The following is a 230,686-nucleotide window of genomic DNA, read 5'->3' on the forward strand; positions in this document are numbered from 1 at the left end:
TAGAACGCACACCAAAGTAGAAGAAAGATTACATGAAATGCAAAACGATCGATTTGCAATTAAAGATATTACTTATATAAATTCGGATCATGAGGAACTTCGAAAATATATAGTGATTTTAGCGCTTAATAGCGACGGTATATTTGAAAACAATCCCCCTTTAATTGAGGATTTACTCAAAGTAACCATAATGCTTAAAGAAGAACTATATAATAAAAATTTTGTCATAGATTTAACCAATAAGACTGGAACATTATATACAACTTGGTTATCATCAAAAGAAATTAAAGAAGCAAATAACATCGAAGATCTTGTAAAAGAGAGATTTCCTGCGAATTAAATGTAAAGTCCTTTTTATGTTTGTTATTTGATGTGAAAGCACGATATTTCGAAGTCTCAACCCATGCCTATCAACTTAAGAATTTTATAACAACCCAGGCTAAAAATCCCATGTATTTTTGAAAGAAAACGGCTTATATTTTCGTTTTGGAGTATTTGCTTTTCATAGCTTGATGGTGATGTGGTGCTATCTCTATATGTTATTATTAATTGCACTAGGAGTATAGGAACGTTATAATAATCCCTAATTACATATAAAGAGGTGCAGAAAATGAATAAAACAGAATTAACAAAAGTAATTGCGGATAAAGCAGAACTTACACAAAAGGATGCTGCTACAGCGACACAAGCTGTATTAGACGCTATAACAACAGCTCTTGCAAATGAAGAGAAAGTACAGATTCTTGGATTCGGTACATTTGAAGTACGTGAAAGATCTGCACGAACAGGTCGTAACCCGCAGACTGGTGAAGAAATGCAAATTGCTGCTTCAAAGGCGCCTGCATTTAAAGCTGGAAAAGAATTAAAAGTGGCAGTGAAATAAGTATACTAAGTGAAAAAGGATCTGATACTCATATCGGATCCTTTTTATTTGTAACACGGCAATTTCTAATTTAAAGGAAATTTTATGTGAGGGATACCGTCAGGACTTTGTAAAACCCCCAGGTTAAGAGTATGCAAGATTTTATACAGATTTTCGGCTAATTCAGTAACAAACGAGAGCCCTAAAATCCATGTCAGGATAGGAATGTATAAAAGGATGAATAGAGTTATAGAAAATAAAAAAGAGGATTCCTCCCGAGAGTAAGGATTCGTCTTTGTATTGCTACCAATAATGTTGCGTTATGTTAACTTTACATGAATACGATATACATAATAGAATCTGATATCATTTAGATTGTAAGAGAGATTTAGGGAGGGAAATGAATGTCTGATAAAATTATTGTAGTTCCTTATAAAAGTGAATGGTCTAAAGAATTTCAAAATCTAGGGGATTCATTAAGAAGTGTTTTAGGAGACGTTGCCATAAGAATTGATCATATCGGCTCTACATCAATACCTGGTTTAGCTGCAAAACCAATTATTGATATACAAATTTCCGTAAATTCCCTAGAGTTATTGGATTCTTTCAAGAAACCCTTAAAAAGTTTAGGATTTATTTATAGAGCAGATAATTCAGACCGTTCTAAAAGTTATTTTCGCGAAATTCCTGACAGCAAGAGAACTCATATACATGTAAGACGTGAAGGGAGTTGGCCTGAACAACTTGCCCTCTTATTTAGAGATTATATGCGTACTCATCCAGAAGACTGTAAGCAATATGGAGAATTAAAATATAGGTTAGCTGAAAAATACACAAATAATCGACACATGTATACCGAATCAAAAGATCCTCTGATATGGGAGATTCTAAGAAAAGCGGATAAATGGAGCCAAAATATTGGCTGGATTCCTCAAAGAACAGATGCTTAACTTCCAATAACGAGAATTATGTAAATAAGCTGTCCATATGGGCAGCTTATTTTATTTTTTGCTTAGCATGTTTTTCTTCAAAAATGCTGACGGTACCCCTGGGAGCATAAAATTGCTTAGACGCTAAATATTACAGAGTAAATAAGGGGGAATTGGGAGGAAACCATTTTCTATAAACGTAATACATGTTATCATATTTTCATATTGTTAAAATACCTAAATTTTCCTTTTAAGGTGAAAAAATGAACTATTATTTACCTTATGTTGCGGTTCAATTTGTAAGTCAATTACACACTTATAAGAAGAAGTACACATAATGAAGGGTGCCACTTCTTCTTATACAGCGTATATAGGTAAAATAAACGATATTCGTAGAGTGAATGAACTGGGAACAAATAAGAAAAAGTGGGAAGAAAAGAAAAAACAGTCTAAAACAAAGGGGTATATGTCAATGAAACGTAAGATTTTATCTTTTGTAGTAGTTCCAATGTTATTGTTAACTGGGGTAGGGTGTGAGACTAAGGTTAAGAAAGATGAAGCAATGGAAGCTTCTGTTAAGCAGAATAAAAAGGAAGACTACAGTAAGAACCTAGCATATTTGATGAAAGATTTCTCTGAACAATCTAAAGAAATAGACGGTATTGTAAAAAGTAGCAAGTCAATGAAGAAAAAGTCAGAAGAGTTAAAAGAAGTATCTAAACCTTATTTAGAGTTAGTAGACAAAATAAGTAAGTTAGAGTATGAACAAAAAGATTTCCCAGTACAACATAATGTAGGTAAAGCGATGATTTACGTAAAAGATGGGGTGGAAATCATACAAGGAGGTTTAGATAAAGGTAAAAAAGTGGAAGTTGATATAGGTAGTGAAAGGTTAGAGACAGCTTCTAAGTTAATAGATGAAGTAAACAAAGAATCGAAGAAAGCTAAATAATATAGCTATAGGGGAGTGTGATATATCTACAGACTATCCTATAGTTAGTGCAACAAAAAAATACAGTTATAGAGGCAATAGTAAGGGAAACCTCAGTTAAGGAGAACTTAATCTAAGTAGCTGTAGAATATAAAACTTCTATACTTGACTTAGGTATAGAGTAATAAAGCAAATTACCTACAGAAGAATTAAAAAAGTTACTTATGAATCCTAAAGTTTAATACATAATAAAAATACCGGCTCAATGAAGAACCGGTATTTTTTATTGCTAATATATAAATTTGCTAAAAAAATTTATTTTCTTAAATGGTATTATTTTGAAGTATTTGCTTTTCTAATCAAAATAGGCATGTAGCGTAACTCCTATTAATAATCTGAAGGTAACATCATAATAAAACTTTTACCATTATCAATAATCCAAATACTTTGTTCTAATGGAAGGTTATCTACTATTACATTCGTTTTTGAACGTATTTTAAAACCTGGGCCTTCTTGTTGATAATTTAATACCAAGTAGTTATCTTCTAATTTTAAATCAAAGATGTGTTTATAGCTTAATAAAGACTTAGTATTACTTCTCATAATTATTTGCGTTTTAAAGAAATCCCAAATACTTTTAGTTATTATCGAAGGAAGAATTTTATCTATACTTGCAGTTCCATAACAATGTCGGTAAAGATTACGTATTTTCATAGTATATCCTCCTTTTCAAAACCAAAGGAGATTGAAACATTTAGGGATAAATCTATTGATGGCACACGTAAGTTACCCCATGTATCTAATGTATCATGCCCATCTATAACATATCTTTCTTCAATTCTCGCTAAATAATAGTTTTCATTGCCAATGCAATTTAGCCAATAAAATAATAGTAAAATAGGTTCGCTATTTTTAGTATCGTTTATGTTTTCTCCTAGTTCTTCTGGCATATCCCACTTAAACTCCGTCCAATGCCATAACAGACCGTGTGGCTGTATATTTTTTGTTTTTGCTTTATTCATTAATTCATGCACTTTTTTTACGGATTTAGAATTAGTTAATATTTCATTCATAGATCTTAATAAATCTGAATTCCGTATAATTAAAACAACATTTGCCATGTAGTTAAAACCTCCTAATATGTTGTTATAAAATTTCACGTACCATATATTTAATATATTTTTATAAATAACGTAATCAAGGGATTAGTGTCCCTAAATGGAAGGGACTATCAATAAGAATTTCATACGTAATTACGTAAAACATAATCACAATCGCTACATATATCTTTATATGTTTGCCCGTGTATTGTTTTCATTTCATATAGTTCAATTGTCTCGACATAATAACAACAATGTGTACATTCTTTTAAGTGTAAATCTAATTGTACGCTGGATAATTATTTTTATATAGCCAAATATCTACATCAAATTGTATTAGTTTTTTATATAAAAAAGTTTGAGAATTATCTTAGTTATTAAATAGATTCTGCCTATACTTTAAGTAGAGCCTAATTTATTAAATTTAAAGAGTTTATATATAGAATTTTGAAGGAGGTATATTATAAATGATTCCAACGTCAACATATGTGGCTAAATGGGTATTAGATGACTTAACACTTGCATCAAGACCAAATCAAGGGATCAAATTAAGTACATTTAAAAAGTTAGAGAAACTTTATGTAGAATGCAGAGAAATGATTGAGGGAGATACTAGCTTTGAAATCACGCATTATCTTCTAGAGTTTATCAATCCACATAATCTTTTTATAGTAAAAGAAGGTTACTATATATTTGATAATAAAACGATGAAATTTATTAAAGTATCGGATGATATTCATTTTTCAAACCAAAGCTTAGCCTACTGTAATAATGGAGTTGCAGTTGATTTAATAAACGGAAAAATGCACTTTTTAGAAGGCCATTATTATAAAGTTAAGACCTCATATGTTGATTTATTAAAAGGAGAAACTATCCCGGTAATGGTACTTAGTCATTTAGATAATAATGTTGGAGTATCAGTTCCGTTGACAATGTTTAATGAGGAAAGAACTTTTAAAATTTCAGAGAGCTATATAGTTAATCTTACCTCAAAGAATTGTAACAATGAGAGTGAATTTAACGAAAAGGGAAACGTAATACGATTTCTAAAGCCTTCTATTGTGTAGTTAAGGATATATGTTAATTAGATTCATAATGGATTCAAGAGGGTGAAAAAAGTGTCATTTGAAATGTATACAGCCTTTCGAGGTAAAGCAATTATAAAGGACGAATATAAAGAAATGGTGGAATTAATAAATACAGGAAGCTGGGAAGAAGCAGCCTTAAAATTTCCATTCGTTAAAGAATATACTAAAGCTAATCAAAGTAAGGACATTCCATTTACTAAGAAACAGATAGAGGATATTGAGTTTTTGAGAAATACGTTTGATGCTGATACTATCCGTGAGGTATACTCAGGCTCAAACGTTGGTGGAGGTTCTCGCGAGATATATTATCTTTCTGATGAAGGGGACGGAATGGTAGCAAAGTTGGCTGCAGCGAATAAAGAAAAAGGTGCAGACCAAAACGAAGTAGAAACACGAATATACCAAGAGATTTACTACAAAGCAGAAATGAAAAATGGGTCAATACCAGAAAAAGAATTGGCAAAACAACAACTTAACCTGTTAGCTAGAATCTATTTGCCACAGGAAGAGTTGGAGTGTGATCCGAAAGAGTTTGAAGTTTGGGATGACGTTGTTTATATGGAAGAGGCAGAAAAAATCGTAACGGATATAATTGATGTAGTAAATCTCGAGGGGAAATTAGAGATATTACAATCAATTATAGATGATTATGATTTGCTCGTAGAAGACCTTATAAAACCGAATTCTTGGGGAGTAATGGCAGATGGTCGTATCGCCTTGATTGATTTTGGTGGAACACCAAGATCCATAGATTGAAACGTAAAAGGTTGATCTAAATAGTAACATGCATACGAAATATTACTATTTCACGAACATATGAAAGAGAATTATTCCGCGGGAGATTGTAGAAGATATAATTATTTTCCTGGATAAAAAGGCACAGTTAAAAATGTGCCTTTTTATGTAGACAATCATAGAGAAGGTTTATTGTTAAAAATAACGATGTTTGATAAACGTTATCGCCGACATTTCCTCAAAATGCTTATTAAGCTCAAGTAACTTTCCGTGTGATTGATCAATTGCATCCTTATAGGAAGCCGTTTGTTTTGTTATGAAAGTGGAAGATATGTCTGAAATTCTCGTTTCGACATCTAAGCAGAATTCAGTGAATTTTTCTTTTGGAACAATTCGATGAAAAGAACCATCTTTAACTGTGAAGCCAACTTTTGTGTAAAAGGTTTCCAAATATTCATATTTAAATGCAGTATTAAGCAGTCCATTGAAATGGAATTCGTAACCAGGATAGCTAAAGTATAGCCATCTGTAAAAGGAATATATCATACATGTCCCAGTACCTTGTTCAATAGGAGTTGAATCTACACTTTTAATTTTAATTTCCAGGAATTTTTCAGAGTGATATTCTGTAATATGACATGCTGTAGTTCCAGTGCTAGTATTGTTGAGATTATCATGAAACTTCATATCGAATTTTAGGAATCCCTCGTCTGGGATTTGTTCAATGTTCGTAAACGATATTTTTAATTGTTTTCCGTGTTTCGTAAGGATCGTAGGGAGCTCTGTTAGCATGGTTTAATACCAACTCTTTCTATATTTAGTTTCGAATTGTAGAATTTATAATATTAATTCTTTATATTGTGATGTAATTATAAGTATGACTTGTTTCTTGATGAAAATCAAAATTTAATAAAGGGGCTCGTTTTTTAAATAAGGAAAATTTGGGTAAAACATGTACCGATGCCTACACACTGTGTAAAGAAATGAACGATACGTACTTTACCAATCTTTTTACTAAATTTCTCTTAAAGATAAAAAATTTGCATATCTTATTTATGTAATTTATGATATGGTTTCATATGTTAATAAATTACAACACTTTTAAAAAGAAGTATATATTATGATAGATGCTACTTCTTTATAGACAAAGTCTCAAGGTTAAAAAACGATTTTCGTAGATGAAATGAACGAGAAACAAAAAAGAAAGAGTTGGAAGAAAAGAAACAACAATCACGAAACAAAGGGGTAAATTACAATGAAGCGTAAGTTATTAGCAGTTGCACTGCCAGTTATGTTGATGAGTGGTGTAGGTTGTGCAAGTAAGGACGTAGCGGAAGAGAAAAAAGAGGATAGTGTAAAAGTAACAAACTATAAGAAAATAGATACGGAATCAAATAAGGAAACAGAGAAGGAAAAAGATAAAGATAAAGGAACAAATAATGACTCTACAGCAAGTGATAGCGAGTCTGGAACAACAAATAAGGACCCAATAGATACTGTAATTAAAGATGTAGATAAAATACACGAAGAAAAAGACAAGTTAGAGAAACAAAAAGAAGCGGAAACAAAGAAGGAAGAAACAAGTAAAAAGGAAGTTCAGGTAGAGAAGAAAGAAGAAGTAAGTAAAGAGAAAGACAAGGTATCTGATGCTACGAAACCTAACAGTATGAAAGAGTATCAAGAAAAAGTAGAAATACAGGCTAATAAGTTCATAGCTGCGGTAAAAGCTACGAAACCAATAGTTGAAAAAGATGAAACACTACGAACAAATAAAGACGAATTAAAAGCACAGTTTAATATAGTGAAAGGAGAGGCAGAGAAGTTAGTAGGCCTTAAACCGCCTGAAAAGTACAGTTATTTTAAAATTGAATTTATAGATGCTAATAAGACATTCCTACGGGCATTAGGCGACTTGTTTACAGCTCTAGACGAAGGAGATGTAGAAAAGGGCGACGCGGCTTTAGGTGGTGTATTATATGGTTTCGAGCAATTTGGTATGACAATAAATGGAATAAGAGACATAGAAGAATAAGGTATGTCTAAGATTGAATAGTAAAATTTTGAGAAGTGAAACCAAAAATAAAATACAGGAGAATAAAGCACATATATTCCTAACGGAATCGTATCTTATGCTGCAAGTCCAAACAATTGATGGATGAATTCTTTCTGATTTTGGACAGACTGGTCCCGTAAATCAAGCTGCTCTTTTTTAATCATATGCATGGCTTCTACTCCAGAAAGAATGGATGTAGCTGTGTCAAAACATTTGAACCCTAGCATAGAACGGATTCGCTTCTTTATAAAGCGATGATCTTGTTTTACTATGTTATTCAAGTACTTTTGTTGTCTAAGTTGCATACCATCAGGTATGCTTTTTTCTTTTTTCAACTGTTCAATTGCTATAGGATAAGCCGGGTTCTTATCGACTGTTATCACACGTGGCTTTGAAACATGAAAAGACCGCAAAGCTTTCTTGAAAAAGCGCTTTGCAGCCTTCTGGTCTCTTGTTTTGTTTAGGAAAAAATCAATTGTGTTTCCTTTCGAATCAACAGCACGATACAGATACATCCATTGACCTTTTACTTTGATATATGTTTAATCGACTCTCCAAGAGTCATTTGTTTGTTTGAGGTGACGACGGATTCGTTTGTCCAATTCAGGACCATACTGATGAACCCAACGCATAATCGTTGTATGAGAAATGGATAAACCCCGTTCTTCTAGCATTTCCACCAAATCACGAAAACTGAGGTTGTACCGTAGGTACCATCTTACCGTTAACAAAATAATATCAGGATGATAATGCTTCTATTTGAATACATTTTCCTTTTCCATACCAATCACGCACCCTTTTTAAAGTAATAGTAACAGTATGTCCAAGATTTATAGATTCATTGCAATTGTCCTTAAGTTTTTGCACCAGAACCCACAGGGGCGACGGGGGGCATTTTCATCGATATATTCATTTCGTAACTCAGCATACATATTGTTTCCACCTTTCTTCTTTTTAGCATTATTTCACAGATTCAAAGTATTGGTGGATGAATTCAAATAATATGTACCTTTTTCAATCATTATTAACCTGCATTATCTTATAGTAACGTTGTAGATTGTTTAGTCTGTTAGAAGTCAAAATATGCAACAGTAAAATGCTAAGGTGTGCATAAAAAAAGACCCTTTAAAGGGTCTGCTTAATCGTTTTTTCCTTTTTCTTCCCAAGATATGAAATGACCAATGCAATCGGAGCAACGAAAGGTAAAACGGGTGTCCAACCAATGAAATAAAATATGGGTGCTAAGAAAGCCATCCCGCCAAGGAGCATTGATATTTGGGATTTTTTCTGTAATCCATAGATAGCTAATAATAATCCAGCTACTTTCAATATCACCAAAGAAATAGTAAGTAAATTCATATAATCACCTCCGACTAATTTGTGAAATAATTCTATTTATAATATAAACCAAATCACATACACACTTTCTAAAATAAAAATCCCCACACAATGTGCAGGGAAGAAAACGAAATTGCTATTTTTATGTTACTTGTCATTAATAAGATCCAGTCTCCCCAAATGAGTACGGTCCGCCAGAAACTGTTCGAAGCCAACCAGCAGCTTTCGCTGTATATCCATAACCTGCTGTTAGATCATAAACCATTGGCGTATAGGTCACAGTTTGGCCAGAATCTATTGAACCTACTCCGCCGCTCGCATAACTATTGAACCACACACCATCACTACGATAAATTGCTGCAAAACCTGAATCGTTAAAAGGGCTTTAGAATATCTAGTAAGTTTAGCCCATGCAGTTTTACATACAGTACTAAATTTCAGCTCAACATACCCTAAATTAGTGATTTGTTTATATCCTTTTTGAACACCACTATCTGCGCAAGTTCCTGAACCACCATACACCGCTGTATAAGGGCTCTTACTCGTATAATACGTATCAGGATTAAACGCCGCTTTTGATTCTCCTGTAAACATGAAAAATGAAGAAAACATAAGAGAAAAAATAAAGAGAGAAGAAAGCAATTTACTTTTCATGACAACACGAAGATTTCTTAATTTTCTGAATTAATTTCATTTTTAACTATATTATTTTTAACGCACTATGTGTATTGAGAAAGAAAATAAATAGAAACAATGCATTTACGATGGGCACGAGTCAACACTTAAATAAGTTTGATACAGAAATAGAGTCCTATATGAATAGGACTCTATTTCTCATTTTTTCTCTACAGCTAAAGAGTTGTTGGATTTTTTTAAGTAATTTGCTAGTTTCCATAACAAATCGAAAGACCGTGCTTACACATCAAATGACAAACATGAAAAGGACTTTACATTTAATTCGTAGGAAATCTCTCTTTTACAAGATCTTCGATGTTATTTGCTTCTTTAATTTCTTTTGATGATAACCAAGCTGTATATAATGTACCAGTCTTATTGGTTAAATCTATGACAAAATTTTTATTATATAGTTCTTCTTTAAGCATTGTGGTTACTTTGATTAAATCCTCAATTAAAGGGGATTGTTTTCAAATACACCGTCGCTATTAAGTGCTAAAATCACTATATATTTTCGAAGTTCCTCATTATCCGAACTTATATAAGTAATATCTTTAATTGCAAATCGATCGTTTTGCATTTCATGTAATCTTTCTTCTACTTTGGTGTGCGTTCTAATCCAATTTTCCCAATATTCGTCTATGGCATCTGACATCGTAGATTTCATTGTTAGTAACAGTTCTTCTTTTGTTCTCACTTTTTGCACATTTTTAAAAGGTCCACCTAAAGATTTACCATTTTGATCCTTGATTTCTAGTTCTGTTATCTTTTTATTATTCTTCTGAATGAGTTGAAAAAGAGCATATAAACGATCTAATTCTACGGAATCCAATTGGCTAAAGTCAATTTCGTTGCTCATTTTCAAAGTTAATAGCAATTCATCTGTCGGGCCTGCTTCTTCTAGATTTTGATTATCTAACATATATTGAAGAGCATTATCATTTTCAGTTTCCACGTACCCTAATTTTTTCATTTCTTCTAGCGTTGGTTTGAATTTCTTATATGCCTCATATGTTTTTTTTCCATATTGGTATTCATCACCTACTATAGATGAATAGAGAAGACCTTGTACCTCTACTCGGAATTTTAGATATTTGTTATTTTTTTCTTGCACAGTATGGAATGTAAATCCCATATTATTTTCATTTATCGAGCTCCATTCTGTTACATCAACATCGATTCCGTGTTTTTCTTTTATATAGTTTTGCACCTCAGCTTCATTTTTTTGATTACAGCCACTTAAAAATATGAAACATACTACTAGCAATATTACATTTTTCATGCTTTTCATATAAATGCTCCTTGTGAAAGAATTAATTCTTGATAGCGTAGCACACTGCAAAGGCTTCTGTTTTTTTCGTAATATACTCTAACTTTTATATAGTATAAACCTGCAATTACTTAAGAAATTGCGGGTTTCCGCCCATACCAGCAGGAAGATTATTGTCTTGGAATGAAAATAATTGATTTTTTCTAAAATCTTCCCAAATGCTATAAGGGCTAACGCGAGCATTTTGGAAAACAACTACGCTAAGTAAAAAATAGAATGAGCTGCTCATATGGACAGCTCATTAACGTAAAAATCGTTATTGGAATTTATTTTGTATAGTAGACTTCGTATTCGATGTTTTTAAGACCTTTGGAAACAATTTATACATCTGGCTCCAGAATAAACATCCTAATAATGTTCCAACGGTGTTCAATATCACATCGTCTATATCTGATGAACGACCTGATGGAAAGGCATATTGGATAAATTCAATTAGCAGAGAAAATTCAAAACCTATCATTGTCACTTGATAAATTGAAAGCTTTGCGTGATATTTCCAAAATAAGCTGAAGCCAAATGGCATAAATAGGATGATGTTAAACAATATATTTTTGATAGGAACCATAATATCGACATAATTGGTCATTAGCTTATACATACCAATAAACGGAATTAAGTTTACTACTCTTATTTGTTCCATCCCAGTAAATCTTGGTGTAACAGTTATTAGTAAAATGGAAATGATCGATAGAGGAAACATTATGTTCATACTGATTGTGTTTTTCTGCATAACTTTATCATTCCCACTCTTTTTTGCTAATACAATTGCAATTATACATACAATAACGGTTGCAATTAAAAATAGGGGAACGACATGTCCGAAAGATCTCCATAGCTGTGTCATATTTTTCCATCCTTTTTTAGAATTATTTTAACATGCTCAAATCGATAAGAACATATTGAATTTCCTATACTTGTAATGTGGGTATAACCAATAATTATCAGGAGTCGAACTGCTCCCTAGAGCAATCTAGAGTAGGCTTGAATAAACATAGATTTTCTTTAGTTGAATATCTTATTGTAGAGGCAATCTTTATTACATGGAGGAGTCTGCGTGGGATACTTAATACCTGTTGAATCAGATGTAAGAATATTTGTAGAAGATGTAAATCCTAAAGGTAAGAAAACAATCCTTTTTATTCATGGGTGGCCATTAAACCATAAGCAATTCGAATATCAGTACAATATTCTTCCAGCAATGGGATATCGATGTATAGGCATTGACTGGAGGGGGTACGGCAATTCTGATAAACCATACAGTGGATATAATTTTGATAGATTGGCAGATGATATAGCAGTAGTAATTAAAGCGTTACAGCTTAAAGATTTCACACTAGCCGGACACTCCACAGGAGGCGCAATTTCAATTCGATATATGGCTCGGTACCAAGGTTACGGAGTATCCAAACTGGTCCTAATTGGCGCTGCATCCCCAACTAGTGTGGAAAAAGAAATTGCGAATAAGTTCATTACAGATACACTGAATGATCGTCCTAATATGCTGCAGGGTGTAACGGATCTCTTTTTTTTTCAGAAAATCACTGGACCATTTTCCGAATGGTTTCTACAGTTAGGATTAGAAGCGGCTAGTTGGTCGACAGCTGCGATTATGAGAACATTGAGAGATGAAAATGTGTATAACGATCTTGGGAAAATAAATGTACAGACGTTAATTATTCACGGTATTCACGATAAAATTGTTCCATTTACTAAAGGAGAAGAGACGCAAAAATTATTAGCAAATGCACAACTTGTACCATTTCAATTCAGTGGTCACGGCACATTCTGGGAAGAACGGGATAAGTTTAACCAGGCATTAATTCAGTTTATTGGATGATCAAACACGCTTAGTAATATGTACTTAAGCCGAATAGCAAGTAACACATGGAATGTACATAATAGGCAACTCTATTCTGTGTGTTCTTTTTATTTTCATCTATTCACTTCATCCAAAATTGTATGAGAAGGGGAGAAGGATTATTTCTTCTTCAGCCCTTCAAAAATATGCACTTCTGATTATAGTAGAAGTAAATCTTACTGATACACAATTATTAAAGGTATAAACTGCATTTTTTTGTAAAAAGAATGAATTTCGGTATAAAAGAACAATAAAGGATAGGTATTGCATAAGGAGGGGATTAGGTGAGGATTAAGGGACATTATGTAGAGAAACGAGATGTTATCTCTTGTAAAACCAGTGATACATTAGAACAAGCATGGACCGTTTTACAACAAAGTGGATTTCGCTGTATTCCCGTTTTAGATGAAGAAGAGCAGTGCTTCAAAGGAAATATATATGAAGTAGATTTGCTTAAGAAAATGGATCCGAGTAGTAAAAAGCTACCTGTTCATAGCATTATGACAGATAAAGCGGAATATATCAAAGAAGATGCTTCGTTCTACCAAATCTTCTTTACGATTAAACGTTTGCCGTATATTGCAATCGTAGGGGATGATGAAAGGTTTTTAGGAATTCTTACCCATGCAAAAGTGATTGGACTACTGCAAGAAGCGTGGGGAGACGGGTACACACTCACCCTCGGCACCATGGAACACGAAGGTGCTCTGCAACGCTTAACAAAAGCAATCAACAAATATACAACCATTAAAAGTTTAGTAACCTTAGATAAGGAATCTCTTTTACGGCGTATTCTTGTGACATTACCAAACGAACTTTCTCCAGAAGACTATGAAAAAGTGAAAGCGGAAATTGATCATATCGGTTTTTGAATTGTATACGAAGAGAAGACGAATGTTTTGCAAACGCCGAATAAAGGGACTACTTCTTCATCGACTTTGTTTTAGTGTTTCTTCCTGTAAAACAAAAGCAAAAGAAAGCCAAACGGCCTCCTCTTTGTCATACAACTCGGGATGTCTAAAATACCAACTCATGCGAACTTTTGGTCATCACCTTTAGGCGGTTCTGTTTGTTTTTTCTCTTGTTTCGGTTCTTGTTGTTCCTCTTGTTCATTTGGTTTGTTTTGTTCGTCACTCATTCGTATTGCCCCCTTTTTAAATAGGATATCTAACCAACGACACGACTAATTCTTGTCCAGTTACAGAAAATAATGTATAATTTGCAATATTATATATATTCATAATGTTTAATATCAGTAAATTTTATAGAACTAACAATAGAATATCCATCTGCTTATGATTTCGACTATAGAATGGACACAAAATGGTAAGAGAAGGGGACATTTTTTTCAATAAAATTGTGGTAATATTTGTTAAGTTATATAATGGGATGTGAAATGAAATTTATAGTGGTTATGGGAAGCACGGGGGTTACATACACAAACATACGCACAGGAGGAACAAAATGGAGCAAACCATCGTGAAAATAGACGACATCAAAAAAAAGTCATGGACCTCATAGAAGAGAACGTACATAGAGAAGTAACCTTTGATACAAATCATAAAGTTTCAGGGATTTACATGCTATATGTGGATCACTTTAAATCAGATACGATTATCCCTTTTTATATTGGCCAATCAGGCAATATACAAAAAAGATATGGGGATCACGTGAAAGAAGTAATGGCATTAAACCGCATTTCTAATGAAGAATATATGACATATTTCTTTGCGTATGAATCTCCATACTTTAATGGTAAATACAAAGCATGCAAAATATTTAAGTATATGATCGAAAATCAATGTACCCTGAAAGATTTGCGAATGGTGATTTTAGAAGAAGTGGAAAAAACGGAACTAAAAGAGAGAGAGCAAACTTACTTTGAAAAGCTATCTCCTGCATTTCTAGGGTTTAATCAAATGAATACGATTCATGAAGCTAACCTTTTAAAGTTAGCCAGAGAAATCAATGATGAAATCATTTCGAAGTTTCTTCATGTGTTCCAAATGGATTTAGATCATTTATTTCAATATAATAAATTTGGATATACCCAGTTTAACTACGAAAATTGTTTTCCAAAAGGCTTATCATTTATAGAAAAAAGAATAGATATATTACAAGAACGTACCGTTTTGCAATATGAAAAAGCGAATAGTGATTTAGAGAAAGTAAAAATTCTATTCCCTTATGAAGAACCGAGTTGTGATATAGAAAAGAGTCAGGCATTCATAGATGCAACAGAGGAAGCATTCCAATGTTCAGAAGCTACGTACCAGGATGCTGTTCTTACACTCGAAGCAAGCCTAATTGAAAAATTTGAAGAACTAGAGATTTATAAAACTATCACACCAATTAATAATTTTATTAAGAGTATTGCAAACAACGAAGAGCCGAAATTTAAAAATTACTTTCTTAGATACACGAAATCAGTGGAATGTGAATCAGATTTTTACGAAATGTTTGCTGATCAAATTGCAATTGTAGAGGATGCCTTAATACACCGAAGTACGAAAGAAGAGCAAGTTCAGGCTGCTAGAGGTACCTATGATGATTGTATATTAGAGAATCGTAAACATGAATATCGTCTCATTTTTCCACCCGCTCCTTATCCACGGTTCCCTTTACAAGATCAGCGGGAGAGAATGAAACGCGAGAAACAAAAGGAACAAGGAATTAACACATGTGATGTTTCATTTTATATTTCAAATGATGGTGTACAACGAAACTGGGAAATCGAAAAACTACCTGATATTTTAAAAATATGTTATTCGTTTACTGATCATATAGGGGAAAGAATAGAAAACGAATACTATATCGAGAATACTTTTACAACAGGATGTCAATCTGGAATTAGGTACATTCTAGAGGGATTTCACAACCCTTTCCAAGAGAATGGGTATAAGCTTTCTGGCATAATCAATGGATATTATAACAATTCCTTTATTTCACTGGTAGCGGAATTCAAACATGGAATGAATGACTATACCATTCAAAATCAATCATTAGTCCCGTTAGTTGACGTGTTTGAAGAGATACACCAACTTACTGACGAACATACTGTTTTTCGCATATTTTCAACAGAAAGTTTAAATTGTTTATTACTCTGTATGAGTGCAAACGAGCAAAAACATCCGATTGCAGAAAAATTACTAAAAATGAAAGTGAAACGAATTAAGAGATAATATAAAAAAAGAGACAATGAGTTTTAAACTGTACCCTATCGAATAGACACTTTAAAAAAAGTCTATTCGATAGGGTATTTTTTGTATAATAAGAAGAAAATTAGAATCGGAGAAAATTCAAAATGACCAAAAAGTTATTTACTAAAACAGAAATAGAAGTCCTATCAAAGAATCCATACGTAAAATCTATAAGTGAGAAAGGAATTACCTACACAGATCAATTTAAACAAATTTTTATTGAAGAAAATGAAAAAGGAAAACCTCCTCGTATTATTTTTGAAGAATGTGGATTTGATATAGATGTCATTGGTATACAACGTGTTGTGTCATCAGGAAATAGATGGCGTACTTCCTATAAGGAAAATGGTGTGTTTGGTTTAAGGGATACACGTAAGGAAAATTCGGGAAGAAAACTAGAAAGAGAACTTACATTAGAAGAGAAATATGCACGTTTGGAAGCGGAACGAAACCTATTAAAAGCTGAAAATGAGCTGTTAAAAAAGATCAAACTTATGGAAGGGAGGATGGGAAAGAAATAACGTTACACCCTAGTCAAAAGTACCTATTAATTCGTTCTATTATTGAAAAATATAGCCTGAAAAATATGGTGAGATATTTGTGTGAAATCGCAGGTGTTTCGCGTTCTGGATACTATAATTATTTTTCCACTACTTCTCAAAGTAGGCGAGAGAAAAGAATGCATCAAGATGAAATGGTGAAAGTGATTATATTAAAGGCATTTCGATTTAAAAACCGAAAGAAAGGCGCTCGTCAAATCAAAATGACATTGGCGGGTCAATTTCAAGTTGTCTACAATTTGAAACGCATCCGTAGAATCATGAAAAAATATGGGATAATCTGTCCCATTCGTAAAGCGAATCCCTATAAAAGAATGTTGAAAGCGACGAAAGAACACTTCGTGGTACCGAATCAATTAAAGCGAGAATTCAGGCAAGGTGCACCTGGAAAGGTACTTCTGACAGATATCACATACCTGTTTTATGGTAAGAATCAGAAAGGATATTTATCTACCATTCTAGACGGGTCCACAAATGAAATTTTGTCGTATCATGTTTCAGAACGACTTACACTAGATATCGCAACGACGACTCTTCACAAACTAAAGAAGAATAAGAGAGTGCGATTAACGGAAGGGGGCCTATATTCATTCAGATCAAGGAGCTCATTACACAAGTCCTACCTATCAAAAATTAGTCAAAAAATTAAAGCTGGGACAATCTATGTCAAGACGGGGAAACTGTTGGGATAATGCCCCTCAAGAATCTTTTTTCGGGCACTTTAAAGATGAAGCGCACATAAAAACTTGTACGTCTTTCTCCCAGTTAAAACAAGAAATTAAAGACTATATGAAATACTATAATCAGCATAGATATCAATGGAATTTAAAGAAGATGACTCCTGTTGAATACAGAAATCATCTTCTTGATACCGCCTAAATTTTTTAAAATGTCCTTTACAAAGGGTACAGATTATTTAACAGTTGTCTCTTTTTTTTTACACCATCTCCTTAAAATACCTTCACAATAGAGATAACCACAGTAGTAAGGGTGCAACACGAAGCGATATTAAAACGCATTTGTTAGGGGGCATATCTATGAATTTGGAACGATTAGCTGGCATTTGTGAGGATGAAATAAAACGGTGCGAACACCTAAGTGGGAAACGTTTAGAAGAGAGATCGAACGATTGACTAGTGAATTATGTGATAGCGGAGAGGAGCCAAGAAAGGCCTATTTACAAGCTCAGAAACAAATGAATACACCTGATGAAGAAGAATTCGAAACTTGTGATATGTGCAACGGGAAGGGCAAGGTGCTCACTTTAGATGGGGGGAAGTTGATTTGCTTTATTCGTGAATGGCTCTAGTTCTAATACAAACAGGGAGGCGTTAAGATGAAGGAATCAATTGCGTTATCTCAGTACATTGAAGAACAAACAGGAAAAACGTGGATTACTATCGCAAACGAGACACGTAAAGAATTAGCAGGTACAATGGCGTACGATGAAATTGAGTATGAACTGTCTAAACAGTATCAACGGTTTGTAAAGGATTACGAACATCATAAATAGTTTTAATCTTAGCTATTAAAAATAAATCAGGTGCATCACTTATATATAGTGGTGTACTTTTTTGAATTCGAAATACATTCATTTACAACAACTTAAAGAAAGAATGTCTTAAGCTCACATATCAAGGATAAGTAATAGATACCTTATGAGCAATAAACAGGAATATGATGGATTCCGTCGAAATAGTTATATACAAAAATATACGTTACTAAATCAAAAGGAGGAGTAAGGCAGTGGTTAAATTACGAAACACCTCTTCAATATAATATGTTTGAGGAGGAAGAATGAATGACAATAACCTTTAATAATAATAAAGATATAAAGATAGAACAATTAGAAATATTATATAAAGATGTGCAGTGGTATGCATATACTGAGAATATCAAAGTCCTATATCAAGCCATTTCACTGTCTTTAGAAGTTATATCTGCTTGGAATGGGGAAGAATTAGTGGGATTGATTCGTATTGTGGGTGATGGATTAACTATCATTTATATACAAGATATTCTTGTATTACGTGCTTATCAGAACCAAGGAATAGCTTCTCAACTCATGCAAAAAATTCTATGTAAATATAAAACAGTTCGTCAAAAAGTACTATTAACCGAAGAAGCACCAGATGTAAGACACTTTTACGAAAAAAACGATTTTCTTTCTTGCGATAAGGGTTCTTTAGTCGCATTTGCTAAATTAAGTTAGAGGATCCGCGTTAGATTTGTTTAACTCACTTTGGAAGTTATAAGAAAAAGCACCTAACAACTAGGTGCTTTTTCTTATGACTGTTTTGTGCTCTTATTTTTAATTTTAATTAGGTGTAACTAACAATGCAACCAGGAGCAGTGGTAGATCAAAAAGGATATGAGCAATTGCGCTTGCCCATATGGAATTGGCTTTAAATGCAATCCAGTTGAAAGGCAGTCTTCCTAGACCAATTACGAAAAGAATTTGAATTAAATTCCCCTCATAGGTAGAGTAATGCGCCATACCGAACAAAAATACGCCAACAAGTGTTATGAGAATCATCGACCATTTTTTGCTTACCCCTTGTTTTTTCAAAAAGTATATCCCCAGGATAGATGGAACTAAAATTAAACATTCTTCCCCAATCAAACTGCATATAATTTTCACCAGGTGATATACAAATTGGAGTGGCGTGTTGTCTACAAAAATAGTAGTTTTTCCATTCGTAGCAACTGGAAAATGAAAAACAAATTGTACTAAAAATGCAATAACCCAAGTTTGGATGATAATCCATATGAGTCCAATTACAATGATTTTCGTTGCCCCTTTTTGTAGGGGACCAAAAGCGGACTGAATGCCGTAAAAGCCATAGTTCAAATATAAAGCTATTACACCAGCTAGCGCTAAAAACGTAAACTTAAATGGAAGAGCACTATAAGCTAAACCTATGTAAGCCATACAAATAAAAAATATACTAGTGATTACACTAAATATACTACTAGGTTGTTTATGATAAAGACTGTTCATGTTGTTATTCTCCTACGTTTCTAGTTTTATATTTGGATAATTTTTCCGAAAAAATCCCCTTCCTATTTTACGATATGAGGAACAAATGTGAAAGCTTACTCGTTATAATTGCTAATGTCTCTCATTATTGGTTTCTTCCAGCCACTTAGAAACGGATTCTTGCATGCGGGATTCTAATGATTGTATTGTTTCATTTGAGATAGTGAGTGCTTGATCCGCATACTTTTTCGGAAACATTTTGCGTAATGTAGGCTCATTTTCTGCACCATCGCCAGGTTCACGGTAATCTTCAATGATGTAATCATCCCCATTTTTCGTAACCGTCACACGAACTGGATGTAAATGTCCTGCTTGAGAAACAGTCTGCGTTTCATGATTATATCCTTGCATGAGGGAATGAAGGTAGACATACATTTTTTCATCCTTCATCTCAGTTCCATAGATTAAATGCGTCTCAAATTGTTTTTCTGTATCATTTAATTTGTTTTGATTCCAGTCGATGATACTTTCTGAAATAAGGGAATCTAATTTGCTGTTAAGCGGAATTTCCTTAACATTCTTTGCATCATTTTGGCCAGAATCACAACCAGTTGCAATGAAAAAAAGTATGACAATGCTTACGGTAGTCATTATTCTCCTCAAAATCTTATTTTCATATGTTAATTCAAAACGTCTGTTCATCTATTCACTCCATTTCTCTTCGTTACGATCATCCTCTGATTCAAATCTCCCATATGGAAATAGAAAAGCCGTCTATAAACTAGAAAATTATTCTATCCAAGGAAATATATTGCATTATATAATACATACTATACCATCCTTACAAATAACGGGAGAGACTCTATGAGAAAAGTTATAATGTATTTCGGAATCTTTTTTATGATTCTTTTAAGCGGTTGTATCCGATTCGGAAAAGACACCACAGATACGATCTATCTCATTCCTGAAGCGTACGAAGGAGACCTTCTGGTTCTATACAACGTACCAGGAGCTGAGTTATTGCCAGAAGAAGATGGTTTTCGTGTCGTCACATTTTCTGCAGCCGTAACAGCCGTAACATCTACAGCTAATATGAAATATGGGACAGTCAACGATACTTATTACACGGTCAACAAGGAAGGGAAGCGTACCAAACTTGACGAGAGTTGCATCCGCGTTGGTTCAAATGGAAGCACAACTGAAAACATTGGTGAAGAAAATGATCACACTTTCCCATATGCAAATTTGGAAGTTACACCTAGTGCATGCTCACAAAACTTTTCATCCAATGGCAGAGAAGTACCAGAAAATCAAGAACATCCTGCAGAGAATAAACTGAGGGATCTACTGGCGCGTGTAAAAGAGCAGTATATGAATGTGAAAAACTAAATGGCATAGTTTTGAAAAAGGGTGAATAGATGGATGATGATAGGGATAGGTTTGATTGTGTTAGGAATTTTAATTGTCAGCATTGTGTCATACCGAGAAATAAAGAAAGCAGGGGGCGTAAGCTGGATCCAAATTGTAGTCTACCCCTTTGGATTATTAATAGGTGCGCTACTCGATCACTTCGATCTGCCAGAGTTTTTAATATTTTTAGGTTTACTATGTATTATATTTGGTAGCTGCATGGTCATGGGCGTCAATATTCTATAAAAGCGATAGAAAAGCATCTAAATAGGATGTTTTTTTATTTTATCTTGTAATTCTTATTTTTTATATCTTGTATAGTTAAGATCAAGGCACAGAGAGATAGCAAAGCAAGTATAAAGCTTAACCAGTTAAATTTACTGTCCATAATAAGTATTGAAATGAAGATGACAGAAAAATAAAATAAACTCGCGATGAAAATATATACGTCACGTTTTAAAGACTTTAAAGTTCCCATTCGTTTCACCTCTACTTTTTGGCGTTATGTTATAAAAAAGAACCCGCACGTTTGCAGATTCTCCTGGTGATGATTTCTAAAAATGTAACTCAGTTCTAATTCTAGAATATATTGAGTTACTATAAAAATCAAATATAAAATTATAAAATAATCTTATACAAATCTTATTGCGATAGAAACACAGACCGAATCATAACAGTTTTAAATGGATCCAATTCGATTTCGGCCATCCCAGAATCCGCATCATAACTAATGACACATCCTGTCATTCCTTTTAAAATGCCAACTGTGGCATCCGCATTGACTGTTACGGCTTTCATCGCATTCAACTCCGTTTCTATAATAGGCTTTGACTACCCATGTGGTCATTAGATTAGTCAGTTAACAAAAAACGCACCATAATTGAGTGCGTTTCAGACAAATATACCTACATGTTTTACTTTGTAATTTGGAAAGAACCACCATAATAATACGAATTGTCCACTTTTAGCACTGCCACATATGTACCTGGTGTGTAAACCGTTGTGATCGGTGTAGTGAACTTAGAATAGTAGTGGTGTCCAGCCTCACTTGCAGAAATGGTTTTGTAGCGCTGCAACTCACCATCTCCAATCAGACGATAAATCTTTACAACACCCACATCTTTTCCGCCCGTATACACCGTCGTATCAAACGTACCACCTTGCTTTAACGTACCAGGGGCTAACTCTTGCAGATAGTCCGCATTGTGATGCAATAAGAAAAACGTTTGCCATGGCCAATCATCTACAACAGGTGAAACTTGTTTAATTGCATTAACTTCAGCTCTCGCTTTATCAGGTACCGTACTGTCTAAAACGATAAGACTTGAAAAGGTTAAGGCGCCCATCAAAGCGAATGAACATAACTTATTCATGTTTAATTCCTCCCGTATATCCGACATTGTTCCAGTTATCTTACAGGTATTAGGGTAACATCCAGTAATTGGGTTATCATCCCGAAATCAATATATCATTTTCTTTAAATTTACTCAAATTAGAATTTTCGAACTATAAGAAGGTTACACAATAGAATTCGGTAATTATTGTAGAATTTCTACAATTAACAACAAATTTCAGAATATTCCCTGTGTTTCGGGGACAAACATAGGATTGGAAGCATTACAAGTACGTCAATCAGTAAGCGAAACAACAGTCTAGAATTTGTACTGTAAGGTTTCGCATACAAAAAACGTTATCCTTTCCGTGTTTTCACAAAGATGAATAACGTTTTTTCTTGTTATGGAGCCAATTGTTCGTTTACATAATAGTGGCGCGCCAGGATTCTTGTTTACTTTTTCATAAGAGAGTGTAACAATTGGCAACGCTTTACTTAACTAATTTTTCGTAGGTGATCCTATAGGATGGCCTGCATCATCGGTTTGTAAGCGCTGTGTTTGAAATTTTGTTAGGAGTATTGCATAACTCGATGGAGAACTATCATATTCGAACATAACTGCACCATCTTGCCAAATGCCATTTTCTTTAGAATAGCTACTGTCCAATGGATCACCTTGATTCATATGAACGTTGTGTACACCAAGTCCTACATCGAACGGTTCTCCGAAAATATACACTCTTTTTACACCTTTTAAACAAGCTTCCATTAGCTCAATTACGTTATTCCCATTTTCGGGTACCCAGGGATGGGGACCAAGTACACCTTTGTGACGAATCACATCCATTGCGCCTGAATCTGCATCTGATGCTAAACGGTAAAATCCGTCTTGTAAGGTAATGATGTTCTCAAACTTGTTTTTGTCTAGATGATCAATATGTTTATATTCTATTTTAATATTAGTTCGAGATTTCAAATTAACGGCACACTCATAAATACCAGCGGAATTGTTAACAAATATAAGATAATGAGGCCATCTTCCTTCTTCATCAGGCGGTTCAATATAATGTTTGTGCACACTTCCAATAATTACCCCATAACCATTTTGTAGTGGCATTGTATTCCCTCCAATAGAAAAACTTTGTCATTATTCTGCCCAGAATGTTTCCGAAAAAACACGTACCTAGCACTACTGTATTTCCACAAATATGTTTTCAATTCGAAGGGAGTTTCTATTTCGTGGTGTATATGTACGTCTTTATGTCCAAAAAAACAACAAATGTTTGGTATGGAACGCCCCTAAACAAATGTAAATTAAAGAAAAACCACAAGTATGTCATTTTGTGGTTTTTGCTATGAATTAATTTCTTATGATGATACTCCAAATATCTTTCATTCTACTACGCGTACTAATTTTCTAAAATCAAATAGAAAGAACTCCATTTTTCCCTTGTTAAATTGATACAATCTTACATTATCTAATGAGGGCCTTTTAATAGATACTTTGTTTTTTGTGATCCAAAGATACCCATTATTATCAAGTTCTCTATCATAATCAGCACCTAAGGACGATGCTTCTTTTGGCCTTATATTCCCCCAAGTATCCGTTGCAATTTGTTCTAAGTATGAGAATAATGCAGCAAAGTCCTCAGGAGTAAACGTAAAAGTGAATGTATACTCGTTATTACGTTCTTCTTTCTCAATTTCAAAAATAACTGCGGACTTTTTGTTTGTAATACGTAACATGGAACCGTTTTTTGTTTGAAAGATTCGTGTTTGCATATCAACGACACTCCCATTTGTTCGTATTGTACACAGCATTCATGTAGCCACATTACTAACATACAGACTTGAAAAGGAAGGGGACTAATAAAAGGCAGGGTCTTTTTAGAGCAGAATGCCTTTTTGATACTCGTATATCTCATTTGATTTTTGCAGTAACACATTATCGTCCTAAATCATATAACTCGGTTTCGTGGGGATATGGATCGTCATACAGATGCTACCTAATCGGTGTAATAACAGTTCCGTTTGTTCCCAGGAAAAATGCTGTCCATAGGGGCGGAATCCCGCTTGATAACAAGCTTTGCATTCTTTTACATTGGATACTTGATCAACAAATGTCTGCCGTTCACCTGATATTGTAGCTCTTGTTTCATCCCACTGATGCTTCCTGTGAGTTCTACAACACCAAACACATCAATCTGTTCTTCCTCTGTTTTATCAATTGGCCAGTAGCTAGTTGGAATATATGAAAATGTAATACGCATCTTCATCAACCTTTCTACGTTTTTTCTATCATACAGAAGAAAGAACGGAGGTGATAAAGAAATTCTATTTCTCCCACTCGTCAAACTCCAACATTTTCCGTTTGTACGTTACTATTTTTTTAGAAGCGGGGAGTCTGTACTAAACATAACACAGGCACGAAAGGGGACTACAATTTGCAAACATATACATGGAATCTAGGAGATACGTCAGTAACATTTCAAAACGGTTCGATGGTGCCGTTTCAAGAAGGGGAACCTGCTACATCGACAAGAGACATGATGTATTTTTACTATGACGTTTTACTACAAGTACGCCAGGAAACGCGTCGCATTTTGGTTCGCAATCATCCGACAAAAAAAGAGGGATACTTATTAGAACATACAAGAAGTATTCCTGATTATTTCCGAAAAGTCTGGTATCATCAAACGGAAATTGCTAATCTATTCTGGCGAGATATGTTTGTACGTCTAGAAAAATATCAGTATGAAGTGAAGAAGTCGTACGAAGAAAAAGTAACAGAAACGAAAGAATATAAAATCACAATTGGTTCCATCCCAACAGACTCAGAATCCGATAGCAATTTCGTTCTGTTTATTAATGGGGTAACGGAAGAGAAATTACAAGAACTCGCTACAATTGTTCATCAATTTACAGAGGATACCATCCATCGTTACAATCACGGTGTTGAAAAAGAAATAGGATAACAGAAGAAAACACACGGTTCCAAATTGGCATTCCGTGTGTTTTTTGAAGTATGTTTTTCTCGTCACATACTTTGCTTAAAAGTATTATCCCGAATAATCGTTCTTTTTTCTTATATAAGAAAAGATAAATATCCACATTGCCATAATTACACCAAAAATAATAAGTCCGTAAAACATGGATTTAATTGTTAACCAAAATACACTAGGTTCTTCACTGTCTCCATTGCTACCCTCAATTTTTTTATATTCACCAATTGTAACTTTTTCACCATTTTGTATTACGCTGTATAGCAATTTGTCATCTTTCTGTGGTTCGAAATACACTTCCGTGACACCTTCCCGATAGACACGATAGACATCATCTTGCACAAGTTCGAATCGATCATTTTTTTCTTCATAATTGACAGTAACAATTTGATTATCAATAATTAATTTCGCCTTATCATTATCCATAATTTTAATATTATAACGAGGCTTACCATCTGTACTGTATTCTCCGTAGACATCCGTCTTATTAAACATAAAAAACATCACAATTACAATGAATAAACACCCTAAAAATATGTATTCCCGTTTCACTCCTACATCCCCCTATAGTGAAAATGTCAATCCATTTCACAATGATAATCACCTAATATTACCATAATTCAAGGAAGATTTTGTAGGGGAATATTCTTTCTACTCATAATTCTTATATTTAATATGTGAATATAATATGTTGTGATTTGAAGTAGAAACAGCGCGTGTTTCAAATACAACATTTTTATCTACTTGATGGCCTCTTATCTTTCCGTAAGAGGTCCTTTTTTTTATTCCTGGGTATGCCAACGTGATTCCACTTAATTTACACATACGTTAAAATATTCTCTTCAAAGATAGCCGAGGCTACTGCATTGCAAAATTTTCTTGTCTTTTTTTCTTTGTACCAAATCATACATTACTGAGTAATCGATAATTTATTCCTTTTTTGTATAATTTTCGTAAAATTACTTTGACCCAGTATTTATTTCACTATAAAATAATATAAGGATATATTCTGTTAGCGGCTATATGCATAGGTATGTCCTTTTTGTAATTGAGAAGGACGAAATGAAACCTAACACTTAAACGGGAGCAGCAGACAATACATATCATGAAAACGAACATAATGGACTGTCTATGGATATAGAAAAGAAAAAAGGGGCTATATTTGAAATGAAGATGAATAAATCATTCAAGGGTATTGCATTAGCAGGGCTAAGTGTAAGTTTCTTGCTGGCAGGTTGTACAACAGAAACATATGGACTTACACAGTCAGAGTATAGACTGGTAGATAAAGAATTTAAAGCAGATAAAATGGTAGAAGACATGAAGCGTTTGCGCTATAGCGATGAAGAGATTGAAAGACAACTAAGAGGTGCATTAGCTACAATTAAAACTGAAAAAGAAGAGAAGAAGAATAAGCCTGAAAAGAAGGCTGAAGTTAAAGCTGAGTCATATAGTAGAGAAAGTAAACCAGAAACAAACAAGTCAGGATACGATAACGATGTAGAGGGGTATCCTACAGACGAAGTAGACAAAGCAGATAAGAAGATGGTAAAACTATCCGAAAAAGAGTATCCGTATCGTTTATATGAACTATTTGTAAACATTCAATATGAAGTTAAGGAACTAGAGAAGAGAAACAATTTATTATTTACAGGAGATAAAGATCACATATTTCGGGTATTAGACCAAATAAGAATAGTTAAGAATGATGTAAACGAATTTGCAAACCTAACTCCACCTTCCAAATTTGAAGAATACTACGAGGATGCCATCCTAAGAGGGGTAGAAGATATTAAAGGAAACTTACTTACAGTAGAAGATGCAGTTAAAAAATATGAAGATAATACGTACAGTACATCAAAAATGAAAGAAGTTGTAGAAAAAGGTACGGAGAGTATAGAAAACGGGATTTATATGTGGTTTGGACTATTTGAGGAGATAGACGAGAAGTACCCTGACGCAAGGCAAAAAGCACTTGATAAGATGAAAAAGGATATGAAGGATTCTGTCAATAAAACCTATATTGATGATGATTCAGTTCCTGACCCTAACGATGGAATTATTGAACTATCTACTAACGGCAAAGAGTTAGTAGGAGTGTGGGATTTTTATAGATTTGAAAAGTTTACTTTTAGTATAGACTTCAAAAAAGACGGTACTATGACCATGTATGATAGTGAAGACAAAGAACAACAGAAGAAAAACTATGCAGCAGGAAAATGGTCATACGATGGAAACAAGAAACAAATAACCCTATCAATCAAAGAGTATATAGAAGGCGGTAAGAAAAAAGACGAGGACGATTACCCACCGAACTTAACCTTAACATTGAAGTCTCTCAAAGATGATACTTTACGTATGGCCGATGAAAGAGGTAACATTGAAAAAGCGAAGAAGCGAAAGTAATTGAGTATAAAAATGGAAGTAAATAAGCTCGTTACTCTAATACGAAATCAGGAGTAGAAGATACTGAGAAAGCCCCTAAAGAGAAACTAATATGTTTGAAGATGTATGTTACTGATTTTCAGTATCCTGGCTATCTATATGACATAAGTGTAATTGGTAGAATGAAAGCCACGGAGGGCTATAATGGAGCCTATTATGAAATTTATTTTACATTTTGTATTTTATTTTGGAGCACTGTTTCTTATACTTGGTAGTGCATTGGTTTTATTTATTGTGGCTGCATTACCAGTAATCAGGAATAAAAATCTATCATTCATAATGATCAGTTTAGGGATAAATATACTTGCCATTCCAGTGTCTTTTTTTATAGGTGGGATGGCAACAGCTTCCCCAGGTAGTACGATGCTCGATTTTTGGAAAGTATTTTTCTTTATTCAGGTATTACCGCTCCCCCTCCTACTTCTAGCTATGGTTTGGTGGTTTGTTCGTCGGAACAAAGAAAAAGCTCACAAGTAGAGTATTAAATAGATTTTTACTAGCGATCATGATTCAAATAAGCTGTCCATTTGGGCAGCTTATTGTATTTTTCTGCTAAGTATGATTTTTTCCAAGATGCTTGTGATCCCTCTAAAAAAGTTAAAAGGAAGGTGAAACATAATGGAATCCTATCAAAAGTTAGCCCACTTGTATGCATTAGGACTAGGCTGCGGACTATGGAACAGGGAGGAAGTTATTTCATGGTGCGATAGATTGATTGAAACAAATGACCACCCGCCTTATGAAATTATGGAGATATCATTAATGTCTACAGCAAAAATGGTATGTATAGAATCGGCTTTACTGTCATATAGTCGCACAGTTAATGAGAAAACCTCGGTAAACATCCTCCTTTCTGTCATAAATGAAAAGCTAAATAAAAAGAAATGGAATGTTAAACGAGCTATTACTTGTTCCACTCGTTTACTAGTAAACAGAGGTGTGTATTGGGAAGAGGAATATTTTGATTTATACAGCCTTGATGATAGCTATGAATTAGCAAAGGAAGGTATCCATTTTGATAAAGAAGATGTGATTTCTGCTTATATCGATACATTAGGTGCTTTTCGTGTCCATTTTAAAGAGTTTGAGGAACTCTATTTGAAAGTCATGAAACAAGAGTGGGAAGGGTAGAAGGCAGCCGAACAAACTTACTGAATCGTAAGAGCTACTCCCCGTATTTATTTAAAAAAGTGATGCATTATGATTGCATCACTTTTTTCATCTCTTTACTTTCTACATAGATTTTTGAATCATTAGTCCAGGAGCGCCAATCCTAATAATCTCCTACCAATTGCAATATTTTTATCCGCCCAAAAAGAATCAGCTAAATGCTTTTGTAAGGACGGAATCGTATCCGTTTTAATCCACTTTTTATAGTGCGGCTTCATCACAAAATCTTGTTGGCACTTTATACCTAACGTAATTTGTTTTTTCCCGAGTTTAACGTATTCCCCGAAAGAATTCTCCTTCCTCAAGCGTGTGAAGAGCGTAGCCCAACGATAGGTGGGAGATGAATTTCGGTTGGCGTAGCCAAAAGGATTTGCTTTTTATTTTGCCTCTGATATAATCGGTCTGGTTCTGTTGCAAAGTTTTTAAAAGTAAGCTAAACTTTTTCAAAACAGAGCGAGGAGAATCACAAATGAGATATTTTAAAGGAAAACAATTTAAGAAAGATATTATTTTAGTAGCCATCGGCTACTATTGTCGTTTTTCTTTAAGCTATCGCGATGTATCTGAACTTTTGAGAGAGCGTGGCATATCGGTTCATCCAACAACTATTATGCGTTGGGTCCATGAATATGGAAATTTGATCTATCAAATCTGGAAAAAGAAAAACAAAAAGGTACAATCATCGTGGAAATTAGATGAAACTTATATAAAAGTGAAAGGAAAATGGCGTTATTTATATCGTGCGATCGATAAGGATGGATATACATTGGATATTCAACTTCGAAAAACAAGAGATCATCAGGCAGCATATGCCTTTATGAAAAGATTGGTGAAGGCTTTTGGAGAACCAACGGTTCTTACAACGGACAAAGCCCCAGCGCTACTTTGCGCGTTTAACAAATTAAAAGAACAAGGTTTTTATAGACGTACAACTCATTGTACAGTCAAACATTTGAACAATCTCATTGAACAAGACCATAGACATGTAAAAAGGCGTTTTGCCAAATCCACAGGATTTCAAAGCCTTCGTCATGCTTCACGTCCCTTGAAAGGTATTGAAACCGTTCATGCTCTATATAAACGAAAACGAAGTTTGCAACAACCAAACTTCGTTTTTTCGACGTATAATGAATTACAACAATTACTAACGATTGAATAAAACCCATCTGCAATCATACCAACTTTTTCTCTGTTAAGAAACTTTGCAACAGAACCCTTGACATAATATCAAATTTAGATGAGCAAAGCTATTTCAAGTGAATAGAATCCACTCTTTAAGAATACATAAAATATATACATACAAGCTTAGTCTGATCACTACATCATTAGTGAAAGTAGAATTCTATAGATTTGGGAGGAAGAGATATGCAAAAAAAGGTTCTCCTGTTTACAGATTTGGGGATTGATGATGCGTTTGCTATACTGTATACCTTTTTTCGTAAAGACATTCATCTTGTAGGAATTGTAGCCGATTATGGAAATGTATCAAGAGAAAATGCAATAAGAAATATTAACTATTTGAAGTACATTGCGGGAAGAGAAGAGATACCTGTATTCCTTGGTGCTTCTGTACCGTTGACAGGTATATTGATTCAGTATTTCCCTGAGGTACATGGAAAAGTCGGATTAGGACCTATCATTCCCCCAGAAATTTCATATCCAGTTTATCCTTTAAATGATATTTATCAAATTATAGAATCAAATTTAGAAGATCTTACAATTATCAATTTAGGAAGACTTTCTTCGCTAGCTACGACTTTTGTATTGAATTTAGAAACAATGCGAAATGTTAAAGAATGTATTTGCATGGGGGGAGCTTTTTTCTATCCAGGTAATGTAACTGCCGTGGCTGAAGCTAACTTTTACGCAGACCCTTATGCAGCAAACTTAATTCTGCAGTATGCGAAGAAGTTGACAATTATTCCTTTAAATGTGACTCAACATGCGATTGTTACACCCGAAATGGTTCAGAAAATAGATGAGTTTCATCGGAATACACAGGATCTTGCAGGACTCATCATCAAACCTATGTTAGATTATTATTATAATTTCTATTCTAAGTCTAATCCTGGTATAAGTGGAAGTCCTATGCATGATTTTGTAACAGTGTGGTATTTGCTGAATCAAGAGGCTGTTAGTCTTTCAAGGGTACCCATTAAAGTCATTCCTGATCAAGGGGAGGGATTTGGTCAAAGCATTGCAGACTTTCGTTTTGTTACTAATCCAGGCTATAAAACACATAATGTAGCTTTTCAGTTTGATTATGAAAGATTCAAGAAGGATATTATGGAAACATTCCTAAAGAAGAGAGTGTAACAGACTTTATTAACTTCAGATAATACGGATTATGTGAATGAAATATCACTGCACTTAACGTACCGGAATTCGACTTTATTAGGTTGAAATTCGTCTAGCATACAAAACTTCCGAAATGTTGGCTGTATCCTATCACTATCAAGCTAACAAAATAAAATCCCCCTAATTGCTGGTCCATTAAAATTTTAACTTGATGACCATGGGGTAGCACCACACATCCATCAACTTAAGAAGAATAAACGCCACCAAAACAAAAAAAGCCCCAAATTTTTCTTGAAAATGAAGTGAACCCGAATAGTGGTACATGAAAAAAACACCTCCTGAATTCGCATACTAAGTATGCAAATTCAATGGAGGTGTTTTTCGTTTGAAGACAAGAGTTCATTACCCAGAAGAAATAAAGTGGAAAGTGATTGAAATGAAAAAGGATGGTTATTCAAATCACAACATTATGGAGAAGCTCGGTATTAAAAATGTTTCCCAAATTAAGACATGGATGAAATGGTATCGTACAGATCAAACGTATCGTTTTCAACAACCTGTAGGAAAACAATATTCTTATGGAAAAGGGCCAAAAGAGCTAAGTGAATTAGAACAACTACGTTTAGAAAATAAACATTTAAAAACAAAATTACTTGTATGGGGAAAGTATCTGGAAATCGAAAGGAGTTGAAACCAGAAACTGTAGTTACTTTATGGAGAGATGTAAAAACAAAAATAACTGTAAGAGAATTATGTAGCGTATTAGAATTACCCCGTTCCACATTTTATCGCTGGTTACAACGAACGGAACGTCTTAAAGATGATATAGAAGAGAAGATAAAGGCCGTCTGTCTTAGGCATAAATTACGGTATGGATATCGAAGAGTGGCCGCCACTCTTCGAAAAATGGGACTGTGTGTGAATCATAAAAAAGTATTACGGATTATGAGACAATATCATATACTCTCAAAGGTGCGTCGAAAGAAAAAGAAATATATGAATGGTGCGGAACCAGTGGTAGCTCCTCATCGATTGGAACGTCAATTTGAAGCATCAGCCCCAAATGAAAAGTGGTTTACAGATGTGACTTACTTATTATTTTGGGAGCGTACCTTGTATTTATCAACGATTATGGATGCCTTTAATCGTGAAATTATTAGTTATGTCGTCAGTGAGTCACAAACACTGACATTAGTCATGAAGACATTAAAACAAGCAATGAGAGGACGAAAAGTAAAAGATGTCATCCTTCACTCGGATCAAGGGAGTATTTATACAGCGAAGGAATTTCAAGCATGTGCCAAAGAAAACGGCATTATCACCAGCATGTCCCGGAGAGGAAATTTCCATGATAATGCCGTCATGGAAAGCTTCTTTGGTCATTTAAAAAGTGAAGCTCTCTACTCAAAAAAGATAACAAAAGTATCCAACACAACTGTGCGAAAGATTGTGCTAGAATACATTCATTACTACAATTGTGTGCGAATTCAAGAAAAATTAAACCACCTATCCCCTAAAGAATTTAGGGAACAGATGGTTTAGGTGTTTTGATATGTGTCCCGCTTTCGGGGTTCACTTCAAAAGCAGTGGGCTTTTACTTTAAATATGTTGAAAATCATTTGATATTACGACAGTATGTTTATTTAACGCTAATTTTATGTTAAAAATTAATTTGGTTTTATATAATCAATGTCAGAGATCGCTATCAATATATGTAAACATCTATGATAAAAAAAGGTGATTTTCCAAGATTATAAATCTATAATTTAAAAATCATCTAATAAATCCTCAAATTTTGTTAGGAGGGGAGTTCATGTAGCAATTAAAATTTCACTTTTATTAATCCTCGACTAAAATTTACAATGAAGGAGGGTATACATGGAGAATGTTCTACAATTATTTCGAGATGCAATATTGATATCAGAGCCGCTCTATAAAAATAATGCGGAGTTGTGGCAAAAATGGAATTCTTATTATGAAGAAGTTAAAGAAAATAATAGTAAGATTGTAACCTCGTTTTATTATTCTCCTTCATTTTCAATGCTTGTGAAGTGGCTTGAACAAAAGCAAGGAAGTGGCCTCTCTTCTTTGCAAATATTCACAAGTATAGAGAAATATAAAATTGAAATCAACGAAACTATTGGTAGATTTGTTGAACAAGAATTTCCGAAAGACAACAAAGTTAATAATATAATACCTAAAATTTTATTTGAATCTACTCACAAAAACGTGCTTGAAAACTACCTTGAAGTGAATAACTCTGCAGTTTATTATAAGTTAAGGGATGGAATAGCAAAGAATCAATTTGAAGAAGATGAAAATACAAAATTACAGTCGTGTCTAATTGAAACGAAAGATAGTAATGGAGTAGCAAAACTCTCTTCTCACAAAGATGAAGATTTAAGGTTAGCGAACATTGAAGAAGCAGCTCGATGGAATACATTAATTGATGGTGTAATGAGTAATATGGACGATCTTACCGCAGACTGTTTAGATACAATTACAATACAGTGGTTGAATCAAGCAAAATCTCCAGACGATTTTATTGATTTCAGCTATGAAAATGTACTAGATATGTGTAATATGCCAAAAGCAACAGCAAACGGTATAGAGTATTATCGTGCAGAAGATAAAATTAAAATTGCACAACGGATAGCTGCCTTGGCGAGTATCTTTATTTATTTAAATGATGACAATGAGGTCGTGGTTTTAAATGATCGTGCAGAAACTGGTAAGCAATTTGAAATGAAACGTGAAATAATTAAAAGACTTTTCGTTTTAGATTCTGTAGTTCTTTGGAGAGATAAAAATACCAATGATTACGTAGGTATTGAATCTTGTAGAATAAAGCCAGGTAGCTTTTTATCGATGTATTTATACGAATCTAGTAGCACAACAGCGTTATTATCTAAAAAAGCATTGGAGTATAATAGTTATCGCCACAAATTCCATAAGCGACTCATTCGCTACTTATCTTGGCAGTGGAGAATTCGACAACAGTACAGTAATTTAAAAAGACCATATTCGATTGGTGGAGAAAAAGGACTATTATCTGTTATAGGGATTAATATAGCTAAGGGGCGTCCACACCGTATTCGTGAGCAATTAGAAAATGTGTTAATAGATTTAGAAAAAGAAAAAGTTATTTCACATTGGGCGTACACTAAAGATTTAGATGAGACACAGTTTACAAAGAAGTATTGGTTTGAAAATTATTATTCACAGTTAGGAATAGTGATTTTACCACCAGAAGAATTAATTAATTCTGTGGGGAAAATGAAAACAAGAAAAAATATAGATGTAATACAAGGGGAAAATCAAATTGTAAAAATAAATAGTAAACCTTTGAATACAGATGAGAATGAAAAATTGATTCGAGAGAAACTAGTTTTTTTTCATACTAAAAAGAACATAAAAATGAGAGAACTTTCGGAAGAAATAGATATTTCGCAACCTACTCTTTCCAGATTCTATAATCGAAAAACAAAGCGTCTTTCTGAAAATGCTAGAGACAAATTAAGTCACTGGTACAATAGACAAATTATTATTGAAAAAATGTAAAGAAAGAATATCTATTTTATTGAACTACTCACCACTTAACATCCTCACGAACTGTTTGAAGTGGGAGATTCCTAAGTACGGAAACCTAACGGTTTCTAATTCATTAGGCGATCCCGTAGTTCCTACGGTTAAGAGACGAATTGCTTGGTTTCTAAGATTGAGCGCTGCATTTCAATCTCTATCGTGATGTGCGCCACAAGTAGGGTAATCCCACTCACGAATTGATAAAGTTTTTAATCGGTATAATGAAAAATTTCAATTGTTCATTATACCGATTAAGTGAAACAGTGTAAATGAAATCCCTTTAAGCAAAAGTTTTTTAGAGGCTTGTTTAAGGTTTGTCTCTATGTTTTTTGAAAATTATGTCTTTATAAAAGTATCTTAATTCTAATTGAATTGGAATATATATTAAAATTTATGACTAACAAAACTGATGGAATGTTAGAATATCCTTGTATATACTTTACGCATATTTATTTAATATAGCTGAAGCCTTTTCTTTGATTAGTGTAACTATTTCTATAGGATGTTTAACTTCAACGTCATCTCCCAAACCTAAAAAAAACTCACTCATATATCCAATTTCATTTTTATTTAGGTATGTATCAATTAGACCTGTTCCATCATCAAGTATTTTAATTTTTTCACGTAACCAGATGTTAAAATCACATTTAAGAATACCTTCTCTTGTTAAAATTACATATAATTTTATAAGTTCTTTGGGTTTTTCTTCTGTTTTTTCAAACCATGTATTTAAAGTTAAATTAGAAAAATCTTTCTTTTGCGGGAAGTTATTTTTAACTTCTAGCATCCTTATTCTATCTATTCGAAACAGTCTATTTTGTTGCCTATTAAAGCAATATGCGGGCATATACCAATACCCATTAGACGAATAAATACCTATGGGCTGTATAATTCGTTTTGAGAAGCCTCTTTTTGATTCATACTCAATTTGTATCACTTCTTGATCAATAGCAGCATCCATTATATTTTTTAAAAGAGGGGTCTTTTCCTGTCTTGTTGGAGTGATAAAGAGCACCCTTTCACTCATTGAATCAATTTTCTTTTTTAGTTCTTGTGGAAGATAATTATAAAATTTATTTAGAGCGGATTTAGATTCATGTTCAAATGGTATGGAATCATAATATTGTAAAGATTGACAAGCGAAAAACAAGGAGATTGCTTCATTTTCAGAGAATGTAATGGGGGGTAATAAGCCATTTTTATTTATTAAACGATACCCCCCATGAGGACCTCGTTCAGAATAAAGTGGAATTCCAAGGGTAGATAATTCTTCTAAATCCCGTAGAATCGTACGTTTAGATACATTAAATTCATCTGCAAGCTCTTGCACAGTAAATTTATTTTTTGTGTTGATTTGCAGCAATATATTAAAAAGTCTATTTATCTTGCTCATCAGTTTTCATCCTTTTTAAAAATTTTTCTTTTATACATGACAAAAATTGTCACTATTAAATGTTACGATTAAGTTGTTCAAATAAGGAATGGAGGCGAATATATGTACAGTAAATTGATGCGAACTACCTTTAAGAGTGCAACAGTATACAAGTTTAATGTATTAACAAAGATTATAGCAACGCTTATAGCCGTGTTTGCTGTAAGGCAGGTTTGGACCGTCTTATATGAGAATCCCCCAGCGAATGGGGTTAATGTTACTTTAGACGTAATGTTAACATATATGACAATCTCAATTGTACTACAATCCCTATATACTCCTACAATTGTATGGGAAGTAAGTCAAAAAATTCAAAATGGACAAATAGCACAAGAATTTCAACGTCCATGGAATTTTGAGTTTGCAATGCTTTCGCGTTCGTTCGGACTGATTCTTGCGAATATTATGACGGTTGTTATTCCTATTGGAGTTATTACCGTGTTTATTTTCCCAATTAGTATTAGTAGCTCATGGATAATGTGGTGTGCTTTTTTATTTAGTATTTTTGCTGGTATTATAATAAATTTTTGTGTTCAGTTTTTTATTTCTCTTCTTGCATTTGTTTTTGTAGAAGTTTGGGGATTTGAGATTGTTATAGGATTAGCTACTTCGTTTTTATCCGGACAATTAATACCACTGTGGTTTTTCCCAGAGTTTTTGCAAAAAATCGCTCAATTTCTACCTTTTAGAGGAATGTACGATATTCCATTATCTATTATAACAGGGCAAGTTAATTTTCAGAATGTTTTAGGTTTATTGGCTTTTCAAATAATGTGGGCTGTTGGCTTAATAATAATCATCCGTTTAGTTGTTAGATATTTTCAAAGAGTGCTTGTAGTTGCTGGTGGTTAAGAAAGGAGAGAAGTATATGGAATACTTAAGACTTTATTTAAAAATGCAGAAAGCTAATATTCGTTCTAGAATGGCATATCCATTTAATTTTTTCTTAGGCATTATTTGTGTTACATGTTTCGGAATATTTTCTACCCTATTTATATGGGTACTAACAAGAAACTTTCCAAGTATAGCCGGATGGAATTTTTACGAAATTTTATTCATTTCGTCTTTTAACATGCTTTCCTATTCGTTGGGCTTACTATTATTTATACACATTATGGACATTGATCATTATGTAAGAAATGCGGAGTTTGATAGAATCCTTGTCCGACCAATGAACGCACTTTTACAGTTTGCAAGTAAGCAAATTAATATTAACAGTTTAGGAACAGTAATTTATGCAGTAAGTGCGTTAATTTACGCAGGTGTCCATATTAGTGGATGGAGTGCTGTATCAATTTTATATACCGTGTTACTAATTATTTGTGGAACTATAGTTTCTATATCTATCCATTTAATAATAGGATCAACAGCCTTTATTACTTTACAAAGTGGAGGATTGTTTCAAATGTTAGACAATATCTATACGAATGTTGATAACTATCCAGTCACAATTTTTCCGAAATGGGTACAATTTTTCTTAACTTTTATACTTCCTATTGGGTTTATAGGCTTCTATCCAAGTGCCGGTTTATTAGGAAAAGGTTCTTATTTATTAAATGAAAATCTTATTTTGATCTGTTTGGCAGTCTCACTTATTTTATCTATTTTAAGTTATATTATTTGGCACGTGTCTATTAAGTTTTATTCGGGAGCCGGTTCTTAATTTTAAAAAAATTTCGGGGGTGTCTGTATTGATTATTGAAGCAAAAAATTTATCGAGAGAATTTACAGTATATTCTAAAGAAAATGGTTCTTTCTTTATGTTGAATCAAATTTTAGGAAGGAAAGGAACTAAGAAAAAGGTTGTAGATAATATAAATATGGACATTGCTGAAGGTGAAATGGTAGGGTATTTAGGACCCAATGGGGCAGGGAAATCTACAACAATAAAAATGCTTTCAGGAGTTTTAACACCTACTTCAGGAGAGTTAAAAGTTCTGGGTAGGGAACCAGGGAAGTATCGTAAAGAAAATGCTAAAGATATTGGCGTTCTATATGGACAGAGAACACAGTTATGGTGGGATCTAAAATTAAAAGATTCCTTTGAACTATTAAAAGCGATATATAAAGTTGATTCTAAGGTATATAAAAAAAGATTAGATAACTTTATTGAAATATTAGATATGGAGGAATTTATAAATCGACCAGTCCGACAATTATCTTTAGGGCAGAGAATGAGAGGAGAAATGGTTGCTACACTACTACATTCACCACCAATTTTATTTTTAGATGAACCAACTATTGGCTTAGATGTTTTGGCTAAAAATAAGATACAGGAGTTTCTTAAATTTTTAAATAAAGAAGAAAAAACAACGGTATTAATAACATCTCATAACATGGACGATATTGAAAAATTATGTGATAGAATTGTTCTTATTGATCAAGGAAAGATTATGTTTGATGGTGCAAAAAATAATTTAAAGAAAATGACCACAAAAAAAGATACGTTAATTGTGGAAATTGCGCTAGAAGACATGAATAAGATACCATCTTTGATTCCTCTAAAAAAAGAAGATAATAAAATGTACTTTGAATTTAGTGATCATGAAGAAGTACCAAAGATTATTAATGAATTATCTAAACAATTCAGGTTAATTAAAATAGAAATTGAAACACCTGAAATAGAGCAAGTATTAAGGGAATTATATGAAAATAAACAATATGGGATGGTTCTTTAACGTACTGTTAACAACAAAATTACTATTAAATAATGGAATGATAAGAGTAGATTATTATATTATAAATATGCCAAGCGGCAATATATTATGAGAGGAGGGAAAGACATGACAGATTCAAATACAAAAATGTTTGTTGGTGGCGTAAAGATTTAATATTGTTCTAATTTTTCAGGTAGAACTATTCAGATGTACTTTTTTAGTACTTCTGGATGGTTCTATTTTTTTATATAAGAAATCATTATTTTATATTAATGTACAAATATTTTTTAGACGTATTGTATAAAAAAGTCATAAGGAAGGCACTAGAAGTCATTAACATGACGTTAACATGTTAATGATTTTAAAGTAATGGAACAGTACAAGTGTATATGAGATGATAACTATGAAATAAGAAAATAAGTATATAAAGGAGGTGATTAATATGACAAACCCAAAAGTTCTTGTTGGAGGCGTAAACGCGTAATATTGTTCTAATTTTTTGGGTAGAACTATTCAGATGTACTTTTTTAGTACTTCTGGGTGGTTCTATTTTTTTATATAAGAAATCATTATTTTATATTAATTTACTAATGTTTTTTAGATGTATCTTCTGAAGAAGATCAGAAGGAAGGTACAGGAAGTCATTAACATGACGTTAACATGTTAATGATTTTAAAGTAATGGGACAGTACAAGTGTATATGAGATGATAACTATGAAATAAGAAAATAAGTATATAAAGGAGGTGGTTAATATGACAAACCCAAAAGTTCTTGTTGGAGGCGTAAACGCGTAATATTGTTCTAATTTTTTAGGTAGAGCCATTTAGACTTACTTTACTAGTATTTCTGAGTGGTTTTATTTTATATGTTCATTAAACCTATTATAACTATGTATTAATACTTAAATGTTATTTGGATATGGTTTATGAAAAAACTTTAAAAGGAATATGTTAGTAGTTCTTAACATGGTATTAACATGTTAAGAACTCTAAATTGATGGGACAGTACAAGTATATATATGATTATAACTGTATAAAGGAGGTGATAAATATGCGAGATGGAATATCAAAAGTTCTGGTGATTAAAGTTATTTAATTGTTTCAGTAATAACAGACATATAGAAATGTTTAAAATGCCTTCTTTTTTACTTTAGTAGTTAAAGCTATGTGAACCATACTTAATTTATTTTATTAATATGCATTATGAAAAGGTTAAATTATTTCCATGTATAGTGCCTACTTTTCCCCACTAAGCTCTTACTATAAATTTTTACATTGATTATGTTAAACACTTTAATTTCTCCGAAAAATCCTTAGGCCTACTACTAAGGATTTTTTATTTAATAAAAAATTCACACTTTAATGTTTTTTCTGTAAATAACGCAAAATTAACTGTGTATTTATGTCATTACTTTTAATCAATTTGTATTCTTTTATTTAAGGAATAAAAAATATGGAGAAGAAAAAGATGAAAAATTATAAAGTTAACAATTCAATACTAGACTTGGTAGGTAGTACACCATTAATGTTATTAGAAGCATTTTCTGATAATGATGTGAGAATTTTTGCGAAGATAGAAGGGTTTAACCCTGGGGGAAGTATGAAAGATCGTCCAGGATTAAATATGATTAATATTGCTGAAAAAAAAGGTATATTAAAGCCGGGTGGAAGAATTATTGAGTCAAGCTCAGGGAACTTAGGAATTGCTCTAGCTATGATTGGTGCAGTTAAGGGATATCAGGTACATTGTGTAGTCGATCCTAGAATTAGTACGACTAACTTAAAGATTATGCGAGCGTATGGAGCAACAATAGATATGGTCTCTCGACCAGATAACTATGGTGGCTATCAACAAGCAAGGATTGATAGGGTAAAGGAATTATTAGAAGTATATGAAGATGCTTACTGGCCGAATCAATATGACAATAAGGGGAATCCAGAGGCACATTATAAAGGAACAGCTTTTGAAATCTATAATGCGTTAGGAGAAGATATTGATTACTTAGTAATACCTGTTAGCTCCGCAGGATTAGTAACAGGTTGTGGTTTATTTGTTAAAAAGCATATGAAAAAAACAAAAATTATAGCGGTTGATGCAAAAGGATCAACTATTTTTGGTGGCTGTCCTTCTGCTCGTAGGATGACGGGAATTGGTGGGAATGTAACACCTCCTAATTTAAAAAGAGAACTTATAGATGAAGTATTTCATGTGAATGACGATGAGAGTGTTCAAATGTGTGAGCAGATTATTAAAAATGAAAGTCTTCTTGTTGGTCCATCTTCAGGAGCGGCACTTTTTACAGCACTTAAGTTAAAGGGAAATATAAAAGGTAAAAAAAATATAGTAGTAATATTTCCTGATAATGGCGATAGATATTTGGATGGTTTATTGGATGTATTTTGTTCAAAAAGTGATCGGAAAGTAAATATTGAAAATCTAGCTTATTAGCAATGAAAGGAAGCTAACAATGGATTATGTAAGATCTGTATTTGATTTATGTGGCGATACCCCAATTGTACAACTAAATAGAATGGCTAAATATCAGAATGTATTTTTAAAGCTTGAAAGCTTTAACCCTGGTAAGAGTGTCAAGGATCGACCTGTTATAGAAATGCTGAAAGATGCGGAGGATTCGGGCAGATTGAGGGCAGGGATGACTATTGTCGAATCCACTTCGGGTAATACTGGCATAGCGCTAGCTTTATATGGGAAGAAAAAAGGTTACAGAGTTATATGTGTAGCAGATGAAAATATCCCGAGAGAAAAGCTTAACTTACTTAAAGCATATGGTGCAGAGGTAGAGATGGTGGAAGGAACCATAAATTTGAAAAATGCAGATTTAACAGAATATCGTATAAAATACATTCGTAATTTAATTGCAGATAATAAAGATTATATTAATTTGAGTCAATATGATAATGTGATGAATCCTCATGCTCATGAAATACATACTGCAGAAGAAATATTAAAACAAATTAATCAAGATATTAAAGCGATAGTTATTAGTGTTGGCACAGGTGGAACAATAACGGGTGTCTCTAAAGGTATCAAAGATAAAAGGCCAGATTTGCTAATATATGGGGTGGAGCCAGTTGGATCTACTTTATTTGGTGGGGAAAAAGGCCCATATTTACAACAAGGTCCTGGAAATTATTTTAAGCCTAAAATATTTAATACAGTACATGTAGATAATCATGAAAAGGTTAATGACTATAATGCCTTTAAAACAACAAGGGATTTAGCTACTAAAGAAGGTTTATTATTAGGAGGATCTTCGGGAGCTGTAGTATATGCTGCTATCAAAATTGCCGATCAATTAAAAGAATCATGTGGAGTTTTAGCAGTTTGTCCTGATAATGGGACCAAATATTTAGACACAATTTTTAATGATGAATGGCTCAAAGAACATAATCTGTTTTAATCAAGGAGGTGAGTTTAATGATAATGAATAAAAATAAATCTAATATGGTTCAAATGATTGAGTATTTTTGTAATAGAAATACTACTGATGTTGAGCAGATTATTAAAATGGTACATGAAGTTGGGTATGATTTAACTCAAATAGAGAATGTTAATTTTTTATTTTCAACAGGTGTAAATAGACATCGGTATATAAGTATAGTAGAAAAGAATGCTAATCTTGAACAAAGTGTAAAATTTATACACCAGAATTTAATTTATGAAATAGAGTCTAGTTACATTACGCAGCGACTTGAATTGACTCATTATCAAATTGTGGTAATAGAGATCAATCTGAAATATGCGAGAATATTAAAGGAATTAGAAATAGATAATGAATCAATACTTTACCAAAGAATAAATTATTTCCTTATACCAGTGTTACAATTATTATCTTTAAAGCAAGTACTAGAAATTTGTATTGACTACTCGAAAAAACGCGTTGCTTTTGATGTACCTATTCATAAACATCAATTAGTGGGCCAAACATTAGCAGATAGTTTTACAGAGTATACAACCAATAAATTATTATTAATAGAACTAGCAAAGAAATTAGATAAGAAATTAATTACCATGAAAGAATGTGTTAGATCAATAATATTTCTTATAGAGAGTCAACAAGAAATTGTAGATAAGTTAGTTCCTACAACTGGCGCATATGGATTAATTGAAGAAGCAGGTATAAATAGCAGGTTTTTAGAAATTCATGGAATTGGTTCTGTATTCCACTACATTAACTACGTATAACTAAGAGGGTTTGATAAATGTGGGTTATATTAAAACTTTGTTAAAAAAACAAATAGCGTTAAAAAAAGAAGCAGCAGTTATCAATGAAGAATTTATATATTCTCCTACAAAGGTAATAAAGGAAATGAACGTTATTAGTAATAACTTTAAGCATTTCAAAAAGGGAGAAAAAATTGGTTTAGTAGTAGATCATTCTTTACGATCATTGATGATATTGTTAACAATTATAGAGCAAGAATATAGTTTACTACCATTGGATAGTAAATGTACAGTTTCTGAAATAGAAAGAGTTAAAAAAATTACAGAAACAAGTGTATGGATTATACCAGATACCTATAACTATGAATCTATATCAACCAGCAGCTTTTACACTTACTCGGAAGTTTATAGTGAACAATTGAAAAGACCAAATAATAACTATGAAGCAGAAAGTAAATCCTTATATATGCTTACTTCTGGAACAAGTGGTATTACTAAAATTGCCAAGATTCCTTACCATAGTTTATGGAGAGGTGCGGAAAGCTATCGAGATTGGTTTGATATTAAAAATACCGATACTATAATTTCAACCGTTCCATTAACTCACTCATACGGTTTAATAGGTGCATGTTTAACTTCAATTTTTAGTCAAGCTACTCTGTATCTATGTAAAAACCCTACCCCCAGAAAAGTCATTAATGCAGTTCATGCATCAAAATCTACAATTTTATTTGGAGTACCTGTATTTTATAACATACTTACTCAAGCCCAAAAAATAACAAAAATAGATTTAGAAACGCTAAGATTAATAATTTCATCAGGAGGTCCTCTAGATAAGATAGTTAAGGGGGAATTTTTCCAAAAGTTCGGTCTGCCTATTCAACAAGTATATGGAAGTACAGAAACAGGTGCCATAGCAGCGACACATCCTGTTAGAAAATCAAGTTTAAATGCGGTGGGTTACATATTACCTCACGTTAAAGTAGAAACAAGTAATAATGGTTGTTTAAAAGTGCAAAGTCATACGGTTTTTAATGGATATTTAACTGAAGTTGGTGAGCATTCGTTTGTTATTAACAGAACATTCGAAACAGGAGACTATGGATACGTTAAAAATGGAGAGATTTTTTTAAAAGGACGGGCAAAAACATTTATAAATGTTGGAGGTAGAAAAATAAATCCAACCGAAATTGAACGTGCTTTAGTAAATCATCCTTATATTACAGATTGTAAGGTTTTAGGAGAAGTGGATACATTATATGGAGAGAGAATTGTTGCCTATGTTCAAGCACAAAGTGAGTATCTAACTATTGAATGTGTTAAAGAATTTTTAGAAAGAAGATTAGCAGAATATAAGTTACCCCACCAAATTAAAATTGTACAAGAAATTTCGAAAAGTTGGAAGGAAAAATATATAGAAGGGGATAGATACTAATGAGATACGTAGAAGAGAAAGAACAAAACGATAGTATTTGTATAATTGGATTAGGTTATGTTGGTATTACACTAGCTAGTGCATTTCTTGCTAAAAAACAGAATGTTGTAGGTATTGAGGTGAAAAAAGAAGTTAGGGATCAATTGAGTAGAGGGGATATACATCTATTTGAACCTGGAATAGAAAGTATATTAAAAGAGGAAATTAATAATAGACTTACAGTTCAACAATATATTCCGGATAATTTAAAGAGTGTAATTATTTGTGTAGGTACTCCGTACTCACAAAGAGATAATAAGCCAGATTTAAGATATCTCAAGGAAGCTATTGAGGCTGTAAAAGATAAAATGACATCCGATACTTTAATAGTTATTCGAAGTACATTACCAATTGGTGTCACTAGGGAATTTGTTTTACCTATACTTCAAAATAAAATTAAAAATCCTAAAGTTGTATTTGCACCAGAAAGAACAATTCAAGGTAAAGCATTAGAAGAGTTATTAAATTTACCACAGGTTATTGGAACATCCAATGATGAACATTTTGAGCAAGCTAAACGACTTTTTGAGAAGCTAGGCGTAGAAGTAGTCAGGGTACGATCGTTTGAAACAGCAGAGATGCTGAAGTTAATGTGCAATGCACATACAGATATTTTATATAGCTTTGGGAATGAGATGTCCAATATTTCAACAAAATTTAATATAGATATACATGAGATGATAGAAGCTGCAAATCATAATTATCCTAGACCAGATATTGCGACTCCGGGTTATGTAGGGGGATCATGTTTAACTAAAGACCCTTATCACTTAATTTATTCTGCTAAGCAAAAAGGATATATGCCGCATTTAGTAAAAGCAGCAAGAGATACAAATGAGAATTTGCTTAAAGGTATTATGTTACAAATAAATGATATTTTGGAGAGTAAAGGGTTGGATTGGAATACCACTAAAATTTTTGTTTCAGGGTTGGCATACAAGGGACGGCCTGAAACAGATGATTTAAGAGGAAGTGCAATATGGGAGCTCCTTAACCTTTTAAAAGGAAAGAAAGTTAAAGAAATCATGTTACATGATTTTGTGATTGATGCTCAAAAAATTGAAGAGGAATTTGGACTAAAGGCTGTTACATTCGAAGCTGGAATGAAAGAAACAGATATTGTGATTATTTTAAATAATCACCCTCAGTATCAATTATATTCAGATAATATAATTGATACTCATGAGAAGAAACAGAAAATTATTTATGATGTATGGGGTATTTATAAAGAGGTTCTCAAAAATGTGACAAATAAAAAATGTGATTACTTAGGAGTGGGATTTAATGGCTAAAATTTTGGTAACTGGTGGAGCAGGTTTTATAGGTTTTCATTTAGTAAAGTATTTACTATCCCAAGAACATAATGTAACGGTTATTGATAACTTTTTTAGAATTAAAGAAGATGATGAATTTAGAAAGCATGAATCTAAATTTAACTTTATACAAGGTGATCTAACTAAACCTTTAGATGATCTACTAATGGATAAGTCATTCGACTATGTATTTCATTTAGCTGCTATAAATGGTGTTAAATATGCGAATGAAATGCCTGAAAAAGTATTAAGGACCAATATTTTGAGCACGATTAATGTTTTAGATTGGTGTGCAAAGCATCCACCTAAGTCATTTGTTTTTTCTTCATCTAGCGAAACGTATAATGGGTCAAAAGAATGTTTTGATATACCAATCCCGACATCCGAGGGCGTACCTGTAGCAATTAGTGATGTAACTTTACCAAGAAATTCTTATGCGGGTTCGAAGATTACTGGTGAATTATTAACTATTCATTACGCAAATAAATATAATTTTGCAGGGAAAATTGTTCGCTATCATAATATTTATGGACCAAGAATGGGAAAAGACCATGTAGTTCCAGCTTTAATTGAAAGAATTTTCAGTAAAGAAACCCCTTTTAAACTATATGGTGCTGAACAAACAAGAGCGTTTTGCTTTATTACAGATGCAGTGGAAGCAACATATGAGGTGGCTTTACTAGAAGATGAAAAATGTCAGATAGTTCATGTTGGTAACTCAGAAGAAGAAATCGAAATTAAAGATTTATGTAAAAAAATATTTAAGATAGCTAATTATGATGTGGAAATTGAAAATCTTCCAGCACCAGCAGGTTCACCTGCGAGAAGATGCCCAAGTACAGAAGAACTTAAAAGAATAATTAACTATATGCCTAAAGTCTCATTAGAAGAAGGATTGTTCCGAACTTATGAATGGTACAAACAAGAATATAAAAAAAATATTGATGTTGTTTAGAAGTAGTTATCCAATGGTATCAGGTGCTGATAACATGGCAAGTTATACTGCCAAATTTTTATCTAAACACAATGAGGTAGATATAATATTGGTACAAAAAAGCGATGCGCATAAAAAATATAAAATAATAAGAGATGAACTAGGAACAAGGATTTTTATCCCTAGTTCATCATCCCTTGACGATTATATTGATTATTTAGAAAAACTGGAACCAGATTTAATACATTTAGTGGATTTAGTAGATGAAGAGTTTTGTGATGTTGTTCAAAAGTTAAGTTATAAAGCTCCAGTTGTAGTAACTCCTGCAACAGATATTCGCTTATGGGAAAATCGAAGGAAAGGGCTTAATATATGTCGACTTGCAAAAAATATAGTTACTTTAACAGAGTACGAAGAAAAGAATCTTATACAAGAATTGGGATCAAAATATCTCAATAATATTGTTAGGATTTCCCAGGCTCCTGTAATAAGTGATGAAGAAATATTTGATTTTCGGGAAAAATATAATATTTCAATGGATGATCAAATAATTTTATTTCTTGGAAGAAAAATAAAATCAAAAGGCTATCATCTTTTATTGAAAGCAAGTAGTGACATAATAAAGAAACATCCTAATAGTAAATTTATTTTCATTGGACCTCATTATAAAGGATCTAAATTGATATTCGAAAGGTATAAAGGTAATAAAGCAATATTAGATTTAGGTCAAGTTTCAGAAAGAGAAAAACTTTCTGCATTACAAGCTTGTAATTTACTATGTTTACCTTCTACTGCAGATGTATTCCCATTGACATTCCTAGAAGCATGGCTGTGTAAGAAGCCAGTAGTTTCAGCTAACTTTCCAGGTGTTAAGAATATCGTTAACCATGGGGAAAATGGGCTGATAACAAATACGGAAATACAATCTATCTCAGCGAATATACAGTTTTTATTAGAAAATAAGTATCTCGCTCAGTTGTATGGGGAAAATGGGTATCAGAAGGTTATCAATCAATATTCATGGGAAAAGGTAACAGAAAATATTCAAGTGTTATATGAGAAAATTATTGAAAGGGAGGTAGAAACATATGAGAGCAGTAATAATGGCAGGGGGGAAAGGGATTAGATTACACCCATATACTAAAATCATCCCTAAACCACTTATTCCTTTGAATGAAATACCAATCTTAGAAGTTATTTTGAGACAACTTCAATACCATGGATTTACACATGTGACTCTAACTTTAAATTATAAGGCTCGTTTAATTCAAACTTATTTTGGAGATGGAAAAGAGTTAGGGTTAAATATTGACTATACAGTTGAAGATAAAGAAATGGGAACAATTGGACCACTAACATTAATAGAAAATTTGAATGAGCCTTTTTTATTAATGAATGCAGATATATTAACAGATTTGGACTTTGGAAAATTTTATAAAGAACATATTGATTCCAATGCAATTGGTACGGTCATGTTATATAACCATTCATTAAATGTTGATTTTGGTGTGGTAGAAAGAAATTCTATTGGTGAGATTACCGATTACCTTGAAAAGCCGTCTCACGATCTACTAATTTCTTCAGGGATTTATATGCTAAACCCTGAATCAATATTTTATTTAAATAAAGATGAAGAAATAGGTGCACCTGAATTTTTAAAAAAATTAATTAAATCACAAAAAATAGTTAAATCATATATTCATGAAGGTGTATGGATGGATATTGGGACAAAAAGAGGGTTAGACTTAGCTACCGATTTCTTTCAAAAAAATAAAAATCAATTATTGAATTTAAGTAAAGAAAATTTAATAGAAAAAGATAGGGTTGTATAAATTATGGATTGGAAAATACCTTTATATGATTTAACAATTGGTAAAGAAGAAATATCGGCTATAACTAAAGTATTAAAATCTCAATGGATATCTATGGGGGAAGAGACTAAAAAATTCGAGGTTCTATTTTCTGAAAACTTAAATATTAGTTTGCCAGGATTAGCTGTAAATAGTGGGACGGCTGCTCTACATACAGCTATGAAAATTTTAGATATTGGGCCAGGTGACGAAGTTTTAGTACCTTCAATGACATTTGTGGCGTCAGCTAATGCAGTAAAGATGGTGGGGGCTACACCAGTTTTTATAGATTCTACAAGCCACTATGATTTTAATTTAGATCCGGAAGTAATAGAGAGAAAAATAACTTCAAAAACAAAAGCTATAATTGTGGTGCATTATGGTGGTTATAGTGCAGATATGGATAGAATTATGCAGATAGCACATAGTTATGGAATAAAGGTCGTTGAAGACGTAGCACATGGACCATTTGTAAAGACTCCTAAGGGATTTTTAGGAACCATTGGAGACATAGGATGCTTTAGTTTCTTTTCAACAAAAAACATAACTACAGGTGAGGGTGGAATGCTTGTTACTTCCGACTCTAACTTACATGAGAGAGCACGCTTATTTAGATCCCATTCTATGAGCGTTAGCTCATGGGAAAAACATAAAGGGAGACCTACAACATACGATGTTAAGGAAGTAGGTATGAATTATAGGACTACAGATTTAGCATCTGCGATAGGGATTCAACAGATATATAAGTACAAAGACAATCAAAAAATAAGAGAAGCACTAGCTTCAGAATATAGGATAAATCTAAGACAAATAAAGGATGTGACAATACCTTTTGAATCCGTAAGTGTCTCAAAAAGTAGTCACCATATTTTCCCTATAATATTGCCTGAAAATATAAATAGGGATCTCGTTATTAGTAAGTTAAAAGAGGAAGGAATTCAAACAAGTGTACACTATCCCCCATGTCATTTATTTACACTATATAGACAGACACAAGGAACAAAAATAGGTGATTGTCCTATAGCTGAAGAAATTTCAGATAGAGAACTAACTTTACCTTTACATCCTAACCTGAATGTAAGTGATATTCATAGAGTTTGTTGTGTTTTAGAGCACACATTAAAGGAGAATATATAAGTTATGTATATAGGTTTCAACTATCATCCATCCAAAAGTGGCTGTCAATATTGGCATGAATGGGATGAAGATGAAGTAAGAACTGATTTGTTAAAAATGTCTCGTGAAGGGTTTAATGTAGTCAGGTTTTTCTTGTTTTGGAAAGATTTCGAACCTCATGAAGGAGTCTATGATTATCTTGTTGTAGAGCGGTTACATCAGTTTATTAAATTAGCAGATGAGGCTAATTTGTATTGTATTCCTTCAATTTTAACAATATGGATGAATGGACAAATATTTAAACTACCTTGGGATAATTCAACGGATGTATGGGGAAATATTAAACTTAAAACTAGAGCAGAGTGTTTTCTAGAGTTTATAGGTAAGGAACTAAGAGAGTATAAAAATATTTTATATTTTGACATAGGTGATGAAATAATATATGCAAATGAAAAAGCGGTTTTATCGCTGAAAAGTGACGAAGCAAATATATGGTTAAGAGATATGATTACTGCATTAAAAAAGGGGAATCCACAAAGTAGTGTAATTATGGCAAGTGATCATTTATCAGTAGTAGGAGAACATCCCTTTGTTTTATCTAATATTTCTAATAAATTAGATGCGGTTGCAATACATGGATTTCCTCTATGGACAAAATTCAATATTGAATCCAATAATTCATGGAAATCATCATTATATGTATCATTTCTAGTTTCAATAGCAAAATTATATGGTAAGCCCTTAGTTGATGAATTTGGTTTGTATGGTTGTTCCGATGATATAAGAGCTGATTATATGTTGACGAGTGGATTAAGTAGTATTTTACATGGAGCAACAGGAATTATTTCATGGTGTTGGAAAGATTTTGAGACTGTTAAAGAGCCTTTTAATTTAAGACCGGGAGAAAGGTTTGTTGGTTTTTATAGCTCTTCTGGAAAGCCTAAAAAGAGTGTATACAGTTTGAAAGAATGTGTAAAAATTTCCAATAAGATACGAGATGGAAAGTTGAGTGAAAAAAAGGTAGGGATTTTTTTACCAGAAGAGCAGTTTAAAGAAAATGATAAGAATTTAGATTTTACACAAAAATCAATATCTCAATTCTACGCGTTTTTATTGCTAAAAAAGACGCAAATCCCAACAGAATTTTGTAGGGAAAATCTAGAACAGTATAAAGCAATTCTATTCCCTTCAAACTTACATTTGACAAATGAAGATTTAGAAAATTTGAAAAAATATGTATACCAAGGTGGAATATTGATCTATAGTACAGGGAATTACTTATACGGACATGGGATATCTGACCTATTTGGAATAGAATTAGAAGATTATACATTAAACAATGAGGATTTTAGAAGTTTTGAATATGAAGGGACTTCATATTACGTCGAATGGGAAAATTTAAAAGATAATCAAATTCCAATTATAAGAGAAAATCAAGCAGAAGTGTTAGCAAGATTTAATGAATCGAAGAAGCCTATTATAACAAGAAATTCATATGGAAAAGGGAAAGTTTACTATATTAATATCCCAATAGAGTCGCTATTAAATAAGCCTTACGCTATGGAAAAAGAAAATTTTTATAAAATTTATAAAAATATCCTTTATGCAGAAGGAATTGATGCACCAGCACAATTCTCATCGCCTTTTGTTGATGTACACATTTTAAATTATCATAACCATAATAATTGCGTTTTAATTAATCATTCCCCAAGAGAGCAAAATGGGAAGTTATTTATTAATAACACTTATATAGATATAAAAATGCAACCTAAGTCAGTAAAAGAAATAAAAGTATTCAAGGATAAGGAGAATGGCGATGAAAGCAGCTCTGTTAAGAGGACCTAGACTCATCCAGATTCAAGATGTTCCAGTTCCAAGTATTTTACATCCTAAAGATGCTGTTATAAAAGTTACTTTAACTTCTATTTGTGGTACAGATATGCATCCGTATAGAGGAGAACTTAATGACTTTATACATAATACAATAATGGGACATGAATTTACAGGAATTGTAGAATCTGTAGGTAATGAAGTTGAAAATATCCAAGTAGGGGATAGAGTTGTCGTCTCTGATATTGTTGCGTGTGGAGATTGTTGGTACTGTCAAAAAGATATGCATTACCATTGTGAACATGTTTCATTATTTGGCTATGGCGAAGTTGTGGGAGAGTATATCCCAGGTGGACAGGCTGAAAAAGTTAGAGTCCCATACGCTGATAAGCTTTTATTAAAAGTTCCAGAGAATGTATCTGACGAAAAGGCTATTTTTGTTGGTGATATATTATCTACCGGATACGCCTGTGCTATGGAGGGACAAATAAAAGAAGATGATTGCGTAGTAGTTATCGGTGGTGGACCTGTAGGACTAATGACAATTTTGTGTTCAAAGATGTTTACAAAGTCAAAAGTCTTTTTAATTGAACCTAATGAAAATAGACATTTAATTGCTAAGAAATTAGGAGCGATACCTCTCAAGCCGAATGAGTTAAATCAAATTTATAATTTTACAAATCAAAGAGGTGCCGATGTGATACTTGAGGCCGTAGGGACAGATAATACACTTCAAACAGCTTTAGATCTAGTACGTCCTAAAGGTAATGTAGTATGTGTAGGAGCGCATCATTCAAAGGCTATGCCATTTAATACTGAGAAGTCTTTTGCAAAAGAGTTATCATTAAAATTTGTGGTTGGGGACCCTTTAAAATATGGAGAGTTACTTTTAGAAAAAATCAAAGATGGGGAACTAGACCCTAGTGTTATTATTTCCCATCGTATGTCTTTTGGGAACATTGAAACAGCTTATAAAATGTTCGAGAGTCAAGAAGCTTTGAAAATTGTTTTAAGTCTAGGAGAATCGAGGGTATGAAAAATGAGTAGAGAAGAGATTTTAACGAAGTTAAAACTCGTATTATCAGATAATAATATTTCTACACAGGAATTAAAGATGGAGGATAGGATTGGCTATGGAAAATTAAAAATTGATTCTATCAAATTTATGAAATTAATGGTTGATTTAGAGAATGAATTTAATATTGAGTTAGACTATCGAGAAACTTTTGATGAACATAGTAATACGATTGAACATCTAGTTCAATATATTGAACATGGAAATAGGTCTTGAAAAAAATTAATAAATCCAAGAGGTTTGGTGCATTAATTTTAGCTGCGGGTGAATCAAGTAGAATGGGAAAACCTAAGCAACTTTTATCAATAAATAATGAAACTATGATACAGCATGTCATAAAACAAGTAGTACAAGCAGGATTCAATCAAATTATTTTAGTGTTAGGTTTTATGGACAAGACAGTAGAGAAGAGCATTTCAATAAAGATAAGAAAGAAAGTTGAAATTGTTCGAAATGATCAATACAAAAAAGGAATCTCATCATCAATAAAAATAGGTATAGGTAGCTTTAAAGGTGACATACCTGTTTTTATTTTCTTAGGAGATCAGCCTATAATTTCTCAAAAATTGATACTTGAGATGAAAACATGCTATCTCAAGTATCAATACGATGCGATACGTAATAATTATAATAATACCCCTGCACATCCCGTGTTGTTAGGACCAAAATTACTTAAAAAAGTCGATGAACTAGAAGGTGACAAGGGATTCAACACTTTAATAAATAAAAATAAGATATCGGTTAAAAATATAGATAATTCAAATGATTTTCCAATAATAGATATTGATACTCAAGAAGACTATTTTAAATTTATAAAATTAAAAGAGGGGTATGAATGTGACCAATAAAGTCCCTATTGAAATAATGGTGAATGGGGAAAAAATTAATACTGCTGTTTCTTCTATTCAACCGTTAGTACATTTTTTAAGAGATAATCTAAAACTAACAGGTACTCATATAGGCTGTGATTGTGTTTCATGTGGTGCTTGCACGGTGCTACTGGATGATGAACCCGTAAAATCATGTGCTATCTTAGCAGCACAGTGTAACCAAAAACAAATAACTACAGTAGAAGGTTTGGAGACAGATCAGGGATATAGTATATTACAGAAAAGTTTCCAACAGCAATATGCTCTCCAATGTGGATATTGCACGCCAGGTTTTTTGATGATTGGTACTTATATTACTAAAAATTTTACAGAATTAAAGGATGAAGAAATCGCAGAGCTATTAAGAGGGAATTATTGTAGATGTACTGGCTATACTCCTATTATCAAAGCAATAAAAGAAAGTTTAGGGAAAGAATAGATAACACTCTTCCGAAAGTGAGGATGCTGACAGATATATAGTATAGAACTTAAATATATTCTTGCTACAGGATGTGTATGATAACGAGAGTGAAGTTTGTATTTTAAAAATTAAATAAATACGGGACCGTTAAAGAATGGATTATGCATTTAATACTATTTATGTTTTGTTCTAATAAAATAATTTCATGTATTTATCTAATGAAAAATTTTTAAGGGGTTAATAGATGGAAACCATAGAGAAATTATTAAGTGAAACAATAAAGGGGCGAAAAACTGCATTAGCTACAGTTATAAATACTAAGGGTTCAACGTACCGTAAGCGGGGAGCTCAAATGGTTATTAATGATAAAGGAATAGGATATAGCCAGTTAAGTGGGGGGTGCATAGAAAATAACATAATTGATAAATCCTTAGACGTAATGAATAATCAAACAGGTTTTGATATTGGCAGTTATTTAAATCTTTCACAACCAGATCCTATTTTTGGTTTTGATAAAGGTTGTAAAGGCGACATGGATATTCTGATTTTAGATACTAAGCAATTACAACCACATCTTCATACTATATATAATAGTTTAAATAAAAACGAGACTGTACTAGTTGGTACCATTATTAATCATATTGATTTTAGGCTAGTAGGGGAGAGTTTTATCAAATATGAAAATTCTGATCTGAAAATTCTGAATAAGTCTGATTTACTAGATCCCAAAATCAAAGAGGCTTTGAATAATGTAGAAATTAAAACAGGTTTGTATCATGATGAGAACAATAAGGTAGGCATATTTATTCAAGCGTTTTATCCCCAAAAAGAAATAATTGTTATGGGGGCAGGAAATGATGTATTTCCTATTATGGAAATAGCAAAAAAATTAAATTTTGAACTAAGAATAAATGATTTTAGGGAGAGCTTAATTAAAAGATTTACTAACAGATGCAAAGAAGTTACTTTACTTTCTAATAACATAGAGAATGTTGAATCCTATTTAACAAATATGAGTAAGAATACACCAGTTGTTATTATGAGTCATAATTTTTCGTTTGACTGTTTATGTTTAAAAAGTGCTATTGATCTAGGGTTTAAGTACATTGGTGTAATGGGACCAAGACATAGATTAAATAATTTAATGACAGAAATTGATGCTACGGAAACCAATTCTATTCATTGTCCAATTGGGATAAATATAGCTGCACAAACACCTGAAGAAATTGCAATAAGCATTTTAGGAGAAATTATAAATTACTATAATGATCAAACAAATACATGGAGGTAATAAAATGGATCAAATTAAAGAGAGAATAGTAAAAACTTTAATTGAAGCTTCTGAAGGAGCATTAGATAAAGAAACTATTATGGAAGTTAAGGATGATATAAGTGCTTTATCTTTAAATTCGTTAACTATTATTAGATGGTTGGTAAGTATGGAGGAGGAATTTAATATTGAGTTAGATATGGAAAAGGTATTACTAGAAAATAAATTAATTTGGTCATTTGAAAAAATAACAAAGTATATAAATACAAAAGTTAATGGGGAGGCTGTTTAATTATGATACTGGAAAATAGAATTCTAGATTTTAAACTTTTAACTTCGAATGGGAAAGAGCTACGTTTAAATGATTATTTAGGTAAATATATTGTTTTGTTTTTCTATCCTAAAAATGGAACACCAGGTTGTACAAAAGAAGCTTGTTCATTTAGGGATAATTATAGTGAGTTTCAACAACTCGAGGATGTAGAGCTATTTGGAATTAGCGCAGATAATTTAGAATCTCATCAAAAATTTAGTGATGATTACAAATTACCATTTCAGTTATTAAGTGATGAGAATTTTGAAGTTGCTAAACGATATGGTGTGTTTGAAGAGAAAAAGTTTCTTAATAAGGTTATTAAATCAATTAATCGAACCACATTTATTTTAGATAAAAAAGGTATTATCCAAAAAATTTTTACGGATGTTAATCCAAGTAATCACGCAAAAGAAGTGTTGGAAGAATTGGGAAAAGTTAGAAAGTAAAATACGTGGTTTTACTTTCTAACTTTTACAAATTAAATGGGGGGAATGAGGTGGTTATTTGAATACTAAACCTCTGCGGAAAGAAGATAATAGATTTATTACTGGTAAGGGGAGATACGTATGCGATATTAACCTTCCTGATATGCATTATGTTACTTTTGTCAGAAGTACAGTCCCGCATGCGTTTATTGAAGAAATTGATAAAACAGATGCCCTCATAGAAGGGGTAATTGGTATATTTACAAGTGAGGATTTAGATCCTAACCTGGGGGAGATTTCAATTGTATGGCCTGTAGAGAACCTGAAAAATCCAGGACATCCCTTGTTAGCAAAAGAAAAGGTAAGATTCGTAGGAGAGCCTATTGTCATAATAATTGCTGTAAGTAGAGAAATAGCTTTATTAGCAGCTAGTAAAGTTAAGGTAAGATATAAAAAATTAAAAGCTATTACAAATCTATTGGAAGCAATAGATAACAAAGATGTATCTGTACATGAAAATATTAAGGAAAACGTAGCTTACAATATAAAAAAAACATTTGGAAATAAGAAAGAGATTGAAAATGCAGTACATTCTTTTGAACAGAGAATCATAATTCCAAGGGTAGCACCTCTACCAATGGAGACTAGAGGAGTAGTAACTTACTATGATGAGTATCAGGATACGCTAACAATGTGGACTTCTACTCAACTTCCCCATGCTTTACGATTATCTTTATCAATTGCTTTAGGACATCCGGAAAATCGTTTGTATGTGAAATGTCCTGATGTAGGTGGGGCATTTGGTTCAAAAATGAATGTTTATAGGGAAGAAGTTCTGTTAGCTTACTTTGCTAAGAAAATAAAAAGGCCTCTTAAGTTTATAGAGACAAGAAATGAAAATTTTTGTACGACTACCCATGGTAGAGATCAAATACATGATGTAAAGGTCTACTATAATCCTGCAGGAAAAATCCTAGGAATAGATTTATTATTACATGCAAATATGGGAGCATATTTGCATGTAGCTACACCGGGAATGCCTATCTATACTTCAAAGATGTTATCAGGGTGCTACAATATTCCTTATATAAATGTTGATATAAAAGCATATTATACTAATCAAGTAGCCATAGATGCATATAGGGGAGCAGGAAGGCCTGAAGCAATCTATTTATTAGAAAGAATTATAGATATCATAGCTCTAAAATGTGGTATAAATCCTGTAGAAATAAGAATGAGAAATTTCATAAAATCCTATGAATTTCCTAAAAGTGTAGTTACTGGATTGACTTATGATAGTGGTGACTACCATAAATCTTTAATAAAATTAATAAAAATTAGTGAATATGAAAAATGGAAAAAAGAGCAGTTAATGAGAAGGGAAAATAAAAGTAACTATCAGTTAGGTATAGGCCTTTCGAGTTATGTAGAATTTTGTGGAACTGGTCCATCTAAGGAACATAAGGCAATCGGTTTGATGACGAGTGGTTTTGAATCTGCTGTTGTTAGGATTCATCCTTTAGGTTCTGTAACTGTTATTTCTGGATCATGCCCGGCTGGTCAAGGACATGAAACTGCATGGTCATTAATAGTATCACAAGAACTAGGAATAAATTTTGAAGATATTGAGGTAATTACCGGTGAGACAAGCAATGTACCTTGGGGGGGAGGGACTTATGGTAGTAGGAGTGCTGCTGTTGGTGGAAGTGCTATATACAAGGCGTGTCAGCAAATTATTAATAAATCAAAGATATACTTATCTGCGATTTGGGACAAAGATATTCGTTCCATTCAATTTGAAAAAGGATTATTCTTCATTAATGAAAAACAGACTATGAGGATTGAAGAAGTGACACAAAAATTATACTTAGCCCATGATCTTCCAGAAGGTGTTGATCCAGGTTTAGAGGCAACGGTATTTTTTGAACCCTCTAGCCTTACATTTCCTTTTGGTTCGCATTTATGCATTGTCGAAATTAATATTTTAACTGGTGAACCCAAAATATTAGAGTATTTTGCAGTGGATGACTGTGGACATATACTTCATGAAGAGCTTGTTGAAGGGCAGATTAAAGGAGGTATAGTCCAGGGGATGGGACAAGCACTATTAGAAGAAGTATGTAATGACGAAGATAATGAAGTCCCTTTTTCACAATCTTTTCGAACATACCAATTACCAAGAGCGATGGATATTCCTAAAATCACACTAGAAAAGACAATCACCCCATCTCCCGTAAACCCTTTAAAAGTTAAAGGAGTAGGTGAAGCAGGTACAATAGGAAGTCCACCGGCTATAATAAATGCAATCGTAGATGCAATATCTATATTTGGTATAGAGCATATTGATATGCCTGCAACATCAGATAAAATTTGGTCATTAATACAGGAGGCTAACAATGGTGGAATACATGGCACCTAAAAGTCTTGAGGATGCAATAAAAGCATTAACTGAAAAAAAGGAAAAAAAAGTAATATTAAGCGGTGGACAAGTTGTAACAAACCAAATAGTAAAAGGAACTCTCTTCCCAGATACGGTTTTAGATATAACAAGAATTCCGGAACTTAAAGAAATTAGAGTAGAAGAAAATGGTGTGTTTTTAGGGGCGTGTCTTACACATACCGATATTTTAAATAATCACATAGTAGTAGAATCTCTTCCAGCTTTTTATCAAGCAGCGGGCACTATAGGAGATTTACAAGTCCGGAATAGAGCAACAATTGGTGGAACAATTTGTGATGCTAATTTGTCAGGAGATTATTGGGGGGGATGGTACCTTACTAATGCTTTAGTTTGGATAAGATCTAAAAATAACTTGAAGAAGGTACCTATAAAAGAATTAGTAAAGGGACAAAATAAATTATATTTAAAATCAGATGAACTTATTTTGGGAATAGAAATTCCTAAAATACATAATAGTCTATATATTAAATTTTACTTAAAGAGTAGGCAAATGCTTGGTGTCACCATTGTTAATGAAAAAGCTGCTATTACAGGAATTAATGAGTATCCAATAATAATAGATTTATATAGAACTAATATTACTGAGTTATTTGATTATACTAGCATCTCGAAATATAAAAAATATAAAATTTCTATGGTTCAACATATACTAAATCAGTTTAAAGGGGGGCTTAAGGATGAAAATAGACTTATTTAAAAAATGGTTAAACCCATATGCAACAGTTGTAAGAGATCTGGCTTTAGAAAGTGATAGGGCTGGTAAACCTGTTAATACTTTTGTTGAGGATTCCTATTTCAAGCCTCTTCATTTTTTTAAAACACCTTCTAGATATTGGGATGGAATTACTTTAAAGGATGGAAATAAAGTATTCGGTACAACGGCATTAGAGAATGTCATCTTTGTAGAAGAAATAGCTTATGGAGATCCAAGTTTATATTTATCCCTTCCAGGTCCGAATCTTTCGGGAACAATAGTGGATAAAATAGGAACGCAAGAACAAAGGGATAATTTTTTTGAATATTTCATCAATAATAATTCTTGGTCAGCCTTTGCATTAACAGAGCCAACCGCGGGGTCTGATGTAGCCAATATGCTAATGACTGCAGAAAAAGGAGAAAACAATACTTATTTATTAAATGGTCAAAAAAGATATGTAGGAAATGGGGCTATTGCAGATTATATGGTTGTTTTTGCTAAAAAGACAAAGAAAGATTTACCAAAAAATAAAAGTATTTTTTTAGATGCTTTTTTAATTAATAAAAATAATAATTTATCCAATATTAAACAGAGTGTCGATAATACACTCGGATTAAAATCGGCTCGTTTAGGAAAGATTGAGTTTACTGATTTTCTAGTAACAGAGCAAGATATTTTGGGACATGACAAGAGTTCGTTAAAAAGAGGGATAAGAGGAGCGATGGAAACATTTTTACACATGAGACCGGCAACAGCTGCAATTGCTATTGGATTAAGTAAAGCTATTATAGATTATGTACAAACATGCGTGAATCATGAATATAATAAATTTATTTTAGACAGGTTGAAATGGGAAGTTGAAAGAGGAAGAGTATTAACATTGCAAGCAGCTATTACATGTGATGCTGGTAATTTTAACTCATATTATTCATCAATGGCAAAGCAGTATATGAATGGTGTAGTAGTAAAGGTAGTTAGAGAATGCTCAAAATTAATGGGGGACTACGGATTGATAGAGCATCCTCTTTTGGAAAAGTGGTTAAGAGATGCAAGAATGATAGAGTTTATGGAGGGTTCAACCAATATATTGAAAATGGATATCAAAAATAAAATGATGAATGGTAGGTTGTAAGACTATGAATCCTATTGCCTTATCACATATATCTAGTTATATACCTAGTAAGAAAATTGATATTCCTGAAGTTGCAAGAATGATAAATGCTGTTGATTATCCGTTTAGTAAAAGCGATATTGATAGATTTGACAGCAATTTAGGTTTTAAATGTGTACCAATAGAGGAAAAATTAAGTTTGGAGGAGATGCTTTACAAGGCTTGTACTCCAACAATATGTAAATTACAAAAAGAGGGTAAAGCGATAGATAGAATAATATTGACTAGGACTTCTCAGATATATTGGCATGAGCAAAATATATTTCGTAAACTGATGCATGATTATGATTTATTGGACATACCCACATTTTCTGTTGCTCAACAAAATTGCGCTTCTATTCATACTTCTTTATTATTAGCACAACAATTACTTAATTCCAATGAAGAAATGGAAGGGATATTATTAGTAAGTGGAGATAAAGCCTTTCATCCAAGCCTACGACGTATCCCTGATTCATTATTAGGTGATAGTGCTAGTTGTTGTTATTTGAGTAAAAATCTTAAAGGGAACCACCATACAATTCAAATTATAAAAAATAATGTTGATGCGGTAACGTATAATGGCGTGAATTCTACCCCAAATCAGTTAGAATGGTTTAATACAACGTACTATTTTGCTATTAGACAAATAGTGAGGGAAGTATTAAAAGAGGCAAATCTTACATTAGAACAGATCAGCCTTATAATTGGGAGCAATGCTAACTATAAGACGTGGCTAAAAGTATCAGAAATACTTGATTTTCCTATAGAAAAATTCTATACGGACACTATAGATAAGGTAGGACATTTATACTGTTCAGATATTCTATTTAATTTACAAATGATTGATATAGAAAAAAAAATAAAACCAGGTTCTTATTATCTAACTATTACAGTGGGGCTAGGAGGTACATATGGTTGTGCTTTACACCAGTATCTATAAGGAGGTCATAGTGTGAATAGTTTTTTTTTATCAATTTTAAATGTTGAAAATCCCTTATATGCTAATAAGGCAGACTATTTGCAAGATTTTAATAAAAAACAAACGAACGTAGACAGCGCTTTGGATTGGCTGTTCGAGGATAATATTCATAACATACCGTCAATTCATGATTCAAAAAAACAAGAAGAGTTTCTTTCAAAAACAATCAAAGTACCTACATTTAATGCTCCTCATTCAGATATTTTAATAAAATTAATAAGTGAATCTAATATACCCGCTGATGAAATAGATGTATTATGTTACTGTCATGAAACGTTAGAACAAAGTCATAGTATGTTACCTGTACTTAAGGCTAAGAAGGAATTAAAATTAAAAAAAGCTTTGCCATTTTCAATTGGGCAAGCAGGCAGCTTAAGTAGTATTATGGCTATGGACATAGCGAAAGCTCTATTGAACAATGGGTATAATAATTTTCTGGCTACTATTGTAGATTCGATGCATGCTCCTTTTTCACGTTCTGCTTTTAATGGCTATACAAAAGGGGATGTGGCAATTTCTTTGCTATTAAATAACCAGAATGGTGATTACAAAATTAAATATTTTAAAGTATATCCTACCTGCCATAATATAAGTCCTGCGCATTGGAGTATCAATGATTATTTAACTGCTGAGGATTTACTAGTTGCAAAATATAGAGAATTATTGGATGATATTAATAATAAAGAACATTCAATTAAATGGACAGTATATCAGAACGTATCCAATAGATTAGATAATATGTTTAAAGAGATAGGATTTAACAAAGGATTAAATTCTTGGAATCGAATAAAATCTCAAGAGATAAATCTATTAAGTAGTGATGTTTTTTTATCACTAATAGATTTAGAGTCTAATAAGAAATTAAAACCAGGAGATGATATATTGCTTGTATCTGCAAGCATTGATCATGGGATTGCAGGGGTAGTTTTAGAAAAAATGTGAGAGAGTTAGAGTGGGGGAAAAAGTAATGGTAAAAATATTAACAGAATTCCTTAGACCTAAAAGTATGGAAGAGGTCCTAGGACAGTCGCATTTAAAAAAGAAAAATCATCCTATTATGAAAATGCTAGAGAATAAAAATCTTAAATCTATCTTACTATATGGTCCCCCAGGTACAGGTAAATCGAGTTTAGCGAAGATTTTAGCAAAATCATCGGATCTGCCTTTTGAAGAGATGAATGCAACAGTAAATTCAACTGGTGATATTCGAGAAGTAATCGAAAAGCACTCCAGTTCTTTTGTGCTGATATTAGATGAGATTCACTATTTAAATAAAAGGTTGCAAAGTATTTTATTATCGTATATGGAAGAAGGGAAAGTTATTTGTATTGGTACAACAACTGAAAATCCATATAAAACAATCGCGGATGCTATTCGGTCCAGAATGTTTTTAACAAAAGTATATCCTCCAAACAGAACAGAAGTGAAGTTATTAATCCAGAAAATAAAAAAAATTTTTAATAATATTGAGATTGAGCCTGAAGCAGAAGAATTAATAATGGGTGCGTATGAGAATGATGTTAGAAAGTTTATAACGACCTTAGATTTATTATTTAATATAGAAGAGAATATTATAACCTTAGAGGATGTACAATCAGTTTTAGGAATTACTCAAGGGGATGATCCTTCAAAGTTAATGTCAGCTTTTATTAAATCTCTACGTGGGAGTGATGAGAATGCTTCACTCTACTATCTATGTCGTATGATACGCGTTGGAGTTCCAGGTAGCCAAATATTTAGAAGGCTGTCTATTTTTGCAGCTGAAGATGTAGGACTTGCAAAACCTGATGTTATGCAGTCTATTGCAAGTGCGCAACAATTATATAATAATCTAGGCGATGAAGAATACGACTCAATATTAATATTAGCAAATTTGGTAGTGTATCTTTCTTTAATTCCAAAATCAAGAAGTATTGTTGAAGCTGTACAAACAACATTTAAGGAAATTGAAAGTGGATATTTACCGAGTGTGCCAGAATATTTGTTGAACTATTATAAAGGAAATAAAAAAGCGGGGGAAATAGACACTCCTTTTCTGCCTGAATCGTGTAAAAACAGAGTATTTTTTACACCATGGGATGTTGGACAAGAGGTAAGTGTAAGGAAGTTTTTGGAAAAGAGAAGGAATAGCTAGATAGATAATTACTAAGGAGGAAATTTTTTAGCTAAGTACAAACATAACAAATACCAATCTAAACTTAGATTGGTATTTGTTATGTTTGTAAAAATATATTAATGCTCATTTTTATATTGAGAATGATAAGGTTGTAATGATAAATATTTAAAATGCATTATTATCCCTTTAAATACTTTGAAAATAATTCTTTAATTTTTTCGGGCCATAGTTGGGTATCTAAACCATACTGAGCCAAGAATGCAAATATCCATCTCTCTAAACCAAATGCCATACAACTCGTAGAGGCAAATTCATTATTATTTTTAATTGAAAAAGCTTGTCCAAAAACATTACCATGGTAATTAGATGAACTTACTGAAATAGAACTATTTAGATAAGGAATCTTGAATTTTAACTCATACTTCATATCCAGATCTCTTTGGAAAAAAGATTTAACTTTATAATCATTTGTAAAAAATGGATCATTAGCATTTTCAAGGAAAGAATCAATTTCCCATATGTTAAGAAATTCTTTCAATAATATAATTGATTTTTCACGCATTGATTTTACGTATTCGTCACTACCGATAAAGATAATTTCTCTCATTGAAAAATCAAGTAATCTGCCAAAATCTGAATGATTATTTGATTCATATCGGCTACATCTTCCAACAGATGTTATTGTACTCCCCTCATCAGGGACTTCTTTATTTTCTAAACTTTGATAACAATGGTAGCAAACAGCTGGATTTTTAACAAGGCTAGTTGTTCTGACGTCATTAGGTTTAATCATATCTGTATTCAAACCATCGTTCGCTCTTACATTTTCTGTGAACTTATCTATATTCGTTAACTCTTCTTCTAAATGTTGAGTAAATAGTACATGATGCGGGAAAGAAGTGAAGTGATTGGTTTTATTTAAAGTATCCATTGAAATTAATGTAGGATAATATTCATTTACAGCACCTAGTGGTTTTGCAACATAATCAACAATTAATTGGTCTAAAAAAAGGATTAAGTCTGAGAAAGGGGGACGGAATGTGAAGATTCCCTCATGATTTTTCACAATAATATTTTGATCTATAAGTTGTGTAAATATGTCATTTATATAAGGTGGTTGTACCGAATGCTCATGAATAATTTGACTTTTAAAAGGAAGATTCCTTCCTCCTGAAATTCTTTCTGTTAACTTGTGGACTAGTTTTTCTAGATGAATAGTAATTTTTTCAGTATGATCAATCTTAATTTTATCATGATCAATTTTACAAGAGATAATATTATTATTTAAAAAACGAAGCAGGTACTGGAATTGTTGGAATTCTTCTTCATTTTTTGTGAAATTATCAATAATTAGCTCATTCATTTCAAAACAACTCCTTTTTTATTTTGTACAAAAGTTATTATTTTATTAATAGTAGTAAAATTATCTAGTGTTAATTCTTCATCAAATACTTCAAATTCAAAATAAACTTCTAAGTCTACAATAAAATGCATAAATGCAATAGAGTTGAAACCAACGAATAATAAGTCTTGATCATCGTCTGTATTACTATCAATGTGAATTTGTTTTTGAAGCAACTCAATAATAGAATCTCGCATAAAATCTTCTCCCTAATTTTAAATATATAATTTATTTTTATTTAAGATACTCTGAATTATTTTTTCGCCATGAAAGCGTCCGTCTGAAATAGTGATAGTATTAACATCGGATCCTCCAGCGACCACACCACAACAATATATACCTTGGATATTTGTTTCTAAAGAGTCTTTGTTGTATTTTGGTATATTTGTAACTTCGTCGAACTCAACCCCAAGTGATTGGAGTGGAACATAGTTAGGTTGGAATCCAATGAGCTTTAACACAAAATCATTTTTAATATGTTTTACGCCATCTGGAGTATTGATAGTTACAGTTTTTTCTGTAACCTCTTGTATGTTAGAATTAAAATAGGCAGTAACTTTTCCTTCATCTATAGCCTTTCGTACAGATGCCAACATCCACCTTTTTGGTGTATAACTGAGATTCGATCCTCTGTGGACAAGAGTAACCTTTGCATCCACAGTTAGTAAATCCATTATGGCCTCCAAACCAGAGTGTCCTGTTCCAACAACAACAACATTTTGATTAGAATATGGATGAGATTCTGTAAAATAGTTTTTTACTTTGTTCAAGTCTTCTCCAGGGATATTTAAATTTCTAGGATTATCAAAGAAGCCTGTGGCAAAAACAACATTTTTTGTATGATAGATTCCTTTATCCGTACGGATTTCATAAGACGTTTGAGTCATTTTATTAACTGAAGAGACATCTAAAACTTCTTCATATTGTTTAATATTCAAATTAAAATATTTGGAAACCTTATAGTAATACCTCATCGAGTCTTGTTTTGTTGGGGGACCATACTTTAAAGAGAAAGGAATAGAATCTATTTCAAAATCTTCAGGAGGTCCAAAAAGCGTAACATATGTAGGGAATTTAGAAATAGTGTTTACAATACAGCCTTTTTCAATAACTAGGTAATCAAGTTTAGATTTATGAGCTTCTACAGCTGCAGCAAGACCACAGGGGCCAGCTCCAATGATAATAAGATCCTTCATTTATAATTACTCTCCTTTAGTTAGTTGTTCATATAAGGGTAATATTTCTTTTTTTATTTGGATGATTTCTTGCAAAGTATTTAATGAACGACTAATTAGTGTATCGTTCTTAGTCAGATGGGCTTTTAATATATAATTTGCAACCAATTTCCATTTTTGATCTAATTCGTGGAATGCATTTTCTAATACAGGATGTCCAAAATAAGTATTAATAAAATCTGCATGTTGAGCTCTATAAGATCCCATATGCTTTAGTTTAGAAAAAAGATTTATTACCTTTATATAATCTTGCAAATAGTCATCTCTTTTCTCCAAATCCGTATATAAACTTTCAACTCCTAATAAGCCAGAAGAGTTAGAATTTTTTTGTGTCATATGTTTGTAGTTTGATTGAATTAATTCAGTTAGTGTATTTTGGTTAAAAGTATGTTCAATTTTTTCGATGCTAGCAATAATCATAGGGTGTTCTATATGGAATGCCTTTTTTATAGATTCTTCAATAATATTACGATTAACTTTAGTAAAGGAAGGTGTAGTGAAAAAATCTACAATATGATACTCCTGATTAATAGGATCATATCCTCTAATAAGTAAAAAGTGATTTTCATGAAACTTTTGAAAGCATATATTATCATGTGGCAAGTCAAACCTATCAATAAAAACCATTGGTAATTTAGTTTTACTAAGAGAGGAAATAATCATTTGATGATAGTCTACTATAGGTTCCTCTATAGCCGTAAGTTGAATATTAAAATAATCATTAAGAAGTCTATTTCTTTCAAATGGTGAATTAAATAGACTTAATGAGAAGAAAATCAGGGGATCTTTTTTATAATTAAAACGCCAAAAAGATCCTGTTACTTCTTGAAAATTAACTTTACCCAAACCTTTTAAGGCAGCCATACAATATACTGTAATACAATCTGCGAGCTGATTATCCATATGTGCTATTTTTAATTTCTTCATTTTATACTCCTTTTACAGCTTAGTCATATTAGATAGTTTTAATGAAGAGGGATAGAGAACTAAGTAATCAAATATATAGTACTAATTAATACTACTGGATAATTTTATAAGCTGTTTAATATATTGTTCTTCTTTTTCTTTCAATTGAGATACCCTATCAAAAACCTTTTGTGAGAAGTGATCATTACGTACAACATTACGAAGTGCTAGGTTAGCACAAATTTTGTATTCTTGTGCTAAATCTGTAAGGATTTGTACCAGAGTAGTTGTTTCTTTTGAGGTATCATATTTCTCGAGAAATTCTCCAAATACATATCGAGAATTTCCCAATTCATTAAAGTCTTCATAGAGCTCCTCGAGAGTTGCTTGACGTAATTCTTCGTCCATATCTTGATTGATTGAATTTAACTTATGATAAATATCTTTAAAGACGTCTAATCCTTGTGAGAAGATATAGGATTCATCAAAAATCTTATATGACACGGGCAAACCAACTTGGTCAGTAGAAAGAAGGCTCGTTAGGTTTATATTTATAGATTTTTGATATGATTGCTTAGCAAAAGACTTATAATTTTTAGTACTTAAAGAATAATACTGATAACTTGATGGTTGTAACAGTTCTTTAGATCCTTCGACAGCTTTTTGAAGATCTTCTTCACTCAGATCGCCTACGAAATGATAGTAATGATCGATTAATTTATAATTAGACTCTTCTTTTTTCCAAATTTCCATCCAGTGAAAATTATGTTGAACTTGGTATCTAGATGAGTAAGGGAGAAAGAAAGTATCGACTGGCGCAATTACTTGTATCCCCTTATCGAGGGTAGAATCTAAACTTTCCCTGTAATCATTAAAGTTGGAAAATGTTTTATGTTCAGGCACTAGGTTGGAAAATTCAGAAATCTCTTCGTTAAAAAAACTCATTCTAGGTATAAACCTTACCGAGTTATCTGGACGTTTAATAGTATAGAGTTGACTAAGAAACCACAGGCCTTCAATTTCTACCTCTTCATGAATTACTCCTGTAACCGTCATAGTTAAGCAATTATGATAGGGATGAGTAAATAGTTTGGATTTATTCAATTGTTTCACCTCTTAATGTAATTGAGAATATATGGATAAAGGGATTGCTACCTAATTTAATTTCATCGAAAGCAATATTAGAAGGCAGTTGTTCCTGATGACAATATATCTTGGGTTGTAAGCTGAATAAATCAAGATTTTTGTTTCTAGTAAAAGGACATTCTAAAATAATTGGATCCCCAAACCAGGAGGTTTCTGAAACAAATTCTGTTAATGCTAATTTAAATGTATAAACTGTTTTGTTATTAAATAGGAGTTGAACATCATCATAAAAGTTACCATTATTTGAAGAACCAAGTATATAGAGGTCAGTAAATTTCCCTTTAGGGACTTGAATAGTTTGATAATCTAAAGTTAAATTATCGAAACCCTCACTAGTCTTCGTTGGAAAAAGAAATGAAGTATTTTCCCAATGGAATTTTTCTCCGTATTTAGGGAGATGTTCTGCTGGATAAAATGAAATTCCTAAGCTAAAACTACTATCATTAATAGGTTCATTTTCACCAAGAATACCATGATTATTAAATAAATCACTTAAATTAAGGTGGTAGTCTTTCAATATAAATCCCTCACTTTTTACAATAGTTATTAACATGAGCTTATAATACTTTTGTCTATGTGGACCATAAATCATTTGTTAAGAAAACGTTAGCGTATTATTTAATTAAGAAATGTAAAAGTAATTCTATTCGAGTATATAGACATCTTCTGTATATTTTCTTAGGCGATGTTTATAAGAAAGTATTTTCTTTTGGAAAGATTCGTCATCTTTTTGATCTAAAAGATGTAAGGGCATTTTTAGGTTTAATAATCGATCTGGAATTAATAATCGAGTCATTCCTGGTGGGGTAATATAATGATAGTCTCTCAATTCCTTAAATTCTTCTAATGTAAAAGGCTGAAAAGAAAGATACTGTTTACCAGGTTCTAAAAAGTCTGGCGGTTCTGGAAGTCTTTCAATTTCATCTTTATTTAAATAACTTGAAGATATTTTGTGAAGTATTTCTAAACGTAATTTTAAAGATTTTGGTCCTAGAAATACTGTAGTTTGATTAGAACGAAATAAAGTAAACATCGGAACCTCTTTAGCATAATAATTATTATTAATGATTTCTATATAATCAGGTATGACATGTGTCCATGATAGAATTTTAAGTTTAGGATGATCCAAGTCTACTTTTTGTACTATAATGTTATTGATATTCATCTCTATTAAAGATTTAGCCCTGTGTAATCCATCTAATATTAAATAGGTATTATCATGACAGACAGTTACCATAGGAGGATTATTTAAATATTTTAGGCTATGAATGTCATTTGTAATACGTTTCAATCTATGTGGGTCGTGATCTTCATGAAATCGTAAAGAATCTATTGGAATTAAATCTAAATTATTTAAGATAGACAAAATTATCAGCTCTCTCTTTTTTTAATAGTAATAGTCCAATATGTGAAAGCGGACCAACTTGTAGTAATAAAATGTTATCATTAGCATCTAAAACGCCAGTTTGTTCAGCTTGCTCTAATGAAACTAAACAATCACTAGTCAGAAGATTACTGCTAGTAGCAATGGTCCTTTTGAAGAGTTTCAGTTCGTTTTTTTGAGTATACATTTCTAATGCTTCAATGAAATATTCACTCAAATTTTGTGCGATTATCCATTTTATAGCATGGGTATTAATAAATTCATCTAATAATTTGCTTGTAATAGAAATCAATTTTTCTTCAAATAAATTATAATCTGTTATACTCCACCTTAGCGGTGTAGGAGTTGAAGAAAAAGAATGTAAAGTGTAGTCAATAATGCGATACTGTCCATTGTCTTTACTAAAAATACAGGAAGCAGAACTATCTCCCTTAGGATAAGAGTTGAAAAAAATTCTAGGGTGGGGTGGACATACTTGATCAGTAGTAGTAATGATAGAAAATGTCTTTTTTGAATTTTGCTTGTGCAAAGTATCTAACAGAAATATAGAACTAGTAAAAGCAGCAGAACCTTGGTGACTTATCGAGAAGGGTATAGAACCTTTTAACTTCAGTTTTTTTTTCACTTTTAAAGCAGGAGTTAAATAGATACTAGGCTCGTTTGTATTATGACAATATGCAAAGTATAAGGGGTCTCTTTTTGATGTTTTATCCACTAATTTTTTTGTTGCTTCTAATGCCATATCAGAAGAAGTTTCATTTAAAGATATTGGCAGTGAATTATTTGGAAGAATAAACTGTAAATTTGTTCCATCATAATTATTATCTAATTCGTATTCTTTGTTCAAAGAATATAATGGGAATTTCCGTTTTTGAGATTCAAATTTCTTAATAGTATTCTCTTGATTTATAAGATTGTTTTTTTGTATTTTGCGAGAATTGGGAACATAAGTTGTTATGTTCGAAATGAATATATTTGAGTTCATGAATTACACCTCTTGATTAACATTTGAATAAGGTACATCCAAAAGTACCACCTATTCCAGCAGTTAATGTTACATAATAATCTCCTGGATGAATTTTTTTTGAATATATTGCATGGTGAAGATTAAGAATAGGATCAGAATTATGTGCATGTCCAGTATTAGATAAAGTAGGGAAATAGAATTTCTCAATAGGTATTTTTAAAATTTTTCCTATGTTACTCCAAGTTGGGAAGTTTATATTACTTGGAATAATTAGAGTGATATCATCTGAATTGAAATTAGCGTCTTTTAAAAGGGACTTTAGATTTTTTATTATTCCTTTTGAGACACTTTTTAGAAACCAATCAAATTCCTCTGGAGCAGATGCTTCCCCATTAAAAATAGTAGCATCTACATTAATATTAGATGCGATGATTTGATTTTGCTGTGAACCTTTTGAAACCAAGACGGCACAAGCAGCATCTCCCATTACAGAACTTTCCTTGAGATACCTAAAGTCTTCTACAAATGTTTTATCACTTGTTAAAATTAAGACACTTTTTGCGTGATTATTATTTAGTAGCCATTTATGGGAGAGAGATAGTAAAAAATCCATTCCTGCACAATTCAGATTTGCTACTGACATACTGTGTGCATTATGAAAGCCAAATTGATCTTTAATAGCTAGAAGTGGTTCAGATAGAAAAGGTGAAAATTGCAAGATTGTATGGGTAAATAAAATTAACCCAACATCTGTTGAATCAATTTTATTGTGCAACATAAGGTTCTCTATAGCCGCAATTAACATCTCATTAGCATTTTTTTCAGTTTCAACAGCTACTTCTTTTAAGTGATGAGTATTCATTAGTACATCAAGTTCATTTTCAGATAAATATAAGGTACTTGCTAATTCTTTTAAATTTACGCGATTGTTAGGAACGTAAATACCGATTCCCTGAATGCCTATCCTCATCTAGTTCCTCCTAATAGTATTTATTATTAAAGCTAAGGTACAATAAATACCATATTTAACTACATCAATCTAAAGTTAATGACATGTTAAAAATACTGAATATTCTTAAAAAAATACATTTATTGAGTTATTATAAGTTTAAAATTTATTAAAAGAGGTGTATTAAATGTATTTGCATAAGATTTCCACGTATAGACCAGAAAAGAGAGTAGATATTTATGATATTAAAGAATCTGTTGGACTAAGTGATAAAGAATATGAGAGAATAACGGATTTTCATAAGTTAAGATATATTATGGATTCTGGTACAGAGACGTCATATAGTATGGTGAAAAAATCAGTTAAAGATTTATTTGAAACTAACAAAATAATCCCTGATGATTTAGGGGGAATTATATATGGACATGCCATGCAAAGTCATCCTGATGGTAACGTGTTTTTAGAGAAGTTAAAAAAAGAATTTGATTTAGGGGATATCCCAGCATTTACAATTTCAGATTTGAATTGTGTAACACCAATAACAGCTATTGAAATAGCGACTAAATTACTTGAAAATTCTAACAAAAAATATATTTTGCTACTATTTGCTGAGAAGATGTATACTGATTCAATGCGCAAAATTGAGGACATGACTGTATTCTCCGATGGGGCAGCAGCATGTTTAATATCTTCTCAGGGTGATAGTAATAAAATCATATGTGTTAATCAATTTGTAGACTCTAAAGTATCAAGCTTTGGGGAATGGGATGATCAATCATACCGTTGGTTTCAAATGTCATATTTTTTGGGTATAAAGAAAATACTTAAATTGACAGAGAAAAAATCCAATATTAATTTACAAGATATTAAACTCATAATCCCGCATAATGTGAATTTTGATACTTGGGAGTTAGCCTCACGTTCTTTAAATATTCCGTTTGAAAATATATATACAAACAATATAGCTAAATTAGGGCATGTTAGCGGTTGTGACTTATTACTTAATCTTCAGGATTCCTTATATGAATTTGATATCCCAAAGGATTCATATTATTTAATGTTAAGTGTGGGCCTTGGAGGTGCTTATGGTAGTGTTCTAATGAAAAAATAATATTAATATATAAATCACGTGGGATTAACATAGATTTTATGTATTTTGGTAAAATATACTATTATAATTTTACTAAAATAACATAAAAAATCTAAAAATTCGGAGGAGTTAGATGAATTTCAAAATTTCGAATAGAGTATCTAATTTACCTAGTTATTTATTTGCACATCTTGAGAATATGAAACAAAAGAGAGTAAAGGAAGGATATCCTGTTATCGATCTAAGTGTGGGAGATCCTAATTTTCCAACACAAAGTCACATTGTCGAAAAAATGAAAGAAGTTTTATCTGAATATGAAACGCATCGATATCCTCCATTTCGCGGTATTGATCAGTTAAAAATCACAATTTCCGAGTGGTATAAAAGGCGGTTTGGTGTGGATATAGATCCGGAGAAAGAAGTATTGATTTTAGTGGGTTCAAAGGAAGGATTATCTCATATATCGCTTTCATATATAGATCCGGGAGAAATAGCATTAGTTCCTAATCCTGGTTATCCAGCATATGCAGGTGGAGTGGCTCTTGCTGGAGGGGAAGTAGAGGAGCTACCTTTACTAGAAAAGAATAATTTTTTTCCGGATTTCTCTAACGTTTCTCCTAGGGTAGCTAAAAAAGCAAAATTAATGTTTTTAAACTATCCTAATAATCCTACTGGTGCGGTGGCAAGTGTTGAGGATTTTGAGCGAGCAGTAGAGTTTGCAAAGAAAAATAATATCATAGTCGCACATGATGCTGCATACTCAGAAGTTTCTTTTGGTAATTATGTAGCGCCTAGTTTTTTAAAAGCAAAAGGAGCTAAGGAGATAGGGGTGGAATTTCATTCCTTTTCAAAAACATTTTGTATGACTGGTTGGCGCATTGGAATGGTGGTTGGGAATGCAGAAGTTATAGATAATATAGCCAAAACGAAAGCATTTGTAGATTCAGGTGTATTTGGAGCTATCCAAAAAGCAGCTTCATTTGCACTAGATTCTTATAACGAAGTTCCTAAAGAAATCAAAGAGCGTTATTTAGAGCGTATGAATATCCTTAAAAGAGGATTAGAGCCTCTTGGTTGGGAAATTCAGGTGCCTAAAGCAGGGTACTTCATTTGGGTGAAAGTACCAAATAATAATAGTTCTATGGAATTTTGTAAGATGTTATTAGAAAAGGCGGGGGTTTTGATGACTCCAGGTGTAGGATTTGGAGGTTATGGAGAAGGATTTATAAGGATTTCCTTAAATGTTGAAGAAGAACAGCTCCATAGAGCAATTAAGTCAATTAATGAAAATATCTATATTCAAAAATAAACACTATAAAATAGTTTTATTAATATTTAATACCAATATAATAAAAAATACAACTCATCTATTTCTAATTATTAAAAATTTGGAGGGTTTTATATGAATATGAATGATATTAATCAAATTTATCAAAATCTATTTGGTTTTATTCCAGCTCCAACTGAGGCTAGGCATGAGGTGACTCTTCAAGTTAGGCCAGAAGAGCTTGAATTACATGAAATGTTTAGAAAAAATAGCATGGAATCAAAGTATATTCCAGAAAAATATGTACAAATAATGTTATTTGGTATGTTACTTATGCTAGCTGCACCTGGGGCTAAGGTGCACTTAATTGCCTCAAGAAGAGCTGGCGCTAGTTGGGACGAGTTATTTGATGTAGCTAAGCTAGCATTCTTATTTAAAGGATTATCTGCATTTAATTTTGGTATGTCTTTAATTAAAGAAGTAATGGAAAGTGAAAAAAATAATAATTAGGAGAGACTATAGAATGGAGTTATATATTTCTAACTTAGAAGTACTTTATCTAGATAAATATAAGACTGTAAAGGATTATTTGTGCGATATAAAAGGAGCAGAGGTTAATCCAGATTTTAATGGAATGTTTGAAGCGTATAAAAAGAAGTCTAGTCAAGACAGCAGAGATTTGGGACTAGATTCCTTTAAAAAATATATGTATACAATCCCAATTAGTGATAATAATATTGCGGAAATGTCAGGGGATGTGGTGAGAAAATCTTTAAACGGAAAATCTAAGGAGAATATTAAACATCTCGTTTACTGCCATGAATTTTTAAATCTCCCACAACCTATAACTGTAGCAATGAATATAAAAAGACATGGGGATTTATCTCAAGCGCTACCTTATGCTATCAAAGATCAGGGATCCGTTGTATCTTTAACAGCTATAAATATTGCAAGAATGTTTATAGAAGATAATAAGCAGGAATTTCAAATAGTATGTGCTGATAAATGTAATCTTCCACAAATGCGTGTTAAACATAATCAATTTCCTTATGGCGACGGAGCTGCTTCGTTTACAATTTCTAGAACTACTGGACAATTTAAGATTGTTTCATGGGATCTTCATTCATGGCATGTTAGGGAAGAAAATAATTGTGAAGATGAGCTAATTGTACATATTCAAGAACAGTTAAAGCACATAAAAGAAGAAAAATTAAATATTATGCCCTACCATGTGATTTTACAAAATTTCTCTTCGAACTTTATAGATAAAATTAAATTAGATTGTAAGGGTTTTTATTTTTATCAACGTGAATATCGAAATACTGCTAACTTAACTACTTCAGATCCGTATTATAGTCTAAAAGAGATGCATCAAAAAGGACAAATCAAAAAAGGGATGCATATTCTACTAATCTTTGCTGGTTCTAAAGGTACTATTGGGACGCTTCATCTAAAATGTATGCAATAACATTATTATATGACAGAGGTGATTAGAAAGTGGAGATATTGGAATACATATATAAATCTGCAGAGAAGTTTCCGGATAAAGAAGCTTTAATGTATAAAGATTATAAATTAAGCTATAAACAATTTGTAAATGAATTTGATAGTATTGGTGAAAAAATAGAGCAAGATATAAGTGGTTTTTCTTATCCAATTGGTATTTATATTAAAAATCATCCAGATTTCATCATTTCTTATTATGCACTTATTAAAGCTAAGAAAGTAGCTCATTTAGTCGATCATAAATGGCGAGAGAATGAGTTAGACAACTTAATAAAGCATGTTCATCTTGGCGGATTTATTGTTAGGACGGAAGAAATAGATGATTTTCCTTTAGTAGAAAAGATAAAACATATTTATAAATATGGAAATATATCACTAATTATTCTTCAACAAAAATATTTGTCTAATGAGATTGCGACGGAGAGATTAGAAAATATAATATCATGCCGTTATTCATCGGGAACGACAGGTATTCCAAAATGTATGATGTACGAAGAGAAAAATGTAATCGCAGCATCTACAAATTGGTTAGAATCAGTTAATTTAAATTCGAATGATATAGTATATTGTGCCGCATATTTAACGCACGGCTTAGCTTTTAATACCTCAATACTTGCTCCATTGAGAGTTGGTGCTACAATTTTACTCCATGATAATATAACCCCAAGAAAAGTAGTTGAAATTATATTAGATAAGAAACCTACTATATTTGTGGCTTTTCCAGTTTTGTATGATTTAATGACTAGAATAAAAAATACAAAGCAATTTAAAAATGTAAGAATGTGTGTATCTTCAGGTACAATTCTTCATGAAAGTATAAAAAGAAAATTCAAAAGGCTGTTTAGTATTAATATTTCAGACTTATATGGTGTAGCTGAAACTGGACTATCAATCTTAAATCAAACGGATGACTATAACAGTGTAGGATATCCACTCCATAATGTTAAAGTGAAAATTTTGGGTAATGATGGTGAAGAGTTACAAAAAGGAGAAGTAGGAGAAGTAGCGTTATATACGGAGTCAAGGGCGAAGGGATATTATAATCTTCCAGGAGAGTTAGAAAAAAGGTTATCTCAAAATTATTATTTGACTGGGGATTTAGGTGAAATGGAGCTAGATGGGAAAGTATATATAAGAGGAAGAAAAAGTGATGTTGTAGATGTAGCAGGTAAAAAAGTAGATCCAGTTGAAGTAGAGGATGTCCTACGACAACATCCCGAAATATATGATGTATCTGTATTTGGGAAAAAAAATCTAGAAAAAAGAACGGAAATTTTAGCAGCAGTTGTAGTTGCTAATGATTATTTAAAAAGGGAAACTGTAGTGAAATTTTGTGAGGAAAGATTAGTTAGTTACAAAATACCACAAATTGTTAAATTTGTATCCGCTATTCCCCGTAATAATAATGGAAAGGTTTTAAAAAATGAACTGCAAAATTTAGTCTAGGAGGAAACTATGTCTTTCTATAAGGAACTAAAGAACAGTCTTAGTGAATCGGGAAAAAATTTTATATGGTTGGGTAATGTTGAAGTAGAACAGCATTGGAAAAAAGAAAACATCATTACAATACCGGGTAGTAATATTTCGAAAGCGCAACCATTGGTTAATAAAATAGGTGAAATGGCATTATTTCTTGCTGGAAAAGAAGACATTGTTTGTCTTAAAGAAGACATTGATGAAGATTATGTACAATATATAGAAGAAACTCGAGGATTTGTTCCAAATGTATTGAATTTCTATTCTGATAACTCGGCAGATAATATTTCGGAAACAATTTTATCTAGCACTAAAAATATTAATAGGCTTCAAAATATTAATAGAGATAATTCGTATTCATTACTACCATATGGTACATCAAACATTGAGGAAAAGGTATCTCAACAAACTTCAATTTCTTTATGTACTCCTGCATCAACTATATGTCGTGAGGTTAATAGCAAGATTTATAGCTGGAAGTTAGCAGATGAATTTGATCTTCGCCAAGTAGCAGGAAAAGTGAGTCATACTATCTCAGAACTTGAGTTCAATTATCATGAAATTAGAAAAAGATATTTAGAAAATCCATTAGTTTTAAAAGACTCTATGGGAGTATCTGGAAAAGGAATGGTTCTAATTGATTCAGATAGTAAATTTGAAAATATTTTAAACTTATTAAAAAGGATGTCCGTAAAAAAGGGACATGAAAATATAGAAATGATTTTAGAAAATTGGATTGAAAAAGAAAGAGACCTTAACTATCAATTCATCATAGATAAAAAAGGGAATGTCAAATTTACATCAGTTCGAGAAGCGTTGGTACATAAAGGTGTACATTTGGGGCATAAATTACCAGTTCAATTAACAAAAGTTCAGGAAAAAGAACTTCTAGAAAGTTATGAAATTATTGGGAAAACATTAGCGAGAGATGGATTTTATGGTGTAGTTGGTGTTGATGCAATGATTGATAGGAAAGGATTTTTGTACCCTTGTGTCGAAATAAATGCTAGATTCAACATGGCAACATACCAAAATAATATTATTGAAAGATTTTTCAATCCCCATGCGTTCTTTATGGCTATACCTTTTGAGGTTGTCTTGGAAAAAACAGTACCTTTCAAAATAATTAAAGAGGAGCTAAAAGATATTTTATATACCAAGGAAAAAGAGCATGGTGTAATTATTAATGGTTTTTCAACGTTGAATTTGGGAATTAATAAGAAAGGGAGGCTATATACAATTATATTTGGTGAAACTATCAATCAATGTGAAGATATGGTGAAAATTTTGAAGAATAAATTAGGAAATTTAAATGTTACTTAGAGGAGAAATAAAAGGAGATAACATATGAGAAAATCGATAGATTTTCAGATCCAATCATCTATGGAACCTATGGGTGATCAGCCACAAGCCATTGAAAAGCTAGTAACGGGAGTAAAGAATGGCAAAAGTAGGTTGTTATTAAAAGGGGCTACAGGTACCGGAAAGACATTTACTATTGCTAATGTAATTCATCAACTTAATCGTCAAACTTTAATTATCGCTCATAATAAAACATTAGTGGCTCAACTATGGAGCGAATTAAAGGAATTATTCCCTAATAACGCAGTAGAGTATTTTGTAAGTTATTATGATTATTATCAACCAGAGGCTTATGTTCCACATAAAGATCTCTTTATAGAAAAGGACTCTAAAATTAACAGTGAAATTGAAAGAATGAGGCATTCTGTTATGGCCAGTCTATTAAAACGAACAGATGTCATTGTAGTAGCCAGTATTTCATGTTTGTATCCAATGAGTGCCCCCGAGGACTTTAATAGTACTTCTTTCGTTTTATCTGTAAAACCAGATGGGTATTTTGTTTACACATATGAGCAAGTTATTAAGCATCTAATTGATAATCAGTACAAAAGAAATGATATAGAGTTTGAGCCTGGAACATTTAGAATCCGTGGGGGATCAATTGATATCTATCCGATGGGTAAACAGGAAGCTATCAGGTTACAATTTTTTGGAGATGAACTAGAGGAGATCCTTACTATTCATCCTGTTACTGAAGAGATAGTGGATAGTCTAGAGGAAGTTCATATCTTTGCTGCTACAAGTTTTATTACTACAACAAAACAAATTGAAACAGCTCTACCTTTAATTAAAAAGGATTTAGTTGAGCAGTTAAAGTTTTTAAGAGGTTTAGGTAAATTTCATGAGGCAGAAAGGTTGGAACAACGTACATTATATGATCTGGAATTGTTAAAGAATACAGGTCATTGTATGGGAATCGAAAATTATTCTTTATATATGCAAAATAGAGAAAAAGGGTCGAGATGTTTTAACTTGACGGATTATTTTGAAGATGGATATTTAACAGTAGTTGATGAATCTCATGTAACATTACCGCAGTTTCACGCTATGTATGCTGGAGATCAGTCTAGAAAGAAAAATTTAATTGACTATGGATATCGTTTACCTTCATCACTAGATAATAGACCACCTAAGTTTGAAGAATTTATGAACAATACGAAATGTATGGTGTCTATGTCGGCAACTCCTGGAAAACATGAAGTAGATTCTAAAGAGGTTTTTGTGGAACAAGTAATACGCCCTACTGGGCTTATCGATCCAGTTATTGAAGTGAAGAGTAGCGAAAATTACTTTGAGACTTTAATAAATGAAATAAAAAATACTATTAGTCGAAATGAAAAGGTATTAGTTATTGCGTTAACCAAAAAACAAGCAGAAGAAATAACGAAAGAAATTAATAACTTACAAATAAAAGCAGAATACTTGCATTCTGAAGTGGAGAATATAGAGAGATCAGAAATTATTAGAGATTTTAGAATGGGTAATTTTGATGTGCTTGTAGGAATTAATCTTTTAAGAGAAGGGTTAGATTTACCAGAGGTATCGCTAGTAGCGGTAATTGGAGCAGATCAAAGGGGATTCCTTCGATCTAAAAGTGCATTATTACAACTAATTGGTCGTGCTGCTAGAAATATTAATGGAAGAGCACTTCTGTTTGCCGATAGTATAAAAGATAATATTGAAGGTGCTATTGAGGAGACCGAGCGTAGGAGAGATATTCAAATACAATATAACAAAGATAACAATATTGTACCTAAAACAATTGTAAAAAAAGAACCTGTTTCTTTGAAAAATTTATTAGGTATCCCTGAGGAGCGTTAAGTGGGAACAAGGAGGATTAAGGTATGTCTGACCGGGTAATCAAAGTTCGGGGAGCAAGGGCTAATAATCTTAAGAGTGTAGATATAGATTTAGACTTTAATAGCCTTACTGTGTTTTCAGGTTTAAGTGGCTCAGGAAAATCATCCTTAGCATTTGATACAATCTTTGCAGAGGGACATCGTAGGTATGTTGACTCTTTATCATCGTATGCGAGGCAGTTTTTAGGACAAATGGAAAAACCAGATGTAGATTCTATTGAAGGCCTTACACCATCAGTATCTATTGAGCAAAAAGTTATACATAAGAATCCTCGATCTACAGTTGGAACGATAACTGAGATATATGATTACATGAGAATATTGTTCGCTTCTATTGGTATTCCTTATTGCCCAGAACATAATATTCCTATACAACCCCAATCAATAGATCAAATGATGAATCAGCTTAAAGATTTAAAAGATGGGACAGAGTTGTATATATATGCCCCTCTCATTAAGGGAAAAAAGGGAGAGTTCAAGAGTGTAATTGAGAGAGCTATTCAGAAGAGATTTATTCGAATTAGGGTTGATGGCGAATTATTAAAGATTACTAGTCCCATCGTTTTAGATAAAAATAAACAACATACAATAGAGGCTCTTATTGATAAGGTCACTTTTTCACATGCTAATAAAAGAAGGGTTACAGATTCGATCAAAAAAGCTGCGTTAGAAGCAAAAGGACAAGTATTAATAGAGACGTTAGAACAAAATGGAAAAACAAACAGATACTTTTTTAATAGCTTACAAGCATGTTCCGAATGTGGTTATTCTATTGATGAGCTAACACCTAGGAATTTCTCGTTTAATAGTCCATATGGCGCGTGTGAACAATGTCATGGGTTAGGGGCTACTTTACAAGTGAATCCAAGGCTGTTAATAACAGATTGGAATAAGTCTATAAATGAAGGCGTGTTTGAAAATTGGGCTACGAGTACTGCAAAATGGTATCACAATATAATTGATATCGTGTGTAATCATTATGGTATTTCTAAAGAAACGCCATTTAAAAACCTTTCTGATCAACATAAGAATATTCTTCTTTATGGAAGTGGAACAGAGGAAATCCTATTTCAATATGAGTCAGAGCGTAAACAACGAACACATTCAGCGCCTTTTGAGGGAGTAATTCCTAATATAAATCGTAGATACAATGCTAGTAATTCGGACAGTGTGAAGGAAAAATTAGAAGAAGTAATGTCTAGCATTACATGTCAATCTTGTAGTGGTAAGAGATTAAAACAAACAAGTTTAGCTGTATATATTGGTGATACAAATATTGCACAATTATCTAGCATGTCTATTGATAATGTAGCTAATTTTTTTAAGCATATCAATCAAATTCTTACTGAAAAACAAATAGAAATTTCCGAAAGGTTACTTAAGGAAATTAATAGTAGATTACAGTTTTTATTGGATGTAGGCTTAGAATATTTAACCTTAGATAGGGAAGCAAAAACACTATCTGGTGGAGAAGCTCAGCGTATTAGATTAGCTACTCAAATAGGGTCGGCTTTATCTGGAGTGATATACGTTTTAGATGAACCCAGCATTGGATTGCATCAAAGAGATAACATTCGTTTAATAAATACTCTAAAAAAGTTAAGAGAATTAGGTAACATGGTAATAGTTGTAGAACATGATACAGATACAATGTTAGCAGCGGATTATATAGTTGAACTAGGACCTGGAGCAGGGAATCAAGGTGGAGAAATTGTAGCAGCCGACACTCCTGAAGCGTTTAAAAAAGGAAATGGTTCGTTAACTAGTCAATATTTATCTGGTGCTAAAGAAATAAAGATTCCTAAAGAAAGAAAAAAAGAAAATGGGAAATATTTATCTATTAGAGGTGCTAAAGAAAATAATTTGAAAGATATTGACGTCGATATTCCCTTAGGGCTACTGACTTGTATTACTGGTGTTTCAGGTTCAGGGAAAAGTACCCTAATCCATGAAATATTATATAAGCATTTAGCTAGAAAAATTCACAGAGCATATAAATTGCTGCCAGGTGATTTTGATGAGATAAGTGGTTTAGAGCACATTGATAGAGTAATTAATATTGATCAATCACCGATAGGAAGATCACCTAGATCTAATCCAGCGACGTATACAGGTATGTTTGATGAAATTAGAGATTTATTTGCAAAGACACCAGATGCTAAAGTAAGGGGATTAACTAAAAAGGCATTTAGTTTTAATGTACCTGGAGGAAGATGTGATACTTGTAAGGGCGATGGGGTAGTTAAGATTGAAATGCACTATTTACCTGATGTTTATGTTGTTTGTGATGATTGCCAAGGGCATCGATATAATCAAGAAACCTTAAATGTTCAATATCGAAATAATAATATTTCCGATATTTTAAATATGACTGTAGCAGATGCAACAGAATTTTTTAAAGATCATCCTAAAATAATAAAATATATAAACAGCTTAAATAAAGTTGGTTTAGGTTATATGAAAATTGGACAACCAGCAACAACTTTGTCAGGTGGAGAAGCACAACGTATTAAACTAGCTACAGAATTATCAAGGACATCTACTAGTAAAACCTTATATATCCTTGATGAACCTACTACAGGTCTACATTTAGAAGATATAAACCGACTTTTAAAAGTTATACATCAACTAGTAGAAAAGGGATCATCAGTCTTGATAGTAGAACATAATTTAGAAGTTATTAAAACAGCAGACTATATTATTGATATGGGGCCTAATGGAGGGAAAAATGGAGGACAGGTAGTAGCTTCAGGGACTCCTGAGGAAATATGTAATGTACCCCGTTCGCTTACAGGGAAATTTTTAAAGGGATTTTTAGAACATAATTAATAAATATTTTTGGAAAGGGGGTGATTGTTTGATTGATTTTCATGTTCATGTTGGAGAATTAAAAAGTGAGTACACTGAAGAGTTTGCCCAACAAATGATGGATTCATGTAATAAATCTCATACAAATATGGAAGTAAGAATAGAAAATTTAATCAAAGAAATGGAAGGAGTAGGAGTAAAAAAAGCGGTATTACTTGCTTTTAATGCTAAACGCACATTAGGAGTACATGTTACAAATGAGTATGTTTCAAAATTGTGCGCAAAATATCCAAAATATTTTGTAGGTTTTGCTTCCTTTGATGCTTATGAAAAATCCTTGTGTAAAAAGAGTCTAGAACAAGAGTTAACTAATTATAACCTACATGGATATAAATTAGCTTTTGGATACTTGGGCATTTCACCTAATGATCCGGGCTGGTATCCTCTGTATGAAGATGCAGAGGAGCGTAGCCTACCAGTTTTAGTTCATATGGGGTTTACTCCGATAAAACAAGCAAGTTTACGTTATTGTCACCCTATGCTACTAAATGATGTACTAATTAAATTTCCAAATCTTAATATTATAATAGCTCATATGGGATGGCCGTGGATTAACGATACATTATCTCTTCTTAAAAATTATAAAAATGTATATACTGATTTATCAATTGTATCTTTTTATCAACCAATTGATGAAATGTGTAATATTTTTAAGATGGCAAAAGAACAGGGGGTTATTAATAAGTTAATTTGGGGTACGGATTATCCAATGTGTACAATGGAGGAAAGCATTGATCGCTTTAAGAATATAAAAAAGCGCTTAGAAGAACAAGGAGTTCATATCACAGAAGAAGAATGGGATCCGATTTTTTATAAAAATGCAGAAAAATTATTGCAGTTGAAGAAGGGAGTTTAATATAAATGATTACCGCAAACAAACTGAATATTGAAAAAAATAACCTTTTAGAAGTGGTAAAAAAGATAGGTACACCAGCTTATGTATATGATGCTAGTGTTATTCAAGAGCAAGTATACAAGCTCTTGAACCTTCACAAGGCAATTCAACTATTTTATTCCCTAAAAGCAAACCCTAATCCATCTATTGTAAAGTTAATTTATGACTTAGGGGCCAATTTAGAGATTTGTTCACTAAAGGAATTAGAGATAATAAAAAAAATAGGAGTTTCTCCTGAACGAGTTTTATATTTGGGACCAGGAAAAACTGAAGAAGAAATTAGAAAAGTATTTGAGTACGGAGTTAAATATTTTATTGTAGAGTCACTACAAGAGATGCAAAAAGTAAATAATATAGCTCAAGAAAAAGAAGTAACCGTTAGAGTTGGTATTAGAATTAATCCAAGTGTATCAGCAAAAGGTTCAAAATTAACTATGGGTGGAAAACCAAGGCAATTTGGTATGGATGAAGAACAGCTGGAAAATATATTTGAGTTAGAAGAAAGATTATCAAATCTCAAGATTGTAGGGATACATGTATATAATGGCACACGCATTCTATCTAGTGATGTGTTCATAGAAAATACAGCATATATTTTAAATTTGGCAAAGAAAGTTCAAGAACAATTTCATGTTAAATTAGATTATATAGATATCGGTGGTGGAATGGGAATACCGTATTTTTCTAATGAAAGTACGCTTGATTTGGATGATATTTCTGATAGATTACATGCTATGATTCAGGAGTTTTATAGTAGCTTTGGTGAAGGAATCCCGATATTTTTAGAGTCAGGTAGATATGTTGTAGGTGAAAGTGGGATTTATGTTACAAAAGTATTATATGAAAAAAAATCTAAAAATTGCGATTTTTTAACGGTAGATGGAGGAACACATCACCATATGGCCGCTGGTGGAATGGGGAATGCTCTAAAGAAAAATTTCCCAATCAAGGTTCTTAATAAATGGAGTGATGAACCTAATACCGAATATTATATTTCTGGCCCTTTATGTACCCCAAACGATTTAATTGCAAAGAAGATAAGCCTTCCTAAATCCCAGCCCGGTGATTATATTGGCATTTTGAATGCTGGAGCATATGGATTGACTGCAAGTCCTGTATTATTTTTAAGTCATCACCTTCCTACTGAAGTATTGGTGAAAGATGATAAGTATATAGTCATTCGTAAGAAAACAGAATATGATCTGCCAGTAGTACAAACATTTGAAAGTTAATAGGAGGTAGTTTATACATGAAAACACTGAAATCTCCATCTTTTTCAACAAGAATAGATAGCATAATAGATAATATAGATGAAAATACTCTTTATAATGAACTACTTAAAGAAGAACAAAAATTATTACAAGAATTAAAAGAAGTCAAAGTAAGCTTGGGATGGAAAAATCGAGATTTATATTTGTTTGCCGGAAAGCATCAGGATGGTTCTATTCTATACCTAGACAACAATGTCTGGTGGAAAATGAGTTTTGAAGATAGTGTGAAAGTTTACAGTTTAGATGAGGAGGAGTTGTCCCTTAAAAAGGTTGAACAGTATAAAAACGTTATAAAAGTTCCCTCTCATCAACAAAAGAAACTATGGATTTATGGACTTCGATATAAAATAATTTTAGCATCTTTTGTTTTGAAATTCAGTAAATTGATATTACAATTTTGTAAAGATTATATTAAAGAACGTAAAACTTTTGGGGTACCAATAGCTAAACACCAAATGGTTTATGATACATTTGTCATTGCAAGTAGTGAAATTGAAGGGAATATACTGTTTTTAAGGGAACTATCAACAAAATTTAGTATAGATGAAGCGGAATATAGTAAGTTCTTTAAACAGATTAATTTTATGTTGGAAAATAGTACTCAAATTATAGATAAGATATTACCTGTTTTGGGGGCATTTGGATTAGAGGATCCTTTCATTATAAAAAACTTTCTCAAAATACACCATATTTCAATGTTGAAGGGGGTCTAATTAATATGTTTGAATCACTTAGAACTGAATTAAGAGTATACGGGGAATCATTAAGGGAATTTGCATTAGAAGCAGATAAGAGTCGAGGACTACCACCCACTTATCTTCAGCAAGACTCATTTTACCAGCCTTTATGGCGTTTAGGTGTCCCAAAGGAGTATGGTTATACTGGTATCAGTGGACGAGATAATCAAATCTATTATGGAGATTCCTCTTTGGAGTTAGCGATATGGACTGAGGAGTTAGCATATGGAGATCCAGCGATGATGTTATCTTTACCTGGACCACAATTATTAGGACCAATATTAAAAGAGCTAGGGACTCAGGAACAACAGGATAAATTCTTCAACTCCTTTATGGGGAGGAATCCGGTTTGGACGGCTTTCAATTTAACGGAGCCTAATGCTGGATCAGATATAGCAGCTATTGAAACGGTTGCAACCAAAAAAAATGATAGAACGTATCTATTACAAGGAGAAAAAAAATATATAGCTAATGCAGAAAGAGCGCAATGGGCACTTACTTTTGCTAAGATGGGCCATAAAAATAACACGTTTGCAATTCAAAGTTTTTTAATACATGAAGATCAATTTAAAAATTCGGATACTGTAAATAGAGATTATGGTCGGACTTTAGGAATGCATGCAGCTAGGTTAGGTCATACAGTCTATAACAATTTAGAAGTAGATAAATCTCAAATTATTGGTTTAAATAAACCACCTCTTCAAAGAGGATTACGGGGAGCTATGAAAGTGTTTTTTAGAATGCGACCTTCGACATCTTCGATTGCAATTGGAACATCGAGAGCCATGGTAGATTACGTGAGAGAAAATATTAAGTTGAATTTAAATGAAGAAATTATACTCGATGAACTTCAATGGAAAATTGAAAGAACTAGGAGATTAGTTTATCGGGCAGCTAAAGAAGTTGATAGGGGTATTTATAATGCAGGTACTTCTTCCATGGGAAAATGGATGGCAAATAATTTGGTATATGAAGTAACCAGACGAATTAATCAGGTTGTAGGATCGGAAGCTATTATTGACCATCCATTATTAGAAAAATGGCTAAGGGATGGAAGAATGATAGAGTTTATGGAAGGATCAACAAATATTCATAAACGGGAAGTTGCTCAAGAACTACTAGGAATTAATTAATAATAAAATTAAATAATCGGGGGTTAAGTATATGAATAAGCTAAATAATTTAATGGATGTAGTTACTGAAATTCTTGCACAGCAATTAGAACTTGCTGTAGCAGATGTGAAAGTAGATGCAAATATTTTTGAAGAACTAGGGCTTGATTCAACAGGTATAATTGAACTTTTATTAGCTCTTGAAGAGAAATGTGAAATTGAATTTGATATGGAAGAGTTGGATCCTTCATATTTAGAAAGTGTTACTACCATTGCAAATTATATTATGGAGTTGAAAAATAGCTAGAATAATAAAAAATTTTATTCGGGAGTCGATGTATACCATGAAACAGGGAAATTCAATCTTATCCGTGCCTAATGTATATGGTATAGGGATTGATATTCAAGATATTACTGAGATTCAATCTGCAATTAAAAAATATGACCTCAAATTTTTAAATAAAATTTTCGTTCCAGAAGAAATTGAATATTGTAGAAAAAAAAGTAACCCATCCCAACATTTTGCAGCAAGATTTTCTGCAAAGGAAGCCCTTTTTAAAGCATTAGGTACAGGGATTGGTAATGGATTCTGTTTTACAGATGCTGTTATACTTAAGAAGAAGACGGGCGAACCGTATTTTAAATTCTATAATACGACTGAACAAACGATTAAGAAACAAAAGTTGGAAGCTTTTGTATCACTTTCTCATTCCAAAGACTACTCTATCGCACAGGTAGTCTTGATATCTAATTTTACCAAATAAAAAATATTATGGAGGAATGGGAAATGAAAATTGTCGTTATTAGTCCTGAATTATTTTTACCAAAGTTAGCTCGGAGATCTGCATACTATCCCAATTGGGAAATTATACATGTGGGAGATATTACTTCTCTAAATTATATTTTAAAAGATAAAAGAAACCATTTTGATGGGATAATATGGAGATTAAAAAGTTTAGATTTTGAAGAGGTAAAACAATTTCGAAATATAAAAAAAGAGTTAGAAAATATCCCAATATTAATATTATTTGATGAAGATATTAGTACTAATAAGGCAGGATTAGAACTTTTGAAAAAAAATTCTACAATGTCTTTTGAAATTCATACTCATCAACAAATACAGGAGTGCGTGAGTCATTTTTATAAACATATTGTCCAATTGAATAGAAATAAGCAGCACAACAAAAATATTGTTGAACTTTATCCAGGTATATTTGTGAATGTAGATATGCATTATCTAGATAATGCAGGTGAAATTTTTCCTTTAGCTGGAAAAGAGTATGAAATGCTCATGTTTTTTATAAACATGCGAGACAAATTTGTCACAACAGAAGATATCCTACTTGCTATTTGGGATGAATATACAACTACTGAAACAGTTAGACAATATATTTATAAGCTCAGAAAAAAATTATATACTAGTCAGAAAAATTTTAATCTTATAGTCCACCGAAAAGGAGTTGGTTATACTTTAATTGGTAAAGGAAACGAATTTCTTGTAGGGCTGTAATAACTTATTAAAAAGAGGCGTGTTAGAATTGCTTATTTAAAATAAGAAGAATTCTACATGTCTCTTACGTATGTATAAAATTAATTTTTGAATTTTTAAACCTTTTAGATACTATTCTCCTTAGGTTGAATTATATCCTTCTAATTTGACTATTTTTTTCGAATAATAGTAATATTTTTAAACTTAAATTTATATTATTATATATGGCTATTATGATTTTTAAGCGAGTTTAATTTCCACTTCGAGTACTGTGAAAGTCATAATTCAGTGATAAAAGTGGGATGAAAGTCACTATTAAACCTTTTTGGATTTAATTTATTATCAAATGGAGGTAAGGTAAGTTTTCAGCCGAACTAAAATGATTAGTTAAATCTTGAATTTTTACCATGATTAAAAAAGTGTATCCTTATCATCAAATTCGACAAAAAGAGTTATAAATGCTAATTAATGTATGAAAACAATTAAAGTTGCTTCCTTATTTAAATTTCTGACAAAGGAAAAACCTATGATAAGTTATACATTATTAAATGCCTTACTTAAGGATATATTTGATACAAAATAATGTGGTTGAATTTATATATTTATAAAGTGATTATTAATAAAAGTTTCTTTTCTAAACTGAAGATCCTATTCAAAATCACGTAGAATAGTGATTTTGAGGAAGACTTGTAAATGAGAGGTGTACAGAGCTAAGAGAAAACTTTCAAACACTAATAATCCGACTGAAAGATTTTATATAAAGTAGATTCAAATACATTTGCAAATGGAACAAAGGGATTGCTGCAAGGGAATTTTGTGAACCAACTTGAGTTAATTTTTTCGTGGACAATCCATAAAAATCTCCCACCTTAAGTCTATGCTTAGGTGGGATAGTATTATAGCAGACAGTCAGCTTCAACTTCTACAAGCCACTCTTCCTTTATAAATCTATTTACTTCAAAAACTGTACAAGCTGGTTTGATTTTTGAAAAATATTCTTTATGGGCTTTAGCTGCTTCATGCCACTTATTCATATCTGTAATATAAATTTTTGTTCTAACAACATCCTCTAAAGAAGAACCCATTTTTTCTAAAGAACTTTTGATTACATTAATACAACTTTTTGTTTGTTCATAAACATCAGAGGTTGTGGTCTCTCCATTAGTATTTAAGGGGGCTGTGCCTGCAACTACAATGATATTTCCTTTTTTAATTGCCCTAGAAGATCCTAAAAAGTCTTCAAATGGGGAATTAGAGCTTACTACTGTTTTTTCATTTGACATAAAAATCAACTCCATAAAATAGTTTCTTTAATTGTAATACAAGCCCTTACATTTCTACATATCGTATTTGTATAAGAGGGGTTAGTTTAACGTTACTTAACAAATATGTTTTTTAATTTTATTACAAACTAATGTGAATTTAACATCGGTTTTATTCTGAAAATTAAAACTTCGTGAGAGGATATATATAGGTATTAAAAGGGGGAGATGCTTTGAAAGTATGCCTTAAAACAATGCTTAATAATACGATTGAAAAATATAAAGATGAAATAGCTTATAAAACAGATACAGAAAATTATTTGTATAAAGAAATTGATAATGTATCTGGTCAATTGGCCAATGCTCTATTGTCAAAAGGTATTACCGTTGGAGAAAGAATTGGAATTTTAAGTACAAATCCAATACACAACGTAATAACTTATATAGCAGCTCTAAAAATAGGGGCTGTAAGTGTGCCGCTAAATCCAGATGAACAAGTGAAAATCTTTGAAGATAGTATTAAAAGCGCTCAAATAAAATGCTGTATAGTTAACAAAAAAAATGCTATAGATTCTAAATTGAATTTTGTAGAAGACCTATTATTATTCTCATTGGATCTATGTAAACCTCAACAAAATTTGTTTGATCTAGCATATGTTAAGTCTATGGAATCAAATGTTGATGTTGGTAGAATAGATGATAGTCTTGAATCTTTTATATTTTTCACTTCAGGTTCGACAGGTATGAAAAAAGGGGTAATTTTAGCAAGAGAAAGTTTACGTGCCTTTATTAGCTGGGGAAGCGAGTTTGTTGGAGCCACAAATGCGGATAAATTTTTATGTCATGCGCCTTTATATTTTGACATGTCTATATTCTCTTTATTTATCCCTTTTGCTGTAGGTGGTTGCTGTGTACTTCCTTCAAGTGAAAAGAGGAATAATCCGCGATATATTAATCAATTGATTGAAGAGGAAAAAATTAACATTTTGCATTTGGTTCCTTCATCAATTAAATTGCTTCTAAATGAAAAAATCAAAAATTATACTTCTGTTCGTTTTTTGGGATTAGCGGGTGAAGCTTTACCTTTCGGCGATGTGAAATTGGTTAGAAATTGTTTTGAAAATGCTAATATTGTGAATTTTTATGGTAATACAGAGGTTAATGAGGCATTATCTTATTTGTTTCCTCAAGACATAGAGGCATTAAAAATTCTTCCTATTGGCAGACCATTAAAACATGTACAATTACAGGTTTTAGATGCTGATTTGCTACCATGTGGTGAAGGAGAAGTTGGAGAGTTATATGTGCATTCTTCGACGATGTTAAAAGGGTATTTGAATAAAACAGAAAATGAGACCTTTAAAATGAATGATTCAAATAACTTAAAATACCTTCCAACTGGTGATTTGGTTAAAAAGGAAAATGGTCTGTATTATTACATGGGGCGTATGGACGACATGGTTAAGATTCAAGGGAAAAGGGTTTATCTTTCAGAAGTCAGGAATGTAATTTCTAAACATAATCTTATAGATGAGGTGTTTATTGTAATGAACAATGATGGTCTTACTTGTTATATTCATTCTAAAGCAACTTTAAATTCCTTAGATATTAGAGAGTATTGTTCTGAGTTTTTAGATGCTTATGCAATTCCTAGTAAGTTTATTTTTACAGAGCATAAATTACCTAAAACTAGTACTGGCAAAATTGATCGAAAGAAACTAATGGGATATACGGAGGAATAAAGTGCATGCTGGAAACGGAATTAGAAGATTATATAAAAAGAGAATTATTACAGGATGGAAGTATTGAAAGTATCCCACATGATCTAGATTTAATAGGGACAGGTATACTTAATTCTTTAAAAATTATGGAGTTAATTACTTATTTAGAAAATGTACAACAGGCTCAATTCATGGAGTCTGAAATTTCATTTGAAAACTTCAATTCAATTAGTTCGATAACACAATTATTAAATAGGAGGTAGTTTATGTTAATTTCAAGTGATATGGATAATTTGAAAAATTTGTTATGGTATAACAGTGCAGAAGAGTTAGTTTTAGAAGTTGAAAAATTAAGAGTACATCAAAATTATTTAGGTCAAATTAATAAAGAAGATTCATATTGTGAAGAAATTATTGAACGTATTATACTCATTTTAGAAAAGTTAAAGACCCATTTTGATGAAGGCTTAGTAAAAGCAATTATAAAAGATTTGATTGCATGGAAAGAATCTAATATTAATAATACACCCAAATTTGATTTTACTTTTGGGAAATACAATAAAATTGAGAATAAAGAATTTGGTATGTTCTTTTTCCCTGTGAAAAAAAATAAAATTATTAATTTTGAAGCATGCTTTTATTATCGGAATGAACCAGAAGCTATCACACATTTAAGAGAAGAGTTACCATTTGATACTTTTATGGGCGTAGAATTAATCTTGGGAACGAAGGGTATTTTAGAAGCTAATGTATTTAGCTTTTTCCCAGAAGCAATTGTAACAAATAGTAGCATAGAACAAGATAAATTTTCTTTGTTCTTTATAAACAAGTACTTACAAGTGTTCCATCAGATTACTAAACCTATTAGTGAAGAGGTCTTAAAAACACCTCTATCAATATTTAAAGCTAATCTTAATGATATTTATACGGCAAGAATGCTACTTTCGTACTTACATGATTACTATCATTACAAAGGAGTATTACCTTTAAATGTATTCTTTAAAGAAAAAAGTTCACTGCTAGGAAGTTCATTTGAAGAAGTTAGAGTAGATATATCAGCATATTTGTATTTGTTAAATAAGGACTCTTATATTGATAAACTAGCAAAAGAGATATTTCTTGTGGAAAGACTATTTCGTTATAGCTATGCTGATGATCCTGAAAAAAGTTTTGACTGTCTAACAAATTATATTTTATTTGAGTACCTTTTAAAGGCTAGAGCAATTACATTTAAAGATTTTAAAATTGAGTTGGATATTATGAAAATCAAAGAAAATCTAAGTATGTTATTAGATGATATTACAGACCTTGAGATACGTATCTTAAATTCTCCAAAAGATGCAGTTCCAGATGTAATCAAAGAATGGTTCAGTGTTAACTTCGACTTTTATAGAAATTCAGAAATTGTCACCACAGTATTTGCTAAATGGATTATAGAATTTGGAAGGGGATTGAATATTCCTCGTAATATAAGATATTTTAACAATAAATTAATCGCAAAAAATGAAATAGGGACTAATTTATATGAGTAAAATATATGGTCAATTCCAAGAACTATTGCCTTTTAAAAATGAAAAAGCTGTACTCTTGTTTTCTGGTGGACTAGATAGTTTTTATACAGCTTATGAATTGAAAAAATACGATATGGATATACATGCCGTTTTAATTGATGTTGGACAAAACATTTCTGATGAAATTATGGAATTATCTCAAAAATTAGAATTGAAACTTCATATTATTGATGCTTCAGAAGATTTGTGTAATAGCTATATATCACATGGGATAATGGCCAAAGCTTTATATAACAACCATTTCCCTATTTCTTCTAGCTACACACGTCCGTTACTTGCTAAATTGGCATGTGAGTATGCTAAAGATATTGGAGGATCACTAATTGTTCATAATTCAACACCATATCAGAATTCTGCTATGAGATTTAACCTTTCTATAATGGCCAATTATCCAAATGTTAATATATTTTGTCCGGCTATAGGAGAATATACTACACGTGAAGATAAAGCGAGAATATTGAAGAAAGAATTAGGTATCGATTTCCCTACCACATCTAAATATTCTATTGACGAGAACTTATGGTGCAGAGTTATAGAGAATGATACTTTAGAGTATACTGAGTTAGAAATTAGAGATAACGTATTTGAGTGGACAAATAAAATAGAAGAAAAAGAAATTCTATACCTAGATATAACGTTCAAAAATGGTATTCCGTTTAAGATTAATAATGATAAGAGGAGTTTAAAGGAGATAGTGATTTTATTAAATGATCTCTTATCGGATTATAAAATTGGAAGATATGCAGGTTTAGAAGATAGTTGTTTTGGTGTTAAGAATCCAGAAATTCGAGAAGCTCCAGCAGCAATGTTAATACATCAATCTCATTTATTATTAGAAGAAATGGTATTAACTAGAGATGAACTAAGAGTAAAGTCCTATATTGATAGAGAATGGACTAATCTAGTAGTAGGTGGAGGATGGTTTAGTCCTCTTAAGTCCTGCTTAGATGAAAGTATAAGAGCTTTTAATAAAAGTTTAAATGGGACTATCAAATGGAAAATTACAAAAGGAAATATTTTTTGTATTGCTAAAACTGCAAGTAACAGCCTTAGTTTTTCGAATTTTGGGAACTTTATAGATGAATTTAAACCATATTCTATTAATAGTTTTTTTCAACAAAAGGCTCGGGAATTAAGGATCGGCATAGGAAAGGAAGGAGAGGAGTTTTATGATTAATTATTCCAGTAATTGGGAAGTGCATTTAACCGAGGAGGAGAAGAAACAATTAAAGCATTTAATTAATGAGCTTCCATTACTTGATATAACCAAGATGGATGATAAATTATTAAACGAATTAGATATTATTAAAAGTAAGTTACCTATACGTATTTTAAAGGAATTAGTTACATTTAAAAGGTTTTCTAATTTATTTGGGACTTTAAAATTCTCTAATTTACCAACAGATCCAATTCTTCCGAATACACCAGTAAAGGGTCAGTTAAGTGAAGATAAACAAACGGCCATTAGTGAGTATATCTTATTTTTATTTATGCTTTGTTTAGGGGAACCACTTGCATATGAAGATGAAAAACAGGGGTTATTAGTTCAAAATATTTGCCCGGTAAAAGGACAAGAAAAAAAGCAAGAGAATACAGGATCTGATATCTTAGAGTTCCATACTGAAGATGGGTTTCATCCATATAAACCTGACTTTTTAGCTTTATACTGTGTAAAATCTGATAAAGAAGCTAAGGCAAAGACAATTACTTCCTCAATCCGAAAAGTTTTATTTAACTTATCTAATGATGTAATAGAGATATTAAGAAAACCTTTATATAAAATTAATGCACCATCATCATTTTTAGAAAATGGGGATGAAGACAGTTATCATACTACTATACCTGTGTTAAGTGGACCTTTATTAGATCCGGATATTTGCATGGATTTTTATCTAATGGAACCTCAAACACCTATGGCTAAGTGGGCGCTAGAATATTTGAAAAAGCAATTGTTAGAGAACTGTATACAAGTCGCTCTTAAACCAGGTGAATTATTAGTTGTGGATAATAAAAAAGCTATTCATGCTCGGACAGGTTTTACTCCAAAATACGATGGAAATGATCGGTGGTTACAGCGAATGTTTGCAGTAAGGAACATTAAGACGTCTGAATTATCAAGACATCCTGGGAAATTAGTATGCTCTCCTGTAAATGTTCTTTTTGAGTTTAATGAAAACGCAAAGGAAGTTTTATGAGATGCTTAATGAAAGGTATAGCTATTTGAGAAGAGGTGTCAATTGTTATTGGAATAGTATGTCTTTGTTATTGGAGCAATTTGGTTTAGAGCCATTAATTTTAAAGCATTTAAATTTTGGATATGTATATAGTAATCCTAGTTTAGATATTACTTTTGAGCTTGAGGCGGAACAGCCTAATACTCTTGGATGGTTGCAAAATTATATTGGCACTAGTAAATCTAAGGTAGCTCCTCATAAATTAAGAGAGTTTCTTCATAATAATACTGAATCATTTTTATTATGCGTAGATGTTAAGGTTCTTTCAACTATGTATCCAACCTTTCCACCAGTTCATGATTATCATTATTTGAACATAGTAGGAGTAGAGAACGAAAATGTTCATGTTAAAGATCAATATTTTGGTTATCATGGTCCGATACCTATTGACTTAATTTATAATTCTATTCAGTCTAAAAAGATTAAACAAGCAGGCGAAGTTATTAAGTTAAATATAGAAACTGCACGAATTAATAATTTTAATGATGAAATGATAAAATGTTTGAAATATGAGTTTTTATTGAAATTATCTCAGTATTTACAGGGGCATTTTCAATTCGACGGTGTTAGTTATTATACAGGGACAACAGCAATTTCTAAACTATATATGGAGATAGATCAAGTATTTTCAAATGCAATGAGTAGACAAGAAAGTATACAGGATAATTGGAATTTTTTAATTCGTAGATTTAATACTTGTTTTCTTTATAGTAGAGAAGGGATGCTATATTACTTAAATAAATATCACCATATAGTTTCTCTTGATATGGAAAAGTTGATTAATTATTTGGGATATTCCCTTAGCATTACACGGAAAATTTCTTTTATTATAATGCAGGCAAATTTAAAGAATAAAGATCCTCAACAAATTATACCTACCCTTCAATTGAAATTGGAAGAGCTAATGTCTGTTGAGAAGGATATTCATAAGGAAATAGATACTGTATATCAAAAATTAAACATAATGGAGAGAAGTATTACAGATTGACTAGTACTTATAATATTAGTAATATATGAAAATACAATAAAGGGTGATATGAATGACTAATAAAACTGTTGAGCCGAAAATTCTTTATCTTAGTAGAGCAGATGTTCATAAGTTAGAAGAAAATAGTTCTGATATTTATATTAAGGGCGTAGAACGTGCATTAATCCTACACTCTCGTAAGGATTTTAGTCAACCACTGAAACCATACTTAAAAACTAACAAAAAAGATGAACATATTGCTGATAGGATTATCGCTATGCCTGCACATTTAGGTGAGCCGTCTATCTCTGGTATTAAATGGATTGGAAGTAAGCATGATAATCCATCTTTGAGAAACATGGAACGGGCAAGTGCATTAATTGTTTTAAATGATCCTCAAACAAATTTCCCGATTGCTATTTTAGAGGGAAGTTCTATAAGTGCAATGAGAACAGCAGCTGTTTCTGTAGTTGCTACGAGACATTTAGCCAATAAAGACTTTAGAAATCTATCTATTGTTGGTTGTGGCTTGATTGCTAAAATGCATGTAATGTCTATGTTAGAAAATTTCAAAAGTATTAAGAATGTTGTACTATACGATGTGGAGCTAAATAAAGCACAAGAACTAATAAAAGAGTTTCAGTCAAAATATAAAAATATATCATTTCGGGTTGCCGATAAAGTTCAGGATGCTGTTGAAAAAGCAGAAGTATTAGTTACATGTACAGTAGTGAATAAGCCATATATTAAAGCAGAGTGGATTCAAAAAGGAACATTTATTAGTAATGTATCTATTATGGATTTAGAAAGTGAATTATTTATACAAGCGGATAAGGTAATTGTAGATGATTGGGATCAAGCAAATAGAGAAAAAAAAGTAATAAATCAATTGGTTTTAGAAGGTAAATTTTCTAAAGAGATGTTACATGCTGAATTAGGGGATATTATTACTGGATTAAAAGCAGGGAGAGAACATAAGGATGAATTAATTATCCTAAACCCCATGGGAATGGCTATTGAGGATATTTCATGTGCATATGAGATTTATGAGAATGCTCTAAAAAATAACATTGGTAAATACTTGGATTTATATTAATTTGAAAATATTATAATTTTTTAGTCAGTGAGATGCTTTCGAGCATCTTTTTTTATTTCAAATGTTTTTTGAATAAGATAGATTAGTATTATCCTTGGTAATGTAATGAGATATAAGTGTATTTCAAAACTGTATTTGAACCACTCACTACTTAACGTTCTAACGGAATGTTTGAAGCGGGAGATTTCTAAGTATAGAAACTTAACTAGGTTATCACCGTAGTTTCTAAGATTTAGTCCTGTGTTAATATCTCTATCGTGATGTGTGCCACGAGGAGGAAAATGACACTCACGAAGATTTATACTTTTAATATCTTTATTTTGGTAACCACAACTCGAACATAGCTGACTAGCAGTAAATATTTTTGAGACAACTACAACTTGCTTCCTGTACCATTTTGCTTTGTATTCCAACATATTTTGAAATTGTGAACAAGATACTTCACTGATTGCTTTGGCAAGTTTCCCGTTTTTTAGCATATTGCTTACTTGTAGATCCTCAATACCAATTACATCGTGGTTTTTGATGATTTCGGTAGAGATTTTATCCAAGTAATCTTTTCTTGCATTAGTAATATGTTCATGGACTCGTGCCACTTTCACACGTTGTTTACTCCAGTTCGAAGAACCTTTCGTTCTTCTGGAAAGGATGCGTTGTGCTTCCGCTAATTTTTTTTCTAATGTACGAAAGAATTTAGGGTTTTTGTATGTAGTGCCATTTGAAAGAATAGCAAAATCCTTTAATCCCATATCAATCCCAACAGAAGATCCTGTTTTCGGTAATTCTTTTACTTCTGTCTCAACTAGCAAAGATACAAAGTATTTACCACTTGGATTCCGTCTAATGGTAGCATTTAAAATACGTCCCGTTACCTCACGGCTCTTTGCAAACCTCACAAATCCGATTTTAGGTAGTTTTATTCGATTACCTATCACAGCGATATTTTCATTTGTTTCTTTCGTTGTGTAAGATTGGATTTTATTTCGTTTGGACTTGAATCGTGGAGGATCATTCTATTTCTTGAAAAAGCGTAAAAAGCATCTGCCAGATTTTTTAATGTAGATTGAAGCGCAATACTATCTACTTCTTTTAACCATATCGTATCATTCTGTTTTTTTAATTGAGTGAGCTCGGCAGAGAAAGAATTATATGTTAATCCTTTCCCTGTTTCTTTGTAAGTATTGTTCCACATAGTAAGGAACCGATTGAACACAAATCGACTACAATCAATCGTTTTCGCAATTAAGATTTCTTGTCTTTTATTCGGGTAAATACGAAATTTATATGCTTTATTTAATAACATTGATTGCACCTCACTTTCTAGCATGCTTCTTAATAGTATACAAAATAAGTAGGCTTACGCCTACCGACATTCATCTCCCACCTAAAATTGGTGTTTCACAACTTCACATTTTTGAGGAAGGAGTCTTCTGTCGGAAAATGATAAATTTAAGGGTCCAGTTTGTTCAAAATCAGAAGAATTCATCGATGGAGACTTATGGCATTAAATTCGAATCCGCTGGTAATCTGCTATCAATCGTTTTCTTCTGTAATTATTTACAGAAGAACCCTTTTCTTTATTCATAAATTATGTCTTTAATTTTCCATAAATGGTTTTATTTTTAATTTTCAAAATCTAATTAATTATTTTTTGATTATCTTTGTTATACTTAAGTCAAGAAGAGGATGTATACTTTAAAAAAAGAACATAGTAGTAATTTAATATATTGAGGGATAATATAAAAAGAAATAAGTTATCAAGAGTATTGATTATAATATTCTTTAGCAAATTGAAAGATAATAAGTAAATGGCAGTAAATTTAATAAGGTTATTCTGAAGTAGTTATTTAGATTAATATCTGAAGGAGTTGTTTATAGTGTGGCAGGAAAAGGTATTAAAAGAACTCATAATTAAAATGATAGAAGCAGATAGAGAAAATTTAAAACTTATTTCAGCTTTAATGGATTTGGATATACACGTAGAAAATAAAGCTTTTTTTTCTATTTATAAAATCTTGAAAGAAATAATTGATTTAGAGTTTCTATTACAAACTACAGAGAGTTACGAGAAGGAAGAAATAACAGTACAACAGCTAGGAGATATTTTATATGGACATATAGAAAAAAATAAAGCTAATAAAGTATAAATATACGTATTAGAAAAGAGCTGTTATTGATGGATGAACAACTCTCTGTCAAGTAGGTAGCGAAAATATCTTTATATAATTTTTTATTTACGTGTAGTACGTTCACTGTTAGCAATAATAACATTTGTATTGTTATTATTAGTGAGTAGGGAACTGTTGTGGTGATAGTAAATTTTCTGATTTCCAGTATACGTAATTAGAAAGTAAATATAAGGCTTATTTCTATCGTGTATTTTACTTGTACTTTAACACTATATCTTTTGTTTGTCACAGTTTATACACGTTCTTTGGAAATATAGTAGTTTTACATGTATACCAAAACTTCTCTGATAATGTTCCTTCAGTTTTTTTTGTAAAGCAATCAGTAATAAAAGAAGCATTAGAAAGTAGTCATAAATGTTGAATTTGGAAGTGTCATATTATTTCAAGAAATAATAAGGGACTATAGTCACATTTAGTGAGGATTTATGTGGATTTCATTTATCAATAGTTCACCGAAAAAAAGCACCTACAAAGATGCATTTTCGTTCGGTGATTTTTTTGTGAATTGATATATGAAAATTGCACCTGAAATAACAAAATATTCCTTCAGGGACGTCTAGTAATGTTATTAGCAATGTTTTAGAGATTAACACCTCATTGCCTGTAGTAGGTCTATAATCTCTTTGAATATAACTAATAGTAAATTCAACAACATTTAAAGTAACAAATAACCATAAACAAAATAGAATCATTTTTTGCTTTTAAACATAAAGCACCACTGTACATCTAATTTAACGTTGGAGAAAAAGAGGATGTTAGATTGTGAGTATGACCTTAATAATTCGGATTGGCAAAATATAAATGGAGATATAACTCAGAGGAAAATAAGAACCATTTCGAAACAGCATATAAAGAGTGTTCTAGATACTAGGATTGGAAGACGTAATTAAAGTAGAAAAATCCGTTCTTTTTTCATATCAAATAGAAAAAGGAATCACTAAGGATTCCTCTTCTAATTCCGACTTATCTAAATCACATATAAGCAAAGATTTAAACACTCATATATTTATATATAGATAAATATATGAGTGTTTTAGGAAATACAGTGGAGTAGCTAAATATGGATAGGAGAAGAGGCCCAGATTGTGAAAAAGAACTTGCAAGACTGCGGATTATCCTACTAATGATTTTAATATGTAAGCACGGAAAGATGTAAGTAATTCAATTAGGTTTTACCAAAGGATTTGGCGTGCGAATATGTGGAATGCATTCACAGTTAAGAGGGTTGTCTCATAATATACATATAGATTTCTCTATTAAGATGAACAGAGGGTGTGAATATATGGAAGATGTATACGCTAAAATTGACAGTCTAAAAACGGAACAAAAAGAAATCATGAGAGATATTCGTAATTTAGAGATGCGTACAGCTATTAATGAGAAAGACATAGCTACAATCAATAAGCAATTAGAAAAAATAAGTACAAACACAACCTGGATTTTGCGAATCATTATTAGTGCGATAGTTATGTCAGTTTTAGGATTGATATTAAAAGGTATTATTTAACCTTGTGAAATAGTGAGATGTAATTGTAAGAGGGGCATTTGTCCCTCTTTTTATTTTGTGAACGAGAAGATCCCCTCCTCTAAGCGCGGAGTGAAGGTGGAGGGTGAATCGTTTTTTTCTGATAAAAGGAGCTAAAACAATGTGCTAAACGGAATTGAGATGTGTGTGAAGTCAAATGAATAATTTTGGTTATTCCATACGCAAACGGGTTTCTTTAAAATCGGAACGATTTGGTATTTACTTTTTTTCACCTTTGTAGAAAACACATTTTTCGCATCTTTAATCGCTTGATTCTTAACCGCACTTAGTAGGTTAGCAAGAACATCTTTTGTACTTTTCTTAGTGCTTTTCTTTGCTTCAACCATTTCAGATACAAGTTCATTAATGACTTTGATATATTCGTGGCTACTTTGTTCCAATAAACAGATTTGTTCTTTTGTTAGAAGCAATTTAACTTTAACTGTTATGGTTTGAGACATAAGTTTCACCCCCTTGTTTTTTGATTTTCAACATAATGTTTTATTGTCTCACTTGATACATTTCCAGCAGTAGAAACAAAATAGGAACGTGTCCATAGACTTGGCAGGTGCATGAGATGGGGAAATTCTTCTCTCAAACACTTTGATGTCACTCCTTTAATTTTTGCCATTGTATCGGCGGGACTAAGTGTTGGCAGTGTATTTAAAAACAAGTGAACGTGGTCTTTTTCACATTCCATTGCGATAATAACAATATCCAGTTCATTACATATTTCTTGAACCAACATTTTGAAGCATTCTTCTACTTTTGTATTTAGAAAAATCTTTCTTCTGTATCGTGGACAAAACACAAAATGATAGTTAATGAATGATACGGTTGTTTTAGTTCTTCTATAATCATTTATCATAGTTACATTGTGTTAGTTTGTTCAATTAACTGCAACAAAAAGGATGAAAAATAAAAGATACCAACACTTTGGATACTTAAAGTACCACAAACCTTGTGATTTTTAGTGGTACTCCGTATCCAACCTCACTTTCATCCCATGCCTAAAGGCAATGGGCTTTCTCGTTCGAAAAGGGCTGTAAAGCCAATGTATGTGTGAAGTGAAAAGGCCGACTCTTATGAGATGTTTTTTTTGCTGTTTTATGGATGCCAAATAAGAGCGCAACATTTCAAAGGTCATCTTGTGATATAACTAGGATGAGTTTTAAACTAGGGGCTGAAGAAATGAATACATTAAAGGGAAAAGTCGCGTTAGTAACTGGTGCAAGTAGGGGGATAGTGCGAAATATTGCGATAAATTTGGCACAGGATGGTGCGTTGGTCGTAGTTCACTATGGAAAAAGAAGAAGCAGAAGAAGTGGTGCATAAAATTAAAAAAGATGGTGGTTTTGCATTCATAATTAGTGCGGATTTTAACATTAGAAGAATCCACAGAAGAGTCTTTTGATGAGATTATGAATATTAATGTTAAGGCTCCATTTCTTATTATCCAACAGGCTTTACCACGATTAAAAGATGGAGGACGGATCATCAATATTTCATCGTTTGTTACACGTGTCACCTCGACAAGTGTTTTTGCTTACAGTATATCTAAGGGGGCAATTAATAGACGCACTCATACTTTAGCACAACAAAATTGGTTACCGCGGTATTACGGTAAACGCCATTCTTCCTGGCATAATTAATGCAGAAATGAATGCTGGAACATTGGGAAATCAAGATGGACAGAAATATGCTGCAAGTTTGTCGACCTTTAATAGATGGGGAGAGCCTAAAGATATAGCTGATATTGTAGCTTTTCTTGCTTCATCAAACAGTCGCTGGATAACTGGGGAATTAATCGATGCAAGTGGCGGATCTTGTTTATAATAGCAATGGAAAAAGCCAGCTTATATTGAGCTGACTTTGAAAATCTATTATTCAAATAGCTTATCCATTAAATTTTGAATTTCACATCTTCTTTTATCTGTTTCATTATTATCAATTGTATACGTATCATTTTCAATTATAAGAACGTCCCCTTCTTTTACATTAGAAGGAAGTTTGGATCTGGGTACATCAATTGTTATGTTATTGATTTCAATAACTGCTAATGCTCCTTCAAAACGGTCAATAATACCTCTTTGCATCGTTATCTCTCCGTTCTTACTGAAATATCTGAACCATCACTATTAATAACTACAGTTCCATTTAAATCAGTTCTATATACCTTAACAGACATTGAAGATAACTTGGCTAACGTTTCTTGTGTAGGATGTCCATATCTGTTACCTGCACCTGCACTGATAACAGCGATATTTGGTTTAACTGCATCTAAAAATGGCTGAGAAGAAGAAGTCTTGCTTCCATGGTGACCTGGTTTTAATACATCAGATTTTAGGTTTGAACCATGTGCTGCAATCATATCTTTTTCGCTTTTTGCTTCAGCATCACCAGTAAATAAGAATGATTTGCTGCCGTGCGTTACTTTTAATACAGCGCTCCATTCGTTTAAGTCATCACCATATTCTTTAACAGGGGCTAAGAATTGTGAGTCTAAACCATTGATTGGTAAATTTAAACCAGATTTTGCTTCTTTAATTGTTAATCCTTTGTTGGCTACCGCAGTTAAAAAGTCTTTAAATGTTTGGGTAGTATGGCTTACTTTAGGTGCATACACATTTTTTACGTTCATAGAATTTAGTACTTCATCTAATCCACCTACATGATCAGCATCAGGGTGTGTAGCAATCATATAATCAATGGTTTGGAATCCTAGTCCTTTTAGATAATTTGCCACTATCTTACCTTTGCCATTGTTTCCTCCGTCAATGAGGATTGTTTCTCCACTTGGAGATTTTATAAACGTTGCATCACCTTGTCCTACATCAATATAATGAACTTCTAAATTGCCCTCTGGTTGAGGAAGGGGAGGACGGAAGCTTGGTTCTAATACGCGAGCTAAGAATGCAGCAGACTGCTCACTTGTTACTTTTACGTCTGCACCAAATGTACCATCAGGGAAAGATTTAGCACTTGCAAGATTAGGGATAAATAATGCAGCAATCATTAGAAATGCCGTTAGTAATAAACTGAGCTTTTTCAAAAATATCGCCTCACTTTGTATATTTTTTTAACTTATTTAACTTTAGCATTTCTTACCAATAATTCAAAGCCTAATAGAGTAATATATTTGGTTACACTAGTAACGGAAAATGAGAGGATTAAAGAATGTATTAAAAAAATGAGGTTTAATTTAAAAACGACTCTTCAGATTTGTTTATTTTGCGTTTCGATGGACAAGTTAATGCAATAGGTCTTGTTCATTTTAAAAACATATGAAAAGGCAGATAAGGACTTTACATGTGTTTTTTTTGGGTTTTTAGGGGGAATAAAAAGGATAGTCATTATTTAAGACTTAACGCTTTCTCTACGAGCTGACGAATTGCTTCATTTCAATTACTTATCTTGTTATCGTGCCAAAAATCCTCTATTTATTTTACTTGTTCTTTTGTAAATGCAAATAAATTTTCATGTATGGGAAAAGCTTGTTACAATAGTAAAGAATAACTTGGGTACAATTGATAATGAAATGGGGAAAGATATTAGATGAAAGCAACCGGAGTAACTAGAAAAATAGATGAATTAGGGCGTGTGGTAATTCCAAAGGAACTTAGAAATACGCTAGGTATTAAAGAAAAATCACCATTAGAGATCTTTGTAGAAGGTGAAGATATTGTTTTACAGAAGTATCAGCCGGGGCGTGTTTGTGCATTAACAGGAGAGGTGTCAAATCGTAACATAGCATTAGCAAATGGTAAGATAACATTAAGTCCAGAAGGTGCGGAACTATTAATAAAAGAAGTAAAACAGTACCTTGTAAAATAAGTGGCTCCTTACAAGGGGCTTTTTTAAAGATCAATAAAATAATTTCACGTACCGTATTTATTATAAAAAATAACAACACAACGAACTAGTCTACATTTAACTTTTGCGACATATATATCTTTGATGTTACGATATTTATATATTCGTTCTGAAAATAAAAGGGCTGAATGAAGATGGAAAATCATGTAAAAGTAATTGGCAAGATCCTTCAAACAAGCAAAAATGGTCACACCTCAAACAAAAAGAGCATATTTCTAATTGGTTATATATAGAGAATATACACAGTTTGTAAAAGAAAATCATAGAAAGCCAAGAAAATACGAACATGATGAGATTCTTCATGAAGTGAAAAGATATTATGTAAGTAAACTAGAAAAATAGAAAGTGAATGGGAATCACAAATATCCAACAGTGAAAAGCAGCATGTATTAGAAGAAAAGTAAATACAAACAAACCAGGGGGCGCATTTCATGTTTAATTTACAAGAAGATATGTATGAACAATTGAAAGTGAAAAAAGGGGAAGTTACTGTATTTTTAAAGAATGGCGTTCCAGTACGTGGGCAGATCCTTGCAACAGATAAATTTACCGTCCTAATGATGGTTCATGGTAAACAACAACTAATCTACAAACAAGCAATCTCTACACTTGCTATTTAATGGGTACCGCCAGCATTTCGGAAAAAAACCACGCTAAGAGTATGCAAAATTTTATGCAGTTTTTCAGCTAATTCAGTAACAAAAGATAACTCTAAAACCTTTTCAGGATAGGAATGTATAAAAAAATGCATAGATCCATAGAACAAAAAAAGAAGGTTCCTTTGTGAGAATAAGATTCCGCCTTTTTCCTTGCTACCGATAATGAGACGTTATGTTAACCAAGTATGTATAGAATATACATTGATTTTCACTTTTGAATTTTACATGTGCAGAGATAATAAAGTCATTTAAAAAATAATATAATTGTTTAAAAACTCTTCCTCCATTACAAAGTAGATTAGCTCAATAAGAAATCAAAATAAGAATTTGTAGATTCTCAAGAAATGAAAAAAGAAAGGTTTTAAATACAAAGTAAATTCTGTTATACAGGGGTAGAAAGATATTATAATTAATTTGTTTTAAAAATGAGTAGAGGATTATAAAGTGTGTTCGATTTTTGGCCAAGTCCTATATGTCTTATCCTTTGGAGGAAATATGCTTAAAGATAATTTTAAAATTAGTAATATTCCCACTGTTTTATGGGGAAATAAGAGTGAAAAAATTTTTATTGCAGTACATGGAAATATGTCAAATAAAGAAGATGCAGTTATTGAAATGTTTGCTGAAGAAGCCAATCAAAAAGGTTATCAAGTACTAAGCTTTGATTTACCTGAGCATGGAGAAAGAATAAATGATAATACTCCTTGCAAAGTACAGTTTTGTGTTAGTGAATTATCTATAGTTATGAATTACGCAAAAAAACATTGGAAAGAAGTAAGTGTGTTTGCATGTAGTATGGGAGCTTATTTTAGCCTTTTAGCCTATCAAAATGATGTGTTAGAAAAGGCATTATTTTTATCACCAGTAGTTAATATGGAACGAATTATAGAAAATATGATGAAATGGTTTAATGTAACACCAGAGCTTTTGCAAAAAGAAATGACTATAGAAACACCTGTTGGTCAAAAGTTATATTGGGATTATTTATGCTATGTAAAAGAACATCCTATTAATACGTGGAATACAGATACATATATTATGTATGGAGCCAAGGATGAACTGTGCGAATTTGAAATTATTAACTATTTTACAAAAAAACATCGTTGTGAATTAGAAGTCATGGAAACAGGTGAACATTACTTTCATACTGAAGAACAGTTAAAGGTATTTAAACAGTGGTTACACAAACATATCGATTAACAAAATTGTTATTAAAAAGAAGATGTTAAACTACTGAAAAATATATTTGAATTATTTACTTCCGCTAACGGTAGTTATGTAAATAAGCTGTCCATCTGGACAGCTTATTTTATTTTTTGCTTAACGTGGGTTTTTTCCGAAATGCTGGCGATACCTCTATTTCAATTTAAATATGATAGTATTACACTTAGTATGAGCCTTATATTTTATTATTTTGTACTAATCATGGAGGTATGTATATGCGTAAATTGTTCAGTGGAAAACGTGTACTAGAAAGAGAAACAAACGAAGGTTCATCGTATTTTGTAGTACCAGAAGAGAACTTTCAGAAGTATGTGGTGCTATGGGGATATTTAATCCCACACGGAGTTTTCAATCAACCTAATAAATGGGTAAATACATATACGATAAACCCTTTGGATACATATGTTTTAGTAACAGAATTCAATCCTAAAGAGTATGAATATATGATTTATGAAGAAACAAGGGTTGCTAGACAATTGCATCAAATATTAGAACCTTATGGAATAGATATTAATAATGAATTTGAAGAGTTCGTAAAGTTGGAAGAGATTCCTGAAGCAGCCATAAGCAAAGTAAAGGATTGCTTAATAGAAAAAAGGTGTATGAATGATTATCCAGAAGACTTTCCAGTAGTCGACGGCTATGAATATATAATTGAAGGCGAGAAAAAGAAACTCATTATTGAAACTGAAACTTATCATGATGATGACACACTATATGACCAAACGGGGAATTTTGATCACAGTTATATCGTTGAAACTTATCGTAAGACAGTTACAAATGGATTTATTTATGTATATAAAACGCATGACAATAGCTGGTATCAATATTATGCAGAAGGCGCAAGTAAAGACTGTTGGATCATGAAAGAAGTATATGATGATGAGTTAGACGATTTACCAATTTCATCTTATGAACTTATTGAAACAGAGAAACGTGAAATTCCAGAAGAAGATTTAATGACTAATATTAGTTGGGAAGAATTACTCGATCCGAATAGGGAATGTGATTTCTATTACTCTGATAAAATGTTTGCAATGAGTTTCTTAGCTAATGAGGGAAGATATAATGTAGTGAACATTAATGGGGAATGGAAAAGATATAGTGAAATGGTTTTTAAAGGAGAAGCACCATTTTCCAAATGGGATGATTTAGTATTTATTGGGACGGCTAAACAAGGGGCAACTGAAGGAAAACAATTTACCCAAGAAGAAATGATGCAATTTGCAGTATATATGCGAGAAAAGAGAGAGAAGTCATCATTGCATTAATCAAAAGGGGTGTACGAATATGGACTTTTTGTACTTATTACCATTTATTGTTATAGTATTTATTATTTTAATCTTTATATTTCAAGTTCGTCAGCAAAAAAAATTAGAGAACAAATTTTCGGATTAGCTAATAATACTTTAGAGTTAACGACTAAGGAATTTTTAGAAATGAGAAATAAAAGTTTCGGTGGAAAAGGGAGAGCATTGTATTCTAATAATTATAACTTCGCAGGAGTGTATATATTACATAATAAATCTAAAGATTTATATTATGTGGGACAAGGAAAGCAGGTTTTAAATCGAGTGAACAATCATTTCACTGGAAAGGGTAATGGAGATGTTTATGCAGATTACAAATACGGAGATTATTGGACAATCAAGATGATAGCTCTTGAAAAAAGTGGTTTTAATACTTTGAATGAATTAGAAAGGTATGCAATTGAAACCTACAATTCTTATAAAAGAGGCTATAATAAAACCAGAGGAAATAAATAATATGCTTTAATTAATCTGGTTCATGGTAAACAACAACTAATCTACAAACAAGCAATCTCTACACTTACTATGTAAAACATACCGGGCTTATGTAAAAATTTCTCAATATTATTACTATGTAAACTATAATAGGGGTAGCGTCAGGAAAATGCGGATTTACAACGGTAAGAAAATGTTCGTAAATTATCCGGCCTTCAAAACGAAAACCGGATTCCATTTAAACTTTTAAAATTATTAATCCCAATTCCTATATTTATTTATCTCACTCTTTTTTCTAAACGCCTCTTCTAAATCGATATCGAGCTTGTTGGCAAGATCAAAAAGATTCCATACCGCATCGTATATTTCAAAACTCAAATGTTCTTTTAGTTCATTAATATTATCAGCATCAGGTATGGAAGAGATTTTTAAAACTTCTTGAGCTACTTCTCCTATTTCTGTAACCAAAAATAAGGTTCTTTCTTCAATCGTTGAATGCTCAAAACCTTTATTTTTACTAAACTCTCTAACATTTCTTTATAATTCAGATATTTTCATTTTTTAATTCCTTCCACAAGGATTCTTTATAACCCAAAACTAGATTCCCTAATTTTTTTGAACATGCTTTCTTAGTTACAAAGGGCTTGATAATCTCTCCGCATCCTATAAATATTATAATATTCACTAAAGAACTGCTTTCTTATTTGAAAGGAATCGTTTGTTATTTTAATTAGTATTAGGTTATTTAGAAAAGGATGCTTAGAGTTATCCATTCCTTCTGATATTGGAAGTATTATTTGACTAGTTTCCAAAAGTTTGGCCCATAGTTATTGTTCTTAATAAAAATTTCTAATTCGTTAAAAGGCAAGGTTTCTCCTACTTTTAATTTATAGATTTTATTATTTATAGGGGAACCGAAAGAAATATCTAATTGTTTGTCATTAAGATTAAATAGTATAGAATGAACAGTTCCGAAATTTTCTTCAAAATTGTGTACTGTTACACCCTTAGGGTATTCCTTTAACATTAATTGTTGTAATTCATTCTTTGTAATAAAATTATTACTTTCTAAGTTGTCTTTCAAAAAATTATAACGCATTTCAGATTGTTCTAATTTTCCGCTTTCTAACTTAATTATTTCTGGCATTACAGCATGATTGGTTGCAATAAAAAATCCTGATTTTTTATTGCCTCTTTCTACAACCTTTTTTCCATCATAAGTTTCTATTAAAGCTGCGTTACCATTGGCATCTGCCAGAAGCAAATTCATATTTGTTCCAATAGGCATATCCTCTAAATAAGAAATTCCTTCCTCAACGTCTTTACAATTTTCAAGTAAAGCTCTGACTATTACCATAAATTGTAGTCCTTTTATGATAGGCTTTTTCATTCCTAGATGTTTTCCAACTGGCATACCGCAAGAGGCAAAAGCTACACAGAACCCCTTTTCATTTAAGCCTTCACTTCGACCAAAATAAGAAACGGAGAATCCGGTATGACTGTATTTACCCTTTACTTTTGTTGTACAGAGTCTCATATCAGATATTGCTGGTGACAAGTCGTAGTTTCTAAGGACATAGGTTTTACTATCATTTGTTTTAGACGGTAAAACAGCACCCAAACTACATCCACCTGGTTGTAGCAAAGCTTCATCAAAGAAATTAAGATAACTAGGCTTTACATTTAGTGAATCTGCAAACCCTTGTAATTCCTCGATTAAACCGGGACAATACTGGTTCATTAATTTTTCCATATCCTTAAATTTCGCCTCATCTATTGGTTCGGATAATAAAACTACATTCATTGCATTAGGAATCTTTTTTATTTCTTCTCCTTGCCTTCTACCAATCTCGTGGCTGTTGCCTTCAAGAAAAGAAAAATAACCTTGAATTGAATCTTTCATATTTGTCTCTCTCCAGTCCAATTTATTGATTAATATCGTGGTAATACATAAGGTGTCCTATTGAAACGACATCTATCAACCGTCTATCCGATATATATTTTGCTCTGTTTGGTTGTCCCTCAGCTCTGTTTATATCTAATGTATTTAAGTTTGCTACAACAGAGAAGAGCGTAGCAAAATTATGTTCTTTTAAATTTAAACAAACATGTCCCTTTGTTTCTGACATAATTGATTGCGCAATGGAAAGAGTCATTTTATTGACGTTTTCTTTAGGACGTATATCTAATGTTTCAAAACGTTCTTTTGATTTGCTCCAATTCCAGCTTTCAGATACTGATGTACTTTCATGGTGATTGGTACAATGAATATAATTATTGGTGGGAAGACGCACTTGATAGTCATTAGGGGTAACTTCTACAACAGCCATATTCCCTAATGAATCTGCTAACAAGTAGTTATTAGCTACCGAACTTGGGAATCTTTTTAACACTTCTATTCCTTCTTCCACGGTACAACAGTTTTCTAAAATATATTTAACAGCAAAATAAAAATTCAATCCTGGCTTAATTTCCTCGTGAGGAACCGATGTAATTCCTACAAATAAACCATGTTGATTTATACCATCAACTTTTCCAATAAAACAATCTGAATGACCTACATATTTATTTTTGCCTTCAAAACAAACTAATGAGGACTCTGTTATTTTCTTTAAATTTAAGAGCATATCATAATTACGTCCAACAATCATTTCTCCTCCATTGAATGCTGCAAAGATGCTGCATTGACCAGCCAATTCAAATACACCTATACTTAATAGAAATGCACTTACTTCTTCAAAAGAAGAATGGCAGCCATCAGCAAATCCTTGTATTTCCTTAACAATAGAAGGGTTAAATTCAGTAAGAATAGGTTTGCATAACTCCCCAAATTTTAATTTTTTCTCTGTTATTTTTGGAAATCGAAACCCATTTTTATAAAGAATTTCTGCATAATGCTTTCCTGCCTGATAAACATTTCCTTTTAATCTCGGATGATACATAGTAACTCCCTCCGCTTATACTTTTGTATATATATAGAATAAACCCTCCAGTAAGTGGAGAGTTTACCCTGTTTCGATATAAATGACTGTTACTTAACTATAGTTCTTGATAACTGGAATACATATTTTCGTAATAAACTCTGATGGATGTCTGTTTAAATCTGGTCGTATGTCTCTTAAATTAATATTAGAAGGAACAATACCTTTTTCATAAATCTCTATTGCTTTTCCGCTCTGGATTAGATTCTGTTCTAGTATCCAATTTTTCAATATTTCATATCCTACATCCAACTCTGAATAGGGACCTTTAACAGTCAGACATGCGTATATCCCTTTGTCTAAAATCCTACAATTGTCTATTTTATTCGTATCTTTTACTGGAAGAAGAAGTTCTACGTCTGCCTCCTTTTGATTCAAATCTCTATCATGGAAGATAGCCATTAGTTTTCCATTTATTACAAGATTAAAAGCATAAACTCGATCAAATAATTTTTTAACCAACTTATCTATAAATTTTATCTTTATTTTCTCACGAACAGAATAAACTGTTATTCCCTCTCGATTTTCAATATAACAGCTAGATATAACCGGCCCAGGAATTATAGATGCTTTCTTTTCTATTTGTATTTTTAACCGATTCATCTCTTCTATTTGTTTGGAGATTTGTCCTTTTTGATCCTCAAGCTCATATATTTTATGCTCTAATATGCTTTTCCATTGTACTTGATCAGGGTTTTCAATAAATTCCTTAATCGTAGTTAAGGGAAATTGACAGCTTTTTAGAAGCATAATTTTTTTCATAATTTGAATTTTTTCGTAGTCATAATACCGATAGTTTGTTACAGGATCTATGTAAGAAGGTTTTAGTAATCCAATGTCGCTATAGTAGCGTAATGTTTTAACAGGAATATTACATATTTCAGAAAATTTGCCTATAGAGTACATTATATTCTCCCTTTACGATTATAAAATATTTATTATAAATCAGGATCTAAATATCTTGTTCAATTTCCTTTAGTCTACGATAAAACGCAGCCTGACTGATCCCTGTAATTGTACATATCTCTTTTATCGTTTTATCGGTAGTTTGACGTAATTCAATGGCATGGTTCATGCCAGGATGTTTATCTGTGTATTTCTTCACTCTTCCTCTATATACTCCTTTTTGTTTTGCTAGCTTTATTCCCGCATGTTGTTTTTCTTTAATCATTTCACGATCTAATTCACTAAAGGCAGCCATGACAGTTAAGAAGAACTTACCCGTTGGAGTTCTTGTATCAATTCCTAAATTTAAAATTGCAAAGTGAACATCCTTTTCCCGAAATTGTTCTACTAACTGTAACAGTTGAATGGTATTTCTACCTAAACGATCCATTCTAGTTACGACTAAGGTATCCCCAGTAGTTAATTTTGAAAGTAACGTGTCTAACTCCGGCTTTTGTTTTGTTACTCCACTAATTTTCTCTTTTATGATTTCATCTACTCCATATTTTATAAGTTTTTCAATTTGTGTATCTAAATTTTGATCTTGTGCACTTACACGTGCGTATCCATAGACCATTTTCATCCCTCTTTTTGTACATGTTTTTGATAAGTGTTATTGAGAGTCTATGAGACTAATAATATCAAGGAAATGATTTCTTCTCAATAGGGTACACTCTATTGATATATAATCGAACTAATTAACTGAATAATTACAGAAATGAGATGATACTGTATGAAAATGGCGAGAGGTAGAGAATTGCTTACACCGGAACAACGACAAGCCTTTATGCAAATTTCTGAAGATGAGTGGGTGCTAGGAACCTACTACACTTTTTCCAAACGAGATTTAGAAATTATAAATAAGCGAAGGAGAGAAGAAAACCGTTTAGGGTTCGCCGTTCAATTAGCCATTCTTCGGTATCCCGGTTGGCCATACACTCATATCAAAAGCATTCCAGATTCAGTCATACATTATATATCGAAACAAATCGGTTCTACTCCATCTTCGCTTAGTCTTTATCCTCAAAGAGAAAATACACTTTGGGATCATTTGAAAGAAATTCGAAATGAATACGACTTTGTAACTTTTACTCTAAAAGAATATCGAATGACATTTAAACACCTTCATCAATTAGCTTTGGAAAATGGTGATGCCATTCATCTACTACATGAATGCATAGATTTTCTAAGAAAAAACAAAATCATACTGCCTGCTATCACTACACTTGAAAGAATGGTATGGGAGGCAAGAGCAATGGCTGAAGAGAAGCTATTTAATACGGTTAGTCAATCTCTGTCAAATACGCAAAAAGAAAAGCTTGAAGAGATAATTACTTCGCAGCATCCATCCGAATCCAATAAAACTATATTGGGGTGGTTAAAGGAACCACCGGGTCATCCTTCACCCGAAACATTTCTAAAATTAATAGAACGACTTGAATATATACGGGGAATGGAATTAGAAACGGTACAAATTAGTCATTTGCATCGCAATCGCTTGTTACAGCTATCTCGCTTAGGTTCAAGATATGAGCCTTATGCATTCCGTGACTTTCAAGAAAATAAACGTTATTCGATATTAACCGTCTATTTATTACATCTTACTCAGGAGTTAACGGATAAAGCTTTTGAAATTCATGATAGACAAATACTCAGTCTGTTATCAAAAGGCCGCAAGGCTCAAGAGGAGATTCAGAAACAAAACGGTAAAAAGCTAAATGAGAAAGTTATACACTTTACGAACATCGGACAAGCTTTAATCAAAGCAAAGGAGGAAAAATTAGACGCTTTTGAGGTTTTAGAATCCGTTATTGAATGGAATTCTTTCGTCTCTTCGGTGGTAGAAGCTCAGGAGCTTGCACGTCCTGCCGACTATGATTATTTAGACTTACTACAAAAACGATTTTATACACTTAGAAAATATACGCCAACGCTCTTAAGGGTATTGGAATTTGATTCTACAAAGGCAAATGAACCACTTTTACAAGCTGTGGAGATTATCCGAAGTATGAATGAATCTGGGAAGCGAAAAGTGCCTGATGAATCACCTGTGGACTTTATCTCGAAGCGTTGGAAAAAACACTTATATGGGGATGACGGTACAATTAATCGTCATTATTATGAAATGGCTGTTTTAACAGAACTAAGGGAACATGTTCGTGCTGGTGATGTATCCACTGTGGGCAGTAGACAATATAGAGATTTTGAGGAATATTTGTTTTCGGAAGATACATGGAATCAAACGAAAGAGGATACGAGGTTATCAGTTAGTTTATCATACGAAGACTATTTGACAGAGAGAACCAGCAACCTTAACGAAAGACTAAAGTGGTTGTCTGCCAATTTCAATAAATTAGATGGGGTTTCTCTTGAAAAAGGAAAACTGTCAATTTCACGCTTAGAAAAGGATGCTCCAGAAGAAGCAAAGAAATTTAGTGCAAGTCTTTATCAAATGCTACCAAGAATAAAATTAACCGATTTACTTATGGATGTTGCATATATAACAGGATTTCATGAGCAATTCACCCATGCTTCCAATAATCGAAAACCAGATAAAGAAGAAACAATTATTATCATGGCTGCCCTTTTAGGAATGGGAATGAATATTGGATTGAGTAAGATGGCTGAAGCCACACCAGGACTTACATATAAGCAACTAGCCAATGTGTCTCAATGGCGCATGTATGAAGACGCAATGAATAAAGTCCAAGCCGTATTAGTAAATTTTCATCACAAATTACAATTGTCTTCCTATTGGGGAGACGGTACAACTTCTTCGTCAGACGGAATGAGAATGCAGCTAGGTGTTTCATCACTACATGCAGATGCAAACCCACATTACGGAACTGGAAAAGGAGCCACCATCTATCGATTTACGAGTGATCAATTCTCTTCATACTACACAAAAATTATTCATACTAATTCGAGGGATGCAATTCATGTTTTGGATGGCTTATTACACCATGAGACGGATCTAAACATCGAGGAACATTATACAGACACAGCTGGTTACACAGACCAAATTTTCGGATTAACCCATTTATTAGGATTTAAATTTGCTCCACGGATAAGAGATCTATCGGACTCAAAATTATTTACAATAGATAAAGCAAGTGAGTATCCAAAACTAGAAGCTATTTTACGTGGACAAATAAATACAAAGGTCATTGAAGAAAATTATGAAGATGTTTTGCGATTAGCCCATTCAATAAGAGAAGGAACAGTCTCAGCATCCCTTATTATGGGGAAATTAGGTTCTTATTCAAGACAAAACAGCTTAGCTACAGCCCTACGTGAAATGGGGCGAATAGAAAAAACGATCTTTATTCTTAATTACATTTCGGATGAATCTCTAAGAAGAAAAATACAAAGAGGATTGAATAAAGGAGAAGCCATGAATGGACTGGCAAGAGCTATTTTTTTTGGAAAACAAGGAGAACTTAGGGAACGAACCATACAGCATCAATTGCAAAGAGCCAGTGCTTTAAACATAATTATCAATGCCATCAGTATTTGGAATACCTTACATCTAACAAAAGCAGTTGAATATCAAAAACGGTCAGATAGTTTTAATGAAGAATTATTGCACCATATGTCACCTCTAGGTTGGGAACATATTAATTTACTTGGAGAATACCATTTTAATTCAGAAAAAATGATCTCGTTAGATTCTTTAAGACCATTGAAACTTTCTTAACGTTGTTAAAAATGGGGGAATCGGCTTGAAAATGGGCTTAGCGTTGTAAATCCGCATTTTCCTGACGGTACCCCTTTTTGGAGTAGTTGTTTTTTTATTTAACTTATTCATATAGTAAATTACTTAAAAAGATTTATATTAGTGAATAATATCAAATATTTTGTTACTATTATCTTAATAATATGGAACGATTTGGTTCGAGAGAGGGAATTTATAATGAAATGGTTGCATTTATCAGATTTACATTTGATTTATAAAAATTACGATACAGATGTTATGAGAATTAGTTTTTTTGATTATTTAAATCAGCATTTTAATGGGAAAGTTGATTGTTTATTTATTACTGGAGATATAACACATCAAGGGCAAGAATATACGGAAGAAGTATATGAATTTTTAAATGAAATTGTAACTTCATTAAATATTGCTAAAGAGAAGATTTATATGATTCCTGGTAATCACGACATCAATAGAACTAATTTAATGAGAAATGTTATAAAAGGTATCTTAAGTGAAGATGATTGTAAGAAAGCGATAAATGAAATTGACGAAGAGTCATTTGAAGTTTTATATAAAGGACAGCAAAGCTATAGAACTTTATATGAAAGATTTTTAGAACGCGGATATCCTAAAGATATTATCCACTTTGTAATAAAAACTGAAGAATATAATGTTATACATATAAATACATGTTTAATTGCGGGTGGGGATAATGTAGAAGGCAGAATTTTAGTGGGTCTTCAAAACTTATTAAATGAAATGAGGAAAATAAGTAGCGAGAAGGATAAGATTACCTTTGCGTTAGGCCATCATACAGTAAACTGTTTTAATGATGCGGAAAAGAGTAGCTTTTTAAACAGGCTATCTGATAATGAAGTAGACTTTTACTTATGTGGTCACGTACATAAAAGTAATATTTATCAAGAGTCAAACAACTATAAGACTGTACATATGTTTACTGCCGGGGCAAATGTAGTGGATGGTTATTCGGATACTATTTTTATAGAAGGTAATTTAGATACAAATAGTGGAAGTGTGGAAGTGGTTTATCATACTTGGAATCCATCTCAAGAATTTTGGCATGTAAATAACTCTTTGGACAGGAGATTAGTAGAAGGGAAGTATACTTTTGAACTTGAAAAAATAAAAAAAAAAACATTGAGTTCGGAAGGAATTGTTAATACACAATCTATTAAGCCCATTATGCCAATCAATAGGTTAGAATTTAAAAACTTCCTTATAGATTTTCATAAAGTGCTTAGTAAAGATGAACCTATTTCTTTTAGAGAAAAATTCGAATTAAATGATGTAAGAGATAAATTTGAAAATATGAGATGTTCTCTTTCTTTAAAGAAGCAATATGATAATTATTCTGTATATTTCCCAATAATAAATGAGATATTTAAATCTTCAAGTTTTGTTGGATTTGAGAAAAAACATTTAGTTCCTAGTCTTATTAGTAAATACTATTTTAAGGTATTGCATAAATATAATAATGGTGATGAGATTTTTGTTGCTATGGCAGAAGCGATTGCTGAAAAATATGGAGATCAAATGGATTTATCAGAAGAATCTTTAGAAATTTATATATCTATTCTTATCTATTGGGAAATTCATGAATGTGATATTTATAATGAAAACAAAAAGGAAGTATCATGATGGACTTTTTCTTAATGTCAAAACATTCGACTGTTCATGAAAACGTTTTATTGAATGCTAAAATTCTATTTGAATTGATTGAAGAGCAAAAACATATTGATGAGCTTTTTAATGATTACGTTATAAAAGAAAATATTTTATTGAATCTAAATATAGAAAGAATATTATATTTGTCATTAGTCTTTTTATATTCGATGGGATTAATTATTGTAGAAAATAATATGGTTAAGAAGGTATAAGATGATTATTAAAGAGTTAATAATATATAGCTTTAACGAAAGGAAAATAATAGAGAATTATCCGTTTAATTTATGTGGATTAAATGTTATTTTAGGTGAACGCAGGGAAAAAGGACAAGAAACCAATGGTGTTGGAAAGTCTACCATGATAGATACAATAAATTATTTATTAGGTAGAGAATGTCCTAAGGAATTGAGTAAGAGTAAAGTATTACATGAAAAAGAATTATTTATAGTTTTGAATGTAGAAGTAAATAAGAAAAATATATTTCTAGGAAGATATCTTCTGGAGCCAGAAGATGGATATATATTAGAAAGTGAAAATGTATCTTTTGATTTAAGTAATTGGATGAAAGAGGGTAATGAAAAATATAGAGAATATATAAATGTTTTCATTGTCGATTTGACTAAAGATACACCAAGGTTTACATCATTAAGAGAATATATTATTCGAGATGAAAAAACAGGCTTTATGGGTATAGGACTACCTAGGAGAAATGCTGCTGAAGAAGCGAAGTATTTATCTTATCTATTTAATATACCAACAGGTTTTGAGGAAGAAATTAAAGTAATAAAAAATAAGTTGAAGACTGTAAATGATAAATTGAAGCTCATTAATTCTTTAAAAAATGAAATTGTAGAATTAAAAGCTAAGCAAAAAGATATCTTAAAGAAAATGAAAGATATCGATAACGACATAAAGAATGTAGAGATTGTTGGTTCGTTAAAAGATAGCGCAAAGAAATACAATGTTTATAGGAAGAAATATAATCAAATTCAAAACCAAATCTTCGAGCTAGAGTATATAAATAAGCAATACAAATTAAATATTGAGGATTTAGAAGAAAAGCTTAATGAAATTAAAAAATTAAATGATATTGAATCTTTTTATAATCAATTAATAGGTTATTTTCCAAACGAAATATCAAAAAATCAGTCAGAAATAGAAGCTTTCTATGAGTATATGGTTGAAAATAGAGGTAATTATTTCAAATTTAAAATTGTAGAAACTGAGCAGTCTATTAAAAGATTAAAAGGGGAATTAAAAACACTAGAACAACATATTAAACATTATTCAAGTGTTTTTAAGCAAACAGCAATTTTAAAAGACATTACAAAGATGAATGAAGAAAAAAATCTTTTGTTCCAGCAATTAGATGAGGTGCGTGGGAAAATTAGCTTGTATGAAGAAAAAGCTCAAACTAGTGCTGAAATAACAGCGTTAAAGCAAAATATCTTACGAGAAATTCAAATGAAACAAGACATATTTGATGGAAAAAAGGATGAATTAAAAGAGATTAGTGAAATATTTAATGTATTAGTAAATGAAGCGTATGGTGAAGAAGGTTTATTAGAATTTGAACTAAATAGTGGTACTAACTTAAACGATAGTACAGGTAGAATTAAAATCACTTGTGAAATTGAAGATGAAGGATCCCATGGTAGACACTACATGAAAGTTAATATGTTTGATTTAACATGGTTGATATATAGAATAAAAAAAGAATTGAACAATATAACTTTTTTAATACATGATGGATCATATTCTAAACCTGATAAATATGCTAAAGCAAAGTTAATTAAATATGTTGATAGTGTGTTAGTTAAGGCTGAGCAAGGTCAATATTTTGTTACAGCTAATATTGATGAGTTAGATGAGGAAGATTTAAAGAACTTTGATAAAGCTGGAAAAATAGTAGCTAAGTTTCGACGAGGAAATAATGACACAGAACGATTTTTAGGATTTAGAATTCGTAACAAAAGAGAGTAACAATAAAGTAGATATTTTACTAGCTTATAATCAGTATTATTAGTCAAAGATTATATATCATCTTCTTATGGTGAAGGCATAGTTTTAGAGGCGAGATTCGATGATAGTGAAAGTGTTGCCTCTTCACTTATGGAATTTGGTTTAAAAGATTCTTAATCAAATCACAGAGAACACACCAAATAGGGTATTCTTTAAGGTGACCAAACATTTTACATAAACCCACCAACACCTATGATTTCAACATACACTCCGCACATGTTGAAGCGGTCACGAAACTGATACTGAAAGAAGGCGACTGACCCTTATGGGAGTGGCCTTCTCATGTTTCTTGTAATGGATTAACAAGGCTGTACTTGATATGAATGGTTCCATCCGATTGACAGGTTACTTTCTCAACTAATGAATTAAGAGTTTTAAGATGTTAAATTTGGTTCTGGTGCAAAAATAAAATAAAAGAGAATAAGGCCCATATATTCCTAACGGAATCGTATTTTATGTTATAAGTCCAAAAACTTGGTGAATGAATTTTTTTAGATTTTGGACAGACTGATTCCTTAAATCAATCTGTCCCTTTTTCATCATTAGTTTTTCTTTTACACCATACCCAACCATTTAGTTCCCTAATTTCTGAAATAATTTCTTTTTCTTCAACATTAAGTTCTTTAGCTATATAATCTTCTAATACAAAAGCTGATTTTCCTTCGTTCTTTATAATTTGTTCTGGAACCCAATCCTCATTTTCTTTTGTATGACAATATACCCAATTATCCCAGTTTTCAGGACCTTCATATTTGTTTCCTACTTTTATAATCTCTCCCTTTTTTAATGAAATAGGATTCGGATTATTACTTTCATGCTTTTGAATTACCTTATAATCCACATACATCTCTCCCTTTCATTTAATACCTTATCATAAGTAAAAAATTACATCCCCTATATACATCAAGTTAACATAACACCACCTATCAGTAGTCAATCTATCTTGAAACCTAGAAAAGTCCCTTTAGATCTTCTAAAGGGACTTTTTATTCATATAATTCTACCTATCGATAATTAAACAAGTTAGATTGACTAAATCTAATTTTTCTTGTTTTATTTAATAAATTGTTTAGGCATTTCTTTAATGTGATTGTCATCATCACGCCAATCATAGGTTTCTTTCTTTGAAATGTCTAAAGTTTGATTTCCAATTCTAACACTATCCTTATTTACCCATTCAATATATGGATCTGCATCTGGATAATTCCAATATATATTTTCCGCTGAATCCGTATTAAGATTAACTAATTCACCCCTAACAGCATCGGCACTTAATGATCCTGCATTATGAAAATAAGTTTTTATGAGGTATTTTCCATCTGGGGATTTCACTGTTTGAATTAATTCGCCTTTTGGAACACCTTGCAAACTAAAAAATTTCCAATATCCGACCCCAATTATAATTACTAACATAGAAAATATAATTATTAATGCTTTTCCTTTTGTTTTTTTTATTTTACCATTTGTATTTACATCATCCATTCTTTCAACTCCACCCTATAGAATATAAACCGTATTTTACCATTTGGTAAAAGGTGCAATATATCAAAAAATACATATTCCACCTTTTAATTATTATAAAAAACGGCATTGTTCACATAATTCCCATTATGGGTAATCAATATATCTTGAAACCTACCAAAGTCACTTGAGAGGTTTTTTCCAGTTTGAATAATAATAAATGAACTGAATTAATAAAGTCATTATTGCAATGCCAGTTAAGATTACAAAATTAATTATTCCAAAATCTAATGAATATATAGCTATTAGTGAAATGACTACAAGAGGAGTTGAAGCTAATACATTGTAAAAACGTTTTTTATAAAAAAGTTCGTCCTTTGCGCTTATATAATTATTGAACATGAATATTCCTTCTTTCTTATGTAAATTTATTATATACCTAAATTTTACAACATATCAGTCATTTTTTGCGGAAAATTCAAAATACAATAATGAACCGAATAACTTTTAATTTCTTCGGGCTTATTTTACGATCCAAAAGGTACACCTTTTGAAGTGCATTAAAACCTACTTGATTAAGTACTTCTAAAGGTTCGAAAAGATACTTTTGAAGCACTAAATAATTAACGACACCTTTTGAAGCGTTTTTGGTATAATTTCATTAGAAACATTTTTGAAAGGATGTCTATTTATTTTGAATACAAGGAAATTTGGATATATAAGGGTTAGTAGCAAAGATCAAAATGAAGATCGGCAGCTCGAAGCAATGAAACAACTCATCACTGATGAACGAGATATTTTTATCGACAAACAAAGTGGAAGAGATTTTAATCGTGATCAGTACCAACTCGTAAAACGCATGTTAAGAAAAGATGATATTTTATATATTCATTCCCTAGATCGTTTCGGTAGAAATAAAGAAGCTATCCTTCAGGAGTGGAAAGATATTACCCAAAATATACAAGCTCACATTGTCGTATTAGATATGCCGCTTTTAGATACGACTCAATATAAAGATAGTTTAGGAAATCTTATTACTGATTTGGTACTTCAAATCTTGTCCTGGCTTGCTGAAGAAGAACGGACGAAAATAAAAACTCGCCAACGTGAAGGCATTGAAGCTGCAAAGAAAAAAGGTAAGCATTTGGGTAGACCCAAAACTGAAATAACTCAGGAATTTATTGATGTATATAACGATTGGAAACAAGGAAAGATCACAGCGCTATACGCTATGAAAAAGTGCAATATGACAAGCCCTACATTTTATAGAGTAGTCAAAAGGTATGAGGATAAGGAGTGAAAAATATAGGATGAATACAAAAGAAATCCAAAATACAATACAAGGCTTCTCTTCTTATTTATCAAACAAAGGAAGAAAACCTTCCACAATTAAACGATATATTTACGATGTGGAAAGCTTCATTCAATGGCTGCACCAATCAAAAAGGTTTACTGAAAATAATCTGTTTGAATCACTCCATAAAAAAGATTTCGAAGCTTTTTTTAATTATTTAAAAGAAGATCGTCAATACTCTGATAAAACTATACACCGCATATATATTGTCTTAAATAGATTGTACGAATACTTAGATTTACCAAGCCCGATTGAAGGGATCATTCATATAAATCCACCCGATCGGGCATTACGTAGTCAGGATTTCGTTTCTCTCCAAGAGGAGAATCGTCTAAAAGAGGTTATCTCTTCATTAGAAGGACTGACTGAAAAACAAAGATTAACACGCCCAATGATCTTAGAACGGAACATTTCTATCGTTACGTTGCTCCTGGACTATGGATTATCTTTAAAAGAGCTTGTTTCTTTACGAATGAAACACGTTCATTTCGAAAGTAATACGTTATCTATTCCTGAAGACTCAAAAATAAATCGTACAATCCATTTGAAAGAAGAAGACAAATTACATTTATACAATTACTATAAAACTATTCCTGAACCTGTTCGTCCTAAATACCACAGCAGCGATCCATTATTTGTTGCTTTTGAATTTATTCGTGGGACATATCATTGGAGCTATGACGATGATGCTCCAAAATTTTTGACTGAAATCTCTGTTCAAAAAATGATTCGTTTAGAAATAAAACGTGCGAATCTTCGAAAGGGGATTTCTGCTCAACATTTCCGAAACACCTTTATTTTAAGAATGATTGAACAAAAAATCACTTCCGAACAAATCATGAAGCAAATCGGCTTTAAATCTCTCTTATCTTTAAAAAGATATTACGATTACTATAGGCAATACCAACTAAACACAGATTAATCAACATCACTTAATGTGTAATTTTTACACACCTACAGTTTTTTAATTATTTTAAGGGGGAACGAAAAAATTACAATGAGTAAAAACGAAAAATCATATTACGTTCATGAGTATACGCTACTAGATAAAACTACTAAATCCATTAAAATTGAACCCTGGCGTTCATTTAAGGAAGAAATGCGTGTTCTGGTAATAAAAGACAGCGACATATTCCAAATTCAAATGATAGAAATAAATCCGAATAAAAAGTAATATAGACCAAGAATAAAAGTTTTAAAATTAGTGATAATTCAACTTATGGATAAAAGAATAGTAATGTGCTTTTAACTTCAAAAATAGTCTAAATCCTTAAGTTGATGAATGTGTGGTAATACCCCATATAGTTCAGATAAAACAAGTTCAAATGATCTAAAGGTTTCTCACTTTGGAAATCAACCTGAGTCATTGCATTTTTATCTAGACGTAGTGGGATACAAAAGTTTGAACTGCAACAATTGCATGGGGATATTTATTGTATTATCTGAACTATGCGGGAAATAAATGGCATAGATACATTGGGGAATATCGCTTCCTCCAACTGAAAAGGCAAGCTAATCAAAAGAAAGAGAAATGATTATATGAAAACATCACTTCTCTTTCTTTGTATTTACGAGTGGTTCCAAAAAGAAGGAATGGTTGCCGTACCCCATAAATGATTACTTTTTCATCCACGCATCTACTAATTTTTTATTCTTTTTTATCCATTTTTCAGCGGCCTGTTCAGGGTCATTCGATTCATTAATCATGGTCATCAACGTTCCGAGTTGCTCATCGGTCATGTTCCAGTTATCAAAATACTTTATAAGCTCTGGATAATCTTTTTCAAATCCTTTACGAACAGAGTAATAAATATCATCTTTTTCTCCATACACCTTTTTAGGATCTTTTAAATATTTAAGATCAAACTCTGAAAAAGCCCAATGTGGATTCCATAATGTTACTGCAATGGGTTTCTTTTGATTATATGCTTTTTTTAATTCACTCATCATAGCGGCTTCTGAAGATTGAACAAGATTTAGCTCTATCCCATATTTGTTTATCGCTTTATCTGTTAAGCCCATTAAACTGCTGCCAGGTTCAATACCAATGATTTTATTGTTGAATTTATCCTTATTTATATTCAAATCCTCAATACTATTGATATCTGTCATGTATGAAGGAACAACTAAACCAAGACCAGTGCCTTTATACCACGCTGATTTTATTTCAACATCATCCTTATATTTTTCATATAATGGCTTATCAGTAATTGGTAACCAGACCTCTAAGTTGGCATCCACATCTCCTCGTGCTACTCCGGTCCAAACGGCTGCCTTTTCTAAATATAACAATTCAACTTTATAACCCTTTTGCTCAAGTAATACTTTCCACATATTTGCGGTAGCTATGTTTTCTTTCCAACTCGTTACACCAATTTTGATTTTGCCCTTTGCATTACTGTTCAAACCACTACAAGAAGTAGTAATTATACTAATTAATAATAGTATGCACAGAAGCCATATTTTTTTCTTCATCAAGCTCCTCCTAGTCTCTATGATTAGATATTTCTTCTTTAACTAACGCGGAAAATCATTTCAGTAAAGCTAAATATTTTATTTTTATAAATAAATATTTTATAATTATAACTATGAATAATATAAACTAACTATTAATAGCTTAACAAAAAAACAAAAAAAAGTCTTTGATGAACTATTGGAATGTACTATTTGGTTTAGAAATCGTTACAGTATTTGTATAGAATCAAAGAAAAGGAGTGAAAGAATGAAAGAAACGAAATTACGTGTTGAAAACGTTACAAAAGTATTTGGAAAAAATCCTTCTAAAGGAATCGCTTTACTAGAAGAGGGAAAAAGCAAAGCTGCTATATTAAAAGAAACTGGTATGAATATTGGCGTGAAGCAGGCAAAATTCGATGTTTATGCTGGTGAAATATTTGTCATTATGGGATTATCCGGTAGTGGGAAATCTACACTTGTTCGTATGTTAAATCAGTTAATCAAACCGACTTCTGGCCATATATATATTGATGGTGAAGATATCGCAACAATGGGAAAAGAATCTCTTCGAAAAGTAAGAAGAAACAAAATGAGTATGGTATTTCAAAAATTCGCCTTATTCCCTCATCGAACGGTTCTACAAAATGTTGCATATGGTTTAGAAATACAAAAAGTATCAAAAGAAGAACGAGAAACAAAAGCGTTAGAATCTCTAAAATTAGTAGGTCTAGAAAACAATAAAGATAGTTATCCGGAACAACTTAGCGGTGGTATGCAGCAGCGTGTTGGTATCGCAAGAGCACTAACAAATAATCCAGATGTCCTACTGATGGATGAATCATTTAGTGCGTTAGATCCGATTATTCGAAAAGAAATGCAAAATGAATTATTAGAACTGCAAGATAAAATGAAAAAAACGATTATTTTTATTACACACGATTTAGATGAAGCACTCCGAATTGGTGATCGTATTGCTTTAATGAAAGACGGAGAAATTGTTCAAATTGGAACACCAGAAGAAATTATGGTGAGCCCTGCAAATGAATTTGTAGAGCAATTTGTTGCTGATGTAAATTTAGGAAAAGTTTTAACCTCTGAATCCATTATGAAAAGACCGGAAACCTTATTAATTGATCGCGGTCCACGTGTTGCACTCCAAATCATGAAAAATGCTAGTGTTTCTAGCGTATATGTAGTGAATAAGAAACATGAGTTTTTAGGTGTCTTAACTGCTGATAATGCTAGTAAAGCTGTTAAAAGACAGGTTCCGATAGCGGATTTATTAGTAACAGACATTCCTCCTGTTTATTTAGATACTCTATTAGAAGAAATGTATATAAAAATGGTTAAGGCAAAGTTACCTCTTCCTGTTCTAGATGATAAACATAGATTACGAGGGATAATAAAGCGTGAAAGTATTATTCAAGCTTTAGCAGGAAATGTAGAGGAAGAGGTGAATGATAATGAATAGTATTCCACGTATTCCTTTAGGAGAATGGGTTGATACACTTGTTACAAGTTTGTATCAGCATTTCGAAGGGTTTTTCAAAGGATTTTCTTTTATTATCGGAGGATTTGTTGATTTATTAACAAATCTATTAATATTTATCCCAGCCATTATTTTTATTACAATCACATGCCTATTAGTTTGGTACACCTCCCGTAAAATTTCACTTATAGTATTTTCTTTAATTGGATTTCTGTTTATCCTTAACGTTAACTATTGGGAACAGACCATGCAAACACTAGCGCTTGTCTTGACGTCTGTTATTATCTCTATCATTATAGGTATACCAATTGGGATTTTGGCATCTCAGAACGAAAGGTTTTCCAAATTTTTAAAACCAACTCTTGATTTTATGCAAACAATGCCTGCATTTGTTTATCTTATTCCGGCAATTACATTCTTTGGTGTTGGAGTAGTACCAGGTATTATTGCATCTGTTATTTTTGCAATGCCACCTACTATTCGCTTTACTGAGTTAGGGATTAGGCAAGTACCAGAAGATTTAATTGAAGCAGCTAATGCCTTTGGTTCAACATCGTCACAGAAACTATTCAAAGTACAGCTTCCACTTGCAACGGGAACAATCATGGCTGGTGTAAATCAGAGTATTATGCTTTCTCTATCAATGGTTGTCACTGCATCTCTTGTCGGTGCACCAGGTCTTGGCGTAGACGTTTATCGGTCGGTTACACAAGTTAATATAGGTATGGGCTTTGAAGCAGGCCTTGCTATTGTAGTAATTGCAATTATATTAGATCGAATTACACAAGGTTTTCATAAAAAATAATTAAATGTACATACTAAAAGTTATCATTTGAAACCGGGAGAAATTTATTGCTTAAAGCTGGTGCAAGTAAGGTAATATTAGTTGGTATTATCCCTTTTAAGTAGAAAGTGTAAAAAGACTACATTCTTAATGTGGAATGTTACACTATACTTGAAGGGATATTTTAATGAAAAAAAACATTTCAAAAATATGCAGATACATTTAAATTGAAAGCTGTACATTTGTATAAAAATGATGGACGGAGTTATGATACGATTGCTAAAGAACTAAGAATGCCAATTGCTACTCCATTGAAAATGTGGGTAAAACAAATTCCCAATGGTAACGCAATTTCTCCATATTCACTTATCCAATGATAAAGAGTATTCGAATGGATAGATAATTCTTTTGAAACCTCTTTCACAAACATATTCTCTTCCAATAGTAATTGGACTGCAGCCAATTTAAATTGACGATTATAGACTTTTCTACTCATAAACTGAATCACCTTTTTCTTTTAACTTAGTGTGCAATTTATTGTAGCATCTCCAATCCTTTTTAATTCCAGTGATATCTATAATGATTAAGGTATGTCATATATTTCTTTATCTCTTGTTTCAACTCAGTAAAACACTCGTAAGGTTTTATATATGCTTTATCTTTCAGATGGCCAAAAAACGATTCTTGTGGTGCTTTATCCCATCAGTTTCCTCTTTTTGACTAATTTCTGGTAGGTAGGACTTGTGTAGTGGGAATCTTAATCAGATTACCATATTCATGAACAGATACATCCGATTATTAATATATTAATGAATACGAGATAGACGAAGAGTAATTTCAATTTCTATTAATGTTTCATGAAGTACTGGATATCTAACCACATTAGTATGGCGAGGATTTAATTTTTAAAAGTTAAGAATAGTCAGTCTTAATTCTATTAATTTACTATATATTACATTTATGTAAGTGTTGTTATAAGGGCATTTTTTAAAACTTTCCCCTAATAAAGTTTTGTGTGATATGAACCATAAGTTTGCGGCAAACTTATGCTTCTAGGATTTGAAGAATATTTTTAATGTCGCTTTTAAATAAAGTCACGGTGTTTATAAAAAAGACGCGATGTTTTGTCCCTTTGGATCTGTTTATCTAAGGGGATGTTTTTATAGTGAAAAGAAAATCTGAACTGAAAGGCGGATTAAGGAACTGTTGAGCGGCAATAAAGTTACTCCACTAAAAGGCCATCTAATGGAATTAAGGAAAGGTTTATTCAAAGGGAAATCGAAGTTAAGTTATGGCATTTTATTCGATAATCTAGAGTAACTATCTTATGTAAGGAAGGCACTAATATGAGTCTTGGAAATATAAGTACTTGAAAGTTGTACAAAGAAGGTTTAAAGGCATTAGGATAGTTGTGAATATATAATTATGAAACAAAGTGAGTTAGAACTTGTAGAGGAGATGAGAAGATGGCAATTAGTGCAGAGAGGAAGGCCTTAAGATTGATGAGGTTGCGTAGAATCTGCGGTTATAGTGCGGCAATAGCAGTAACACCTTACCTGCTGATCAAAATTGTATGGACTTTTGGTTTCTTCCTTCCAACCGAGCAAATGGGTGACGCCAGCTGGCGCATTATAAACGCAGTAACCGCCGTTCTCGCTGCGATTGGCATCCTTCTTGCAATGGCGTTTTGCAGGCCATGGGGGGAGCGGCTACCTGCGTGGTTGGTCGCTCTACCCATTTGGGTTGGTACCGGTTTGCTCGTTCCCATTTTGTTGATTGCACCGATTCTGGGCCCTGCAGCTATGATCCGGGATCAAGAAGCAGGTGCCGCCGACTTCTGGGTATACGAGCAGATCTTCGTCATGATCTCACTTTTCGGGATTGGCATCTTCCTGCCGCTTGCATTAGCGGGGTATGCAATGGCACGTTGGCCAGAGGCGCTGAGTGGCACAACCGACTACAAGGAGTTGCCGGGCAATACTTTACAACTACAGATCATCTTAGCTAGGATTGTCGCTGCCGGTTGCATTCTGCTCGGTGTCATCAAGGTGTTTTGGGCAGTTGGTGGCTCTTTTGGCATCGACCAGGCAACTATGGAGGGACGCGATGTATGGTGGTACCTGCTGTCATTGAGTACAGGTGTGTGGTCCTTTGCTGGTGCGTGGGGCATACTGGTGGTATCATCCCGCCGTGGATCAAGGTGGTTTCTACCTCCTATGGCAGCGACATGGATTTCATCGGGAGCGTTGTTCTCCAACAACCTCTATTCCGCCTTATCTTCAGTTCGACTCGATGCGCCACCCTCCCCAGAGTACCCATTGGCATGGTTGTTGACCACACAGGCCGGCATCGTCTTAGGTGTAATAATGGGGATGATTATCCTGCTGGTGCTGCACGAACGCCGTCGAGCCCTTCGAGATGAGTCCAACTGAAGTTGATTACACAGAACCACGGACTATTAAAATTGTGCAAGAGCTCATTTCGCGTGGAGAAGAGTTAGTGTACTTTACAATCGAAGATTTTCGAGAGCAAAAATAATTAGTGGTTTATTCGATTAAAGGGCGCGATTGTGGAGCAAACACAGGTAGAAAAATGATTAAACTTTTTATAAAAAATTATTCACTAGCAACAAATAACCCAAGCATTTTGATCAAACTTTTTTCAAAATGTTTGGGTTTCTTCTGTTGAAAAATCAATTTTTGTAGCATGCTTTTGATCAAACTTTATTACAAACCAACAGCATTCACGGCAAGCTTATGGGTTAATAATTTATCCACGGCAAAGATATGCTTCCTTTTCCCTCGAACAATCAACTAAATCTCCTCAAAAACATGTAATTTCCGGCAAGGATATGCTTCCTTTAGCGGCAACTTTATGGGTAAAGTCACAGAAAGAGTTGTCTCAGTATTCTCCATGTTGTAAATATGCCAAGAAAAGAGAATCCATTTGGGTTCTCTTTTTCTTTTAAATTTGAGTCCTTAACCTCAAATTTAAAAGACGCATTAATAATTGTTATAATTTAACAGAAAAATCACCTTAACATACAGCAAATACAAAAAAGACCGGATATGGTCTTACCCCTGTCAAGTAGACAGTATGAAAAAGACTAAGCAGCCATCGAGATTCGATATTCTATCGGAGCTCGATGGTTGAGTCGTTTTTGGAACCGTTTATAGTTATAAAAGTAAATATATTCTTCAATTGCTTGTATTAAATCTTCTTCTGTTTTAAAATGATTCAAATACAACATCTCCGATTTAAAATGGGAGAAAAATGACTCGATACAAGCGTTATCATGGCAGTTTCCTTTGCGAGAGTGGCTACCAATGATACCTAAATCGGAAAGTCGTTTGTTGTAGGCATGAGATGTGTACTGGAATCCCTGATCTGAATGGAGAATGGTTCCACGCACATCTCTTTTTTGTGCCAACATTTCAATCGTATCTAATACAAGTTCATTATTATTGCGCGTAGATATTTTCCAAGAAACAACTTCGTTATTATAAACATCTTGTACAACAGAAAGATACCGAAATCCCTCTTGGAATCGTAGGTAAGTAATATCTGTAACAAGTGCCTCATTTTGTTGGCGATCTTTAAATTCACGGTTTAAAACATTCGGAAAAATATTGGAATAGTTCCCTTTAAAGAAGCGACGCTTCTTTCGAATAATAGATTGAATATTGAGCTCACTCATTAAGCGATATACTTTTTTGTGATTTATAAAATATCCCTCTTCCTGTAAAGCGATTTTCATACGTGGATAACCATATTCTTTGTGCTTTACGTGAATAGATCGTATTACCTTTTTTAATCGTTTCTCGGATTTTAGTCGTATGTTTTTCATACCTTTGGTATGAATCCATTTATAGTAACTTGAACGATGTACACCCGCAAATTTCGTAAGCCATATAACTGGATACTTTGTCTTTAATGATTCAATGATATGATATCTCTCTTTATATTTTAGTACACCTCCATTTATAGATTTGGATACTGCTTTTTTAAATATTCAACCTGTGCCTTATAGTAGTCACGTTCCTCTTCAATTGTCTTAAAATAAACACGTTTTCCTTTTAGAGGGTTTGGTATACCTTTCATTCCCCCATTTTTCCCGCGAGTATCTGTAATCTCACCACATTCTTTATATTTTTTGACCCAATTTTTAAGTTGGGTAGAACTTCTAATCTGATATCTTTCCTTTATCATATTGTAACTTCCTTCTCCGTTTAAATAACTTTGAACAGCTGATAACTTTAATTCTTCTGAATAGGTATTAAATGTCGATCCTTTTTTAGTCATGAAAAATCCCCTCCAAGTAATAGTGTAACATCCATGTGTGTACATGGTCTTTTTTACACTGTCTACCTAAAGGGGATAATATCATATCCGGTCTTTACTTATTATTGATTAATTGGATTTTCACAATATTTCTTTGCAATTGCACTTGCCATATCAATTGCCCTTTGTAGAGTAGCGTGTTTAGAACTAAAATCATAAGGCTCAAATCCAAATTCTTCATAAATTTCAAAGGAGATGCTTGTTACAAGTCTATACTTTGAAGGGATAGCTTCATTATCAATTGTTAAATGGAAATCATAACGATCATCAAAACATAATAGTTCAACTTTGAATGTATTATGTGTGCTTGCGTGGCGAAATTGATAATACTCAACTGGATATAAATAATCACCTTCATTTTTGTAGTTAAAGTCTTTAAAAAAAATCTTAATCAACGCCCCTCGTGTGTTTTTTGGGATATTTCCTATTTTTATCATAAACTCTTACCTATTACAAAGTACATAATTATTAGATTTATTATTTATAAGTGTTTCAAAAACGATGGTTTTTGATAAATATAAAATGAACAAAATTTAATCTTTATAAATCGCTTATCTACGTTATCAAAACTATTGTCAAAATCAAATTAACTTTAATTACCCTTTATGATAAAATCATCTTGTAAAGGTTAGGTGATTTCATGAATTCATACATTTATGGCTATGCAAGGGTAAGTACCCAACAACAAGATTTAATTCGTCAAATTGATATGCTTCAAAATTTTAACTGAAAAAATGTCAGGAACAAAAAGTGATCGACCAGAGCTTAACCGTTTAAAAGATAAAATTAGATTTGGTGATACGTTAGTTGTTGAAAGTTTTTCCAGATTAGGACGAAGCACAAAAGATTTAATTGAAATAGTTGAGTATTTTGAGAATAAGGGCGTTAAACTGATTAGTATTAAAGAACAGTTTGATACTAATACACCTCAAGGAAAACTAATGTTAACTGTATTTCAGGCATTTAGCCAGTTTGAAAGAGATTTAATTGCCCAACGTACTCAAGAAGGACTGGAAAGTGCAAGAGCAAGAGGAAGAGTAGGGGGACGCCCCCGTGTTAAGAATAGCTTTATTGAGAGGGCATTGAAGTTATATGATTCTAAAGAGTATAGCATCCAAGAAATTGTAAACTTGACAGGTATTAGTCAAGCTACACTCTACCGATATATACGAAAAAATAAGCAAACCGAAAAAGGCGAACAAACTAAAGAACAAACAGCCATTATTCGCATGTTGTTACGTGTGGAAAATAATAATAAATTTGTACAAAGAAAGGGGAAAGTTCGAAAGAATATCGAATCCTTTCTCATATCACAATACAATATGGAACAACGTTCAGGAGAATATATATTTTATGTTCCTTACAAAACAATTTCAGATTTAGAAAAAAAGGTAGATAGCATAATTCGTGAAATTCATTTTGAAGCGGATTTACAAAACTGTTTTACGGAGTTAGATGTGTACTGTGATGAATTAGGGCTACAATGGTAAAAGTAGCATTTGCTTATATAAAGAATTACATTATAAAATAGTAAGAAGAACAGAAAGACAGGGAGAGGAAACCCATGTCCACAAAATTAGTAAATTTACGGATTGATTTCGCTTTTAAACAGTTATTTGGGACGAAGGGAAACGAAGAGATTTTAACTGGATTTTTAAACGCTATCCTAGAGGAATCTTTAGATGCGCCTATTGTATCTCTACAACTAGAAGATCCACATCTTCATAAATCTTATGAAGATGATAAGTTATCCATATTAGACTTATTAGCAACACTAGATAATGGGACGCAAGTAAATATAGAAATTCAGCTTCGAAATACACATGATATGGTCAAGCGTTCTCTATATTATTGGAGTAAACTCTATACGTCCCAAATGCAAGAAGGGATGCCGTATCGTTCACTTAGGAAAACAATTACCATTAATTTATTAGATTTTATATTATTCTCCCAAGATGATTCATTTCACACCATAGGACAATTATGGAATCCTAAAAAGCAACAGATACTAAGTGATGATATTGAAATTCATTTTGTAGAAATTCCAAAATTGGTCAAACAATGGCGTGAAGAAAAAGTAAATCCATGGGAAAATGCGTTTGTTCGCTGGATGTTATTACTACCAGCGCATGAAGATGAACATTTAACTCAAACATTGGAGGAGATTGCAATGAATCAAGATCCAATTTTACAAAAAGCAATGAATAAGTGGGAAAATATGAGCCATGACTCTTCTTTCCGAACAGCTTATGAAGCTCGTGAAAAGTTACTTCTAGATGAGCAAGCTAAGCTAGCACATGCTCGAGAAGAGGGCTTAGAGGAAGGCATTGAAAAAGGTATTGAGAAAGGGAAAATTCAATTAATTCGTGGTATGCATAAAAATGGTATGCCATTAGAAGACATTGCAAAATTCACAGGTCTAAGTACAGAAGAAATACGAAAATTACTATTATAATACGTATTATTACAAAAACTTTGCGAAAAATATCGCAAAGTTTTTTATTTAGTCCTTTAAACATCAACTCCTTAAAATATTTTTTCCTTTTTTAGACAATTTACTATTAATTTATAATAGAAGAAACTTATTCTAAATGGAAAAGTGGGGAATAACAGCTATTATATTTATGGAAATGTTAGAGCTAAAGACAAATACGTTTTATAAAATAATGAAGGAATATGAGAGAGAAAAGTAGCATCTTTCCTATGAGAGGTCCTACTTTTTCTCCAGTTGTAAGAATCTTGGAGTTTTTGCACCAGAACAGTATTATGTATATCGAGAAAAAATAAAAGACAACTCTAATTAAGAGTTGTCTTTTTGTGTAATAAATTTCACAAAATCTGAAGATATACAAACGACTAGAATACGTTATGGTTGTTATTATAACAAAAACGAATATTATTTTGAATAAAAAAATATTCGAATGAGTTTTTGAGCTTTTTGTTAACAATGTTCACAAATAAACTTTTTGTAAAGGTTTTCTTTGAATATAATTATTTATTTTAAAAATATAATCATGGTTATTGTTTTTCGGGGGTTTCCTTATAAACCTTAGCTATATATTTGACAAAATCAATGACGGGATGGTGTATGAGTGAACGGTGCTGCGCAAAGAGAACCCCTTCTTTTTCCATTTTGGAAATAAGTTGTTCAATTTTTAACTCTTTTTGTTGTATCCTATTATAATTTTGGTATACAATGTTTTTCCATTGATAGGAGGATCCGTGAAAATAACTCTCTCCTTTTACCATATGACTAAATATTATTTCTATTTTTTCTCTACGTTGTGTTTCCTTCATATGAGCTTCCGTTGACTGCATGTTTATCGCCTCTTCCCTTTGAGCTGTATACTGTTTCCAAAAATACGGTCTAACTCATCATAGCTAATGTACAGTAATCTTGTTGGGGATTGTCGTTTACGGCTATCTCATCAACTATATATATTTTCCAAATTCTTAATCTAACACCTTGCATCTTACATCTAAATAAGTTGTTAGTCTATATAACATACCATTCATCTTTTCAGTTTTTGCTACCAATAACAAAATTAGAAAGTAGTGAAAACGCAGGAAAGATTAATTGTTTATCAATCTTTATTATAAAACGATTCTTTATGGGCATGCACCTTTTTACAATCACCAAGATTTACAACATGACGAGTATCTTCATCCATGAATGTTATTCTCTATTTACTGATGATCGTTTTTTATCTAGGCTAAGCAACATACCGTATGCCTCAGAACCCCTTTTATAAAAAAGGACAATATATGTAACGGTTCCCCTTTTGATTTGAAAAAATCATATAAAAATATAGTACTCTTAAAGAGTTTTGTTACAAATTTGTTATGTTTGACTTAAAAAAAGGAAAGTAATATTTATTTGTAGAAAATTTTTAAGGATAAAAATGAATGTAAAAATAGAATGACTATCTATGATAAGAAAAGGGGGCACTTATATATGCTAACAAATGATTTAGATTTCCGATTAGAACCACGTTTAAAAGAATTGTATGAACAACATAAAATAAGAGCGCAGAAGATAGACTGGGGTTATCATGAGTTTTTACCATGGGATAAGGGAATGGACTTTAAAAGATTTCCTTGGGATGAAAGTCAAGTTACTCTTCCTTCTGGTGTAATTACGGCCATTGAAACAGCTTTATTAACAGAAGTAAATTTACCATGGTTTACAACGTATTTATCTGCGACTTTCAAAGGGTCCCTTTCTGTTATTACAGACTTTATTCATACTTGGACTTCAGAAGAGGATCAACATTCGAATTTATTGGAGACATATTTACTACTCACTCGAAGTGTGAATCCCAAACGATTACATGAATTAAGAAAGTCAGTCGTTGAGGGTGGATTTGAGCCCGATTTTCACACACCAATCGAAGCAATGACGTATACGACGCTACAAGAACTTGCAACGATGGTGTTTTACAATAATGTAGCTAAGGTTGCAAGTAAGCATGATCCAGATCTTGCTACATTATTACGCCGTCTTGCAAAAGATGAAACTCTTCATTATGCGTTTTATCGAGACGTCATTCGAACACATTTGGAATTGGAACCTAATTATTGCTATCATATTGCCAATGTGATTAGGAATTTTAAAATGCCAGGTGCTGTCATGCCTGATTTTGAAAATAGAATGACTGTGATTGCAAAAGAAGCTAACTATGGGCCGCTGCAATATTTTGATCAAGTACTTGATGTAGTAGTTGATTATTGGGGGTTAAAAGACTTACGACCAATTGCACCTCTAGCTGAAAAAGCAAGAATTGAGATTTTGGAGTACCACACAAGATTGAAAAAAATACGGGATCGATTTGGTCGTTTTCAAGGGAAAACGGATCTATGTTAATTAATCGATATTTTAGGATGTATATGGACAAATTGACCGTCCCTTTATTGAGAATCTGACACACTCCCTATTGTTTTGGGGGTGTTTTTTTACTTAATTTTATTTTTATCAAAAAAGTAGTTGACTCCAAAAATAAATTTGTGATATTATGAAATATTTGATAAAAATAACATATGTGTTAAGGTTAAGAAGGTTACCATATATGGAGGTGGATTATATGTTTCAAATTGGCGATAACATTGTTTATCCAATGCACGGAGCAGGTATAATTGAAGCCATAGAAGAAAAAGAATTCTCAGGGAAAAAACAACAGTATTTTGTTATAAAAATGTCAATCAGTAATATGCAAGTCATGATTCCTATGGGTAAAATATTAAGTTCGAGTATACGCCCAGTTACTGATATACTTGCATTAAAACGCATTATACACATTTTTCAGCATGGAGAATCAGATAAATTACTGCCGTGGAAACAAAGGTATAAAGTGAACACGGACAAAATAAAAACGGGTGAAATACAAGAAGGTGCTGAAGTTGTACGTGATTTAATGCGTATGAAGAAAGAAAAGGCACTTAATACAAGCGAAAAAAAAATGTTGGATAACGCACATGAATTTTTGATTAGTGAACTAGGATTAATTAAAGGGATCACTGAAAATCAAATAAAAAGTTTCTGTTAAGGTTCATTATAGATAATGTATTACATCCCCCGAAAATATCCTGAATTTTTTGGGAATATGATTATTATTAAAAGTAAATCATTTCAAAGACATTCAACTTCTTCAACTCACTTTTAGAGTAGGAACCTCTTTTGTTATTACTTCAATCTAATCCATTTTTATTTTTAAATTTCTTTTACGAACGTTCGAAGTTTCATCAAATAACTCGATTAAATAGTCACTTGATTTTTGCAATCCTGATTCACACTGGCACGGACAAGGATCCGTAAGGATGAAAGAGAGGTAGGGCTTTCATTGTTTTAGGTAATATACTATCTAAGTCATTATTTCTAGAAGAAAAAACAATCAATCTCACCGCTATCTTTAAGAGTTTCTTACATCTACTGAGACAGTGAATAGTAATTGTTTATCTTCTTTACGTAAAATTGATAAACGAACTGGTAACACCATATGGTCAACTACAAAAAATGGTTTCCAGACCAGGAAACCATTTTAAATTTCATTTACATAACAATAGTAAATTAAGCAGTAAGAAGGAGTGCACACATGAAAAAAATGTTAACAAAAGAATTAAGTAATGAATTAAAGAAGCGGGAAGGGATCATTTCTATTACGGTTGAGCCTTATGAAAAAATCGAAGTTGGTGGAATTCGTGTAGATGGACCAGCTGTTATTCTAATTAATCAAGAATAGCTAAAAATAGTTGAATGAACGAAGAAAAGGATCAGCCTTTACGAGAAGGGAAGATCCTTTTTGTTTGCTGTTGATAATAATAGGATATACATTTCATCTGATGCGATGGGATTAAAAGAAAGGAGAGGGTCGGGATTATCATAGCGGAAAGCTTAATATTGGTAGTATTTCTTTTTATGTTATATAAATTAGTTGCTAAAAAAACAAACTAATTATTTGAAACGATAGATTGTTTTCTTTTTAAGGGCGAGATTTATTTTATAGTGAAATGGATAATTTAAAGGAGGAATTTAGATGGATGCAAGGAAAGAACGCATAAAATACGAGAAGATGTCAAAGAACTATAACCATATTTATTTAGTTTCGTTTCTCCTATTAATTGTACTTGTTTGTAGTAGTGTGATTATCATAGGAGCTACAGGGGGAAAATATGGAGTGTTTTTGTTGTTAGCAATTTTACTTAACGCACGTATTACTAAAGAATCTCAAAAAAAGTATGAGCAGTATTCTAATAAAGGGCGTATATAAAATGATAAATATCTTGAAAGGAACAACCTAGATGCACATTCAAAATATCCCTATATCATTACCTATTAACTAGTAAAAATAATCTTATATAAGTAATTTTTTAGTAATTTAGGAATAGAAAACGTACCTTATTAAAATGTTATTTTCGTTCATACAATGAAGTATCCTTCTAGCATATTCATAAGATATATATCATATATTAAGAGAAATAATTCAAGTTAGAAAGGAGTTCTATAGAATGATTTATTTGGAAGTAAATGACTTTTTTAACGAAATGCAGTAATTGCATCTGATTCCTACGTATATCAAATATTACAATCAGTAATTGGTAAACATGTGGTTATTGAAACTGTAGGAGGTAATGTAAGAGGGAAGTTAAAGAATGTGAAACCAGATCATTTTCTTATTGAAGATACGGTACCGTATATTGTACGCATTCAACAAATTGTATGGATTATGCCAAAACAATAATTAAATTACATCTAATTTGATTTATAACAGATTAGCGTTATAGACAAACCAGTAAAAACACAGGGTTTTATCTCTGTGTTTCTTCAAATTTTCGTTTTTGAATATATGCTTGAGCATGAATAATTTCTTCCTGAAGCTCTTTTAATTCTTTCATAGATTCTGATTCAATAGCCATGTAAGTAGTAACTAAACTGATCATCATATCCATCTTCTCTACTATATTTTGAATGACTTGTTTAGATTGCTCTTTTTTAGGGTGTTGTATTGCTATTAATACATTTTCCATATAATTGTTCTTTCTTTGCTGGATATCATAAATAAACTGTTTTGTGTTTGAGTTCATTTGTTGTTCCTCCGTTTTGGATATATTTCCATTCTATCATATTTGAATAGAAAATATTGGATTCCTCTAAATTTACACCTGTCTCGCACATCTCCTCAAATATACAAACTAACTCCTTAACGTACAGAGAACTAATCAAAATGTGTCGATTTTATGTCTAAACGTACAATTTTCTTGATGGGCCTGGTGACCCCATGCCCATCAACCTAATATTTTGAAGTAACCCAAAACGATAGAAATAAGCTTAATTATTATAAAAGGTAAAAATATTTGTTCCGCGGGGATCTAAGATATCAACTTAATGGCTATGCAGCAGTCCCTATACCTATTAAACTAAATATAAAAAGTACCGCTAGAAGGATTACTGTTTAATGCCGACGAAATTTTTGTAGAAAACTTAGTCGTGAGGAGAAGATAACTTGAACATAGAAAAGATTTTTGAGTATGAAGTGGATCAAGAGTTAAGGCTGGCTATTCAAAGATTATTAGTAGAGTGTTTTGAAGAAAGTTACCCTCGGGAAAGAATCTATTTTAAACAACTCCCTCATTTTAGATTATTGGCTTTAACTGAGAAAAATCAACTTATTGGTCAGGTAGGTTTGGATTATAGAGTGATGAACTTAAATGGTATGCCTATAAGAGTTCTTGGAATTATTGATTTATGCGTATCAAGAGAAGCTCGTTCTCAAGGAATAGGAAACTTATTGCTTGTAGAAATAGAAAATTTCTGCAAGGGTAAGTCTATTGACTTTCTACTCTTATTTGCCGATAACAAAAGTTTGTATTTAAAAAAAGGATACAAATCGGTAGAGAATAAATGCAAGTGGCTTAAAATAGATGAACAAAATCAGACTACTTTCAGCATAGGAAATGAAGTTATAAACGAACTTATGATTAAGGAACTGGGAAATGTAAAATGGCAGGATGGAGAGTTAGATTTATTAGGCTATCTTTATTAGACTAGAGGTACGTTAGTTGAAAAAGGTGTCCTACCTCATCGCGATCAAGCTAAGGTTTCACACTATCCATAAAGTAAAAAAGACGTTATCCTTTCTATATATTTCTACAAAAAGAATAGCGTGTTTTTCGTTTTATGGATACAACGGTTCTGTTGCAAAGTTTTTCAAGTTGAGCTAAACTGTAGGGGATTTGAGATGAGGAGAATGATACATGGGATACTTTAAAGGAAAACAATTCAAAAAAGATATTATTTTGGTAGCCGTTGGCTATTATTGTCGTTTTTCTTTAAGTTATCGCGATGTATCTGAAATCCTAAAAGAACGTGTTATTTTCGTTCATCCAACAACAATTATGCGTTGGGTCCATGAATACGACAATCTGATCTATCAAATTTGGAAGAAGAAAAACAAGTCATCATACCATGTTTGGCATTTAGATGAAACTTACATCAAAGTTAGAGGAAAGTGGTGCTATCTTTATCGTGCAATTGATGGAGACGGGCATACTTTGGATATTCACCTTCGTAAAACACGTGATCATCAAGCGGCTTATATGTTTATGAAGCGACTCATCAAAGCTTTTGGAGAACCAGCGGTTCTTACTACAGACAAGGCTCCTGCCTTGCTTTGTGCGTTCAAAAAATTACAGAAAGATGATTTTTGTACACATACTAAATATTGCACCGTCAAACATCTAAATAACCTCATTGAACAGGATCATCGACATGTAAAGCTGCGCTTTGCCAAATCTTCTGGATTTCAAACTATTCGTCATGCTTCACGTACCATAAAAGGAATCGAAACGATGCAAGCCATATATAAACAGAGACGAAGTCTTAAATCAGACTCCGTCTTTTCTGTGTATAAAGAATTACAAAAATTAGTAGCAATTGCTTAAATTATATCCCAATCGATAGCCCTCTTTATCTTTTTTCAGCTCTGCAACAGAACCTTTGCAACAGAACCTAATATAACCTATTGATAAAATGAAATACTGAAATCATATTAGATTGATTCACGTTGTAATTCATTAGATACAGAAAGAGACATACAAAAACGCCACCCTTTCCTATGATTCTACAGAAAGAATAGCGTATTTTTTCATTTTAGAGAGGGTTTTGTTTTATTAGCTTAATAACATTGGGTTTCCAACAAAATTCCAAAAAAACAAAATTTATTTTTTAGAGTAAGTTGTGGGTTTTTAAACCAGAAAGATATATTTTTAACTATAAAAACTATGACAAAATTTATCCTGTTTTCCTTTTTGCCTACTTGTTAAATTCAGCAAGTAAAATATTTTTAAAAGGATTAGGACTGTCAGTTCTACCCAAACTATTCCAATTGACGACCAACGTATGCTTGCCTCCAAGTTTACCTCCAACAAGAGTAGTAAACCCTAGAATGCCACCTGTGTGTCCCCATATCGAGACACCGCTTGGAAGCTTAGTTTCATAGATTCCAAGACCATATCCATCGATTCCTTCTTTTCCTGTAGGAACTGTAGTAAGCATTTGTTTTAGTTGCTGTTCTTTCAGTAATTTGCCACCGAGCAAGTAAGAGAAGAATTTATTTAAGTCGTCAGCAGTAGAAATCATATCTCCAGCTGAGCTAGCTACACTTGGGTTATAATAAGTAACGTCTTTTAGCTCACTTGTTCCGTCTGGTTGGACATATCCACGGGCATGCTTGGTGCCTGGAATAACGCTTGAATTGCCAGGTAGGGATGTATTCGATAATTCAAGCGGTTCAATAATCCGATTTTCAATCTCTTCCGCGTAGCTGTTTCCGGTTACTTTTTCAATAAGAATACCCAGTAATACGTATCCTGTGTTTGAATAAGACCAACCCTTTCCTGGGGCAAAGTCTGGAGGCAGAGGAATCCCCATTTTCACTAACTCTTCAGCCATATACGATTTTTTTGTATCCATAAAATCAGCATCTTTTGACCTTGAGTATTCAGCGATACCACTTGTATGGTTCAATATCTGCCGGATAGTAATCTGGTTACCATCATATCCGTTTCCTTGAATGACACCAGGCAACCATTTTTCGATAAAGTCGTCTAGATTCAAGCGGTTCTCTCCAGCTAATTGAAGTACAACCGTTGCGGTGAACGTCTTCGTCACGCTGCCAATGCGAAAGCGGAAATCTGTTTTCATTGATTGCTTGGTGCTTAGATTCGCTATCCCAGCGGCATACCCCCACGTTTTTCCACCCTCCGAAGTTTTAGCAAGTATCCCCGGGTATCCAAGTTGCAATGTATCCCGCATTGCCTGCTTGACGGAAGTACGATCTCGTTGAGGATTTGTTTGTAACGAACTAGATACATTTTGAGTGGGCTCTGCTTTTACAATTGAGGTTGGTGTTGTATATAACAGGGAACTTCCAGCTATTAAAAGGGCCAGACTTGCAAATGTAATTTGAATACGTGTTTTCATAAGGCATTCCTCTCCTATATTCATATTGTATAGGTGGTTGCTTGCTGTTTCATTCTAACCACACAGCTATCATCTTCACCGATTACAAAAGGTCAACATTGAATTTGTAATCATCTTCATAAGTATTATTTTATCAACGCCATTCTGCCCTAACAAACGGTAAATCTCTCTTTTTTCACATGTTTGTAAACCACAGAAATTACTTCTTTTCCTTGAAACACTTTTGTTACTAGTTTGTTTTTCATATATAAGTCATATCTGTTCCGCCTTTCACGCCTCGTAATATTTTTATCCTATACAATGAAACACTCTTTTTCCTTACCCATTCCTTACAAATTTCTTACGTTCAAAATAGATTCTATTTATTAATATTATTTAAAATCTGCGATACGATTTAATCTTAATTTAGTTGTTTTATAGAAATATTTCTGGTTTTTAGAAATAAATAATCGGAATATTCATTATTTTCTATATTATTTTTAGAAAATAATCCCATTAATAGGAGTGTTATGATTTAATTGTTAGTCAATATCTCACTTTTAGAGCGTTAGTGTCTTTGAGAAAGTCTAAGCAAGCTATTGATTTCATTACCATCACAAACGAACTGCAAAAAAAGAATAGGATTGAAGAGGCGGGAGAAGTCTCTTATCCCACTCAATTAGTTTCTATCGTCCCTATTTAGTAAACTTAAGGAGCTCGTTTTTATGAAAACTACCGAATCAAAAAGTCTATGGGGAAATACAATTTATTTACAAGTTTTCTCTGCGTATTCACTGCTTATGCTCGGAGTATTTATTGACATGTTAGCCATTATGACCATTGTTAGTTTTGAATGGGAAGTAGACCCCACCATGATTGGATTAATTCCCGTTGCGTATGCACTTCCTGGGATTATATTTAGTTCATGGGCAGGCGTGATTGCTGATCGCTTTAGAAAAATTCCAATTATGATGTTTTGTAATCTAATGGTTGGTTTATTAACAATTGTTCTTTTATTTGTCCAAAATATTCATTGGCTTTTATTAGCATTAATGGTTCGTTCCATTTTCACCGTTTTTTACTATCCTGCACAGCAAACACTAACACGACAGATTGTTTCTACTGATTTGCTTACCAAAGCGGTAAGTATCAATGGGATAGTTGAGCAAGGAACCAAGATACTGGGCCCACTTATAGGAGGAATGTTACTGAGCTGGTTTCAGCCAGAGTTTTGTTTGATTATAAGGGCAATATGCTGTTTACTAGCTGCTTTGGTTCTGTTGCCCACAATAAGGTTACAGGAATCTCTGTCAAGAGAACATATAGAAAAGAAACAGCAAAGTACTTGGACTGCTTGGTTACAAGGTTGGGGTTATGTATTATCCAATCGGATGATATTATCAACCATGATTTTCTTTACAATAGCTATGGCAGTATTACAATTAGTAGACTCGCAGTTCCCTACTTTATTTAAGAGCTTGTTCCCAAATGATAAGAGTAAAATGGGATACATCATTTCTATTATTGGTCTTGGGGGAATAATTGGCGCATTTTTAACTCAGAAATTAAAACATTTTCAATATGGTTGGGTAATATGTGGAGGCATTGCTTTAATGGGAATTGGCTTTGGGGGTATTAGTCTGATAACTCTGATAAGTCCTGGTTCATCCCTCATTTTTGCCTATCTGATTAGTTTTATAGCTGGTATTGGAAGTGGACTTATGCTTGTATCCAATCAAGTTATTCTACAAATAGAATCTCATCAAGAACAGGTCGGAAGAGTATTTGGAATTCAAAGCAGTTTAGCAAATGCAGTCCTCATTATTTCTCCTGCTATGAGCGGTCCACTGGTTCACTTTTTCGGAGTAATTGAACTCTATTTTTATGTGGGTATTGGGCTCATCATCATTGGAGTAATTGGGGTTTCACTACAGAAATATATATGGGTTAAACATAAACAAGAACCTATAAGAGTAAATAATTTTTGAAGGGAAGATTTTTTATGGCCAATGAAGAATGTTATCCGTTAAGTCATCCACAGAGGAGAATATGGTATACAGAAGTTATTCATTCCGGTAAAGGGATATGTAATTTAAGGTTTTTGTTTAAACTTCATAGAAAAATGGATTATTCAAAATTAAACCGAGTTGTGAATCGTGTTATTAGTGAAAATGATGGTCTTTGCATCAGACTAAAAGAAAATGGGCATCAGGAACCTGAACAATATTTTGTTAAACATGAAGAACAAGAATTTGAGTTTTTCGATTTCAGTTCCGTGGAAGATCCAGATTTGCTGGAGAAATGGATTGAGCAGAAAACACAAGAAACGTTTACATTATTTAATTCTGATTTATACTATCTTGCTTTAATAAAATTAAACGATAATGAATGTGCAGTCTTTGGGAATGTTCATCACATTATCATGGATGGTTTATCAATCCAAATTTTTACTAGCCAGATTGCTAAATATTATTATGAGATTCATAGCGAGACTGATGAAGGTGTACTTAGAAATTCATATGTTAAATTTCTGATGAATGAACAAACATACTTGAATGGTAGTCGCTTTCAAAAAGATCAAAAATTCTGGTTAGAGGAATTCAAAACACTTCCATCTGTGACGGGATTGAAGTCCTATAATGCGTACCAAGTTAGTACGAGAGCATCACGCGAGACGTTTATATTATCGGAGCATTTGAAGAAAAAGATAGAGTTATTTTCTGAAGATTATAAATTAAGTGCATATTCTCTTTTTGTTGCTGCTTTCTCATTGTCTATGTATCGGTGGACCTCATCGCTTGATATTGCATTAGGAATGGCTTATGGCAATCGTATGACTAAAATGGAACGGGAATTAATTGGAATGATGGTGAGTACGGTTCCTCTAAGGATGGATATCGATCCAGAAGAAGAAGTACTTTCATTTATTGGTAGGGTGTCCAGAAAACAAAGTAAATCATTACGACATCAGAAATACCCATTTGATTTGTTATTAAAGCAGATTAATAAAGAGAATAACAGCAATGTTAGACTTTTCGGAACTACGATTGATTATAGAGATCGTGATGAAAGTGGTGACTCACTTTGGATTCCAAATGGTGAAGAAATGCAAGATTTTGCAGTACATATTGAGAATTTGACTGATATAGACTCTTTACAAGTACATATTGACTATCGTAAAGAGCTATTTTCTAAAGAAGAGATAAACCGCTTTTTTAAAACCATGTTAGCAATAATAGAAAATACATTTAAAAACCCAAAGCAAAAGGTTTCTGAGATTGAAATTATTTCAGAAGAAGATAAAAGAAAAAGTTTAGTAGAGTTCAACAATCCTAAGCTTGATTTTCCACCTCAAGTAACTATTCATGAATTGTTCGAACAGCAAGCGATGATTTATCCAAATTCTATTGCAGTTACGTATGAAAAAGGAAAAGTTACTTATAGGGAGCTAAATGAACGTGCAAATCAGTTAGCTCATTATCTGCAGAAAAAAGGAGTAGGACCTGATACTTTAGTTGGGCTGTGCGTTGAACGTTCTCTAGAAATGATTGTAGGTATTTTAGGAGTTTTGAAGGCTGGCGGGGCCTATGTTCCACTTGATCCAACATATCCAGAGCAGCGACTTCAATATATTTTAGAGGATGCTGGCATTCAGTTATTCGTAACGCAAGAAAGTTTAAAAGAATCGAAATGGTTACCAGAAAATGTTAAATCAGTTTGCCTGGATCGTGATAGAGATGAGATTGGGCAAGAAAGTAAGACCTTGCCGTTTTCTGATGTAAGTTCTCAAAACCTAGCTTACGTAATCTATACTTCGGGATCAACAGGGAATCCAAAGGGCGTTATGATAGAGCATCACAATATCATTCGTTTATTTAAATCGACAGATTGTTGGTATCAGTTTAATGAAAAAGACACTTGGACGCTTTTTCATTCTTATGCATTTGATTTCTCAGTATGGGAAATTTGGGGAGCATTATTATATGGTGGGAAATTAGTTGTTGTCCCGTACTGGATTAGTCGATCGCCCAAAGATTTTTATCAATTATTGGTGGAGGAAGAAGTCACAGTTCTAAATCAAACACCTTCCGCATTTCGACAGTTAATACAGGTGTGTGAACAAGAAGATGAGAATAAAAACTTGCAGCTGCGTTATGTGATATTTGGTGGAGAAGCGTTAGAACCTATTAGCTTGTTACCGTGGTTTCAAAGGTATGGGGAGAAAGAACCGCAGCTAATTAATATGTATGGAATTACAGAAACTACCGTTCATGTTACATATTATCCAATTACTCAAGATGATGTGCAGCATGCTTCAAGAAGTAATATCGGAAAGCGGATTCCAGATTTAGAAGTGTATATACTAGATGCTTATCAACAACCTGTACCTATAGGTGTAGATGGTGAGCTTTATATTGGCGGGGCAGGGCTTGCACGTGGGTATTTAAATAGACCTGAATTAACTGCAGAGCGCTTTATACCTCATCCATTTAGTAGTGATCCGAAAGCAAGATTATATCAGACAGGAGACTTGGCGAGATATTTGCCGGATGGGAATCTGGATTATGGTGGAAGAATTGATCATCAGATTAAAATACGTGGTTTCCGAATTGAGATTGGGGAGGTTGAGTCTACTTTAAATGCATATGCATCTATAAAAGAGGCTGTTGTAATTGTTAGAGAAGATCAACCGGGTGATAAACGATTAGTAGCATATGTTGTAGGAGATGGAAATGTAGGTGCGTGGAGAGAGTATCTTAAAGCAAAACTACCGAGCTATATGATCCCTTCGGGATTTGTGACGATGGAGGCCATTCCACTAACAGCTAACGGTAAAGTTGATCGTGAGGCCTTACCTATACCGGAGGAAGAGCAGATTAACAGTGAAGCTGTTGCCCCTCGGAATAGTAACGAAAAGATACTGGCTACCATCTGGAAGCAAGTATTAGGTGTTAAAAATGTGGGAATCCATGATAATTTCTTTGAAATTGGTGGCGACTCGATTCTCAGTATTCAAATCATATCTCAAGCAAGTCAATTAGGATTAAAACTTACTCCAAAGCAAATGTTTGAATGCCCAACCATTGCCGAGTTGGCACAAGTGGCTATAGAAACTCAGGGAGTACAAGCGGAGCAGGGAATTGTGACAGGAGAAGTGCCCCTTACTCCAATTCAGTACTGGTTCTTCGAGCAAGAACATTCACGTCCGGAGCATTGGAATCAATCGATGCTTTTAAGAGTAAAAGAGAGATTGGACGTGAAGTTACTAGAAGGAGCGATCTTAAACTTACTAAAACATCATGATGCTTTACGTTTCCGGTACGAACAGTTACCAAATGGAACGTGGAGGCAGAGAAATGAAGGGACTGATGAGCATTCTGTACTTCATGTGGTAAAACGGAACAAAGCTAATGAACAAGCGTGGAATAAAGTAATACAAGAAGAGATGAACATTACTCAAACTAGTTTCAATTTAGTTACAGGTCCGTTAATGAGAGTAGTTTACTTTGAGGACACCTTGTCTGGAAATGATCGAATATTCTGGGTGATTCATCATTTAGTAGTAGATGGAGTATCGTGGAGAATTCTATTGGAAGATTTACAGGCGGTATATAACCAGATGAAACAAGGTCGAGGAGTTCGCCTACCTGCGAAAAGTACATCTTTTAAAGAGTGGTCAGAACGACTGCAGGCATACAGTGATTCGGCTATTTCAAAAGAAGTACAAAATTATTGGAATGAACGGGTAGAAAAAGAAACGATGAAAATTCCAATGGACTATCCAATGCAAGACACAACAGAAGAATCGATTGATCAAGTGACGAGGACTTTAGGAGTAGAAGAAACACATGCATTGTTACAAGAAGTTCCAGTGACTCATAAGACAAGGATTAATGAGGTACTATTGGCGGCATTAGGACAAGCTATCGTCGATTGTACAAATCAGCAAACGGTTTCTATTCATCTAGAAGGACACGGGAGAGAAGAGATGGTTGAAGGTATTGATCTATCACGGACAGTGGGCTGGTTCACGAGTATTTATCCTGTTCATCTGAATTTTCAAGGAACTAAAACACCTATTGAAGGATTAAAGGCTGTAAAAGATCAATTGCGTCAAATTCCGAATCGTGGAGTTGATTATGGTATTTTACGTTACTTGAAAAAAGAATTACTTCCGTTTTATCAGCAAAAGCCTTCAATAAGCTTTAACTATTTGGGCCAATTTGATCAAGTGTTTTCAAAGGAATCTTTGTTTATGCAAGAGACAGGGTTTATATTTTTAGATCATGCTCCAGATTCCAAGCCATCTCACCTAATTGAGGTTATCGGTATGGTAAAAGATGAGAAGTTACATTTTGTTTGGATATATAGTAGAGAACAGTTTTCTAGATTAAAAATTCAAGCGATAGCAGATAGTATGTTGAGGCATCTTCGTCAACTTATAAATAAACCAACAACAGAGTCAGCTTTTACAGTATCAGATTTTGCTGATGCTGAGGATCTTACGGAAGAAAGCTTGAGCAAAGTATTACTTAAATTAACAAAGAAGAGGGTGTAAAGATGGGAGACGTTATAGATATATATGGATTATCACCTTTGCAAAAAGGAATACTGTTTCATACTTTATACGATCAAGATGATGAACATTCTTTTTCCTACATTGTACAAGTAGGCTTCTTGCTCGGGGGGCAATTGGATGTTGCTACTTTTGAAAAGGCTTGGGAATATGTTATTCATCGACATGAGGTTCTACGTTCAGTATTTGTGTGGGAGGAAGTTGAAAAACCTCTGCAAGCAGTTTACCAAAGTCTTCCTTTTACTATTCATCAAGAGGATTGGAGTGCCCATTCATATGAGGAGAGGGAGAAGAAATTACACCAGTTTTTGACTGCAGATCGTAGAAAAGGATTTTTATTGGATGAAGCACCATTGATGAGAGTCACTGCGATTAAAGAAGCAGAAGAGGAAACGAGAATCATTTGGACACATCATCATATTTTGCTAGATGGGTGGAGTGTGTCATTGGTCTTTAGTGAAGTGATGGAAGTTTATCTCAAGATGATAAAGGGAGAATTGTTGAATCTACCTAAATCTCTTCCTTATAAAAAATATATACAGTGGATAAATAAACAAGATCAAAGCGAAGCAGAGGAATTTTGGACAGAAGAATTAAAGGGGTTTTATGCACCTACGCCATTAGCGATGGAAAGAAAGGATCAAGAACAGGAGAAGGGCTATGGAGAGTGTGTTTATCAGGTGTCTGAGGAACTCACTGAGAATTTACAAGAGTGGGTACGAAATAGTCGATTAACATTGAATACGTTAATACAAGGTGCATGGGCCTATTTGATGAGTAGGCATAGCGGTGAAAGTGATATCGTATTTGGCGTAACTAGCTCTGGACGTCCTACTGATTTGATAGGAGCAGAGAATATGGTAGGTCTATTTATTAACACATTACCTACTAGAATTCGATTAACGGATGATACATCAGTAGTAGATTGGCTTCGTAAAATACAGATGAAAGAAATGGAACGAAGACAATATGAGCATAATTCATTGGTTGATATTCAAGGGTGGAGTGAGGTTCCGCGGAATAGCTCCTTATTTCATACCTTGTATGTGTTTGAAAATTATCCGATTCAAGGTGAGAGAAATGATGATTTAAGATTACTAGATGTTAAAAGCGCGGAACAAACAAATTATCCTTTAACACTCATTGTAATGCCTGGTAAGAAAATTACTTTAAAGTTGATGTATGATCAAAGCTATTTTAATGAAGAAACAATAAATCGGATTCAGGGTCACTTATTACAAATATTAATTCAGATGACGAAGAGCCTAGATTCAAAACTCTTTGAAATTACTCATTTAACAGTGGAAGAGCAGACACAGTTACTAGAGGAATGGAATAATACTCAAGTAAAATATTCAGCTGAAGGCATGATTCATACGGTGTTTGAGGAGCAAGTTAAGAAAAAGCCAGAAGCAATCGCAGCTATTTACGAAAATGAACAAATTACGTATAGAGAGTTGGATGAGCGTGCGAATCAGCTAGCACATTATTTACAAAAGCGTGGTGTAGGTCCAGAGTCTCTAGTCGGGGTATATATGGAACGCTCATTACAAATGATGATAGCGTTATTAGGTATTCTAAAATCAGGAGGGGCGTATGTTCCACTTGATCCTACTTATCCTGAGAGTCGGCTTCGTTATATATTAGAGGATGCCGGAATCGAGGTACTAGTGACGGAAGAAAATTCGAAAAATTTATATATATCTGAAGATGTTGAAGCGATTTGTATGAATAAAGATTATACTGCAATTGAAAAAGAAGAATCAATCCCATGTATAAGTGGTGTAACAGGGAGAAGTTTAGCGTATGTTATGTATACTTCAGGATCTACAGGGAATCCAAAGGGAGTGATGATTGAGCATCATTCAGTAATCAATTACCTAGAATGGATGCAACATAAATATCCACTTTCTGAAAAAGATGTGGTCTTGCAGAAAACCCCATTCTCATTTGATGTATCTGTTTGGGAGTTGTTTTGGGGTATTCACGTTGGAGCAAGTGTATCTTTCTTGCCTCCAGGTGGAGAAAAAGATCCTTCCATAATAGCTGAAGTGATTGAAAAACATCAGGTTACTATTGTTCAATTTGTTCCTTCAATGTTATCTGTTTTCTTAGATCACTTCAATCATATTGAATTGAACATGAATTGTTCGTCCGTGCGTCATGTATTTTCTGGTGGAGAAGAACTAAGTTCTGGGCTGGTTAGACGATTTCAACAGCAATGGAATCAGAGCGGGCAAGTAAAATTAACCAACTTTTATGGACCAACTGAAGCAACTATTTACGTAAATGCATTTGACATTCAACCTAATCAAGAATTTGTTTCTATTGGGCAGCCGATACAGAACACGCAATTATATGTATTAGACCAAAATCAACGCTTGCAATCAATAGGGATAGAGGGTGAGTTATATATTGGTGGTGCCGGTTTAGCTCGTGGATACTTAAATCGTCCGAATCTCACTACCGAAAAATTCGTTTCGCATCCATTTCGATTGGGAGAACAACTATATCGAACAGGAGATTCAGTAAGATATCTAACTGATGGTAATTTAGAATTTATAGGGAGAATGGACCATCAAGTAAAAATGCGTGGTTTTCGGATTGAACTTGGAGAAATTGAAGCGACTTTAGAAAAATGTTCGTTTATTAAAGAGGCTGTCGTATTAGTTAGAGAAGATCGTCCAGGTGATCAGCGATTGGTTGCATATGTAATAAGCGGTGGAAATACCCGAAAGTGGCGAGAGCATCTACAAAAACAATTGCCGAATCACATGATTCCAGCACACCTTGTAGAGTTAGAACAGTTCCCGCTTACTCCGAATGGGAAAATCGATCGAAAGGCCTTACCAGCACCTGATGAGCAACCTATAGGAGATTTAAATGTTCTACCTCGGACGCCTTCGGAAGAGCTTATTGCCTCGGTTTGGAGTCAAGTGTTAGGAACAGAAAATATCGGTATTCAGGATTCCTTCTTTGAACGGGGTGGACACTCACTACTCGCTACTCAAATCGTCTCTCGATTACAAGAATTGTTCCAGGTTAAAATCCCGCTACGTGAACTTTTTAAGCACAATACAGTGGAAGCATTAGCGAAACGAGTAGATCAATTGCGCAAAGAAGATAAAAAACGAGAGATTCCACCCCTCGTACCTATGACATGGGAAGAATCTATTCCACTTTCCTATGCGCAGAAACGTCTATGGTTTATTGATCAATTAATGCCAAATAGTGCGATGTACAATATTCATGCAGCGTGTCGCTTAACAGGGAAATGGTCAATTGAAGCATTGGAGGCAGGATGGAATCAGTTGTTGGAACGCCATGAATCATTACGGACGATAATTCTAGAACAAGAGGATGAACCTTTTCAACAGGTTCAATCTCATGTATTCAGACAAATCCCTCAAACGGATCTAACAGATCTCTCTTTGGAAGATAGGGAAAGAGAGATGAAACGGCTCATTCAAAACGAAGCGGAGGAACCATTTCATTTTGGACAAGGTCCTCTAATTCGAACACGAATATTGAAAGTGGACAGGGAAGAATGGGTTCTCCTTTGTACGATGCATCATATTATTTCGGATGGGTGGTCAATGGGAATCTTACTTGAAGAATGGATGGCTTTTTATGAAGGAGCACTAAGCGGAAAGCCAGTGGAACTGAAGGAGTTATCTGTCCAATATGCAGACTTTGTCATGTGGCAGAAGGAATGGCAAAAAGAAGAGAATTTGGATCAGCACCTCCAATATTGGAAAGAAGAATTGTCTGGGGAGCTACCGGTTTTACAATTACCGACGGATCGTTCTCGACCTGCGGTTCAAACCCACCGTGGTGCAAGTCAGTCCTTAATGTTGGCGAATTCCCTACAGGAAAAGCTCAAAGATTTAAGTCTGCAAGAAGGATGCACTTTATTTATGACCTTGATGGCAGCGTATCAAAGCTTCCTTTCTCGTTATACAGGACAAGACGATATTTTGGTTGGAAGCCCAATTGCAAATCGAAATGTTAAAGAGATTGAAGGATTAATAGGTTTCTTTGCAAATACGTTGGTTTATCGAGCTGATTTCAGTGAAAATCCGACGTTCCAAGAACTTTTGTCGCAGATACGAAAAAAAGCACTAAAAGCATACGAGTATCAGGACATTCCATTTGAGAAAGTGGTAGAATCCGTAAAACCGGAACGGAATACAAGTCATTCACCGATATTTCAAACCATGTTTACTTTACAGAATACGAAACAAGAGTTTCCTCAGCTATCTGAAAGACAAATGGAACTCATGGAAAGTCATACTTCTGTTGCGAAATTTGATTTGAGTTTATTTGCTTCTGAGACGGAAGCAGGATTATCGCTAACCTTTGAATATAATACTGATTTGTTTAATGATACAACCATTGAACGTATGGCAAGTCATTTTGAACATTGGTTATATCAAATTGTATCTCATCCAAAATATTTATTATCGGAAATGAACATGTTATCGAAAGTAGAATATAAGCAACTGCTAGAGGGATGGAATGAAAAAGGTGTTGTAGATATACGAGAAAGCACGATTCATACATTGTTTGAAGAACAAGTGGAAAAAACACCAGAAGCAATTGCAGTAGTGTGCGAAGATGAAGAACTAACATATCGAGAATTGGACGAACGCTCGAATCAGCTAGCACATTATCTACAAAAAAATGGTGTAGTATGCGAATCATTGGTTGGAATTTGTGTTACACGTTCATCCGAGATGATTGTCGGCCTTTTAGGAATTATGAAGGCAGGAGGAGCATATGTCCCAATTGATCCAGCGTATCCGGAAAGTCGACTGCAACACATTTTAGAGGATGCTCAAATAAAGGTACTGGTGACACAGGAAAAGTTACAACAAAAAATGGTTATATCTAAATCCGTTGACGTGATTTGTATTGATCGTGATCGAGCAGAAATAGAACAAGAAGCAACTACGGTGTGTACGAGTGAAGTGACGGGAGATAACTTAGCCTATATTATCTATACTTCAGGTTCAACTGGAAATCCAAAGGGAGTCATGATTGAGCATAGGAATACAGTAACAATGATTCATTGGGCGCATCACACATATTCCCGAAGGGATTTAGCGGGAGTGTTAGCTTCAACTTCGCTATCCTTTGATCTATCCGTTTTTGAAGTATTTGTTCCCTTAACGATGGGTGGTAAGGTGATTGTCGCTGAAAATGCTTTACATCTAGACAATTTGTCTACCAAGGGTGTGACTTTGGTCAATACTGTGCCATCGGCAGCGAAGGAACTGATTCGAGCAAAAATAATCCCTTCTTCAGTAAAGGTGATGAATTTGGCTGGAGAACCATTGCCATATTCACTTGTTCAAGATTTATACGAGAGAAGTACGATTGAGAAGGTGTACAACCTATATGGACCGTCCGAAGATACTACGTATTCCACATATATGGAATTAGAAAAGGGTGTCATGCATAGGGTACCACCAATTGGTAAACCAGTCTTCAATACAGAAGTATATGTACTGAGTGCTGAACAAAAAATGGTTCCAATTGGTGTAGTTGGTGAGCTTTACATTGGTGGATCAGGATTAGCACGTGGTTATTTAAACTGCCCTGACTTAACGCAAGATCGTTTTATACCGCATCCGTTTAAAGAAGGAGAGCGAGTATACCGGACTGGAGATTTAGTAAGGTATCTGCCGGATGGAAATTTGGAGTATCTTGGCCGAATCGACCAGCAGGTAAAAATTCGTGGGTTCCGAATTGAACTGGGAGAAATCGAAGCAACATTACAAAAACATAAATTAGTTAACGAAGTTATTGTGATGGTGCGGGAAGATTATCCTGGTGATCCGCGTTTGGTTGCCTATGTTGTGGGAGATGGGGATGCTCATAAGTGGCGTGATTATCTCAAGGCCCATCTACCAAATTACATGATTCCAGCCTATTTTGTCGGATTGAACTCATTTCCACTTACTCCAAATGGAAAAATTGATAGAAAAGCCTTACCAGCACCAGAGAGACAGGAGATAGCGAATTGTTATGTTGCTCCCCGTACATCTACGGAAAAAACAATCGTTTCGATATGGCATCAAGTCTTAGGTATGGAAAACATCGGAATTCAGGATTCGTTTTTTGAAATAGGTGGGCATTCATTACTTGCTACGCAAGCTGTTTCCAATCTTAAAGAGGATTTTGGAATCGAGTTACCATTGCATGATTTATTTACGTTTCATACGGTGCAGCAATTGGCTGAACAGATTGATCAATTGCTCTATAACAAAAACCAAGAAATGCAGAATGATAGTAAGGAGAATGTAAGTCTTCAAGACTATATTCAAAAAGAAGCAGAAGTGAGTAATGATGAAGAATTACTTGAACTGCTTAAGCAATTAGAAGAGCTATCAGAGGAAGAAGCACAAGGAATATTCGAGAGTAATTTAGTTGAGGAAGGGGTAAAAAAATGAGAAGTGATTTACTTGCAAAGCTGAGTTCACTTTCTCCTGAGAAGAGAGCTTGGCTTCAGAAGCAAATGCAAAAAAAGGAGAACAAAGAAGCACTTCCGTTGTCTTATGCACAACAGCGTTTGTGGTTTATGGAAAGATTTAACCCAAACAGTTCTTTATATAATATTCCAACGGTATGGCATCTAAAAGGAAATTGGATTCTTGAAGCATTAGAAAAGGGATTCAATCGACTCATTGAACGTCATGAATCATTACGAACTGTTTTTAAAGAAGTAGGAGAGCAACCTGTACAACAAATTGTCGAATTCCTTCCTAGAGCCTTACCTGTAAGGGATTACTCTCAACTTCCTCTAGAAGTAAAAGAAAAAGAGGTAGCTAGTTTAATTGCGAGAGAAGCGCAAGAACCATTTGATTTAATGAATGGCCCTTTAATTCGTTACCAGCTTGTTCAATTAGGAAAGGATGAATGGTTATTACTGTGTACGATGCATCATATTATTTCTGATGCTTGGTCCATCGGTATATTCATGAATGAATTACTTGCTTTCTATGAAGAAGCAACTGGCGGGAATCCTGCTAAATTAAGTTCACTATCCATTCAATATGCAGACTTTGCGAAGTGGCAAAAGGAGTGGTTGCAAGGTGATGTGTTAAATCGTCAACTTACGTATTGGCAGGAAGAATTGTCTGGGGAGCTTCCTATATTACAACTGCCAGTGGACCGACCTCGACCGGTTACGCAAACTTATGCTGGGGATACGCATCACGTGATTTTTCCTTATAAATTACTAAGTCAATTGAAGGAGATAAGTCGACAAGAAGGATCTACCTTATTTATGACTTTAATGGCTGCATACCAGAGCTTTCTTGCTCGTTATACGGGGCAAAAAGATATTCTAGTCGGAAGTCCGATTGCAAATCGGAATCATAAGGGAGTAGAAGGATTAATCGGTTTCTTTGTTAATACGTTGGTTTACCGATCAGATTTGAGTGGCACCCCTACTTTTAGAGAGATTTTGAATCAAACAAAGAAAAAGGCGTTAAGAGCTTACGGATACCAAGATATACCATTTGAAAAAGTGGTAGAAGCTGTGCAACCTGAACGAAGTATGAGTCATTCTCCTATCTTTCAGACCATGTTTACACTACAGAATATAAAACAAGAACGACTAGATCTGCCTGGTAGAAGTATCGAAATGGTAGAAAGTAATATGTCTATTGCAAAATTTGATCTGAGTTTAACTGCCTACGAAGTGGAAGAAGGTCTATTTGTCTCTTTTGAATACAACACGGATTTATTTGATAGTAGTACCGTTGTACGTATGGCAGGACATTTTGAGAACTGGTTAAATGAAATCGCGTATCATCCAGATGAATCATATACAAAGCTGTCAATGTTATCGGACACAGCGCAGAAACAACTCCTAGAAGAATGGAATGATACTGACGTGGTCTATGGTCATGAGTGTATGATTCATGAGCTATTTGAGCAGCAAGTTGCACGTACACCTGATGCAGTGGCGGTAGTTTATGAGGGTGGAAAGCTAACGTATCAAGAACTCAATGAAAAATCAAACCAATTGGCACATTATCTACAAAAACGAGGTATAGGACCTGAATCATTGGTCGGTATATGTGTTGAACGTTCTCCTGAAATGATTATTGGTCTCTTTGGGATTTTGAAAGCAGGTGGGGCTTATGTCCCACTGGACCCAAGTTATCCCGAAAACCGCCTGAGATACATTTTAGAGAATTCACAAATTCAAGTGCTGTTAACAAAAGAGGCACTACAGGACTGGTTACCTAAAGATATTCAAGCAATTTCTTTAGACCGGGATCAAGTAATGATTTCTAAAGAGAGTAATTTGGCTCCGGTGAGTGGAGTAACAGCAAATAACTTAGCCTATATCATATACACTTCGGGTTCGACGGGAAATCCGAAGGGAGTAATGATTGAACATCATTCGGTTATCAACCGCCTACAGTGGATGCAGAAAAAGTATCCATTATCTGAGGAGGATACAATCCTACAAAAGACACCGTTTTCATTTGATGTTTCTGTCTGGGAATTATTTTGGTGGTCATTTGTAGGAGCGCGTGTTTGTTTGCTTCAACCAGGAGGAGAGAAAGATCCTGCGGTGATTGAGGAGTATATCGAACGATATCGTGTGACCACCATGCACTTTGTTCCGTCGATGTTATCTACTTTCTTGGATTATATGGAACAATATAATTCGAAAAGGGATGTATCGTCTTTAAATCAGGTTTTTACTAGTGGAGAAGCATTAAATACTGAACAGGTTCGCCGGTTTAAGGGGATATTTTACGATGTTCAGCAAACAAAGTTAATTAACTTGTATGGCCCTACCGAAGCGACTGTGGATGTGACTTATTATGATTGTGATTTAGAAAAAGAACCTATGCTTATTCCAATTGGTCGTCCAATTGATAATACAGAGTTGTATGTGTTGGATCAACATCAACAGGTGGTACCGATTGGTGTGGCGGGGGAACTTTACCTTGGAGGAGTAGGCTTGGCACGTGGCTACATCAATCGACCAGAGTTAACTACTGAACGTTTTATTCCGCATCCCTTTAAGGAAGGGGAACGATTATATCGAACGGGTGACCTGGTGAGATATATGAATGATCGTAACTTGGAGTATATTGGAAGAATAGATAACCAAGTCAAAATCAGAGGATTCCGAATTGAACTGGGAGAAATCGAAGCAGCTTTACATGATCACTCATCTGTAAAAGAGGCTGTCGTGTTGGTGAAGGAAGATCGACCAGGAGATAAGCAGTTAGTAGCTTATATAGTGGGTGAAGGGGATACTGGAGAGTGGCGTGAATATCTGAAGAAGCAATTGCCAAATTATATGGTTCCGGCATACTTTTTCCAAGTTGAATCGATGCCACTCACTCCAAATGGTAAGGTGGATCGGAAAGCTTTACTGGAATTGGAGGCACAGTTCATAAGTGAAGATATTACTTCATCAAGAACACCAGTGGAGGAGCTCATCGTTTCTGTATGGAGTCAAGTATTAGGTATAAGAAATATTAGTGTTCAGGATTCTTTTTTTGAAATCGGTGGTCACTCGCTACTAGCTACTCAAGTAGTGTCACGCTTACAAGAAATCTTTCAAATCGAATTACCGGTACGCGAACTATTTGAGTATGCAACGGTGGAGTCACTGGCAAAGCGATTAGATCAGTTACGTAAAGGAGATAGAAAACGAGATATTCCGCCACTAATGCCGATGGAACGAGGGGAAACTATTCCACTATCTTATGCCCAACAGCGCTTATGGTTTATCGATCAATTTACACCTAATAGTGCACTTTACAATATGCCAATAGTATGCCGCCTTACAGGGAGTTGGCTACCTGAGGCATTGGAAACGGGATGGAATCAGCTAATAGAGCGTCATGAATCATTGCGGACGGTCTTTCATGAAGTGAACGGTCAACCCGTACAGCAAATTGAACCGTATGCTTTTCGATTAATTCCGAAAACGGATTTAACTATGCTTTCTCCAGAAGACCGAGAAGAAGAAGTTAAACGTTTGATTCAACAAGAAACAGAAGTGCCATTTGATTTAGGCGAGGGTCCACTGATCAGGACAAGTATTTTGCAAGTGGGAGAGGAAGAATGGATTCTCCTTTGTACTCTACATCATATCATTTCAGATGGATGGTCAATGGGAGTCCTACTTGAAGAATGGATGGCATTCTATGAGAAAACTACGGATGGAAAGGTAGCAGAACTTGAACCATTACCGGTTCAGTATGCCGACTTCGCTCAGTGGCAAAAAGGATGGTTGAAGGCGGAAGTGCTTGATCAACAACTCCAATATTGGAAGGAAGAATTGTCTGGGGAGCTTCCTGTACTCCAACTTCCTATGGATCGCCCGCGTCCCGCAATACAAACTCATGACGGGTCGACATACACTCTGGTTCTGCCAAGCGCGCTACATGACAAATTGAACGAATTTAGTCGCCAAGAAGGGGCTACACTCTTCATGACGCTGTTGGCTGCATATCAAAGTTTTCTATCACGTTATACGGGACAAGAAGATATTCTGGTTGGAAGTCCAATTGCTAATCGAAATTATAGAGAAATTGAAGGACTTATTGGTTTCTTCGTCAATACGCTGGTTTATCGAGCTAATCTGAGTGGTAGACCGACATTTCAGGATGTTCTGTCTCAGGTTCGTCAAAAGGCATTGAAGGCCTATGAATATCAAGATATCCCTTTTGAAAAAATTGTAGAAGTTGTACAACCAGAGCGGAGTACAAGTCATTCGCCAATCTTCCAGACTATGTTCATTTTGCAGAATATGAAACAAGAGTTCCCGGTGTTATCTGGTAGAAGTATTGAAATGATAGAAAGCCATAGTCCAATCGCAAAGTTTGATTTAAGTGTAATGGCAGCTGAGACGGAAGAGGGAGTACGTTTTACTTTTGAATACAATAAGGATTTATTCAATGCTACAACTATTGAACGGATGGCAGGGCACTTTGAGAAATGGTTACACGAAGTTTCCCATCACCCGAAAAATCCGTTGCATAGTTTGAGCATGCTATCGGAACCTGAGCGTACTTTGTTATTAGAAACATGGAATGACACTGTAATGGAAATGTCCCCACAAGGTCTTATTTGCGACAGATTTGAGGAACAAGTAGCTAGGAGTCCTGAAGCGATTGCGGTGGTTGATCAAACAAAAGAGTGGACTTACGATGAACTGGATGCACAAGCAAATCAGTTGGCAAATGTTTTACAGCGAAAAGGAGTCGCTCCAGAATCAGTCGTGGGAGTTTATCTTCCGAGGTCGGCTGAGCTCATGGTAAGTTTACTAGGCATATTAAAAGCTGGTGGAGCTTATGTTGTTTTAGATCCGTTGTATCCAAAATCAAGGTTAGAATACATGATTGAAGATGCAGGAATTCAATTTGTAGTGACGGCAGAAGGACAAGAAGGCCATTTCGAACAGGTCGAAATGGTGAGGTTAGAAGAATTAACAGTGGAAAGTGTAATCGCACCTACACGGCAGATAAATCCAGAGAACTTAGCTTATATCGTCTATACCTCTGGTTCTACAGGAAAGCCAAAGGGTGTCATGGTTGAATATCGCTCATTAATGAATATGGTCTCTTGGCATCAAGAAGTTTATCGTATTACAGCAGAGGATCGTGCGACTCAGATTGCGGGGATTGCTTTTGATTCGGCTGTCCAGGAGATTTGGCCGTATCTAACTGCTGGTGCAGCACTCTACTTGTCAACAGAGGAACTGAGAATTAATCCAGAAGCACTAAGAGACTGGCTCATTGATTCGCGAATAACAGCTAGTTTTGCACCTACGCCTATTCTGGAAAGACTCTTGAAATTATCTTGGCCAGATAAAACGGATCTTCGTTTTATCATTACCGGCGGGGATCAATTAACGCAGTATCCATCTAACGATATTCCTTTTGCGGTAATCAATCAGTATGGTCCATCGGAAAATACCGTTGTTACCACGGATTGTTATGTACCTGTAGGAGTGACAATAGGTACGCCATCGATTGGTCGACCGATTGCGAATACAGAAGTTTATGTGTTAGATTCTCATCTTCAGCTAGTACCAAGTGGTGTGATTGGAGATCTCTATATTGGAGGGAAGAGTCTTGCTCGTGGATATGCTAATCGTCCGGACCTTACAAAGGAAAAATTTATTTCGCATCCATTCAAGTCAGGAGAACGTCTCTATTACACCGGAGACAAAGCAAGTTATCTTCCTGATGGTGCTCTCCAGTTCCATGGTCGTATAGATGACCAAGTGAAAATTCGTGGTTTCCGGATTGAATTGGGAGAAATAGAAGCAGTTTTACAGGCACATTCTTCTGTGAAAGAAGCGGTTGTATTGGTACGAGAGGATGATCCAGGCGACAAGAGATTAGTAGCTTATGTAGTTGGTGAAGGAAGTGTCCAAGAATGGCGAGAGCATCTACAAACACATTTACCAAATTATATGGTCCCAACAAACTTTATTGAGATGGAATTTTTACCACTTACACCGAATGGAAAACTTGATTTAAAGGCATTGCCAATACCTAGCAAATTATCTACTGTAAATACCGTTCACGCACGAACTCCGCTAGAAGAACTTATCGCTTCAGTGTGGAGTCAAGTGCTAGGAATAGAAAATATAGGTGTTCAGGATTCTTTCTTTGAACTTGGTGGTCATTCTCTACTTGCTACACAAGTGGTCTCACGCTTGCAAGAAGTCTTTCAAATCAAATTACCGGTACGTGAACTGTTCGAATATTCAACGGTCGAGGCATTATCGAAACGAATGGATCAGTTACGTAAGGGAAGCAAAAAACGAGAAGAAATTCCACCATTGATGCCGATGGAACGAGGAGATAACCTTCCACTTTCTTATGCCCAACAGCGCTTATGGTTTATCGATCAATTTGCACCTAATAGTGCACTTTATAATATGCCAATGGTATGCCGTCTTACAGGGAATTGGTTACCTGAAGCATTGGAGTTGGGATGGAATCAGTTGATAGAGCGTCATGAATCTATGCGGACGGTATTTCATGAAGTGGACGGTCATCCTGTGCAGCAGATTCAACCGTATATTTTCCGCCCTCTCCCGCATATGGACTTAACTAAGCTTTCATTAGAGGAGAGAGAAAGAGAGTTGGAGCAATGGATTCAAACTGAAGTCGAATCCCCATTTGACTTAGAAAAAGGGCCATTGTTCCGTGGACAAATCGTGAAAATTTCAAAAGAAGAATGGGTTCTTCTGTGTAATATGCATCATATTATCTCTGATGGATGGTCGATGGAAATCTTGCTCCAAGAATGGATGGCATTTTATGAGGAGGAGATTGGTGGAAAACAAGCAAATCTTGCACCACTGCCAGTTCAATATGCCGATTTTGCTCAATGGCAAAGGGAGTGGTTAAAAGAGGAAGTACTAAATCAACAGCTTGCATATTGGAAGGAAGAACTGTCTGGTGAGTTACCAGTCTTAATGTTGCCGATGGATCGTCCCCGTCCTCCGGTGCAAACCCACCATGGATTAACTCATAATGTGTTGTTGTCACGCTCATTACTTGATAAATTAAACGAACTTAGTCGTCAAGAAGGGGCAACACTTTTCATGACCTTATTGGCATCTTATCAAAGTTTCCTTGCCCGTTATACAGGACAATCAGATATTCTTGTTGGAAGCCCAATTGCGAATCGAAATTATCGAGAGATTGAAGGATTGATTGGTTTCTTTGTCAATACGTTAGTCTATCGGGCTGATTTAAGTGGCGCACCGACATTCCAAGAGTTGTTGTCTCAGGTACGGGCAAAAGCATTGAAGGCGTATGAATACCAAGATGTTCCATTTGAAAAGATTGTAGAAGTCATACAACCGGAGCGAAGTACAAGTCATTCTCCGATCTTCCAAACCATGTTTACCTTACAAAACACGAAACAAGAGCTTCCAGAGCTTCATGGAAGAAGTTTAGAACCGATGGAAAGTCATGCTTCGATCGCCAAGTTTGATTTGAGTTTAAGCGCCGCAGAGGTAGAAGAGGGTTTATTCCTTTGCTTTGACTATAAGACTGATTTATTTGACATTGTAACGATCAGACGTATGGCTGAGCATTTTGAAAATTGGTTGAATGAAATCGTGGAACATCCTGATAAATCATTGATGAAGCTGAAGATGCTATCAGAATTGGAGAAGCAATTGCTGGAAGAGTGGAATAATAATGCTGTAGCGTATCCACGTGAGAGTGTGATCCATACACTTTTTGAAGATCAAGTGGATCGTACACCTGACACGGTAGCGGTGGTGGATGAAAATCAGCAGTTGACGTATCGAGAGCTGAATGAGAAAGCAAACCAACTGGCCCACTATCTCCAGAAATGTGGGATTGGGAACGAGTCATTGGTTGGTCTCTGCTTCCAGCGTTCAGTTGAGATGATTGTCGGTCTCATGGGGATCTTGAAAGCTGGGGCAGCCTATGTTCCATTGGATCCATCGTATCCAGAAAGTCGCCTACGATATATTCTGGAGGACACAGGGATTCAAGTTTTGGTCACGAACGAAGCATTAGAAGGTTGGATACCTGAAGAAATCAAAACAGTTTGTTTGGATCGGGATAAAGCGATAATCTCGCGAGAAAGCACCCTTTCACCAATATGTGAAGTGACAGGAGAAAACTTGGCGTATGTAATCTATACTTCGGGATCAACAGGGAATCCGAAGGGAGTTATGGTAGAGCATCACAATGTGATTCGATTATTTAAATCGACGGAATGTTGGTATCAGTTTGATGAAAAAGATACTTGGACGCTTTTCCATTCTTATGCGTTTGACTTCTCGGTATGGGAGATTTGGGGGGCATTACTCCATGGCGGAAGATTGATTGTTGTTCCTTACTGGATTAGTCGATCGCCCAAGGATTTCTATCAACTGTTAGTAAAGGAAAAGGTTACGGTTCTTAATCAGACACCATCCGCATTTCGACAATTGATACAAGTGTGTGAACAAGAAGATGAGAAGAAAGACTTGCATCTGCGCTATGTCATATTTGGTGGGGAAGCACTCGATCCTACCAGCTTGGTACCATGGTTTCAAAGGTATGGAGAGCAGGAACCACAGTTAATTAATATGTATGGAATTACAGAAACTACCGTTCATGTTACGTATTATCCAATTACTCAAGATGATGTGCAGCATGCTTCGAGAAGTAATATAGGAAAACAGATTCCAGATTTAGAAGTGTATGTACTAGACGCTTGTCAACAACCTGTGCCTATTGGCGTAGCTGGCGAACTATATATTGGTGGAGCAGGACTTGCACGTGGATATTTAAACAGACCCGAATTGACTGCAGAGCGTTTCATTTCTCATCCATTCAGTAGTGACCCAGGAGCGCGATTATATCGGACAGGAGACTTAGCGAGATACTTACCTGATGGAAATCTGGATTATCTTGGGCGGATTGATCACCAGGTGAAAATCCGTGGTTTCCGAATTGAGCTCGGAGAAATTGAATCTGCTTTAAACGCACATGTCTCCATAAAAGAGGCTGTTGTAATTGTTCGAGAAGATCAGCCGGGTGATAAACGGTTGGTGGCATATGTCGTGAGTGATGGGAATGTAGGTGAGTGGAGAGATTATCTCAAGGCGAAACTACCAAGCCATATGGTTCCTTCAGGATTTGTGATGATGGAAGCCATTCCACTAACTGCTAACGGAAAAGTTGATCGTGAGGCCTTACCTGTACCAGAGGAGAGGAAAATCGAAAGTGAATGTGTTGCGCGGAATGGTAACGAAGAAACACTGGCCACCATTTGGAAGCAAGTATTAGGGATTAAAAAGGTGGGAATCCATGATAACTTCTTTGAAATTGGTGGAGACTCGATTCTCAGCATTCAGATTGTCTCTCGTGCGAAGCAAGCAGGTTTGCAATTGACGCCAAAGCAAATGTTTGAACACCAAACGATTGCTGAGTTGGCGCAAATAGTCAATGAAGAACGGGGTGTACAAGCAGAGCAGGGAGTTGTAACTGGAGAACTGATCCTTACACCAATCCAGCAATGGTTTTTTGCACAAGATCATCCAAACCCACACCATTGGAATCAATCCATGTTTTTTAGAACAAAAGAGCGACTGGATATAGTATTACTGGAGAAAGCTGTACGTACCCTTCTAATCCATCATGATGCCTTGCGTTTAAGATATGAACGGTTACCGAATGGAGCTTGGAAACAGCGGAACGAAGGAATCGAAGAACAATCGACGCTGACCGTTATTTCATTAGAAGAAGTGCCGCAAGCAGAATGGCATCAAGTAATTCAAACGGAGATTGACACTGCACAAGCAAGCTTGCACTTACACGCAGGACCGCTAATGAGAATGGTGTATTTTGATGAAGGTAAGAAAAGAGCCGGCCGATTATTCTGGGTGATTCATCACTTAGCAGTGGATGGTGTTTCTTGGCGGATTTTACTGGAGGATCTGCAAACGGCGTATAATCAAGCGAGCCAGGAACAGATGATCCAATTACCTACAAAGAGTACGTCCTTTAAAGCGTGGTCGGAGAAATTGCATCATTACGCTGAAGCTGGGATTGTGCAAGAAGTGCGTGATTACTGGGAGCAGCAATCCGAACAAGAAGTGGCTATGCTACCAGTGGATACCACCCTCGAAGTTCCAGCAAATACAAGAACCGAGGAGATTACGGTGGTGCTGGATGAGAAAGAGACCCGTGCGGTATTGCAAGAGATTTCAAGCACTCATCGTGTCCAAATCAATGAAGTACTATTGACAGCATTGGTACAGGCTATGGCAGCATGGACAGGTCATCCGGCGCTGACCGTGGATTTGGAGGGGCATGGTCGGGAAGAGATTATCGAAGACGTTGACCTATCGAGAACCGTGGGGTGGTTTACAAGTATTTATCCTGTTCATTTAAATATTACCGATGCCGACACGCCAATTGCAGCATTAAAAGCAGTTAAAGAACAAGTACGTAAAATTCCTAATAAGGGTGTTGACTATGGGATTTTGCGGTACCTGAACGCAACAATGTGTGAGAAATGGGGGTCTCAACATACACCGTCTATTAGTTTTAACTATCTTGGACAATTTGACCAAATGTTTTCTGACGATGCAATGCTTATTCCGGAGAACGGATATAAGCGCTTAGATCATGCTTCTGGTTCCAAGCGCTTGCATTTAATCGATGTAATTGGAATTGTAACGAATGGGAAACTTCAGTTCACTTGGGTATACAATGTAGGACAATTCGCGAAATCAACGATTCAAAGTATTGCAGAGAATATGCTCGATCAACTGAGTAGATTGATTCAATCTTCATCAGATGGAGAATCTGCACTGACCGTTTCGGATTTTGCGATGGCTAATCTTAACCAAGTAGGTTTGACAAGAGTACTAACCAAGATGAATCGTGGAAAGAACTATCCAATTACTGATTTATATCCATTATCGCCTTTGCAAGAAGGTATGATTTTCCATGCATTGCATGACCAAGGGGATGAACATGTAGCGCCGTATATAGTGCAATTAAGTTTTATGATTAAAGGGAAAATGGATATTCCTACTTTCGAGCAGGCGTGGAAATCCGTAATTCAGCGGCATGAAATTTTCCGCTCAGCTTTCGTTTGGGATGAAGTTGAGGAGCCTTTACAAGTGGTGTATGAGAGTATTCCATTTAAGGTGAATGTAGAAGATTGGCGTACGCTGACTGCTGAAGAAAAAGAGGAGAAAAGAAAAGCCTTTTTGGCATTGGATCGAAAACAAGCCTTTCTTTTTGATGAAGCGCCATTGATGCGGGTGACTGTCATTCAAGAAGGTGAGGAAGAATATCGGATTGTTTGGACACATCACCATATTCTGTTGGATGGATGGAGCCTACCACTGGTCTTTAACGAATTGCTTACAGTGTACCAGAAGAGAATGAATGGAGAAGCCGTGCATTTACCTAAGTCATCGCCATACAAGAAATATATTCAATGGCTAAGAGAGCAGGATCAGGAGCAGGCGGAGCAATTCTGGAGAGAGAAACTTAAAGGTTTTACAGCTCCAACCCTGCTGGGCTTAGAAAGTAAAGAGCAAGAAAAAGGTTACACAGAGAAGGTAACTTATTTATCAGAAGAGCAAACCCAAGCGTTACAAAACTGGGCGAAGCGCAATAGGCTCACTTTGAATACGGTAATTCAAGGTGCGTGGGCGTATCTCATGGGCCGGTATAGTGGAGAAGATGACATTGTCTATGGTGTAACTAGCTCAGGACGCCCTACGGAGATTATTGATGTTGAAAACATTGTAGGTCCTTTTATTACGACATCACCGACGCGAATTCAGTTGATAGATAATATAAAAATAATGGATTGGTTGCAGAAAATACAAGAGGAAGAGATAGAAAGAAGACAATATGAATATGCTTCTTTGACAGAGATTCAAGGATGGAGTGAAGTTCCTAGAGGAACCCCGCTGTTCCATAGCTTGTATGTGTTTGAAAACTACCCAGTGAAAGAGGAGTCCTCAGGAAATCTAGAAATTGGTGAGTTGGAAGGAGTAGAGCAAACCCATTATCCATTAGGATTGACAGTTGTCCCAGAAAGCCAGTTGTTGTTAAAGTTGAAGTATGATCGTAGCAAGTTTAATGGTCTCACTATTGAACGGATGCTGGGGCATTTAAGCCAGGTGTTAAAGCAAATGATCGAGAACGTTGATCAAACTCTGTCGGAGCTGGTGTATGTTACGGAAATAGAACAGAAACAACTACTGGAAGAATGGAATGATAATGCAGCAGCGTATCCACGTGAAAGTGTGATCCACAAACTTTTTGAAGATCAAGTGGATCGTACACCTGATGCGGTGGCAGTGGTGGATGAAAATCAGCGGTTGACGTATCGAGAGCTGAATGAGAAAGCAAACCAATTGGCCCATTATCTTCAGAAATGTGGGATTGGGACGGAGTCATTGGTCGGGCTTTGTTTCCAACGTTCAGTTGAGATGATTGTCGGTCTCATGGGAATCTTGAAAGCTGGATCAGCCTATGTTCCGCTGGATCCATCGTATCCAGAAAGTCACCTACGATATATTTTGGAGGACACAGGAATTCAAATATTGGTTACGAACGAAGTATCACAAGGTTGGATACCTGAAGAAGTTGAAACAGTTTGTTTGGACCGAGATCAAGCAATGATTTCGCAAGAAAACACTCTTTCACCAATATGTAAAGTAACAGGAGAAAACTTGGCGTATGTTATCTACACTTCAGGTTCGACCGGGAATCCAAAAGGGGTTATGGTGCAGCATCATTCGGTATTAAATCTATCCTATGGTTTACAGAAAGAGGTTTTTTCACATCGGGCACATGATAACATGCGCGTTGGTCTAAATGCCTCAATCGCCTTTGATTCATCCGTTAAACAATTACAAATGCTTTTGTATGGTTCTAGTTTGTATATTATTTCAACAGAAGTTCGCAGTGATCCTCAACAGTTTGTATCTTATATTCGGGAGAATAAGTTGGAAATGTTCGATATAACACCTTCACTACTCCAATTACTCATAGATGAGGGGTTGTTAGAAACAAACGATAGTGTTCATGTTCCAAGCAAGGTACTGGTCGGTGGAGAAGCGATTATGCCATCACTGTGGGAACAACTAGTAGAGAATGACCATATCCATTTTTATAATGTATATGGTCCTACGGAATGTACGGTTGATGCGACATGCTATCGTATCAAAAAAGATAGTAAGAGAGTAACCATTGGGCGTCCGTTGCCAAATGTTCAAGCCTATGTATTGGATGAGAAGTTGTTACCTGTTCCAGTTGGTGTAACGGGTGAACTTTATATCGGTGGAGCAGGCCTAGCGAGAGGATACTTGAATCGTCCAGAGTTAACGTTAGAACGTTTTATTCCTCATCCATTTAATGAAGGAGAACGGTTATACCGGACGGGAGATCTAGTCCGTTATTTAGCTGATGGCCATTTGGATTATCTGGGAAGAATCGATAATCAAGTGAAAATTCGAGGATTCCGGATTGAGCTTGGAGAGATTGAAGCGAATTTAGAAAGTCATCCATCGGTGAAAGAGGCGGTAGTCTTGATAAGAGAGGACCAACCAGGAGATCAGAGATTGGCTGCCTATGTGGTGGGTGAAGGAAGTATGCATGAATGGCGTGAGCATCTCAAGAGGCAAGTACCGAATTATATGATTCCTGCACACTTTATTGAGGTTGATGCGATTCCGCTTACAACAAATGGGAAGGTTGATCGAAAGGCACTGAACAGCTTAACGATTCAAAGAGAAAGTACCTTTTCTACACCAATCATCCCACGGGATGAAATCGAGTATCAGCTGATTACAATCTGGCAGGATTTGCTACAGTTAGAAGATATCCATGTAAACGATGATTTCTTCAATATAGGAGGTCACTCTCTCCTTGTAATCAAATTGATTTCAAAGGTCAGAGAGAAATTTGGAAAAGAGATTAAGGTGCCCGCACTAATTAAGAACCCGACAGTGGAAGGAATCGCTTGTCTCATCCGTGAGAATCATCGTATGGAAGAATCATTATCGGTTCTGGTTCCATTACAAGAATCAGAGAAAAGACCTTTCTTCTGTGTTCACCCGTTTATGGGTAATGTACTCTGTTACATTCAGCTAGCAAGGTTACTCAAGGATCACTGCTCATTTTATGGTCTACAGAATCCTCTCGTAGAGAAAGAAGGAATGAACGGGTTGATTTTATCGGAAGTAGTTCAACTCTACATCGAGGAAATGAAGCGGGCTCAGCCAGAGGGGCCGTATCGTCTGGGAGGATGGTCTCTGGGCGGTGCCATCGCCTATGAAATCGCAACTATGCTACGGAACCAGGGAGAAGAAGTTGAGGTGTTGGTACTATTGGATACCAAGGTGCCTTCAGAACGGGATTACAAGACAGAGGATGAAATGCTATCTTATATATTGGAGCATTTCATCAATATAGAGTTAGTGGAGCAGGAAGAAGAGCTTGTTCATCAACAGGACATGCTTGTTGAGCAATTAATTGTGGAAGGAGTGCTCCCGCCTGATGCAAATCTTACGAATTTGAAGCAAATTATCAATGCTCACAGGAAATGTCTGAATTTAATGGCAGAGCATGATTTAACACCATATTTTGGGGAAGTCATTTACTTTAGTGCTGAGGAAGGTAAAGAATTGTTTACGGATTGGAAGCCTTTATTAAAAGGAAGAGTGAATATGTATTCGGTCCCTGGATCACACGAAGAAATAGTAGCTTCCCCCGCAGTTGAAAAGTTAGCTAAGTATCTACTAAATGAATTAGAAGGAATAAAAGAGACGTCCCTTTCACTAACGGAAAAGTAGAGAGCACAAAATAGGCAACTTTATAAACGAACATTGTTATTATTAAAGTCGTTATTTGTGAGTAGTAGTGTAAATAAAGAGAGCAGTCCAATAACTGCACATCAAGTGTAGGAGATTATGTATATATCAAGAGCATTACTTTTTAAGGGGCTAATGAAAAATTGCTTGATAGGGACATAGAAACATATATGAGTTGTTCATAGTATGCTGTAAATTATCTGAAGTTTTTGTACCAGAAGCGAATGCTTTGATGATATTGCTGAGGAAAGGTGTATATTTTCATTGATATGTTAATATGCACCTTTTCTATTATATTTGCACTTGAATAGATGCAAGTTAGAAAATGAAATTGAATTTCTATAACGTATACATAGGAAGCCATCCTTTTAAAAAGGAAGTGATTTATCATACAAATTCATGCTGTGAAAATACCAAAGAATATTGGAAATCATTTGTTTAATCAATTTAGTAACTTGATTTCAAATGAGAAGAGAGAACGAATGAAGCCTTTATTAAATTTATGTGATATTAATAGGACTTTAATAGGAGATTTGTTAATCCGATCTCTAGTCTGCCAAAAGTATAAAATTAGTAATGAAGAAATTAGATTTATATATAATGAGTATGGAAAACCTTTTGTTGAAAACTTTTCTGACTTTCATTTTAATATTTCACATTCAGGAGAATGGGTGGTTTGTGGCACTGCTAATTCTAATGTAGGGATTGATATAGAGAAAGTTTCAGAAATAGAGGCTCTTAAATTAGCAAATGAGTTTTTTTCAGATGAAGAATTTTATGATATATCTAGTATGAATTTTGATGAACAAATTAATTATTTTTATGATATATGGACATTAAAAGAAAGCTATATAAAAACGATTGGAAAAGGGCTTTATATCCCGTTAAATTCATTTTCTATAAAAAAAGAGTCACGAACTTTAATCTCATATAAGAATATACCTAAAGACTTTTACTTTAGACAATATAGCATTGAGCCGAATTATAAGATATCTGCTTGTGCAACAAGGGAAGAATTTCCGCAGGATATAATAATTAAAGATATTTATACAATTTGCCAAAATATAAACAAATTTTAAAGTAAGGAGAAAATCAATGCAGAAGACTAAACTTTTTTGCTTTCCACATGCTGGGGGATCTGCGTTTAGTTACGCAAAATGGAAAAATTACTTTAATCCATATATTGAAGTAGTCCCAATAGAGTTAGCTGGTAGAGGATATAGAATTGAAGAAAGCTTGTACCAAAGTATGGAAGAGGCCGTAAATGATGTCTACACTAGTATAGTTAAGCAGATAGAGCATTCGCCCTATATTCTATATGGGCATAGCATGGGAAGTTTGATTGCCTATGAAGTAGCCAGAAAAATACAAGATTCTAAAAACGTATTGCCTGAATTTCTTGTTTTGTCCGGTAGAAACCACCCAAATAGTAAAATGAAAAATATCCGACATAATCTTTCTAACGAACAATTTAAAAGAGAAGTTATTGCAATGGGAGGTACACCGTCCGGGGTACTTCAATCAGAAGAATTAATGGGAATTTTCCTCCCAATTCTAAGAGCAGATTTTAAAATTGTTGAGACATATATTCATGACAATAATATGCAAGCATGTGATATTGATTTTCTTATATTTAATGGGGAAAATGATGAATTTACTACATATAATCAAGTAATAAAATGGGAGCAATACACAAGTAAAACGTGTACTTTTCACTCTTTTAAAGGTAATCATTTCTTTCTAAATGAAAATATTGAAGAAATAGCAAATAGAATTATAAGAAAGTTAGATTCTAAAAGATTTTCAACTAGTTTTTAGAGTTTTTCTAAGTACAATCATGGCTGAGAAACCAAAAATTAAAGGTGAAAAATACAGGTACTGCTGGAATATCATTGAATGGAGTCATAGAAGCCTCAACGAAATGTTCAAAGGTAGGTAATGATGGAATTCTAAGCAAAATATATGAATTAACTTTAGTTTATTTAGGCTTTACCTGTAGGTGAAGTTTTCTTATCTCATTTTATTTTATCACCAGAAAAATGATCTTCTAAATTAAATTCAAGCATTTTTGAATTTAAACATGTCGTGCTTTCTCATATTGACAGTAATCGACTTACGTGGCTGGAAGAAAGAATTGCTAATTATTTGGGTAATACACCATTATGCTTGATACAAGGTACATAACAGTTAGGGAACCTGTATGTAAAGCTACTGTATATGTGAAGTGAAAAGGCCGGCTCTTATACTTATGAGTCGGCCTTTTTGTTTTATGGATATCAAATTAGAGAGCAACATTTCAAAGGGTATCTTGTGATATAACTAAGTAGAATTTTAAACAAGGGGATGATGAGATGAATAAATTGAAGGGGAAAGTTGCATTAGTAACAGGTGCTAGTAGGGGAATAGGGCGAAGCATTGCCTTACATTTGGCTCAAGCTGGTGCGTTAGTCGTAGTTCACTATAGTAAAAGAAAAGAAGAAGCAGAAAGAGTAGTGCTTGAACTACCCCCACTTTCACTTCGTTTAGAAGTGGGGGATTCCTAAGTAAAGAGTTCTATTGAACTCTAATTTATTAGGCTATCTCCGCAGTCCTTGCGGTTAGAAGCCTTATCGCTTCATTCTTTAGATTGATACTTGCGTTAATATCCCTATCATGGTGTGTAAGGCAAGAAGGGCAGTCCCATTTACGTAGGTTGAGATTTTTAACGTCTTTGTTTTGATATCCACAACAAGAACATAATTGGCTTGAAGCAAATGTTTTCGATACGACAATGATTTGTTTACCGTACCATTCCGCTTTATATTCCAACATGGTTCGAAACTGTGACCATGATACCTCACTAATTGCTTTTGCTAACTTATGATTCTTTAACATATTAGATACTTGCAAATCTTCTATACCGATAACATCGTGGTTTTTGATGATTTCAGTTGAGATTTTGTCCAAGTAATCTTTTCTGGCATTTGCCATGTATTCATGAATTCTAGCTACCTTTACTCGTTGTTTATTCCAGCGAGAAGATCCTTTCATTCTTCTAGAAAGAACACGCTGTGCTTTTACCAACTTCTCTTCTAACGATCGAAAAAACTTCGGATTTTTATAGGTTGTTCCATCTGACAAAATGGCGAAATCTTTTAGTCCCACATCCATTCCAATGTAAGAATTTGTTTTCGGAAGTTCTTGCACTTCTGTTTCAACTAACAATGACACAAAGTATCTGCCAGAAGAGTTCCGTCTAACCGTAGCATTTAAAATACGTCCCTTTACTTCACGACTTTTGGCAAATCGAACAAGACCTAGTTTTGGCAATTTCATTTTGTTTCCTACAACGGCAATGTTTTCATTTGTTTGTTTTGTGGTGTAAGATTGTACGTTGTTTTTCTTAGATTTGAAACGCGGGGCACTGTTTTGTTTTTTGAAAAAGCGTGTATAAGCATCCGCAAGGTTGCGAACAGACGACTGAATCGCAATACTATCCACTTCTTTTAACCAAACAAACTCTTTCTTCATGGCAGGAAGTTTGGCAGAGCATGTCCCATATGTCAAACCTTTTCCTGTTTCTTTGTATGCATGATCCCATAGAGATAGGAAATGATTGAATACAAAACGAGAACAGCCAATCGTTTTATTGATTAGGGTCGCTTGTGCTTTATTTGGATAGATACGAAATTTATATGCTTTATTGATTATCATTCGTTTCACCCCCATTTCGATATGTGCCTATTATACAACAAACGTACATTCGATAGGTAGTGGAGTAACAGTTTATGTATGTCGAACAATTAAGATGGCTTCCTGCCATCCCTTGTCCGAAGCCAATTCATCTCCCACCTACTCACTTCGCGTTCCTTGAGGAAGGAGTCTTCTTGGCTAAAATGATAAAATTAAACAAGATGGCGGTTCTGCATTTGCAATCAGTGCAGACTTAAGTACTTTTAACGGTATAAATTACTTGTATTCAATGTTGGATCAATCTCTTCAAAAACATATAGGTAATACTACATTTGATATACTTGTAAACAACGCTGGAATTGGGCAGATTTTAACGTTAGAGGAATCTACAGAGGAGTCTTTTGATGAGGTTATGAATATTAATGTGAAGGCTCCATTTTTCATTATTCAAAAGGCTTTGCCACGTTTAAAAGATGGAGGACGGATTATCAATATTTCGTCATTTGTTACACGGATAGCCTCCCCAAGTGTTTTTGCCTACAGTATATCTAAGGGGGCAATTAATACACTCACTTATACTTTAGCCCGTGGTATTACAGTAAATGCAATTCTCCCAGGCATAATTAATACAGAAATGAATACTGAGACATTGGGGAATCAAGATGGACAAAAATATGATGCAGGTTTATCGACCTTTAATAGGTGGGGAGAACCTAATGATATAGCTGATATTGTAGGTTTTCTTTCATCATCAGACAGTCGTTGGATAACTGGTGAGTTAATCGATGCAAGTGGTGGACCTTGCTTATAATACTAGAGGAAAAGCCGACTTAAATTGAGTTGGATTTTGCAAATCTATTATTTATTTGTTAAACCAGTGAAATACGCACCACTTATTAGCTCTTACAATAGCCAACTTGAAATGGGTCCAAAGGTGGTAAGTCAATTAGAGTAGAGAACTAATTATGCTGTAGTAGGATTAATGGTAAGTATAAATGATAAAAAGCAATGAATATGCACAATTTCATATATAAATAGGTACTTTTTGTTAACTCTTTTAAAGGGAAGGAAATGTATGAAATTAGTATGATAGAATCAATTTGTATTAAATCGAAAGGGGCTGAGTGTATGTTAAAAAGAATGATTCTAGGGGTTTCATCATTAGTAGTGGGAGCAACAGTTGGTTTAGCGACAGATGTATCCGCAGCACCTGCCCCACCATTAAAATCATTAAATGTAGTAAAAGTTGAATCTTAATTAGGCGGAGTTGAATTTATTGGTCCTAATAATCTAAGTACAGTTAAAGATCATGGAGGAAGCTATTTATACATTTATACAAATGAAATGGGATATGGTAAAAATCCGATTGCTCAAATGAGTGGTAAAAAACTAAAAAAAGTAGATTCTAAGATGATTGATATTAATGGTGATAGAACAGTTGATGGATGGGAATATAAATGGGATGCTTCGGGACAGCAAAATGGACAATTTAAATATCAAAACACATCTACAAATGCACCTTGGAATACATTATCTACGTCATTAAATATTAAATAAGCTAACAGAAGAATCTAATGTTAATTTTTTGGTCGGTTGCAATAAATGTAATGTTTAGGTAACTAAAGGAGTCTACGTTTTTTAGTGGGCTCTTTTAATCTAATGATAAGATACTGGCAAATTGATAAGCTATTTTATCCAATTGTCACATTCGAAATTTACATAATGTTATTTCGGTAAACAAATTTATGTTTAATAGTGTGAGTAATTAAACATAAATCTATCAAAAAATCAATAAAGTTATTAAATGAGTCTTTCAGCATAATTATCTAAGACTACATATTTATGAATTTTTATAATATTTTTAGTATATATCTAGTCCTAAATCATACCATTTTATAACAAAATACTATAATTTGATTAGTAATAGTAGTGAAAAAAACATTAAACATAACTAGGTAATATAGCTAATGTTATTTTTTCACATAATTTGTTTAATAGTATGCATATCGTTATTATTCAATGTAACTAAAATAATTTAAAAGGAGATAGGAAGTTATGTTTAAAGTAAAAACAAATGGAAGAATAAAAAAGATTGTTATGATTTCTGCGGCTTGTACCATGATGTCAATGTATGGAGCACCAATTTCTAGTACAGAGGCAGCAATCCGATCGCATGCTCCATCAGTTTATGTAACACCACAAAATACTGCTGCTTCAGATATTATTAGCATAGACTGGTCACCAATCCAAACGGCACCTTATACATATTGGGCTGTACATAACTGGAATCAGGGAGGAGAGGGTGGCGGTTATGCTGGCTTCCAACAACAAAGCGGTTTTGATCAAACCGGTAAACGTACCCTTCACTTTGCACTTTGGGATCCAATAGCATCAAACCAAGCAATAAAAGCTGAATATTTATCGCCGACTTCAGAAGCCAGTAGATTTGGTGGAGAAGGAACAGGTTTGAAGGTACAAACAACTTATAATTGGAAAGATAGTGAATGGTATCGAATGACACTACGTTCTTGGCAAGAAGATGGTCATACAAAGTTTGGCCAGTGGATAAAAGATAATAAATTAAATCAATGGAAGTTAGTTGCTATTATGGATCATCCAGTTGCGAATGTTCCATTTAACTATGGTTTATCGATGTTTCAAGAGGACTGGGCCGGTAATGGACAAGATGTAAGAGAAGCACGCCTTAAAAATGGCTATAGCAGAAAAGTTTCAGATAAACAATGGAATTCTTGGAATAATCAGCGTATCTCTGGGCAACATGATACCTCTTATCAATACGATGGAGGAGCAACTTCAGAATATCTATGGGTTAAGGCGGGAGGAAATACTCAATCAACTATTGGTACTGGAAAGACTTTTAATATAAATCAGCCTAGTCAACCAGAAATGGGAAATTTGGATTTTGATATTCAAAATATTCGTTTTGAAAATGAAAAATTAAATGTGTCTTGGAAATTGAAAGAACAAAGTACTCCCCAGTTTAAAGGGAAAATTGAAATCTATGACAATGAAAAGTTAACGGGACAAGCTTTGAAAGTAATCGACAATATTAAGTCCTATCAAACTGAGGTAAGTCAAACTATGCAATTGCCTCAAACAGCTTATGCTAAAATTACATTAACAGATATATTTGATCGAACTGTAGAGAAAAAAGTAGCAATTACAAATGGAAATTCTGATATTTTAGTAGGGAATCAATTTGCATGGTCCCTAAAAGGAATTAGTGATTTCGAGTTTGCTAAAATCAATTTCAATAAGTCAAAAGAAGAAATGCAAATTGACTTAAAAGCAGGCGTACCGCATCATTATTTTAATGAAACATATGCGAGTATTAAAGTACAAAATGCATCAGGAAAAGTAGTATACAATAAAGATATTTATGGAAACAAACAACACAATGCTGAATCGCAAAAAATTCCAGTCAAAGTAGGAGATTATATTGAGTTGACACACTTAGAGGGTGTGCATAGAGCTACTTTCAAAAATGTAGACAACAGTAAACAAGAGAGCTTTGGAAAAAAAGCCATGTACGAAATTACAAAAGAAGGTCTGAAGAAAGTAGAAAAAATGCCAGAGACAACAATTTTAGACGGAAAACAATTTGCATGGTCATTAAAAGGATATAGTGATCGAGAAATTGCAAAAGTAGATTATAATAAAACAGCAGAAGAGCTGAAAATAAAATTAGAAGCTGGCATACCGCATTCGTACTTTAATAGTACATATGCAAGTATTAAAGTCCAGAACTCATCCGGTAGCGTTATGTACAATAAGGAAATCGTGGGAAATAGACAACAAAATGCTGAAACCAAAACAGTACCTATAAAAGTGGGAGATTATATAGAATTTACTCATATAGAAGGGGAAGCAGCAAAGGAAAAAATGCGAGCGACTTTAACTAACCTTGAGAATGGAAAACAGGAATATATAGGTAAGAAAAGAATATATCAGGTTACATCTACAGGATTAATAAGACAATAAATGTATTAAAAAGTTGGGGGAATCCTCAACTTTTTTTATTGAAATAAAAGGTTCTGGTGCAAAAACTTCAAGGTAATTACAAGTAATCTCTAAAACTTGGACATACTGATACTATTACTCTAAAAAGGTGTGTGATCGGTATGGAAAAGAAAAATTGGTTCAAATGGAAGCACTATCAGCCTGATATTATTTTATTAACGGTAAGATGGTACCTACGGTACAACCTAAGTTTTCGTGATTTGGTGGAAATGATGGAGGAACGGGGTTTATCCATTTCTCATACAACGATTATGCGTTGGGTTCATCAGTATGGTCCTGAATTGGACAAACGGATCCGACGTTACCTCAAACAAATAAATGACTCTTGGAGAGTCGATGAAACATATATCAAAGTAAAAGGTCAATGGATGTACCTGTATCGTGCTGTTGATTCGAAAGGAAACACAATCGATTTTTTCCTAAGCAAAACAAGAGATCATAAGGCTGCAAGGCGCTTTTTCAAGAAAGCTTTGCGGTCTTTTCATGTTTCAAAGCCACGTGTGATAACAGTCGATAAGAATCCAGCTTATCCGATAGCAATTGAACAGTTAAAAAAAGAAAAAAGCATACCTAGCGGTATGCGACTTAGACAACAAAAGTACTTGAATAACATAGTAGAACAAGGTCATCGCTTTATAAAGAAGCGAATCCGTTCTATGCTAGGTCTTAAATCTTTTGACACAGCTACATCCATTCTTTCTGGAGTTGAAGCCATGCATATGATTAAAAAAGAACAGATTGCTTTATGGAACCAGTCTGTCCAAAATCAAAAAGAATTCATCCATCAATTGTTTGGACTTGCAATATAAGATACGATTCCGTTAGGAATATATGTGCTTTATTCTCTTTTGTTTTATTTTTGCACCAGAACCATAACGAGGGGCTTATATTATCAGTCCCTATTGATTCGTTACCAAAAATAGAAAAAGATGAAACTATCTTATTTGCAAATAAAGAATATAAGGATTTAAAAAAATAACATATGATGAGAAAAAAATGAGCACTCAATACGAAGGGGATGTATGGCTATCTCCATATCGTGGTGAATCCAATGTTATCTTATTAATTGTAGATGATACTTTATTTAAAGAAATAAATGGGAAAGAAAAAACAAGACAATTTCTATCTTTTAATAAATCTTTTGGGAATCTTAATTTAGTCAATAAGGGGAAAGCACCAGAATTAACAAAGGAAATAGATAAAGTAAATACGCTTTTGAGCAATGAGGAATAGAGAGCTTTCGATTTTGTTAATATTACTGAAAAGTAAACAAATATGTCTATATGGAATAGAACCCCCCATCACCATTAAGTTAAGAAAAACAAATAACCCTAAACGAAAAATCTCACTTCTTATCTGAAAAAAGATGAAAAGTGAGATTTTTTGCTTAGCGTGGTAATGTTCCAAAATGCTGATGGTACCCCACATCCATCAACTTAAGGTATCTTTTTATACAAAATGTGGTTTTTTCACGTAGTCTTTTATTATCTTTTATAGATAGCATAAAAGTAGGCACATCAAATAAACCCTGACGGGTTTCAAATTTTTCGCTATGCTACCTGATGGGCAGAAGTGGTATACTCATACACAACACCTAAAATATCAAAGACTGTTTTTTTCTCATATCTGTGAGATTTTCGTCCGTTTCGCTGTAGGAGGTTAAACAGACGAAGGAGAATCTTTGATAATTCTTGGGTGTTTTTATGTAGTGCTTGATGAAAAAGTAAGAAATAATCTTTAATTATGTACATCGCTTTATATTCACTTAGTTCTTTCTGCTTCTTACGTAACAGGAGTTCTCTCATTTTAAACATAGTAGAAGAACATAATAGGATACTAATGAGTTGTCCATAAAGGTGACATTCTAATCGCTCTTGTTTAATAGATTTACAACGATGAATTCGAAACCAAGATTTCCATATTTTAAATAACAGCTGTCGGGTAAAGAACTGGCGCGGTATCAGTTATGACCCGTTTCCAGCCCCTCCCCATAAGAACTGCTCGTGAGGTTTTCCCTCAAGCAGCTCACCCCATAAACTTCATCAAAAGGGTTATGAGACCTATCAAATGGCAGGCACTTTCATCGGTATCCCTCTGCACTTTTGAGAGAATGGACTTTCCAGTCCCAGTAGAGCCCCAGTACACCATAGAGATATTCATTACTCCATCTCTGCCATCCGATGCTACGCTTTCGTCGCCGTTTCCTTCTCGTCAGCAGTGTACGGATTTTCATCTCCGTATAGTCACGCACTTCGCTAAATGCTCCGCTGGAATTTCCAACCCGAAAGTAGTTCACCCATCCTCTTAGTACGGCATTGATTTGTTTTACTAAATCTTGTGCTGGTTTAGCTCCTGCGTTTTGAATGAGTTCGCGGATTCTTGCTTTCACTGCCGTACGGGCTTTCTTCTTTGGGATCATGCATATGAAGTATCGGGTCTTATTTCGGTTCAGTACTCGCCTGAAATCAAATCCGAGAAATGCAAAAGACTCTCCCTGTAAGACATCGACCATCCGTGTTTTCTCAAGATTCAGTTCAACCCCCAAAGGCTCCAATTGTTCCTGCAGTCGTCGCAGTGCCAGTTCAGCCCACCCCCGTTTACTGGAGTGCCCACTTACGGTGATAACCATATCATCGGCAAATCGGTGATAGTTCACAGCTTCATAGTTGCCATTCGTCGTTTTACGCCGAATGGCATCAAATGTCCAATCTACCTCATTCAAGTAGATGTTTGCCGCGAGTGGTGAGAACGGCCCCCCTTGCGGGACTCCAATCTTTCCTGCGGCTTTTACCACCTGTTTTACTAGGTGCATAACTTGGTGGTCTTGGACACGATTTGCGATTTTCCTCAGTAGGATGTTATGCCGGATTGTATCAAAGTAACGTGACAAATCAACATCAATGACTGTGGTCATACGACGCAGCACACTACGTCGTACTTCTGCCAGCGCTTGATGCGGGGAGCGTTTTGGTCGGAATCCGTAGGAATTTGGGCAGAAATCAGCCTCAAAGATAGCTTCCAATATGAGTTTTAGCGCTCCTTGGACCACACGGTCCCGTATACACGGGATTTGCAGTGTCCGCATTTTGCCGTTTGCTTTTGGGATTTCTACTTTACGATTAGCTTGTGGTTGATATGTTCCAGCCTGCAGTTCTGCTTGGATGTTCTTTAAAAACGGTATAACTCCCTCTAGTTCTATATCAGCGAAACTTTGACCGTCGATACCTGGGGCACCGCCGTTTTTCCTCGCATGCTGATATGCTTCATGGAGGGTTATTAGTTTGGTAATGTGGGAAAATAGTCCCCAAAACCGATGCGTAGGTTCAGACTTCGCCTTTTGATAGATTCGTCGCCTTAGTTCCTGCAAAGTAATAGGTGTTTTTGTCATGGCACCCTTGCCTCCTTTGGTCGTACGAAATATTTACAGGTTCGGACCCTTCCCTCCCCGCGCGTTTTGCTGCACGCAGATCTCTGGTACTACGATCCGTTCCGTCACCCTGACACCTACCATTCTCACTTCCCGATCGCGGTTATAGAGACGGTCTCCTCGATGAGGTTTCTTCATCGGGTGTCGAGGGCTTCTCCAGTTTCCACATTATCTTTCTCTCCATGTCGCCGCTGATACCCCGCCGGTGAGAACTGCCGTTCCAGACTCGTTTCGGTCAGTTCTTGCTGCTTTCGCACGTTATCGACCGTCTCAGCCACCGGAATTGCGTGTAACGAGGCTACGTCTACGTTCACTGTACGTTACAACCTGGAGATTTGCCCACATGCCTTTTGCATGTGATGTCAGAGGGCTTCGCCATGTCGTTTTCACTTCATGGCGCCTCTCAGGCTACGGGAGTGGAGTCTATTCTCCCGATTGGACTTTCACCAACTAGATAATGTGTCCTTATCTGGACACGCCAATTTGCCAACGTAGTGAATATAAATCATAGATTTTCTCTTTCGGTACCCATTCCGTAGGAATGTTTGTCATATATACCGTAATTCCTTGTAAAAGTTTCGTACGCTCTGTATATGTAATCCCTTTTTTCTTTTCACGAATAGCTCGATCATGTAGACGTTTCTGTTTTTGCTCCTCTGTACATCTATAAACCACAATGCGAGTGGGTAGTTTGTCTTTGCTCCCTACATATACATCATGTAATTCATACACTTGGCCAGGTTGTAATTGGTTCATGATGTCTTCCAAATGAATTTGTATATACACCGGTCTCAATTGAGCAGGTTTTGTTTTAAATACCACTGTTTCGAATTCTTTTCTATATATTTTAGTTGGCAATTTAAGACGTGATAAATAATACCCTTCCTTATCTTGGATCGATTTAAAGTCTTGTAAACGAAAGTACCCTAAGTCACGAATATACAGTTCATTCTTTTGTGTCATGTCCATTCGAGTCGCCCCATATGCCTGATCACTTCGTTTTCCTGGTTCAATTTTCACATCAGAAAACTCTCCACTCAACAAGTCATACTCTAATTGAATTTTTACACCAGCTGTATGACTACAGCCTCCGGCACCAGGATAAGTAGCTGCGAATCGATCTGGAACTTGAAAGGTTGTAGAATCAAGGATGCGAATCCGCTCAAAGTAAGCAGAAAGAGAATGAGAAATTGTAGATGACCCTCCAATTTTAGCTTGTAGAAGTGTAGTAAATACATTTCGAAAGAAGGCTACAGAAGCCGAGTTAAATCGTCGATTAAGTCCCTCAGGACTTAATAAAATTCCTGTTGAAGTTTCTAATTGACTACAAAGTTGAGTAAGAGAGGTTGTAGCGATTTGTTGATTTAACCATACACACAAAGATAAAAAATGGTGCCCATGGCACTTACGTTTTCGTTTCATTCCGCCTGCTTCTATAGCTAATTGATTCAGTGTAGCGGGAGACATATAGCGATATAACTCTTCGGCAAATAAAGACAGCTCTTGTTTTTGATGCATATTCATAAAAAGCACGTCACCCTTTCTCATTAACATAAGAGAATAGTAACGTGCTTTTAAGTTTAAGAATAGTCTAAATCCTTAAGTTGATGGATGTGTGGCGGTACCCCTATGATAAGTTGGGTTACCCTTCGAAAAATAATTTTAATAATATGATTAATGTTGCTGCGGATAAAAACATTATTAGTGAATATCAAAAAAAAATTATTAATAAAGCAAGAGAATTGAGAAATCGAGTTCACTGTAATAAGTTTGATTTGGATTATGTATCTAGAACAGATGCAATGGATATGAAATCCCTTTTAGATAGATTAATAAAGGATTTCAGTTTATAAATTAGTGTTTGTCCCTGCACAATGCGCGGGGATTTTTTCATAGAAAAAGACACTCTAATGAGTGTCTAACTAATCATTGTTTTAATTTGAAGTTTTTTGTTGTTGATACGGTACCGATGTGATAGTTATTAGCGTATTCAACTGCAACACTAAATTCTTTACTTTTATCATCTGTTACATAACCAGATATAAAAATTGATTGAAGGTCTTTTGGTGCGAATTTATGTTTAGTAATAGTTACATCTACTTTTTCCTCTTCTTTGAAATATTTAATAGTTTCTTCTTTTGCTTTATTTATTATTTGTTCCTCTTCGTTATTTTCCACATTACAACCTCCTAAAATAGTAAATATAAAAGTAAAAAATAAAAATATAGCAATTCTCTTTTTATTTTTTTTCATATATACCCTCCAGTCATGGTATTTTTATTATTAGAATATCCTAAAAATCACAGGAGGGGAAGAATTTGCAACAAAATGATAAAGTATTAGATACTACATATTATCAATTAGCTCGTTATGCATACCAAGATGATGAAGATTTAAAAGATGAAGTTTATGTTAAAGATAACGGTAAGAAAGATATCCAAACGTGGGAAGTAGGAGAAAAATCCCATGACAAACAAACTGGAATGGATGCAGTAGTCTTTGAAAGAGTAGTAGATGGAAAAACACAGGTGATGGTATCTTTCCGGGGGACAGAAGGGGATAAAATTATTGAAAAGGATTCTTTAAAACCTGGAGAAGGAATGAAGGATGCTTTAACTGATGGAAAGTTTTTTATTAAGAGGGATGGCGTTCATGATCCGGCACCAGCCCCAAAGGCAGGAGAAAGGGGAGAAAATCCAAGAAGATATTGGAACGAAGAGAATGGGCAGTGGGAATATCATAATCAATTCGAACAAGCTGACAGAGTCATGAAACAAGTAATGGATAAATATAAGGAGAAGGATGATGTAGAAATATATACGACAGGCCATTCGTTAGGGGGAGCTTTAGCGGAATATGCAGCGGCATCTAATGACAGTGTAAGATGTATGTCATGGAATGCCCCAAGTGCAAAACATTTACTATCACCTGACCTACAAGAAAAAGCAAATAACGGTGAGTTTAATAATAGAATTGTAAGTGTTGTTCATGGAAATGATTCGATTGGGTATGGGCCATTTGGCGCATATGACAGTCATATAGGATCTACATACGCAGTAACACCACCAATTTCGAAAGAAGAAATGTCAAAGCTATCATTACAGGGAAAGTTAGGGATGGATGTTACACGATTTTTGAATTCGATAAGTGGCCCTGGTTATCATTATCAAACAGATCAGAACTTCCGTTTTGGAGGGAATGGGTCTTTATCAAATGAATACTTGTTAAATGTAGACACGAATGAAAGAGTTTATGATTCACCGGGGGCATTATTAGGCGGGGGAGAAATTCGTGTAGTTGTAGAGAATCTGGAAAAGGCCGTAAGAGATATGAAGCGAAACGCACAAGAATTTCAAGATAGAGTACCCAGATTAATTTCAAATATGATGACATTATTAGAAACAGCTGAAAGTAGACGGGTAGAAGCTAAAGTAAATAATATACGTGCCCATGTAGAACATTTAAGTTTTTGGTATATACGTACAGCAACGGAAATCTCTGATTTTATTGAGAAGAAAGCTGATGATTATAAAAAGACAGATGAAAATTATTAAGGGGATAGTATTATGCCACGAATTTATATAAATGAAGAAGCTTTGAATCAAGCATTACAGCAATTTGAGAATATGATTCAAGATTTAAATCATAACAAAAGTGTAGTAAGTAATGTTCATAATTTACTTCTATCAAGTTGGTCGCAACTTGGAGTGGGAAAGAAGGCAATTGATGATTTAGAAACCTTCAGGAAAGATATTGGTACAAAGATGGAAGAATTAAAGTCCGACAAACACGAATTAAAAAGTGCGATTGACTTATTTAAGGCATTAGATCAAAGTTATGATTATATGGGACCTAAATATTAAAAAACACTCGCTAGGAGTGTTTTTTTGTATTCAAATCTATATTTTATTGAAATTTTCTTTTTATGTAATTGGCTATATTAGGGGTAGTGACGGCAAATAGACGTAATAAAACCTAGTTATAAGTTCAATAGATTTTGTTTGGAAATAAAAGTAAGGCTATGACTCGAAATTACATGTATCTGGGCCTTACCCATTGCTATCAAGCTAAAGAATAAAAATCCCCCCATAAAGAAAATTCTATTCATTTTTCTTTATTTAGCTAGCCGGTAGTTTAGTTTAATAAGTCCAAATGATAAGATAGAAGAAATAATGATAAATATAGGGGCGATTCAAAATGGATAACTGGAGAAATAACACGATTTGGTTTGAACAAATACCAGATAATCTTCAGGCTTGCTTAAACTTAAAAGAAGATAAATTTAATGAGATGCAGCTTGAAAACATTGAGTATTTAACTTTTTGGTATCATAAAAAGAATAAGCTTGGCAACTTTGTGGGTATGCCAGAAAATCTCCTCTATTTAGAATTAAACTGGTCCAATATACACGATTTCCTTGGGATAGAAAAAATGAATAAATTAAAGCGTTTAGAATTACATTATTGTACTAAATTACAAAATGATTTTGGTTTGTCTGGATTAGCCGATACGCTAGAATATTTACATATTAATCAATCAAAGAAATTTGTACCAAATGAAGAATTATTCTCTCTGAAGAATCTTCGGGTTCTGTGCCTTAATTCTTGCGGCAATCTTGAGAATTTGAATTTTTTAAATCATTTTCCTAATCTAATTGACTTTAGATTCGTTGATACTAATGTGTTAGATGGTGACTTATCACCAATTTTAGAACATCCAACAATCCGAAGTGTAGGCTTTCTGAATAAGAGACATTACAATATTAAAGATGATAAGATGGATGCTTTTTTAAAGGATAAAAATGGTGGAGGAGAATTTAAAACCGTTATCAATTATGGAGAATATGAGACTTTTAGATATATTTATTAACTCAATTGTTCTTAAACTAACGGAGTGCTAATGTTAAATAAGTAGCATTTTTCACTTCCGCTAACGAAGATTATGTAAATATATAAAGGTAACAGAAATAATTATTAAACGGATATATGAGGCACCGCTACAACGCTATAAAGCTAAGGTTTTGCACTATCCATAAAGTAAAAAAAGCGTTATCATTTCTGTAGAATTATAGGAAAGGATGGCGTTTTTGTATGTCTATTTCTATATCTGATGAATTACAACTATTTGCTCAAGAGATTCAAAGTTTTTTATCTCCAAATACCTTACGGGATCTTGCTAGAGATGTTGGTTTTGTACAACGAACCAGTAAGTACCAAGCAAAAGATTTAGTAGCTTTATGTGTATGGGTGAGCCAAAATGTAGCTATGACTTCTTTAACTCAGTTATCTAGCTGTTTAGAAGCATCAACAGAAGTACTCATCAGTCCTGAGGGACTGAATCAACGATTTAATAAGGCGGCCGTCCAACTTTTACAACACCTACTAGCCGAACTACTAAGCAAAAAATTGGTCGCATCTATGCCGATTTCTTCTCCATACACTTCTGTTTTCAAGCGTATTCGTATTTTAGATTCAACTGCATTTCAACTCCCGGATGTATTTTCATCGGTTTATCCAGGTGCAGGAGGATGCAGCCATACAGCTGGGATAAAAATTCAACTTGAGTATGATTTGTTAAGTGGACAGTTTCTACATATTCATACAGGTCCAGGTAAACAACATGATCGCACTTACGGCTCTCTGTGTGCCCCAACTGTGACGACGAATGATTTATGTATCCGAGATTTAGGTTATTTTCATTTAAAAGACCTTCAATATATACAAGATAAAGAGGCCTACTATATCTCTCGTATCAAGTCGAATACACGTATTTATCAAAAAAATCCTAACCCTGATTATTTTCAAGATGGAAGAATTAAGAAAGGTACAGAGTATATACAGATAGATATGGAGACGTTAATGAACTCCCTTCAACCAGGACAAACATGTGAAATAGCTGGTGCTTATGTAGGAATGATTGATAAAGTGCCAGCTCGTGTAATTGTTCATCGATTAACAAAACAACAGCAACAAAAAAGATTACAAGATCAAGCTGTAAGAGAAAAAAAGAAAGGAATGAAGTATTCTCCTCGTAGTAAACGACTCAGTGGTATCAATGTATATATGACAAACACCTCTACAGATATTGTCCCGATGGGACAGGTACATGACTGGTATTCTTTGCGTTGGCAAATCGAAATTTTATTTAAAACGTGGAAGTCATTCTTTCAAATCCATCATTGTAAAAAGATAAAACCAGAACGATTGGAGTGCCATTTATATGGTCAATTGATTGCCATTCTACTCTGTTCTTCTATCATGTTTCAAATGCGCCAATTGCTCCTCATGAAGAAAAAACGAGAGCTTAGTGAGTATAAAGCCATATATATGATTAAAGACTATTTTCTTCTTCTATTCCAAACTATACAAAACATACTAAGATTAGTAGTGCAGACCAAGGCATTGGTTCGCACTACTATTTTTTATATAGTAGAAGTGAAGAGAAGGTCGTGGGTGTTTTGGGATCCTGAATCCGTATACAAAACTGACCTTCTTCACTTACCTTATTTGAATCAGTTTTTAGTATGTTGGTCTTCGAGATCGTGTATAAGAAATGAGAATCGATAAGTGTAAGTTGAAGACTTCAATTCCACCTGAGGAGGAGCTATATGAAACACGTTATTGCATTTGATGTCAGTATGGGTAAAAGTTATATGGTAATTTATAATGTACAAAAACAATGTGTATTCGAAAGTAAAATCAAGCATACTAAGCCTGATTTTAAAAAGCTACAAGAAAAGATACATAAGCTTACAGATGAAACCGGAGAATCACCTGAAATTGTGTTCGAATCAACAGGAATCTATTCCAGACAGCTAGAACGATTTATGCAAAATAACCAGTATACATATTGTTTATTAAACCCACTAGAAGCCAAAATACAATGTGATTCCTTGCGGATTCATAAGACAGACCGAAGCGACGCACACCGATTAGCTCTCACTCATTTTACAGTTACCCGAAGGGTATCTACCGGAACTGATAATTTATTCTATCAGTTAAAATCTCTTTCTAGATTATATAGTGAACTGGATGGTGAATTATCAATAATTCGCGGCCGTATGCATAAAGTAATCCAATTAACATTTCCAGAATTGGAAAGAATATTTACTAGTAGATCTGATTTGTTTTTAAATTTTGTTCAACTATTTCCCCACCCAGATTGTGTTTTAGGTCTTTCTAAAACCATTATAAAAAATCGTATTCGTGCCAACACCAATAAAAAAATATCAAATATTACGGCGGAGAAAAAAGCGATTCAGATACTTGAAATAGCGGAAATTTGCTATCCTGCTGTTTCTCAGAACGATGTTCTGTGTGACCAGCTCAAATTATACGCAAGGCGCTATCAAGAGCTTCTTCACCAAAAAGAAAGCTGTATTAGCAAGATGGTGTATGTAGCTGAGCAACGTGAAGAATACGATGTCATTCGCAGTCTTCCTGGGATTGGACCGAATACTGCAGTACGCTTGATGGCTGAAATAGGAGATATTACTCGTTTTAACAATAACAAGCAACTCAATGCATTTGCTGGTATTGATATACGCCGTTTTCAATCAGGTAAAACCTTTTTTAAAGATAAAATCAATAAACGTGGAAATAAACATTTGCGGAAGCTCCTTTTCCTCATCATCCAGAACATGATTAAACAACGACGTTACGGACAAAATCATATTGTTGAGTATTACGATAAATTAAAAACGCAACCTTATAACAAGTGTCATAAAGTTGCGTCCATTGCATGTGTAAATAAATTATTGAAGCTTCTCTTCTATCTCATTACACATAATATGCACTATGATTATCGGTTAACCGCCTGAAACCATAGTTTCATCCAGCATACCATATCTTCCCCCTAGTAAAAAATGGACACATATTAGGGGTATTTGATTTGTATTCTAATTGGCTTAAAATCTCTAGCATTTAATCAATTATAACTCTAAAAAACAGTTGACTAATCGTAAGAAAAAACACCCAAGAGCTATCAAAGGTGTTACTTCGCCTGTTCAATCTCCTACAGCAAAACGGGCGGAAATCTCATCGATATGAGAAAAAAACGGTCTTTGATATATTAGGTGTTGTTTACAATTGTACCATGTCTGATAATCAAGCCGCTTAATTCAAAAAAGTGAAACCCGTTAGGGTTTATTTCGTATGCAAATCTTTCAATCACCTACACTTGCCCTTTAGAAAAAAGAAACAATCTCGCCTAAAATTGACTTTGCATAAGCTTAGCTTGATAGCGATGTGGCGGTACCCCTAATTTAATTTAATAAAGATGTAGACTGATTGCTAAAGTTCATTTCTTAAAGAGAGTTTTTATTAAAATAAAGTATTAGACTGAATAATTGCTATTTCACAATTACGACCGATAATGAAATATACGGCATAAATTCAGTTCCTACTAGAAGGACTAATATTCATCATAAGCATTCACAAACATTAAAATTCATCACATGATATAGAGATAGGTGTTCTAAACGAAACCTATTCGAAGCGCTAAGTTTTTTAGAGATAATAGCGAATTATTGCTATGATTAAATTTATAATATATTTTAGGGAGGAACTCAATTTGAAGAAAACATTAATTGTTGGAGCATTATGCTTATCACTCGCTTCTGTAGCTGCATGTGGTAATAACAATGAGGGATCATCGACTGAAGCGAACAAAAATGAGATTGTTATACACATACCTAAAGAAAAGTCTAGAAACCTAGAACGATTTGAAACATTTTCTCAAAATGTAAAAGATAAGAAAAATGACGAAATAAAAATTAAAAATTATTTATATGACGATGAAGCAAAAGTACCAGCGCTAAACACTGTAACTTATAAAGACGAAAAATTCACTTTTACTCATAAATACAATTCTAACTACAGCAAAGATGTATGTAATAAGCTGGTTACTCCTCAAGAAACACATGGTCTGGTATATATGCTAAGAGATTGCTCCCAGTCAGAAGATGGTATTATACTTCATAACACAGCGAAGGATGGTGAAGGAGTAAACTCCATAGAAAATAAATCTGTTGAATTTATTGAAGTGGAGGGGGATAAGACCTACATATTCGTAAAGCAATTTGATGTTGGAGCATTCGTAAGCGCTATTGAAACTACAAACTTTGATACACCTTCACATGCATCTAGTACACAAAAGCCAAATTTCAAAGTAAATGTTCACTTTTTAAGTGGAACAACTCAAACATACTATTTGTGGATTGACAAAGAGAAATCACAAGGAATAATTGCGGATTCAGAACAAACAAACCAAGGACATGAAATCGATAAAATATTTGTAGATAACATCATAAAAGCGTTAAATTAAAACGACATATTTTAATGCACCTCGTTAAGATGCACTTTTTAGATGATTACATAAACCCCATTACTACGTTAAAAATTGACCGCCATCACAGGCGGTTATCTTATACTCTGCTATCCTTCCAACTCCGCCAGTCATCTCGTCCAACACATTCTCCTTCAGGTACAGAAAGCATATTTTCAGTCTACAACTATTTTTTAATAGTCTAATACTTTTTTCTATAGTCTAAAACATTTTTTTAATCAAACATTAATTAAATAATAAAAATTATATGTTTCTAATACATGATTTTGATCGAGCTTTGATTTAAACTCACAAATAATTAAGGAAATTACCCAAAACGAACGTTTTCAGTAATTTGAAAGTAAACCTTTGGGTAAAAGTTTACATTCGCTTCTTGAATCATTTATAGCTAAATTTGCAATAAATTTCTCAATATAGATATACTTATCAATTATGGTTTTAATATTCAAAATTAACAAAAATTGAAGTATTATAAAAATATGATGGTTATTCCTTTTGTTTACTCCTTGTGCTAAAGATAAGATTGTGTTCCCGATCTTATCTTTTTTGCTGTGAAGAAAGTGAATTATAAAGGTACGGTTTTAAGGACATGGTTTTTGAGATGAGTTTTGGAAAGTTTTCTGACGAAAAATTGGCGGAAATCGCTTGATATTCGAATGGCCTAAAAATAATCATTTTTGAAGTGATATTATAAAGTTATTATTTAGTAAGTAATTCCATTTTTTATTTGCTCATATAATTCTTCTTGTAAATTTCGTTATACAATAGAGATATTGTTAAGTATCTGAAAAGTATTAATATTACGACTTGCATTTGAATGAAGGTATATATTAGGAAATTTATTCGAGAGGTGAGTTGTAAAAATGGATAGCATGAAACAATTGGAATATTTAACAGCAATTGCAATTCGAGATAGTTATAGAGATGTTATAGAAATTAAAAGAAATGATCCCTGCCCTTGCGGTTCTGGATTGAAATTTAAAAATTGTCATAAGGATTCAGGAGATAAATGGGTGAAAAGCTTTGAATTTTATGATGGGAATTCCTTGTATGAAAATGTGAGTTTAACTATAAATTTACTTGAAACTATTAAAAAAATTTTATTAAAATTGAAATCCTGTAACTCTTTAGATGAGGGGACTGGTTTAGAACTCATCGAGGAGTTATACACAGTGTATGATCCAGCGATACGGCAATTACAACAAAATGCTCCTTGTCAAAAAGGATGTACCGCATGTTGCTTTCAAGATGTTGCAATTCATAAAATAGAAGTACAAAGAATTAGTAGATATATGGATAAAAAAATCAAAAAAAATATTAAGCATAATTTAAAAGAAAAGAAAGCCAGAAAGGAAATTCCTTCATTACTTTGGAAAGATAGAAAAAATTCTATGGAGCCCTGCCCTTTTATCAATATTACAAAGGGAGAATGTTCAATTTATAGTGTTAGACCTTTTAAATGTAAATCACATTTTGTTGCAAGTAGTCCTAGTTTGTGCAATGAAATAGATGGGAAAATTACTTTTTATAATGACGATAGATATATCATGCTTACGGGATCAGTAATAGCCTACATTAATAAGCTGGTATATAATGATATCCATCCAACACTTATCCGAAATTTTTATCAAGAAATTTCGTTTAAAAAACGTTTTTTTGAAATTTCTAAGGATGTTACAGAGAAAATAATGAAGGGGTTTTGATTTTAAAACCTAAAACAAGCATAACCCCGTTCTAAATTTAGGACGGGGTTAAAATATAGTTGTTTAATTTTCGATATATGATACGTCACTATACTCAAAAATATAACAAGAAAGTCGTTTGAAAATCTAAGGTTTATTCCACAATAGCGCCCTTTAATGGAATAACTAAAATATTTATCAAATCCTATACTCATTAGTCATACTCTAATGAAAGTTTCCTTGTTCTCTTCTTCAATACAAAAGGCGTTAAATGCACAGCGAACTTGATATTCGGTACGTTCGTTCTAATATACATTTCCTCTCCCTTCACAACTGCAAAGGTGGGTGATGATTTCCCCTTTCAAAACCTTCAACAAGTTTTTGAAATGCTGGTATTGGAGAGTATTTTTATCCTTAAAATTGGTGATTATTCATAAAATTTCTATTTAAATAGAAAGAATATCTGATAAAAATAAGTGCAAGTATACCGAATAATCCTCCAATCCAGCTTAAATTCACTATATTTGTATACTGAATAATGATTCCTCCTAATGCAGAACCTAGCATCATTCCAACATTCATTAAGGCGGTATTAAAACTGAGTACTGTTTCAGAGGATTGTGGTTTTAGTGAAATCAGATAAAACTGCTTTGCTGGTGTCGTTGTCCAAGTTGCTACTCCCCAACAAGCTAGTGTGACAAATACACCGACTGCCCTATACTGTGTAAATGTTAGTACAAATAAAGAGATGATATGAACACATAAACTTAATGAAATCGTTCGATTAGGTCCCCATCTGTCTACCGCATATCCTCCAAAGCGTGAGCCAATAAAAGCAAAAGTGCCTAAAACAAATAAAGCGATACTTGTTATTTCTATAGAAAAACCAGCAGTATGACTTAATAATGGAGCAATGTAGGCGAACACCATCGTATATCCTAAAATCCAAAAGATCGTTGTCATTAAACCAGTAAGGACTCGTTTATCTTTCATAATTTGTAGCTGTTGTGTAAATGGCAGCGGTTGGTTTCCTTTTATTGATGGTAATAATTTGTAAAGTCCTATTATTAAAAAAACTGTACCAAGCGCAATAATTAAGAAAATATAGTGCCAATCAAAATGTCCAGCTAAAAATGTTCCGATAGGTACTCCAAGTACTAATGAAACAGTGAAACCTGTAATGACTGTTGCCATAGCACTACCTCTTTTTTCTGGAACTGCAATTTGCGCAGCATAATTGGTGGCAACAACAATGTATAACCCTCCACTCATCGCCATAATGACTCTAGATAACATAAGAAAGACAAAATTATAGCTAAAAAATGCAACTAGATTCCCTAGAATAAATATAGAGATAGCATATAAAAGTACTTTTTTACGATCCAATTTAGACGTTAGCATGACCAAGATCAAAGCTCCAATAGCATAAGATAAAGAATAAATCGTAATCAACTGACCAGCCATTGAAATTGAAATATCTAATTCAAAAGAAATCAGTTCTAAAATTCCAGTAACAACAAACTCTGCTGTTCCTGTTACAAAAGCCCCTAAAGCTAAAAGTATGATGATTAGTTGATTCATATTATTTTTCAATTTGTACATCTCCTTATATTTGAACTACTGTTTTTATTTTATGTTCCATGTTAACATAAGTAAAATTGATGTTTTTAATAAAGGAGATGAGTAATTACTCATGACTATTGTGCGCTACGAAATCATTGCAAAAGTGGTTGAGCTAGGAAGCTTTACAGAAACTGCTGAAACATTAAATATGACCCAATCTGCCGTGAGTCATGCAGTTGCGAGTTTAGAATCTGAATGGGGAGTTTCTTTATTAATTCGTGATCGAAAAAAAGGAATAACACTTACAGATATAGGACAAAAAATTCTGCCGCATATTAGAGAAATATTGAAAAGAGTGGAAGTCATTAATCAAGAAATTACGCTTATGACAAGATTGGAAACAGGTATTATTCGAATCGGCACTTTTGCAAGTGCTTCTTCCTGCTTATTGCCTAAATTACTTGCAAAATTCCGGAAAAAGCATCCTAAAATAGAATTTAAATTTTACGAAGGAACCTATGAAGAGATTACGGAATGGTTAGGTTCAGGCATTATTGACATTGGATTTGTAGTAAAAGGAAAATCAAACCCAAATTTCGATTTGGTTCCTTTGATTAAAGACAAGATGGTAGTCGCTTATCACCCTGATCATCAATTTCATTCTAAAGAAATAGTAGAAATGAATGATTTAATGTATGAATCCTTTATTATGCCAACAGGGATGTACCAATCACATGTTGAGGAATTATTTGCAGAAGCGCAAATTAAACCATCTATTCTTTTTGAAGTACACGACTGTACAACCATCGCTAATATGGTACAGGAAGGACTTGGCGTTACGATAGGTCCAGAATTATTTTTAAAGACACAGCAAAACATAAAAATCAGCAAACTAAATATTGAAAACAGCCGTGAAGTAGCACTTGCCTGTCAATCAATTGCAAATGCTTCTCCTGCGGTTAAGGAATTTCTTCATGTAGCAAAAAATAGAAATTATTAATAAAACACTAAACTACTCCCCATAGTAAGCCAATCCTATTCATGGTTTGCGACGCTTTGAACGCTCAAACCATGGCAGGACTGGCCCTTTAGTTTAATAAGATATCCTACAATTCTTAAAGAATAGAAAACGAGAATACTGAGTACTAAAAAGATTTGAATGATAATTCCCACCACACTACAAATTAAACCGGAAGTAGCTAATCCACTACCACTTTGGTTTTTTTCTACAATTTCTTTTGTCGCTTTTCTAGCAACTACAACTCCTAAACCACCAAAAAAACCGATAAATGGTATTAGGATCTAAATAATACCAAGGTTTAAAGAAATTACCGAATTACTGTTTGTTTGAGCATTTTCAACCATTTAGATTTCCCTCTTTACAACCCTTTAGTTTAAGGGGAAATCTTCACAATTTTTTTGCTCCATAATTATTTTCATTAAAGTGTTACTCAAGAAAATGGCCCGATTGTTGAATAGCATGACTGACTTTTTTTAAACGACTTTATTATCTCTGTACGAAAAAGCATTGTAACATTTTTATAAACAGTTAATCTTTATTTTAAATCCACAAAATAGAGGTATTACCCCATCACTATCAACCCAAGAAATCATGATAAATATAAAGTTAACTTCTTATTGGAAATTATTTGATTTAATCAGACTATATTTCAATGGGATATTTGGTATAATTTAGATAATATCTTATTTTATCAAAGGAGATTAATAATGAGTGGTTTAAAGAAAGTATTTTCTTTAATTTTTAATAGTAAAAAGAAAGAAATTAAGAATAACGATCATAAAGAATTAGCCTCAAAAGTAATGAATTATTTTATTGAACTAGAACATTTTAATTTTATGAATTGTGATAAAGAATCATTAAGCCTTTTTAGTTTTAAAAATTATTTTCATAAAGAACCTAATGTTGATTACTTTGATTTTATAAGGCCCAATGGTTCACCTCAAAATTATATGCAAATGTTTCTACAAAAAAAGGGAGAAAGTGCAAAAGGTAAGTATTTAATGGATGCAAAAGCATCTTTATTCTATTTACCTGTTGCAAAAGAAGAAGTGCTAAGATACTTTTCTAATGAATTTGACAAGAAAATTAGTTTTACTGATTTTCAAGGATTCCCTAATAGTTTTCTTATTCATATTCAATTAGATCATATGCTAAAGCCAATAAAGGATACAACATTAGAATCCAGTGTGGTAGTTAGTCCTATAATTAAGTATTTTCTTCGCCCTGGAAAAAGTTTAAAAGATTTAGAGATGGATTTAATAAGTACAATAACGTCAGTAATTGAAAGTGAAAATTATAGTAAAATTAGTAATGATTTAGAATTTACTGAGTCTGAAGAACACGTAGAATTGGCTAAGAGTATAAAGTTTATACATGTTAGATATAAAAATTGGCTAGAACTTTCTCGGAACATTCAAAGCACATTGAAATCATACATAAAACATAGCCACTTCGATAAAGAAGGAGTTTTTCGATTTTCTAGTGATAAGGATTATGAGAAAAATATTCGACTTACATACAAAGAATATGTTGGAGTAAATAGTTTCTATATTGAAGATTTGGAGAAAGTAAAATATAACATTAAATATGAAAAGATAGGTAAAGCATTAAAAACATATTTAGCCTTAGATAACTGGGAAACATTAAAAAACTCAGGAGAAAGAGTAGACTTTTTTAATAATGAGAGTATTAGCGAAATAAAAAGAATTTTACGAAATATCCCAATTACGAGATGGCCTTCAGGTTTTCCGCTAGGTTTAATGCAGCAGGTAGCTTTAAATCTTATTATTGCAAATTCAAAGGAAAAAGAGGGTTTTATTTTTTCTGTAAACGGTCCTCCCGGTACTGGTAAAACTACACTGTTAAAAGATGTATTTGCAAATATTATTTTTGAAAAAGTAAAGTTTTTAAAGGAAACACAGGATTTATTTACAAAAATACAATTTTCTGAGGGACAAGAGGATTATTATTATTCTTTTCATTCAAAACTTAAAGAATATCGTATTTTAGTAACATCAAATAATAATGCTGCTGTTGAAAATATAAGTATGGATTTGCCTAAAGATGAGGAATTATTGAAAAACAATTACAAGTTTTTAGGATTTAGCAAGGATGAAAACTGCTGGGGTAAAATATCAGCCGCAATGGGGAAATCAGCAAATATAAAAGAATATTTTCAAAATATTTCAGATGAGCTTAATGATCTGTGTAATGTACATGAAAATGCTGATTATTCTTTTGATAGTTTAGAAAAACAGATATCAAGTATGATTAAAACCGCACAAGTAATCGATGACTTTGATGATATTGATAACGAAAAATGGCAATCATCAAAAAAACAATTTGTTAATATTGATGGTGATGATGAAGGAGATCGTATTAATTGTGTTCGGAGTAAGCTATTCAAAACAATGATGGATGAATATTGTACTTTCTTAATTAAAAACCAGGATAAAATAGAAAAAAATTTAACTTTAGCAAAGGCCTATTTTTTAGGAGGGAAAGAAAAAGTAAATCTTGATTCTCAAATTAATGAAAAGCAAAGGGAAGACTTCATCCAAGCGATGTTTGATACCATATTCCTACTTACACCTATAATTTCTTCAACATTTGCTTCTGTTTCAAGATTTTTAAGGGATTTGAAAACGGAAGATATTGGTTGGCTGTTTATTGATGAGGCAGGTCAAGCTACACCACAATCTGCAATTGGAGCCATTTGGCGTTCTAGAAATGTTGTGGTGGTAGGTGATCCATTACAAATACCTCCGGTTGTAACGTTGAGTGATGATCAGCTCAAATTAATAGCAAATGAAAGTGCTGGAATTACGAGTGAAAGCTCATTTTTCTATCATTTAACTAGAAGTGAAGTAAGTGTACAAGAATTTGCTGATCTTAATAACAAATTTGGCGGAACAATGAGTGATTCCAAAAATAACACAAAGTGGTTGGGGTCACCGCTTCGTGTTCATAGACGTTGTGAGAGCCCTATGTTTGAGATATGTAATAAAACAACATATCAAGACAAAATGTTACATGCGACTAAGACCAAAGATATGGCACAGGATCCAATGTACATGAGTCAATGGTTGAATATAGGAGGAAGAACTACTGGCTCAGGAAATCACTTTATTCCTGATCAAGGAAAAAAGGCAATTGAGATTGCCAATAAGTTTACGCACGATAATCCAGGGGAAGATTGCTACATTATTTCACCTTTTGTAAGTGTTGTTCAAAAGTTAAAACAATTAAAGAAAAATGCAGTAAAAAACGAAAAAATAAAGATCGGAACTGTTCATACTTTCCAAGGAAAAGAAGCTCCATTAGTTATTTTAGTTTTGGGAGTAGATAATCAGAGAACAGGGCCATTAGATTGGGCATCCAGTACTCCAAATCTATTAAATGTTGCAGCAAGCAGAGCAAAGAAATATTTTGTAGTAATTGGGAATTCAGATACTTGGGGGAAAAAGGAATATTTTGATACAGCTTTTAAATACTTATTGAAAGAAACTGTAAAGATAGAATAAGAGTAGTATCTATTTTTATTTTTAACATAGCAGGGTTACCGCCATATGCCCATCAACCTAACATTTTATAGTGCCCTAGAACAAAAAGAAGCTCCTAGTGAACTGAAAAAACATATTAAATATAATATGGAATAGTATCGCTGAATGATGTTTAACGATTCGCTTATCGAAATTAAACAACCTTAATATTTCTTTACGGGATCCTACCAGCTTATCTGATGTTGGTATCTTGGCTTATAAAAAATGATAGGAGTGAAACACATGTATTGGAAAAAAGATAGAGATTTTCCACCAATGAAGTTCCAATTAGGTGAAAAAGTATCATTTAAATTCGGAAATAAGATGCTCATTGGAACAATTGACATTAGAGATTTTGGCGGCTCGATTGAACACGACTATCATTCTTATGATATTCTTGTCAAAGAAGAAAACATGCTATACAAACACATTCCAGAGCGTGATGTTTTCAAACTTACACATTCGGAAAATTTCCACTAGGAAAATGGATACTATAAATGAAGAATGCGAAATTAAAGTAATTGATGAGTTTTTAATTAAGTATAGTGGTCCCATCAAGGGGTACCAACGTCAAAACGCGGATATTATACGCTAAGATATTTTGGGAAGTAAAAACCCTAACATAAGAAAACAATTATTTACGACGCCTTCTCTTTGCTTTTTTTCGCTGATTTGTTTGACTATATTTTTTTATATGAGTGCTTTTTTTCCTATTATAATTAGGTAACTTTAATATAAGAACAGAAATAGTAGAAAAAATGCAAAATATAAGGATTGCTATCATCCACAGGTTAATATCATACTCATATAGCTTACTAAAATACTTTTTGTCACGAGTAATATAGCTTACATTACTGTCAATTGCTTCGAGGGTGTAGGGAATAACCCAAAAGGAACCAATTATCATAACAAATGTTCCAAGTATGAAACTGAGTATATGTTTTATCATGTTCTGCTCTCCTTTAAGTATGTCTACTATATACGCTCATATAGTATATATGGTTTTTCTGCAAAGATTGTCTTTGTTTAGAATAATATACATTCCTATTAAGTTGATAGAGCATGTGGTGATTTCTTGGAAATGAGTATTTGAATTGAATATTTTAAAAAGCGTAGAAAGGTTCAATTCCTACGCTTTTTCTTCTTAATAAATATTTATCGTTGTTCTAAATCTCTTATATAAGATTTTACAGCTTGTAATAAGAATTCTTCCTGTCCCATATCTGCATCCGCTGCCATTTGCACTATTTTTTGCTTGAATTCATGATCTGCATGAAAAGTTAATGACTCTACATTACTTTTAAAGTAAATACCTTCTACATGTGGAAGTATTGTGCCGGATTTCATATGAGAATGTAAGTATTTAATCTCCTCTTGAAACTGCAATGGATCAACTTGTAATACGAAAGGTTTAATTTCTAATTTGATAGTATCAGATGAAATACTCAATCGCATATTTGTGACACCTAGCTCTTTATAAAATAAATTTATTAGATTATATGTGATGGAATGAAATAGCTGAGGTTTTTTAAATGAAAAAGATAAATACCCACGTTTCGTAATTACCGCTTGTTTCTGGAAAGACTCAAAGGAGTAATCACGTTCCTTATAAGTGGATAGAGGAAAAATTTCTTCGTCTTCTGTAAGAATCTTGCCGTCTGCTCCATTGATCTCTATTACCCTAGCTGTTTTTCTGGTATGTTGATGTGTTAATAATTGATATAAATATATCTCTTCTTCTTGAATCTTAGTAATGAATGTTTTTCGCTCTTTTGATGTAGTTTTTTCATAATCAATTATAAAAATCTCTAATTCTCCTTCATTGATAAGATATACTCTTTTCCTAGTTTTTCTACCATTGTTGCATGTAGCTTTCTAGATTTGATGTATGTAATCATAGAAGGTGGTGCTACATTAAGAATTTCAGCTATTCTTTTGTCGAAAAGGCTTTAATTTCTTCTTTATTTTTAATGTAGAATTAGACAACAACATATTAAGTATATTTATATGTAAACTATTGAAAAAGTCAGGAAAAAATAATAGTGTTTTTAGTAAGAGGTAACATAGTACCAGTTTTTTTCTAGTTTTTTTCTATCTTTAAATATGCTATTAAAATCGGTTTCGTTTGGTTTAATATCATTGGTCGAGTAAATAAATCCAGAAAAGTTGTCTGTTAAACCACGATAAGTATAGAAGAAAACAGAAATATCTTTCTTCCCGTAGTGGACATGTATATCTCCTCCACCTTTTGAAGTGGCTGTGAATTTTGAGGGTAAGTGAATTTGGTTATTGTCATAGGACACATTAGGAGTTAACTGTTTATCTTGTATAAGTTTTACAATTTCTTCTCTTTCATCTTTATAAATAAGAAAATCTAGCTTTATATAAATTAATGTAAATGGTGTGAGTAGACAAATTATTAGTATGCACAGTTGTATTAAAAACGGTTTCCAGTTTTTATGTTTAATTAGATGTATAGCTGTAAAAATTAAAATTATAAAAAAACATCCGTGCACTAAAATCCATAAAATTGGCATTAAGAATGGTGTGATTAGATCGACTAAATACCATTTCAAAAACTGAAAAAGTATAAGAGAAAACCCACTACTCAATACAATTTTTATTAAAAGTGAATTTTTGACCATCATATTCATATTTTATATGCCCTTTCTTTTTTCTTATACATTATTCATTTTTAATAAAATTAGGAAATAATTTTATATTTAAGCCAACAAGAACAAGTTAAAAGAACTTGTCCTTATTTAGTTCTATTATCTTCAAATTAATATCCTTTGTTATAATAATCTATACCTAGTTGAATCATTTCTTGGTCTCTAGGATCATCGAAAAATGTTTTATAGTATTCCCATTCCCAGGTCCATTCTTTTATTTGATAAGCGCCAGCTCCACCTTTAAGCTCAAAATCTGTAAAACCAATTGCTTTACCTACATATCCAAAGTGGAAATTCCCGATGTCTTCTCCAGTCAATGTTCTGTTATCAAAAGTATATTGATTCCCATATCCATACTTTAATTTATAGTCCCATGGACCTCCTGATTTTACTAATTTTACAAAAACAGTATATCTAAAGGCTCTTGATGCAGCAGCACCTTCAAGAGGGTTATTACTCTTTTTTGCAATTTCGTCAGCTGATGCTTTTACAACTTTCATACGATTCTTATTGGCCTTCATTAAACTAGTAAAATCACTGGTAAGATCCGGATAAGTTGGCTTAACTCCATCACCTCCTGGACTAAAGTTATATGGTTGTAATTTTAATCGAAGCCCTAATTCTTTCTCTTGTCTTAAGGTATCTTGAGCAATTTCATCAGCTAATTTCTCCGCTTGAAGTTTTAACTCGGGAGATAATTCGTAATTTTCTATATCTTGCAATTGTTTTTCTGCTGAACCTTTGATTGAAGATTCAGTTGCTGCTGAAACTGGCGTTAAAGTAAAACTAGAAAAGAAAACACATGATAATCCTAAAACTGCAATACTTTTCTTCATGACTCCACCCCTATTAATCTAAGTATTTACCACAAATTGTATTATATTTTAAGTTTATAATATTTTCAATATATTTATTTTAATAAAATATCTGACTATTATTCTCAATATCTATTTATTTAATAAAATAATTATGGTATATTCAGGATATTAATGTAAAATAATAGAATTCAGGGAAGAGGAACATGTATGAATAAGAAGCGTTTATTTGTTTCTGTTAGCGCGCTTTTATTAGGATTTTTCTTAAGTGATCCAATTAATTCAAGAGCAGAAGAAACAGTAGAAATTGTGACAAAAGAAGATGCACAAAGCAAAGCAGAGTTTTATTTAAAAGGTATAAGTAAAAAATCTTATCCAGAATGGAAAGAGGCTAATTTTAGTGAAAGTAAAACTTTATATGATTTAGAGGGAAAAGTTAAAGGGTATGTATTTCAAGTAAAAAAAGATAATAAAGATTTTGGATACATTATTGTTAACAGCGATAAAAATGGTACTCCAATTATAGAGTCTACAAGGGAAGGTACTAATCCGTATAAAGGGGTAGAAGAGGGAAAAGCAATATATACAGGACCTATTCAATATTTAAAGAAAGAAAAAGAGAATGTTACAAGTATTTCAGGGGATCAAACTCTGAGTATTAAAGAAGCTAAAAAAAATGGGGAAGAAAAAGAGTTACAGCATAATAATAAAAATGATTCCAACAAAAAAAATAAGACCTTTATGAAATCTGCACCTGCATCCGATAATGAAGAATTCAAAAAAATAGAAGGTGTACCAGATTATAATTGGTATAAAGGATGTACACCTACAGCGCTAGCAAATTTAGTTGCTTATTGGGATAAGCATGGATATCATAATTTAGTAGCAGATAATGTAAGTGTTGATCAATTGATAAGTAATTTAGCAATTGAATTAGAAACAGATGATAAAGGGTATACATACACATCTAAAGTTGCTCCAGCAGTGTGGAAATATTTTTCTAATCTTGGATATTTCCCACAGGCTTACCAGGATAATAGTCCGTCATACGATAGATTTGTAGGCGAGATTGATATGGGAAGACCACTCTTAGTCTCTACACAATCTGACCCACTTTATAAAAATCATATGATGACTGGTGTAGGATATCAAAAAGTCTTTATTCCTGAACTGAATGAAGAATTTAAAGAACTAATTGTTCATGATACCTGGCGTACGACTCCAGTAGATGTACATATAAACTATGATCAATATTCTAAATATATTTCGAATTATCAAATTATTAATCCATTCCCAACTGGTTGGCTTACAAATTCTATTTATCAAGAGGTAAAAAAGGAACTGGAATATAATTATCTTAATGGTAGTCCGTTTGGTGTTAGAAATGATGATTTTATGGCTAAATATGATCAATCGCAGACATTACGGGCTGGAGACTATTTTTTCCAAGCCCTTGCAGATGATTATGTAAGAGTTAATTTTGATGGGAACTTAATTATCGATGGATGGAGTGATAGTTCCACTGGGGTTATTCAACGTGCATTAGTTACAAACTTAAACAAAGGGCACCATTATATTACTACAGCATTCCAAGAGAATAAGGGAATTGCAGCAATCTTTTCCCACGTTGTACCCTTTGATTCTTGGTTGGCCTATTATTATAATAATAAGGATCTAGTAGGGGCACCTTATAAGTCGAAAATAATTGCTCCACAAGGCCTAGAAAAAAGCCTTATTGAAGATAATGGAACTGGATTTCCAATTTGGGGTATTAACCCTGATAATTTCTCTGCAAAATATACAACAGTAAAGCGCTTACCCGCAGGGGATTATATAATTCGAGGGAAAGCTGACGACGGTATTCGTGTATTTGTTGATGGTAAACTTGTTATCGATCGTTTTTATGCAGCTGGCGGATTCGTTGAAGATGCTAGAAAAATTACCATTCAAGATAATGCAGCAAATGGATTATTTGGGAAGAAAAATGAGAAGGATGTACATCTTATAGAAGTACAGTATTTAGAAGAAGGCGGTGAGAGTAATCTAGAGTTTAATATTGAACCATACAAAGAATCTGTGGAACACCCTACTTGGACAGCAGAATATTATAATAATACTGAATTAAGTGGTACTGCAATAGTGAGTGGAGGAGAAAACTCTAAAGCAAGAATTGATAAATTGAACTTTGATTGGGGGTCCAAATCACCAGGTGCAATACAGGTAGATAATTTCTCTGCAAGATTTACAAAAACAGAGACATTTGAACAAGGAAATTATTATTTTGAAGCAATGGCAGATGATGGAGTCCGTGTATACGTAGATGAAAAAAAAATTATTGATTCCTGGGGATCAATAGGAGGGAACGACGTAAGATCAGTGACAGTCCCTATTACAGCTGGGGATCATAAAGTAAAAGTAGAATATTTAGAGTTAAGTGGAAACGCTAAGTTACGCGTAGATTATAGAAAAGTAAACTAGTATTTATAAGTCTTTTAATGGAAGTAAAGAGGGAAGCGATTCTCTCTTTTTTCTGTGAAAAGAATTGAGTTAAAGTAGCTTTAATTTTTCAAGAACTATCATTAGGAATCTTCATTCTTTTATTTCCTATTATAATTGCAAATGAAAGTGAACATAGTAGAGGAAGCGTAAAGGGAATGTTTAACTTTATTAGATATATAGGAATGGCTGTAGGATCAATTGTTTCAAGGTTTGTATTAACAAATTTCAAACCTACATTTGTGTTTTGTACATTCTGATAATTTCATCTTGCTCTTTTTTGCTTGCTTATTCGAATAAGCAAGAGATTTATTAAAATTATACTAAATAAAAGAATCTGTTCAAAATAAAGGGCTAATCTATTGTAAGGTGTATTTTTGTGAATAAAGTAAGTTGAAATTCCATTTTTATAGTGTGTATAAGTAATTATATAAGAAATACGATGAAGTTAAGAAAATAAAAAAGCATAGATAGGTTTTATTTCTACGCTTTTTTTATTTGATAACAAATTTATTGCTACTCTAAATTTGCTATATAAGACTTTACAGCTTGCAATAAGAATTCTTCCTGTCCCATACCAGCATCCTCGGCCATTTGAACTATTTTTTGTTTAAATTCATGATCAGCATGAAAAGTTAATGGCTCTACATTACTTTTAAAGTAAATCCCTTCTACATGTGGAAGTATCGTGCCGGATATCATATGAGAATGTAAGTATTTAATCTCTTCTTGAAATTGCAATGGCTCTACTTGTAATACGAAAGGTTTAATTTCTAATTTGATAGTATCTAATGTAATAGTCAATCGCATATTAGTGACACCAAGTTCTTTATAAAATAAGTTAACTAGATTATAAGTAATGGAATTAAATAATTGAGGCTTTTTAAATGAAAAAGATAAATACCCACGTTTTGTAATTACCGCTTGTTTCTGAAGAGGTTCAAAGGAATAATCATGTTCCTTATAAGTTGATAGTGGGAAAATTTCTTCATCCTCTGTAAGAATTTTTCCATCTGCTCCATTGATCTCTATTACCCTAGCTGTTTTTCCGGTATGTAGATGTCTTAATAATTGATATAGATATATATCTTCATCTTGAATCTTAGTGATGAATGTTTTTCGCTCCTTTGTTTTAGCTTTTTCATAATCAAGCATAAAAATCTCTAGCTCTTCTTCATCGATAAGATATACTTGCTTTCCTCGTTTTTCTACCATTGTCGCAGGTAATTTTCCGGATTTGATGTATGTAAAGATAGTAGATGGTGCTACATTAAGAATTTCAGCCGCTTCTTTTGTGCTAAGGCCTTTAACTTCTTCTTTATTTTTTAAGCGTTCAATATCCTCTAAATAGAAAATCTTACTACCAAATTGTTTCCAGTTATTTTTATATACACATTCTATTAATCCATCTTTTTCTTTCTTTAATATTGTCTGTACGGTTACTCCTAATAAGTCTGCTGCCTCTTTTGTCGTTACAGTAGGTTTTGTAATAAAAAATAAATCTTGTGTCATGAAAGGATACCTCCTTAACTATTGTTTACTAATTTATAAACTATGTATATATCATATCAGAATTTTATTTGTAATTAAAACTAGAAATGAATTTTGTGAAAAACTAAATATTTTAATGTGAATTATAGATAGTCAAGATTATATTTAACTTTTTATTATGATCTTACAAAAAGTTAATAACAGGTTCGTTTTAAAAGTGTTCTTATTTATAATGAATGATTATATATTTACTAATAAATTATAAAAAAATATAAATATAGATAAATAGAGAAGAATGGTGCATTCTTATAGAAAGAATGTGAGTTATCATTTGTATAATTGATAGAAGTGAAATAAAATGATAAGTATAGTTAATAAAGAGAATTGTATTCATAATCTTCAATAGGAGAGGTGAATTTGAAATATGGATAATAAAAGTGGAAATGAAAACTTACCTATTATAAATAATCAAAGTGAATATATAGATACATATTTAGAGAATATAAGTGATATCGTTCCTTTCCTGCATAACAATCGTTATGTAGATAAGGTAGAAGAGAAGATGGAGGTTGCAGAAAAAGAGGGAAAGAGTAAATATACGTATTTAAGTGACCTGGAAGTCATTTATCATTTCGTACATTTACAAAAAGATATGGATGAGAAGAAGAATAGAAAAGAGGATACGAAAAAGAGTTATGTATCTGAAATCTTATCATTTTGTCAGTGCATGGTGCAGCATGCAGTAGAGTTCGAATTGAATGGGGAAGAGGTACAGCAAAATGCCTCTTTATTAAAAACATTACAACCTTGGCATATTCGTAAATATAATTCTTGGTTGAAGCAGATAGAGAACGGTAGGAATGGGGATACATATGCAGTCGCAACACTTGCCAAAAAAACAGTATTAATTCGTTCTTTCTTAAAACACCTTCACGTATTTGCTTATATACAAAAACCTCTTCATGAAGAACTGCAGCGGGCAAATGTAAATGAACGGGATCGACCAAATCGGGATCTATCGTATGATGAAGTTATGAAAATCTTAGGGTTTTATAAAGAAAGAGGGCATTTAGTAAACTATACAATTTTATTAGCCCTGGCAAGTACCGGTGCAAGAATTCAAGAATTGTGTACAACAAGAGTCAAAGATTTACACTATGACGGAAAGCACTGGTTAAAAGTAACGGGCAAAGGGGATAAAGTACGTGAACTTTTCATTTCGGAACATTTGTATCAGTGCATTTGTGAAATGAGACGAAGAAGAGGGTTCCAAACTGTATTGGATCAAGGAGATGAAAGTCCTTTATTTGTAAATCAAAGGGGGAACTTTTATAATTCAAAAACGTTATCGAGTCAGGTAACAGATATGATAAAAAAGACAGACTTAGAGTTTCTTCAGTATCGTGAGAACCCAGTAACGGCGCATACATTCCGTCATGCTTTTGCAATCATGGCAGTTGAACAAGGAAATGCGGATCTATATCATTTAATGCAAACACTTGGGCATGAAAATATCCAAACAACAAAAATCTATTTAGAGAAGCATATGAAACGAAAGAATAATGTGGGGACTTCCTTTGCAGATATGTTGATGTAAAATTTCAATATAAAACCCTTGTTTAATTATGTGTTTTTTACATGATTAACAAGGGTTTTATTCGTATGAAAAATAATACGAATGCTGGTTTATTGATAAAAAAATTACATTTAATCAAATGTAATTGAGTAGTTAAGTTTAGTGACAGCTAGTAAATTAGGAGTTACACTGGGACCTGATACATCACGCGTGCAAATGGCTCTGTCGGTGGAGAAATTACAAAACGCTTAGTTCGAATGGCTGAAGAACAGTTAACAGCTCAATACAGATCACAATAAGTTAAAGTAATTAATAAAAAAGAATCTGTAAATATGGATTATTTTTCCTTTTATTTACAAAAAATCAAAAGTGTAATTGTGAATTTGAAAAAAATGGACTCTCAGATTCTTTTGTAATAGATTTTACTTGTGATGGTAATACGATAAGTATGGCGGTTTTTTTGTTTCTATATAAAAGGAAAGAAGAGCGTTTAACGTGATGTTGGTTGAATTCGTAATTTCAAGTGCATAATATATAGCTAATTTTAAAATTGCGATTTTTTACTATCTACTGATTGTTGGCTAAATCAATAATTACCCTTGAAACAATTAAATATTTCTAAATCCTAGCCTTTATAAATAAATTATTAAAGACATTTGATAATTTGAGTAGGCACTCCCTTTTATAATTCACCGTGCTATGCATATTATGGAGTAGTTGGTTTAATAGGGGTCCCACCAACCAAATGACATAAAACCCACGCTAAGACATTTTTTGGAAAACAAAAAGCCGATTTTCCCACGTTAAGGAATTTCGGCTTTGATACTTTACTTCCGGAGTGGTCTTAATGATTCTAAAGTAGTTGATTGTTTGAATTTAAATTTATACTCCCCAAGAAAGTTAATATGTTCCCACCCTAGCGGTGAAATATGATGAAACAATTCTTCTTGCATGAAACCCTTCTTTTTCTTATATTCTATCACCTTGGTTAAATATACCGTATTCCATATACTGATGGCATTAATAATAATATTTAATGCGCTTGCCCTTTGGAGTTGATCCTGTAGCGCACGCTCACGTAGCTCTCCACGCTTACCAAAAAAAATAGATCTAGCCAAAGAATTCATAGCTTCGCCTTTATTTAATCCTCGATGAATTTTTCGTCTTAATGTTTCACTTGAGATGTAGTCTAAGATGAAAATTGTTTTTTCAATTCTTCCCATTTCACGAAGTGCTGTAGCCAAACTATTTTGTCGAGCGTAAGAACCAAGTTTCCCCATAATAAGAGAAGCCGACACAGTGCCTTTTCGAATAGAATAGGCTAATCGTAATACATCATCGTAATTTTTTTGAATAACATTAGCATTAATTTGACCACGCAATAATTTTTCTAGTTGTGGAGAGTCACTAGCTTTTCCTATCGTGTAAAGCTTTGAGTCAGCTAGATCTCGTAAATGTGGTGCAAAACGAAAACCGAGTAGATGAGCTAAACCAAAAACTTGGTCAGTATAACCAGCAGTATCTGTATAATGTTCTTCAATTGCCAAATCAGTCTCATGGTGAAGAAGTCCATCAATGACGTGTACAGCATCTCTAGCATTTGTATTAATAACCTTTGTATAAAAACTTGAAAATTGATCGCTGACAAAACGATAAATTGTAGCACCTTTTCCAGTGCCGTAATGGGGATTAGCATCTGCATGGAGTGCTGAAACACCAATTTGTACTCGCATTCCGTCTGATGAAGCGGTTGTTCCATCTCCCCAATAAGAGGAGAGAGATAATTTATGATGGAAATTAACAAGTACAGATTGCGCTTTACTCATTGCGTCTTCATATAATCTCCATTGTGTTGCATTTGCCATTTGCCTATAAGAAATGCTAGGCGTAGCCTTCTCGGCCATCTTTGTCATCCCTATGTTTGTTCCTAGTGCCATAAGTGCAGCCATAAGAATAGTGGTTTCTTCCTCGCTTGGCACACGATTGGTTGAAGCATGAACAAACTGTTCATGGAAACCAGTCCACTGTGCTACTTCCATTAATAAGTCAGTAAGCTTCACACGTGGAAGTAGGTCATAAAGAGCTGAGCTGAATTCTTTTGCTTCTTGAGGTGTGTCTTTCTCTAACCGGCTTAAATGCAGCCTACCATTCTCTATGCTTACTCCGCTCAATTCGCCTATATGACTTGACACCCATTTTAAGCGTGTTAATAGTGAATCTGTTCGTTCCTCTAGATATCCATTTGCAGATAAACTAACGGCTAACTCGGATGTTTCAGGCTGAATCTCGTTCCACTCTTCTTTTGAAATAAGATACTCATCAAAATCCCTATGCTGTCTACTACCAATAATAGATATATTTCCTGATCGAATAGAGTTTCGAAGTTCAGTTAAAACAGCCATTTCATAGTAATGTCTGTTAATGGTCCCATCCTCATCGTATACATGCTTTTGCCACCTATTTGATACGAAATCGAGCGGCGCACCTTCTGGTACTTTCCGTTTACCTGTTTCGTTCATTTCTCTAATAGTGTGTATTGCACGTATTAACGGTTCCGTTGATTTAGTAGAATGAAATTCAAATGACTTTAACAGTGTTGGAGTATACTTTCTTAACGTGTAAAATTTTTTCTCTAATAAATCTAAATAGTCATAATCAATAGGGCGTGCTAATTGTTTTGCTTCTTCTACAGATTGAACTAGCCTTTCCCAAGGCATTATCATTTCTAATACTACATAAGGATCCATTCCTTCATCCCGGGCTTTGATGAGAGCTTCTCCTAAATTAGCAAAGTGAACCACTTTTTCATTAATTGATTTCCCGTTTTGTTTTTGTCGTTCTTCTTGAGTTTTCCTCCCCTTGGACAATAAAGACATAATCTGACGATCATGTATCTCAAATGCTTGATCCGTCAGATCCTGAATTAATTCAAGGAGATAAACAACTAAAATAGCATATTTTTTAGAATCATCAAATCTTCGAAAAGAGTGGGGCTCATACCTTGAACCAATTTTAGATAATTGTCGTAATCTATTTGGATGTAAGTCCCCTGTGTCGATTTTTAATTGTAAATTCCGAATATATTCAAGTTTTTCAACTACTTTGAGAAAAGGATCAGGGGAATAAGAGCTTGGTATTTCACGTAACCATGCCAAATATGTTTTGGGACTGTCTTCCATCGGAAGTAAGAGCTGATTCAATTTTTCGATATGTTCCATGGTTAGAGAAGAACTAAGTAATCGAAATATCTTTTCTTCCGCACGTCGCCTAACTTCCCATACCATCCGCTCTATTGTAGTCATAGCCGGTAAAATAATCTTTTTCTTTCTTAATTCTTCAATGGCTATTTGAATTAAATGTAGAGCATTTCCATTTTCTAATGCATATCGTAATAAAACTTGAGACACGATACGGTATTCACGAATAGTAAAATTCTGAAAGCCGTATTCTTTTCTGATCTCTTCGAGATGCTCATGTTTAGTTTGCTCACGTTCGGCATATGTACGTATTTCTTTTGCATTAATTTGTAGCTGTTTAGCTATATAGTTTACAACACAACCAGGTATATGGTGAACATCTGATAAAGTCCAACCAGGAAACCTAAGCACACAAAGTTGTAAGGCGAATCCTAACTTATTATGATCTCTACGATGACGCTTAATAATTTCGATATCATGCGGAGACAAGGTGTAATAACTTCCTAATTCATACTCACTAATTTGTTCTGAAATGGATACAAACTCTAAGCGTTGATCTAGTGTCAATAATTCTCTTGCACGTTTTGAGGACATATTTTTCTCCTTTCTAAAACGCAAGAAATACCTTGTCTAAAGTATGGTGTAGCTTAATAGATGCTGGATTAAAGTATTTTCTTGTTATGCTAACATCTTTGTAAACTATTAATTTAACTACTCATTTGTTCTATTAAATTATCAGTTGGCCATAGTATCTTACGATACAGTTTCATACAAGAAATACAATGAGAAGTGAGTTTCGCAATTTCAATTAAGCCTTTTGGTCTTTAGTGATATTCTTGAAAGAATTTTGTTATATTTTTGCAAGAAAGTTGAAAGATATTTAAGCTAAGATGTGTTTACTGATATTAGTTTTATTTTACAACAAAGGATATTTGAGATGCCTTGTATTACAAAAAACATTTAAAATATGTATTTTTACGTTCTCAAATTCTTCAACAAATTTGGGTGCTTGAATACGAGGAGATTAAGACAGTAACTGTGTTAATGAATCATCAATATGAAGAGTTAGAGAAACACAGATTATTAGTTTGGGACAACTGGAGGAAATACAATATGAAATTACGTAATCAATTGTTATTGATGAATCTATTAAGCACCGGCATTATACTGATCGCTATCTGGTATAGCGAAATGAAAATGTTACTTAGGCCGGAACAAACACAGTTATTTATAGGAATTGTAACCGTAGCAATGGCGTTTTCAACGATAATTTACTGGATATTAACACGCCCTATTACAGAATCGTTTCAAAATTTGATTGCATTAACAAAACAATATAGTGATAGACAATTTGGAACGATGTATAGAATTGGGTATGGACCAAAAGAGTTTAAAGAATTAGCAACCGCCTTTCAACAAATGGCTAAAAATTTAGAGGAAGGGTTTATTCAGTTAGAAGAAGGAGAGAAAGCACGTGCAGAGCTTATTACGAATATTTCACATGACTTACGAACACCTATGGCTAACATACAATTAATGATAGAAGCACTACAAGACGATATCTTTGAAAATCCCGAAATGAAAGCGCAGTACTTAACGACAATCTATAAGGAAATACAAAGATTAAGTGGACTTATCAATGATTTATTCGATCTTTCTAAGTTAGAACTTGGACAAGAAGATTTTTATCCAAGTTTTACACATATGGATCGTATTTTATTAGAAGTACTAGATTCACATTCTATTTTATTAAAAGAAAAACAGATCCATTTACAATTACGCGTTTCTGATACATTACCTAAGCTCTGGATTATGCCTTGTAAGATAGCACGGGTTATCAGTAATTTGTTGCATAATGCGATTCGATATTCTCCAGTATGTGGAACAGTCGAGTTAATTGTAGAGGAAAATAAGCAGAAGCAGTACGTTCAATTCATTTTACGTGATGAAAGGGAAGGCATTACTTATAGTGATCAATTACGCATATTTGATCGCTTTTTTAGAACGGATCCATCAAGAAGTTCACAATCTGGGGGATCCGGATTTGGATTAGCCATTGTACAATCGTTAATTGAAATGCACAAAGGTAAAATTGGTGTGCAAGATCGTTCAGATGGTAAACAAGGAAGTGAATTTTGGTTTACTCTTCCTGTTACATCAGAAAAGAAATAAGGTTATGAAAGACTTTTGTAACATTTATGAAAGAGATTTGAAAGGTATTTAAATTAAAATGAACTTCCGAGCATGAAACTCGGATTGATAAATAGAAAAAAACAAATACAAAGTGAGGAATGACGTTATGAATGGACAAGCAAAAAAAAGGGTAAAAAAGATCCTTCCTGTAGGAATTGGAAAGAAGGTAATCCCTGCAACAGCAGCACTAGGTATTCTTTTTTCTATGGCTCCTGTAGCAGAAAATAAGGCTAGCGCAGGGATAGGTGCAGTAGTAGATATAGGTATTACTGTATTAGGTGCTGTAGCAAACACTTATGAAGCACTTGGAATAAGTCCAGGGGATCGAGACCCTGGCACTCACATTGATGTATATGCAGAAAACGAAACTTACCAGGCTCCTAGTTTTACATCTGGGGAATTTAATATTTCTATGTATCATACACGAGGTGATTTGAATTTTGTTAAACAAGTTAAAGTACGCTATCCAAATGGAAGAATTGAAACTCATCAACTAAAATCTGGGCAGCAGCTTAAAATTACTGATGCAGGTGCAATTATAGATTTAAACCCTAATGCAGCAAATATCTCAGAACACGATCTTCTTTACATTACACAAGCACAATTAAACGAAGGAAAGACCGGAGTTGTGATAAATCAAGGCCAACATGCATTTGTAGAAAAAGCATCTGGTAAAAACCCAAGATTTCTTGGTCCACTTTACAAAAAATATTCCGGCGACTCCTTTGGCGATTGGACGGTGATTGCTAGAAATTCAGATTACCTATTTGATCAGATAGCAAATAAATTATCAGATGAGCAAAAACGATTGATAACATTGACTTCAAAGCCAGTATCTAAAGATGTCCTTGACAACTATGTTAATAATGATCCTAAAGCTCGTGCGGATTTTTATGATCGATTATCTGATGTATTGGCGGAGCGTACTAACGTCCTAAAGACATCTATGGCACTGCCATTCATTACACTAAATGACGGTAAACCTTATCAAATTATCCCTTATAAAAAAGGAACGAATAAAGTAATCGTAAAAACAGGTTCAAAATATCTTTCAGGAAAAGAAGGAAACGGACTTCAATATTCCGATTCGCTTGGCGATGATGAAGTGTTTGAACTTGTTCAGATAGGAAATTCTAACGATGGTAAATTTCGGTTCCGTTTGAATAACAAAAATGGGGTAAGTTTGGCTGGTAATCAATATATTTCTCAATTTGGTACTGATTGGAGTTTCAAATCTGAAATTCGTTTCTCTGATAAAAGCAACAATGAAATTAACAATTGGTTAATAGAGTGGTATCCGGGTAAAGAAAATGAGAGACAGAAGTATGACAAAATAGAGATTATAACTGATGAAAAGGACCCTACTAAATATCGTGCAAAAGATTCCTCTGGAAACGTGATAAAGAACAGTTGGGTAAATCGAGATAATGCGTATTCCTTTGCAGATGCTGATGGAGTTCTTATGACAGGTTGGCAAGAAATTAAGGGGAAGACTTATTATTTCTCATTGCCTTATGGCTACATGGTTACTGGAGGTGGAAGTGATTCACTGATTGAGGATAAGTACTACCACTTTAATGATGATGGTGTTTTACAACGATCAACCTGGAGAGGAGAGAACTATTCCGATGCTTCTGGAGCATTCGTTAAAGAAGGCTTGAAGGATATAGATGGTAAAATTTATTATTTCCAAAATTACGATATAAATAAAAAGGAAATGCGTATAGAAGATCGAGATGCCATCCTTCACTTTTCCGATAAAGGTGTGCTTGAGAGAGTTTCTAATCTAAATGGAGAAGTTATAGACAGTGTTGTTAATGTTGCGCTTGACAACAAAATATTAACATTTAATAACGACGGTTCGATTTTTAAAACGGGGCTCAACAAAAGAGAGAAAATAGTGGAATATTATAGTTTAGAAGATGGATCTTTTTATACCGGTTGGAAAATGATAGACGGTAAAAGATACTATTTCACAAATGGTCGCAATTATACGTTCAATGCTTATGACAACATTGACGGAAAAAAATATTATTTTCATGAAGACGGATCAGTTAACCGAGCAGGGTTTGAAAAAACAGATGGTAAAATATACCATTTTGACAATAACGGCGTAGCACAAACAGGCTGGCAAACTATCGATAATAAATATTATTACTTCGATGAGAATGGGGCAGCTAAAACAGGATGGTTCAACGTTGGTGGTGGATATAGACCTTGGCCTCTTGCATACGGATACCTTTGGTATTGTGCTAGAGAAGATGGGTCACTTTATGTAGACGGTTGGTTTAAAATCGACGGTAAAGATTATCACTTTGACCAATGGGGACATAAAATGTAATAACATGATGATTGATGGTTTAAAGAGTTAGCCTACGTATAAGAATGGGTTATGACATGGACTGAGTTTATTTTCCATGTTATGATCCGTTTTAGTTTTTTTAGGTATACTCCCTATTATTTCTTCCAATTCGATTCTTTGAGACTGAATAAAACATAGATATTTTTACTCAATTGAAATCATGCTATGAGGCCTTGAGAATTCTTTACTGTACAAAAATGACCACCATTAAAAAATAAGACATTATTAAATTTGTATGGTATCAGAGGTGTAACAAAATGAAACAACTACATATAAGATTATCTCTCGTACAATTATTTCTTTTAGTTTTGAATCTATTTATATTTTCTTCAGCCCTGCCAGTTTTACCTTGGTTTGTTGAAAATGCTTTTGGCTGGATAGGTATCTTAGCTACCACTCCTTTATTGTTAATTATCGGTTGAAATAGCTCTTACAGTTAATGGGATAATGGCGATCATAACAATTGTATATTTGCTGAAAGATTTCTTTAGATTGAATAAAAAATATAAGTTCATAAAGTTTATTAGCTAATATGCCTAAGTATCATATTGTTAAAATATTTGTTCTACTTATCAGGGAAAATGACGCAACCGTAACGGAGGTTGTAAAGTATTTATATATATCTACAACAAGAAACAAAGGCTTTTGTAGATAGTTTGTTTAATGTTTAAATGTAATAATAAGATCATAAGAAATAACAATAAATTTTTAGATATGATAAGAAAGTGTTGTTCATAGTTGTAACAACAACTAAAAAATGATTGAGAAAAAATTCAATATATACATAATCAACGGAGGTAAATATAATGGCTTTAAAATTATTCGGTATCCTTTTTGGAATAGTATTAATCTTATGGGGCGTATATAGAATGAAAAAAGATGATGCATTCGTAGGAAAAAACCAAACAAGAAAAAATCTTTTCAATTTGTTAATTAATGGACAGAGTTCTGGAATAGGACAATTATTAAGCGGAATTCTGCTTGTTATTTTAGTAATCGTATCCTTTATAATTAAATAATTTACAAATAAGAGGAGCTAATATCTATAATTTAGCTCCTTTTGTTGTGATAAAGTCTTTAAGTAAGAACGCAAATTTTTTAGAAATGGATATATTCTACAGAAGCATAGATGGTACTTGTTATCAATAAATTGTCTAATATATAAATTCATGCCAGCTAACCGTTTGCTTTTTTCCGAATATGTAATGCCCTTTTTACTTTCTGTATACACTTGTTTTTTCATACGCTCACGAAGTTGCTTTTCCGTTAATCGATACATAATCAACCGAGTGAATAGTTTTTTATCCTTTCCAATATAAGCATCTTTTATTTCATAGACCTGTCCTGGTTTTAAGGTATCCATAATGTGTTCTAAATCAACTTTGATGTACTGAGATTGTTTTTTTATTGTCCCATTTCGAAAGTATTCAGGAAATTCATTTTTGATATACACCCTATTGTTTAATTTGAGCCGTGATATATAATACACGCCACGTTGATCCATTTGATCTAAATCATCCAGTGAATAATAGCCTAAATCCCGAATACATAGATCACCAGGGCGTAATGTTGCTAAACACTCTGTTCCAAAGGTTTTATCATTATTTTTACCTGGTTCCACTTGGAAATTTAAAAATTGGCCACTATGTAAATCATATTCTAACTGGATTTTTATACCCGCTGTTTGAGCACAACCACCTGATCCAGGATACACACTAGCCAAATGTTTTGGTACCTGGAAAATCGTTGCATCTAAAATACGAATTCGTTGAAAATAAGTGATTGAAGAGCTTGGAATCGCTGATGTTTCACAAATTTCACTTTTTAGTAATGTAGAGAAAATGTGTTTTAAAAAGCAAACAGCTTTTTTATTGAAACGTTTATTGAGTCCTTCTGGACTCATGATCGTTCCTGTAACAGCATGAAGTTGACTACACAATCTCACTAAAGAATCACTCGCTACTCGTTGACTGATCCAGACACATATAGTAGCTAAATCCTGCCCTGAAAATTTACGTTTCCGTTGTACAAAACCTAGTTTTCTAGCAAGACTTTCTAAAAATGAAGGAGTAAGATGTTCATATAATTCTTCAGAAAATAATTGGAGTTCACTTTGGATCGAAAGATTCATAAAAAACGTCATCCTTTCTGTATATTTTTACAAAAAGAATAACGTTTTTTTCGGTTTATAGATATAATTTAATTTATTTTTCTTGGTGCTCCGCATCCCATTCACTTAAATAGGATGCATATTCTAATTCGTCTGGATTATCATGTAGCATAGAAATAAACTCTAATTTATTTCCATCACAATCCAGAAAGTATACACTTGCAGCTGGCATCCATCTTTGGACAATTGGCTCTTGATTCCCTTTTCCCTGACTTCCTATCACTGCTATTCCACGCTTTTCTAACCACAATTTAGAAGTCTTTAAAAACTCTAAATCTACACCAAAAGCAAAGTGTTTCGTCTCAAAGTCTTCAATATTATATACTTCCCATAGTCCAAGCATTTGTTTTTTATTTTCTCCTACCCAAAAGAAAGCCACTCTTCTTTTAGATAGTTTTCTTGCTAATGCTAACCCTAACTTATTTTGATAGAAATCTATCGCCTTTTCTAAATTTCTTACATGTAAATGAGTTTCGTATATGCTCTGTATCATTCTTTTTATTCCTTTCTTTATTGTAATTTTTATGTCGATATCTTTTTGTTATTATAATACAAGTAAAAATATCTTAAATCATCCTACTTTTGTATAATTTTTCTTCCCTAAAAAGTAGGATGTACGGATTTCATTCATATAATTTGAGCTGGTGTTGATGGCTTTTAAAAATAGAAAGCTTATTTTCAAATTAGATGAAAAAAGAGATGAAATTATGGATATTCATGTGGAATTTTCGTTTTTGGGGTACTTAAAAATCTTAAGTTGATGGGCATGTATGGTGACCACGTAATGGCAAAACGTAATAATGCACTTGTTGCTGTGAATGCAAGTGCATTTGCTGATGAAACAGGAAGGGGTGGAGGAAATGTTGCAACTGGAATAGTAATAGAAAATGGGAAAGCTATTGATACAAATATAGATAAAAATACCCCTACAATTATTACGGGTTTAACAAAGTTGGGACAAATGATAACAGGAAATTATTCGACCCAAAAACTTTTGGATAAACAAGTCGTTTCAGCAGCAGGATTTATGCCACAGTTAATTGTAAATGGAGAAAAAATGATCACAGAAGGAGACGGTGGTTGGGGTTCTGCTCCGCGAAGTATTATGGCCCAAAAAGAAGATGGCACAATAATGTTTCTAGTGATAGACGGTAGGCAGACACATAGCATAGGAGCCACGTTAAAAGAGTGTCAAGATATTCTATATGAAAAAGGAGCAATAAATGCAATGGCTATGGATGGAGGTTCTTCTGCTACGCTATATTTAGGAGGAAAGGTTATAGATTCACCTTCTACATTATCACATGAAGATCGTTATTTACCAAATACTTGGGTGGTAACAGCAAACCAAAAACAAAAAATAAAGATGACAATTGATGGAAAAAAATAGACACTAAAATATCAGATGAATTTGATGCGAACATTTCAACGAATTTATAAATTATTAAAAATGGAACAAATACATGATTTTTATTCCATTCGTTGGCAGATTCAAATTATCTTTAAGACTTAGAAATCCTTATTTCATATTCATGATTGGCACAATTAAACCAGCTATAAGAGCTGGTTCTTTTTTGTAATTCAATCTGTGACTCACTTTCGGTAGCTGTCATTTATTTTTAGGAAAGCTGTTTGGCGGGGAATTTACTACAAGTATTGAAAGTTTAGAAGTTGGTTATTGATAAAGTAAAGTGATTTGTTGTTGTTTTTAAAATGATAGACGATTAATGTGAAATCGTCTACCATTTTATTCTCATATAAAACTTTCAAGAAATAAATTTAGCAAACCACGCTATATAATATGCACCTGGAACTAATATAACCTGAGCAACTAATGTACCTAATAATCTCGAAATTAATATCATAAATGTGAAATTCTTTAGTTCCCAATAACTATGATTGTCTTGTACAACTTTATCAGTTAAAAAAGATAATTTAGGATCAATAAGCAGTGTTAATAGAATCGTAGCTACTCCAGTAATAATGTTGGATGAAGACATCGCTGCTTTATCATAATCAGGAATTAATAGGGTTGCATACAATGCAGACATAACACCTACTGTAAATACGGCAGAAACAATTGTATTAATAATAAATAATTTAACTGATATGTTTTTTAAATTTACCCCTTCTAAATTATTTTTATTTATTAAAACAAAATAGTTTTTCATTCTTTTCAAATTAGTACTATTTATTAATTTGAACATGTTTAAAAACGAACCATCTTTTGATAAAGGTACTAGCGCTTTAGAAAAAACTTTCATAAAAAATGGTACTAATAATCCTCCAAGTATTACCCCCATAGTAGAACCTAATAACAAAAATCTAAATTGTTTAATTAATAATTCTAATCCACCATTTTTTGCTGCACTATCAACCAAAGAAGCAGTAAATGGTTGTTGAAACATATTAGAAAATCGGGCAATTAAAGACATAATATTATATATAGCAAAGGCCGATGCAACTAAAGCTAATTTAGCCCCAACAAGTCGAACTCCATATCCTAAAACTTCTATAGAAGTCATAAGCATTAAAAATAAAAAGATACAAATTACTTTAAAAGTAATAAACTCCATAATCATACCCCTTAAGTTTCTGTAAATGCATAACTTAACAACTATATTGCAAATATTCAATATTTTCATTATAATATAAATCAAATTCTATTTCTATTTTATAATCACAAACTATACTTCTTTAATTTGAATGGTGGCAGTATCTTTTAATAGAATTGCCCCCTTGGTTTAACAAATACTCTTTTGTAAATAATATATTTGTTAAACCATTAATTAAGGGGGACTAGTATGCCGAAAGATCGAAAAGAAGAAGTTCAAAACGATACATATGAAGGAAAAGAGATTATGCCAGATAATCCACAATATCTACCGCGTCACATGCAAATGGAGTTGCCTCCCGAATTTTCTGTAAATCCTCTGTTTGCCCGCAAAGGAGAATCAGTCGTTCCGCGCTTTCACATGCCTGATGAAGGCATGTTACCAGAAACAGCGTATCAAATCGTCCATGATGAAATTACTCTTGATGGCAATGCCCGCTTGAATCTTGCAACATTCGTTAGTACATGGATGGAGCCTACCGCAGAGCACTTATATGCCAAATCATTCGACAAGAACATGATTGACAAGGATGAATACCCACAGACAGCCGAAATTGAGGAACGGTGTGTCCGCATTTTAGCCAACCTCTGGCATTCGCCCAGCCCCCTTACGACTATGGGAGTTTCAACAACTGGATCGTCGGAAGCATGTATGCTCGGAGGGCTTGCGTTAAAGAGACGCTGGCAAAACGCACGCAAAAGCGAGGGGAAGCCGGTGGATCGGCCCAATATTGTGTTTAGTTCTGCTGTTCAAGTCGTTTGGGAAAAATTCGCGAACTATTGGGAGGTTGAACCACGCTATGTGAAGGTCAGCCCAGAGCATCCCCGATTGGATCCTCAGGGGGTCCTATCAGCCGTGGATGAAAATACGATTGGTGTGGTACCGATTCTCGGTGAGACTTATACCGGACTTTACGAACCGGTTGCCGCCATTGCGAAAGCGTTGGACGATTTACAGGAGAGGACGGGCCTCGACATTCCTATGCATGTGGATGCGGCTTCGGGCGGATTTATCGCACCGTTTCTTCAACCAGATTTAGTCTGGGATTTTCAATTGCCGAGGGTGAAGTCCATCAATGTATCCGGACATAAATATGGATTAGTCTACCCTGGGTTGGGTTGGATAATTTGGCGGGAAGCTGATGATCTCCCTGAGGATCTAATCTTCCGCGTCTCCTATTTAGGCGGAAATATGCCGACTTTTGCCCTGAATTTTTCACGTCCTGGCGCACAAGTGCTCCTACAGTATTACAATTACCTGCGTTTGGGGAAAAGTGGGTACTATGATGTCCAAAGGGCTTCTCAGAAAGTCGCTCTTTTTCTTAGCAAGGCGATTCAGAAGATGAAACCGTTCGAACTTTTGTCCGATGGTTCGGATATTCCGGTTTTCGCTTGGCGATTGAAAGATGGTTACACATCAAACTGGAATCTTTATGATTTATCTCGACAATTGCGTGTGTTCGGCTGGCAAGTACCCGCCTATCCATTGCCTCCAGATATGGAAACGGTGACGATTATGCGCGTTGTGGTTCGAAACGGATTTTCCATGGATCTCGCGCATTTATTTTTGAGGAACTTCAAACAGGCCGTTGCCTTTCTGGATTCCCTGGATGGGCCTATGCCACATGATACGAAATGTGATAATGGGTTTCATCACTAAGTGGGGGCAGATGGAGACTACAATGGCGATAGTAGTGCACTTTATCAATCAAAAGATAACGGAGAGACATGGGAATTTGTAGAAGAAGTGAAAAAGAAATAGTCAGAATGTTTTTTTAAAAAATAAGGTAACTACTCAGCTATACATTTCATTTAGAAGTTTGGTAAGGAGTATACCTCCAGCCATGAAGATAAAAATGGACCTACACCTCGCTGCCTTTCTTTGTTTTAAAGCTTTGCGCGTAGCAGGAAAAGGCCCTGAACGCTTCTATGCATGGCCAGTCCCTCTCGCCCATTTAAAAAGATGCTTTTCTGGCTTTTTTTCATAGAGGGACTGAGTAGTTACTAAAAGTAAATAATTTAAATCGAACCATAAGCTTGCCGGCAAATTTATGGTTCGATTTTTTTAGGGCAAAGATATCGTTCTAAACGGGTATCACCACAGCGCTATCAACTTAAAAGAGTAATCACCAAAAAAATGAAAAAAGAGCTGACTTTTGAAGAGTTTAGTTCTGTAAATCTAAAAAATTTTAGCTTAAACTTTCTTGTTTAAATAGTTTGGAGTTTCATGTCCTTGTAAAAAAGAGGGGGGAAAATAAATTAAAACGTGCTTTCTCATGTTCACGTTAAATACTTATTTAACGTGAACAACAATTGTAGGAATCTAAAATATTTATTTATATCTATCAAGAGATGGTTTTTATATACCAATTAAAGTAGAATTCAAACTATGTATTTTTCACATAATAAAATCAAAGGTGAAACGATTAATACATAGCATTTAAATATTTTCCCTAGCAAATTAGGGGAAATAATAAAAGTTCAGCAATTTTACATTGCTGAACTTTTATTATTTATTCTTTCCTATTCTACCTAAGCTATCTTTAATAGTTGTTTCTCCAAGCTGTGTGTATAATAAGGCCGTATCTTGGCTAGTATGCCCAAGTTGCTGCATCACTTGTAACGAGTCTTTTTCTTCCATATATAACTTATTTGCCAATGTATGTCTTAATTTATGAGGAGACATTCTTTTACCAAAGGCCTTAGTATATTTTTCTACTATATCTTGAATAGCCCTAACCGAAAGAGGCTGTGCAGTATGTTTATACTTCGATAAAAATACATTTTTTAATTCTTTCCCTGGAGCATATTTTTTATCTCTAATTTCCATATACTTTTCAAGATCATTCAATGCAATTGGGGTAATCCATACAGAATCTTCTTTGTTTCCTTTTCGTATTACATCAATTAGCCTTTCTTTTAAGTTTATATCTTCCATACGAAGATCGGCCAATTCACTTACACGAATACCACTACCAAGAAAGAGGGAAAGAATAGCTACATCACGATCTTTATCTCTTAGGAAATAGAACAACTGATGTTTTGTTAAAGATTTTTCATGTTCGTACTTAATGTAATTCAAAAACTCTTGATCGTCATCATTATGAAATATTTTAGATCTCATACGTTTTGCACGGGCATTTAACGTTTCCTTATCTTTATGTATTTCAATTTTAGCCATTACATTTCTATAAAAATAACATTCTCCATCATCATTCTCTGATAGGGAGGTAAGGTACTTAAATAAAGACTTTAAGGCTGAAATTTTTCTGTTAACAGAGGAATTCTGCATATTTTGTTGTAGTTTTAAAAACCTCATAAAGTTCTCAACATCTTTTTTCTTTAAATTCTCCAAATCAGAGAAGGATATGTCTTTAATGGGCTTAAATTCAATAATTTGTTCAGATAATAGCCAATTAAAGAAAACTCTAAAATCATATACATAATTCAGTAGGGTGGAGGGAGAGGCATCATGCAATTCTTTGTACTCCACAAATTCTTCTATGTAAAAGGGCATTTCATTTAAATTCTCGTATAATTTCTTACGATGTACTGATTTTTGACGTTGCTTGCTGTAATCCATAAAAATCACCTCGTATATACTATAACAGAAAAAATACACGAACACAAGTTCGCGTTAAATTCAATTTTTACACGAACTTATTTACATAATTAAATTATGAAATACTAAAATATACTCAAAACTGAATGGTATAGTGTAGTTGGTCAAATGAAAATTACAGCTAGCTAAGTGATAAACTTGTATAACACCATAAAAACCAGTGCAAAAACTACATATAAATGTATGTAAAATAAAACAATTTTTATATATAAATTCATACAAAAATCAATATATGAAGACAGTTTAAAATTCGTTATCTAACATGACTTGGTTAATTTAAGCATGATTATGAGGAGCAAATTAGATCAACATAAGAAAAAATTCTATATATTAAAAGGTAATTTACTATGAATATTTTCAATGAATAGCTCAGCATTTAATGATTCCTATATAAAATATGAATTATATATACACATGCCAATATACTGAGATTCATGCAATTGAACTCGAAATCCTTAAATACTGTATTAGATTTTTATTTATCTGTCTTATTGTTCGTAAAATTGGTATTTCGTGCGAAGTTGTGAAGTGTTTGTTTTTGCACCATTCTTTCAATTCTTTTATGTGCGTCCAACAGCATTCATTGTTCACTTTTCATCAGTAAGTAATACTTTTTAGTTCCAAATCCGTCCGCTTTTACATATCTTTGTTGATTGTACGGTTATTAATAGCGTGCAATCAACATATAAAACACATTAAGATCAATTTAAGACAAAACAGCTAAGTTAATCCCTTAGGGCCAAATCGGCTGTATTATACTCAAAACCAAGATGTTTGTAATATCAAAAGAGATGGTTTCTTTTATTGCTTTTTTCTTCAAAGGTGTTCTTTATTGCTCTTGTTTTATGTAAAAGTTGAGCCCAATTTATTTCTAATACAGAATTGAAAATATAGCTTTGAAATTCTTTTATCCGTCTCAATAAGATAAGAATTCTTTTCATTTTGAGACGGACTTCCCTCTAATTTTTACAACTTCTGATAAGATGCATTATGTAAATTGGGTAACTGGGAAATACCTTGGTATCAGCGTCTTCGTTATTTTCTATGAATAAGAGGTATTCATAATTTTATACATTGGCTTTAAAACGCTATTTTCAGCACCTAATCACCGTTATTTCCTGCATAAACTTCACATTGTTAACTATCTATATTTTCGTTCGTTGTGTTCGTTTGTTTTGTTAGGAATTAGATTAAATTGAAACTACATTCTTCGTGTTAATAAGTACTAATAAAAAACATAACAAAAAAAGAGTGCTATGAAGAAGTGCACTCTTTCAAATGACTTTACCAATCCCGACGATCATCACGATCATGATCACGTCTGCGACGACACTCATCACAATCGCAGTCACGGTCACGTCTACAACGACGGTCATCGCAATCTCTATCTCTACGTCTGCCGAACATTAAATCATCCCAAAATCTATCACAATCTCGGAAATGTCTAAAATTATTATTGCATCCCATAGATATGATTACCTCCTCTAAAAGTAGAATTCATCATATTCTATGAATAAAAGGTGAAAATAGCTTGTTTACTAGTCTATGTTTTGTCTTTTAGACTAATAATATTTCAATTTGCAAGTCTACCTCACCCCTTATCTTTCCTTAACAACAATCAATCCCAAAATCTTTCCGCTGCTTTCTTACCTAAATAAGCGATAAACCTTTCACAACAATAACTAATACCCATACAATCGAACTAACCGTAAACACTGTCATATAGCTAACATCCAATTTAAAGATGAAACTAACAATCCACGATAATCCTAGCCAAGTAGCTGACCACATTAGCAATAGCATCTCCTAGCTCTTCAAATGCTTTCGTACAACCTTCAGCCGCTTTCTTTAATCGTTCAAGTCTTACTTCAGCTTCAACAGTATCAACATTAACTTCGATATCCAATGTATTTCTAGGTTTCCTTACTTCTTCCATCATTCATCCTCCTAATCAAATGTCCATTTTGTTCAATAAAAAAGAGCACCCGTTTCCGTGGGCACTCCTTTTTAGGGATTGAGATACAAGTAGTATATGCTTGTCCTTTTCAAAAGGTGTAAGCGAAAGAGAGCACCTCCCAGTTAGTGCTCTCTCATAAAATGTATAGAGTAACATGTTGGAAAGACCCTTCTATGATATTATATGATGCTCAATCCTAACTATACCTAAGGCAACCTTTTAAAAAGTTTAATGTGTAATTTCTATATAACAAAGAAAAAAGCACCCGTTTTGGATGCTTAATGTATACTAATATTAATATTGAATAGCTTTATTGATAAACTTTCCAGAACAATAAATATACTAGCTGAAACTGATCTATATCCGATATTCCTTCCTGTAACATTAATAGTAATCTCCGCTAAATGGGTTTTCATATCATCTTTTTCAAAAATTTTATCTTCAACCTTTTCAATTATTGCTTCACTATCCACTTCTTTAAAAGTTTTCAGCAATCTTGTTTCTAATAAAGTAAAATCAAAATTTTCATCCTTAACCACATCAAATTTAATCTTCATTTTTCTTTCCCCATTTTTAACAAGTTAACATCATTGAATCAATATAATTATATATACTTGTATTAAATAATTCAAAAAATATGTTTTATAAAACTATCAGCCATAGTTCACATCTCCAATAGAGAGAAATGAAAAAAACAAATGGTAAAGTTCCTTCTTTCAAGGTCAAGACTATCTTCAACCTTCTCCAAATCACCGCATCATATAATTTTCTAGCTTTCATAGCTACGCGCTTTACATTCGGTGACTGGGAGAAGACTAAGAATCTTCTCGTTTATACTCCGTAGAGTCGGTGATACGAACACCATTTTTATATTGCCGTATATAAAGGGAATCAATCTTTATATACAAGTCAGCACTGCATTTTCCCACTGCCTTACTCTAGATAACAAGATTAGTAGGGGACATACGCGGACAAGGGGAATTATCCGTCTTATTATCTAGAGTAAAGGAGTGACAAGTTCCTTTACACCCTGTTTTATCCCAATAGTAAAAATCGTGAGTAATTACTATTGGTGATAATTCAAGTTACGTATACAACAGTTTTAAAGCAAATGATTTTACGCACCAGAACAATTTTCATTCAATCATGAAAACCATCCCCATTCGTAGAAATCGACATAGACAGGAATAATAGATTTATATCTATTTTCAGCTAAGAAAGGTGGTTCCGAGCTGAATGATAAATATAAATAATTTCGGGAAGCTCTTATCCCCTCTAGCCTCCGCGTCACCGAGTAACGTTATTATAATGGGAACGCTATCCCATGAAGCGTATCTTCTTTTCAAAGAGCGTTTCTTCATGAGATAATCGTACCGTTTATTCATTTATCAAAATCCCCCCTATTTAGTCCCCTTTTTTGTCGGGATTTTGTCGAAGTTTTCAAAAACATAAACATTCCAACTTTTTATATTTTTCCTTATTTTGATAATATATGTATCCTGTTTTTGTATATATATCATATAATTAAACTATTATAATTTTACATAAGTAAGGATGGTTAGACATGACGGTACAACAAGAAAAAGTAACAAAGCGGGTTCTTTGCAGGAAATGTAAATCCAATCAAATAGTTGGTAATAAACGTGGTTATAATTTCAAAAGGATGTTTTTAATTCTGTTTCTTATGTTAGCTACACTTATAGCTATTGGAATAGTTCCTCGACATTCTCCACTTCATGATATGGCTGCATTTGTTGGTTTTTTAATTATGCTCCTAGGGGCGCCAATAACTTTATTCAGTGGTTTTATTGGTAGAAAAAATATTGTTAATGGTTGCATGAATTGCGGACATATATGGATGCCTAAAAAATAAAACATCAAAAGCCAAATGGATAGTTAATTAAAAACTGTCAATTTGGCTTTTTTTATGTTATTAAATCATCCCTAAAGATGTAGCGATCAATCGAATCGCATTTTTCTTCTTATAATAGAAGTGATCTTTCTTCATCGATAACTCATTATATATGAAGCTGTCTTTCGGCTTATCTGCATTTAAGTACTTCTTCTTGATAATCTCTGCCTCGTCATAATCTAAAACGTACTGTAAGGCCTTATCAATCTGTTTGAATTTGATATTGCTAATATGTCGCGTATTTCTAATCTCAGGGAACAAACTAATTCCTTCTTGTTTTAACTCCACTTCATTCTCAAAACGAGTTTTCAATGCGCGGTATTCCTTTAAAATTTTTACTACTTCTCTCTGAACCTGTTTTTCTGTCTCTCTATCGATAGCTGGTAATAAAGTTAATTGTTCCATCTGTAATCCCCCTATTTCGAATTTGTGTTTTTAACATCACATAAGGTACGTGAAATTTTACTATCTCATTGTTGAATAAGGGAACATCGTGCATTAACATAGCCCCCACCACACTATTGCGCATTGTTCCGTTATCCATTAAGCATTTAATAATTTTCGTTTCTTATTGGCCATCTTCTCTTTTGCTGCTTCAATGTTATTCACTGTCTTTTTATGTTCCTGATCAAATTGAATCATGCCATCAAACATAACAGGAGTTACTGCTTCATCGATGTATTGCAAGTAATCAACTGGCGCTCGTTCTGTCTGATCTACTAAGTATCCATAAATATCAAAGTCTGCTCTTCGTATCGACTTCTTACCTTTTGGTTGTTGCGACATTCTTACGTAAGATTGAATGACTGATAGTGGTACTGCAAATACTGACGGTCCTTACTAAACCCAATAAGGAAGAAACAAATCGCTCCCATCTTCTCCGCTGTCTCTAGATAATCCAATTGGTGCTGCGCGATGTTCTTTAAATCAAATCTATTTATCTCATTTGTAGACTTTGCTTCAAACGCTATAGCTCGTCCTTTATACACAACGTCATAGTCTACTGTGCTTTTTGACTCGTAATAACCATCTTTCACACGTCCATAAACCATTTTTAATACCTTCACAGGAGTCGGACGCTTGTTTATAAGCGCCACTCCCTCGCGTTGATACATTTCATTCGATAGATTGATAAGCTTTTCAAAAGCCATTCCACGGTTACCTTGTCCCATTTTTATTCCTCCATTTCTTTCTTGCATTCTTCAAGAAAATCAATAACTTCCTGAACATACTCCCTTGTTGTCATACTCTCCATTACATATCCTTCATCGTTATAAACATTAACCTTATTTCCTATAAACTCCATTCCACACATTCCGTCTGCACCTAATAGCTTTACGTTACCTTCCATTCTTTTAATCTCGCTTTCTATTCAAAGGATTATTTCATTAAAATCTTCACAAACCATAACTTCGAATTCTTAGATCCAAATGAACCTCTAGACGAATACACCATATGCTAATTTAAATACTTTCTAGGAAAGCAGGTGAGTACTATGCCATCAGTTGTAGCAAACCTTGTCGTACAAAATAGTGCTGGTTCTTTCAATTTAGGGGATTTTTATAACGTATCTCCGAAAGAAAATACGAAAGCTTATAATGGTTCGGGCTCCTCAAATGTTGGATTTGTCGTTAATACCTTTAGCGGTGTTAGCGCAACAAACACATTTGATGCTGATGTTGCAGACCAAAATCAAGTTGGGACAGCTTAAATTTATTCACTTCCTTCTCCCCACTGAATAAAACTCAATATCCCGTCCATACTATAGATAACCCATCTTTAATGTACTGTAACCATTTAGATCTTCTTTAAGACTGAGCAGTTAGCTTTTGCTAGCTGCTCTTATTTTCTGCGATTGGTTACATTTCCCTGATGCTTTTAACATAATATTACGTTACAATATAAAAGAATAAAATATATTGAGCTGTTATACCATTACCCTAGGAAACTAGGGTTTTTATTTCTACAAAATGAAATTTTTATTAAATTGCTTATACTTTATTTCTCAACCACAACGTATGGAATTAGAATGAAATGAATGGTAATATATAGACATCTCAATTACGTTAGAGCTTGTTTCCTTGCAAGCTCTTTTTTTATTTAAATAGCGTTTTTTTCAAAATGATGCCCTTACTCATTTGGACACATTTACCAGTATTTTTACCAAAAAATTCATGATATGGTTATTTAGTCGAGTACGTCATTACTTGACGATTACCCTTAGAAGCCCCGCAGACAATCGGGGTTTCTTTTATTTAAATAATGATTTTGTTCACTTTTATAGCTTGCTATTCCTCATAGTTGTGTTTTTCTTCTAGGACTTTTATAAAGTTAAAGTGTCCATCGAGATAACAATCATTGATATAACCCCCAAAATATATTTCATTAACTTCGCTTAAAGTAAAATATTCATTTTTTCATTCACCCAAGTTCATAACATATTCTTTTCCTCTGGTAAAATAATGATTAGGTGCCCCATGCGCATTTTATCCACTGGAAATAACACCTTTTACGTACTTAACTATTAGAAACTTCATTTCTGCTACTTCTGCAATAGCAATTTTGTTCACTTTTTCGATACATTTATGAAACATTCATATGTTATCTTCAGTATGTTCTATTCTTTTTATAAAACCGTGTGAGATATACCAAAACAAGAAGCCCTAGAGCCCTAACCCTAGGGCTTCTTGTTTTAAATAAGGATTTTGTTTAGTTTCCATTAACCGTTTTGATTCATTTACATACA

The 230,686-nt window shown here is 33.5% G+C and carries 184 protein-coding genes and 26 pseudogenes (1 of these 210 running past the window's edge); 136 read left to right on the top strand and 74 right to left on the bottom strand.

The annotated features are described in order from the left end of the window. The 4 genes from QCI77_RS28340 to QCI77_RS28355 form a co-directional block, all read left to right on the top strand. Nucleotides 1–340 carry the final stretch of a hypothetical protein gene (locus QCI77_RS28340; protein WP_353825873.1) on the top strand. 674 nt of this gene lie to the left of the window's left edge, so the window shows 340 of its 1,014 coding nt (coding positions 675–1,014); its start codon lies beyond the left edge, outside the window; its stop codon occupies nt 338–340. Nucleotides 341–610: 270 nt separating this feature from the next. Next, nucleotides 611–883 (top strand): HU family DNA-binding protein, encoded by a 273-nt coding sequence (locus QCI77_RS28345; protein ID WP_002087221.1) that lies wholly within the window; start codon nt 611–613, stop codon nt 881–883. A 383-nt stretch (nt 884–1,266) separates the two neighbouring features. Then, nucleotides 1,267–1,812, top strand: a complete 546-nt coding sequence (locus QCI77_RS28350; RefSeq protein ID WP_353825874.1) for a GrpB family protein — start codon at nt 1,267–1,269, stop codon at nt 1,810–1,812. Nucleotides 1,813–2,257: 445 nt separating this feature from the next. Then, nucleotides 2,258–2,743 (top strand): hypothetical protein, encoded by a 486-nt coding sequence (locus QCI77_RS28355; RefSeq protein WP_353826041.1) that lies wholly within the window; start codon nt 2,258–2,260, stop codon nt 2,741–2,743. A gap of 366 nt (nt 2,744–3,109) precedes the next feature. On the opposite strand, the gene QCI77_RS28360 is transcribed toward QCI77_RS28355, so the two are convergent. After that, nucleotides 3,110–3,436 carry a DUF960 family protein gene (locus QCI77_RS28360; protein WP_353825875.1) on the bottom strand — a complete coding sequence of 109 codons (327 nt, stop codon included), beginning with the start codon at nt 3,434–3,436 and terminating at the stop codon, nt 3,110–3,112. After that, nucleotides 3,433–3,843 (bottom strand): hypothetical protein, encoded by a 411-nt coding sequence (locus QCI77_RS28365; RefSeq protein WP_353825876.1) that lies wholly within the window; start codon nt 3,841–3,843, stop codon nt 3,433–3,435. The genes QCI77_RS28360 and QCI77_RS28365 overlap by 4 nt, the downstream gene beginning before the upstream one ends. A gap of 446 nt (nt 3,844–4,289) precedes the next feature. On the opposite strand from QCI77_RS28365, the gene QCI77_RS28370 reads away from it, so the two are divergent. Both QCI77_RS28370 and QCI77_RS28375 read left to right on the top strand, forming a co-directional pair. Then, the gene (locus QCI77_RS28370; protein WP_353825877.1) at nt 4,290–4,889 is read left to right on the top strand and encodes a hypothetical protein; all 600 of its coding nucleotides are present in this window, start codon (nt 4,290–4,292) and stop codon (nt 4,887–4,889) included. 42 nt (nt 4,890–4,931) lie between these two features. Continuing rightward, on the top strand, nt 4,932–5,666 hold the full coding sequence (locus QCI77_RS28375) for a hypothetical protein (protein ID WP_353826049.1): 735 nt from the start codon (nt 4,932–4,934) through the stop codon (nt 5,664–5,666). A gap of 174 nt (nt 5,667–5,840) precedes the next feature. Here the strand turns inward: QCI77_RS28375 and QCI77_RS28380 are convergent, their stop codons facing one another. Further along, complete coding sequence (locus QCI77_RS28380; RefSeq protein WP_353825878.1) at nt 5,841–6,437, bottom strand: GNAT family N-acetyltransferase; 597 nt, start codon at nt 6,435–6,437, stop codon at nt 5,841–5,843. A gap of 463 nt (nt 6,438–6,900) precedes the next feature. On the opposite strand from QCI77_RS28380, the gene QCI77_RS28385 reads away from it, so the two are divergent. Further along, the gene (locus QCI77_RS28385; protein WP_353825880.1) at nt 6,901–7,677 is read left to right on the top strand and encodes a hypothetical protein; all 777 of its coding nucleotides are present in this window, start codon (nt 6,901–6,903) and stop codon (nt 7,675–7,677) included. 95 nt (nt 7,678–7,772) lie between these two features. Here the strand turns inward: QCI77_RS28385 and QCI77_RS28390 are convergent. The 5 genes and pseudogenes from QCI77_RS28390 to QCI77_RS28410 all read right to left on the bottom strand — a co-directional run bounded on the left by QCI77_RS28390 (nt 7,773) and on the right by QCI77_RS28410 (nt 11,885). Beyond that, a pseudogene (locus QCI77_RS28390) lies at nt 7,773–8,435 on the bottom strand (IS6 family transposase). 388 nt (nt 8,436–8,823) lie between these two features. Continuing rightward, nucleotides 8,824–9,057: a hypothetical protein gene (locus QCI77_RS28395; protein ID WP_353825881.1), complete on the bottom strand. Its 234-nt coding sequence runs from the start codon at nt 9,055–9,057 to the stop codon at nt 8,824–8,826. 282 nt (nt 9,058–9,339) lie between these two features. Continuing rightward, nucleotides 9,340–9,648, bottom strand: a complete 309-nt coding sequence (locus tag QCI77_RS28400) for a DUF2690 domain-containing protein (protein ID WP_353825882.1) — start codon at nt 9,646–9,648, stop codon at nt 9,340–9,342. 341 nt (nt 9,649–9,989) lie between these two features. Next, nucleotides 9,990–11,002 (bottom strand): annotated as a pseudogene (locus QCI77_RS28405) (hypothetical protein). 295 nt (nt 11,003–11,297) lie between these two features. Continuing rightward, nucleotides 11,298–11,885 (bottom strand): VanZ family protein, encoded by a 588-nt coding sequence (locus tag QCI77_RS28410; protein WP_353825883.1) that lies wholly within the window; start codon nt 11,883–11,885, stop codon nt 11,298–11,300. Between the two features lie 210 nt (nt 11,886–12,095). Between QCI77_RS28410 and QCI77_RS28415 the strand changes: the two genes are divergently transcribed. The 7 genes and pseudogenes from QCI77_RS28415 to QCI77_RS28445 all read left to right on the top strand — a co-directional run bounded on the left by QCI77_RS28415 (nt 12,096) and on the right by QCI77_RS28445 (nt 18,871). After that, complete coding sequence (locus QCI77_RS28415) at nt 12,096–12,878, top strand: alpha/beta fold hydrolase (RefSeq protein WP_353825884.1); 783 nt, start codon at nt 12,096–12,098, stop codon at nt 12,876–12,878. A gap of 305 nt (nt 12,879–13,183) precedes the next feature. Then, nucleotides 13,184–13,771: a cyclic di-AMP binding protein CbpA gene (gene cbpA, locus QCI77_RS28420; protein WP_353825885.1), complete on the top strand. Its 588-nt coding sequence runs from the start codon at nt 13,184–13,186 to the stop codon at nt 13,769–13,771. A gap of 636 nt (nt 13,772–14,407) precedes the next feature. After that, on the top strand, nt 14,408–16,081 hold the full coding sequence (locus QCI77_RS28425; RefSeq protein WP_353825886.1) for a hypothetical protein: 1,674 nt from the start codon (nt 14,408–14,410) through the stop codon (nt 16,079–16,081). A 122-nt stretch (nt 16,082–16,203) separates the two neighbouring features. Beyond that, nucleotides 16,204–17,538: pseudogene (locus QCI77_RS28430) on the top strand (IS3 family transposase). Between the two features lie 250 nt (nt 17,539–17,788). Then, nucleotides 17,789–17,968, top strand: coding sequence for a hypothetical protein (locus QCI77_RS28435; RefSeq protein WP_353825887.1), 180 nt, complete (start codon nt 17,789–17,791; stop codon nt 17,966–17,968). Between the two features lie 27 nt (nt 17,969–17,995). Then, nucleotides 17,996–18,172, top strand: coding sequence for a hypothetical protein (locus QCI77_RS28440; RefSeq protein ID WP_353825888.1), 177 nt, complete (start codon nt 17,996–17,998; stop codon nt 18,170–18,172). A 288-nt stretch (nt 18,173–18,460) separates the two neighbouring features. Further along, entirely contained in the window at nt 18,461–18,871 is a 411-nt protein-coding gene (locus QCI77_RS28445; RefSeq protein WP_353825889.1) for a GNAT family N-acetyltransferase, read from the top strand. A gap of 105 nt (nt 18,872–18,976) precedes the next feature. Here QCI77_RS28445 and QCI77_RS28450 read toward each other — a convergent pair whose 3' ends face one another. Both QCI77_RS28450 and QCI77_RS28455 read right to left on the bottom strand, forming a co-directional pair. After that, nucleotides 18,977–19,660, bottom strand: a complete 684-nt coding sequence (locus tag QCI77_RS28450) for a CPBP family glutamic-type intramembrane protease (RefSeq protein ID WP_353825890.1) — start codon at nt 19,658–19,660, stop codon at nt 18,977–18,979. A gap of 111 nt (nt 19,661–19,771) precedes the next feature. Then, on the bottom strand, nt 19,772–20,341 hold the full coding sequence (locus QCI77_RS28455) for a peptidase M56 (protein WP_353825891.1): 570 nt from the start codon (nt 20,339–20,341) through the stop codon (nt 19,772–19,774). 162 nt (nt 20,342–20,503) lie between these two features. On the opposite strand from QCI77_RS28455, the gene QCI77_RS28460 reads away from it, so the two are divergent. Both QCI77_RS28460 and QCI77_RS28465 read left to right on the top strand, forming a co-directional pair. Beyond that, nucleotides 20,504–21,028, top strand: coding sequence for a DUF6843 domain-containing protein (locus tag QCI77_RS28460; RefSeq protein WP_353825892.1), 525 nt, complete (start codon nt 20,504–20,506; stop codon nt 21,026–21,028). A gap of 33 nt (nt 21,029–21,061) precedes the next feature. Beyond that, entirely contained in the window at nt 21,062–21,295 is a 234-nt protein-coding gene (locus tag QCI77_RS28465) for a hypothetical protein (RefSeq protein WP_353825893.1), read from the top strand. A 396-nt stretch (nt 21,296–21,691) separates the two neighbouring features. Here QCI77_RS28465 and QCI77_RS28470 read toward each other — a convergent pair whose 3' ends face one another. The 5 genes from QCI77_RS28470 to QCI77_RS28490 form a co-directional block, all read right to left on the bottom strand. Further along, a complete protein-coding gene (locus QCI77_RS28470; protein ID WP_353825894.1) occupies nt 21,692–21,847 on the bottom strand; it encodes a hypothetical protein in 156 nt (51 codons plus the stop codon). 116 nt (nt 21,848–21,963) lie between these two features. Continuing rightward, nucleotides 21,964–22,422 (bottom strand): DUF5065 family protein, encoded by a 459-nt coding sequence (locus QCI77_RS28475; RefSeq protein WP_353825895.1) that lies wholly within the window; start codon nt 22,420–22,422, stop codon nt 21,964–21,966. Nucleotides 22,423–22,881: 459 nt separating this feature from the next. Further along, nucleotides 22,882–23,499 carry a DUF2278 family protein gene (locus QCI77_RS28480; protein WP_353825896.1) on the bottom strand — a complete coding sequence of 206 codons (618 nt, stop codon included), beginning with the start codon at nt 23,497–23,499 and terminating at the stop codon, nt 22,882–22,884. Between the two features lie 275 nt (nt 23,500–23,774). Next, complete coding sequence (locus QCI77_RS28485; protein WP_353825897.1) at nt 23,775–24,164, bottom strand: hypothetical protein; 390 nt, start codon at nt 24,162–24,164, stop codon at nt 23,775–23,777. A gap of 314 nt (nt 24,165–24,478) precedes the next feature. Beyond that, complete coding sequence (locus QCI77_RS28490) at nt 24,479–24,736, bottom strand: hypothetical protein (protein ID WP_353825898.1); 258 nt, start codon at nt 24,734–24,736, stop codon at nt 24,479–24,481. Between the two features lie 90 nt (nt 24,737–24,826). Between QCI77_RS28490 and QCI77_RS28495 the strand changes: the two genes are divergently transcribed. Next, nucleotides 24,827–25,357 carry a hypothetical protein gene (locus tag QCI77_RS28495; protein WP_353825899.1) on the top strand — a complete coding sequence of 177 codons (531 nt, stop codon included), beginning with the start codon at nt 24,827–24,829 and terminating at the stop codon, nt 25,355–25,357. 84 nt (nt 25,358–25,441) lie between these two features. On the opposite strand, the gene QCI77_RS28500 is transcribed toward QCI77_RS28495, so the two are convergent. Continuing rightward, nucleotides 25,442–25,936, bottom strand: coding sequence for a hypothetical protein (locus QCI77_RS28500; RefSeq protein WP_353825900.1), 495 nt, complete (start codon nt 25,934–25,936; stop codon nt 25,442–25,444). 615 nt (nt 25,937–26,551) lie between these two features. On the opposite strand from QCI77_RS28500, the gene QCI77_RS28505 reads away from it, so the two are divergent. The 3 genes from QCI77_RS28505 to QCI77_RS28515 all read left to right on the top strand — a co-directional run bounded on the left by QCI77_RS28505 (nt 26,552) and on the right by QCI77_RS28515 (nt 28,960). Then, a complete protein-coding gene (locus QCI77_RS28505) occupies nt 26,552–27,790 on the top strand; it encodes a DUF3994 domain-containing protein (protein ID WP_483298997.1) in 1,239 nt (412 codons plus the stop codon). Between the two features lie 195 nt (nt 27,791–27,985). After that, entirely contained in the window at nt 27,986–28,306 is a 321-nt protein-coding gene (locus tag QCI77_RS28510) for a hypothetical protein (RefSeq protein ID WP_483299001.1), read from the top strand. A gap of 141 nt (nt 28,307–28,447) precedes the next feature. Next, nucleotides 28,448–28,960 carry a protein kinase gene (locus QCI77_RS28515; RefSeq protein WP_353825903.1) on the top strand — a complete coding sequence of 171 codons (513 nt, stop codon included), beginning with the start codon at nt 28,448–28,450 and terminating at the stop codon, nt 28,958–28,960. 122 nt (nt 28,961–29,082) lie between these two features. Here QCI77_RS28515 and QCI77_RS28520 read toward each other — a convergent pair whose 3' ends face one another. Beyond that, a complete protein-coding gene (locus QCI77_RS28520; protein ID WP_353825904.1) occupies nt 29,083–29,217 on the bottom strand; it encodes a hypothetical protein in 135 nt (44 codons plus the stop codon). A 251-nt stretch (nt 29,218–29,468) separates the two neighbouring features. Here QCI77_RS28520 and QCI77_RS28525 point away from each other — a divergent pair, with 251 nt between their 5' ends. The 4 genes from QCI77_RS28525 to QCI77_RS28540 all read left to right on the top strand — a co-directional run bounded on the left by QCI77_RS28525 (nt 29,469) and on the right by QCI77_RS28540 (nt 34,858). Next, nucleotides 29,469–30,158: an IS6 family transposase gene (locus tag QCI77_RS28525; protein ID WP_353825905.1), complete on the top strand. Its 690-nt coding sequence runs from the start codon at nt 29,469–29,471 to the stop codon at nt 30,156–30,158. A 206-nt stretch (nt 30,159–30,364) separates the two neighbouring features. Further along, on the top strand, nt 30,365–31,315 hold the full coding sequence (locus QCI77_RS28530; RefSeq protein ID WP_353825906.1) for a nucleoside hydrolase: 951 nt from the start codon (nt 30,365–30,367) through the stop codon (nt 31,313–31,315). Nucleotides 31,316–31,682: 367 nt separating this feature from the next. Beyond that, nucleotides 31,683–32,839, top strand: a protein-coding gene (locus QCI77_RS28535; RefSeq protein WP_353825907.1) for an IS3 family transposase whose coding sequence is annotated in 2 segments (ribosomal slippage) — nt 31,683–31,935 and nt 31,935–32,839 — 1,158 coding nt in all. Because the reading frame shifts where the segments join, the coding sequence is not laid out codon by codon here. Between the two features lie 336 nt (nt 32,840–33,175). Continuing rightward, entirely contained in the window at nt 33,176–34,858 is a 1,683-nt protein-coding gene (locus QCI77_RS28540; RefSeq protein ID WP_193648229.1) for a helix-turn-helix domain-containing protein, read from the top strand. A 111-nt stretch (nt 34,859–34,969) separates the two neighbouring features. On the opposite strand, the pseudogene QCI77_RS28545 reads toward QCI77_RS28540, so the two are convergent. Further along, nucleotides 34,970–35,095, bottom strand: a pseudogene (locus QCI77_RS28545) (zinc ribbon domain-containing protein); the annotation flags it as partial. A 226-nt stretch (nt 35,096–35,321) separates the two neighbouring features. Then, complete coding sequence (locus tag QCI77_RS28550) at nt 35,322–36,275, bottom strand: helix-turn-helix transcriptional regulator (protein WP_193648228.1); 954 nt, start codon at nt 36,273–36,275, stop codon at nt 35,322–35,324. A 102-nt stretch (nt 36,276–36,377) separates the two neighbouring features. Here QCI77_RS28550 and QCI77_RS28555 point away from each other — a divergent pair, with 102 nt between their 5' ends. The 26 genes from QCI77_RS28555 (at nt 36,378) to QCI77_RS28680 (ending at nt 63,474) form a co-directional block, all read left to right on the top strand. Continuing rightward, the gene (locus tag QCI77_RS28555; protein WP_201050416.1) at nt 36,378–37,166 is read left to right on the top strand and encodes an ABC transporter permease; all 789 of its coding nucleotides are present in this window, start codon (nt 36,378–36,380) and stop codon (nt 37,164–37,166) included. Between the two features lie 70 nt (nt 37,167–37,236). After that, nucleotides 37,237–37,977: an ABC transporter permease gene (locus tag QCI77_RS28560; protein ID WP_353826042.1), complete on the top strand. Its 741-nt coding sequence runs from the start codon at nt 37,237–37,239 to the stop codon at nt 37,975–37,977. A gap of 19 nt (nt 37,978–37,996) precedes the next feature. Continuing rightward, complete coding sequence (locus QCI77_RS28565) at nt 37,997–38,992, top strand: ABC transporter ATP-binding protein (protein ID WP_240381037.1); 996 nt, start codon at nt 37,997–37,999, stop codon at nt 38,990–38,992. 1,447 nt (nt 38,993–40,439) lie between these two features. Beyond that, nucleotides 40,440–41,420, top strand: a complete 981-nt coding sequence (sbnA, locus tag QCI77_RS28570; protein ID WP_353825909.1) for a 2,3-diaminopropionate biosynthesis protein SbnA — start codon at nt 40,440–40,442, stop codon at nt 41,418–41,420. Nucleotides 41,421–41,439: 19 nt separating this feature from the next. Next, nucleotides 41,440–42,393, top strand: coding sequence for a PLP-dependent cysteine synthase family protein (locus tag QCI77_RS28575; protein ID WP_353825910.1), 954 nt, complete (start codon nt 41,440–41,442; stop codon nt 42,391–42,393). Between the two features lie 17 nt (nt 42,394–42,410). Then, nucleotides 42,411–43,178, top strand: coding sequence for an acyl-CoA dehydrogenase family protein (locus tag QCI77_RS28580; RefSeq protein WP_149191287.1), 768 nt, complete (start codon nt 42,411–42,413; stop codon nt 43,176–43,178). A 19-nt stretch (nt 43,179–43,197) separates the two neighbouring features. Further along, entirely contained in the window at nt 43,198–44,592 is a 1,395-nt protein-coding gene (locus QCI77_RS28585) for a class I adenylate-forming enzyme family protein (protein WP_353825911.1), read from the top strand. Beyond that, nucleotides 44,592–45,923: a nucleotide sugar dehydrogenase gene (locus tag QCI77_RS28590; protein ID WP_353825912.1), complete on the top strand. Its 1,332-nt coding sequence runs from the start codon at nt 44,592–44,594 to the stop codon at nt 45,921–45,923. The genes QCI77_RS28585 and QCI77_RS28590 overlap by 1 nt, the downstream gene beginning before the upstream one ends. Further along, a complete protein-coding gene (locus QCI77_RS28595) occupies nt 45,916–46,899 on the top strand; it encodes an NAD-dependent epimerase/dehydratase family protein (protein WP_149191284.1) in 984 nt (327 codons plus the stop codon). Before QCI77_RS28590 ends, QCI77_RS28595 begins: the two co-directional genes overlap by 8 nt. A 13-nt stretch (nt 46,900–46,912) precedes the next feature. Then, nucleotides 46,913–48,004 (top strand): glycosyltransferase family 4 protein, encoded by a 1,092-nt coding sequence (locus QCI77_RS28600; RefSeq protein WP_353825914.1) that lies wholly within the window; start codon nt 46,913–46,915, stop codon nt 48,002–48,004. Next, entirely contained in the window at nt 47,967–48,710 is a 744-nt protein-coding gene (locus QCI77_RS28605) for a sugar phosphate nucleotidyltransferase (protein ID WP_088031216.1), read from the top strand. Before QCI77_RS28600 ends, QCI77_RS28605 begins: the two co-directional genes overlap by 38 nt. 3 nt (nt 48,711–48,713) lie before the next feature. Then, on the top strand, nt 48,714–49,865 hold the full coding sequence (locus tag QCI77_RS28610) for a DegT/DnrJ/EryC1/StrS family aminotransferase (RefSeq protein WP_353825915.1): 1,152 nt from the start codon (nt 48,714–48,716) through the stop codon (nt 49,863–49,865). Nucleotides 49,866–49,868: 3 nt separating this feature from the next. Further along, nucleotides 49,869–51,689, top strand: coding sequence for a beta-galactosidase trimerization domain-containing protein (locus QCI77_RS28615; protein WP_353825916.1), 1,821 nt, complete (start codon nt 49,869–49,871; stop codon nt 51,687–51,689). Continuing rightward, nucleotides 51,661–52,710, top strand: coding sequence for an alcohol dehydrogenase catalytic domain-containing protein (locus QCI77_RS28620; RefSeq protein ID WP_215553230.1), 1,050 nt, complete (start codon nt 51,661–51,663; stop codon nt 52,708–52,710). Before QCI77_RS28615 ends, QCI77_RS28620 begins: the two co-directional genes overlap by 29 nt. A gap of 3 nt (nt 52,711–52,713) precedes the next feature. Next, nucleotides 52,714–52,965, top strand: a complete 252-nt coding sequence (locus tag QCI77_RS28625) for an acyl carrier protein (protein WP_088031212.1) — start codon at nt 52,714–52,716, stop codon at nt 52,963–52,965. Further along, nucleotides 52,962–53,597 (top strand): nucleotidyltransferase family protein, encoded by a 636-nt coding sequence (locus tag QCI77_RS28630; protein WP_193648216.1) that lies wholly within the window; start codon nt 52,962–52,964, stop codon nt 53,595–53,597. Before QCI77_RS28625 ends, QCI77_RS28630 begins: the two co-directional genes overlap by 4 nt. Beyond that, nucleotides 53,587–54,057: a (2Fe-2S)-binding protein gene (locus QCI77_RS28635; RefSeq protein ID WP_088031210.1), complete on the top strand. Its 471-nt coding sequence runs from the start codon at nt 53,587–53,589 to the stop codon at nt 54,055–54,057. The genes QCI77_RS28630 and QCI77_RS28635 overlap by 11 nt, the downstream gene beginning before the upstream one ends. A 226-nt stretch (nt 54,058–54,283) precedes the next feature. Then, nucleotides 54,284–55,330: an XdhC family protein gene (locus tag QCI77_RS28640; RefSeq protein ID WP_193648215.1), complete on the top strand. Its 1,047-nt coding sequence runs from the start codon at nt 54,284–54,286 to the stop codon at nt 55,328–55,330. A gap of 4 nt (nt 55,331–55,334) precedes the next feature. Beyond that, nucleotides 55,335–55,601 (top strand): phosphopantetheine-binding protein, encoded by a 267-nt coding sequence (locus QCI77_RS28645; RefSeq protein WP_168388009.1) that lies wholly within the window; start codon nt 55,335–55,337, stop codon nt 55,599–55,601. Between the two features lie 2 nt (nt 55,602–55,603). After that, entirely contained in the window at nt 55,604–56,071 is a 468-nt protein-coding gene (locus tag QCI77_RS28650; protein WP_353825918.1) for a peroxiredoxin, read from the top strand. Nucleotides 56,072–56,129: 58 nt separating this feature from the next. Beyond that, nucleotides 56,130–58,469 (top strand): xanthine dehydrogenase family protein molybdopterin-binding subunit, encoded by a 2,340-nt coding sequence (locus QCI77_RS28655; protein ID WP_353825919.1) that lies wholly within the window; start codon nt 56,130–56,132, stop codon nt 58,467–58,469. After that, on the top strand, nt 58,447–59,208 hold the full coding sequence (locus tag QCI77_RS28660) for an FAD binding domain-containing protein (protein ID WP_353825920.1): 762 nt from the start codon (nt 58,447–58,449) through the stop codon (nt 59,206–59,208). The genes QCI77_RS28655 and QCI77_RS28660 overlap by 23 nt, the downstream gene beginning before the upstream one ends. Continuing rightward, on the top strand, nt 59,189–60,340 hold the full coding sequence (locus tag QCI77_RS28665; protein WP_241139172.1) for an acyl-CoA dehydrogenase family protein: 1,152 nt from the start codon (nt 59,189–59,191) through the stop codon (nt 60,338–60,340). Before QCI77_RS28660 ends, QCI77_RS28665 begins: the two co-directional genes overlap by 20 nt. Before the next feature lie 4 nt (nt 60,341–60,344). Beyond that, entirely contained in the window at nt 60,345–61,301 is a 957-nt protein-coding gene (locus tag QCI77_RS28670; protein ID WP_176280901.1) for a 3-oxoacyl-[acyl-carrier-protein] synthase III C-terminal domain-containing protein, read from the top strand. A gap of 12 nt (nt 61,302–61,313) precedes the next feature. Beyond that, nucleotides 61,314–62,282, top strand: coding sequence for a beta-ketoacyl-[acyl-carrier-protein] synthase family protein (locus tag QCI77_RS28675; RefSeq protein WP_353825921.1), 969 nt, complete (start codon nt 61,314–61,316; stop codon nt 62,280–62,282). Nucleotides 62,283–62,307: 25 nt separating this feature from the next. Further along, nucleotides 62,308–63,474 (top strand): AAA family ATPase, encoded by a 1,167-nt coding sequence (locus QCI77_RS28680; protein ID WP_353825922.1) that lies wholly within the window; start codon nt 62,308–62,310, stop codon nt 63,472–63,474. A 160-nt stretch (nt 63,475–63,634) separates the two neighbouring features. Here QCI77_RS28680 and QCI77_RS28685 read toward each other — a convergent pair whose 3' ends face one another. The 9 genes from QCI77_RS28685 to QCI77_RS28725 all read right to left on the bottom strand — a co-directional run bounded on the left by QCI77_RS28685 (nt 63,635) and on the right by QCI77_RS28725 (nt 71,466). After that, entirely contained in the window at nt 63,635–64,819 is a 1,185-nt protein-coding gene (locus QCI77_RS28685; RefSeq protein WP_353825923.1) for a hypothetical protein, read from the bottom strand. Further along, entirely contained in the window at nt 64,816–65,055 is a 240-nt protein-coding gene (locus tag QCI77_RS28690) for an acyl carrier protein (RefSeq protein WP_088031199.1), read from the bottom strand. Before QCI77_RS28690 ends, QCI77_RS28685 begins: the two co-directional genes overlap by 4 nt. Nucleotides 65,056–65,073: 18 nt before the next feature. Continuing rightward, entirely contained in the window at nt 65,074–66,054 is a 981-nt protein-coding gene (locus tag QCI77_RS28695; protein WP_193648209.1) for a YpdA family putative bacillithiol disulfide reductase, read from the bottom strand. A 6-nt stretch (nt 66,055–66,060) separates the two neighbouring features. After that, the gene (locus QCI77_RS28700) at nt 66,061–67,020 is read right to left on the bottom strand and encodes a cysteine peptidase family C39 domain-containing protein (protein WP_353825924.1); all 960 of its coding nucleotides are present in this window, start codon (nt 67,018–67,020) and stop codon (nt 66,061–66,063) included. Nucleotides 67,021–67,101: 81 nt separating this feature from the next. Then, the gene (locus tag QCI77_RS28705; RefSeq protein ID WP_088031196.1) at nt 67,102–68,103 is read right to left on the bottom strand and encodes a BtrH N-terminal domain-containing protein; all 1,002 of its coding nucleotides are present in this window, start codon (nt 68,101–68,103) and stop codon (nt 67,102–67,104) included. Continuing rightward, nucleotides 68,096–68,698: a hypothetical protein gene (locus QCI77_RS28710; protein ID WP_353825925.1), complete on the bottom strand. Its 603-nt coding sequence runs from the start codon at nt 68,696–68,698 to the stop codon at nt 68,096–68,098. Before QCI77_RS28710 ends, QCI77_RS28705 begins: the two co-directional genes overlap by 8 nt. A gap of 90 nt (nt 68,699–68,788) precedes the next feature. Next, complete coding sequence (locus tag QCI77_RS28715; protein ID WP_149191268.1) at nt 68,789–69,511, bottom strand: ParB N-terminal domain-containing protein; 723 nt, start codon at nt 69,509–69,511, stop codon at nt 68,789–68,791. Then, nucleotides 69,495–70,514, bottom strand: coding sequence for a hypothetical protein (locus QCI77_RS28720; RefSeq protein ID WP_353825926.1), 1,020 nt, complete (start codon nt 70,512–70,514; stop codon nt 69,495–69,497). Before QCI77_RS28720 ends, QCI77_RS28715 begins: the two co-directional genes overlap by 17 nt. Nucleotides 70,515–70,530: 16 nt before the next feature. Then, nucleotides 70,531–71,466 carry a 3-oxoacyl-[acyl-carrier-protein] synthase III C-terminal domain-containing protein gene (locus QCI77_RS28725; RefSeq protein WP_193657803.1) on the bottom strand — a complete coding sequence of 312 codons (936 nt, stop codon included), beginning with the start codon at nt 71,464–71,466 and terminating at the stop codon, nt 70,531–70,533. Nucleotides 71,467–71,632: 166 nt separating this feature from the next. Between QCI77_RS28725 and QCI77_RS28730 the strand changes: the two genes are divergently transcribed. The 15 genes from QCI77_RS28730 (at nt 71,633) to QCI77_RS28800 (ending at nt 88,398) form a co-directional block, all read left to right on the top strand. Then, nucleotides 71,633–72,556: a 3-oxoacyl-[acyl-carrier-protein] synthase III C-terminal domain-containing protein gene (locus tag QCI77_RS28730; RefSeq protein ID WP_088031191.1), complete on the top strand. Its 924-nt coding sequence runs from the start codon at nt 71,633–71,635 to the stop codon at nt 72,554–72,556. A gap of 112 nt (nt 72,557–72,668) precedes the next feature. Further along, nucleotides 72,669–73,844, top strand: coding sequence for an LL-diaminopimelate aminotransferase (locus QCI77_RS28735; protein ID WP_353825927.1), 1,176 nt, complete (start codon nt 72,669–72,671; stop codon nt 73,842–73,844). 93 nt (nt 73,845–73,937) lie between these two features. After that, a complete protein-coding gene (locus tag QCI77_RS28740; protein ID WP_088031189.1) occupies nt 73,938–74,312 on the top strand; it encodes a carboxymuconolactone decarboxylase family protein in 375 nt (124 codons plus the stop codon). A gap of 13 nt (nt 74,313–74,325) precedes the next feature. Continuing rightward, complete coding sequence (locus QCI77_RS28745; RefSeq protein ID WP_353825928.1) at nt 74,326–75,270, top strand: hypothetical protein; 945 nt, start codon at nt 74,326–74,328, stop codon at nt 75,268–75,270. Nucleotides 75,271–75,299: 29 nt separating this feature from the next. Next, on the top strand, nt 75,300–76,754 hold the full coding sequence (locus QCI77_RS28750; RefSeq protein ID WP_088031187.1) for a class I adenylate-forming enzyme family protein: 1,455 nt from the start codon (nt 75,300–75,302) through the stop codon (nt 76,752–76,754). A 9-nt stretch (nt 76,755–76,763) separates the two neighbouring features. Then, a complete protein-coding gene (locus QCI77_RS28755; RefSeq protein ID WP_149191263.1) occupies nt 76,764–78,107 on the top strand; it encodes an ATP-binding protein in 1,344 nt (447 codons plus the stop codon). Nucleotides 78,108–78,131: 24 nt separating this feature from the next. Continuing rightward, a complete protein-coding gene (gene uvrB / locus QCI77_RS28760) occupies nt 78,132–79,967 on the top strand; it encodes an excinuclease ABC subunit UvrB (RefSeq protein WP_193648200.1) in 1,836 nt (611 codons plus the stop codon). A 23-nt stretch (nt 79,968–79,990) separates the two neighbouring features. After that, nucleotides 79,991–82,834, top strand: a complete 2,844-nt coding sequence (gene uvrA / locus QCI77_RS28765; RefSeq protein WP_353825929.1) for an excinuclease ABC subunit UvrA — start codon at nt 79,991–79,993, stop codon at nt 82,832–82,834. A 28-nt stretch (nt 82,835–82,862) separates the two neighbouring features. After that, complete coding sequence (locus QCI77_RS28770; protein WP_193648198.1) at nt 82,863–83,729, top strand: amidohydrolase family protein; 867 nt, start codon at nt 82,863–82,865, stop codon at nt 83,727–83,729. A gap of 5 nt (nt 83,730–83,734) precedes the next feature. Beyond that, on the top strand, nt 83,735–85,000 hold the full coding sequence (locus QCI77_RS28775; protein ID WP_353825930.1) for a type III PLP-dependent enzyme domain-containing protein: 1,266 nt from the start codon (nt 83,735–83,737) through the stop codon (nt 84,998–85,000). A gap of 17 nt (nt 85,001–85,017) precedes the next feature. Beyond that, nucleotides 85,018–85,752, top strand: a complete 735-nt coding sequence (locus QCI77_RS28780; RefSeq protein WP_149191259.1) for a hypothetical protein — start codon at nt 85,018–85,020, stop codon at nt 85,750–85,752. A gap of 5 nt (nt 85,753–85,757) precedes the next feature. Then, complete coding sequence (locus QCI77_RS28785) at nt 85,758–86,909, top strand: acyl-CoA dehydrogenase family protein (protein ID WP_149191258.1); 1,152 nt, start codon at nt 85,758–85,760, stop codon at nt 86,907–86,909. Nucleotides 86,910–86,940: 31 nt separating this feature from the next. After that, entirely contained in the window at nt 86,941–87,195 is a 255-nt protein-coding gene (locus tag QCI77_RS28790) for an acyl carrier protein (RefSeq protein ID WP_088031179.1), read from the top strand. Between the two features lie 28 nt (nt 87,196–87,223). Then, entirely contained in the window at nt 87,224–87,652 is a 429-nt protein-coding gene (acpS, locus tag QCI77_RS28795; protein WP_149191257.1) for a holo-ACP synthase, read from the top strand. Between the two features lie 23 nt (nt 87,653–87,675). After that, nucleotides 87,676–88,398 carry a winged helix-turn-helix domain-containing protein gene (locus QCI77_RS28800; RefSeq protein WP_176280899.1) on the top strand — a complete coding sequence of 241 codons (723 nt, stop codon included), beginning with the start codon at nt 87,676–87,678 and terminating at the stop codon, nt 88,396–88,398. An 875-nt stretch (nt 88,399–89,273) separates the two neighbouring features. On the opposite strand, the gene QCI77_RS28805 is transcribed toward QCI77_RS28800, so the two are convergent. Next, complete coding sequence (locus tag QCI77_RS28805) at nt 89,274–89,660, bottom strand: RidA family protein (RefSeq protein ID WP_088031176.1); 387 nt, start codon at nt 89,658–89,660, stop codon at nt 89,274–89,276. A gap of 212 nt (nt 89,661–89,872) precedes the next feature. On the opposite strand from QCI77_RS28805, the gene QCI77_RS28810 reads away from it, so the two are divergent. The 7 genes from QCI77_RS28810 to sbnB are packed head-to-tail and all read left to right on the top strand — an operon-like array spanning nt 89,873 to nt 97,228. Continuing rightward, nucleotides 89,873–91,381, top strand: coding sequence for an AMP-binding protein (locus tag QCI77_RS28810; RefSeq protein ID WP_353825931.1), 1,509 nt, complete (start codon nt 89,873–89,875; stop codon nt 91,379–91,381). 5 nt (nt 91,382–91,386) lie between these two features. Continuing rightward, nucleotides 91,387–91,623, top strand: coding sequence for a hypothetical protein (locus QCI77_RS28815; protein ID WP_193648196.1), 237 nt, complete (start codon nt 91,387–91,389; stop codon nt 91,621–91,623). A gap of 3 nt (nt 91,624–91,626) precedes the next feature. After that, nucleotides 91,627–92,892: a DUF6421 family protein gene (locus QCI77_RS28820; protein ID WP_353825932.1), complete on the top strand. Its 1,266-nt coding sequence runs from the start codon at nt 91,627–91,629 to the stop codon at nt 92,890–92,892. Continuing rightward, a complete protein-coding gene (locus tag QCI77_RS28825) occupies nt 92,885–94,108 on the top strand; it encodes an argininosuccinate synthase domain-containing protein (RefSeq protein WP_240381053.1) in 1,224 nt (407 codons plus the stop codon). Before QCI77_RS28820 ends, QCI77_RS28825 begins: the two co-directional genes overlap by 8 nt. Next, nucleotides 94,101–95,126 carry a TauD/TfdA family dioxygenase gene (locus QCI77_RS28830; RefSeq protein ID WP_353825934.1) on the top strand — a complete coding sequence of 342 codons (1,026 nt, stop codon included), beginning with the start codon at nt 94,101–94,103 and terminating at the stop codon, nt 95,124–95,126. The genes QCI77_RS28825 and QCI77_RS28830 overlap by 8 nt, the downstream gene beginning before the upstream one ends. 58 nt (nt 95,127–95,184) lie before the next feature. Then, complete coding sequence (locus tag QCI77_RS28835) at nt 95,185–96,153, top strand: hypothetical protein (protein WP_353825935.1); 969 nt, start codon at nt 95,185–95,187, stop codon at nt 96,151–96,153. A gap of 52 nt (nt 96,154–96,205) precedes the next feature. Continuing rightward, nucleotides 96,206–97,228 (top strand): 2,3-diaminopropionate biosynthesis protein SbnB, encoded by a 1,023-nt coding sequence (sbnB, locus tag QCI77_RS28840; RefSeq protein WP_353825936.1) that lies wholly within the window; start codon nt 96,206–96,208, stop codon nt 97,226–97,228. Nucleotides 97,229–97,407: 179 nt separating this feature from the next. Here the strand turns inward: sbnB and tnpB (QCI77_RS28845) are convergent. Next, nucleotides 97,408–98,531, bottom strand: a pseudogene (gene tnpB / locus QCI77_RS28845) (IS200/IS605 family element RNA-guided endonuclease TnpB); the annotation flags it as partial. 574 nt (nt 98,532–99,105) lie between these two features. On the opposite strand from tnpB (QCI77_RS28845), the gene QCI77_RS28850 reads away from it, so the two are divergent. Further along, nucleotides 99,106–99,375: a hypothetical protein gene (locus QCI77_RS28850; RefSeq protein ID WP_088031166.1), complete on the top strand. Its 270-nt coding sequence runs from the start codon at nt 99,106–99,108 to the stop codon at nt 99,373–99,375. A gap of 491 nt (nt 99,376–99,866) precedes the next feature. Here QCI77_RS28850 and QCI77_RS28855 read toward each other — a convergent pair whose 3' ends face one another. After that, a complete protein-coding gene (locus QCI77_RS28855) occupies nt 99,867–100,109 on the bottom strand; it encodes a DUF3937 family protein (RefSeq protein ID WP_353825937.1) in 243 nt (80 codons plus the stop codon). A 590-nt stretch (nt 100,110–100,699) separates the two neighbouring features. Between QCI77_RS28855 and QCI77_RS28860 the strand changes: the two genes are divergently transcribed. Further along, complete coding sequence (locus tag QCI77_RS28860) at nt 100,700–100,924, top strand: hemolysin XhlA family protein (RefSeq protein ID WP_353826043.1); 225 nt, start codon at nt 100,700–100,702, stop codon at nt 100,922–100,924. Nucleotides 100,925–101,073: 149 nt separating this feature from the next. Here the strand turns inward: QCI77_RS28860 and QCI77_RS28865 are convergent. Then, nucleotides 101,074–101,403: pseudogene (locus QCI77_RS28865) on the bottom strand (RNA-guided endonuclease TnpB family protein); the annotation flags it as partial. A gap of 5 nt (nt 101,404–101,408) precedes the next feature. After that, the gene (tnpA, locus tag QCI77_RS28870) at nt 101,409–101,810 is read right to left on the bottom strand and encodes an IS200/IS605 family transposase (protein ID WP_088031165.1); all 402 of its coding nucleotides are present in this window, start codon (nt 101,808–101,810) and stop codon (nt 101,409–101,411) included. A 323-nt stretch (nt 101,811–102,133) separates the two neighbouring features. Between tnpA and QCI77_RS28875 the strand changes: the two are divergent. Next, a pseudogene (locus QCI77_RS28875) lies at nt 102,134–102,778 on the top strand (SDR family oxidoreductase). 47 nt (nt 102,779–102,825) lie between these two features. Here QCI77_RS28875 and QCI77_RS28880 read toward each other — a convergent pair. Together QCI77_RS28880 and QCI77_RS28885 are read right to left on the bottom strand one after the other, a co-directional pair. After that, complete coding sequence (locus QCI77_RS28880; protein ID WP_149191246.1) at nt 102,826–103,038, bottom strand: DUF3006 domain-containing protein; 213 nt, start codon at nt 103,036–103,038, stop codon at nt 102,826–102,828. Nucleotides 103,039–103,040: 2 nt separating this feature from the next. After that, nucleotides 103,041–103,913 (bottom strand): annotated as a pseudogene (locus QCI77_RS28885) (ComEC/Rec2 family competence protein); the annotation flags it as partial. Nucleotides 103,914–104,497: 584 nt separating this feature from the next. Here QCI77_RS28885 and QCI77_RS28890 point away from each other — a divergent pair. From QCI77_RS28890 to QCI77_RS28915, 6 genes and pseudogenes are all read left to right on the top strand, one after another. Continuing rightward, complete coding sequence (locus QCI77_RS28890; protein WP_088031163.1) at nt 104,498–104,776, top strand: AbrB/MazE/SpoVT family DNA-binding domain-containing protein; 279 nt, start codon at nt 104,498–104,500, stop codon at nt 104,774–104,776. Between the two features lie 173 nt (nt 104,777–104,949). Next, nucleotides 104,950–105,219, top strand: a pseudogene (locus QCI77_RS28895) (transposase). 27 nt (nt 105,220–105,246) lie between these two features. Beyond that, nucleotides 105,247–105,435 (top strand): RNA chaperone Hfq, encoded by a 189-nt coding sequence (gene hfq / locus QCI77_RS28900; protein WP_353825938.1) that lies wholly within the window; start codon nt 105,247–105,249, stop codon nt 105,433–105,435. 534 nt (nt 105,436–105,969) lie between these two features. After that, a complete protein-coding gene (locus QCI77_RS28905; protein WP_353825939.1) occupies nt 105,970–106,674 on the top strand; it encodes an alpha/beta hydrolase in 705 nt (234 codons plus the stop codon). Between the two features lie 239 nt (nt 106,675–106,913). Then, nucleotides 106,914–107,969, top strand: a complete 1,056-nt coding sequence (locus QCI77_RS28910; RefSeq protein ID WP_353825941.1) for a hypothetical protein — start codon at nt 106,914–106,916, stop codon at nt 107,967–107,969. 9 nt (nt 107,970–107,978) lie between these two features. Next, entirely contained in the window at nt 107,979–108,464 is a 486-nt protein-coding gene (locus QCI77_RS28915) for a GIY-YIG nuclease family protein (protein ID WP_353825942.1), read from the top strand. A gap of 234 nt (nt 108,465–108,698) precedes the next feature. On the opposite strand, the gene QCI77_RS28920 is transcribed toward QCI77_RS28915, so the two are convergent. The 5 genes from QCI77_RS28920 to QCI77_RS28940 all read right to left on the bottom strand — a co-directional run bounded on the left by QCI77_RS28920 (nt 108,699) and on the right by QCI77_RS28940 (nt 112,946). Next, on the bottom strand, nt 108,699–108,932 hold the full coding sequence (locus tag QCI77_RS28920; RefSeq protein WP_483299002.1) for a MazG nucleotide pyrophosphohydrolase domain-containing protein: 234 nt from the start codon (nt 108,930–108,932) through the stop codon (nt 108,699–108,701). Between the two features lie 304 nt (nt 108,933–109,236). Next, complete coding sequence (locus tag QCI77_RS28925; protein WP_353825943.1) at nt 109,237–110,346, bottom strand: C45 family autoproteolytic acyltransferase/hydrolase; 1,110 nt, start codon at nt 110,344–110,346, stop codon at nt 109,237–109,239. Nucleotides 110,347–110,368: 22 nt separating this feature from the next. After that, on the bottom strand, nt 110,369–111,385 hold the full coding sequence (locus QCI77_RS28930) for a C45 family autoproteolytic acyltransferase/hydrolase (protein ID WP_353825944.1): 1,017 nt from the start codon (nt 111,383–111,385) through the stop codon (nt 110,369–110,371). Between the two features lie 93 nt (nt 111,386–111,478). Beyond that, nucleotides 111,479–112,330 carry a MerR family transcriptional regulator gene (locus tag QCI77_RS28935; protein ID WP_088667688.1) on the bottom strand — a complete coding sequence of 284 codons (852 nt, stop codon included), beginning with the start codon at nt 112,328–112,330 and terminating at the stop codon, nt 111,479–111,481. A 46-nt stretch (nt 112,331–112,376) separates the two neighbouring features. Beyond that, nucleotides 112,377–112,946, bottom strand: coding sequence for a recombinase family protein (locus QCI77_RS28940; RefSeq protein WP_353825945.1), 570 nt, complete (start codon nt 112,944–112,946; stop codon nt 112,377–112,379). Between the two features lie 156 nt (nt 112,947–113,102). On the opposite strand from QCI77_RS28940, the gene QCI77_RS28945 reads away from it, so the two are divergent. The 4 genes from QCI77_RS28945 to QCI77_RS28960 all read left to right on the top strand — a co-directional run bounded on the left by QCI77_RS28945 (nt 113,103) and on the right by QCI77_RS28960 (nt 119,735). Next, complete coding sequence (locus tag QCI77_RS28945) at nt 113,103–116,066, top strand: Tn3 family transposase (RefSeq protein WP_353825946.1); 2,964 nt, start codon at nt 113,103–113,105, stop codon at nt 116,064–116,066. 216 nt (nt 116,067–116,282) lie between these two features. Continuing rightward, nucleotides 116,283–117,725 carry a metallophosphoesterase family protein gene (locus QCI77_RS28950; RefSeq protein WP_353825947.1) on the top strand — a complete coding sequence of 481 codons (1,443 nt, stop codon included), beginning with the start codon at nt 116,283–116,285 and terminating at the stop codon, nt 117,723–117,725. Between the two features lie 14 nt (nt 117,726–117,739). After that, nucleotides 117,740–117,964, top strand: coding sequence for a hypothetical protein (locus QCI77_RS28955; protein WP_353825948.1), 225 nt, complete (start codon nt 117,740–117,742; stop codon nt 117,962–117,964). A 1-nt stretch (nt 117,965) separates the two neighbouring features. Further along, nucleotides 117,966–119,735 (top strand): DUF2326 domain-containing protein, encoded by a 1,770-nt coding sequence (locus QCI77_RS28960; protein ID WP_353825949.1) that lies wholly within the window; start codon nt 117,966–117,968, stop codon nt 119,733–119,735. Between the two features lie 492 nt (nt 119,736–120,227). On the opposite strand, the pseudogene QCI77_RS28965 reads toward QCI77_RS28960, so the two are convergent. The 4 genes and pseudogenes from QCI77_RS28965 to QCI77_RS28980 form a co-directional block, all read right to left on the bottom strand. Further along, a pseudogene (locus tag QCI77_RS28965) lies at nt 120,228–120,317 on the bottom strand (IS6 family transposase); the annotation flags it as partial. Beyond that, nucleotides 120,295–120,615, bottom strand: coding sequence for an SH3 domain-containing protein (locus QCI77_RS28970; RefSeq protein WP_353825950.1), 321 nt, complete (start codon nt 120,613–120,615; stop codon nt 120,295–120,297). The pseudogene QCI77_RS28965 and the gene QCI77_RS28970, both read right to left, overlap by 23 nt. A 212-nt stretch (nt 120,616–120,827) precedes the next feature. Next, nucleotides 120,828–121,256, bottom strand: coding sequence for a DUF5412 domain-containing protein (locus tag QCI77_RS28975; protein ID WP_353825951.1), 429 nt, complete (start codon nt 121,254–121,256; stop codon nt 120,828–120,830). A 162-nt stretch (nt 121,257–121,418) separates the two neighbouring features. After that, the gene (locus QCI77_RS28980; protein WP_353825952.1) at nt 121,419–121,637 is read right to left on the bottom strand and encodes a hypothetical protein; all 219 of its coding nucleotides are present in this window, start codon (nt 121,635–121,637) and stop codon (nt 121,419–121,421) included. A gap of 292 nt (nt 121,638–121,929) precedes the next feature. Between QCI77_RS28980 and QCI77_RS28985 the strand changes: the two genes are divergently transcribed. Together QCI77_RS28985 and QCI77_RS28990 are read left to right on the top strand one after the other, a co-directional pair. Further along, nucleotides 121,930–122,535: a recombinase family protein gene (locus QCI77_RS28985; RefSeq protein WP_113735404.1), complete on the top strand. Its 606-nt coding sequence runs from the start codon at nt 121,930–121,932 to the stop codon at nt 122,533–122,535. Nucleotides 122,536–122,545: 10 nt separating this feature from the next. Continuing rightward, a complete protein-coding gene (locus QCI77_RS28990) occupies nt 122,546–123,511 on the top strand; it encodes a tyrosine-type recombinase/integrase (protein ID WP_353825953.1) in 966 nt (321 codons plus the stop codon). Between the two features lie 695 nt (nt 123,512–124,206). On the opposite strand, the gene QCI77_RS28995 is transcribed toward QCI77_RS28990, so the two are convergent. Continuing rightward, nucleotides 124,207–125,064 carry a glycine betaine ABC transporter substrate-binding protein gene (locus QCI77_RS28995; RefSeq protein ID WP_061674713.1) on the bottom strand — a complete coding sequence of 286 codons (858 nt, stop codon included), beginning with the start codon at nt 125,062–125,064 and terminating at the stop codon, nt 124,207–124,209. A 247-nt stretch (nt 125,065–125,311) separates the two neighbouring features. On the opposite strand from QCI77_RS28995, the gene QCI77_RS29000 reads away from it, so the two are divergent. Further along, a complete protein-coding gene (locus QCI77_RS29000; protein WP_002144231.1) occupies nt 125,312–126,517 on the top strand; it encodes a quaternary amine ABC transporter ATP-binding protein in 1,206 nt (401 codons plus the stop codon). Beyond that, a complete protein-coding gene (locus QCI77_RS29005) occupies nt 126,510–127,340 on the top strand; it encodes an ABC transporter permease (RefSeq protein ID WP_002144230.1) in 831 nt (276 codons plus the stop codon). The genes QCI77_RS29000 and QCI77_RS29005 overlap by 8 nt, the downstream gene beginning before the upstream one ends. 244 nt (nt 127,341–127,584) lie before the next feature. Here QCI77_RS29005 and QCI77_RS29010 read toward each other — a convergent pair whose 3' ends face one another. Both QCI77_RS29010 and QCI77_RS29015 read right to left on the bottom strand, forming a co-directional pair. Then, nucleotides 127,585–127,815, bottom strand: coding sequence for a transposase (locus QCI77_RS29010; RefSeq protein WP_353825954.1), 231 nt, complete (start codon nt 127,813–127,815; stop codon nt 127,585–127,587). Between the two features lie 62 nt (nt 127,816–127,877). Beyond that, nucleotides 127,878–128,073: pseudogene (locus QCI77_RS29015) on the bottom strand (IS3 family transposase); the annotation flags it as partial. 712 nt (nt 128,074–128,785) lie between these two features. Here QCI77_RS29015 and QCI77_RS29020 point away from each other — a divergent pair. Continuing rightward, nucleotides 128,786–129,751 carry a hypothetical protein gene (locus QCI77_RS29020; protein WP_002144228.1) on the top strand — a complete coding sequence of 322 codons (966 nt, stop codon included), beginning with the start codon at nt 128,786–128,788 and terminating at the stop codon, nt 129,749–129,751. A 674-nt stretch (nt 129,752–130,425) separates the two neighbouring features. On the opposite strand, the gene QCI77_RS29025 is transcribed toward QCI77_RS29020, so the two are convergent. Then, nucleotides 130,426–131,621 (bottom strand): IS3 family transposase gene (locus QCI77_RS29025; RefSeq protein WP_483298979.1). Its coding sequence is split into 2 segments (ribosomal slippage): nt 130,426–131,327 and nt 131,327–131,621, totalling 1,197 coding nucleotides; the frame shifts between segments, so codons are not numbered across the junction. A gap of 101 nt (nt 131,622–131,722) precedes the next feature. Continuing rightward, entirely contained in the window at nt 131,723–132,097 is a 375-nt protein-coding gene (locus tag QCI77_RS29030; RefSeq protein WP_353825955.1) for a hypothetical protein, read from the bottom strand. Nucleotides 132,098–132,300: 203 nt separating this feature from the next. On the opposite strand from QCI77_RS29030, the pseudogene QCI77_RS29035 reads away from it, so the two are divergent. The 3 genes and pseudogenes from QCI77_RS29035 to QCI77_RS29045 form a co-directional block, all read left to right on the top strand. Beyond that, nucleotides 132,301–133,150, top strand: a pseudogene (locus QCI77_RS29035) (recombinase family protein). A 74-nt stretch (nt 133,151–133,224) separates the two neighbouring features. After that, nucleotides 133,225–134,115, top strand: coding sequence for an Rpn family recombination-promoting nuclease/putative transposase (locus tag QCI77_RS29040; protein WP_353825956.1), 891 nt, complete (start codon nt 133,225–133,227; stop codon nt 134,113–134,115). A 113-nt stretch (nt 134,116–134,228) separates the two neighbouring features. Then, nucleotides 134,229–134,353 (top strand): annotated as a pseudogene (locus QCI77_RS29045) (recombinase family protein); the annotation flags it as partial. Between the two features lie 325 nt (nt 134,354–134,678). Here the strand turns inward: QCI77_RS29045 and QCI77_RS29050 are convergent. Next, nucleotides 134,679–134,978, bottom strand: a complete 300-nt coding sequence (locus tag QCI77_RS29050; protein WP_353825957.1) for a hypothetical protein — start codon at nt 134,976–134,978, stop codon at nt 134,679–134,681. Between the two features lie 637 nt (nt 134,979–135,615). Here QCI77_RS29050 and QCI77_RS29055 point away from each other — a divergent pair. The 5 genes and pseudogenes from QCI77_RS29055 (at nt 135,616) to QCI77_RS29075 (ending at nt 138,895) form a co-directional block, all read left to right on the top strand. Further along, nucleotides 135,616–136,524 (top strand): acyl-ACP desaturase, encoded by a 909-nt coding sequence (locus QCI77_RS29055; RefSeq protein ID WP_353825958.1) that lies wholly within the window; start codon nt 135,616–135,618, stop codon nt 136,522–136,524. 217 nt (nt 136,525–136,741) lie between these two features. Continuing rightward, on the top strand, nt 136,742–137,203 hold the full coding sequence (locus QCI77_RS29060) for a CarD family transcriptional regulator (RefSeq protein ID WP_193666173.1): 462 nt from the start codon (nt 136,742–136,744) through the stop codon (nt 137,201–137,203). Nucleotides 137,204–137,749: 546 nt separating this feature from the next. After that, entirely contained in the window at nt 137,750–137,896 is a 147-nt protein-coding gene (locus QCI77_RS29065; protein WP_000738547.1) for a BC1881 family protein, read from the top strand. A 294-nt stretch (nt 137,897–138,190) separates the two neighbouring features. Further along, nucleotides 138,191–138,424, top strand: a complete 234-nt coding sequence (locus QCI77_RS29070; protein ID WP_059038590.1) for a hypothetical protein — start codon at nt 138,191–138,193, stop codon at nt 138,422–138,424. A 238-nt stretch (nt 138,425–138,662) separates the two neighbouring features. Continuing rightward, a pseudogene (locus tag QCI77_RS29075) lies at nt 138,663–138,895 on the top strand (DUF2642 domain-containing protein). A 67-nt stretch (nt 138,896–138,962) separates the two neighbouring features. Here QCI77_RS29075 and QCI77_RS29080 read toward each other — a convergent pair. After that, on the bottom strand, nt 138,963–139,238 hold the full coding sequence (locus QCI77_RS29080; RefSeq protein ID WP_193648183.1) for a hypothetical protein: 276 nt from the start codon (nt 139,236–139,238) through the stop codon (nt 138,963–138,965). Nucleotides 139,239–139,657: 419 nt separating this feature from the next. On the opposite strand from QCI77_RS29080, the gene QCI77_RS29085 reads away from it, so the two are divergent. Together QCI77_RS29085 and QCI77_RS29090 are read left to right on the top strand one after the other, a co-directional pair. Next, nucleotides 139,658–140,197: a GNAT family N-acetyltransferase gene (locus QCI77_RS29085; RefSeq protein ID WP_353825959.1), complete on the top strand. Its 540-nt coding sequence runs from the start codon at nt 139,658–139,660 to the stop codon at nt 140,195–140,197. Between the two features lie 211 nt (nt 140,198–140,408). Beyond that, nucleotides 140,409–141,095 carry an IS6 family transposase gene (locus tag QCI77_RS29090; RefSeq protein ID WP_113733660.1) on the top strand — a complete coding sequence of 229 codons (687 nt, stop codon included), beginning with the start codon at nt 140,409–140,411 and terminating at the stop codon, nt 141,093–141,095. A gap of 370 nt (nt 141,096–141,465) precedes the next feature. On the opposite strand, the gene QCI77_RS29095 is transcribed toward QCI77_RS29090, so the two are convergent. Continuing rightward, complete coding sequence (locus tag QCI77_RS29095; protein WP_353826044.1) at nt 141,466–142,635, bottom strand: serine hydrolase domain-containing protein; 1,170 nt, start codon at nt 142,633–142,635, stop codon at nt 141,466–141,468. A 550-nt stretch (nt 142,636–143,185) separates the two neighbouring features. On the opposite strand from QCI77_RS29095, the gene QCI77_RS29100 reads away from it, so the two are divergent. The 8 genes and pseudogenes from QCI77_RS29100 to QCI77_RS29135 all read left to right on the top strand — a co-directional run. Next, nucleotides 143,186–143,317, top strand: a complete 132-nt coding sequence (locus QCI77_RS29100) for a DnaB-like helicase N-terminal domain-containing protein (protein WP_002035044.1) — start codon at nt 143,186–143,188, stop codon at nt 143,315–143,317. Nucleotides 143,318–143,339: 22 nt separating this feature from the next. Beyond that, nucleotides 143,340–144,602, top strand: coding sequence for an MFS transporter (locus QCI77_RS29105; protein WP_353825960.1), 1,263 nt, complete (start codon nt 143,340–143,342; stop codon nt 144,600–144,602). Between the two features lie 14 nt (nt 144,603–144,616). Then, nucleotides 144,617–149,173, top strand: coding sequence for an amino acid adenylation domain-containing protein (locus tag QCI77_RS29110; RefSeq protein WP_353825961.1), 4,557 nt, complete (start codon nt 144,617–144,619; stop codon nt 149,171–149,173). Nucleotides 149,174–149,175: 2 nt separating this feature from the next. Next, the gene (locus QCI77_RS29115) at nt 149,176–155,646 is read left to right on the top strand and encodes an amino acid adenylation domain-containing protein (protein WP_353825962.1); all 6,471 of its coding nucleotides are present in this window, start codon (nt 149,176–149,178) and stop codon (nt 155,644–155,646) included. Then, nucleotides 155,643–170,552 (top strand): non-ribosomal peptide synthetase, encoded by a 14,910-nt coding sequence (locus QCI77_RS29120; protein WP_353825963.1) that lies wholly within the window; start codon nt 155,643–155,645, stop codon nt 170,550–170,552. The genes QCI77_RS29115 and QCI77_RS29120 overlap by 4 nt, the downstream gene beginning before the upstream one ends. 422 nt (nt 170,553–170,974) lie before the next feature. Further along, entirely contained in the window at nt 170,975–171,649 is a 675-nt protein-coding gene (locus QCI77_RS29125) for a 4'-phosphopantetheinyl transferase family protein (RefSeq protein WP_483298998.1), read from the top strand. A 16-nt stretch (nt 171,650–171,665) separates the two neighbouring features. Further along, nucleotides 171,666–172,388 (top strand): thioesterase II family protein, encoded by a 723-nt coding sequence (locus QCI77_RS29130; RefSeq protein WP_002035038.1) that lies wholly within the window; start codon nt 171,666–171,668, stop codon nt 172,386–172,388. A gap of 533 nt (nt 172,389–172,921) precedes the next feature. After that, nucleotides 172,922–173,065 (top strand): annotated as a pseudogene (locus QCI77_RS29135) (SDR family NAD(P)-dependent oxidoreductase); the annotation flags it as partial. Between the two features lie 76 nt (nt 173,066–173,141). Here the strand turns inward: QCI77_RS29135 and tnpB (QCI77_RS29140) are convergent. After that, entirely contained in the window at nt 173,142–174,263 is a 1,122-nt protein-coding gene (tnpB, locus tag QCI77_RS29140) for an IS200/IS605 family element RNA-guided endonuclease TnpB (protein WP_353825964.1), read from the bottom strand. A 184-nt stretch (nt 174,264–174,447) separates the two neighbouring features. On the opposite strand from tnpB (QCI77_RS29140), the pseudogene QCI77_RS29145 reads away from it, so the two are divergent. The 5 genes and pseudogenes from QCI77_RS29145 to QCI77_RS29165 all read left to right on the top strand — a co-directional run. Continuing rightward, nucleotides 174,448–175,053: pseudogene (locus tag QCI77_RS29145) on the top strand (SDR family oxidoreductase); the annotation flags it as partial. A gap of 260 nt (nt 175,054–175,313) precedes the next feature. After that, nucleotides 175,314–175,799: pseudogene (locus QCI77_RS29150) on the top strand (DUF4879 domain-containing protein). Between the two features lie 498 nt (nt 175,800–176,297). Then, a complete protein-coding gene (locus QCI77_RS29155) occupies nt 176,298–178,244 on the top strand; it encodes a DUF3472 domain-containing protein (RefSeq protein WP_483298999.1) in 1,947 nt (648 codons plus the stop codon). A 140-nt stretch (nt 178,245–178,384) separates the two neighbouring features. After that, the gene (locus QCI77_RS29160) at nt 178,385–179,092 is read left to right on the top strand and encodes an IS6 family transposase (protein WP_353825965.1); all 708 of its coding nucleotides are present in this window, start codon (nt 178,385–178,387) and stop codon (nt 179,090–179,092) included. Nucleotides 179,093–179,157: 65 nt separating this feature from the next. Next, a pseudogene (locus QCI77_RS29165) lies at nt 179,158–179,516 on the top strand (lipoprotein BA_5634 family protein); the annotation flags it as partial. Nucleotides 179,517–179,833: 317 nt separating this feature from the next. On the opposite strand, the pseudogene QCI77_RS29170 reads toward QCI77_RS29165, so the two are convergent. From QCI77_RS29170 to QCI77_RS29180, 3 genes and pseudogenes are all read right to left on the bottom strand, one after another. After that, nucleotides 179,834–180,220 (bottom strand): annotated as a pseudogene (locus tag QCI77_RS29170) (IS4 family transposase); the annotation flags it as partial. Nucleotides 180,221–180,363: 143 nt separating this feature from the next. Then, the gene (ltrA, locus tag QCI77_RS29175; protein ID WP_113736055.1) at nt 180,364–181,671 is read right to left on the bottom strand and encodes a group II intron reverse transcriptase/maturase; all 1,308 of its coding nucleotides are present in this window, start codon (nt 181,669–181,671) and stop codon (nt 180,364–180,366) included. Between the two features lie 519 nt (nt 181,672–182,190). Further along, nucleotides 182,191–183,234 (bottom strand): annotated as a pseudogene (locus tag QCI77_RS29180) (IS4-like element ISBce2 family transposase); the annotation flags it as partial. 146 nt (nt 183,235–183,380) lie between these two features. Here QCI77_RS29180 and QCI77_RS29185 point away from each other — a divergent pair. After that, on the top strand, nt 183,381–183,563 hold the full coding sequence (locus tag QCI77_RS29185) for a hypothetical protein (RefSeq protein ID WP_353825966.1): 183 nt from the start codon (nt 183,381–183,383) through the stop codon (nt 183,561–183,563). Between the two features lie 73 nt (nt 183,564–183,636). Here QCI77_RS29185 and QCI77_RS29190 read toward each other — a convergent pair whose 3' ends face one another. Beyond that, on the bottom strand, nt 183,637–183,963 hold the full coding sequence (locus tag QCI77_RS29190; protein ID WP_341024622.1) for a DUF1433 domain-containing protein: 327 nt from the start codon (nt 183,961–183,963) through the stop codon (nt 183,637–183,639). A gap of 65 nt (nt 183,964–184,028) precedes the next feature. On the opposite strand from QCI77_RS29190, the gene QCI77_RS29195 reads away from it, so the two are divergent. From QCI77_RS29195 to QCI77_RS29230, 8 genes and pseudogenes are all read left to right on the top strand, one after another. Next, a complete protein-coding gene (locus tag QCI77_RS29195; protein ID WP_353825967.1) occupies nt 184,029–185,264 on the top strand; it encodes a lipase family protein in 1,236 nt (411 codons plus the stop codon). A gap of 12 nt (nt 185,265–185,276) precedes the next feature. Next, nucleotides 185,277–185,573: a hypothetical protein gene (locus tag QCI77_RS29200; RefSeq protein ID WP_353825968.1), complete on the top strand. Its 297-nt coding sequence runs from the start codon at nt 185,277–185,279 to the stop codon at nt 185,571–185,573. Nucleotides 185,574–185,907: 334 nt separating this feature from the next. Then, nucleotides 185,908–186,579, top strand: a complete 672-nt coding sequence (locus QCI77_RS29205; protein ID WP_088031805.1) for a hypothetical protein — start codon at nt 185,908–185,910, stop codon at nt 186,577–186,579. Nucleotides 186,580–186,800: 221 nt separating this feature from the next. After that, complete coding sequence (locus QCI77_RS29210; RefSeq protein WP_353825969.1) at nt 186,801–188,276, top strand: IS4 family transposase; 1,476 nt, start codon at nt 186,801–186,803, stop codon at nt 188,274–188,276. Between the two features lie 41 nt (nt 188,277–188,317). After that, entirely contained in the window at nt 188,318–189,529 is a 1,212-nt protein-coding gene (locus QCI77_RS29215; RefSeq protein ID WP_353825970.1) for an IS110 family RNA-guided transposase, read from the top strand. A gap of 140 nt (nt 189,530–189,669) precedes the next feature. Next, a pseudogene (locus QCI77_RS29220) lies at nt 189,670–189,828 on the top strand (IS4 family transposase); the annotation flags it as partial. A 453-nt stretch (nt 189,829–190,281) separates the two neighbouring features. Further along, nucleotides 190,282–191,034: a DUF4362 domain-containing protein gene (locus QCI77_RS29225; RefSeq protein ID WP_353825971.1), complete on the top strand. Its 753-nt coding sequence runs from the start codon at nt 190,282–190,284 to the stop codon at nt 191,032–191,034. Between the two features lie 884 nt (nt 191,035–191,918). Then, a complete protein-coding gene (locus tag QCI77_RS29230; RefSeq protein WP_353825972.1) occupies nt 191,919–192,758 on the top strand; it encodes a YkgJ family cysteine cluster protein in 840 nt (279 codons plus the stop codon). Between the two features lie 393 nt (nt 192,759–193,151). Here the strand turns inward: QCI77_RS29230 and QCI77_RS29235 are convergent, their stop codons facing one another. Then, entirely contained in the window at nt 193,152–194,339 is a 1,188-nt protein-coding gene (locus QCI77_RS29235; RefSeq protein WP_353825973.1) for an MFS transporter, read from the bottom strand. A 91-nt stretch (nt 194,340–194,430) separates the two neighbouring features. Between QCI77_RS29235 and QCI77_RS29240 the strand changes: the two genes are divergently transcribed. From QCI77_RS29240 to QCI77_RS29250, 3 genes are all read left to right on the top strand, one after another. Next, nucleotides 194,431–195,300, top strand: a complete 870-nt coding sequence (locus tag QCI77_RS29240; protein WP_353825974.1) for a LysR family transcriptional regulator — start codon at nt 194,431–194,433, stop codon at nt 195,298–195,300. A gap of 728 nt (nt 195,301–196,028) precedes the next feature. Next, nucleotides 196,029–198,845 (top strand): AAA domain-containing protein, encoded by a 2,817-nt coding sequence (locus tag QCI77_RS29245; protein WP_353825975.1) that lies wholly within the window; start codon nt 196,029–196,031, stop codon nt 198,843–198,845. Nucleotides 198,846–199,106: 261 nt separating this feature from the next. Further along, on the top strand, nt 199,107–199,343 hold the full coding sequence (locus tag QCI77_RS29250) for a hypothetical protein (protein WP_353825976.1): 237 nt from the start codon (nt 199,107–199,109) through the stop codon (nt 199,341–199,343). Nucleotides 199,344–199,497: 154 nt separating this feature from the next. Here QCI77_RS29250 and QCI77_RS29255 read toward each other — a convergent pair whose 3' ends face one another. The 4 genes and pseudogenes from QCI77_RS29255 to QCI77_RS29270 form a co-directional block, all read right to left on the bottom strand. Beyond that, nucleotides 199,498–199,812, bottom strand: coding sequence for a hypothetical protein (locus QCI77_RS29255; RefSeq protein ID WP_353825977.1), 315 nt, complete (start codon nt 199,810–199,812; stop codon nt 199,498–199,500). A gap of 206 nt (nt 199,813–200,018) precedes the next feature. Continuing rightward, nucleotides 200,019–200,835, bottom strand: a pseudogene (locus tag QCI77_RS29260) (helix-turn-helix domain-containing protein); the annotation flags it as partial. Nucleotides 200,836–200,911: 76 nt separating this feature from the next. Next, nucleotides 200,912–201,508: a hypothetical protein gene (locus QCI77_RS29265; protein WP_353826046.1), complete on the bottom strand. Its 597-nt coding sequence runs from the start codon at nt 201,506–201,508 to the stop codon at nt 200,912–200,914. A 137-nt stretch (nt 201,509–201,645) separates the two neighbouring features. Continuing rightward, nucleotides 201,646–202,371 carry a polymorphic toxin type 44 domain-containing protein gene (locus QCI77_RS29270; protein ID WP_353825978.1) on the bottom strand — a complete coding sequence of 242 codons (726 nt, stop codon included), beginning with the start codon at nt 202,369–202,371 and terminating at the stop codon, nt 201,646–201,648. 189 nt (nt 202,372–202,560) lie between these two features. On the opposite strand from QCI77_RS29270, the gene QCI77_RS29275 reads away from it, so the two are divergent. Next, nucleotides 202,561–204,828 carry a PA14 domain-containing protein gene (locus QCI77_RS29275; RefSeq protein ID WP_353825979.1) on the top strand — a complete coding sequence of 756 codons (2,268 nt, stop codon included), beginning with the start codon at nt 202,561–202,563 and terminating at the stop codon, nt 204,826–204,828. A gap of 534 nt (nt 204,829–205,362) precedes the next feature. Here the strand turns inward: QCI77_RS29275 and QCI77_RS29280 are convergent. Next, nucleotides 205,363–206,358: a helix-turn-helix domain-containing protein gene (locus tag QCI77_RS29280; RefSeq protein ID WP_353825980.1), complete on the bottom strand. Its 996-nt coding sequence runs from the start codon at nt 206,356–206,358 to the stop codon at nt 205,363–205,365. Nucleotides 206,359–206,761: 403 nt separating this feature from the next. Here QCI77_RS29280 and QCI77_RS29285 point away from each other — a divergent pair, with 403 nt between their 5' ends. Together QCI77_RS29285 and QCI77_RS29290 are read left to right on the top strand one after the other, a co-directional pair. Further along, nucleotides 206,762–207,934, top strand: a complete 1,173-nt coding sequence (locus tag QCI77_RS29285) for a tyrosine-type recombinase/integrase (RefSeq protein ID WP_353825981.1) — start codon at nt 206,762–206,764, stop codon at nt 207,932–207,934. A 147-nt stretch (nt 207,935–208,081) separates the two neighbouring features. Beyond that, a pseudogene (locus QCI77_RS29290) lies at nt 208,082–208,212 on the top strand (alpha/beta-type small acid-soluble spore protein); the annotation flags it as partial. Between the two features lie 528 nt (nt 208,213–208,740). Here QCI77_RS29290 and QCI77_RS29295 read toward each other — a convergent pair. Beyond that, nucleotides 208,741–211,704: a Tn3 family transposase gene (locus QCI77_RS29295; RefSeq protein WP_353825982.1), complete on the bottom strand. Its 2,964-nt coding sequence runs from the start codon at nt 211,702–211,704 to the stop codon at nt 208,741–208,743. Nucleotides 211,705–212,223: 519 nt separating this feature from the next. On the opposite strand from QCI77_RS29295, the gene QCI77_RS29300 reads away from it, so the two are divergent. The 4 genes from QCI77_RS29300 to QCI77_RS29315 all read left to right on the top strand — a co-directional run bounded on the left by QCI77_RS29300 (nt 212,224) and on the right by QCI77_RS29315 (nt 216,684). Then, entirely contained in the window at nt 212,224–213,282 is a 1,059-nt protein-coding gene (locus QCI77_RS29300; protein WP_353825983.1) for a sensor histidine kinase, read from the top strand. 127 nt (nt 213,283–213,409) lie between these two features. Then, nucleotides 213,410–215,644, top strand: a complete 2,235-nt coding sequence (locus QCI77_RS29305; protein WP_353825984.1) for an N-acetylmuramoyl-L-alanine amidase family protein — start codon at nt 213,410–213,412, stop codon at nt 215,642–215,644. 278 nt (nt 215,645–215,922) lie between these two features. Further along, complete coding sequence (locus tag QCI77_RS29310) at nt 215,923–216,087, top strand: hypothetical protein (protein ID WP_193653222.1); 165 nt, start codon at nt 215,923–215,925, stop codon at nt 216,085–216,087. A gap of 384 nt (nt 216,088–216,471) precedes the next feature. Continuing rightward, nucleotides 216,472–216,684, top strand: coding sequence for a hypothetical protein (locus tag QCI77_RS29315; protein WP_353825986.1), 213 nt, complete (start codon nt 216,472–216,474; stop codon nt 216,682–216,684). 137 nt (nt 216,685–216,821) lie between these two features. On the opposite strand, the pseudogene QCI77_RS29320 reads toward QCI77_RS29315, so the two are convergent. Next, nucleotides 216,822–217,796: pseudogene (locus QCI77_RS29320) on the bottom strand (IS4 family transposase); the annotation flags it as partial. Between the two features lie 73 nt (nt 217,797–217,869). Further along, nucleotides 217,870–218,328: a VOC family protein gene (locus QCI77_RS29325; RefSeq protein WP_193653221.1), complete on the bottom strand. Its 459-nt coding sequence runs from the start codon at nt 218,326–218,328 to the stop codon at nt 217,870–217,872. 288 nt (nt 218,329–218,616) lie between these two features. Here QCI77_RS29325 and QCI77_RS29330 point away from each other — a divergent pair. Continuing rightward, a pseudogene (locus QCI77_RS29330) lies at nt 218,617–219,275 on the top strand (phosphodiester glycosidase family protein); the annotation flags it as partial. A gap of 326 nt (nt 219,276–219,601) precedes the next feature. Here QCI77_RS29330 and QCI77_RS29335 read toward each other — a convergent pair. Further along, nucleotides 219,602–220,411: a lipid II flippase family protein gene (locus tag QCI77_RS29335; RefSeq protein ID WP_193653220.1), complete on the bottom strand. Its 810-nt coding sequence runs from the start codon at nt 220,409–220,411 to the stop codon at nt 219,602–219,604. 228 nt (nt 220,412–220,639) lie between these two features. Between QCI77_RS29335 and gad the strand changes: the two genes are divergently transcribed. Next, complete coding sequence (gene gad / locus QCI77_RS29340) at nt 220,640–222,109, top strand: glutamate decarboxylase (protein WP_353825987.1); 1,470 nt, start codon at nt 220,640–220,642, stop codon at nt 222,107–222,109. An 849-nt stretch (nt 222,110–222,958) separates the two neighbouring features. On the opposite strand, the gene xerS is transcribed toward gad, so the two are convergent. From xerS to QCI77_RS29360, 4 genes are all read right to left on the bottom strand, one after another. Next, a complete protein-coding gene (gene xerS, locus QCI77_RS29345; protein WP_002090544.1) occupies nt 222,959–224,032 on the bottom strand; it encodes a tyrosine recombinase XerS in 1,074 nt (357 codons plus the stop codon). 1,323 nt (nt 224,033–225,355) lie between these two features. Continuing rightward, on the bottom strand, nt 225,356–225,538 hold the full coding sequence (locus QCI77_RS29350) for a hypothetical protein (RefSeq protein ID WP_353825988.1): 183 nt from the start codon (nt 225,536–225,538) through the stop codon (nt 225,356–225,358). Between the two features lie 283 nt (nt 225,539–225,821). Further along, nucleotides 225,822–226,007: a hypothetical protein gene (locus QCI77_RS29355; protein WP_353826050.1), complete on the bottom strand. Its 186-nt coding sequence runs from the start codon at nt 226,005–226,007 to the stop codon at nt 225,822–225,824. Nucleotides 226,008–226,306: 299 nt separating this feature from the next. Next, nucleotides 226,307–226,585: a hypothetical protein gene (locus QCI77_RS29360; RefSeq protein ID WP_193653555.1), complete on the bottom strand. Its 279-nt coding sequence runs from the start codon at nt 226,583–226,585 to the stop codon at nt 226,307–226,309. A gap of 1,007 nt (nt 226,586–227,592) precedes the next feature. On the opposite strand from QCI77_RS29360, the gene QCI77_RS29365 reads away from it, so the two are divergent. Next, nucleotides 227,593–227,901, top strand: coding sequence for a hypothetical protein (locus QCI77_RS29365; RefSeq protein ID WP_353825989.1), 309 nt, complete (start codon nt 227,593–227,595; stop codon nt 227,899–227,901). A gap of 60 nt (nt 227,902–227,961) precedes the next feature. Here the strand turns inward: QCI77_RS29365 and QCI77_RS29370 are convergent, their stop codons facing one another. From QCI77_RS29370 to QCI77_RS29380, 3 genes and pseudogenes are all read right to left on the bottom strand, one after another. Next, on the bottom strand, nt 227,962–228,345 hold the full coding sequence (locus QCI77_RS29370) for an ArpU family phage packaging/lysis transcriptional regulator (RefSeq protein ID WP_353825990.1): 384 nt from the start codon (nt 228,343–228,345) through the stop codon (nt 227,962–227,964). A 138-nt stretch (nt 228,346–228,483) separates the two neighbouring features. Further along, a pseudogene (locus QCI77_RS29375) lies at nt 228,484–229,112 on the bottom strand (Holliday junction resolvase RecU). Between the two features lie 2 nt (nt 229,113–229,114). Further along, nucleotides 229,115–229,291, bottom strand: a complete 177-nt coding sequence (locus QCI77_RS29380) for a hypothetical protein (protein ID WP_353825991.1) — start codon at nt 229,289–229,291, stop codon at nt 229,115–229,117. A gap of 144 nt (nt 229,292–229,435) precedes the next feature. On the opposite strand from QCI77_RS29380, the gene QCI77_RS29385 reads away from it, so the two are divergent. Further along, nucleotides 229,436–229,651, top strand: coding sequence for a spore germination protein (locus tag QCI77_RS29385; RefSeq protein WP_078177833.1), 216 nt, complete (start codon nt 229,436–229,438; stop codon nt 229,649–229,651). Nucleotides 229,652–230,686: the final 1,035 nt, after the last annotated feature.

Source organism: Bacillus cereus group sp. MG9 (assembly GCF_040459995.1).
GTDB lineage: Bacteria > Bacillota > Bacilli > Bacillales > Bacillaceae_G > Bacillus_A > Bacillus_A mycoides.

Bases quoted from the DNA above. Each gene is read 5' to 3' on its own strand.
- QCI77_RS28345 (WP_002087221.1), top strand. From the start codon at position 611: ATGAATAAAACAGAATTAACAAAAGTAATTGCGGATAAAGCAGAACTT.
- QCI77_RS28350 (WP_353825874.1), top strand. From the start codon at position 1,267: ATGTCTGATAAAATTATTGTAGTTCCTTATAAAAGTGAATGGTCTAAA.
- QCI77_RS28355 (WP_353826041.1), top strand. From the start codon at position 2,258: ATGTCAATGAAACGTAAGATTTTATCTTTTGTAGTAGTTCCAATGTTA.
- QCI77_RS28360 (WP_353825875.1), bottom strand. From the start codon at position 3,436: ATGAAAATACGTAATCTTTACCGACATTGTTATGGAACTGCAAGTATA.
- QCI77_RS28365 (WP_353825876.1), bottom strand. From the start codon at position 3,843: ATGGCAAATGTTGTTTTAATTATACGGAATTCAGATTTATTAAGATCT.
- QCI77_RS28370 (WP_353825877.1), top strand. From the start codon at position 4,290: ATGATTCCAACGTCAACATATGTGGCTAAATGGGTATTAGATGACTTA.
- QCI77_RS28380 (WP_353825878.1), bottom strand. From the start codon at position 6,437: ATGCTAACAGAGCTCCCTACGATCCTTACGAAACACGGAAAACAATTA.
- QCI77_RS28385 (WP_353825880.1), top strand. From the start codon at position 6,901: ATGAAGCGTAAGTTATTAGCAGTTGCACTGCCAGTTATGTTGATGAGT.
- QCI77_RS28395 (WP_353825881.1), bottom strand. From the start codon at position 9,057: ATGAATTTACTTACTATTTCTTTGGTGATATTGAAAGTAGCTGGATTA.
- QCI77_RS28400 (WP_353825882.1), bottom strand. From the start codon at position 9,648: ATGTTTTCTTCATTTTTCATGTTTACAGGAGAATCAAAAGCGGCGTTT.
- QCI77_RS28410 (WP_353825883.1), bottom strand. From the start codon at position 11,885: ATGACACAGCTATGGAGATCTTTCGGACATGTCGTTCCCCTATTTTTA.
- QCI77_RS28425 (WP_353825886.1), top strand. From the start codon at position 14,408: ATGGACCTCATAGAAGAGAACGTACATAGAGAAGTAACCTTTGATACA.
- QCI77_RS28440 (WP_353825888.1), top strand. From the start codon at position 17,996: ATGAAGGAATCAATTGCGTTATCTCAGTACATTGAAGAACAAACAGGA.
- QCI77_RS28445 (WP_353825889.1), top strand. From the start codon at position 18,461: ATGACAATAACCTTTAATAATAATAAAGATATAAAGATAGAACAATTA.
- QCI77_RS28450 (WP_353825890.1), bottom strand. From the start codon at position 19,660: ATGAACAGTCTTTATCATAAACAACCTAGTAGTATATTTAGTGTAATC.
- QCI77_RS28455 (WP_353825891.1), bottom strand. From the start codon at position 20,341: ATGAACAGACGTTTTGAATTAACATATGAAAATAAGATTTTGAGGAGA.
- QCI77_RS28460 (WP_353825892.1), top strand. From the start codon at position 20,504: ATGAGAAAAGTTATAATGTATTTCGGAATCTTTTTTATGATTCTTTTA.
- QCI77_RS28465 (WP_353825893.1), top strand. From the start codon at position 21,062: ATGATGATAGGGATAGGTTTGATTGTGTTAGGAATTTTAATTGTCAGC.
- QCI77_RS28470 (WP_353825894.1), bottom strand. From the start codon at position 21,847: ATGAAAGCCGTAACAGTCAATGCGGATGCCACAGTTGGCATTTTAAAA.
- QCI77_RS28475 (WP_353825895.1), bottom strand. From the start codon at position 22,422: ATGAATAAGTTATGTTCATTCGCTTTGATGGGCGCCTTAACCTTTTCA.
- QCI77_RS28480 (WP_353825896.1), bottom strand. From the start codon at position 23,499: ATGCCACTACAAAATGGTTATGGGGTAATTATTGGAAGTGTGCACAAA.
- QCI77_RS28485 (WP_353825897.1), bottom strand. From the start codon at position 24,164: ATGCAAACACGAATCTTTCAAACAAAAAACGGTTCCATGTTACGTATT.
- QCI77_RS28505 (WP_483298997.1), top strand. From the start codon at position 26,552: ATGAAGATGAATAAATCATTCAAGGGTATTGCATTAGCAGGGCTAAGT.
- QCI77_RS28510 (WP_483299001.1), top strand. From the start codon at position 27,986: ATGAAATTTATTTTACATTTTGTATTTTATTTTGGAGCACTGTTTCTT.
- QCI77_RS28515 (WP_353825903.1), top strand. From the start codon at position 28,448: ATGGAATCCTATCAAAAGTTAGCCCACTTGTATGCATTAGGACTAGGC.
- QCI77_RS28520 (WP_353825904.1), bottom strand. From the start codon at position 29,217: ATGAAGCCGCACTATAAAAAGTGGATTAAAACGGATACGATTCCGTCC.
- QCI77_RS28525 (WP_353825905.1), top strand. From the start codon at position 29,469: ATGAGATATTTTAAAGGAAAACAATTTAAGAAAGATATTATTTTAGTA.
- QCI77_RS28530 (WP_353825906.1), top strand. From the start codon at position 30,365: ATGCAAAAAAAGGTTCTCCTGTTTACAGATTTGGGGATTGATGATGCG.
- QCI77_RS28540 (WP_193648229.1), top strand. From the start codon at position 33,176: ATGGAGAATGTTCTACAATTATTTCGAGATGCAATATTGATATCAGAG.
- QCI77_RS28550 (WP_193648228.1), bottom strand. From the start codon at position 36,275: ATGAGCAAGATAAATAGACTTTTTAATATATTGCTGCAAATCAACACA.
- QCI77_RS28555 (WP_201050416.1), top strand. From the start codon at position 36,378: ATGTACAGTAAATTGATGCGAACTACCTTTAAGAGTGCAACAGTATAC.
- QCI77_RS28560 (WP_353826042.1), top strand. From the start codon at position 37,237: ATGGCATATCCATTTAATTTTTTCTTAGGCATTATTTGTGTTACATGT.
- sbnA (WP_353825909.1), top strand. From the start codon at position 40,440: ATGAAAAATTATAAAGTTAACAATTCAATACTAGACTTGGTAGGTAGT.
- QCI77_RS28575 (WP_353825910.1), top strand. From the start codon at position 41,440: ATGGATTATGTAAGATCTGTATTTGATTTATGTGGCGATACCCCAATT.
- QCI77_RS28580 (WP_149191287.1), top strand. From the start codon at position 42,411: ATGATAATGAATAAAAATAAATCTAATATGGTTCAAATGATTGAGTAT.
- QCI77_RS28590 (WP_353825912.1), top strand. From the start codon at position 44,592: ATGAGATACGTAGAAGAGAAAGAACAAAACGATAGTATTTGTATAATT.
- QCI77_RS28595 (WP_149191284.1), top strand. From the start codon at position 45,916: ATGGCTAAAATTTTGGTAACTGGTGGAGCAGGTTTTATAGGTTTTCAT.
- QCI77_RS28600 (WP_353825914.1), top strand. From the start codon at position 46,913: ATGGTATCAGGTGCTGATAACATGGCAAGTTATACTGCCAAATTTTTA.
- QCI77_RS28605 (WP_088031216.1), top strand. From the start codon at position 47,967: ATGAGAGCAGTAATAATGGCAGGGGGGAAAGGGATTAGATTACACCCA.
- QCI77_RS28610 (WP_353825915.1), top strand. From the start codon at position 48,714: ATGGATTGGAAAATACCTTTATATGATTTAACAATTGGTAAAGAAGAA.
- QCI77_RS28615 (WP_353825916.1), top strand. From the start codon at position 49,869: ATGTATATAGGTTTCAACTATCATCCATCCAAAAGTGGCTGTCAATAT.
- QCI77_RS28620 (WP_215553230.1), top strand. From the start codon at position 51,661: ATGAAAGCAGCTCTGTTAAGAGGACCTAGACTCATCCAGATTCAAGAT.
- QCI77_RS28625 (WP_088031212.1), top strand. From the start codon at position 52,714: ATGAGTAGAGAAGAGATTTTAACGAAGTTAAAACTCGTATTATCAGAT.
- QCI77_RS28640 (WP_193648215.1), top strand. From the start codon at position 54,284: ATGGAAACCATAGAGAAATTATTAAGTGAAACAATAAAGGGGCGAAAA.
- QCI77_RS28645 (WP_168388009.1), top strand. From the start codon at position 55,335: ATGGATCAAATTAAAGAGAGAATAGTAAAAACTTTAATTGAAGCTTCT.
- QCI77_RS28650 (WP_353825918.1), top strand. From the start codon at position 55,604: ATGATACTGGAAAATAGAATTCTAGATTTTAAACTTTTAACTTCGAAT.
- QCI77_RS28660 (WP_353825920.1), top strand. From the start codon at position 58,447: ATGGTGGAATACATGGCACCTAAAAGTCTTGAGGATGCAATAAAAGCA.
- QCI77_RS28665 (WP_241139172.1), top strand. From the start codon at position 59,189: ATGAAAATAGACTTATTTAAAAAATGGTTAAACCCATATGCAACAGTT.
- QCI77_RS28670 (WP_176280901.1), top strand. From the start codon at position 60,345: ATGAATCCTATTGCCTTATCACATATATCTAGTTATATACCTAGTAAG.
- QCI77_RS28680 (WP_353825922.1), top strand. From the start codon at position 62,308: ATGGTAAAAATATTAACAGAATTCCTTAGACCTAAAAGTATGGAAGAG.
- QCI77_RS28685 (WP_353825923.1), bottom strand. From the start codon at position 64,819: ATGAATGAGCTAATTATTGATAATTTCACAAAAAATGAAGAAGAATTC.
- QCI77_RS28690 (WP_088031199.1), bottom strand. From the start codon at position 65,055: ATGCGAGATTCTATTATTGAGTTGCTTCAAAAACAAATTCACATTGAT.
- QCI77_RS28695 (WP_193648209.1), bottom strand. From the start codon at position 66,054: ATGAAGGATCTTATTATCATTGGAGCTGGCCCCTGTGGTCTTGCTGCA.
- QCI77_RS28700 (WP_353825924.1), bottom strand. From the start codon at position 67,020: ATGAAGAAATTAAAAATAGCACATATGGATAATCAGCTCGCAGATTGT.
- QCI77_RS28710 (WP_353825925.1), bottom strand. From the start codon at position 68,698: ATGTTAATAACTATTGTAAAAAGTGAGGGATTTATATTGAAAGACTAC.
- QCI77_RS28720 (WP_353825926.1), bottom strand. From the start codon at position 70,514: ATGAACTCAAATATATTCATTTCGAACATAACAACTTATGTTCCCAAT.
- QCI77_RS28725 (WP_193657803.1), bottom strand. From the start codon at position 71,466: ATGAGGATAGGCATTCAGGGAATCGGTATTTACGTTCCTAACAATCGC.
- QCI77_RS28730 (WP_088031191.1), top strand. From the start codon at position 71,633: ATGTATTTGCATAAGATTTCCACGTATAGACCAGAAAAGAGAGTAGAT.
- QCI77_RS28735 (WP_353825927.1), top strand. From the start codon at position 72,669: ATGAATTTCAAAATTTCGAATAGAGTATCTAATTTACCTAGTTATTTA.
- QCI77_RS28740 (WP_088031189.1), top strand. From the start codon at position 73,938: ATGAATATGAATGATATTAATCAAATTTATCAAAATCTATTTGGTTTT.
- QCI77_RS28745 (WP_353825928.1), top strand. From the start codon at position 74,326: ATGGAGTTATATATTTCTAACTTAGAAGTACTTTATCTAGATAAATAT.
- QCI77_RS28755 (WP_149191263.1), top strand. From the start codon at position 76,764: ATGTCTTTCTATAAGGAACTAAAGAACAGTCTTAGTGAATCGGGAAAA.
- uvrB (WP_193648200.1), top strand. From the start codon at position 78,132: ATGAGAAAATCGATAGATTTTCAGATCCAATCATCTATGGAACCTATG.
- uvrA (WP_353825929.1), top strand. From the start codon at position 79,991: ATGTCTGACCGGGTAATCAAAGTTCGGGGAGCAAGGGCTAATAATCTT.
- QCI77_RS28775 (WP_353825930.1), top strand. From the start codon at position 83,735: ATGATTACCGCAAACAAACTGAATATTGAAAAAAATAACCTTTTAGAA.
- QCI77_RS28780 (WP_149191259.1), top strand. From the start codon at position 85,018: ATGAAAACACTGAAATCTCCATCTTTTTCAACAAGAATAGATAGCATA.
- QCI77_RS28785 (WP_149191258.1), top strand. From the start codon at position 85,758: ATGTTTGAATCACTTAGAACTGAATTAAGAGTATACGGGGAATCATTA.
- QCI77_RS28790 (WP_088031179.1), top strand. From the start codon at position 86,941: ATGAATAAGCTAAATAATTTAATGGATGTAGTTACTGAAATTCTTGCA.
- acpS (WP_149191257.1), top strand. From the start codon at position 87,224: ATGTATACCATGAAACAGGGAAATTCAATCTTATCCGTGCCTAATGTA.
- QCI77_RS28800 (WP_176280899.1), top strand. From the start codon at position 87,676: ATGAAAATTGTCGTTATTAGTCCTGAATTATTTTTACCAAAGTTAGCT.
- QCI77_RS28805 (WP_088031176.1), bottom strand. From the start codon at position 89,660: ATGTCAAATGAAAAAACAGTAGTAAGCTCTAATTCCCCATTTGAAGAC.
- QCI77_RS28815 (WP_193648196.1), top strand. From the start codon at position 91,387: ATGCTGGAAACGGAATTAGAAGATTATATAAAAAGAGAATTATTACAG.
- QCI77_RS28820 (WP_353825932.1), top strand. From the start codon at position 91,627: ATGTTAATTTCAAGTGATATGGATAATTTGAAAAATTTGTTATGGTAT.
- QCI77_RS28825 (WP_240381053.1), top strand. From the start codon at position 92,885: ATGAGTAAAATATATGGTCAATTCCAAGAACTATTGCCTTTTAAAAAT.
- QCI77_RS28830 (WP_353825934.1), top strand. From the start codon at position 94,101: ATGATTAATTATTCCAGTAATTGGGAAGTGCATTTAACCGAGGAGGAG.
- QCI77_RS28835 (WP_353825935.1), top strand. From the start codon at position 95,185: ATGTCTTTGTTATTGGAGCAATTTGGTTTAGAGCCATTAATTTTAAAG.
- sbnB (WP_353825936.1), top strand. From the start codon at position 96,206: ATGACTAATAAAACTGTTGAGCCGAAAATTCTTTATCTTAGTAGAGCA.
- QCI77_RS28855 (WP_353825937.1), bottom strand. From the start codon at position 100,109: ATGATTCTATTTTGTTTATGGTTATTTGTTACTTTAAATGTTGTTGAA.
- QCI77_RS28860 (WP_353826043.1), top strand. From the start codon at position 100,700: ATGGAAGATGTATACGCTAAAATTGACAGTCTAAAAACGGAACAAAAA.
- tnpA (WP_088031165.1), bottom strand. From the start codon at position 101,810: ATGATAAATGATTATAGAAGAACTAAAACAACCGTATCATTCATTAAC.
- QCI77_RS28880 (WP_149191246.1), bottom strand. From the start codon at position 103,038: ATGCAAAGAGGTATTATTGACCGTTTTGAAGGAGCATTAGCAGTTATT.
- QCI77_RS28890 (WP_088031163.1), top strand. From the start codon at position 104,498: ATGAAAGCAACCGGAGTAACTAGAAAAATAGATGAATTAGGGCGTGTG.
- hfq (WP_353825938.1), top strand. From the start codon at position 105,247: ATGTTTAATTTACAAGAAGATATGTATGAACAATTGAAAGTGAAAAAA.
- QCI77_RS28905 (WP_353825939.1), top strand. From the start codon at position 105,970: ATGCTTAAAGATAATTTTAAAATTAGTAATATTCCCACTGTTTTATGG.
- QCI77_RS28910 (WP_353825941.1), top strand. From the start codon at position 106,914: ATGCGTAAATTGTTCAGTGGAAAACGTGTACTAGAAAGAGAAACAAAC.
- QCI77_RS28925 (WP_353825943.1), bottom strand. From the start codon at position 110,346: ATGAAAGATTCAATTCAAGGTTATTTTTCTTTTCTTGAAGGCAACAGC.
- QCI77_RS28930 (WP_353825944.1), bottom strand. From the start codon at position 111,385: ATGTATCATCCGAGATTAAAAGGAAATGTTTATCAGGCAGGAAAGCAT.
- QCI77_RS28935 (WP_088667688.1), bottom strand. From the start codon at position 112,330: ATGTACTCTATAGGCAAATTTTCTGAAATATGTAATATTCCTGTTAAA.
- QCI77_RS28940 (WP_353825945.1), bottom strand. From the start codon at position 112,946: ATGGTCTATGGATACGCACGTGTAAGTGCACAAGATCAAAATTTAGAT.
- QCI77_RS28945 (WP_353825946.1), top strand. From the start codon at position 113,103: ATGAAAATGGCGAGAGGTAGAGAATTGCTTACACCGGAACAACGACAA.
- QCI77_RS28950 (WP_353825947.1), top strand. From the start codon at position 116,283: ATGAAATGGTTGCATTTATCAGATTTACATTTGATTTATAAAAATTAC.
- QCI77_RS28955 (WP_353825948.1), top strand. From the start codon at position 117,740: ATGTCAAAACATTCGACTGTTCATGAAAACGTTTTATTGAATGCTAAA.
- QCI77_RS28960 (WP_353825949.1), top strand. From the start codon at position 117,966: ATGATTATTAAAGAGTTAATAATATATAGCTTTAACGAAAGGAAAATA.
- QCI77_RS28975 (WP_353825951.1), bottom strand. From the start codon at position 121,256: ATGGATGATGTAAATACAAATGGTAAAATAAAAAAAACAAAAGGAAAA.
- QCI77_RS28980 (WP_353825952.1), bottom strand. From the start codon at position 121,637: ATGTTCAATAATTATATAAGCGCAAAGGACGAACTTTTTTATAAAAAA.
- QCI77_RS28990 (WP_353825953.1), top strand. From the start codon at position 122,546: ATGAATACAAAAGAAATCCAAAATACAATACAAGGCTTCTCTTCTTAT.
- QCI77_RS28995 (WP_061674713.1), bottom strand. From the start codon at position 125,064: ATGAAGAAAAAAATATGGCTTCTGTGCATACTATTATTAATTAGTATA.
- QCI77_RS29000 (WP_002144231.1), top strand. From the start codon at position 125,312: ATGAAAGAAACGAAATTACGTGTTGAAAACGTTACAAAAGTATTTGGA.
- QCI77_RS29005 (WP_002144230.1), top strand. From the start codon at position 126,510: ATGAATAGTATTCCACGTATTCCTTTAGGAGAATGGGTTGATACACTT.
- QCI77_RS29010 (WP_353825954.1), bottom strand. From the start codon at position 127,815: ATGAGTAGAAAAGTCTATAATCGTCAATTTAAATTGGCTGCAGTCCAA.
- QCI77_RS29020 (WP_002144228.1), top strand. From the start codon at position 128,786: ATGGCAATTAGTGCAGAGAGGAAGGCCTTAAGATTGATGAGGTTGCGT.
- QCI77_RS29030 (WP_353825955.1), bottom strand. From the start codon at position 132,097: ATGATAAAAATAGGAAATATCCCAAAAAACACACGAGGGGCGTTGATT.
- QCI77_RS29040 (WP_353825956.1), top strand. From the start codon at position 133,225: ATGTCCACAAAATTAGTAAATTTACGGATTGATTTCGCTTTTAAACAG.
- QCI77_RS29050 (WP_353825957.1), bottom strand. From the start codon at position 134,978: ATGCAGTCAACGGAAGCTCATATGAAGGAAACACAACGTAGAGAAAAA.
- QCI77_RS29055 (WP_353825958.1), top strand. From the start codon at position 135,616: ATGCTAACAAATGATTTAGATTTCCGATTAGAACCACGTTTAAAAGAA.
- QCI77_RS29060 (WP_193666173.1), top strand. From the start codon at position 136,742: ATGTTTCAAATTGGCGATAACATTGTTTATCCAATGCACGGAGCAGGT.
- QCI77_RS29065 (WP_000738547.1), top strand. From the start codon at position 137,750: ATGAAAAAAATGTTAACAAAAGAATTAAGTAATGAATTAAAGAAGCGG.
- QCI77_RS29070 (WP_059038590.1), top strand. From the start codon at position 138,191: ATGGATGCAAGGAAAGAACGCATAAAATACGAGAAGATGTCAAAGAAC.
- QCI77_RS29080 (WP_193648183.1), bottom strand. From the start codon at position 139,238: ATGAACTCAAACACAAAACAGTTTATTTATGATATCCAGCAAAGAAAG.
- QCI77_RS29090 (WP_113733660.1), top strand. From the start codon at position 140,409: ATGGGATACTTTAAAGGAAAACAATTCAAAAAAGATATTATTTTGGTA.
- QCI77_RS29095 (WP_353826044.1), bottom strand. From the start codon at position 142,635: ATGAAAACACGTATTCAAATTACATTTGCAAGTCTGGCCCTTTTAATA.
- QCI77_RS29105 (WP_353825960.1), top strand. From the start codon at position 143,340: ATGAAAACTACCGAATCAAAAAGTCTATGGGGAAATACAATTTATTTA.
- QCI77_RS29110 (WP_353825961.1), top strand. From the start codon at position 144,617: ATGGCCAATGAAGAATGTTATCCGTTAAGTCATCCACAGAGGAGAATA.
- QCI77_RS29115 (WP_353825962.1), top strand. From the start codon at position 149,176: ATGGGAGACGTTATAGATATATATGGATTATCACCTTTGCAAAAAGGA.
- QCI77_RS29120 (WP_353825963.1), top strand. From the start codon at position 155,643: ATGAGAAGTGATTTACTTGCAAAGCTGAGTTCACTTTCTCCTGAGAAG.
- QCI77_RS29130 (WP_002035038.1), top strand. From the start codon at position 171,666: ATGCAGAAGACTAAACTTTTTTGCTTTCCACATGCTGGGGGATCTGCG.
- tnpB (WP_353825964.1), bottom strand. From the start codon at position 174,263: ATGATAATCAATAAAGCATATAAATTTCGTATCTATCCAAATAAAGCA.
- QCI77_RS29155 (WP_483298999.1), top strand. From the start codon at position 176,298: ATGTTTAAAGTAAAAACAAATGGAAGAATAAAAAAGATTGTTATGATT.
- QCI77_RS29160 (WP_353825965.1), top strand. From the start codon at position 178,385: ATGGAAAAGAAAAATTGGTTCAAATGGAAGCACTATCAGCCTGATATT.
- ltrA (WP_113736055.1), bottom strand. From the start codon at position 181,671: ATGACAAAAACACCTATTACTTTGCAGGAACTAAGGCGACGAATCTAT.
- QCI77_RS29185 (WP_353825966.1), top strand. From the start codon at position 183,381: ATGATTAATGTTGCTGCGGATAAAAACATTATTAGTGAATATCAAAAA.
- QCI77_RS29190 (WP_341024622.1), bottom strand. From the start codon at position 183,963: ATGAAAAAAAATAAAAAGAGAATTGCTATATTTTTATTTTTTACTTTT.
- QCI77_RS29200 (WP_353825968.1), top strand. From the start codon at position 185,277: ATGCCACGAATTTATATAAATGAAGAAGCTTTGAATCAAGCATTACAG.
- QCI77_RS29205 (WP_088031805.1), top strand. From the start codon at position 185,908: ATGGATAACTGGAGAAATAACACGATTTGGTTTGAACAAATACCAGAT.
- QCI77_RS29210 (WP_353825969.1), top strand. From the start codon at position 186,801: ATGTCTATTTCTATATCTGATGAATTACAACTATTTGCTCAAGAGATT.
- QCI77_RS29215 (WP_353825970.1), top strand. From the start codon at position 188,318: ATGAAACACGTTATTGCATTTGATGTCAGTATGGGTAAAAGTTATATG.
- QCI77_RS29230 (WP_353825972.1), top strand. From the start codon at position 191,919: ATGGATAGCATGAAACAATTGGAATATTTAACAGCAATTGCAATTCGA.
- QCI77_RS29235 (WP_353825973.1), bottom strand. From the start codon at position 194,339: ATGTACAAATTGAAAAATAATATGAATCAACTAATCATCATACTTTTA.
- QCI77_RS29240 (WP_353825974.1), top strand. From the start codon at position 194,431: ATGACTATTGTGCGCTACGAAATCATTGCAAAAGTGGTTGAGCTAGGA.
- QCI77_RS29245 (WP_353825975.1), top strand. From the start codon at position 196,029: ATGAGTGGTTTAAAGAAAGTATTTTCTTTAATTTTTAATAGTAAAAAG.
- QCI77_RS29250 (WP_353825976.1), top strand. From the start codon at position 199,107: ATGTATTGGAAAAAAGATAGAGATTTTCCACCAATGAAGTTCCAATTA.
- QCI77_RS29255 (WP_353825977.1), bottom strand. From the start codon at position 199,812: ATGATAAAACATATACTCAGTTTCATACTTGGAACATTTGTTATGATA.
- QCI77_RS29265 (WP_353826046.1), bottom strand. From the start codon at position 201,508: ATGGTCAAAAATTCACTTTTAATAAAAATTGTATTGAGTAGTGGGTTT.
- QCI77_RS29270 (WP_353825978.1), bottom strand. From the start codon at position 202,371: ATGAAGAAAAGTATTGCAGTTTTAGGATTATCATGTGTTTTCTTTTCT.
- QCI77_RS29275 (WP_353825979.1), top strand. From the start codon at position 202,561: ATGAATAAGAAGCGTTTATTTGTTTCTGTTAGCGCGCTTTTATTAGGA.
- QCI77_RS29280 (WP_353825980.1), bottom strand. From the start codon at position 206,358: ATGACACAAGATTTATTTTTTATTACAAAACCTACTGTAACGACAAAA.
- QCI77_RS29285 (WP_353825981.1), top strand. From the start codon at position 206,762: ATGGATAATAAAAGTGGAAATGAAAACTTACCTATTATAAATAATCAA.
- QCI77_RS29295 (WP_353825982.1), bottom strand. From the start codon at position 211,704: ATGTCCTCAAAACGTGCAAGAGAATTATTGACACTAGATCAACGCTTA.
- QCI77_RS29300 (WP_353825983.1), top strand. From the start codon at position 212,224: ATGAAATTACGTAATCAATTGTTATTGATGAATCTATTAAGCACCGGC.
- QCI77_RS29305 (WP_353825984.1), top strand. From the start codon at position 213,410: ATGAATGGACAAGCAAAAAAAAGGGTAAAAAAGATCCTTCCTGTAGGA.
- QCI77_RS29310 (WP_193653222.1), top strand. From the start codon at position 215,923: ATGAAACAACTACATATAAGATTATCTCTCGTACAATTATTTCTTTTA.
- QCI77_RS29315 (WP_353825986.1), top strand. From the start codon at position 216,472: ATGGCTTTAAAATTATTCGGTATCCTTTTTGGAATAGTATTAATCTTA.
- QCI77_RS29325 (WP_193653221.1), bottom strand. From the start codon at position 218,328: ATGATACAGAGCATATACGAAACTCATTTACATGTAAGAAATTTAGAA.
- QCI77_RS29335 (WP_193653220.1), bottom strand. From the start codon at position 220,411: ATGGAGTTTATTACTTTTAAAGTAATTTGTATCTTTTTATTTTTAATG.
- gad (WP_353825987.1), top strand. From the start codon at position 220,640: ATGCCGAAAGATCGAAAAGAAGAAGTTCAAAACGATACATATGAAGGA.
- xerS (WP_002090544.1), bottom strand. From the start codon at position 224,032: ATGGATTACAGCAAGCAACGTCAAAAATCAGTACATCGTAAGAAATTA.
- QCI77_RS29350 (WP_353825988.1), bottom strand. From the start codon at position 225,538: ATGGGATGCAATAATAATTTTAGACATTTCCGAGATTGTGATAGATTT.
- QCI77_RS29355 (WP_353826050.1), bottom strand. From the start codon at position 226,007: ATGGAAGAAGTAAGGAAACCTAGAAATACATTGGATATCGAAGTTAAT.
- QCI77_RS29360 (WP_193653555.1), bottom strand. From the start codon at position 226,585: ATGAAGATTAAATTTGATGTGGTTAAGGATGAAAATTTTGATTTTACT.
- QCI77_RS29365 (WP_353825989.1), top strand. From the start codon at position 227,593: ATGACGGTACAACAAGAAAAAGTAACAAAGCGGGTTCTTTGCAGGAAA.
- QCI77_RS29370 (WP_353825990.1), bottom strand. From the start codon at position 228,345: ATGGAACAATTAACTTTATTACCAGCTATCGATAGAGAGACAGAAAAA.
- QCI77_RS29380 (WP_353825991.1), bottom strand. From the start codon at position 229,291: ATGGAAGGTAACGTAAAGCTATTAGGTGCAGACGGAATGTGTGGAATG.
- QCI77_RS29385 (WP_078177833.1), top strand. From the start codon at position 229,436: ATGCCATCAGTTGTAGCAAACCTTGTCGTACAAAATAGTGCTGGTTCT.